Below are 230,686 nucleotides of genomic sequence, written 5' to 3' on the forward strand. Positions count from 1 at the left end.
AAAGGAACCAAGCCCAGGCTGGCGGTGCGGCGCAAGGCTCTGGAGCCCCGTTTTGACACCAAGCCCGGCTGGGAGATTTTCAGGCAGTTGGCTGAACGCCTCGATATCGGCGAATACTTTCCCTACAATACCATCGAGGAACTCTACGAGTGGCAGCTTGAGGGAACCGGCTACACCATCGAGGATTTTGAAGAAAAGGGATTCATTGAGCTCACCGACAAGCCGCTGCCCCTGTATGACCGCGACAAGCTGGACGGGCAGTTCAAGACGCCTTCCGGCAAGATCGAGATCATCAGCAGTAAACTCGAAGAAGCCGGTCTGCCGTCGCTTAAGCCCTACAAATCGCCCAACAAGCCACCCAAGGGCATGTTCCGGCTGGTCTACGGCCGTTCGGCGGTTCATACCCACAGCCATACCATCAACAATCCGCTCCTTGAGGAACTGATGCCGGAAAACACCCTGTGGATCAACCACCGGGCAGCGGCCAAGCTCGGGATCGAGGACGGCGACATGGTCGAGGTAACGGCTCAGAACGCCAGCTACTCAGGCACTGTTCAGGCCCACGTGACCGAGTTTATCCACCCGGAATGTGTCTATACCGTGCATGGCTTCGGCCGTCAGGTCCCGCTGCAGAGCCGCGCCTATCATGCGGGTATCAGTGATCAGAAATTGATGGCCGGATTACTGGATAACTGGGACCGGGCCGGGGGTGCCATCAACCTCTGCGAAGCCCTGGTCTTTGTGAAGAAGAGTAGCCGGAATCCGAAGAGGAGGGTTGAGTTATGAACACATACATGATCTATCTCAACGCCAAGCGTTGTATCGGTTGTCACGGCTGCGAGGTCCACTGCAAGATCAACAAGGAGCTGCCTGTGGGGCCGATTCTCTGCGAGATCAGCCACGTGCCGCTGAAGTCCGTCAAGGGGGTACCCAAGACCGAGTTTGAATTCAGGTCCTGTTACCACTGTGACGATCCCTTCTGCGTCCCCATCTGTCCCAAAAATGCCATGATCAAACGGGAGGACGGGATCGTCTATATTGACGAGGAAAAATGTATCGGCTGCATGGCCTGCGCCGGTGCCTGTCCATGGACCATTCCCCAGCTCAATCCGGCAACCGGCAAGGCAGTGAAGTGTGATTACTGCAAGGACCGGGTGGACCAGGGGCTGAAACCGGCCTGTGTGACCAAGTGTACCACCCATGCCCTGCGTTTTGTCCGCCTGCAGGATGTATAATGAACAGCGCCGGGCGTGATCCGGGCGCTGACGATCAGGGGACAGGTTTCGGCCTGTCCCTGTTTTTTTGATGGACAGAGATCCCTTGCCGGGATAGGAATGGGCAGGCTGCCATGGAATGACAGCCGGAAACATAGACTGTAAATGTCCGGTCGCAACCGGGCGGAAACCAGGACAGGACAGGAAAGAAATGGAGCTTTTGTACGGACTGCTTGACTGGTTGTACTATGGGGTCATCGCGCCTTTTTTCCGATTTCTCAGCCAGACCCTCACCCTGATTTTCCTGAAACCTCTGGAAATGCTGGGGGTTCCGGTCGGGCTACAGGTCGCCCTCATCGCCGTCCTCACGGCGGTACTTGCCTTTCGTATCCGTAGCTGGCTGCGGGTGGAAGAGAAGGTCCGGGAATTCAACGAGCGGTTTGCCGAAAAACGAAAGGCCCAGCAGGACCTGCAGCTGATTTCCGACTGGAAGAGCCGTGATGCCCTGTACCGGGCAACCGACGAGGAGTTGAATCATGAGTACAACACCTTTCTTGCCTATCACTATGCCCGCTATGTGCTGGTCTACCTGCTGCCTCTCTTTCTGATTCTGGCCTGGCTCAACAACTATTTTTCCGAGCCGTGGCTCATTGCCCGCTTTGGCAAGCCCTTTGTTATTCTCCTGCCGGATAACCGGCTCGGGGCCCAGGGGCTTTCGGTCACCTTTATCTTCCTCCTGGTCTATGTTGTTTCTCTGATCATCGGTTTCAGAATAAAAAAATATCGCAGGTCCTGAGCTACTTGCCTGTCCGGCACCTGCCTGCTGGCCGGGAATGGTGGCCCGGCGGGCAGGGAAGAAGTGCTGCTTTGGCAAAGAAGCTCTTCTGGCTGAAAAAACATGGTTCTGTCCCGGGGCACGGAATTTTGTTTTTTGATTGCCACTGAAATTCAGCCGGAACAAGAACAAGGGATATCATCGCCTGGTCTCTGAAAGAGTTGCTCGCAGGAGCGTACCTTTTTGCAACTAAGTTATCTCTCCAGGTAGAGAGAAAAAGCGATGTCAGCTCTCAGACCGGTGACAGCTGAGCTTTGGTGGTTATCACATTTTGTTTTGCGTATGGGAAAAAATTCTTCTAAGATAGAGACCAGAGAAAAAAATTCAGACCTAGACGTCTGCAGGAAACCCTATGCCCCGACAGGCGCCATACATACCCGCATCCGAAGAAAACCGACGCCGGTTTTCCAGGGTTCTGTTCAACCGGACAGCCCGGCTGTACCTGGGCGGCAGGCGGTACGAGCATGAGAAGATACGCAATCTGAGTATCGGCGGCGTCTTTGTCGAGGGACAGTACAAAGCCAACCCGGGAGAAATCTGCGAGCTGGAACTGCATGAGAGCGGTCGCCATTCCAGCCTGATCCTGAGATTTACCGCCCGGATTGTCCGGATAATTGACGACGGAGTGGCACTTGAATTTATTGATATGGGTCCGGATGCGTACATGTTCCTTCAAACCATGGTCCTCTACTCCTCTGACGATCCATACACCGTTGCCCAGGAGTTTCTCGACGATTTTCCTGCAGCGCTGCAGGACACCCGCTGAATCGGCTTCTTTGCCGCAGACCTTTCTTTCCGGATAGTATCCCAACTGAAAAAGGCAGGCATCAGGAGTTAACTGTGGTATGCAAGATTGTTTCAGCATGCCCGTAAGTTATTGATCTGTATTTACACTGTATTTACATGAACCAGGAAAGTAGCACACAGACAGACATCGCACCGGTTCTGAAGCCCTTTGCCACCATCGGCGGCCAGGCGCTGTACCTGGTAACCGATATGGGGAAAATGACCATTTTCCTCTTTCTCGCCGTGCTTGGTCTGCTCAAACGGCCATTTCGTTTCAGCGAGCTGCTCAAGCAGATGTGGTTCATCGGCGCCGGGTCGGTCACGGTGATTTTTTTTACCGCTCTTTCCTCCGGCATGGTGCTCGGACTGCAGGGATACTATTCTCTGCATAAATTCGGAGCCGAAGGCATGCTTGGTTCAGCGGTCTCGCTGACACTCATCATGGAACTCGGGCCGGTTCTCACCGCGCTCATGGTCACCGGCCGGGCCGGATCGGCCATGTGTGCGGAGATCGGTATCATGCGTATCTCCGAACAGATCGATGCTCTTGAATGCATGGCCGTTGATCCGTTCAGGTATCTGATCTCGCCTAAATTTCTCGCTGCCCTTCTATCTGTCCCCCTGCTGACTGCCATGTTCGACGTGGTAGGCATTTTTGGTGGCTACCTGGCCGGGGTCAAGTTGATGGGGGTGAACTCCGGGGCCTTTTTCAGCGGTATGCAGCAGAGCGTGACCAACCATGATATCCGGCTCGGGGTTATTAAGTCCTTTGTCTTTGCCCTGCTCCTGGTCTGGATCTGTACCGGACGGGGGTATTTTGTCCAACAGATCCGGGGAGCCGGTTTCGGGGCTGAAAGTGTGAGCAAGGTGACCACTCAGGCAGTGGTGATATCGTCCATCTCGATCCTGGTTTTTGATTATCTGCTGACCGCGATTCTCCTGTAGCTGGATTGCCGGTCCAGGCTGTATCGCTCCGGATGAGTTCCGGGCTGGTGCTGGGTTTACAATATGACTGACATACAAAAAAATCATTCCGGTGACCCGGCCATCCGTTTTGTCGACGTGACCAAGAGTTTTCCTTCACGTCACGGGCGCCACGTGGTGCTCAGCGGGGTCAACTTTCAGGTTCCCCGGGGAAAGACCACGGTCATCGCCGGCGGCTCGGGGTCGGGCAAGAGTGTGACGCTTAAGCTGATTCTCGGGCTGATGCGTCCGGACAGCGGCCAGATCCTGGTGGAAGGTCAGAATGTAGCTGCTCTCCGGGGACGGGCCTTGCAGCAGGTTCGCGTCCGTTTCGGGGTGCTTTTCCAGGGGGCGGCCCTGTTTGATTCGCTCACGGTCTTTGAAAACGTGGCCCTGCCTCTGCGCGAGCGGACCCGGCTTGATGCCGGTGCTATACAGGCCCAGGTGATGAAAACCCTGGAACAGCTGGAGCTTGGTGGCCATGAAAACAAGTATCCGGCCCAGCTTTCCGGAGGGATGCGGAAGAGGGTCGGTCTGGCCAGAGCCCTGCAACTTGATCCTGAAATAGTTCTTTTTGATGAGCCGACCACAGGTCTCGATCCGGTGATGACCCGGGAGATCTATCAGCTTTTCTACCGTACCCAGCAGGAGATAGGCTACACTGCCATCATTGTCAGTCACGATATCCCGCGGGTGTTCAGTCTGGCCGATCAGGTGATCCTGCTCTCCCGGGGCGAGATGGATGTGTTTGAAAGCCCCGAGGAAATTCAGTGGTCGGAAAAAGAGTATATCAAGGAGTTCGTGGCCTCGACCATGGGTGAGATCTACGAGAGCAGCCGGGTGGAACAGGGGCGTTTCTGAGACGGGCTCCCCTCGGTGGGGCTTTGCCGGTATGGTCAGGAGGATGAATGGAAAGGCTCCACTGGCTCAACAGGCTGTCACTGCGACGGTGCCTTCTGTCTTTTTCGTGCCTTACACCTGAATTCCTGTCATAAGAAACAAGAAAATTATCAACCATCTACGATTTGTTGGGTTGCGGGCAATACCCGGTTTTGGAAAAATAAACGTAAAATAAAGATAAGTTATGAGCAATTCACGTGTTGAAATAATGGTCGGCATCTTTCTGGTGCTCGGGCTGATGGCCTTTGGCTGGCTTGCCATTCAGTTGGGGGAACTGCCCTGGCTCACCGGCAGTACAACCTATGTGGTGTATGCGGATTTTGACAACGTATCCGGAGTCAAGCCCGGGGCTGACGTGCAGATAGCCGGGGTGACAGTGGGCACCGTCCGGGAGCTTGAGCTGACCGATGACGCCCTGGCCCGGGCCGCCATGCAGATAGACAAGACCATCAAAATTCCTGTCGATTCCATGGCCTCGGTCAAATCCCAGGGGATCATCGGTGACAAGATCATCCAGATTACCCTGGGTGGAGACGAGGAAAATTTAAAGCCAGGCGAGGTGATCAGTGACACCGAGTCGTCTGTTGATCTGGAGTCTCTTATCTCTAAATTTGCTTTTGGTCAGGTGAAATAAAAAATGAACGCGTATCTTTTACCGGCACGACGGTGGTATCTCCTGGTTGTCCTGGCCCTGCTGATCCTGGTCCCGAGGGCGGTCCAGGCGGCCAGGGACGAGGCGGTTGATTTTCTAAACGATGATTTCTATGCCGAGGAAGGGGCAGAAACCGAGGTCCCCGATCCCCTGGAGCCCCTGAACCGGGTCATGTTCACCTTCAACGACAAGGCCTATCTGTGGGTGCTCAAACCGGTGACCACCACCTATGCCGACACGGTACCCTGGGAGATGCGCTGGTGCATTGACAGCTTTTTCAACAACCTGCTGGAGCCGGTCCGTTTTGCCAATGCCCTGCTGCAGCTGCGGCTGGGGGATGCCGGTACCATTCTGGGGCGTTTTCTCATCAACTCCACCCTGGGCGTTTTCGGGTTGGCCGATGTGGCGGAGCGGGAATTCGAAATCCCCACCGTGGAGGCCAGCCTGGGTGAAACCCTCGCCACCTGGGGAATCGGCGACGGCCTCTACCTGGTGGTTCCCTTCTACGGCTCCACCACCCTGCGGGACTTCACCGGCACCATGGCTGAAACCTTTGTGACGCCCTATTATCTTCTGGCTGACTCCTGGAGGGAGGAAAGCTTGATCTATGCAGGAAAAAATATTAATAACCTCACGTTTCATCTGGGTGAATACGAGCAGATGAAAGAACTTTCCTTTGATCCCTACATTGCACTGAGAAATGGTTATTTTCAATACCGTCGTCAGCAGCGGAGCCGTGCGGAGACCGAGAACAATGGTGAGTAGAGATACTGATGGTATGGAGGGCGGGCCTGTGGAGGCCGGCCGATCGGGCCGGCAGTGGATCCTCGTTTGGTGTGCGGCCCTGCTCTTTCTTGCCGGGTCCCTGCTGCCGGCAGCAGTGGTGCGGGCGGCAACTCCGGATCCATCGGCCCAGCTGCGGCCGTTCATAGACAAGGTGACCCGGATTATCAGCGATGCCAGGGACCGCCAGGACCCCAACTGCAATCTCTGCCAGCGCATCATCGATGTGGCCAGGGAACGGTTCGATTTCCGGGAGATATCCAAGCGGGTGCTTGGCCGGCAGTGGCGCAAACTCTCCAGGGAGCAGCAGGATGAATTTGTCCAGCTCTTCACCACGCTCCTGCAGTATGCTTATGTTGGCAACATCCAGGAGTATTCCGGCCAGAAGATCGAGTTCAGGAAACAGCGGATCAAGGGCAGGCGAGCCGAGGTGCAGACTGTCCTCGTAGACCAGGAAAAGACCATCCCGGTCTCCTATATCATGATCCTCAAGGGGGATCAGTGGCTGGTGTACGATGTGGTGGTCGAAGGGGTCAGCCTGGTGCGCAACTACATGGAGCAGTTCCGCCAGATTCTGCGCAAGGAGAAGTACGACGGTCTGGTCCAGAAGCTGCGTGACAAGATCAAGACTCTGGAGCAGCAGCGTCGGGAACAGTTTGCCCGCAAGGACAGCGACGGATGAATCCGGAAGATCTGTTTCCCTTCCTGAACCCTGAGGAGGCCGGGATCCTGGTCGGCTTTCTTGAACCTGTGGAAGTGAAGGCCGGGGAGGACATCTTTGTCGAGGGGCAGCAGGCCCCGTTCATGGTCTTCATTGTCCGGGGCCGGTTGGTGGTAAGGAAGCCGACCGAATTCCCCGGCAAATACCAGGTGATAGCCGTCCTTGAGGCTGGCAGTTTTGCTGGCGAGGCCGGGATCCTCGACGACTCTGTCCACGGGGCGACTGTTACCGCTGTCCGAGACTCGGAACTGCTCAGTCTGACCAGGACCTCCTTTGCCACTCTGGCCAGCCACCATCCCGGGCTGGCCATCGACCTGCTGCGTCACCTGCTGGCAATCGTTCATCTTCGTCTGCAGAAGACATCCCACCGACTTTCCATGGTCCTCTGAACAGGATTTTCTGGTTCTCCTGCAGGGAACTGTCCGAGATCCCGGAGGCCGTCCGCCGGACCTGCTCTCTCCCACCCACCTGATTTGACTGCCTATGCCATTTTCTCTCATTTTATGATGGATCTCTGTAATTTTTTTGTGTACACTACTCGTTTTTGTTGCTAATTATCGTGCCTGTTTCCCGGTACGGTATGGATTCAGGGCAGGGCGACTCTTGAAAGTTCCATTTGCTGAAATTGCCGAAGACGGCACCAAGTACGACATTACGGATGCTTCGTGGTTTCCGGAACAGGATCTTGTCAGGCTGGCTCCGGTCAGCGCCACGCTTCTGCTGGTCCGCAAAGCCGCGGGCAGGGTGGAGATCCAGGGACATCTTGAAACCACGGTGGAACTTCAGTGCGATCGCTGTCTCAAGCCCTATGGGTTGCGTATCGACACAAGCATCGATCTGATCCTCGAATGTCCAGATGAAGAACACTGGAAGCTTCGCGAGGTTGCCTGCAGTGCCGAAGACCTGGACACCGTGGTGCTTCGGGAACCGATAGCCGATCTTGACGATGTGCTGCGCCAGCAACTCTACCTGGCGCTGCCGTTCAAACAGTTGTGTGCCACCGGATGCAAGGGCTTGTGCAGCCGCTGCGGGGCAGACCTGAATCAGGGACCCTGTGGTTGTGATCCCGGGGAGAACCTGTCTCCCTTTGCCGTGTTGGCCAAGTTGAAAAAATAACGAAGACAAAGTTGTACTATTACTTCCGTCAGGAGGAAAGAAAATGGCGTTACCTAAAAGAAGACATTCCCATTCCCGCACCCGCAAGCGGCGGGCCCATGATTCGCTCAAGGCACCCAATGTGGTCAACTGCCCCGAGTGCGGTGAGCCGAAGCTGCCGCACAGGCTCTGCGGTGGATGCGGAGTCTACAAGGGAAGAAGCGTTATCCGTCTCGAGGACGAACTCAGTTAGTCTGCCGTGCGTATAGCCCTTGATGCCATGGGCGGAGACTGTGGCTCGGAGCTTCTGATCGAGGGAGCCCTGGCCGCAGTTCGTGACAACAGGGATTTTGAAGTCGTCTTGCTCGGTCCGAGCGCTGAGCTGGAAAAGCAGGTCGCACTCCTTGCCGATACAACACTGTCCTCCCGGCTCAGCATCCAGCACGCATCACAGGTGGTATCCATGCACGAATCTCCGGTGGAGGCCGTGCGCAAGAAAAAGGATTCCACCATCATGGTCGGTTTTGATCTGGTCCGCCAGGGCAAGGCAGATGCCGTCGTGTCTGCCGGAAATTCCGGCGCCACCCTGGCCGCCGCCGTGCGCAAGCTCGGCCGGCTCAAGGGGGTAGCCCGGCCAGGCATCGCCAGCCTTTTTCCCACCCTGAAAGAACCGGTGATCCTGATGGACATCGGCGCCAATGTCGACTGCCGGCCTCAGCATCTCTTCCAGTTCGCCATCATGGCCGCCTCCTGTTCCCGTCTGCTTCTAGGTATTGAGCGTCCCCGGGTCGGTCTGCTCAGTATCGGTGAGGAGAGCGGGAAGGGCAATGCCCTGGTGAAAGAGACCCATGTTCTGCTCAGGCAGAGCGGCCTCAACTTCATCGGTAACGTGGAGGGCCGGGATGTGTACCAGGGCGATGTGGATGTGATCGTCTGCGATGGTTTTGTCGGTAACATTTCCCTCAAGATAAGCGAAGGACTCGCCGAGGCGGCCATGCAGATGCTCAAGGACGAGATCATGAAGTCCCTGCGCGCCAAGATCGGCTACCTTCTTATACGCAAGGCCTTTGCCCGGTTCCGCAAGCGGGTGGATTATGCCGAGTACGGCGGTGCGCCGCTCCTTGGTATCGATGGCGTGGGAATTATCTGCCACGGCAAATCCAATGCCATTGCGATCAAGAACGGTATCGAGGTGGCGGCCGATATGGTCCGGAGTCGGGTCAACGATTCCATACGCTCTTCTCTTGAAGAGTATGCAACCTGAAATAGGGAGATATACAACAAATTATGCGAGCCGCAGTCCTGGGAACCGGGTCGTGCCTGCCTGAAAAGGTGCTGACCAATACTGACCTTGAAAAGCTGGTGGAAACCTCCGACGAGTGGATCACCACCCGGACCGGTATCAGGACACGGCGTATCGCCGGGCCCGGCGAGGAAAATTACAAACTCGCCTCCACCGCTGCCCGCCGGGCTCTGGAGATGGCGAAGGTCACTCCGGAAGAACTTGATCTGGTGGTGGTCGCCACCCTGACCCCGCACATGATGATGCCCTCATCGGCCTGTTTCGTCCAGGCAGAAATCGGGGCGGTCAATGCCTTTGCCTATGATCTCAATGCCGCCTGTTCCGGCTTTCTCTATGGCCTGGATCTGGTGGACAGCTACATCGCCCGCCGGCCGGACATGAAGATCCTTCTCATTGGCTCTGAGACCCTTTCGGCCCGGGTCAACTGGGAGGATCGAAACACCTGTATCCTTTTCGGGGACGGGGCCGGTGCCTGTGTCATCACCGGCCGGGAGCAGGGCGGGGTGGTGGCGAGCAGGCTACTTTCCGACGGCCGGCTCTGGAAACTCCTTTACATGGACAGCCCGGAGAGCAGAAACTCCGCCATCCGTCAGCCGGACCGCAAGGGATGCTATATCCAGATGTCGGGCCGGGACGTATTCAAATACGCGGTCCGGGCCATGGAGGATGCTGTCACCGGACTGCTCCTGGAGACCGGCACATCCATTGATCAGGTGGACCTGATGATTCCCCATCAGGCCAATATCCGCATACTTGGCAAACTCATGGAACGCCTCGGTGTTCCTGATGAAAAGCTCTACATTAACGTAGATAAATATGGTAATACATCGGCAGCCAGCATACCCATTGCCCTGGATGAAGCGAACCGGCAGGGAATTCTGTCCAGGGGACAGCGTATCCTGCTGTGTTCCTTCGGCGGCGGTTTCACCTGGGGTGCCCTGTTGATGGACTGGTAATAAGGAGAACTTTGTGGATTATTTTCTGACCGAAGAACAGCAGATGATCCGGGATACGGCCCGGGAAATCGCCAGCGAGAAGATCATTCCCGTCCGGGCGGAGCTCGACGAGAAAAACGAGTTTCCGACCTCCATTCTCGAGGACATGGCCAAGGCCGATCTGTTCAGTATCTTTATTCCCGAAGAGTATGGCGGCTTTGGTGGCGGCTGTTTCGAAATTGTCCTGGCCCTGGAAGAGCTGGCCAGGGGCTGTGTCGGCGTGGCGACCAGTTATGCTGCCAGTGCCCTGGGTATTTTCCCGGTGCTCATCGCTGGCAGTGAGGAAATGAAAAAGAAATATCTGCCCGACGTGGCCGCCGGAACCCGTTGGGCCGCTTTTGGTCTGACCGAGGCCAATGCCGGCAGCGATGCGGGCGGGGTTCAGACCACCGCCGTGCTGGATGGGGACGAGTGGGTGCTCAACGGCACCAAGCAGTGGATCACCAATGGTGGCGAGGCCCACCTCTATACCATCGTTGCCCTGACCGATCCCAGGAAAGGCGCCCGCGGTGCCTCTATCTTTCTGGTCGAGGATGGAGATCCAGGGTTTTCGTATGGCAAGAAGGAAGACAAAATGGGCATCCGGGCTTCGGCCACCAGGGAACTCATCCTCAAGGACTGCCGAATCCCCAAGGATCGGCTGGTGGGCCGCCAGGGCACCGGTTTCATAACGGTTATGAAAACTCTGGACATCTCCCGGCCCGGTATAGCTTCCCTGGGTGTGGGTCTTGGGCAGGCTGCCCTGGATGAGGCGGTGACCTATGCCAAGCAGCGGGTTCAGTTCGGCAAGCCGATCATCAGCTTCCAGGCCATTTCGCACATGCTGGCTGACATGGCTATCCAGGTCGAGGCTGCCCGGGCTCTCGTCTATGCCGCGGCCAGGCACATTGATTCCAATCCGAAGAAGATGAGCAAGGCTTCCTCCATGTGCAAGGTCTTTGCCACCGATATGGCCATGAAGGTGACCACCGATGCCGTACAGGTCCTGGGCGGATACGGCTACATGAAGGAGTATCCGGTTGAAAAGATGATGCGTGATGCCAAGATTCTGCAGATCTACGAGGGAACCAATCAGATTCAGCGCAATGTTGTCGGCCAGGAGCTCAATAAGGAATATGCTTCCTGAGATCATCTATCCATCCTGAACCAACATAAAAAAGATCCATGAATATTCTTGTCTGCATCAAACAGGTTCCCGATGCCAAAGATGTCCGCCTCGATCCGGAGACCAACACCCTGGCCCGGGAAGGTGTCTCGTCCATTATGAACCCCTTTGACCGGCATGCGCTGGAAGAGGCGGTCAGTCTCAAGGAACGCCACGGCGGCGAGGTCACGGTGCTGTCCATGGGCCCGCCCCAGGCCGAGGAAGTCCTGCGGGAGGCCATCTCCTGCGGAGCCGATCACGCTGTCCTGGTCTCGGACCGGGCCTTTGCCGGAGCCGATACCTGGGCCACCTCCTACACCCTGGCCAGGGCCATCGAGACCTTGGGCAACTTCGATCTGATTCTCTGCGGCAAGCAGGCCATTGACGGGGATACGGCCCAGGTCGGGCCCGGACTGGCCAGCCGGCTGCAGGTTCCCTATGTTACCTGTGTGCAGAAGACCCGGAGTGTAGATGATGGCAGCATCGTGGTGGAGCGGATGATGGACGACGGCTACGATGTGGTCCGGCTGCCGCTGCCTGCCCTGCTCACCGTGGTCAAGGATATCAACGAGCCCCGGGTTCCGTCGCTCAAGGGCAAGATGAAGGCGAAAAAGGCCCGGATAAGGGTGCTGTCGGCAGCTGATATAGGGGCTGAGGAAGGGTGTATCGGCCTGGCCGGTTCACCGACCCAGGTGGTCAGGGTCTTCTCTCCCGAGCCGCGGGGCGACCGGACTGTGTTCAGCGGTACTCCAGAAGAACAGGTGGAACAACTGGTTGCAGTCCTGCGCTCGGTGCTGTAACTGGGGCGCCTGGTTTGATTTCTGACTTTTGATTTCCTGATTACCTATTATGCTTATTGTAGATACGGAAAAATGTATAGGTTGCGGCGTCTGTGAAGAGACCTGCGCCTTTGGCGCCATAACCGTTGAAGACTCCATCGCGGTGGTGGGTGATACCTGTACCCTCTGCGGCAGCTGCGTCGACAACTGCGAGGTGGAAGCCCTGCATATCGAGGGCGGCGTCAGAAAGGGAGACACGGATCTGGACCAGTGGTCGGGGATCTGGGTCTTTGCCGAGTACCGGCATGGGCAGATCGCGCCGGTGGCCTATGAACTGCTTGGCATCGGCCGGCAGCTGGCCGATCAGCGGGGCGTGCCCCTGAGTGCGGTTCTTTTTGGTGACCAGGTGCTTGAGCACGCGAATCAGCTGATCGCCGCCGGCGCGGATACCGTCTATGTGGTGGATCATCCGGCCCTGGCCGACTATCGTGAAGATGTGTACGGCCGCGTCCTCGAGGACCTGATTCGGGCCCGTAAACCGGAAGTGGTACTTGCCGGGGCCACGGCCATCGGCCGCTCGGTGATTCCCCAGGTGGCCACGGCCCTGGGCGCAGGCCTGACCGCGGACTGTACCCAGTTGGCCATTCGCGAGGAAGATGGTATGCTCCTTCAGACACGGCCGGCTTTTGGTGGCAATATCATGGCCACCATTGAATGCCCCCATTCCCGGCCGCAGATGGCCACTGTCCGTCCCAAGGTCATGGCGCCAGCTCCTGTGGATCCGACCAGGACCGGGGAGGTGGTGGAGGTTGAGGTGCCGGAGGAACTGCTGCAGTCCCGGGTCGAGGTCCTGGAATGCGTCCAGGAGGAAGGGGAAAATGTCAATATCCAGGAATTTGAAATCCTGGTAGCCGGCGGTCGTGGCCTGGAGAATGAAAAAGGTTTTGAGCTGATCCAGGCCCTGGCCGAGGAGCTGGGCGGCGGCGTGGCTGCCTCGCGGGCGGCAGTGGATGCCGGCTGGATAAGCTATCCGCATCAGGTGGGCCAGACCGGCAAGACCGTGTGTCCGAAACTCTACATCGCCTGCGGTATTTCCGGCGCCATCCAGCATGCCGTTGGCATGCAGTCCGCTGATACCATCGTGGCCATCAACCGGGATGAGAAGGCACCGATTTTCGATTTCGCCACCTACGGCCTGGTGGGAGATCTCTTCGAGATCGTCCCGCTGCTGACTGAAAAACTCAGGGAGACAAAGGGACAGTGACGATTCAGGGAAAAACAGCACTGGTAACCGGGGGCAGCCGCGGTATCGGCCGGGCTGTCTGCCTGCGGCTTGCCGCCATGGGCGTTGTGGTCGGTATCAATTACGTGGGTAACCGGGAAGCGGCGGAAGAGACTCTGGCCACCATCAAGGATCTTGGCGGCAGTGGTTTTCTCTGCCAGTTCGACGTTGCGGATGCCAGTGGTGTTCAGGAAAGCTTCAAGCAGATCGGGGCAGAGCATGGGGTGGTGGAAATTCTGGTCAACAATGCCGGCATCACCCGGGATGGGCTCATGGCCAGAATGAAGGAAGACGACTGGGACAAGGTCCTGGACACCAACCTCAAGGGCGCCTTTCTCTGTTCCAAGGCCGCCATGCGCGCGATGATGAAGAACCGCTGGGGCCGGATCATCAATATCTCCTCGGTCATCGGTTTCCTGGGCAATGCCGGCCAGGTCAACTATGCCTCGGCCAAGGCCGGGCTCGTCGGCCTGACAAAATCCATGGCCCGGGAACTGGCTCCCCGCAGCGTCACGGTCAACTGTGTGGCGCCCGGCTATATTGTCACCGACATGACCAGCGGTCTGGGCGAGGATATCCAGCAGGCCATCAAGGCCCAGATTCCCCTGGGGACCCTGGGTACGCCTGAGGATGTGGCTGCGGCTGTTGCCTTTCTGGCCGGAGAGGATGCCGCCTACATGACCGGACAGACGCTGCACGTCAACGGCGGGATGTACATGGGAAATTGATTCATGGGTCCTGTGCGCGGGACTCATGCTGTAGCCAAGGTGCCGGGTGTCGAAGCCATCGACCCCGGATACTTGAACATACCATCTAAAAAATATTTCAGGAGAAAAAGCAATGGCAGTTGAAGACAAAATGATCGATATCATCGTTGAGCAGCTCAGTGTAGACCGGGATAAGGTCGTACCCGGTGCCTCCTTTGTCGATGACCTCGGAGCCGATTCCCTGGATCTGGTTGAGCTGATCATGGCCATGGAAGAAGAATTCGACGTGGAAATTCCCGACGAAGAGGCGGAAAAGATCGCCACGGTTCAGGATGCCATCGATTATGTCAATAAACTGAAGTAGGACGCGGGACGTATAAGGTGAAAAGACGGGTTGTTGTCACCGGGGTGGGACTGGTTACCCCGCTTGGTACCGGTACGGACAGGACATGGCAGGGGCTTCTCGAGGGCCGGAGCGGAGTGGGACCCATCACCCGATTCGATGCCTCGGACCAGGCTTCGCAGATTGCCGCCGAGGTCAAGGATTTTACCCCGGATCGGTGGTTTGAAAAGAAACAGGTCAAGAATCTGGATCTGTTTGTCCAGTATGCCGTGGCTGCCGCCGACATGGCCATGGAGGACGCCGGCCTGTCTGTGGAGGAAAACGAGGCCGAGCGTTTCGGGGTCATCACCGGGTGTGGCATGGGGGACTGCCCACCATCGAGCAGTATCACAGTGTCTATCTCAAACGCGGACCGCGCCGGATAACACCGTTTTTCATCCCCAGGGTGATTCCCAATATGCCGTCCGGTCACATCTCCATGCGGTTTGGCGCCAAGGGGCCCAACATGGCCCTTTCCACCGCCTGTGCCGCCGGAACCCACGCGGTGGGCGAGGCCTTCAGGCATATTGTCTATGGTGACTGCGACATGGCCATTACCGGCGGGGCTGAATCGGTTATCTGTCCGCTGGCCGTGGGTGGTTTTTCCTCCATGAAGGCCCTGTCCACCCGCAACGACGACCCGGAGCATGCATCCCGCCCCTTTGATCGCGACCGGGACGGTTTTATTATTGCCGAGGGTGCCGGAATGCTCGTCCTTGAGGAACTGGAGCATGCCCTGGCCCGGGGCGCGACCATCTATGCTGAAATGGCCGGGTACGGCCAGACCAGCGATGCCTACCACATCGCCGCTCCTCCAGAGGATGGTGAGGGGGCTGCCCGGTGCATGGCCATGGCCCTGCGCGATGCCGGGCTCAATCCCGAGGATGTGGACTACATCAATGCCCACGGCACCTCCACGCCGCTCAATGACCGGTGTGAGACCGCTGCCATCAAGACCGTGTTTGGCGACCATGCCCGGCAGCTGGCCATCAGCTCCACCAAGTCCATGACCGGCCATATGCTCGGTGGTGCCGGGGGCATCGAGTCTGTCTTCACCGCCCTGTCCGTCGCGCACGGTCTGGTACCACCCACGGCCAACCTGGAACATCCCGATCCGGCCTGTGATCTCGATTATGTTCCCGGTTCAGCCAGAGAGATGAAAATCCGGGCCGCCATGTCCAATTCCTTTGGTTTTGGTGGTACCAATGCTGTCATTGTCATGAAACGCTTTGACGGTTGAGAGAGGGGGAGGAAACGGTGAAAATAGCGATCGGCAGTGATCACGGCGGATTTGATTTCAAACAGCTCATCATCGACCGGTTGGAAAAGCTCGGTCAGGACGTGGTGGACGTGGGCTGTTATTCCAGGGAATCGGTGGATTATCCGGAATTTGCCGACGCCGTGTGTGCCAAGGTTCGCAGTGGCGAATGTGAACGCGGCATCCTGATCTGCGGTACCGGCATCGGTATGTCTATTGCCGCCAACAGACACCGGGATATCAGGGCGGCGCTCTGTCACGAGTCCTATACCGCCAGGATGAGCCGGGAACACAACAACGCCAATGTCCTCTGCCTGGGCGGAAGGGTACTGGGGGTCGAGATAGCCCTTGAGATCGTGACCACATGGGTCCAGACCGAATTCGCCGGCGGACGGCACCAGCGGCGGCTAGACATGCTTTCATGACAGCGGCCAGAGACGCAAGACAGTGAATGTATGACCGGCAGCCCTGGAGACTCGACTGCCGGTCTTTTGCTTTTAAGGAACAGATGATCGATCTGCGGCTCAGGTGAGCGTGGATCGGGCTTAAGGGGAGACACGGACTGGCAGCGGAGAAGAAGACCAGTCCTGTCCAAGCAGGATAAGGAAAGATATCATGGCAGACCTGGAACACGTTGATCCTGATGTATACCGATTTATCCAGTATGAGCTGGAACGCCAGACCAATCAGCTGGAACTGATTGCCTCGGAAAATATTGTCTCCCAGGCTGTGCTTGAGGCCCAGGGATCGATTTTCACCAACAAGTACGCCGAGGGCTACCCCAACCGGCGTTACTATGGAGGCTGCGATTATGCCGACGAGGTGGAATCCATCGCGGTCCGTCGGGCAAAGGAGATCTTTGACGCGGAATACGCCAATGTCCAGCCCCATTCCGGCAGCCAGGCCAACATGGCGGTCTACTTTGCCACTCTGAAGCCCGGGGATAAGGTCCTGGGCATGGACCTGGCCCATGGCGGCCATCTCACCCACGGGGCCTCGGTCAGTTTTTCCGGCCAGCTGTTCAACTTCATTTCCTACGGGGTTGACCGGGAAACCGAGACCATCAATATGGAAGAGGTGGAGCGTATCGCCTTTGAAAACCGGCCCAAAATGATCGTCGCCGGGGCCTCGGCCTATCCCAGGGTGATCGATTTCGAGGGCTTTCGGCGGATCGCCGATCAGATCGGGCCCTCTTCATGGTGGATATGGCGCACATCGCCGGCCTGGTCGCCGCAGGGGTCCACCCTTCACCGGTTCCCTATGCCGACTTTGTCACCTCCACCACTCACAAAACCCTGCGCGGGCCGCGCGGCGGACTCATCCTGGCCCGGGAGAAATATGCCAAGAGTCTGGACAGCAAGATTTTTCCCGGTATCCAGGGCGGTCCCCTGGTCCACGTGATCGCTGCCAAGGCCGTGGCCTTCAAGGAGGCCATGCATCAGTCCTTCAGGGAATACCAGCAGCAGGTGGTGGTCAATGCCAGGGTCCTGGCCGACCGGCTGAAGGAGCATGGATTCCGCATCGTTTCCGGGGGCACGGATAACCACCTCCTGCTGGTGGATCTGCAGAACAAGAATATCACCGGCAAGGAAGCGGAGGAACTGCTTGAGGATGCCGGACTGACCGTCAACAAGAACGCCATTCCCTTTGACACCCAGTCCCGTTTCGTCACCGGTGGCATCCGTATCGGGACGCCGGCCGTGACCACCCGGGGGCTGAAGGAAAAGGAGATGGTACGGATTGCTGACTGGATCAACCGGGTCATCACCTCTCGTGATGTGGCTGAGCTGGCCAGGATCCGCCAGGAGGTCCGGGCACTCTGCGATCAGCTGCCCCTCTATCCCGAGATTGACCGGGTTGAAGTGTAGGCTGTCCTCCATTACGCTGATCCGGATCGGGAGCGGCAGGAACGGTAAGCTACTCAGGTGCAATACCCATGAAATGTCCATACTGCGGTCATCTTGATAACCGGGTTATCGATTCGCGACTGAACAAGGATAAGACCATCACCCGGCGCCGCCGGGCCTGTGCCGCCTGCAAGCAGCGTTTCACCACCTATGAACGTATCGAGGTCATGCTGCCCATGCTGGTGAAAAAAGACGGGCGCCGCGAGCCCTGGGACCGGGGAAAGATCGTTACCGGTCTGGAGAAGGCCTGTGAAAAGAGGCCGGTGAGTATGGCGGATATCGACCGGTTCGTGGATGCCATCGAAGGCAAGCTCCAGGATGTGGGCGGCAAGGAGATCCCCACCACCACCATCGGCGAATGGGTCATGGAGGCCCTGCCGGAACTGGACGAAGTGGCCTATGTCCGCTTTGCCTCGGTTTACCGTCAGTTCAAGGACGTGAACGAATTCATGGATGAGCTCAAACATTTTCTCGGCGATCGAACCACCGGTGACGGAGAGGTGTCTGCTGGCAAGTGAGTATACAGGAAGACGAAATCTTCATGCAGATGGCCCTGGCCGAGGCGGTCCGGGGCTGGGCAGAACGTCTCCCAATCCCTGTGTCGGGGCCGTGGTGGTGCGCGATGGCGAAGTGGTCGGCCGTGGTTATCACCGCAAAGCCGGCACACCCCACGCCGAGGTGCATGCCCTGACAGATGCCGGCGAGCGGAGCCGCGGGGCCACCATCTATGTTACCCTGGAGCCGTGTAACCACACCGGACGCACTCCGCCCTGCAGCCGGGCCATTCTCGAGGCGGGAATCCGCCGGGTGGTGATCGGCATGCTCGATCCCCATGGCCTTGCCGGTGGCGGGGCTGCTTTTCTGGCCTCCCGGGGGCTTGAGGTGACTACCGGTATCCTGGAGAAGCGCTGCCGGGAGATCAACTATCCCTTTATCAAGCACGTGACTACCGGTCTGCCCTGGGTGGTCATGAAGGCAGCCATGAGCCTGGATGGGCGGATAAGCTATCTTCCCGGCGGGGGTGGACGTATCACCGGGCCCGAGGCCGGTCACTCTGTCCACCGGCTGCGCGACCGGTTCGATGCCATTTTGATCGGCGCCGCCACCGCCCGGATCGATAATCCCTCCCTGACCACCCGGCTGGAGGGGGCCAAGGGGCGGGATCCCCTCCGGGTGATTCTGGATTCCAACCTGTCACTCTCCCCGGAGGCTCATCTTTTCAACCTCGACTCCCCGGCTCAGACCTGGATTTTCTGTCGCGCCGAGGCCCCGGCGGAAAAAGAACAGCGGCTCGCCGAGGCAGGGGCGGTTGTCCACCGGGTGGCCAGCGATGGTGAGGGCCGCCTGGTACCGGAGGAGGTCCTCAAGGTTCTGGGTCGCAGTGATATCACCTCGGTACTGGTGGAAGGCGGCAGCCGGATCCACGGCTCGTTTCTGGGCCACTCCCTGGTGGACCAGGTCTATCTTTTCATGGCGCCCTTTTTCATCGGCGACCAGGGAACCCCGCTCCTGCAGGGCTACAGTTTTCCCGCCACCGGTGAACCTCTGCGTCTGCGTGACATGACAGTGGAAAGGGTCGGGGAGGATGTGCTGATCCAGGGGCTGCTCACCACCGTTTGATCATCTGCAAAAAAACAAAAAACTATGTGATTACCACCAATCTTTGGCATTGAAACCGGTGTCGGGCCTCGCTTGTTTCACGGGACGCCATAAACCCGTCCCTGGGGGCTTGACTGTGGCCATCCAGGCCACAGACACCCGTGCAACAAGCAAGCCCCGACACCTTCATCCATCGAAGGCTGAATTTCAGTGGTAATCAGAAAAAACAAAAAAACTACTCTTTCGCCCTGTCTTTCCTCAAAGCCTGCGTCCGGTTCTCACCCTGCCTGGTCTTCAGCCATTATTTTTCCGATTTTCTTCCAGAAGGTTTCCGCTCCCTGCCTGGTAGTAAAGGCAAACCGCAGCCAGGTGGTTTCATCTTCAAAGGATGTGGTGTGCTGGACCTCCACGTGGGGCGGCAGGTCAAGACGCTGGCAGAAGGATTTGAACTCACGCTGGGCCTCCACCAGGCGGGGATGGGCCTGGTTGTGGAGCCAGTCGAGCAGGGAAGAGGCCAGCTGCGGAATGTTGGCCTCCTCTCCCGGCCGTGGCCAGCGGGACAGTATGTCACCAACTGGTACCCCGTTTCTTCTGGCCAGGTCCACGGCCAGGGTGACAACCCGCTGCTGCTTGGATCCCCCGAGCCTGAGTTCGGTGATGAGTGAAACCAGCGCCATCCGTTCCTCCGGGGAGAGCTGGAGGAGCTGTCTGACGATCCTCGGGTTGACCAGATTACTGTGGAGGGCGGCCTGGATCGGTTCCTCCAGGGCCAGGCACTGGAGGAGTTCATCGAGGACATGGGGCCTGGGCTTAAGGCCCAGGAGAGGTAGCAGGGTGACGGCCTCCTCCGGCGCCATCTGGTCCAGGAGTTTGTGGAAGAAGATCGCCTGTTCGACCAGGGACAGCGAACTGCCGATCAGGGCGTGGCGCAGGAGGGTGGCAAATATCTGCAGCGGTTCCAGGGCGGGAGAAAGGACAAACCCGTAAAGATTCTTCGGAGCCGGCCCGGTCTGTAGCAGGGCCAGGATCCGTTTCCGCCCCGAAACAATACGGTACCCTCCCGCTTCCTTTTCCTGGAGCAGCGGAGGCTGAAGCAGTCCGAACCGGGCAATATCCAGGCACAGCTCCCTGTCCGGATCTCTGAAGTCGGGTAGATTGAGGTTGTAGTGCAGATCGTCGGGATCAATGGTCGCCAGGGCGATGTGTCTCAGTTGGGGCCAGGCATGCATGATGGTCACTTTCTACCGGTACTTTTCAAAGATGTGTGGGCCGACAAAAGAAAGGCGGGCACCATGACTGGTGCCCGCCCTGTATTCAGGAACCGGTCAGGCTCTACTGGTTGTTGATCTTGGCCCGGAGAATGCCCGAGGGTTTGAAAGTCACCACCCGTCTTGCTTCCAGGGTCAACTCATCACCGGTCTGTGGATTTCTGCCGCGCCGGGCTTTCTTGTCTTTGACGTTGAACTTGCCAAATCCGCTCAGCAGAAGATCCTCACCGTTGATCAGAGCGTTCTTGGATATGGCAAGGAAGGTTTCCACGGATGCCGTGGCCTGGGCCTTGGTCAGGGTCGGATGATTTTTGTATACCTGCTGGACAAGATCTGCTTTGGTCAGAGTCATCGTTTAAGCCTCCAGGATGTCGCTTTTGTCTGATGGTGTCCTGTTCCGTGCCTGGTAGAGCTGCAATCGCCGTTGTCCGTAACTTCAGGCGGCGAGGAAGGAAAAGGCGGTGGTGCCGGCGTAACGTGCCGCCACGCCCAGCTCTTCCTCGATTCGCAGCAGCTGATTGTACTTTGCCACCCGGTCGGTGCGTGATGGGGCACCGGTCTTGATCTGCCCCGTGTTGAGCGCCACGGCCAGGTCGGCAATGGTGGTATCCTCGGTCTCACCGGAGCGATGGGAGATAACCGAGGTATAGCCGGCCCGGTGGGCCATCTCCACCGCATCGATGGTTTCAGTGACCGAGCCTATCTGGTTGAGTTTGATGAGGATGGAGTTGGCGATTTTTTTCCGGATGCCCTTCTGTAAAATGGCGGTGTTGGTCACGAAGATGTCATCACCCACCAGCTGGATCCTGTCCCCCAGGGCCTCGGTCAGCTTCTTCCAGCCTTTCCAGTCCGCTTCGTCCAGCCCGTCCTCGATGGAGATGAGCGGATACTGTTTTACCCAGGAGCGGTAGAACTCGATCATGTCTTCGGTGGTCTTTTTGGGTTTTTTCTCCGCACTGAGGATGTATTTTTTGTCTTTGGCGGAATAGAATTCGCTGGCAGCGGCATCGATACCGATGAAAATATCCCGGCCCGGTTTGTATCCGGCCAGGGTGATCCCTTCCAGAATGGCCTCCATGGCCTCCTCGTTGGAGCGCAGGTTGGGGGCAAATCCGCCTTCATCGCCCACCGCAGTCTGCAGACCGCGTTTTTTCAGGACAGCCTTGAGGGCGTGGAAGGTTTCCGTACCCATGCGCAGGGCCTCGGCAAAGGTGGGGGCCCCGGCCGGCAAGATCATGAATTCCTGGATATCCACATTGTTATCGGCATGGGCACCACCGTTTAGGATATTCATCATCGGAACCGGCAGCACCTTGGCGTTGACGCCGCCCAGATAGCTGTACAGGGGCAGGTCCAGCTCCATAGCCGTGGCCCTGGCCACCGCCATGGATACCCCCAGAATTGCGTTGGCGCCCAGCTTTTTCTTGTTGGCGGTGTTGTCCAGATCGAGCATAGTCTGGTCAATGAGGATCTGCATCGAGGATTCGAAGCCCAGCAGCTTGGGAGCAATGATCTCGTTGACATTCTCCACCGCCTGGCGTACTCCTTTGCCGTTGTACCGTTTTTTGCGCAGGTCCCGAAGCTCCAGGGCCTCTCTCTTGCCGGTGGAGGCTCCGGATGGCACAGCGGCCCGGCCCATGGCGCCGGTATCCAGATAAACCTCCACCTCAACGGTGGGGTTGCCGCGGGAATCCAGTATTTCTCTGGCAAGGATGTCAATAATTTCGCCCATGATGTTCTCCTGATCCGGCCTGGCCGGGATGTGAATTGAGGTGTTGCGGTCCTGTTTTTTGTTTTATCCAACCACACTGGCCATCTTGAAGATGGGCAGGTACATGGCTATGACCAGACCGCCGATCATACCGCCAAGAAAGACCATCATAAACGGTTCAATCATGGCTGTCAGATTTTCCACGGCCTGGTCCACTTCTTCGTCGTAGAAAACCGCTATTTTTTCCAGCATGGCGTCCAGGGCGCCAACAGATTCGCCGACATTGATCATTTGTACCACCATATTGGGAAAAACGCCAGTTTCTTCAAGTGGTTCTGCAATTGGTCGTCCCTCGGCGATGGCATCAATGGTCCGAAATACGGCCCGTTCCACGACTTTGTTGCCAGCGGTTCTGGCCACCACCTGCAGGGCATCGAGGATGGGAACGCCGCTCTGGAGCATGGTGGACAGCGTCCGGGTAAATTTGGCCACCGCGGTTTTACGGATGAGCGGGCCGATAATCGGGGCGCGGAGAGCCATTGCATCGATCTTCAGGCGGCCTTTTTCCGTGGCATAGATTTTTTTGACAATAAAGGAAACTGCGATCATGCCTATGATCAGGTAATGGATATTACCCTTGGCAAAATTACTCAGGTTGACCACCATCTGGGTCGGCGCCGGGAGGGCGGAGCCGAAGTCCTGGAACATCTTTTCAAAAACCGGCACCACAAAGACCAGGATGACGATGAGGATGATGATGGAGATGCCCAGACAGATGGCGGGGTAGGTCATGGCACCCTTGATCTTCTTCTGCAGGGCCATGGATTTTTCCTTGAACGAGGCCAGCCGGGACAGGATGGTGTCGAGGATACCGCCGAGTTCACCGGCCTCGATCATGTTGGTGTACAGGTTGTCAAACACCTTGGGGTGTTTGCGCATGGCGTCGGCCAGGGTGGTTCCTGTCTCGACGTCCTGCTGGATGCCGGCCAGTACCTTGCGAAAGGTCGGGTTGCTCTGCTGCCTGGCCAGGATCTGCAGACACTGGACCAGGGGCAGACCGGCATCGATCATGGTGGAGAGCTGCCTGGTGAAGATGACCACGTCCTTGCCGGTGACCTTGGGCTGGAACAGGGGGATATTTTCAAAGATATCCTTTGGTTTTTCCTTGATCTTGAGGTTCTGGATCCGCAACCGCTTGAGCTGGGCCCGCGCGGTGGCTTCGTCCGGGGCCTCTATTTCGCCCTTTCGTTTCTCACCGTAACTGTTCTTTCCCTTCCAGACGTAGACAGGCATAAACTGCTCCAGAAAGTTTCCGCCCGGGAGTTCTGTGCGGCGAAAACCGATATATTTTGTTGACAGAAGAGGGAAATAGCTTTATAGAATGTTCCTTCATTCCGGTGGGCAAATTCCACAGTATATGATATTGTATGGAAGAAATTTTTCTGATTCAAGAAAAAGGTAATATTTTTTCAGGAGGTTGGCGATATGCAGGCCAGTGAGGCAATAAGATATAGCGAGGGACCGTTTCAGCCGGTCATTGATAAATGTGAAGGTTGTGAGCGTGTTGTTGAGGAAAACGACACAAAATACTGCAGGGTCTATATCAAGCCGGAGGCCAAGTGGCGGCTGGGGATCTGCAATTTCGCCACCCACGCCAAACCGGAGATTAAGGTGGTCAAGGTTCGGATCAATCCGCTCAAGGCGTCCAAGCGCGCATCCCGACGCCGGTAAGACAGTCTCTGTACTGCTTTATCTCCTCCATCCTTCCACCGGGAAGTTCGGAGTAGATCAGTATCCGCCAAGGGTCCCTGCTGGAGAACCGGCAGGGACCCTGTCTTTTTCCCGGTTCCGCGGGATTATTTTTGTATCATTATTTTCTTCCCACCCCCGTATACCGGAATCCCAGGCTGTGCATCTGTTCCGGCTCGTAGACGTTTCTCAGGTCGATGAATACCGGGGAACGCAACAGCTCACGTATCCTTTCCAGATCCAGGGCCCGGTACTGGTTCCACTCGGTCATCAGGACTACTCCGTCCGCATCCTCGCAGGCCTCGTAGGCATTGGCCACGTACTCGATCTCTGGTGGTAGATATTTCTTCGCCTCCTCGATTCCCTTGGGGTCATGGGCTTTTATCCGCGCTCCTTTTTCCAGCAGAGCCGGGAGGATGGTCGCAGCCGGGGCCTCGCGCATGTCATCGGTCTCAGGCTTGAATGTCAGTCCCAGGACCGCCAGGGTCTTGCCGGCCTCGGAGCCGCCGAGCATGTCCCTGATCTTTTTGACCATCCGGGCCTTCTGGGCGGCGTTGACCTCCACCGCTGCCTCGACGATCCGCACGCTTTCACCGCATTCCTGGGCAATACGCATCAGGGCCAGGGTGTCCTTGGGAAAGCACGACCCGCCGTAGCCAGGGCCGGGATGGAGGAATTTGTTGCCGATCCGTCCGTCCATGCCGATACCCTTGGCCAGCGCTGCCACGTCGGCCCCCACTGCCTCGCAGACCGTGGCCATCTCGTTGATGAAGCTGATCTTGATCGCCAGAAAGGCGTTGGCCGCATACTTGGTCAACTCCGCGGTTTCTATGTCCGTACAGACAATGGGGGTCTCCCGGAGGTAGAGGGGTTTGTAGATGTCCCGCAGCACCTGCTCGGCCTTTCGGTTCTCCACCCCGATGACCACCCGGTCCGGGCGCATGAAGTCGTTGATCGCCGCCCCCTCCCGGAGAAATTCCGGATTGGAGGCCACGTCAAAGGAGGCCACGGGGTTTTCTTCACCGATGATGCGGCTGACCTGACGGGCCGTCCCCACCGGGACCGTGGATTTGTCAACGATCACCGTGTATCCCTGCAGGTGGGCGGCCAGTTCTCGGGCCGCCGAATAGATATAGGTCAGATCGGCATAGCCGTCACCCCGCCGGGAGGAGGGGGTGCCAACGGCAATGAAGATGGCCTCGGCCTCCGGCACGGCCTCGGCAAGATCGGTGGTGAAGTGGAGTCTTCCCTCGCCGACGTTTTTAGCTACTAGTGTGTCGAGACCTGGTTCGTAGATCGGGATCTGGCCATTCTTGAGACTGGCGATCTTTTCCTCGATCTTGTCCACGCAGGTGACATTGTGGCCGAACTCGGCAAAACAGGTTCCGGTGACAAGACCGACATATCCGGTTCCGATCATGGTGATGTTCATGTTCTCTTCCTTTTCTTCTGGTTAGCTTAAGGCCACCTTGAAAAATTGTATTTCGGAGTCTCGCAGGCTCGCTTACCTCGTCCGATCTCTGCGTCCCAGCAGATAAGCGAAGACTTCGAAATGAAAAATGCTCACATATGCTTAATATGCTGCGCTTTTCGCTGAACAGTCAAGCTGTCCGGCTAATTTTACTGTTCCTTGATCGTGAACGAACATCCTAATTTTTCAAGGCACCCTTTTGGGATGGGGAAAGTGTTCCCGGGCATTAGACGATGCCGGAGCCTGGTCAGGGTCGGGGCCCGAAGATCGCCGTTCCCACCCGGACCAGGGTGGCGCCTTCTTCGATGGCCACGGGAAAATCCCGGGACATACCCATGGAGAGCTCCACCCGGCTGTTGTCGGCAAAGAGATCCTTGTCCCTGAGTTCCCGGGCAAGCTGGCATAGAGACCTGAAAAAAGGTCTGCTTTCCTCGGGATCAGTGGTGTAGGGCGGCATGGTCATCAGGCCGCGCAACCGCAGAGACGGCAGGGTGGCGACATCCCTGGCCAACTCTTCGAGGTTTTCGGGCAGTACGCCGGCCTTCTGTGGTTCCCGGCCCACGTTGACCTGGAGCAGGATGTCCAGGCTGCGGCCCAAGGCTTTGGCATGTCGGTCCAGGGCGCGGGCGATTTTCAGCCGGTCCACGGTTTCCACCATGGTAAAGAGCTCGGCCGCCTGCCTGGCCTTGTTGCTCTGGAGGTGGCCGATGAAGTGGAAACGGCCCCTGTCGCCCAGCTGTTCTATCTTCTCCCTGGCCTCCTGCAGGTAATTTTCACCAAAGAGCTCCTGGCCACAGTCCAGGGCTTCAAGTATCCGCTCCAGTCCCTGGCGCTTGGAAACCGCTACCAGGCGCACGGACTGTGGGTCCCGGCCGGCGCGGACAGCAGCCTCTTCAATCTGCCTGTATATGGTTTTCAGGTTGTCGCAAATCATGTTTCCCCTCCCGGCAGCGGCAGGTTAAAAAGGTTCCTGGTGTTGGCGCTGGTCTGCCTGGCGATCTCCTCCAGACTGGTGTCCCGCAGTCTGGCCACCTGCATGGCCGTGTATACAAGCCAACCAGGCTGGTTGCGCTTGCCGCGAAAGGGCATGGGGGCGAGAAAGGGGCCGTCGGTTTCCAGGATGATCCGTTTCAGATCGGCCCGGGCGGCCACTTCCTGCAGGGCACGGGCGTTCTTGAAAGTGACGATGCCCGGGATGGAGATGTAAAAGCCAAGTTCCATAACCTGGCGGGCCAGGGCCAGGTCGCCGGAAAAACAATGCATAACCCCGCCGGCAGGGAAGGGTGCGGCCTGGCGCAACAAGTGCATGGTATCATCGTGGGCATCCCGGTCATGGATGATCACCGGCAATCGCAGGTTTTTGGCCATGTCCAGCTGATAGCGGAACTCGCGAAGCTGGACATCCCGGGGGGCATAGTTCCTGGCGTAGTCGAGGCCGATTTCACCGTAACCCACGACCCGGTCGTCCCCGGCCAGCTCTTCCATGCGGTGATACCCTTCGGGGCTGGCCGTGGCCGCCCCATGGGGATGGAGACCCACGGTGGCGAACAGGGAGTCATACCGTTTTGCCAGAGCCACGGCCGCGGCCGAACTCTCATAGTCGATGCCTATGGTGATTATCTGGCGGACGCCGGCCTGCAGGGCCTGGTCAAGAACCTGGTCCAGGTCGTCGCTGTAGGGCGCCATGTCCAGGTGGCAGTGGGAGTCAATGAGGTAGGTCTCTTCATCCTGATCAAGTTCGGGCGGTTGCTGGGATTTCTGCATGGGCGGAGTTTTTGGGATATCGCTGACCGGGTAATGAATGTTGACAATAATTTCTTTATTTTTTACAACATGATGCTACTGTTGAGCAAGGAAAGACTCATCAAGAAGTTAGAATTTCACCAGCCGGAGTCGTGACATATGGATGGTACAAACATGGAAAACCCTGTGCAGGAAGCCATTTACCGCCGCCGCTCTATCCGGGAGTTCACTGATCAACCAGTGGTCATGGATTTGCTGCGCCGGATTGTCACCGCCGGTATCTGGGCCCCTTCCGGACTCAACAACCAGCCCTGGCGTTTTGTTCTGGTCTGTGATGAGGATGTGCGCCACCGTCTTGCCGCTCTCACCCATTACGCACACATCGTCAAGGCTGCTCCGGCCCTGATCGCCGTGTACCTTGACACAGAAGCCATGTATGATCCGGTCAAGGATCATCAGGCTGCCGGCGCCTGCATCCAGAACATGCTGCTCGCGGCCGAGGAACTGGGTCTCGGGGCTGTATGGCTGGGTCAGATCCTCAAGAACAAGGACCAGGTCAATCAGGTCCTGGAATTGGATGACCGGTACGACCTGATGGCCGTTATCGCCCTTGGCTATCCCAGCCACAGAAACCAGCAGTCCCGGCGGAAACCGCTCGAGGATTTCATACTCAAAGAGATCGGAGGTACCCAATGACCAAGGGAACAAGACGTGTCGCGCTATTGCTTTGTAGTGTTTTGCTGGTGCTCCTGCTGCAGACCGGCTGCACCACCTTTCAGTACGGTGGCTCATCAGCGGTGGAACCCGGGGACAGCGCATTGCCGCCGGTTTCCGGGTTTGCCGATGATATCAGCGATATCGTCCTGCCAACCGAGATGGAATGGGACCGGAAAAAGAGCATGACCATCAAGACCGAATCCTTCCGCGGCGGCATATGGCATTACGTCGGCAAGGTGGAGGTCATCTCCCTCAAGGACTTCATGATCAAGGCCATGCAGGACAACAAGTGGAAACTGGTGGGTGAGGCCACCTCGGAAAACATCCTCCTGGCCTTCATCAAGCCCAACAAGACCTGCATGATGGTCATCGAGGACAGCACCATGGGGAAAACCCACCTCGCCCTCTATGTGACCATTGACAAGACGGCAGCCGCCAGCCCGAGTCCCTTTGCCGAAGTTCTGCGGAACTGATTTTTCCTTTTTTCTGCTCGACCGGCACCCCTCTCCCCGGGACCGCCGGTGAAGGGTGACCCCATGCCGAGTGCCCCGTACCCCGTGTTGTCTTCTCTTGCCGGCCGCCGCATTCTTCTGGGCGTGACCGGTTCCATTGCCCTGTACAAAACGGCCCAGTGGATCCGCGACCTGGTACGGGAAGAGGCCCGGGTCACCGTGGTCATGACCGCGGCCGCCGCCCGTTTCATCACCCCGCTCACCATGGCGGCCCTTTCCGGCAGCCGGGTCTATACCGACATGTTCGATGAGGATCCCGGGCAGGCCATGGCCCATATCGATCTGTCGCGGGAACATGACCTGCTCCTCGTCGCCCCGGCCACAGCCCACACCATCTCCCGGCTGGCCCACGGAATGGCCGACGATCTGCTGTCGACCGCGGTGCTGGCTGCCAAAATTCCGGTGGTGGTCTGTCCGGCCATGAACAGTGCCATGTTCACTCATCCCGCCACCAGGGAGAATCTCGAGCAACTGCGCCGCTACGGGTACCGGGTGGTGGCACCGGAGTCGGGGATGCTGGCCTGCGGCGAAGAAGGACCCGGCCGGCTGCCCGGCTGGGACCAGGTACGGGAGATACTGCTGGCCACTCTTTCCTCCCAGGATCTGCAGGGGCGTCATGTGCTGGTGACGGCCGGGCCCACCCGGGAACCCCTGGATCCGGCCCGTTATCTCAGCAATCGCTCCAGTGGCAGGATGGGCTATGCCCTGGCCAGGGTCGCCCGCCGCCGCGGCGCTCGGGTAACCCTTGTCTCCGGCCCGGTCTCGCTTGATCCGCCCCCCGGCGTGGAGGTGGTTCCGGTGATGACCGCCCGGGACATGCGCGCGGCGGTGCGGGAACACAGGGACCAGGCCGACATCATCATCATGGCGGCGGCGGTGGCCGACTTCAGGCCAGTTGGCTGTGCGGATCGCAAGATCAAGAAGTCCAGGGCGCCGGACACCATTGCCCTGAGCGAAAATCCAGATATTCTCAAGGAACTCGGCCGGGAGCGCCGACCGGAACAGGTGCTGGTGGGCTTTGCCGCCGAAAGCCACGACCACGAGGCCGAGGGGCGGCGCAAGCTGGCGACCAAGAATCTGGACCTCATCTGTGTCAATGATATCCTGGGCGAGAAGACCGGGTTTGACGTGGATACCAACCAGGTGCTTCTGATCGATTGGCAAGGGCAGGAGACCCTGCCGCTGCTCTCCAAGGAGGAGACAGCTGTCCGAATCCTTGACCGGATCCGGGAACTGCTCCCCTGAGGGCATGGCGGGGTACCGCCGCTCAACGGTGAAAAAAGGAAAATCCGTGCCAGTTTCCCCTCTGTTGCAGGGGTGGTACGGATTTTCGCTTTTCAGAGCAAAGGGCCAGCTGGTGGTTACCAGGCATGTTACATGCCATCCATGGCGTACTCGTAGATCATCATCACGTTTTCCAGGGTGGGCTGGCGGGGATTGTTTTCCACCGGTCGGGCCACGGTCAGGGCGATTTTGGCCATCTCTTCGATTCGGTCGTCGGGGATGCCCAGGTCTGACAGGCTGGCCGGAATGGCCAGGTCCGAGTTGAGCTGGTGCATTTCTTCCACCAGGACGTGGGCCGCGTCGCGAAGTGACATGTTGTTGGTGTCGCCACCGAGCATTTCAGCCAGCAGGGCATGCTTTTCCAGGTTGCCGATCAGGTTGAACTCGGTCACATAGGGCAGCAGCACCGCATTGGCAAGACCATGGGGGATGCCGAACATGCCGCCGAGCGGATAGGCCATGGCATGGACCAGTCCGACGCCGGCCATGGCCAGGGCCTTGCCACCCAGCAGGCTGGCCAGCAGCATGTTGGAGCGGGCCTCGATGTTCCGACCGTCGGCATAGGCGGTGCGCAGGTTGGTGGCAATCAGCTCGATGGCCTGGAGCGAGTACATTTCAGACACCGGATGGGCCTGGACCGAGGTGTAGGCCTCCAGGGCATGGGTCAGGGCGTCGATGCCGGTGGCCGCGGTCACGTGGGGCGGCAGGCTCAGGGTCAGTTCCGGATCAAGAACCGCGGCCTCGGGATAGAGGGGATCACCGTTCATGCCGCCCTTGGAACCGGTTTCTTCATTGATAAAGACGGCGGTGAAGGTGACCTCGGCTCCGGTACCGGCTGAAGTCGGGACCATGATTTTAGGAACCCCTGGTTTTTCTATCTTACCCAGGCCCAGGTAATCCACGGCCCGGCCGCCATTGGTCAGCAGGATGGCAATGGCCTTGGCCACGTCCATGGCCGAGCCGCCACCCACGCCGATGACGCAGTCGCAGTTATGCTCCCTGGCAATCTCGGTGCCCCTGTCCGCCAGGCGCAGGCCCGGTTCGGGGTCGATTTCCGAGTATATGGTATAGGTCATGTTACCTGCCTCCAGGGCCCGGGTGATGTTCGAGTCCAGTCCGGCCTGAATCAGGCCGGGATCAAGGACCACCAAGGCATTGGTGCCGCCGAAACCGGCGGCGACCTCGGGCAGACGCTTTATTATGCCGGTACCGAAATGGATCTGGGTCGGCTGGGTGATGGTAAACGGTTGCATGGTATCTCCTGAAAAAATGAGTATCGTACTGGTTGTTCCATGGTCACCGGGCCGGCAGTATGGACCGGACGGAGGATCCATGGTTATATTGAACCCGTACGGCGTTATATATCACCAATCGGTGGACTTGGGAACGGAAAGGGACAGGAAAAAAAGATTATGGAACTGAGTAGGTCGGAACAGAAGCGGCGAATCAAACAGCTGGAAAAATTTGTCCATGAGCTGGTCCAGCAGCCACCGGGCGTGATCCGGGATCTTCCCTGTGATACGGAGGTGCGGGATCTCCTCCTGGAGGCGGTCGCCCTGAAAGGCGGGGCCAGGAAGCGGCAGCTCAAGTACATCACCAAGCTGCTTCGTTCCACACCGGTGGAACCGCTCTACGATTTCATGTCCCGGCGTCGCGGCTCCAAGCTCCGTGAGGACCGGGCCTTCCATGAACTGGAATACATGCGCGACACCCTGCTGAGCGAGGCCGTGGAGCAGTACCGGTTGCACCGGGAGCAACAGGTGCAGTGGGAAGAGCACTGGGACAGCCAGGCCATCCGGGATATCGAGGCCCAGCTGCCCGGGATCGACACCAGGGCCCTTGCCCGGCTGGGCTACCAGTTTGCCCTGACCAGGAATCGCAGGCACAGCCGGGAAGTTTTCCGGCTCCTCCGGGCTGCCCACGAACAGCTCCAGTTCAAAAAAGGGTAGTAGCGTGGAATACAGAACAGGACGTATGGGCCGGGTCTTTTATGTCCGGTTTGATCATGGGGACGATTTGCTGGAGGGGTTGCGAGGTCTGGTCCTGAAAGAGGAGATCCATTGCGCCTGGTTCGAGCTTTTCGGCGGCCAGCGCCGGGTCGACGTGGTGGTCGGGCCCGAAGAGCCGGTCATGCCGCCAAATCCGGTGTGGCGCCGGCTGGACAATGTCCGGGAACTGCTCGGGGTGGGGTCTGTTTTCCGGGACAGGGGTGACCCGCTGGTCCATCTGCACGGCGCCCTGGGGCACCGGGACGAAACCATCACCGGCTGTATCCGGGAAAGGGCCGAGGTCTACCTGGTTGTGGAGGCTGTGGTCTACGAACTGCTGGACATGGATATCAGTCGGCCGTTTTTTGACGGAGGCGGGTTTCACCGACCCGAATTTGGTCGGGGCGACCGGGACTGACATCACCGTTCCTGCCCGTGACCGGTTCTCAGATGTGCGGGGCAACTGGAATCGCCCAGTGACATGTCCCGGACAGGTCGTGTCGCCGGGACAAACAAAAATCTGATTACTATCAATCTTTGGCATTGAAACCGGTGTCGGCCTCACTTGTTTCACGGGACGCCATAAACCCGTCCCTGGGGGCTTGACTGTGGCCATCCAGGCCACAGACACCCGTGAAACAAGTGAGGCCGACACCTTCATCCATCGGTGGCTGAATTTCAGTGGTAATCACAAACAAAAAAGGCGTGGACACCGGGTGTCCACGCCTGAAAAGTCTCAGCAAAAAGAGAAGGTTTACTCTTCCTCGACCTCGATCTTGACCAGCTTGTCGCCGGGCTGGACGGCCTGGCCCACCTTGACGGATACGGCCACGACCTTGCCAGCCACTTCGCTGACAATGGGGGTCTGCATCTTCATGGCCTCGAGCACCACAACCTGGTCTCCCGGTTTGACCTCCTGGCCTTCCTCAACATTGACCCCGCAGACGTTGCCGGCAAACGAGGCCCGGATATCACCCATCTTGGCCAGGGCTACGATCTCATCCTTGCTGATCTTGGGAGTGCTTTCGGTGTTACCCTGCTTTTCCGGCTCAAAGATGAACACCCGCTGGTGGTGGTCCACGTTGAGATAGATGTTGGTCTCGCCGCTCTCGGTTTGCTGTTCCGGTCCGATCTCGACGATGTGCTCCTGGCCGTTATGGTCCCTGAAGACCAGGGTCTCGCCCAGCTGGAAACCACCTTCACGGAAGAAAATGGACGGCGGCAGGACATAGGCCTTGCCGAAATTTTCCTCGAAGTTGAAGAAATCAACCGCATCGTTGGGATGCTGCAGGTAGGTGACCAGCTGCTGTTCCGTGGGCTCCTTGCCGATGCGCTCGGCCAGGGTCTTGCGTTCCTGCTCGATATCCATATCCTCGATCTCGTCGATCCCGCCTTCCTCTTCCAGGATCTTTTTCCAGTCCGGGCCAAAAGCTTTTTCATAGATCCAGTCGTCGGGCCGGTAGAAGGGAAAGGGACCGTATTTGCCAAGGAGCAGGTTTTTCAGGTCACCCGAGACATTGCCGTACCGTTCGCCCTCCAGAACATTGGAGACCGCTGTGGTCCAGAGGATCTGCGAACCCGGGGTCACTGACCACCAGTTGCCAAGCTCGATCTGGACCCTGGGCAGCTCCTTGTGGAGGATATCGGGCATCTTGTCGAGGAAGCCACCCTTGGAGGCCTGTTCCAGACTGGAACCCATGGCACCGCCGGGCAGCTTGTGGATCTGGACAGTGGGCAGGAAACCTTTGATCTGGGCCTCGAACGGGGCGTAGTACTGCCGCTCGTCGCGAATTACGTCCGAGGTCTCGATGACTGCCTCCTCGTCGATACCGATGGCGGTCTTGCCGTAATCCTTCAGGGTCTGGATGACGGTGAGGATGGGCGGCGGGCCGTAGAAGCCAGTAAAGGCATGGTCGGACGCATCGACAATGGTGGCCCCGGCCAGGACCGCGGCGGTGATCCGGCCGATGTCGTTGCCGTCGGTGTTGTGGCCATGGTAGTGGATGGGCAGTTCCGGGTAGGCCTGCTTGATCGCATCCACCAGCTCGCCGATCCGTTTCGGAGTTCCCAGGCCGCCATGGTTCTTGATGCAGAGGATGATGTCCTCGCCGGTCACGTCCAGGATCTCGCGGACCTTCTTGACGTAGAATTCATTGGTATGCTCGGGGCCGGTGGAGAAGCAAATGCAGGGCTCGTTGATTTTGCCGGCCTTGGCCACTTCCTCGAACACCGCCTGCATGTTGGGCACGTGGTTCATGAAGTCAAAGGTCCGCCAGACATCGACGTACTTGGCAAACTCCCGCACCGTGAAGCGGATCACGTTCTGGGGATAGGGCCGGTAGCCGAACAGGTTGACCCCGCGGCACAGGGTCTGGAACATGGTGTCCGGCATGGCTTCCCGCAGCAGTTCCAGTTTGAGAAAGGGATCCACCTGCTTGCGGAGAATGTCCACGTGCACCGAAGCGCCACCTGTTATCTCCAGGGAAAAGTATCCGGCAGCTTCCCGGGAAGGGGCGGCCAGCAGGTCGGTGTGGAGCAGGATCCGATTCTTGTAGTCGGACTGGGACATGTCCCTGGCTGTATTGGTGATGTAGTAACCGTCGGCTTTCCGCAGGGCGTCGAGCACGTCAGTGGTGCTCATGTGCTTGGTAATTCGTGTCATATCGATATCGTCTGTCTGGGCTCTTCCCGGACCTGCAGGAGGTCGGGATATTCATGGTTCAAGGCGCACACAAGGTCACCTGCATCAGTGTCAGTCTGGTCAGTTCGCATTCCTGCTGCATGGCCTGCCTGGCAGTATGCATGAAACGGGTCAAACGCGTGGCTCGCAGAGCGTGTCATGCCACCCGTACCTACACAGGGTCAGGGTTATGGCATGATCGTTACAGCTGTATCCCGAAGGATCAGGCTGCAAAGGTGTTCTGTTTCTTATGGTGGATTTCCGCAATCAGTGCGGCAAGCTTGTTGACCTCGCTTTTCTGTTCCTCGTATTCGAACAGGTGCTGGTGGGTGTCGAGATAAGAGGTGTCAAAGTTTCCGGCCCGAAAGTCAGGGTCATTGACCAGGTTCAGGTAGAACGGGATCGTGGTCTTGGGGCCGGCAATGACAAAGTTGGTCAGGCATCGCTTGAGCCGGTCCACGGTCTCGTTCCACGACCAGCCAAAGACGGTCAGCTTGACCAGCAGAGAGTCGTACACTTCAGGGATGGTGAATCCCTGGTAGCAGAAGCCGTCCAGGCGGACGCCGTAGCCACCGGGAGAACGGTAAACCGTGACGGTCTTGCCGCCCTCGGGCATGAAGTCGTTGCGCGGGTCTTCGGCATTGATGCGCATCTCGATGGCATGGCCGCGGAGCATGACGTCATCCTGGTCAAAGAGCAGTTTCTTGCCCATGGCCAGCTTTATCTGAGTCCGGACGATGTCGATGCCGGTGATCATCTCGGTGACCGTGTGCTCCACCTGCAGCCGGGTGTTAATCTCCATGAAGTAGAACTTGCCGTCTCGGTCAAGCAGAAATTCCACTGTCCCTGCGTTGAAGTAGTTGGCTGCCTTGGCAGCCTTGACCGCGGTCTGGCAGATATCTTCGGCCTGGTCGTCGGTCAGGTGGAAAGCCGGGGCGATCTCGACCAGTTTCTGGTTCCGGCGCTGGATGGAGCAGTCCCGGGTACCCAGGTGGACGGTCTTGCCATCGCGGTCGGCGATGATCTGGACCTCCACGTGCTTGGGCTGGACCACCACCTTTTCCAGGTAGACGGAGTCGTCGTTGAAGGCTGCCTTGGCCTCGGAGCGGGCGATTTCGTACTGCTCACGCAGTTCGGTCTCGTTTTCCACCCTGCGGATGCCGCGGCCGCCACCGCCGGCAGTGGCCTTAAGCATTATCGGGTAGCCGTATTTCCGGCCGAACTCAAGGGCTACCTGCAACCCTTCTTCGCCTGGCGGCAGGATATCGGTTCCCGGGACCATGGGGATGCCGGCCTCGGCCATGATGGAGCGGGCCATGACCTTGTTACCCAGCTTTTCAATCACATCCGATGGCGGACCGATGAAGATGATCCCTGCATCCTCGCAGGCCCTGGCGAAATCGGGATTTTCTGCGAGAAAACCGTATCCCGGATGGATGGCAACAGCACCGGTGCGGATGGCGGCGTTGATCACCTTGTCAATGTCGAGATAATCGCTGCGTGGTCCATCACCGATCCAGACCGCCTCGTTGGCAATACGGATATGCCGGGAGTCACGGTCAGGGGTTTCGTAGATGGCAACAGCATCATAGTTCAGTTCCTGGATGGCCCGGATAGTCCGGATAGCGATCTCACCACGATTGGCAACAAGAATTTTTGTCTTCAAGGCCCTACCTGTCTGTTGTTTTCAATGATGGGGCGGCCGGCGACAGTCCACCCCCGATTCGGGGGCGGTATGTCAAGGCGCCCATGGGTTTGCTGGTTTCGGAATTTGTTCGATGATGGTGTGTTTGCTGCGGGCTTCGGAAGGAATGATGAGCCGCAGGTCATCGATTAAGGAAGAAACTTTAGCAGATTAAGCGATTTTAATCAAGCAAAACCGACACAGAGTGGGTGAGAGAGAACCGTATATTGGCCCTATTCTTGCGGGGGGGGTACTGGGTTGATGGCGTCCTGCGCAGGCTGGATATTTGTTCTTGACTATCTGACCGGGAGGTAGACAGGAGAGCGGGCGAACCAGGCGCCCGCCTCCTGTGGAGCAACAACGGCAAAAAGTTGAGCCAAGCCTCTTTTCATATGAACCAGCATGGCTGGCCCTGTTTACGATACTGTCCAGCCACAGCAGGCCATGAAAATCATCCTGGCAACACCACGTCCCGGGACGTTTTTCAGGTGAAGCCGCTCAGCCGGCCCTTTTCTGCCTGCGGGCATAGGTGGCGGCCTCCATGCCGGCCACGCACCCCTCGCCCACGGCCTTGGCCATCTGGTACGGCGGGCCGCAGATGTCGCCGGCGGCGTAGATGCCCGGGATGTTGGTTTCCTGTTTGCGAGTGGTGTCGATGTATTTGAAGAATTCCGAGTCCAGCATGACGCCGATCTGAGTGGCCAGCTCCAGGGCTCCCTTGGAGCCCAACTCGATGAAGATACCCTCCACTTCCAGTTCCCGGTCGTCTTCCAGGCGCAGGCCGGTCACCGCATTTTCGCCGAGGATTTCCTTGACCCAGGTCCCTTCGATCACCTCCACCTCGCTGGACTTGAGACGTTCGAGCAGGTCGTCCGAGGCCCTGAGCTCGCGGGCAATGAGGTACACCTTGTCGGCATAGCCAAGCAGGGTAAGGGCCCCGTCGATGGCCGCGCTGCGGTTGCCGGCCACGGCCACGGTGGCGCCGCGGTAGAAGTTGGCATCACAGTCCACGCAGTAGCTGACCCCGCGGCCGGCAAACTCTTTTTCACCGGGAACGCCGAGTTTTTTCTTGGACACGCCCATGCAGAAGATGAGGCTCCGGGTGGTGATGGTCCGGCCACTCTCCAGGTCAAGGGAGAAAAGTTCGCCTTCCTGGCCGATTTTCAATACGTCCTCGGGCGAGACCTCGGTCCCGAACCGTTTGACCTGGGCCATGCCGGCTTCCAGGAGTTCGCGTCCCTCGTGGACCCCGTCGAGGCAGGCGTAGTTTTCGATATGGGCGTTGTACAGGGCGCTGTTTTCTATCCTGCCAAGCATGAGTACGCTGGTCTTTTTCCGTGACGCGTGGATGGCCGCCTGGATACCAGCCGGGCCTGCTCCTATTATTACGACATCATATGGATTTTCTGCCATACCTGCACCTCCTTGAAGGTCATGAATCGATCTGTAACTCGCTGTATATCTGCTTTTCCTTGGGTGGTTGGGTCTCTGATTAAATTTTCACAATGGTATCTACAACATCTCAAGAACAAGGTCGACAGAATTGTGATTTTCAGGTAGACTTCCTTGTTACTGTGAAAAAGAGTGCAGGCGGCGAAAGGACGGGGAATGGCTGCCGAACAAATGCCCCGAAACAGGACCGCAAACCGAACGAGCCGGCGGGCGGATTTCCCGAGCTCGCGCTTCGCTGCTTTGTCTGCGATGGGCCGGCGGAACTCAGAGGCCGCTGAAGCGGGGCCCGGGTCGTCTGCATGGATTGCGGACAGGAATTTCCGTCATCGCTTTATGAGGACCAGATCGAGGCATGGAAGGAGCAGATATGCCGCCGTCTCGCCTCGACCAGGTAGCATACAAACGCTAACCTGCAAGGCTGGACCAGGTTTGCCAGCCCAACGAAACTATAACACACGATATAATTCAGGGATAGATTCTTGTGGATATCTCGATTTGGCACATGATTGCCGGCGCCGGGCTGATGGTGAAGCTGGTGATGTTCACCCTGCTGGTTTTTTCGGTGGTTTCCTGGGCGATCATTATCATGAAACAGGTGATGTTTCGCCGCACCACCAGGGAGTCCGAGGAGTTTCTCGAGCAGTTCTGGGAAAGCAAGACCTTAAGCGATGCCTATGAGTCGGCCAAGGATTTTCCCTTGAGTCCAGAAGCTGCGGTTTTCATGTCCGGCTTCAGCGAGCTGAAAAAGATCAGCGCGGTCCGTAACTCGCAGCAGGGCAGTGAAACTCTGGAGATGCAGCTTGCCACCATGGATAATCTCAAAAGGGCCGTTCGCAAGGCCCACCTCATCGAGATGGATCGGCTCGGTCGATCCCTGTCCTTCCTGGCCACCACCGGCTCCGCCACTCCGTTCATCGGTCTGTTCGGAACGGTATGGGGCATCATGACTTCCTTCAAGGATATCGGCATGCGAGGTTCCGCCTCCCTGGCGGTGGTGGCGCCGGGTATCTCCGAGGCCCTGGTCGCCACCGCGGCCGGTCTGGCCGTTGCCATCCCGGCGGTGATCTATTATAATTTCTATTCCGGCAAGTTGGCTGATTTCGATTCAGATATCGAGAATTTTTCAACGGATTTTCTTAATCTGATCGAACGTGATTTTCTGACCCGCAGTTGAGCGAAGAGGAGAGACCGAGGACGCATAATGGGAGCCATGGGAGGAAGAAACTGCAGGGGGTTGATGGCTGAAATCAACGTGACGCCGCTGGTCGACGTCATGCTGGTGCTGCTCATCATCTTCATGGTGACCGCACCCATGATGACCCAGGGTATCGAGGTTGACCTGCCTCAGACAACCAACAAATCCCTGCGCCAGGAGGAGGAACCCCTGCTGGTCTCCATCAACAGCAAGGGAGAGATCTTTCTTGGCAAGGTCAAGGTGACCGCGGCCCTGCTGCGTCAGCAGCTTGGCGCCATGCCTCCTGAAGCACGCAAGCGGCCTATCTATCTCCGGGCCGACCGGCAGGTTCCCTACGGACAGGTGGTTGCCATCATGGATGACATAAAGCAGGCGGGATTCACCCGGCTCGGTATGGTAACGCAACCGGCAATCAGGAAGCAGTAGATCCGGACCCTTGGACGGCGCATCCTACAGTGACATGGAGTTCCACCACCGCGCCAGGGGTGACGACCGCAGCTGGTTGTGGGCGATCAACCTGGCGGTGGGTTTGCACATTGTTATCTTCGGACTGGGCATGCTGGTGCCCTCGATGCTGGACCGTCGGCCCCTGCTCGACGAGGTGGTGACCGTGGACCTGGTTTCTCTGCCCGAGCCGGCACAACCATCTGCACCGGCGCCACCGGCCCCGGCCAGAAGTACGGCGGCGCCAGAGGTCAATCGGCAGAAAACGGCCCCGGAAACACCCCAGGTATCGGTGGCCCCGGCTCCTGAACCGGAGACCCGGGTCGCGCCGGCGGCTCCGGTGTCCCTGAAACCGCTCAAACGCAAGATCAGAAGGGCCCGCGACACCCGGCTGGCCGAGGAAAAGGAGCGTCAGGCCCGGGAGAGACGCCAGCGGGAACTGGCCCGCCAGCGTGCCTTGGCCCAGGCCCGAGAGGAACAGCGCCGTGCCGACGAACTGGCCCGCCAGGCCAGGGAGGAACTGGCGGCCGTGATCCGGGAGTCCACCGCCCTGGAATCCAGGCCTGCGGCTCCGGTCGCCAGGGCCACGGGGAACAGGCAGCTTACATCGCTGGTGCTCAAGCAGTATCTTTCCGCCCTGTATGAACGGGTACACAGCCTCTGGGTCCTGCCAGCCATGCGCCAGTGGGACAGCAGTCTCGAGACCGTGGTGGTGCTGACCATCCGGCGGGACGGTTCTGTTATCAAATCCTTTGTCGAGCGGAAATCAAAGGATCCCTTTTTCGATCAGTTTGTACTTAAAACCATAGCGCAGGCGTCTCCGTTTCCTCCGTTTCCCAGGCTTCTGAGTGAGAATACCATCGAGATCGGGCTCAGGTTCAGACCGGGTGAACTGAAGGTGAACTGAGGGAGCCCCTGGCAAAGCAACCTCTGACAGAAGCTGTTTTTTTACTTCAGATATATGATGTGAACATGTCCGTTACGAGGATGATACATACTGCAGCCGGCCTGTGGCTTCTTCTGCTCCTGGTGCTGGCAGGACCGGTCAGGGCGGAACGCATCTATCTCGACATCACCGCCTCGGACCTGCGCAAGGTGGTGGTCGCCATCCCGGCCTTTGTCCGTCTCGACCGGGAAGGGGTGGTGGAACAAAGGGGTCGCGAGATGGCGGATCTGCTGTCCCGGGGGCTGGAATTCCACGGTTTTGTCAAGGTTCTGGATCCGGACCGCTACGACGAGCGCCAGGATGCGGACTGGAAAGATCTCGGAGTGGATTATGTGATCGCCGGGCGTTATGAACCCAGTGGCGAGGGACTGCTTGTCGAAGCAAGGCTTCTTGACGTAGCGGAAAACAAGATGCTCACCGGTCGCCGGTATCGGGGCGCTGCGGCCCAGCAGGATGACATGGTGCTGCGGCTCTGCGACGCCCTGGTGGAGGAGTTCACCGGCGAACCCGGCATCAGCCGGACCTCCATTGCCTTTGTCTCCGACGCCACCGGGCGCAAGGAAGTTTACGTGGCCGATGTCCTGGGACGAAAGATACGGCAGATCACCCGCCACCGGCACCTGACGGTCTCGCCCCGTTTTTCTCCCGACGGCCGCTATCTGGCCTACACTTCCTACCACCGCGGTAACCAGAATCTCTATATCACCGACCTGCGCCAGGACAAGGTCACCCGGGCCATTTCCCGACGCAAGGGTATGAACCTGGCACCGGCGTTTGCGCCGGACGGCAGAACCATGGTGGTGACTCTGAGCAAGGATGGTAGTCCGGACCTGTACCTGATGACCGTTCAGGGCAAGATACTCAAGCGGCTCACCGCCCGGACCGGGATCAATGTCTCGCCATCCTTCTCGCCCGACGGGCGGCATCTGGCCTTTGTTTCGGACCGCAGCGGCCGGCCGCAGATCTACATCATGGACATTAAAACCAGGCGGACCAGGCGGCTCACCTTCGACGGGGTTGAAAACAGCGAACCGGCCTGGTCACCCAAGGGTGATCTGATTGCCTATACCTCCATCAAGGATGGTCGGTACCATATCTTTACCATCTCGCCCGAGGGCAGCGAGCCTCCGACCCAGGTCACGTCCGGTCCAGGAGATTTCGAATCGCCCTCCTGGTCGCCGGATGGCAAGCAGATCGCCTTTTCCCGCAAACTGGACGGGCGGTCGCGGATATGGGCCGTGTTCAAGAACGGCCAGGGAATGCGGCCGTTGTTTGAGCTCAAAGGCAACCAGTCCTATCCCCAGTGGTCCAGTCGTCCCAAATGAGCATCGTAACCAGTCATGAGATACTGAACCTGCACGGTTCAGGACATAATTGATACCCGAGAGAGGCCCTGATGAAAAAAATACGTTCTCTGGCTGTTGCCGGCAGCTGTCTGTTTCTGCTCTGTCAATGTGCGTCCCAGGATGAGATCCGGGATCTGAGTTATCAGATCCGGGTGGTCAACCAAAAGGTGGAGGAGGTCAAGAGCTCCACCGTCAACCAGTTGCGAAAACGCCAGGCCAGCTCTGTCAGCCGTCTTGACGAGGTGAGCGAAGAGGTTCTGCAGCTCAAGTCCCAGCTGGAAGAAAACGCCCACCTGGCCACCAGGTTTCGGGAGCAGACCAAGGAAGATATTGCCTCTATCCAGGGGATGATCGGGCAGCTGCGGACGGAAAACAGCGACCGGGCGGCCCAGTTGGAAGCGCGGCTCGACCAGATTGAGGCCCGGGTAAATCAGCTTGCCGCAAGCCTTGAGCAGATGCGCAAGGCCCGGATCCAGGCCGCGGAGGAGCGGGCCCGCGAGGCCGCCAGGCGGGCCGAGGAGGCCAGGAAACGGACAGTGGTGGCTGCCTCGGCCGGTACGGACGGGAGCAGTTTTGTCCGGATCCTGGCCGATCGCAGAAAGCGCAAGGTTGGCAGTGACCAGGTGGTGGTAGCCCAGCCGGCAGCCGCACCGCAGCAGAAAAAAACTCCGGCGGTGCAGAAGACCAGTCGGCCAGAAACCGCGGTAACCACCCAGCCGGCCCCGGCCGGGGATCTCTTCAGCCAGGGCATGGCTGAGTTCAAGGCCGGCAAGTACAAGGATGCCTACCGGATTTTTGAGCAGGTGCTGGCTGAAAATCCCAGTGGCAAAAAGGCTGCCAGGACCCTTTTTTACATGGCAGAGTGCCTGTTCGCCCAGGGCGAGTATGATCTGGCGATCCTCGATTACCAGAAGGTGATTTCCAATCATGCCCGGGATCCACATACTCCCACGGCACTTCTGAAACAGGGCATCTCCTTTGAGAAACTGACCGATAACGAAACCGCCAAGATCATCTATAAAAAACTGATCAAGGACTATCCCGACACTCCTGAGGCTGAAAAGGCCCGTAAACGGCTGGAGAAGCTGTAGGATAGCCTTCGGCAGCACGGAGCGTGCGGGTATGGTACAAAAGACAGACCGCTCTTTGGCCGGAAAAATACGCTTTGATGAACTCCTGGTTGCGCGGGGCCTGGCCACGGACCTGGACGAGGCCCGGCGACTGATCGGAGCGGGACAGGTGGTGATACGGGACGGGAGGTCTGGTCTCAAGGCCGGAAGCATGGTGCCCCAGAATCTCGGGCTGGGCCTCAGGGAACGCCGCCGTTTTGTCAGCCGTGGCGGGGAAAAGCTGGAAAGCGGTCTGGAGGGACTCGGGGTGGATGTGCGCTCTCTTGTCTGTGCCGATATCGGCTGTTCCACCGGTGGGTTTACCGACTGTCTTCTGCAGCGTGGCGCGGCCAGGGTGTATGCCGTTGATGTGGGTTACGGGGTGCTTGACTGGAAGTTGCGCCAGGATCCCCGGGTGGTGGTCCTGGAACGCACCAACGCCCGGTTTCTCAGCCGGCAGCAGATTCCAGAGCCGCTGGATTTTGCGGTCCTCGATGCGTCGTTTATCTCCCTGGAGCTGCTGCTGGAGCCACTTGGCAATCTTTTCGGGGAAGTGGTGCGGATCATGGCCCTGGTCAAGCCGCAGTTCGAGCTGCCCCGCGACCAGGTGGCCAGCGGTGGGGTAATCCGTGACCCGGCGCTGCACAGGCAGGCCCTGGATAAGGTCCTGCACTGTGGTCAAAGGCTGGGGCTGTCCTGTCAGGGCATTGTCGCCTCGGCGATCACCGGGGCCAGGGGCAACCAGGAATTTCTGATGTACCTGACTTCGGAACGGAGTTCAGCGGACGACGTTTCCTCCGGCTGAGCCGGTCCGGAGGAGGAGAATCAGTCTACAGATAAACCAGCATGGCTGGACCAGGTAAGCGACCGAAGGGAGACTCCGGGTAAGCGACCGAAGGGAGACTCCGGGTTTCAGCACTGTCAGTCATAACAACCCATGAAAATCACCCTGGCAACACCACGCCCCGGGGCGATTTTCTGATAAACGATCATGTCCAGGGACCTGGGCATACCAACAAGGGAAAATCAGGGCGGGAACTGCCCGGGATGCCTGCATCCGGCAGGCGCCAGTCCGGGATTTTGATTCCGACTGCTGATTTTCCGATACAGGAGAATCCGATGAAGTTGAAACTACAGCATGGTCTTTTTGTGATTGTTGCCTGTGCGGTGCTGCTTGGCTTTGCCGCCGGTTCTGCCCTGGCTGCCGAGTATGTCAGCGTGGTCAAGGACGGGGTCAACATGCGTTCCGGTCCGGATACCAAGTATGAGGTTCTCTACGAGCTTCCGGCCGGCTATCCTCTCAAGGTGCTTGGGCGGAAGGGCAAGTGGCTCAAGGTGGTGGATTTCGAGGGCTCCAAGGGCTGGATCTACTCCTCCCTGGTGGACAAGACACCCCATGTGATCGTCACGGTGAAGACCGAGGCCAATGTCCGCTCCGGTCCGGGGACCAAGTATAAGAAAATCGGCTCGGTGGCCCGGGAGGTCATCTTGAAGAAGGTCGACCAGAAGGGAGACTGGGTCAAGGTGTCCCATCCGCAGCTGACCGGCTGGATACATAAAAAACTCATCTGGCCCTGATCAGGGCCGTACCCTTCCCAACCCGGCGTCCACCGGCCATCAGCAGGCTTGTGGACGCCGCTCGTGGAGCGGTCGGTCACGGGGTCTGCGGGCCTTCCACGAGCCGGTGGATCGTATTTTCGAACCGTACCGGCAGCCGCACGACCTGGCCGGCCTTGTTTCGAAACAGCAGGTAGCGCTGCCTGAGTCCGAACAGGAACAGCTCCCTGGTGATCTCCACATCCTTCTGACAGTACCTGGTCAGGATATCCATTCTGCCCTGCCTGAACCATTCGAGGGCCTGCAGTCCATTGCCGCTCTTCTGTATTCCCAGGGTGTTTTCCGCCAGTCGGTCCAGGCTGAGGCGGTAGCCGAGCTGGGCGGATATCTCTTCCAGGATGTCAAACGATGGCAGGGTGGAGAGCTTCCTGGAGGTGTAGTAGGAGAGCACCCGGTTGTCAAAACGTTTGTTGTTGAACCCGACCACCATATCGAGGGAAAAGAGGTGGTCGAGGAGCTCATCGATCCGTTCCTCGGTAAAATGGAGGCAACGATCCTTCCGACTGTCATAGAGCACGGCCACCGAAATACGCATCAGGTGGGCCCGGTGCCATCCGCCCACCTCCTGGGCCGAGAGCTGGGTCTCCACGTCGAAGACACCCCAGCGCTCCGGCAGGATTTTTTGTATTTTTTGTATATCTTGTGTGTTTTGTGTATCTGGTCCCTTTTTCTCCGGTCGGTGGTGGCCTGAGGAGACGGCTGGCCGGTCGTTTGTTGCCGAGGCGATCTCCATGGTTCGTAAAGGCCGGGAGGGTGTCTTCGGTCGCCTGGTCCGTTGTTTATCCTTCCGTCCCGGACCCAGGAGCAGGTTCAGGAGATGGAGGCAGGCGTGCTTGTCGATGGGCCGGTTGCCGGAACCGCACTTGGGAGAATGGACACAGGAGGGGCAGCCCCGGTCACAACCGCAGCCGCTGACCGTTTTGCGGGTCTGTTCCAGCAGGGTCTGGATACCGGAGAATCCCTTTTCGGTCAGTCCGATGCCACCGGCATGGCCGTCATAGATGAAGACGGCCGGTCCACCTGCCTGCTCATGGAAGGGATGGGAAATACCGCCGATATCGTTGCGGTCACAGAGGACCATCAGCGGCATGATACCTATGACCGCATGTTCCAGGGCATGGATGCCGCCCATGAAGTGCATCTGCTGTTTTTCCAGCCGATGCTGTATCCAGGTCGGAATATCGATCCACAGTCCCCTGGTTTCAAAGATCTGCGGTGGCAGATCCAGGGGAAAGCGGCCGATCATCTTCTGGGAGCCGACCAGATACTTGGCGTAGCCGGTGATGGTTTCCGTTACCCGGAGGATACCATAATGAACCCTGGTGGCGCCGCAGTTTACGGTGGCCAGGGTCTCAAGGATTTCGGTGACCTTGGTGGTCATGGGCCGGGTAAAGTAGGGGACCGATACCGGCCTGACCAGGACCTCTCGCCCTTCCAGATCCAGGCTGTCCACGTGCCAGGTCCTGGCCATGTGCAGATAGATGGCGCCGGGATGGCACTCCTTGACGGCCCGCAACCCGTCCACCTCCCCCAGCAGTTCGCGGTTGTCCCGCCTGAAAATATGGAACCGGGCGCCGCTGCCCCGCAGGTCCACCTGCCGCTGGGGGTATTTTCTGGCTGCAAACCAGGTGGTCCCGTCGGCAGACTGCAGAAGCGCTCCCTGACCGGTGAGTTTGTCGAGCAGGCCGGGAAATCGTTTAGGATCAAGGTGGGGATCATCGGCCGTCAGGGGCAACTCGGCAGCGGCGCAGACCAGATGCTGTTCGGCAATGATACGGTTGTCCGGGTTAAGGGTGACCGGCTCCACTTCGCGCTGGAAAAAATCATCGGGATGGCGCATGAAGTGCTGGTCCAGGGCATCTTCGTGGCCGATGAGAACGACCAGGGACTCCTGTCCTGCCCGGCCCACCCGGCCGGCCCTCTGCCAGGTGGCCATCATGGAGCCGGGATAGCCCACCAGGATGCAGATATCCAGGTTGCCGATATCGATCCCCAGTTCCAGGGCCGAGGTGGAAATCACCCCAGAAGCTCTCCGCTGGCCAGTTTTTCTTCTATGGCCCGGCGGTCTTCGGGGAGAAAGCCGGCCCGGTAGGAGGCGATTTTCCCTTCCTGCCGGCGTCCCTTCAGCCGCCGGGTGGACCACATGGTGATCAGTTCGGTCATCTTGCGGGACTGGGTGTAGACAATGGTGCGCAGGTTGCGGTGCAGGGCCGCGTCCAGGAGCATGGTTCCACAGCCGGCGGCCGAATCCTGCGGCTGCAGGAGAATGACATGCCGGGCACCCTGCGGCGCTCCGGAGCGGGTCACTACCCGCACCTGCCGGCCCAGCAGGTTGCGGCCAAGCTCTGTCGGGTTGCCCACCGTGGCAGAGGAGAGAACAAAGACCGGATCCGCGCCGTAAAGGTGGCAGATGCGCTGCAGTCGCCTAAGCACCCAGGCCATGTGCGAGCCGAAGACTCCCCGGTAGGTATGGACCTCGTCGATGATCACATGGGTGAGGTTGGCAAAGAGATGTCCCCATATCTCGTGGTAGGCGAGCAGGGAGAGATGGAGCATGTCCGGGTTGGTGATCAGGATGGCGGGCAGTGATTCCCTGATTTTTTTGCGCTGGTACGCGGTGGTGTCACCGTCGTAGATACTGCTCAGGATGCGGGGGAACGCTGGCTGACCGGACAGCAGCTCTCCCATGGCGGTGATGGCCCGGGCCTGGTCCTGAGCCAGGGCCTTGAGCGGAAAGAGATAGAGTGCCCTGGCCTGTGGATTTTCCAGGAGGGTGGCAAAGACCGGCAGGTTGTATATCAGGCTCTTGCCGCTGGCCGTGGGGGTGGAGATCAGGACATCATCTCCCTGCTGGATCAACTCGATGGCCTCGGCCTGGTGCGAGTAGAGAGCAGAGATGCCCATGGCCTCCAGCAGGTCGGTCAGGCCCCCGGGGAAAACCCTGGCGTTCTTCGCGGTCCTGGCGTCGATGGCTGGAAAAGTTCTGCAGGCCACGACCTGGGGACCAAACCGGTCCGAGTTTTTCAGGGCGGTAATATATTCTCCCACCGGAGATGGTTTTTCAGGCACTGGAATTATCTTTTACGTTTTATGTTTTGCGTTTTAAATGTTAAGTTCACAGTTCGTCCTTAAATTCCTGCACGGGAGCGCAGCCCGTGGCGAAACAAACCCCTGTGAATAAGGGGGTCGGTGTCTGCGTACCTGTTCACCGGACAAGAGATAACCAAACACGTTGAAATCGCTGTATCATGCTGACTGTAGCCACCCTCGGACCTGAACACTGCCACGCCTGGCAGGCCGCCAAGATGTATGCCCCCGGTGCCGCGATACGGCTCTATCCCCATACCACCGGGCTGATCGAAGCCTTTGCCGCCGGCGAGGTGCAATTGGCCATCGTGCCCATCTATAATACCAGGGAAGGGGAGAACAAACAGTATTTCCGTCTGTTTGAAAAAATAAGAGATGGCTACTGGATCGACAATATCCTCCTGTCGGCCCACCTGTCGCTGGGCGTTTTCGATCCGGCCATCTCCAAGGAGGATCTGCAGGTGCTGGTGGGCAAGCGGCCCGTTCTCAGCCAGAGCGAGGAGTATATCACCAGCAACTTCCCCGACATCACCCTGATGAGTGTCACCGACCTGGACCAGACCATCCATGAAATCCGCGAGCTGGGCCTGCCGGCCCGCGGGTCATCGATACCGAGGAGATGCTCGTCGCCCGGGGGCTGCATATTCTCGAACGGGAAGTGGCACCCCATAACAGAACCAGATACGCGGTGCTGGGGCCGGAGTTGGCTGTGCCCACCGGTTATGACGCCACCGCCTTTATCACCCGGCCCCTGGAAGACCGGCTCGGCATGCTGGTGGATATCCTGGGCGAGTTTTCCCGGCGCGGGATCAATATCCTTGACATGCGGGCTGAAAACGACGTCAAGACCCAGAAACTGCAGATTTATATCGAGGCCGAAGGGCATATCCAGGACCCGGTGATGGCCGATGCCATTGCCCATGTGGAAAACCGGGTGATCCAGGTGCCGGGTGCCATCCGCCTGCTCGGTTCTTTCCCCCGGCTGGACATGCGGGTGAAATACATCCGTTCGTTTGGCTTCATCGGCACCGGCGACATGAGTAAATGGTTTGCGGACCGGTTGCAGCATGAGGGATACGAGGTGCTTCTGAGCGGCCGTTCCACTACCCTGCGGCCCGAGGAGATGATCGACCAGGTGGACGTGGTGGTGGTCTGCGTACCCATCTCCGCCACCGTGGAAACCATCCGCCGGTACGGGCCGCGTATCCAGGACGGCAAGGCGCTCATCCTGCTGGCCGGAGAGTCGGAGACCACCCTGGATGCCGCCCTCGAGGTGACCGGGCCCGGGGTCGAGGTCATGCTGGTGCATAATCTCTGGGGTCCGCAGACCGCGACCATGAAGGACAAGAACGCCATCGTCGTCCGTACGCCGCGCAGTGGACGGCTGTGCACCGAATTCGAGGCCTTTCTCTACAAGCATGGGGCCGATATCTTCCACGATTCGCCCAGTAAGCACGATCTGCTCATGGGTGTTGGCCAGAAGCTGCCCACCGTCATCTCGGTTGCCCTGGCCATGACCCTGGAAGCCAACGGGATAACCAGCGAGGATATCGCCAGTCATTGTACGCTGACCTCGCTTTATCCCATTCTGGCCATGGCCAGGGTCCACTCGCAGAATCCGCGAACCTATGCGGAGATCATGTCCACCAGTGGGGCGAGCCGCAAGATTGTCCATGATTTTCTCGACAATCTCGCCCGGGTCTCGGTCATGGCGGATCAGGCCAGGATCAGCGAGCTGTGCAGACTCATCGACCACAACTCCGACTATCTCACGCCGGAGTTCCTCCAGGCCCGCATGGCCCAGGCCAAGGCCGTGGACCAGGTGCTTGGCCGGATGGTCCAGGGCGCCGGGGTCCGGTTGCCTGAGGCGGACAGCTGAAAGCCATCCCGGGGTTCAGGGGAATTGCGGGTACGGAGGACTGAAATACAGGCGTGTCTTGCGCAGCGGCGATCGTATGGAGTTGACCCGGCGGGCTGAAATGAGTACCATCATCCGCCGTGAGGAGATCCCGGCCAGGTTCGTGACCGGGAGACCATCGATGGTCTTTCCTGCAAAACAGGTCCGTATCGTGTGGTAAGGACGAGTGAAACGAGATAATAAAAAGAAATTTTCCCCCAATACATTTCTGATCATTCTTTTCATTGGCTGGTGTCTGTTTCTCTTTGCCCGCTCCATGGGGAGCGGCGGAGGACCGAGCTGACAACCCTTTCCTGTTCCACAGGATAGTGGAACCAACTGTGCACTGCCTCTAAAGGATACTGTCAGATAAATAAAGGAGACACGAGGTCATGCTGGAACTTGCACTGAAATTTCTTGAGGAAAAACATACCTGCCCCCATTGCAACGAGGAACTCACCCTCTGCCATGCGCCGCCTATCCATGTCGGCGACGGCCTGGGTTGGGGTTCCGAGTACCTGTTTATCTGCCTGAACAACGACTGCCCCCTGTTTGTCAACGGCTGGGAGTATATCGAGACCCAGTTCGGCCATTCGGGTTCCTATCGGTTCATGCGCATACCCAATTCCGATGAGAGCTACAACATGATGGTGGGCGGCAAGGACGCTTTTACCGGCTCCGTGGTCGATATCGAGGCCCTCAAGCGGCAGAATGTCCGGTACCAGAAGGAGAAGGAGGCCACCGCCGCCCTGGACACCTGCGTGGCGGAGAAGAATCTCGAGCCGGTTCTCTACCTTCTGCTGGACAATGCGGCCACCCTCAGTGTCCGCAAACGGGCCGCGGAACTGCTGGCGCCGATCAACGATCTGGCCTGTATCGAACCGCTGCGTAACCACAAATTCTCCAATTCCCATCTGGAGCAGGCGATCAATATGGCCATCACCGCGATCCTCAAAGCCCATTACCTGAAGGAATGTCCCTACTGCGCCGAGCTGATCAAGGAGCGGGCCAAGTACTGTAAACACTGCCACAAGGATCTGGATTGATCGGATCGTTTTCTACTTGCCAAAGCTTTTTCTTACGGGTATAAGAGCGGAGCACATGGTGAGCGTAGCTCAGTTGGTTAGAGCACTTGGTTGTGGCCCAAGAGGCCGTGGGTTCGAGTCCCATCGCTCACCCCACAAAGAATGAAAAAGGTGCTGCAGTCCAAAGCGACGGCAGCACCTTTTTTGGTTTCAAGGTCCGGCGGTGCGCCCGGCAGCGGATTTTGCCACCGGGATGGTTTTGTCGGTCTGCCAGGCCCGGCCCGGCTGTCAGCCTTCCTCCTTCTTCTTTTTCTGCCCGGTGGCGTTGTCGATATCAATGCCCTGGTTCTGGTATTTTTTCAGTTTGCGCCACAGCGATACCCGGTCAATGCCAAGAATGATTTTTTCAGTTTGCGCCACAGCGATACCCGGTCAATGCCAAGAATGGCGGCCGCCCGTGTCTTGTTGCCGTCCACCGAGCGGAGTACATCAAGGATGTAGCGCCGTTCATTCTCCTCCAGGGTCAGGCAGGGCACTGCCTCCGCAGTGGCCGGGACGGATGTCTCGCAGGAGTGGATCGGAGAGACGGTGATCGTTCCCGGACTGCTGATCTCGCGCGGCAGGTGGTAGATTTTTATCTCCGGTTCGTTGCACATGGCCAGCGAGCGCTCGATGATATTTTCCAGTTCGCGCACATTGCCCGGGTAGTCATGGTCCTGGAGGGCTGCCATGGCCTCGGGTGAGATGGATTTGATATGATCGTCCGGGCCCGGGTACTTGGCAAGAAAATGGTGCACCAGCAGGGGGATGTCGTCCTTGCGCTCGCGCAGCGGCGGGATATGGAGGGAGACAACGTTGAGCCGGTAGAAGAGATCCTGGCGGAAACGTCCTGCCATGGCTTCCTCCTGCAGGTTGCGATTGGTGGCGGCCAGAATCCGGATATCCACCGGGATCTCACGCGTTCCCCAACCCGGATAATCTTGCGTTCCTGGAGCACCCGCAGCAGTTTCACCTGCATGGTCATGGGCATCTCGCCTATTTCATCAAAGAGCACCACCCCGCCATTGGCTGATTCCAGCAACCCCTTGCGCCACTTGGAGGCACCGGTGAAGGCCTCCTTCTCGTGGCCGAAAAGCTCGTTGAGCATCAGCTCTTCGGTGAGTGCCCCGCAGTTGATGGGCAGGAACCGGTTGTTGGCCCGCGGACTCAGCTCATAGATTGTCCGGGCAACAAGCTCCTTGCCAGTGCCGGTGTCGCCGGTTATCAGCACATTGCAGTCCATCTGGGCCACCTGGGCGATATCGTCCTTGAGCCGCAAAATGGCGTGGTTCTGGCCGATGAACTGGGTTATGCCTTCCTTGGCAGTTATCTGACGACGCAGGTTGAGGACCTCGCGGCGGAGCAGGGTTTTCTCCAGGGCCCTGGAGACCAGGTCGCGTAACTTGTCTATGTTGAAGGGTTTGGGCAGGTAATAAAAGGCTCCCTTGTTCATGGCCTCCACCGCCGAGTGGACGGTGGCATAGCCGGTGATGATGATAACCTCGGCGTCGGGGCCATGTCCTTGACAGCGGTCATCACCTGCAACCCGTCCACCTCTGCCATCTTCATGTCGGTGATAACCAGATCGAAACGGTGGGCCTGCAGCTTCTGCAGCGCCTCTTCGCCGCTGACCGCCTTCTGGACGAAATAGCCATCTTTTTCCAGTACATGGGAGATGTTTTCCCGGTTCACCAGGTCGTCATCGACCACCAGGATGTGTATGTCAGTCATGGGATGGGGATATCCTGAAGGTAGGGTTTGCCGGTTCACGGAACGTTTGGCCTGTCCGGGACCTGAGTACTTGTCCGCACCAGGGGTAACGGTATGGTTTCATGAGCTCACCTCCTGTTCCGGCAGGGGCAGGGTGATGAGGAACAAGGTTCCCAGGCCCATTTCGCTCTCTACTGAGATCGAGCCGCCGTGTTTGTTGATGATGCCATAGACTACCGCCAGGCCCAGGCCAGAGCCTTCTCCTTCGTTCTTTGTGGTGAAAAAGGGATCGAATATCCGTCCAAGATCTGCGGGATCTATCCCGCAGCCGGTGTCGCGCACCCGAAGGACGACCCGGTGTCGCTCCGGCTGACTGGCGGCTGAAAAGGAGATGGTACCCGGGCCTTCGCCAATGGCCTGGACACCGTTTAAAAGCAGGTTCAAGATAACCTCGGTCATCTTGTGGCGATCCAGGCGCAGGGTAATATCCTCCGGAATGGCAATCTCCACCTGGACCGTTTCGGGAATCTCATTGGCCGCCAGCTTCACTGCCTGCTCTACCACGTCGGCCAGGGCGACCAGGCGGGGGAAAAATTCATGATCCCTGGAGAAATCGAGCAGGCTGGAAACGATCCTGCCGGCCCGCATGGCCTCATTGTGGATAGTTTCCAGCATCTGCGAGGTTATCTCCGGATCTCCGCTCTCCAGCTCGGCCAGACCGATCTGGCTGGAGGTGGCGATATTGTTGAGCGGATTGTTGAGCTGATGGGCCGCGCCGGCGGCCAGGGTGCCCAGGGAAGAGAGCTTGTGGGACTCAATGAGTCGTTTCTGATCTTCTTCCAGTTCCCGGACCATGTGGTTGAAGGCCTTGAAGACGGTCTGGGTCTCGTCATCGCCCCGCTGATCCGTGACAATGGGCCGGAAGGTGCCACGGGCAATGTCAAGGGCGGCCTGTTCCAGTTTTTTGAGCGGCTGAAAGACCCCGCGCCAGATGGAAAGAGAGATCAGGATAGAGATCATCGCTGACAGGGCCACGATGATGAGCAGCCGCTGTTTGAAGCGCTCCACCATGGCCCGCTGCCTGGCCTGGCATTGCAGGAGCAGTTGACGGCCAAAGGTCTGCAGCTGGTCTCCGATGCGACCGATATCCCTGGTCAGTGGCTCCGGCCAGGCCTGCACTTCCGTGGTTGCGGCCAGTTCATCCATGAGCTGGCCGTATCTGGCCAGTTCTTCGAGCTGGGTTTTCCTGGAAAGTTCAAGGTCGCGGGTTAGCGGCAGCTTTTCCATCTTCAGGCCCAGTTGTCTGATCAGTTCCCGGTTTTTTTTCAGGGCGTGTTCACTGTGGTATAGAAGATAGTTTTCTTCGGTTTGTCGCAGCAGTTCCACCAGCACGTTGAGGCGACTGTAGAGCTCCATGTTTTCCAGCCCGGTATTGAACTGTCTGAAATCCCTGAACGGCACCACGCAGAGGATCCCCAGGATCAGGAAATGGGTGACACAGCTCAATATAAGCTTGCTTCGCTGGTTGATACGCATGGTTAAAGCTGTATGCTCCCGGGTGGCATGGTTGGAAGAAATGGTCGGAATGCAGTGTGCCCTGTGTCATATCGCAACATGTTGCTAATTGCAACACTTCTCTTGCCCGGGTGGCTTCGCGGCAGACCAGAGGTCATCTATCTGCTCATCCTTGTTGCAAATGTTGCACTTTGTATCACTCTAATGGCTGATTGCGTTTCAAAGTGCAACAAAAAAGTGCATTTTAATTGAATGGATGCATCTGTATTTTTGTTGTTATCAGATAACATGTTGAAATTTAATATAAATATATTTTTTGTTCATCCTGGCACGAACAGTGCTATTAAGAAGAGGGTGACAAACAACGTCCTGGGATGATGGGATATTTCCAGGTGCGCTCCTGAACTTTATCTCTGCTGAAAAGAACCAGCGATGGCTGCACAAAGTGATGTTCCGAAAATTCTTGTTGTCGGCGGAAAGACATTCTCCGACTCACTGACAGCCTATGCGCTCAAAATGGCACAGAAGCTTGATCTGGAAATCATTGCCCTGAATGTGGATGAAGACATTCTCGATCTTTCCGCTGACGAGCAGGCTGCTGCCAGGGAGGCCTTTTTCGAGGCAGCCGAGCAGAGTGCGGCTGATCTGGCGGAAAAGGCAGAGTCCATGGATATCAAGTTTACCTCGATGGTGGTGGTCAACAGGATTCAAACCACCATCGAGAAGATTTTGAATCAGGAGCTCGGGGTACGCTACATCCTGTCGGAACCGGCACCCGACAGATCAGAGCACCACCGTGATCGGGTACAGAATCCCGTTCTTCAGCTGGTGGGTCCGGAAACCCACCATATTGATCCGGTCTCTGTCAGAGACGAAGGAGAGAAGTGAGGGTGCATGCAGCCCTGGAGGCTGAGCTCACCGGTTTGTTATCTGTGATCCGGGGGAGAGTCCAGGGGATATGCCAGGCCAGGTTAACTGAGATTTTGCAATACAAAGGAGAGGTACAAAAATGGCTATCATAACAATTTTCAGTGCAGATTTTTGCAGGGAAGACGAGGTGGTACAGGAACTGGTCACCAAAACCAGCTTCCGCCTCAAGACCACGGACGAGATCGTTGCCGAGGCGGCGGTTCTCGCCAAAATGGAAGAGAGCAAGGTGCGTCGGGCCCTCACCCTGAAGACCTCGGTCTTTGAGAAGTTTACCCACGAGAAGCAGCACGCCCTGGCCTATATCAAGCTTGTTCTCTCGAAGATTCTCATGGTATCCGCCGGACGCGATCTCATTCTCACCGGGTATGCAAGCCAGATGATTCCCCGGGAGATAACCCATTTTTTCCGAGTCGGGCTGATCGCCGATAAGGAGTACCGCATCAAGGTCGCGCAGGAAAAGCAGGGCGGTTCCGTCCGGGATGCGGAGAAGCTGATCAAGAAACTCGATGAGGAGCGGGCCCTGTGGCTGAAAAAGTACTGCGGCATCGAAAAACCTTTTGATCCGGCCGATTATGATCTGATCATCCCCATGAACAAGGAAACCGTGACCGAAGCCGCTTCCCTGATCATCGGCCATCTCGATGACGAGATCTTTAGGCCCACCGCCAGTTCCGAACAGGCGGTGGAGGACTTCAATCTCCAGGCAAAGGTCGAGGTCGCCCTGGCCAGGAAGGGTCATGGCGTTCAGGTCCAGGTGATCAACGGCAAAGTGATCCTGACAATCAACAAGAATGTCAGCCGGCTCAACCGGCTCAAGGAAGAACTCAAAACCATCGCCCAGCAGGTGGAGGGCGTGGAATCGGTGGAAGTGGTTCTGGGTAAGGACTTCCATCAGACCGATGTCTACCGCAAGCATGATTTCAACATGCCATCAAGGGTTCTCCTGGTGGATGACGAGCAGGAGTTCGTCGAGACCCTCTCTGAGCGTCTTGCCCTCAGGAACATGGGCTCGGCCGTGGTCCATGACGGTGAGTCCGCCTTGAGCCTGATCGAACAGGATAAGCCCGAGGTAATGGTCCTGGATCTGAAGATGCCCGGGGTCGATGGTATCGAGGTCCTGGAAAAGGTCAAGAAGACCAATCCCGAGATCCAGGTGATCATCCTCACCGGTCACGGCTCCGAGGAGGACCGGAAGAAATGTATGGAGCTTGGGGCCTTTGCCTATCTCAGGAAACCCGTTGACATCAAAGCGCTGAGCAAGGTGATCAAGGAGGCCCACGAAAAGGCCCAGGCTGTGGCCAAATAGAGTCCCGGGTTAGCGGCGGAAATGTCCCTCATCGAGTACATAAAACCTGAGTTCTGGAACCACCGGGAGCGGGTTGCCGGCAAATCCGGCGAACAGTATATCTTTCGTCGCAAATGGCAGTTACTGGTGGCGGTGGTGACACCGCTGATCCTTATCCCGGTGCTGCTTGCCACCGGGTATTTCTATCATTTCAGCCGTAACCGCGCCCTGATGCAGATCGAGGAGGAAACCGCCGTTCTGGCTAAGAACGCCTCCATCGATATCGAACTGTTCATCAAGCAGTACAAGTCGACGCTGCGGTTCCTCGCCCTGATGTACGGGGTGAAGAATCTCAGCGATCCAGAGGTCATGACCACCGTGTTTGGCAACCTGAAGAAAACATGTGGCGGCTTCCTGGGTCTGGACATGTACGATCTTGAGGGGAACCTGATGGCCTGTGTCGGGCACGAGGAGCCCTGCAATACCAAGGGATCCATGCGGTGGCTCGATGAGGTTCGCGCGCGGGGGCTTCTGATCGGCGTCACCTTGCTCAATCCGGAACAGATGCCCCATGTGTTCATCGCGATCAAGGTGTATGGCCAGGATGGCACACCGTATATCCTCCGGGGAATACTCGACAACCTGGTACTCAACGATCTGTTGTCCCAGATCCGCCTCGATGAGATACAGGACGTCTTCCTGGCCACTTCTTCGGGCAGGTTGATTTCCCCGTCCAAGTACTGTGGCGAGCCTGGAGAGTACGCCTGCCTGCCACTGGAGAAGGATCTTCCCGCCGCCACCCTGATGGAGAATCTGCCCTCCTATGGCGGGATGGGCGAGACCGTGTTTGTCGGCGCCGCCCGGGTAGATGGAACCGACATCATATTAGGACTGATTGTGCCCGAGGATGTGGTGGAGCGGCTCATGGCCACCACCAGGCATCTGATCTTCACGGTACTGATTCCCTCGGTCTTCGGTTTGGTGGTGGTGGCCTTCTGTCTGGTCACGTACGTGGTTCAGGGCCTGTACCGGGCCGATCTGCGGCGGCGTGAATACCTGCAGCAGGTGGAACGAAACGACAAGCTGGCTTCCATCGGCCGGCTGGCTGCAGGGGTGGCCCATGAGATCAACAATCCGCTGGCTATCATCAATGAAAAGGCCGGTCTGCTCAAGGACATGTTCACCTATACGGATACCTATGAGGGGGATGAGCGGCTGCTCAGTACGGTGGATTCCATCATCAGGGCAGTGGAACGGGCCGGGTCCATCACCCACAGGCTGCTTGGCTTTGCCCGCAAGATCGAGGTCTCAGTGGAACGGATCAATGTGGAGCACCTGATCCGTGAGACCCTGGGCTTTCTCAGAAAAGAGGCCGAGTACAAGAACATCCGCATCAATGTCGATGTGGCTGAAAATGTGCCCGACATCGTGACCGACCGCGGCAAACTGCAGCAGATTATCCTCAATCTGGTCAACAACGCCTTTGCCGCCATGGAAGACGGCGGCCAGCTTGATGTCATTGTCCGCCGTCTTCCAGGCCAGAAAGCCATCTCCATTGCGGTCCGTGACAATGGGTGCGGCATCTCGGAAGAGAACCTGAAACTGATTTTCGAACCGTTCTTCTCCACCAGGACCAAGAGTGGTGGAACCGGCCTTGGTCTTGCCATCACCTACGGGCTCATCCGTGATCTGCACGGTACCCTGGAAGTGGAAAGCCAGGTCGGGGTCGGGACTACCTTTACCATCACCCTGCCCTTCAAAATAAAGAAAACATAGGTGGAACCATGCAGGTCTTGCTCGTTGACGATGAAAAGGAACTTATCTCCACCCTGGCGGAACGGCTGTCGTTTCGTGGGATAGAGGCTGACTGGGTAACCAGTGGGGAGGAAGCCCTGAAGAAGATAAAGGAGAAGAACTACGATATAGCGGTGCTGGATATCAAGATGCCGGGGCTCAGCGGTATTGATCTGGGCAGGAAAATTCGTGATATCAAGCCGGACCTCAAGGTGATTTTCGTCACCGGCCACGGCTCGGCCGCTGATTTCGAGGCCGGCACGGCCCAGAGCGGCAGGGATTTCTACCTGGCAAAACCCATCAACATCGACCTGTTGATCGAAAAGATGCACGAAGCGCTTAAGCAGTAACGGGCACCATGGAAACAAACTGGCAACTACTTGGTCCGGAAGGTCTGGCATTTTTTGGCAAAATTACCGCTTCCCTGTCCCATGAGATGAAGAACGCTCTGGCAATCATCAACGAAAACAGTGGGTTGCTCGAGGATTACATGCTCATGGCCGAAAGCGGCATGGAGGTCGATCCCGAGCGGCTCTCCGAGCTTGCCGCCCGGATAGGTCGACAGGTGGAACGGGCCGATGGGCTGGTCAACCGGCTCAATGCCTTTGCTCACAGTGTGGATCATCCGGTCCAGGAGGTGGATCTTGACCAGCTGCTCAAGCTGGCTGCCTCGCTGTCGCACCGGATCCTTTCGGGATATGGGGTCGAGGTGGAGATCACCTCGGCAGAGACTCTCCAGGCGACGACCTCACCTTTTCTCCTGCTCAACCTTGTCTGTAACTGTCTTTTTGCCTGGGGCTCGGTCTCCGCTCCGGGAACGGTCCTCGGACTGCGCTGCACCGGGAGCGGTGAGGAGGGCAGGGCGGCGATCCAGCTCAGAGGAGTGTTTGCCAGGCCCGCAGCCTTTCCCGGTCCGGCGGAGCAGGCCCTGCTCGACGCCCTGGAGGCCTGCCTGGAAGATGATCCCGAAGGTGAAGGCATCCTGATCCTGCTGCCCGGGAAGTAAGGAGGGCGGATAGCGCTGGTCGTCAATACCTGGCACCGGACGCTGAGCCGCTTCCCTGGAGAGAATCGGGCAACAGAAGACAAAAAACCTGGACTGGCTCCAGGATTATTGACGTTTTTTTTGTTCAGAATGTACCAATAAAGAGGAGGAGCACAATGGAAAAATGGAAACACCGATTATCACTGGCTTTTGCTGTGGTCATGGGGTGTCTGCTTGTGACCTGTTCGGCGGCCTGGGCCGCCGAGGCCGCGGCCAGTGCAGATACCATCGTCTTTACGCCCAAGATGGGCGTTGTCATGGGCGCCCTGGGCCTGGCCATCCTGTTGTTCATTTTTGAGTGGGTCCGGGTGGATGTGGTGGGCATCATCATGATGGTCATATTGCCCATCCTCGGCGTCGTGAGTCCCAAGGAGGCCATCAGCGGTCTGTCCAGTAATGCCGTGGTTTCTATCATCGCCGTTATCATTATCGGTGCCGGTCTGGACAAGACCGGGTGCATGAATGTTCTGGCCCGCAATATCTTAAAGATAGCCGGCCGTTCCGAGAGTCGGATCATGACCCTGATCGCCGGTACCGTGGCCTTCATATCAAGCTTCATGCAGAATATCGGCGCCGCCGCCCTGTTCATGCCCGCCGCCATTCGTATCGGTCGTCAGACAGGCATCCCGGTCTCCCGTATTCTCATGCCCATGGGGTTCTGCGCCATCATCGGTGGTACCATCACCCTGGTCGGTGCCAGCCCGACGATCCTGCTCAACGATCTGATCGAGCAGGCCAACAGCCTTGGTTTTCTGCCGGAACGGGTGGAGCCGTTGGGCCTGTTCACCCAGACCCCCATCGGTCTTGCCCTGGTAGCCAGCGCCATCCTGTATTTTATCTTCCTGGGTCGCTTCATTCTGCCGGCCAAGTCTGATGGTGCCGGCGGGGAAGGCAGCCTGGTACCGGATTCCATCGCCGATACCTACCACATGATTGACACCCTGTACGAACTGGAGGTTCCTGAAGATTTCAGTGATCCACGGACTCTGCAGGAGATGAAGATTCGCGAAGACTATCACATCAACATCATTGCCCTCTACCACGCCCGGCGGAAGAGCAAGAGCCTGGCCCCGCGCAAGACCGAGCGCCTCGAGCCTGGGGACGTCTTTGCGGTCATAGCCCGCTCAAAGGACTCTGTCCTGCGGTTTGCCAAGGACTTCGGGATCAAGTTCAAGGGAGACCTGGACGTCTTTGGCGAGGATCTCTCCCCCAACAACGCCGGCATGATGGAAGGTATCATCACCGAACGCTCCGAGCTGGTCGGCAAGACCCTCTCCGAGGTTCACTTCAAGGAGGCGTTCGAGGTGAATCCCATCACCATCTGCAGTGGTGGCTACTGCCTCTTTGGCGACATCTCCGAGCACCGGCTGAAAGTTGGTGACGCCATTCTGATGTTTGGTCCCTGGTCGGTTTTCCACTGGCTCAAGCAGAAAAACACCTTTGTCTTCACCACCGAGGTCAAGGGTGAACTGATGCGCGAGGACAAGGCAAAAACCGCCGTATTCTGGCTCATCGTCGCCCTGAGCATGGTTCTTGGCTACAAACCGTTCATGGCCATGCTCGGTTTTCCGGACATGAAAATGTCACTGTCGGTCTGTCTGCTCACCGGTGCTCTCGGTATGATCCTGACCAAGGTCATGACCGTGGACGAGGCGTATGAATCCGTAGACTGGATGACGGTTTTTCTCCTCGGCGGTCTGATTCCCCTGGGTCTGGCCTTCCAGAAAACCGGTGCGGCTGAGTTCATCGCCACCACCATCATGAATGCCATCGGCTCGGTGCCGACGATTATCTTCCTGCTGGTGGTCGGCCTGCTTACGTCCTTTTTTACCCTGGTGGTTTCCAATGTGGGAGCCACGGTTCTGCTGGTACCCCTGTGTATGTCCATGGCGGTCAAGGCAGGTGCAGATCCCCGGGTCACGGCCATGGTTGTGGCCATTGCGGCATCCAACACCTTTGTCCTGCCGACCCATCAGGTCAATGCCCTGATCATGCGTCCCGGCGGATATAGAACAGTTGATTACGCCAAGGCAGGCGCCGGCATGACCATCCTCTTTCTGGTCGTGCTGCTCGCCATGCTTTATCTGTTCTATTAATCGAGTCACAAGCATCGGACAGGGCGGGTTTATCTTTCGCCCTGTCCGGCAGGTTTCGAAGGAGAAGACAAGATCATGCACACGTCACGAGTACAACCAACTCTTTCCATCCGGGCGCTGTTCTGGCTGCTGACCATCTTGTATGTGTTTTGCAGTGCGCCTGTTTCTGCCAGTGGGGTTGCAGCAACGCACCAGAGTGCGGACAACGGCCCCACCGGTCAGCTTTCGGTCTTCGGAAAGATCGTCAATCCCCATGGGGCCGGCGTCGGCGATGCCGAGGTGACGGTCTTCCTCAACGGTCAGGAACTTGTTCCACCGGCAGGCGGTCATGGTGGTCACGGTCCGGCCATGATCAAAACCGAATCCGACGGTTCCTTCCAGGCCGTATTTCATGTCCCCCAGGCAGACATTGAAACAGCCATCATCGAGGTGGAAGCCTACAAGCCCAGTTACAGCAGGGAAAAGATCAAGATTGACGGGGCCGAGATCAGCCGCGGGGATGCCGGCACCAGTGTCCGGGTCGACGTGGAGGTCAAGCGGAGCCAGGGCCCGGCCTTCTGGATCGCCACGATTGTCTTTGTCCTTGCCTATATCCTGATCTCGTTCGAACTGCTGCACCGCACCCTGGCCGCCATGCTCGGGGCCTCGGTCATGCTGGTGATCAGCTACACTGTCGGTACCTTTAATCCTGAGTACCATATTCTGTCCTATGAGAGCGCCATCAGAGCCATTGACATGAATGTGATCTTCTTGCTCATGGGTATGATGATCATTGTCGGTATCCTCAAGCATACCGGTGTGTTCCAGTGGTGCGCCTACAAGTGTTACCAGCTGGCCCGCGGCAACGTGATGATGCTGGCGGTGATCCTGATGTCGTTCACCGCCGTATCCTCCGCCTTTCTCGACAATGTCACCACCATGCTGCTGCTGACTCCGGTCTCCATTGAGATCGCCCTGTCGCTTGGTATTTCGCCCCTGGCCCTGCTGATCCCCGAGATCCTCGCCTCAAATGTCGGTGGTACGGCAACCTTGATCGGTGATCCGCCCAATATCATGATCGGTTCCTACGCTGCCCTGACCTTCACCGATTTCGTCAAGAACCTGGCCCCGGTCTGCGTGGTCAGCATGGTGGTTCTCTTTGGCTACACCAGGATGGTCTATGGCGGACAGTACAAGAAAGCCCATGTGACAGATATCCAGGCCTTTATCGCCAAGCTGCGGGAAGAGTACCAGATCACCGATGCCAACCTGCTCTCGGTGGGGCTGATCGTTATGGGTATTGTGGTGGGCATGTTCCTCACCCACGGCGTCCTCCACATGGAGGTGTCTATCGCCGCCCTGTTCGGAGCGGCCCTGCTCTTCACCTATGGCATGGTGACCAAGAAGATCGATCTCCTGGAGCTGATCGAAAAGGATATCGAGTGGACCACCCTGCTCTTTTTCATGTTCCTCTTCATTCTGGTGGGGGCGGTGGAGGAAACCGGACTGCTCGATATCGTTGCCGACTGGGTTCTCAACCTGTCCCACGGTAACCTGACCACCTCCATTATCCTCATCCTCTGGGTGTCGGCCATCATGAGCGCCTTTGTCGACAACATACCCTTTACCGCCACCATGCTGCCCATTGTCGCCTACCTGACCCAGGTCATTCCCGGGGCGGAGAGCGGCGTGCTCTGGTGGGCACTGGCCTTTGGCGCCTGTTTCGGTGGTAACGGAACCATGATCGGCGCCAGTGCCAACGTGGTGACCATCGGTATTGCCGAATCGGCCGGGTATCCGATGAAGTTTATCGGTTTCATGAAGGTGGCGTTTCCCTATATGATTGTCAGTGTGGCCATTGCCAATGTATGGCTCTTGCTGGCTTACTAGCAGATGAGGAGTTGTGATATGAGTACAGTTAACAAGGCGTTAACCCGGTTTTTACTCCCTCTGGACGTGGAGGGCGCCCATGCCCGGCCGGTGGCCCTTATGCGGTGCCTGGCCGAGACCCTGAAACAGCGTATTGAAAAAATAACCCTTCTCCATGTCATGGCTGGTCGCTATCTCAGTCAGCACATGGCCAATGTGGATTTCCGGACCACCCAGATCATTTCTTCGGACAGATTCCAGGAACTGCGTCAGACCTACATAGACAAGGAGATTCGCCCGATCCTGGAGAATGTCCGCCAAGAGCTCGCCGATGCCGGAATAAGTGCCCCCATCGATATCGTCATCGAGGATGGCGATCCGGTGGACCGGATCGCCAAGCTGGCCGAGGAGGGGGAGTACTCCTCACTGATTCTCCAGCGCAGTGACAAATCGGCGGTAGAGGAAATGTTTATCGGCAGTGTGACCAGCGGGGTCCTGCACCGTGATATCAAGAGTACCATTTACCTGGCCGGCTCCGGACCCCTGCACTGTCCGCCCAGAAGCGCTCTGGTGGCGCTGGATGAATCGGAAAACGCCCGGGCCGCCCTGGAACGGGCCATGGTCCTTGCCGAGGCGGCAGGCCAGGTCTTTGAAAAGATGGTTCTGGTCCACGTGATGGATGCGGCCGAGTGCTCCGTGGCCCTTGCCAATGGCAGCGAACCGGAGAAACCGGGCAGCGGTCTGCTTGATGAGGCCGAGGCCATGGTGCGGGAAAAAGGGCTTGCTTCCGGGCAGATTGTCCGCCGTCTTACCTTCGGCGATCCGGCCGACGTCCTTGTCCATGAGGTGGAAGACCAGAAGCCCGAGTTTGTCTTCATGGGCCGCCGTGGCCGCTCAGCCCTCAAGGAGCTCTTCATGGGCAGCGTGTCCAGCAAGGTGATTTCCCGCTGCACCGGTCCGGCCATCACGCTGGTCAGCGCCTGAGCCCTCTAACTTGAAGCATCTCAGCAGGAAAGCAGTATCCAGATGCCTTGCAAACCACTTCCCTGATCCGTGATCGGGGCGGCTTTCCTGTATTTCATACCCTCCTTCCGGCGGGAGACGTCCTGTCTCCCGCCATTTTTTTCCGCTTCCATCTCCGTCGCTGTCCGTGCACAGTTTGTTCCTCTTCGTTTCCTGCCCGTATGGAGCAAGTTATCGTCTCACACCCTTCCGCCACAGTATGCCCTCCAGGGTATAGAGCCCGAGCGCTGTCCAGACCAGGACAAAGCCGATCCCCTTTTCCCGGGGAAAGGGTTCATGGTAGAGAAAAATTCCCAGCAGGAGTTGCAGGGTCGGGGCCAGGTACTGGAGCAGTCCCAGGGCGGTGAGGTGGATTCGCTGGGCTCCATAGACAAAGAGGAGCAGCGGCGCCGAGGTGGCGATGCCGGAACAGATCAGCAGGATCATGGTGGTGGGATCCGCCATGGCGAAGCTGGCAGTGCCCCTGGAATTCGTCAGCAGGAGCAGGGCGGCGGCAGGGAGGGAGAGCAGGCAGGTCTCGCAGAAGAGTCCTTCCAGGGACGGGAGCCGGGCTGTTTTTCTGAGCAGGCTGTAGAGGCTGAAGGTTCCGGCCAGGACCAGGGCGATCCATGGGATACGGCCATGGGAGAGGGCCAGGTAGCCCACTCCGGAGGCGGCCAGGGCCAGGGCCAGCCATTGACCGGGTCGCAGCCTTTCCTTAAGGACGACAACTCCGAGCAGTGCCGAGACCAGGGGATTGATGAAATATCCAAGGCTTGCTTCAACGATATAGTCATTGTTGACCGCCCAGATATAGGTCAGCCAGTTGACCGCGACCAGCAAAGAGGTTGCCAGGAAGGTCAGTCTGGTGACAGGGATAGTCAGTTCACGCCACAGCTGCCTGAGTCGGCCCTGGGCAGCGAGGATGGCCAGGGTGAAGACCATGGACCAGATGATCCGGTGGCAGATGATTTCCAGGGCAGGGACCCGGGAAAGGGCCTTCCAGTAGACCGGCAGGCAGCCCCAGAGAAGCGATGCCCCGACAGCGGCAGCCAGGCCGGCCCGTTGCGTCGTCCCGGTTCGCTCCCTTTCCTGGCGCTTTTTCAACACCCGCGGGGTGGAAGAAGGAGAGATGGAGCGGGGAGGAGTGATACTGGCAGCGTAACGCTCCCCAAGGGCTTCCGGCCTGCTTCCGGCCCGCTTTCAGCGTGTCGGGGACGACGGTCCGCCAGCGAGGAGCACCTGGATGCCGGTGACCCTTTCGTCAAAAGGAGAACCATTTTTTCTTCTTTTTCGGGCTGTAGAGCACAACCTGGTTTCGTCCTTGATTCTTTGCCTCGTACAAGGCCTCGTCGGCCAGGCCGATAAATTCGTTTTTCCTGAAATTACGGCCCGATGGCCTGGCACTGGCCACACCGATGCTGATGGTGACCCGGTAGACATTGGTGCCATCGTCAAAGGAGTAGGCTTCCACAGCCTGGCGCAGTTTTTCGGCCACGGCCACGGCCTCGTCCGGCCCGGTTTCCGGCAGAACAATGATAAATTCCTCACCTCCGTACCGGGCCAGCAGGTCGTACTCGCGGATATGTTCCTTGATTACCCGGCAAAGCTCCTTGAGGATGAAATCACCGGTCTGGTGGCCGTAGTTGTCGTTAAACTGTTTGAAATTATCGATATCCAGCAGCAAAATGGAAATGACCCCTTCGTTGCGAATGGACCTGTTGATCTCCTGGTCAAGGAAGTTCTGAAAATATCGATGGTTATGTACCTCGGTGAGTCCGTCGATGTTGGCCAGGTTCTCCAGAAGCTTGTTTTTGTGCTCCAGTTCCCTGGTCAGTTTTTCCAGGGCCATTTTGGAACTGATCAACTCCCGGTTCATCTCCTCGTAGGACATGTTGAGCAGGCTCAGTTTCAGGTTGGCTTCCTGGAGAATCTCTTCCACCGATTTGGTCGGCGGAATTTTGAGGCCAAAGTAATCAGCCGCCTTATCGATATGGTTGTGGACTTTTTTCAGAATAGTGTTGATAGCCAGGACCTTCAGGCCCAGCAGTTTCCTGGCCTCGCTGCGAAACTGGCGGTGATAATCCTCCGGAGAGGTGCAGTAGAGTATTTTGACCAGCAGGTCCGATAGATAGATCACCCCGATTGCCCGGCTGATGTCCAAGTCCCCGCCCGTGTACTCCCCGGGGCTGTGATGGTGGCGGATGGGCTGGACCAGGCTTTCGGGAAAGCCCCATTTCTGGGCCACATGATAGCCCACTACCTCGTGGCTGGTGCCCAGATGTTCCTTTTCCAGCTCCCTGATGGTTCGTTTTTCCTTGTGATAGATCTCCATGATCCGATCATACTCATCCGGGAAGGTGCAGGCAAAGATGAGCTGGCCCAGGTTCTGCAGCAAGCCGGCGACAAAGATATCTTCTGTGTCCAGTCCCGGCAGCTGCTCGGCGATCAGCTTGGCAGCTACGGCACCGGCCAGGGAATGCTGCCAGAAGAGCTTGAAGTCAAAGTTCCCTTTCCCTTTCATGCTGAGAAAGGAAAAGGAAAGCACCAGACTGCGGACCGCATTGGTGCCGAGGATGGAGACTGCCTGGTTGATGGAGGAGATCTGCTGGGGAAAACTGTAGAAGGCTGAATTGGAGACCTTGAGGATTTTGCTGGACAGGGCCATGTCCTGGGAGATCAGGGTAGCGATGTCCGACAGGGTCGTATCTTCCTGGGACGTGATGGAAATCAGTTTCGATGCCACTGTGGGCAGCGTGGGCAGATCCGGAGAGTTGAGGACCCGGTTGAGGACCTCTTCCTGTGACATGGTCATTGGTTGCCTTTCCTGGCGTTGCTGCGTGAGTGAAAATGGAGAGCGAGGTGTCACTGTTTTCTTTAAGTATAACAGACCGCCTCTGAACTTCAAGGGATTGAGAAAATATCTCTTTATCCCTTTTCACCGGGATACTGAAACACCTGGCCGAGATAACTGGTGAAATCTGTCTCCCCTTTTCCGATAACATTATAGCTCGGGGTGAGGGGGATCTTGCCGCCTCCGCCCGGGGCGTCGAGGGCGTAGGTTGGAACCGCCATTCCGGAGACGTGCCCGATGAGCGAGCGCATGATGTTCAGGCCACAGCTGATGGAGGTGCGGAAATGCCCGGTGCCCCGGGTGAGATCGGCCTGGAACAGGTAATAAGGTTTGACCCGCATGGCGAGAAGCCCCACCATCAGCTCCCGGATGGTTTCCGGATCGTCGTTCACCCCTTTGAGCAGCACCGTCTGGCATCCCAGGGGAATGCCCCCGTCGGCGAGGAGACTGCAGGCCTGGCGTGCCTCGGGAGTGAGCTCTGCCGGATGGTTGAAATGGGTATTGATGTAGAGGGGGTGGTATTTTTTCAGCATCGAGACCAGGTTTTCCGTGACCCGCATGGGCAGGGTGCACGGCACCCGGGTGCCGATCCGGATCACTTCGATGGAAGGGATGGCCCGCAGGGAGCAGAGTATCTCCTCGAGCCGGGCGGTGGAGAGCAGGAGCGGATCGCCGCCGGAGATGAGCACCTCGCGGATGGCCGGGGTTTTTTGCAGGTACTCCAAGCCGGCCCGGATGGTAGCATCGGTGATGACCATCTCCGGTCGGCCCACCTTGCGTTTGCGGGTACAGAAGCGGCAGTACATGGCGCATTCACTGCAGACCAGCAGCAGAGCCCGGTCGGGATACTTGTGGACCAGTCCGGGAACCGGGCTCAGTTTTTCCTCGCCCAGGGGATCCACCATCCCCTCTCTGTCCTCCAGTTCCCGGCTGTCCGGTACTGCCTGTTTCCAGATGGGATCTCCCATTTCCTGGATCAGGCTCAGGTAATAGGAATTGATACGCATGGGGTATCGTTGGATCGTTTTTTCAATGGGATCCGGATCCACGGGTAAGAGGGCTGCCAGTTGGTCTGGGCGGGTGATCGAATTTTTAAGAAGGTGGCGCCAGTTTGTCATTGCCGGATGGTCCCAGGAAGTGCTAAGGGGAACGAGTAACCTGAAATTGAACCTTCAGGGCCCAGGTACGCCCCTGTATACCGGCCGGAACCGCATCCGTCAACCGGATATAAGGGCGACCGGATAGTGACTTTCTCCAAACCACGCAAGGAGTATGACATGTCTGAGAATTCCATCAAGTTCCGGTATGACGAGTACGGCAACACTCGAGAAATCTTTGTCTACAGCAGCGGATCTGATATCCATAACAACAGCTTTGTCAACAAGGGCACGGCCTTTACGGTTCCGGAGCGGCGCAAGCTCGGTCTCACCGCCATGCTGCCGCCGGCTGTCCGCAGCCTGGAAAAACAGGTGGAAAACAGCCGGGTCAAGGTGGAGGGCAAGGAGAGCGACATCGAACGGTTCATCTATATTCGTTCCCTGTTCGATCGCAATGTCACTCTGGCCCATGCCCTTATAAAAAGTGACATAGCCCGCTACATGTCCATTATCTATACCCCCACGGTGGGCCTTGCGTGCCAGCATTATTCCTCCATGTTCCGCTCGGCCAACGGGCTGCATTTCTATCCCGGTAATATCGACGAGGCGGAGAATGTCCTGCGTCGGTTCCAGAACCGCGATATCCGGGTGGCGGTGGTCACCGACAACCAGGGGATCCTCGGTATCGGCGACCAGGGTGCCGGCGGCATCGCCATCTGCGTGGGCAAGCTGATGCTCTATACCCAGGGCGCCGGCATTGCTCCCTGGCACTGTCTGCCCATTTCCCTGGATGTGGGAACGGACAACGAAGCCCTGCTCGCCGATGACGAGTACCTGGGATGGCGGCACCGGCGGTTGACCGGCGATGAGTACATCGATTTTGTCCAGCGCTTTGCCAGGGCCTTCCGCAATGTCTTTCCCTCAGCGCTCTGCCAGTGGGAGGACTTCTCCAAGCAGAACGCCTTTGCCATCCGCGACGCCTACCTTCATGACCTGGTCTCCTTCAACGATGATATCCAGGGGACCGGGGCCGTGGCCCTGGCCGGTATCCTGACCGCCATGAAGATCAAGCAGGAGAAACTCGGGGACCAGGTTTTCCTGATCCACGGGGCCGGTGCCGGCGGTATCGGCATTGCCGAGCAGATCGAGACCGCGCTGTGCGAGGAAGGACTCAGTGTGGACGAGGCCCGGGCACGGATATTCACCCTGGACTCCCGCGGGTTGGTCACCACGGACCGCGATCTGCTGCCCTACAAGCAAAAATATGCCAAGGATCCCGCCTCGCTGCCGTGGCTCAAGGACAGCGATGATCTGCGGCTTGAGAATGTGGTGAAAAAGGGCGGGGTGACCGTGCTTATCGGTACGTCCGGCCAGCCGGGCTGTTTTTCCCGCGAGGTGGTGGACGCGGTGCTGGAGCACACCGAGAGGCCGATCATCATGCCGCTCTCCAATCCCACCGATAAAGCCGAGGCCATCCCGGCGGATCTCTATCGGTGGACAAACGGCCGGGCCCTGATCGGTACCGGTTCGCCCTTTCCGGACGTGGAGTATGAGGGCAAAATGTACCGGGTGGGGCAGTGCAACAACGTCTTTGTCTTCCCGGGGTCGGTTTAGGTACCCTGGCCTCGGGTGCCCGAGAGGTCCTGCCTGAGTTCTTCACTGCCGCGGCCCGGGCCGTGTCCGATTATGTGACCCGGGATGAAATGGAACGCGGCGCCCTGGTGCCCGACGTCACCACCCTGGCCGATGTCAGTATCAAGGTGGCCCAGGCCGTGGGCGAGGCTGCCATCAATGCCGGCATCAGCCGGCCGTGTGCCTTTGCCTCTTTCCAGCACGAGAATGATCCGACCCGGCTCAAGGAGCTGATCAGGAAAATGCGCTGGGAGCCGGATTATCTGCCACTGGTGGCCATGTAGCATCATGAGGGCAAGACGCGCCTGCTGGGGCGCGTCTTGCCCAGGATCATACCGGTGGGAGGGATAAAATCAGGATACAGGATACAGTTGCCTGGCCAGTCATGAAAGATGCGACGGTTGGAGTGATGCAGGCAGCAAAGCGGGCCCGACACTGGTTTTTTCTTTTGTTTACCGTGCTGTTTTTCGGGGCTGCTCTCTGGCTGACCGCCCACCTGACCTACCGTGAGGGGCTGGTTCGTCTGGCCGAGGACGGCACCGCCAGGATGGAGCTGTACGTGGCCTACCTGCGCGGGGTTCTGGAAAAGTATGAGGGACTGCCCGAACTGCTGGCCACCAACAAGCGGCTGGTAAATTTTCTCCTCAATCCCGGCGGTCACGAGCGCATCGAGGCACTGAACCGCTACCTGGAGACCATCAACTCCATCAGCGACGCAGCCGACACCTACCTGATGGACCGGGAAGGATTGACCATCGCCGCCTCCAACTGGCAGACACCCCGGCCCTTTGTCGGTCGCAATTTCAGCTACCGACCCTATTTCAAGGAAGCCATGCAGGGACATCTGGGGCGGTACTTCGCCCTGGGCATGACCTCGAGCCGGCGGGGTTACTATTTTGCCTATCCCGTGCGGCAGAGCGGCCGGATCCTCGGGGCGGTGGTCATCAAGATCAATATCGACAAGGTGGAACGCAACTGGGAGCATCCCGATACCACCCTGCTGGTCACCGATCCCGACGGGGTGATTTTCATCACCACCAACCCCAACTGGCGTTTTCATACTCTGAAGCCCCTGGACAGTGCGGCCCGGAGGCGGATAGTCGAGAGCCGCCGTTATCCCAATGCCTCTCTGGAGCCCCTGGATATACTGGAAACCAGCTCGTCGCCGGCCGGACCGCTGATCCGCCTCAAGACCACCGGTGGTCGGGGAGACAAAACATATCTGCTCCAGAGTCGACATATGGACCAGGCCGGCTGGGAGGTGCAGATCCTTTCCGACATATCCGGGGTCCAGCGACTGGTGCTGCGGGCCCTTCTCATGGCAGGGGCGGTGATCATGCTCAGCCTGCTGCTGGGAATTGTCCTGTGGCAGCGGCGTCAGCGTCTGGCTGAACGGCACCGCTATGAACGACGGGCCCGGGAAGTGCTGGAGGAGGCCAACGAGGCCCTGGAGGACCGGGTCAGGGAACGGACCAGGGAGCTGGTCGAGATCAATCGCCGGCTGCGCCGGGAGATCGAGGAACGCCGTCAGGCCGAAGAAGAACTGCATCGCACCCGCAACGAGCTTATCCACGCGGCCAAGCTGGCCGCCCTTGGCCAGATGTCAGCCGGGATCAACCATGAACTCAATCAGCCACTGGCCGCTATCCGTACCTATGCCGACAACACCAGGCAGCTGCTGGTCAAGGGAAGGCAGGAGGATGCGCTGTGGAACCTGGAGCAGATCGGCGAGCTGACCCAGCGCATGGCCCGGATCGGGGCCCAGCTCAAGATCTTTGCCCGCAAAACCAGTGGCCGGATAGAGCCCGTGCCCCTGCACGGGGTGGTGGACGGGGCCCTGGAGATCGTCAACCCGGCTCTGCGGCGGGCCGATGCCCGGATTCGAATCCTCATTGAGCCGGAAGACCTCCAGGTCCAGGCCAATAATGTCCTTCTGCAGCAGGTGCTGGTCAATCTTATCGGCAATGCCATCCAGGCCGTGGAGGACCAGGAGCAGAGAAATATCAGGGTGCACTGCCGCCGGGAACAGGGGAGGGTGCGGATAACGGTGCAGGACAGTGGTCCGGGTATCGCGCCCGAGCACCTGCCCCATATTTTTGAAGCCTTCTACACCACCAAGGATCCTGGCCAGGGCCTGGGTCTGGGACTGACCATCACCGCCCGGATCCTCGAGGAAATGGGTGGCGATATCATGGCCTCGGACGGCGAGACCGGGGCCCGGTTCGAAATATATCTGAGTGAAGCACAGGGGAGTGTTGTCCATGGATAAGACAGCGACTCGGGGCTCGGTGAACAGGGTTCTGTTCATCGATGATGAAAAACATATCCGTCAGGCAAACCGGCAGACCCTGGAACTGGCGGATCTTGAGGTCTCGTGTCTGGACTGTGCCGAGAAGGCCATACCGGTTTTGTCCCAGGAGTGGCCCGGCGTGGTCGTCTGTGATATTCGGCTGCCCCAGATGGACGGCCTGGAGTTCCTGCACCGGGCCAGGGAGATCGATCCTGACCTGCCCGTCATCCTGATCACCGGTCACGGTGATGTTTCCACCGCAGTGCAGGCCATGCGGGACGGGGCCTACGATTTCATTGAAAAGCCCTATTCGTCGGAACGGCTGGTCAAGACCGTGCGCCGGGGCCTGGAAAAACGGATGCTGACCCTGGAAAACAGGCGGCTGCGCTGGGAGCTCGAGGCCCACTCCGCCCCGGGGCCGCGGATTATTGGCCGTACTCCGGCCATGCAGCGTCTGCGGGCCACCATCGCCCAGATTGCCGATACCGGTGCCGATGTGCTGGTGGTGGGGGAGACCGGGACCGGCAAGGAACTGGTTGCCAGGTCCCTGCACGAGCACAGCCAGCGCCGGATCAGGAATTTCGTTGCGGTCAACTGCGGGGCTGTATCTGAAAACATGATCGAATCCGAGCTGTTTGGCCATGAGGCCGGTGCCTTTACCGATGCCAAGTCGCGGCGGATCGGCAAGTTCGAACACGCCAACGGCGGTACCCTGCTGCTCGACGAGATCGAGAGCATGCCCATGCATGTCCAGGTCCACCTGCTGCGGGTTCTCCAGGAGCGCGCCCTGGAGCGGCTTGGATCCAATACCCTCATTCCCCTGGATCTGCGGGTGGTGGCTGCGGCTAAGGTTGATCTCAGACAGGCGGTGGAACGGGGCGAGTTCCGGGAGGACCTCTACTACCGGCTCAACGTGGTCTGCCTGCACATTCCGCCTCTGCGCACCCGGCGCGAAGATATTCCGCTGCTGTTCCACCACTTCCTCCTGGTCGCCGGCCATCGGTACCAGCGGGAGGTGCCCACGCCGGACACGGCCCAGATGAACGCGCTCATGGCCTATGACTGGCCGGGAAACGTGCGTGAACTGCGCAACCTGGCCGAGCGCTATGTGCTCCTTGGTAACCAGTGCGACTGGTCGCTTGAGCAGCTGCTGGCCTCGTCGGCCCCGGAACAGGCCAACAGCCTGCCCCAGCTGGTGGAATGTTTCGAACGCGGTCTGATCGAGCAGGCTCTGGCCGCCCACAAGGGCAGCATCAAGGACGTGATGGCTTCCCTGGCCGTGCCGCGCAAGACCCTTTATGACAAGATGCGAAAATACGGCCTGGACAAGAGCGATTACAAATAAACCCTCCCCGCTCTGGAAAGTTCGGTCTCCAGCGGCTGAATATCCGCAGATAACCCCTGCACTGGCCCGCCGCAGTCGTCCCTGCCGGGGGCTGTGATCCTTTCAGGAAGGATCATCACCCCGCCGAACCCTGACCTGCCACTTCCGGTCCCTGGTCGGCATGATGAACAAGTCGTCACCGTCTGGTTGTTTGTTCCTTTTGGGTCAAAGTTCGTCCATCCGGCAGGTGAAATGGGTGGATTCTTGCCGGTTCTTTCTTTTCTTTCCTGGTCTCTTTTATCGGTAATTTAGTAAATCCGGGCACCTGGTGCGGATTCTTCGAACTGGCCTGCGAATTGCTTTTGTAAAAACAAATGGGTGCCTGGCTACATCTCAAGGTCGGTCACCTGAGGAATTATTTCAGTCCGATGAATTATTTTGTAAAGGAGGAAAGAATGTTTGTGAAAAAAATGGCCATGTCCGTGGCAGCGCTGGCCCTGTCAGCAGCACTGTTTGCAGGTCCTGCCCTGGCGCAGAAACCCATTGTGATCAAGTTCTCCCATGTTGTGGCCGAAAACACCCCCAAGGGACAGATGGCCAACAAGTTCCGTGACCTGGTTGCCGAGCGGCTGAAGGGTAAGGTCGAGGTCGAAGTCTATCCCAATTCCCAGCTGTTTGGCGACAACAAGGTACTGGAAGCCATGCTCCTTGGCGATGTGCAGATGGCCGCACCCAGTCTTTCCAAGTTCAGCCGCTACACCAAGAAGCTGCAGCTTTACGATCTGCCGTTCCTGTTTGAAAATATCGATGCGGTTGACCGTTTTCAGCACGGTCCTGCGGGCCAGAAACTACTCCAGTCGGTCAGCAAGAAGGGACTCATCGGCCTTGGCTACCTGCACAACGGCATGAAGCAGCTTACCGCCTCCAAGCCGCTTCGGGTGCCTGAGGATGCCCGCGGCCTCAAGTTCCGGATCATGTCCTCCGATGTCCTGGCTGCCCAGTTCAAGGCCCTGGGTGCCATTCCGTTGAAAAAACCCTTTTCCGAGGTTTTCACCCTGCTGCAGACCAAGGCCATCGATGGCCAGGAGAACACCTGGTCCAATATCTATTCCAAGAAATTCTACGAGGTACAGCCCTACATCACCGAGTCCAATCATGGTGTACTCGACTACATGGTCGTGACCTCGCAGGAGTTCTGGAATGGTCTGCCTGCCGATATCCGGGCCGAAGTGAAGAGTGCGCTGGATGAGGCCATTGCCTTTGGCAACCAGGTGGCAAAGGAAAAGGCCAAGAGCGACAAGCAGAAAATCATCGATTCCAAGCGGTGCACCCTCATCGAGCTGACTCCGGCCGAGAGGGCCCAGTGGGTTGAGGTTATGCGGCCGGTATGGAAGAAGTTCGAGCGCCAGATCGGCAAGGATCTGATCGACGCGGCCTATGCTTCCAACCAGGCCAAGTAGTATGAATGGCCACTGACTGTGGTTGATTCGCTATCCTGTGGCTGGCCCGGTTTTCCGGGCCAGCCGTTCCTCTTGAGAACAGGGGCGCGGAGAGGCGGGGACACGGCTTTGTGGTATTCCGTGTCTCCGCGTCGCCACGTCCGCTTGCGAATTTCTGCTGTCATATAAAAAAGAGGTTTTTTTGTATGTTCCTGCGCATTCTCAACCGCACCGAGGAGGCAATCATCTGTCTCCTGCTCGTGCTGACGACCCTGCTGGTTTTTGCCGACGTGGTCATGCGTTTCGGCTTTAACTCCGGCTTCATGTGGACCCAGGAGCTGACGCTGCACATGTCGGCCTGGTTTGTCCTCTTCGGCGCATCGTATGGCATAAAGGTCGGCTCCCATATCGGGATGGACGCCTTTGTCAAACTGTTTCCGCCGCTGGGCCGCCGCATCCTGACGGCCATCGGCTGTCTGCTGGGTCTTCTGTACTGCGGCCTGGTCCTGTACGGCAGCTGGATCTACCTGGCCAAGGTCAAGAAAATCGGCATCGAACTGGAAGATCTGCCCATTCCCGCCTGGATAGCGCATGGCATGCTCATTGTCGGTTTCACCTTTCTAAGTATCCGTATCCTGCTCCTGCTTCGAGATGTGATCATCGGCCGGGCCGATGGTTTTCGTCATGCCGACGAGGCAAAGGAGAGTATGGAGATTGTTGAAGAACTTTCGAAAGAGGAGGGCCTGAAATGACCACTGTCGGCCTGTTTGCGCTCCTTTTCATCTGTATGCTCCTGGGCATGCCCATCGCCCTGGCCCTGGGTCTGTCCAGTATCACCACCATTCTGCTCTTTTCCAATGATTCCCTGGCGTCCATCGCTCTGAAGCTGTTCGAATCCCTGTCCGAACACTACACCCTGCTGGCTATTCCCTTTTTTATCCTCTCCTCGGCCTTTCTCTCCACCGGCGGCGTGGCCAAGCGGATCATTCGCTTTGCCCTCAGTGTGGTGGGGCATATCCGAGGAGGAATCGCCATGGCCTCGGTCATGGCCTGCATGATCTTTGCCGCGGTTTCCGGTTCCTCGCCTGCCACCGTGGCCGCCATCGGCACCATTGTCATCACCGGCATGGTTCGAGCCGGCTATCCGGAAAGTTTCGCCGCCGGGGTTATAACCAATGCAGGTACTCTGGGGATTCTCATTCCACCTTCCATCGTCATGCTCGTCTATGCGGCGGCCACCGAGGTCTCAGCGGCGAGGATGTTCATGGCCGGGTTTATTCCCGGACTGATGATGGGGCTTATCCTGATGGTCGCTATCTATATCGCCGCCCGGATCAAAAAGATCCCGTCCCAGCCCTGGGCAGGGTTTCGTGAGGTGTTCATTGCCGGTGGCAGTGCCTTTGGCGGCCTGATGCTGATCATTATCGTCCTTGGTTCCATCTATGGCGGGGTAGCAAGCCCCACCGAGGCGGCCGCGGTTTCAGCTGTTTACGCCTTTGCTATCGCGGTGTTCGGATACCGGGATATGGGTCCATTGAAAAATGTTCCCTGGCGTCTGGAATCCGAGAGTGTTGGAACTGCGATTCTGCGTAATACCGGGCAGATCATTAAAGCCCTGCCGAAGTGCGTGACCGATAAGGACGTGAACAAGGTCCTGCTCGATGCCTCCAAGGTCAGCATCATGCTGCTTTTCATCATTGCCAATGCCATGCTTTTTGCCCATGTGCTGACCTCGGAGCGTATACCCCATCACCTGGCCGAACTTATCGTCAGTTGGGGGCTGTCTCCGTGGATGTTTCTGGTGGTGGTCAATCTGCTGTTGCTGGCCGCCGGCAACTTCATGGAACCATCCGCCATCCTGCTTATCATGGCTCCGATTCTCTTCCCCATTGCCATGAAACTGGGGATCGATCCGATTCATCTGGGAATTATCATGGTGGTCAATATGGAGATCGGCATGCTGACCCCGCCGGTGGGCCTGAACCTCTTTGTAACCGCCGGAATCACCGGGCACAGTATCGGCTGGGTTATCCGCGCCGCCGCACCCTGGCTGATTCTGCTGCTGTTTTTTCTTATTATCATCACCTATGTACCGCAGGTATCCCTGTTTCTGCCGGAGTTTCTTGATAAACTTCATGGGTATTAATGACAACCGCCTGCGGCTTGTTCTGCGGATCGGGTCTGCCCCGATCCGCAGAATTTTTCAAACCTGAATTGAGCGTTTCACCCATCTGCAACACTTTAAAAGAAAACCAGTTATAATCGTTTATCTTTTAGTTTTTGTTTTATGCAGTCCCTTCCGACGTCACCTGTCGGAACGCTGTCTGTATCTGTTAACCAGGAACTACCATCCCGGGAGCCTGTTCCTGCATGCCGGGTATGGGGGCGAGAGACTGGCCCTGAATGTTTCTGAACCGGAGGCGCTGCCATGAGTACCCTTCCTGAAGTCCGCACAATTTTATACCTTACCGATCTTGGCGAGCATACCCGTCCAGTCTTTCGTCAGGCTGTGGTGGAAGCCAGAAAACATGGAGCACGGATTCTCATGCTCCATGTGGTGGAACCCCTGGGGCCCACCGGCACAATGGTCCTGGACATGTATCTCTCGGCCGAGGAGGCAGAAAAGCTCAAGAAAGGCGGCATGCGGGAGATCCTTGAAAAGATGAAGCAACGCCTTGATATTTTCTGTCAGGAAGAACTGGGGGTCTGTGGCATGGAGCCTACCCTGGTCAAGGAAATTCTCGTGGCCAGTGGGCAGGTGAGCGAAGAAGTCCTGAGGCTTGCCGATAAACATGGCGCCGACCTGATCGTCATGGGCCGGTCCGCTTCAAAGCGTTTCGGCACTGCGGCCATGGGAAGTACTGTACGGCGGGTCCTCAGATCCAGCCGGATCCCCGTCCTTGTGGTGCCCAATACCTGATATATCGTTGCAGTGCCGGCGGCTGTCTTGTCCCGGCCCAAAAGATTCCTTATGCCTGGCTACTGGCACGGTGTAAGGGATGTCTGCCATCCCTGCCCTGTATTTTGCCCTGTCCTCTCTCCCTCCCGGGGCAGGGATGCAGCTTTTTTGGTTTCAGTCCATCCTGCCCCTGGTCCGGGGCCCACGGCCCAGGCTCCTGAGTCCCTCTCTGAATAAGCCTGTTTTGGTCGGTCCTGCGAAAACACTTAACTCATTGAAATTTAAATAAATTTTTAGAGATTATATCACCGTAACTTGAAGGTTATTGTACTTCTACCCTTCATTCTCCTGTGATTTTCCTGCGTCCAGAACAGAGCATCTCAACCACCTCAGGGAGATCTGTATCGCAGCAGGCAGGAAGATGTTCTCGATCCCACTCATGCGCTGTACCGGTTGGCGGAACTGCTTCCCTGTTAGATGTCCGAGAGGTGGTCTGGCTCCCTGTATTCTAAGAAAAAAGGGCGGCCTTGTTTTCTGTTTTTGTCTCTGGTGATGAGGTTTCTGGTGGCCTGAAATGGGATTTTTCAGGACCGACTGATGAAGGTGTTGATCTTTTTGCCTCTTGGAATGGCTTGACCATTCGACGATCTCAGCGTCACAGTAAAATGAAAAATGCTCACATGTGTCCTGACATACTGCGCCTTTTGATTTCTAACTCATCGATCATATGAGGTTTTTTTGTCTTTAAAAAGTATACCTTTTTAAGGTGCCATTCGGAACACAGCGTATTTTTAACTTATCAATCTGTATACCACCTGGATAGAAACGTAGTATAAAAACGACGGTCAGAAACAGTGGCTCCACGCTTGCCAACAATTGCTGAAGCGAACTCTTGAGCATTATGGATAATTTTTTGTGTCGGCCATCCCATTATTAGGCCAAGAATAAATACCGCACTAAAAGCATCTCCTGCTCCAACTGTATCGACAACCATGATATGTGGTGAAGGCAAGAAGGATAACTTTTCTCCTTCCTTGAGATACACTGTTGATCCCTTGCTACCCTTAGTAATGATCAGGATCTGTAGATTAAAATATTCGATCATATATTTTGCTTTTTGATCGATACTATCATGTAGAGGAAAAAGCATTTCTATTTCTTCCTTATTCATTTTTACCCATGATGCATCTTCCATTAATGACAGTGCGGTATCACGTTTCCACCATGGATGACGCAAATTTATATCGATAAAAATATCTCCGTTTAATTGCTGTTTTATTTTTTTTAAAGTATCGCGTGATTGTTGAGATCTAAGTGCCAGCGACCCGTGATACAGAACTGGTGCATCTGCTGGTAATTCCGGAATTTCATCCTTAATGTGGTCATAAGCATCATCAGGTGAAATTTCATATGTTGGTTCACCGTTGTTCAATCGTACCTTTACCGTGCCAGTAGGTCGGTCTGGGTCGTGTTGAAGAAAAGTTGTGTCCATGTCCCATTTGGACATTGCCTGAACAACCATTTCCCCCCTTCTATCCTTGCCGATTCTGCTTATAAATACGGGCAGCAATCCAAAGCCCTGCAGGTGCCACGCGACATTAAATGGAGCGCCACCAAGCACTTCCGTTCCATCGGAATAGCAGTCAAAGAGCACCTCTCCGAAGATAACTGGCCGTATTTGTGTCATAGTTGATTCCTTTCCGTAATTGTTGTGCCGTTTAGTCTTGACATTCACGGTTTGTCAGCTATATATATTCCACAATATATTTTTGTCAAATAATATATTGTGGAATACTGACATAACACTGTGTAACGAATCTTAAGTTATATGTTGCTTATTTTTGCATTTATCCTGGTGGGTTTTGTCTATATGGGGCCTATCCTTTTTCCAACCTTGGGGCTTGGGATAAGGATCTGGCTAACTGGTTTATCTTTGATTACGAACAGGCGAAGGCTCTGGTAACCATATTTTGGCTTTTGCTTGCTCTTCTTTGGTATCGCAAAACACGGATACGGGGAAAAAGAATTTTTTTTAATTCAAAAAAGAATACAAAAGATCGCCTGCGGTTACCGAAAATTAAAAAGAATAATCGAGGCAATATAAATGTTGCAGTCACTGTTTCAGTGGTTTTTTTGGTGGTTTTGTTTGCCGGATACGAACAAGTCTTCGGTAGCATCAGGATGGTTTCTATAGCTAAAAATAGTGTCAATATGCGCAGTGGACCGGGAACGCAGTGCAAGGTGCTATGGGAGTTGGATAAAGGCTATCCTCTTCAAGTGCTGAGGACCAAGGGAAATTGGTATAAGGTCAGGGATTTTGAGGGAGATACCGGCTGGGTTTATCGACCGCTTACCTCGCGAAAATCCTATGTAGTTGTGAAGAAAAACATAATTAACATTCGATCCGGGCCGGGGCTACGGAATCCTATTATTGCCAAAGCACACAGGGGAGTGGTGCTGCGAACCATTGCCTCTGTAAAGGGATGGGTCAAAGTGCGTCACGGGCGTGGAGTTACCGGCTGGGTGGCAAGGCGTCTTGTCTGGGGATGGTAAAGGCGTAAATATTATTGGATGGCACTGGTTTTTTCAAAAGGAACAGTTTATGGAGCACACTTCAGGTTTGTATATCCAACTCTTCAGTATTCATGGCTTGATTCGCGGAAATATGCCGGAGTTAGGTCGAGATGCCGATACCGGAGGCCAGGTGAAATATGTTTTGGATCTGGCCAGAACTCTTGGCGAACATGATGATGTGGTCCAGGTTGATCTTGTCACTCGGCTCATTGATGACAAGACGGTTGGTTCGGATTATGCCAGGCCCATTGAGCCACTTTCCGAAAAGGCACGGATTGTACGTATTCAATGTGGCGGTAAAAAATATATTCGAAAAGAATTGCTCTGGCCACATCTTGAGGAGTTCATCGACAGAGTAATTCGATTTATCAAGTTACAGAACAGGGTGCCGGACGTATTTCACGGGCACTATGCCGATGGAGGCTACGTGGCCATGGAACTTGCCACTGCCTTTGACGCCCCCTTTATCTTTACCGGTCATTCCCTGGGCAGGAACAAAAAAGCCAAGTTGCAGGCCGACGGCCTCGGTGAGGCCCGGATAAACAGACAATATAAAATTGATACCCGTATCCAGGTCGAGGAGGAGATCATGAGGCGAGCCGACCTCATCATTACCTCTACCCAGCAGGAGATTGATCAGCAGTACGGGCTGTATGAAAATGGCAGCCACGATCGTTTTGCTGTCATTCCACCGGGTATCGATCTGGATACTTTTTACCCCTTTTACGATCTTCAGCTCGACAGCGATCTTTTCAATGAGGAGGTCAAGCAGATAAGGTTCACCCTGTTCAATGAACTGCATCGCTTCTGGGCTCATCCTGAAAAACCATTTATTCTGGCACTGTGCCGACCTGATCATAGGAAAAATATAACTGGTCTGCTTGAGGCCTACGGGACAAGTCAGGAGTTAAGAACCATTGCCAACCTGGCGGTTTTTGCCGGCATTCGAAGCAATATTACGACGATGGAGGAAAATGAACAGGCGGTGCTTACCGATATGCTTCTGCAGATGGACCGGTATGACCTGTACGGTAAACTGGCAATTCCCAAAAAAAACGATTTTGCCACAGAAGTGCCGGAATTGTATCGGATTTGCGCAGAAAGTCGCGGTGTATTTGTCAATCCGGCTTTGGTAGAGCCTTTCGGACTTACCCTGATAGAGGCATCGGCCTGTGGTCTGCCGATTGTAGCGACGAATGACGGCGGCCCGGCCGAAATAGTGGCCAACTGCGATAACGGTATCCTTGTCGACGCCGCCAAGCCAGAGGAAATTGCTCGAGCACTGCAATCAATACTCGTAGACGATGCCAAATGGACACAGTTCTCCAACAATGGAATTAACGGCGTGCGTCAACACTATTCCTGGCGGGCACACGGTGAGAAAACCATGCAGCGGATAAGGCCGCTGCTGCCGGAGGTAATCTATCCAGCTAAACAGGCAGAGCCGCGGGCGATGTACCAGGCGCCGGTTTCCTTTGGACGGCGTCTGATGAACGTTGAACATCTCATGATCACTGATATAGACAACACCCTTGTTGGAGATAAAAAAAGCATGATGGATTTGTTTTCCCTGCTGCAGGAACACCGTGATGATATGGCCTGGGGTGTTGCCACCGGGCGCAGTCTGGAATTGACGATTGAGGCAATGACGGAACATAACTTTCTAATGCCGGACATCCTTATCTGTTCCGTGGGAACGGAAATCTATTACGGACCGGATCTACGGCATGATAAAGGATGGCAGCAGCATATTTCTTGGCAGTGGAAACCGGAAAAAATCAAGGCTGCACTGGCACCTTTTGACTTTCTTGTCTTTCAGGAAGCTGAGGGGCAACGGAGCCATAAGATCAGTTATTATCTGGAAGAAAAAGAAAATCGTCTTGCCATGGTTCGTGAACGCTTGCAGGAAATGAAACTGCGATGTCAGGTCATCTATTCGCACGGCCAGTTTTTGGATATTCTCCCTTTAAGAGCATCCAAGGGCAAGGCCATTAATTACCTCCGCTATAAATTTGATTTTTCACCCCGCCATGTGATGGTGGCCGGAGACTCGGGTAACGATGAGGATATGATTTCCGGTCCTGCCCGGGGATTGGTGGTTGGTAATCACAGCCAGGAACTGGAAAGTTTGCGTGGTAAGGCAAATATCTATTTTAGCAAGGCAAACTATGCTGCTGGTATTATTGACGGCCTAAAACATTACGGACTTATTTAGTTGTAAGTATTGTTGATTTTATAGGTCGTTATAGGGACGGCCTGACCCTTTCCGCCCTGGTCCGAAACTGAAGGTGATATAACATTTCCAGGTAGCGACCGGTTGCCTCCCGTTCCATGTTGGTGGCAAATTTCCAGAATCCGTAAATACAGGTAAGTGTTAACAGTCGTTTGGCGTACCGTTTCCAGGTGTATCGTTCCTTGATACGCTGCCTTGCTCCTTTGGAGATTCTCTGCCAATAACTCGGATCAGTCTTGCATCGCTCAAAAAAGTCAGCAAGCATCTCAGATGTCTGGTCGGCATGATTGGGATCAATGTGGAATCCGGAAATGTTGTCCTCGATAATTTCCAGCGGTCCGCCATAACGGGTGGCAAAGGTCGGCAAGCCTGATACCATGGCTTCAATGACAGTCAGGCCAAAGGCTTCAAAAAAGGCCGGTTGCACAAAGGCCCCCTGGCTGTCGGCCACATACCGGTACAATTCCCCTGTCAATGTTTTATCCAACCGCATTCCCAGCCACCGCACCTTGTTATCCAGAGAATACTGATCGAACAATGAATGCATGCGGATAATCTGTATTCGTTCTTCGTTATCTGTTGATTCGTCTGGATTGATTGTTCCTCCGATTATCAAAAGGTTGGTCAGTTGCTGTAAACGATCATTTTCAGCAAACCACTGGACGAGGCCGGTAAGATTTTTTATATGATCCAACCGTGCCATTGAAAAAAGAATTGGTTTATCCCGTTTTTTAAGTGTGCCCCGGCATCCCTCATGGTCATCACCGTAAACTAACTGATCCAGAATCCTGTGAAGACCGGACAGCCTGCGTTCCTGTTCAGTATATGAAAAGTAAGTGGTTTCATCCGCTCCCGGTGAAACAATATTGAACCTGGGATCATATACATCAATCCCATGGAGTACACGCTGCAGTCCGGGCATGGTAAAGGAACCGTAACTTTCGTATTGTCCCACCACATCGCTGGAGCCGGCAATCTCCTGGTAGGTTGAAGTGATTATGAAATCAGCTGAATTCATGCCGATCAGGTCAGCAGTGAACTGGCAGGAAAAATGGTACTGCTCCTCCATGTCCTGCCAATAGAGCGCTGAATGGAGATATTTTGTTTTTTCCAGGGCGTGGGCAATGGTGCATTGCGTAACGCCAAGTCGTTGCGCCAGGAGATATGCCGCCAGATTGCCATCGGAATAATTACCGACAATCAGGTCAGGTCTCCGATCAAGTCTTGCCAGAATTGCTGTTTCCGCTTCCCGGCTGAAGGTCTCGAGGTACGGCCACACTTCAAAGCGTGATATCCAGTGGGGGATGATGGTGCCGTCCGGTTCCCGGAAGGGAATGCGGATAATATTCACCTGGTCAGTTCCATGCACATGTTCTTCAGGTTCGTTACACGTAGTTTGCCCGGATTCAGGGATCAGGCGACTGACAATTATGATTTGGGGTTTAATATCCAATCCCTGATTATAGATACGTTTCTGCATTTCCCGTTCAAGGGCTCGAACCTGGTCGAGGATGTAGACAACCTGGCCGCCGGTATCAGGCAGGCCCAAGACATGATCCTGACCGAAATATCCATGTGGGGAAAGGATTACTATATTGAAAATCATGGGGATCCGACTAAGGAACTTTTCCAGATTCTGGTGATCAGGTGCTTCCAGAAGGTCTGCCAGCAAACTCATGCTGGTCTTGATGCCAGCGAGACTTCTGCCCCATCCGGGCTCAAACCCCATGCTCCGAAGGTCATTTTCCAATTCGGGCCATTGCAACTCGTCCGGCTGCTGTTGCAGGAATTCCATGCATCGATGCAAAGCCTGCCGAAGTTCGTCCACGGTAGTGATGGTATTATTTATCATAAACGGTCTACCCTGGTATCCGTGAACCTTCAGAAAAGAAAAAAGCATATCATCACCCTTGTTTAACTCGTGACCAAGGCGACTTGAGAACTTGCGGTTGAGAAATTCGACCCCATGTCCGATGGACCGAGCCTGGTGCATCTTGGGAACGTCCCTTTCAAAAGGAGTAAAATCAATTTCCAGAATAGTGCTGTTGGATTGGCCGGTTACGAGTCTTTCTTTAAAGGTGAGGAGTTCGGAAACCTGGACCTCTTCAAAGGTCAAGGTTTCAAAATGATAACGGAGGTAATGCCATTGTCCCGCCCCGGAGCGGACATCCAGGTAAAACCAGGGGGGATCGATGGCCGCCTCCTGGCTTTTTTTCAAAATGTCCGCAAGGGGAGAGAAGAGCAGTTCTTTCTGATTATCTTTTTCACATAATTGTATGAAATCATCCCATAGCTGACTGCCAAGCATCAGCTTCTGGTTTCGCGCCTGGTACCTGCGAAATAGACTATACATTGTATCTCGGTGTTGCTGGGCCCAGCGGTTTAACTCGTGAAACATTGTTTTTCCCTTGTTTGGAGGTCAGGTAACGCCTGAGAAGCGATTATCGGTGGTTGTTCCGATCATGTCGCCTGAACCTGTAGTATTGGTTTATGTATAATAAAAACAATATGTTGATTGTGTGTGGGCAAGGGAGTTGGGGCATGGAACTTGCAAGATTGTGTTCAATATAATATTATATAAAACTATATTGCAAAATAATATTTGCTGTCAGTGTATAAAAACAATGCCTGTGTTGTATCCATTTTGGATTAATATTTCAGGTAGATAGGGTGTATGGTGTATGGGGAAAATCATCGTTGAAAACCTTTATAAAATTTTTGGAGAACATCCGGGTAAGGGCCTGGAACTGCTCCAGCAGGGTCAGGACAAGCAAAGCATATTGGACAAAACCGGTTTGACCGTTGGTGTGCAGGATGCCAACTTTGTGGTGAACAGCGGTGAGATTTTTGTGGTTATGGGTCTTTCAGGATCCGGAAAATCAACCTTGGTGCGCATGTTGAACCGGCTCATTGAACCGACCACCGGTAAAGTCCTGGTAGATGGCAGAGACGTGGTCAAGATGAAGCATGAAGATCTGGTCAAGTTCAGGCTGGAAAAGATGAGTATGGTCTTTCAGTCGTTTGCCCTTATGCCGCATCTCACGGTGCTTGAAAATGTTGCCTTTGGTCTGAATCTCGCAAAATTTGACAAGGTGAGGCAGAGGGAACGAGCCATGGAAGCTCTCGATCAGGTTGGACTTGCCGGTTGGGAGGAATCCTTTCCTGACCAACTCAGCGGTGGCATGCAACAGCGTGTAGGGTTGGCTCGTGCTCTGGCAGTTGATCCGGATATTCTGCTTATGGATGAGGCCTTTTCCGCTCTCGATCCGCTTATCCGGACCGAAATGCAGGATGAATTGCTAAAGCTCCAGAGGCGCCAACAGCGAACCATTGTCTTTATCTCCCATGATCTGGATGAGGCGCTGCGCATTGGTGATAGAATTGCCATTATGGAAGGCGGGAGAATAGTCCAGGTCGGAACTCCGGAAGAGATTTTGCGGAATCCGGCCAATGACTATGTCCGGGCTTTTTTCCGTGGGGTTGACCCAACAGGTGTCATTTCGGTGGGAGAAATTGTCCGTGATACCCAGCTGACGATTATTAAATCCCGTGTTGGGAGCCTGCGGGCCGCCCATGAGTTGTTGAGCAGTCAGGATAGGGCACACGGGTATGTACTTGACTCCGATCGGAGGTTTCTTGGATTGGTGACTGCGGAAAAGCTGAAGGAACTTTTGGAATCCGGGGCAGCAGACAGCCCTGTTGACCAAGGTTTTATCACCGGGATAGCAACCGCGCGGCTTGATGATTCAATGCAGGACATTTTACCCGAAGTGGCCTCTTGTACCTGGCCGATACCCGTAGTCGATGAGCAGGGGATTTACAGGGGGGTGGTCTCAAAAAACAGATTCCTTCGGACTCTTCATCGTGCCGAGCAGGCTGAAGGGGCGCATTGTTAAGATAACTTAACGGATAGTTTCATGTTTGAAGAGCAAGTTATCCCTCTTGACAGATGGGTTTCGCAGTCGGTGGACTGGTTGGTGGAAAATTGCAGAGATTTTTTTCAGGCCATCAAATGGCCGGTAGAACAATCCCTTAATGGTTTTGATGCAGGTCTTAACGCCCTCCATCCTGTGATCGTGATTGCGGTTTGCACTTTTGTGGCCTATCGATTCGCCGGCAGGAAGCTGGCCTGCTTTACGGCTGTCACCATGGTGATAATCGGATTACTGGGTCTTTGGTCAGATACCATGACCACTCTGGCCATGGTTCTGGTTTCTGTCGTTTTCTGTGCTCTGGTTGGTATTCCCCTTGGTATATGTGCCGGACAGAGTGACCGGTTCGATGCCGCTCTGCGCCCCCTGCTTGATGCCATGCAGACTACCCCGGCCTTCGTTTATCTGGTTCCCATTGTCATGCTGTTCTCTGTCGGGAATGTGGCTGGAGTACTGGCTACCATTGTTTTTGCGTTACCGCCCATTATTCGTTTGACCAGTCTCGGAATTCGGCAGGTTCATCCCGAACTGGTTGAAGCAGCCCAGGCCTTTGGCGCCACGCGCTGGCAGGTTCTCAGCAAGGTCCAGATCCCGTTGGCCATGCCTACCATCATGGCAGGTTTGAATCAGACAATTATGATGGCTTTATCCATGGTGGTTATTGCCGCTCTCATTGGAGCAGGTGGGCTCGGGTCTCCGGTTATCCTGGGGCTTAACACGCTTGACATTGGTCTGGCCGTGACCGGTGGACTTGGTATTGTCCTGATAGCCATTATCCTGGATCGGATTACGCAGGCAATGGTCCGGAAGAAGTGACATTTTCCAAACTATTTTAAATGAAACTGAAGCATCACTATTTTCTAAATAAAAAAATACATCAAGGAGGTTAAGATGCAACGATTCAAACAGGCAGTTGCGGCAGCAGCCCTGGGCCTGGTGCTGTTCGCAGGGCCGGCCATGGCATCGGATAAGCCAGGTGAAGGCAAGACAGTGCAGCCTGCCCGTGCTACATGGAACACGGGTTTTTTTCAGGAGGCCCTTGTTCGCCGCGGTCTGCAAGAGTTGGGCTATAAGGTAAAGAAGCCAAAAGATCTGCAGAATGCCATATTTTACAAATCTGTGGCACTTGGAGATGTCGACTACTGGACCAATGGTTGGTTTCCTAACCATGAAAGTCAGTTGCCTAAAAATTTTTATGACAAGGCAGATAAGTATGGCTATGTCGTCAAGGCTGGAGGTTTGCAGGGGTATCTGGTTTCCAAAAAGGATGTAGAAAAATATAATATCCAGTCGCTGGATGATTTTAAACGAGACGAGGTGAGAAAAGCCTTTGATAAAAACGGCGACGGCAAGGCAGACCTGACCGCCTGCCCCCCTGGTTGGGGCTGTGAAAATGTTATTGCCCATCACATGAAAGTATATGACCTGGAGGAGTATATCAATCCCGTCAAGGCTGCGTACGAGGCCGGCATGGCGGCAACACTTGCCGCTTACAAAAGCGGCGAACCTGTTTTTTTCTATACCTGGGCACCGAACTGGACCATTTTCAAACTCAAGCCAGGCAAGGACGTGATGTGGATCAATGTCCCAAGGATTATCCCCAAGGAATCACAAAAAGTGGCTGAAGACAGAATGACTGTCTCAGGCATTGAGGGAGCTGTCAGTGATCCGATAAAACTCGGATTTGTTGTGTCGGATATTCGGATTGTGGCAAACAAGCAGTTTATAAAGGATAATCCTGCAGCTCGCAGATTTTTTGAAGTTTTTACCCTGCCTCTTCGCGATATTAATGAACAAAATACCAGAATGTACGAAGGTGAAAAATCACAAAAAGACATCGAGCGTCATGTGGATGAATGGATAGCCAAAAACAGTGATAAATGGAATTCCTGGCTCGCGGCAGCTCGTGCTGCGGCTAAATAACATTTAGCCATCCTCCCCGGAGAGCCTGGCTCTTTTTCCATGAGAGCCGGGTTCTCTTTTTTTTTGCTTTCTTTGTCAATATCTGATGCCTGTGCCTGCAGCTTTTCAGAGAAAGGTAGTGATTGACAGAAGTTGATTCTGTACTCTATAAAGCCTTTTAAAATTTTTTCGCCACCAACTTCCAGTCAGGCTCTCGGTCTAAAAAAATATGAAAATGCGGGGAGATAGCGCATGAATGTCCGCCATCAACGTATGCAAAATATAACCAAGCAGTTACGGGTTGTATTCCGGGCTGTCCAGGCCCACTCAAAGACTGTGGAGCGTCAGTGCGGATTGAGCAGTGCTAAATTGTGGATGATGTGGGAACTCTTTGCCTCCCCCGGGTTGAAAGTTTCGGAACTCGCCAAGGCGTTGACCATCCATCCTTCAACCTGCAGTAATATGCTTGATCAGTTGGAAGATAAAGGCTTTGTCCGTCGGGACAGGAGCAAAATCGATCAACGTGCGGTGCACCTGTATCTCACCGAAGAGGGAGCCAAGGTACTTGCCAAAGCACCCCGACCGGCCCAGGGAACCCTTTCTGATGCGCTTGAGCATCTCAGTGATGATAATTTAATTCATCTTGAAGAGGGTTTAAATAAGCTCATCGATGCGATGAAAGTTAAAGATGAGAAAGCCGGTTTGGTTCCCATTCCCGGAGAATGACATCAAGTTGCATGTATATAACATCCTGAATTGAGCGTTTCACCCATCTGCAACACTTCAGGCAGGAAAATGTTCTTGATCCAACTCATGCGCTGTACCGGTTGTCGGAACTGCTCCCCTGTTAGATGTTCGAGAGGTGCTCCGGCAGGTTCGCAACCTTTCCTGTTTTCGGTTGGTTACGGCTGAACAAAGTGTATTTGCGCAAAAAAGCACCTTGTCACCGGGCAGGAGTTGTATTAATATATGATCAATTGTTCATATATTAATACAAGGTGGGGTGATGAACACGAAACATGCCAAACAGAGGAGTGGCGGCGACCGGTGTGCGTGCCGCTGCATCCACCAGGACCGGATCGACGCGGCCAGGGAAAAGAGCCTGGGAGAGAATATGCTCCACCAGATGGTGCAGCTTTTCAAGGCCATGGGGGATCCGAGCCGGCTGAAGATCCTCTGGGCCCTGCAATACGGGGAAATGTGTGTCTGTGATCTGGCCGCGCTGCTGGGAATCAGCGAATCTGCGGTCAGTCATCAGCTCCGTCAGCTCCGTCATCTGCATTTGGTGGCCAATCGGCGTGAGGGACCCATTCTGTACTACCGCCTTGACGACAACCATGTGAATCAGCTCATGGCTGTGGCCCTCGCCCATGTACAGGAGTAGTCAGTCATGCAGATCCTGCCTGTCTTTATCACCGATCTGTTCCAAGCCTCCTGGGGGATGCTCCAGGATGCCTCGATCTATATCCTCTTCGGCCTGCTGGTAGGTGGGCTTCTACGAGTTTTTCTTTCTCCGGCCTACGTGGCCGCACACCTGGGCAGTGGCCGGTTTGTCTCTGTTTTCAAGGCGGCTCTGCTGGGCATTCCCATTCCTCTTTGTTCCTGCGGTGTTCTTCCGGCCGCCGCCTCGCTTAAAAAGCAGGGGGCCAATAACGGGGCGGTAACCGCCTTTCTTATCTCCACTCCGGAGTCCGGAGTGGATTCCATCTCCATTACCTGGGCCCTGCTTGATCCTGTCATGACCGTTGCCAGGCCGGTGGCAGCCTTTTTTTCTGCTTTTTTGGCCGGCATTGTAGAGAATTTTTTCAATCCTCCCAAAGCGAAGGCAGCCATGCAACCCGATCTCAGCTGCACCATTGACAACTGTTGCGACGGGATTGACTGTCCTCCTGAAGAGCACCGGAATCACCACAGCTTTCTCGAAAAACTCACCGCTGGTACCCGTTTTGCAGTTACGGATCTCTGGGGTGACCTGGCAGGATGGTTTTTTGTCGGAATCATCCTGGCCGCCATCGTTACCGTTCTGGTGCCGGATGATACCATCAGTCATTATATGGGCGGAGGCATCGGTTCCATGCTCCTGATGCTCGGCTTTGGTATTCCTCTCTACATCTGCGCCACCGCCTCCACTCCCATTGCAGCGGCTCTTATTCTCAAGGGGGTCAGTCCGGGGGCAGCTCTGGTGTTTCTTCTGGTGGGACCGGCCACCAACATAACCTCCCTTTCGGTCCTGTTCGGTATTCTCGGCAAACGGGCCACGGCGTTCTATCTGCTCTCCATTGCAGTGGTCAGTGTGCTTTGCGGTCTTGGTGTTGACGCGATCTATTTCGCCCTGGGAATATCCGCCACCGCGGTGGTCGGGCAGGCCGGGACCCTGCTGCCCGCATGGCTGGAGACAGGCGCGGCGCTTTTTCTGCTACTCATCTCCATTCGTCCCCTTGGCAGGAGGCTTGTTGCCCTTTTTTCCAGGGAGAAAGACGCGTGTGGCTGCAGTGATACGAGTTGTGGTGTGTCCCATACCCACTCTCACTCCCATGTCCATTGCCACGACCATGACAGTGGGTGTGAGTGCGGCGATGATTATCCTGGAAAGCTGGTGCAGCTCCGGACGGACCACTTCAAGCCCGACCAACCGCATTGAGGGAGATTTTTTATCTCTGCCATATGGCAAAATGGCTCACTCTAGGTATCAGCCACAGGCCAGACGTGAAACAGGGGCCTGCTCTTGTGGCTGACACCACAGGCGCCTTTGTGCAGGTACAGGACCCAGGCCCAGTCTGTCTCAAAGAAACTTGTGGTTGCTGTCCAGTATCCTTCCTGCAACTCGGTAAAGGGATGATCAGGCGGCAGTGCCGGGGAGTGGTTGCCCGCATCAACCAGGGACTCCAGTTCATTAATGCTTGGCAGGTGCCAGGTATGCCGTCCTGCAAATCCGGATCTGTTCAGGTCGTTGACTGTTCGCAGGGCCTCCTGCCAGGTAACAGGTGCTTTGCAGAGATTGGCCTGCCGCGTCCAGGTAAGCCCTGTCAATCTGTCGAGCACCGCGTCTTTCACCGTACTGAACCTGGGTACCGGCCATGCATTACCTGCCTGGTATTCCCCGTCCTGTCCCGAATTATGGCAAGAGGTGATTGATCCCTCACTATCGTAGCAGTGTTGCTGTCCGGTGGCCGGGAGAAGATTGTTTCCAGGGCCGTGGACCGGCCAGAAGAAGGCGTACTGAGACTTGCTGCCATAAAACATTCTCGCGCCTTCGAGATGCACCCACCAGGCATAGGCCGGGTTGATGACCGCTGTTGTTGATGTCCAGTACCAGGACAGGTAGACATTGGTGAACGGATGTTTGTCGGGCAGGGCAGGCTTTTTTGCCTGGTATGACATCAGGCTGCGTAGCTCCCGGCGGTTGGGCAGCCGCCAGTCACTGTATCCTGCAAAGCCTTCCCGGTTCAGCTCTGTGATCCGATCAATGGCTTCCTGCCAGGTGAGGGGGAAAACGCCGGGATTTGCGTCACGGCTCCAGACAAGTCCGGTAAGATTGTCCAGGACCGTCTCTCCCATGAGATGGAAACGGGGATCCGGCCATTTTTCGCCAGGGCGCAGTTCGCCATCCTGACCCGTCCCGTTACACCCAGTCTCCCTGCCTTCACTGTCATAGCAGCGAGTCTGTCCTGTTCCGGCAACATGACGCATATCCACTACCCCAGTGCCACATCCAGGGTCATCATGATGGCAAAGCCGATCATCACACCCATGGTTGCCACATCGGAATGTTTTTCCGCCTGGGATTCCGGGATCAACTCCTCGGCAACCACATAGATCATGGCTCCGGCGGCAAAGGCCAGGGCATAAGGCAGCAGCGGCCGCATGAGCAGGACGGCCGCTGCTCCCACAAGACCGGCCATCGGCTCGACCGCTCCGGAAAGCTGGCCATACCAGAAACTTTTCAGTCTCGACATCCCTTCCCGTCGCAGGGGAACAGCCACCGCGGCTCCCTCTGGAAAGTTCTGGATGCCGATCCCCAGGGCCAGGGCCAGGGCCCCGCCCAGGGATGCCGATGGGTGTCCCGCGCCTACGGCGCCGAAAGCGACCCCCACCGCCAGTCCTTCGGGAATGTTATGCAGGGTGATGGCCAGTACCAGCAGGATGGAACGATGCCAGCCGGTTTTTACACCTTCGGCTTCACTGATGGGAAAACCGGGGTGAAGATGGGGCAGTACCTTGTCCACGGCCCAGAGAAAAAAACCGCCGGAGAGAAAGCCGACCAGCGGTGGCAGCCAGCTGATACCCCCGGCTTCTTCGACCATGGCGATGGACGGGGCCAGCAGAGACCAGAACGAAGCAGCTATCATTACGCCGGCGGCACAGCCGAGCATGCCATCCATGACCCGGCGGCTGATCCGCCTGAAAAAAAAGACCAGGGCCGCGCCGAGGGCGGTGACAAACCAGGTGAAACAGGTGGCCAGCAGAGCTTGCTGGACTGCGGAAAGATGGAGAAACCAGGAAGTCATGGGGCAAGAATACCTGTCCAGGTTCAGGACACCTGTCAGTCGGTTGCGAGTGGGGTGGTGCCCGGGAAATGTACGTCTGTCAGTTGTGATTATAGGGGGCTCCTGTTACGCTTGTAAAGTAAATCCCGTGAAACCGGGCAATTGATCTGGTTGCCCGGCATCATATCTCCTGTTGGCACATTCCATGAGTAATAAGGACAGTTGTCCGGGAAAGGCCCGGCGCAATCCCTCGGTGGATACGGCCGCTCTTCCCCTGGCCGGTACCCGGGGATGTTCTGATTTCCTGGTTGAAAATTGCGTAATGAGACACGTTGTGGTATTTTGCGCAATTTTTTCGCTGCAGTGTGCCAGTTTTGTTTTCGAGCGTATAATATACGAGAAGCTGCGTAGAGGATGGGACATTCATTCTGATTGAAATAACAGATTATTTTTCCGGGAGGTTTTTGTGAAGATCCAAAATATGTTGCTTGCAGGCCTGATGCTGGTGGTGCTGTCAGGTTGTGTCGGGGTGGATGTCGGCAGTAATCTCAAGGGGTATCGGTACCTCTCTTCAGGGGATTACGATGGCGGAGCCGAACGTTTCCGGCAGATTGTCCAGGAAAAACCCGATTCGGCCCAGGCCAATTATTTTCTTGGACGATTCCTGCTGGCGCAGAAAAAGGCCGCCGAAGCCCTGCCTTATTTCGAAAAAGCTGTCCAGCTGCTTCCGGATAGGGTGGAATACCGGTTCTGGCTCGGGGTCACCCTCGGCGAGCTTGGCCGAAGCGACCAGGAAAGGGCCCAGTATGAACAGACCCTGGCCCTTGATGAAAACTATGTGCCAGCTTATATATATCTCGGGCACAACCTCCTGAAAAGCAGGAAGTACGAGGAGGCCCTTGTCAGCTACACCAGGGCTCTGGAACTGGCTCCGACCAGCCAGACCGCTCTCTATAACCGGGCGCTTATCATGCATATCCTGGACAGGACGCCCGAAGAAAAGATTGCCTGGCTGATCTATCTCAAGCGGTATCCTTCCGGCGCCCTGGCCCTGCGGGCCACCGACCACCTGAATCGACTCGGTGATTTTTCCTATCGCAATTACCAGCTCGGCGCCCGGCGGATCACCCTGCGAAAGATTTATTTTCGACCCTTTACCGCCGAGTTACGCCGTAATTCCTTTTCCTCTCTGGACCTGGTGGGCGAGATCGTCCGCAACCTGGAAAAACCCACCCTGCAGATCGTTGTCTACCAGAAAAACAACATAGAGCTGGCCCGGGCCCGGGCGATAAGCATCAAGAAATATCTGCTGGAAAAGTTTCCCGAGCTTCTCGGACGGGTAAGGATCAGCTGGTTTGATGTGGAGGAGACCTTTACCGTCAAAGGGGAAAAGGTCCGTACAGGTGAGTCTGTACGGTTTTTTCTGACCCGGTAGAGGCCTGACAGTGTAACGATGAGTTGAAAGAGTTGTCCGGGCGAAGCGCGGTTTCTGCCGCTCTTCGCCTTTTTTTATAAAAAAATCTTCAGCATTGAAACCGGTGTCGGGCCTCGCTTGTTTCACGGGACGCCATAAACCCGTCCCTGGGGGCTTGACTGTGGCCATCCAGGCCACAGACACCCGTGCAACAAGCAAGCCCCGACACCTTCATCCATCGAGGGCTGAATTTCAGTGGTAATCAGATAAAAAAAAAGCTGGTGTATTGTGACCAGGAACAGGACCAGCCGTATAACAGGGTAAAGAGCAGGACAACAGGGCCTTCCAGTTCGGAGAAGATGGAAATATCAGATGACGTGATAGTTCAGGAGGTCCTGGACGGAAACAGGGAACGGTACCGGCTCCTGGTGACACGGTACCAGCGGCAGATATACAATCTGATGTACCGCTACTGCCGTAACGACGAGGATGCCGCAGATTTGACCCAGGAGGCCTTTGTCAGGGCCTTCACCAGGCTCCATCAGTACCGTACCGGGCAGCGTTTTTTTTCCTGGCTCTACAGCCTGGCTGTCAACCTGGCCCGGGACTGGTACAGGAAAAGCCGGAAACGGCAGACCCTGCGGAGCGAACTGCTGACAAACAGCGATCCTCTAGATACCGGTTCTGCCCAACAGGAAAAAATGGAGCAGGATCAGGAGATAGAGCAGCTGGTACAGGCTCTGGACCTTCTGCCGGACAAGACCCGGGAAATCGTAATTCTGCGCTATCTCCACGAGTTGCCCATAAAGGAAGTGGCGAAGATCTTTGGTCTTGGCGAGAGCGCGGTGAAAATGAGGCTTTCCCGGGCCATGCAGCAGTTGAGAAATATCATGCAGGAAGATGGACGATATGGAACACGAGAGACGAGACAGGGAGAATAGACGGATCGAAGAGCTGCTGCGCCGCCTGCCGCAGCGCGAGGTACCAGACGATCTGACCCGAAATATCATGGCCCGGATCAGGGAAGAGAACCCCGGTCTCCTGGAACGACTGCGTCGGTTCTTCACCGGCTCCTTTGCCATCACCGTCCAGCCGGCCCGGGTTGCCCTGGCCGGGGCTGGCCTGGCCGCAGCTTTTTATCTTGGCATCCTGACAGGAACCGGACCTGGCGATTCGGGGCTCAAACTGCCCGAAGTCACTACTCTGAGCAGTGAGGCAAGCTACTATATCGGCCGGGGCCTGATCACCGCCGGCCATCCCGAAGAAGCCCTTGCCTACCTGAGCCGGGCCGCACTGCTCAATCCTGACCAGCCGGAGTATGGATTATGGCAGGCCGTGGCCTGGCAGGCCGCAGGCAAGCCCGAGCGTGAGCGTGAACAGTATCACCGACTGGTTAACAGGCACCCGGATTTTCTCCCGGCCCTGGTCAATCTGGGGCATAACCAGCTGGAAACAGGCGATCTGGATGGAGCCCTGGAGAGTTATCAGCAGGTTCTGGCCATGGTCCCGGATGAACGGGATGCCCTGTATAATATCGGTCTGGTGTACCGCCTCAAAGGTGACCTGGAGAAGGAGCGGCAGGCATGGAAACAGTATCTGGCCCGCCACCGGAGCGGAAAAAACAGCTACCGGGCTGTGCAGCATCTCAATGAACTGGGCGATTTCAGTTATCGGACCGCCCAGCTGGGTTACCGGCGGGTTATTATCAATCAGGATGCGCTGCTGGGCAGTGATCCTGCGGTCAGGGAACGGGAAGTCTCCTGGCTGGCCGGGCAGTTTTCCAAGGTGCCGGCAACGACCTTGAACCTGGTGGTCTTTGATGCCCGGGGCAGGGAGCCGGCCATGCAACAGGCAAGAATACTGAAAGAACAGCTGGCCAGATATCTGCAGGACAACAAACAGGTCCGCATCAGCTGGTTTGGTCAGCCGGAGTCTGTACGTACGGGCAAGATGGAAGCAGTGCTGAAACAGGGTGTCCTTGTGTTCAGCCAACCTGAAAAGAAAAGCAAGTCAAAGGAGCGTCGGATATGAAAGCTAAAAAATATTTGAGAGTGTACGCCATCGCCCTGCTCATGGGTGGAATGATATGTGCCCGGCCCCTGCAGGCAGCCACGGTTTCCGCCGATACCGAGGTCGAGGCGGCGGACGGTACCGTGTCAGTGGATGTGGCTGTGGATGCTACCGAGGTGGAGGAACCGGCCTTTACCTCTCCGGAGGAGGTCGAAGCGGCCATCCAGGAAGCTGAAGAAGAAGCCAGCCAGGCCCCGGACGAGGTTGAGGAGGCTCTCCAGGATGTTGAGGAGGCAAGCACTGCCCTGGAGGAGGCTCAGGCCACCGAGGATCCGGATGCTATTGAAGAGGCCAGCGAGCAGCTCAGCAGGGCCGAAGAAGCCTTTGCCGAAGCCATTTCGGAGCTGGCCGGAGTGGATCCGGATGCGGTGGAGGCCATGCGCGAGGATGGCATGGGCTGGGGAAAGATTGCCAATGAACTCGGCGTCCAGCCGGGACTCCTTGGCCTGGGTAACACCCTTGGCCGGCAGAATCATGGCGAGATAACCCATCAGGACGACAGGGAGAGGTACGGTGTTGATCCTGAGGAGTTGGCCGAAGCTACGGCCCGCGATCTTGATGGAGCCGACTCGCTGGATGGTAGAAAGGAGGGTGCCGGTGGCGGTAGGTCCATGCGTGGAGAGGCTGGCGGCAGGCATGGAGGTGTTGGCCTGGACAGCGAGATGGAAGGTTCGGATGAGGGCCATGGCTTCGGTGATGGTGATATGGATGGAGATGGCCGCGGTGGCCTGGGTGAAAGTGATGATGGAGACGGTATCGGTGAGGGTCATGGTAGTTCAGGTAATGACGGCGGCGGTCACGGTGGCGGTGGGAGCGATGGTGATGACGGCGGCGGTCATGGTGGCGGCGAGAGCGATGATGGTGAGGGCCACGGCGGCGGTGGCGGTGGCAGGCGTTAATCGCTGAGACCGGCAAACTGCCATCGATAGACTGGCAGGCCGATAACAGGCCACCTGATATGCATGTCGGGTGGCCTGTTTTTTTTACATAATGAGTAAGGGATTGTCTACAGGGTCGAAGCAGGCCATTTTTCCCGCGAAAAACGGGACCGGTACTCTCCGGGAAGAAGGGAGGTATACTTGACAAAAAGTTTGCGGAAAAAACCTGCGTCCCTGTAGCCCACCTGGTAACTGATCTCATCAAAGCTCATGTTGGTGGACTCCAGCATCTGCTTGGCCCTTTCCACCCGGACCCGCTGGAGATAGACCAGCGGAGTCTCACCGGTTGCGTGCTTGAAATGCCGTTCCATGGTCCGTCTGCCCATGCCGTGTTTCCTGGCCAGCTGATCAAGATCGAAATCCCGGCTGAAATGTTCTTCCATCTCCTGCTGAATCTGTCGGATGGTCGTGTCGCCGTGGTCATGACGGCCGAGAAAGATTGTGTAGGGAGACTGGGAGTGGCGGCCCAGGTCATGGAGAAAGATCTTGGCGCACTGGATGGCCACTTCCCGGCCGCAGAGTTTCTCGACCAGGTAGATGGACAGGTCGAGAAAGGAGTTGAAGGCTCCGGAGCAGAAAAAATTGCCATCTTCGGTGATCAGTTCATCGGGCTCCAGGTCGACCCTGGGAAATCTGGCCCGGAATTCCGGAACCATGGCCCAGTGGGTGGTGGCTCGCCGGCCATCGAGCAGGCCGGTGGCGGCCAGCAAAATGGAGCCGGAGCAGATGGCTGCCAGTATGCATCCTCGATCGTACTGCTGTCGCAGCCAGGCAAGGGCGTCGGTGCCCCTTTCCAGGGTCTGGTCGATCTCCATGATTCCCGGAATGATGACGATATCAGGGCGGGCATCCTCCATGGTCCCGTGGGGGACCAGGACGATACCGTTGTGGCAGTAAACGGTTCGTCCCCCGGGTGAAACGATCCGGACCTCAAACCTGGGAGTCGGTTCCCGCCCCTGGATCATCTCCCACAGTACCCCGGTGAAGGAAAAGACATCGGCCGGGCCGGTGACCGTGGTCGCCACCACGTTGTCCAGCGCCAGGATGGCGACCCGGTATGGTTTCTCTGGTTGAGCTGGCATGACGTTATCACCCTCTTTATTGTCGTTACAGACACTGTTCACCGGAATCTTTGCATCCTATAATACCATGGAACTTGATGGAACAGGTAGCGATGATTACCGGGACGCAAACTGGAGGTGCGTATGAAACAGGGATTTGTATTACTGGTGGCAACCACGCTGGTATTCACCTGGGCGGTGGCTGTCTCCCAGGCGAGGCCGCGCAAGCGTTATGATGAGCGGACAAAGATGTGCCGGTTGATCGCTGACGGCAAACTGGACTGGAACAGCGAGCCCTGGGGCATCGGCGGCCAGAAATTCCGTGAGGTGTGCAAGAGCTGCCATACCAGGAATAACGATAAGGGCGCCCCGTTTCTTCATTCGGAATCCCATACCTCCGAGGGGTGGAACCGGATTTTTTCCCGTCGCCGGGCGGCCTGTGCCCGGGACGGTTCCTGGAATGCCCTGACCGAGGAAGAGATACTTATGGTAAATGATTATCTCTACCGTAACGGCGACTGGACCTACGATCCCAATGATGCCGACTCCTGCGGCTGATGACCTTTTTTCTCCCGGTCGGGAGAAATCTTTTTTATTGCTTCTCTCCCTCTTTTCCCGGGCCAGTCCGTTTCGGTCCGGGAAAAGAGTTTTTTAATCTTTCCGCTCCTCCCTTCGGGGCTACTTTCCGTCCACCTGCACGATCGTTCTCGCCGTGATGATCACCCATGTCCGTTACATGGTTCCGGTTTCTTTCCATGTCCTGATGCTGGACAGGGAATCTATCCGGACACCTCTCCCGCTGTCCACTTTCTGGGCACCGGAAGATGGGTACGGATTTTCATCCCCGGCAGAGGCTGTGAACAGGTACTGGATCCGTGTATTTCGAACCGTTTTTCAAAGAGGTGGCACAGATGATGCAATCTTCCAGGGCAGGGCGCCGCTGTTGTAACCGGTTGTGGCGTGGTCTCAGGATCTCAAGGCGGAGCAGGTATACGAAATGAAAACATACACCACGGAAAAACGATACAAGATCCTGATCATCGGGGCCATGGTGATCAGCATCACTCTTCTCCATCTCTCCTTTTCTCACGACAGCGCACGCAGTCATGTTGTCGCCAGGGAACTCTATTTTCTGCCTGTGATTCTGAGTGGTTTCTGGTTCGGGCTCCGGGGAGGCCTGCTGACATCCCTGGCGGTGACAGCTTTCTATCTGCCCTATTCTCTGTTCCACTGGCAGGGGCTGACCGCCGATGACCTGGATCGGATCCTGGAGATCATTCTTTTCACCGTGGTCGGGGTCACTGTCGGTATCCTGCAGGACAGACAGAGAGCCCGTGCCCGGGAGAAAATAGAGGCGCTCCGGGCCATGGCCGGTTCCGTGGCCCATGAAATGAACAGCCCGCTTTTTGTGGCCATGGGCACCCTGGAACTGCTCAAGGACGATTTTGATCGGGAGTCGGAGCCGTACCTTGAGCTACAGCACACGCTGAAGAATCTGAAAGAACTGAAAACCCTGATCCGGAAGATAAGCCGGATCGACCGGTACACACCCATGGACTATGACGGGAGCTCGGTAATTCTGGACCTCTCGGGTTCCGGACCGGCTGAACCTGCGGCCCTGCAGGGGACCAGGGGAACCGGTTGAGGGAGATTCTTCCCGGTTCTTCTCTTCGGGAGTCAGTTGGCCTTGAAATAGGGGCACCTGCTTTCACGGCAGCCATGGGGATGGAGAGCGGCATGGGTACACAGAGTCCCTGAGCTGACGGGCAGTCCACTGCCGTACCTGGCGTTGAAAAAGGCAACCGCCACCTCGAGGGCAGCCCGCACATAGGCCTTGCAGCAGCTTGGTCCGGTTAGGTTGGTGATGGCCCTGACCACGCCGCTGACAAGTTCCATGGTGGCCCGCTGTTCTTCGCCATAGCCGCAGCGCGAACCGTTATATACCGCCGCACAGGCCCCTATGGCCGGTGCAATGCCACAGATGCCTGTGAGGCCGCAGTAGCCCCCGTGGGCCTGTTTCGCGGTACGCTGGAAGACCTCCCTGATATCCTCCTTTTCAAGCCCCATGCTTTCCCGGTTGACCAGGGCTGCCATCAGGGCTCCTCCGGCGATAAAGGCGTGTTGGCAACCGAGCATGGGCAGGTTGGGCAGGGTCATGGCCTGCCAGGCTATCTGCTGGGGATCGGTGGAGGTGGTGGTGTTGATGATCTCCTCGATCACCTCCATGGTATCGCGATTGTGACACCGCTCACAGACAAAATGGCCGTCCGGACAACTGATATAGCCCTGGTCCTGCCGGCCGCAGTAATGACAGCTGACGGCCACGGGTTTATCCAGGTAGCGCAGGGTGTTACCGCATATCATGCAGTTTTTTTCCTGCCGGCCGAGACCGGGTTGGACAGGGGCGCTCTTTTTCCGGTGATCTCCGGAAGTCTTCCGCGGCTTTCAGCCGCCGGCCCGTAACGAGGTGGGGTTAAGGGTAATCATGGTTCCTCCCGCTGTATCAGTCTGATTATTTTATTCTGTGGTGCGGTCGAGCTTGCCTGCATGGCGACCCGACCCTCTCTGGTCAGCTTGCTCACTATAAAGATGACCGATTCCCGTTTGAGTTTGAAGTGGGTGGCTATGCTTTCCGGATCCACCCGGTTCCGGATGGTGATGAAATCGAGGATCAGCTGTTCCGTGTCCCGGAGCCAGTCATCAAAGAGAATCTGCAACTCGGCGGTGGCATAGCTGCCCAGTTCGTGGGTGTGGCTGATGGCTGCCAGGACCTCTTTGCTCATTTCAATGGGATTCACGCCTGAATCCGTGCATTTCTTGATTCAGTACTCGACCATATCCACCACCGAGTGTTCCTTCTCGCTTCTGTCGATGATCTGCTGGAGCAGTTTCTTTTTCTCGCCATGATCAAGATCCTGCAGTAGAGAACTGATCAGATTGCCAAGGAGTTCCTTCTGCTGGCCGGGTCTGGGGGGTGCTTTGTCGTTCATTTTGTCCTTCCTCCGGATACCCATCCGTCGCCATGGACCAGATGCAGAGGGTTGGTTTCGGCGGTGATTCCGCTCTCGAGCCCGGCAACCCGCGACAGCTCGCCGATGAGGTCGTATAGCTCAGGGTTGACAAGATTGTAAAAGATAAACGGCCCCTGCCGGCGGGTCTCGACAATCGTGGCGTTTCGCAGGGCGCGGAGGTGGAAAGAAACCAGGGTCTGGGACAGGGCGGTGGCCTGGATGATCTCAGTGACCGACAGGGAACCCTTGCCGATGGCATGGATGATAAGCAGCCTGTTGGCATCACCGAGAGTCTTGAAGAATTGCGCAAGCTGTTTCATGGATAGTCTTCATTATATTGACAACTGTTTATATGAGCCATTGCTAATATGATAGAGGTTGTGCTTCTCTTTGTCAAGCGGTTGATGTCTTAATCCAGGACACTTGAAAGTGCGGCACCGTGAATTAGTGTCTAATTTTTAGACGGTTGGTTTTGATAGAAAAACAGGTGGATAATAAAAAAAGTTGGAAAAAACATTTAACATCAGGTGATTGGGTATTGCAAGCAAAAGTAGCACGTTGTGGCATGGATGCTGCTGCGTGTAAGATACGAAAAAATATCAACTAGCAGGGTGGTCCCGGAGAACTGAGCAGGGCCATCCGCACCGACAGGCAAGGAGGTGCGCACGATGACCGCCATGAAAAACACAGATCACAGTCATCATTACCATGGCCACAAACATGAATACGTCGATCCGGTCTGCGGTATGAGCACTGGAGATAAAGATGCATTCATTGCCCATGCACAGGATGACACAACCTGGTATTTCTGCAGTGAACATTGTTTGACAAAGTTCAGAAAGCAGCAGGAGAATTACCTTACAAAGCAGGTAGACGATACTGCTTCCGTAAAAGAAGGGGTGTACAGTTGCCCAATGCATCCCGAAGTGGAACAGGATGGTCCCGGTAATTGTCCGAAATGCGGTATGGCCCTTGAGGCAAAGACACCGGCTCCGGTGAGTGGCAGAATCCAGTACACCTGTCCCATGCATCCGGAAATTATCCAGAACGAACCGGGTACCTGCCCGATATGCGGCATGGCACTGGAACCTGTGAGCTTTCCTGCTGGTATGGAAGATGCCAATCCTGAATATGAGGATATGCGGAACCGTTTCCAGATCTCGGCCGTGCTGGCTCTGCCTCTGGTAGTTATTGCCATGCGTGACATGCTGCCGGGCGGCATGGTTCTCGAAGAATTGGCTTCTGATAAAATTCTGAGTTGGTTGGAGTTGATTCTCGCCACACCGGTCGTGCTCTGGGCTGGCTGGCCTTTTTATGTCAGGGCTGTGCAGTCAGTGAAAAATCGCAGCCTCAACATGTTTACCCTCATCGGGCTTGGCGTCTCGGTTGCCTTTGTCTACAGTCTGATCGGCGTACTGTTACCCGGTATTTTTCCTGCAAATATGCGTGGACCGGATGGTTCGGTGGGGTCTATTTTGAGGCGTCAGCAGTGATAGTCACCCTGATTCTGCTTGGCCAGGTTCTGGAACTCAGGGCCCGCAGCCGTACAGGAGCCGCTATCAGGGCGCTTCTTGATCTGTCGCCCAAAACGGCCCGCAAGATCAGGGGCGATGGTACGGAGCAGGATATCCCGCTGGAAATGGTACATCCCGGAGACCTGTTACGGGTTCGTCCAGGAGAAAAGATACCTGTGGACGGGGTGGTGGTGGAGGGCGTTTCCACAGTGGATGAATCCATGATATCCGGAGAACCTCTGCCTGTGGGCAAAAAACCGGGCGATCCGGTGATCGGCGCCACGATCAATGGAACCGGCAGTCTCATCATGAAGGCGGAAAAGGTGGGAAGTGATACGCTGCTGTCCCGGATTGTTCATATGGTTTCCGAAGCCCAGCGCAGCAGAGCGCCTATTCAGAAGCTTGCTGACCAGGTGGCCGGCTGGTTTGTGCCGGTGGTTATTGCCATTGCCCTGCTCGCCTTTGTTGTCTGGTACTTTATCGGTCCAGAGCCGCGCCTGGTCTATGCGCTTGTCGTGGCGGTATCCGTACTGATTATTGCCTGCCCCTGTGCCCTTGGCCTGGCGACCCCCATGTCCATCATGGTGGCAACCGGCAAGGGCGCGACACTCGGTGTTCTCTTTAAAAATGCAGAAGCCATCGAGACACTGCGCAGAATCGACACCCTGATAGTGGACAAGACCGGCACTCTGACCGAAGGAAAACCTCGCCTGACCCGAGTGGTGACCAGCGAAACGGTTGATGAAAACGACCTGCTCAGGCTTGCGGCCAGTCTGGAAAAATCAAGCGAACATCCTCTTGCTGCGGCAATCGTGGCCGGAGCGGAAGAACGGAAGCTCCATCTGACGGAACCCGTTGATTTCCAATCGCTGACCGGGAAGGGAGTTGCCGGAACTGTTGAGGATCGCCGGGTTCTGCTTGGTAACGACAAATTGCTCAACCATTATATGATTGAGTCGGGAAATCTGGCGGAAAAAGCCGAATCCATGCGCAAAGAGGGGCAGACTGTGATGTTTGTGGCGGTTGACGGCCAAGCGGCCGGACTCATTGCCGTAGCCGATCCGATCAAGGAATCGACTCCGGAGGCTATTCGCCGGCTGCATGCCGAGGGGATCACCGTTGTCATGCTGACCGGAGATAACAGGGCAACGGCCGAGGCTGTGGCCGCGAAGCTGGATATAGATCAGGTGATGGCGGAAGTTTTGCCGGAAGAAAAGGCGCAGACTGTCAAGTTGCTCCAGGACAATGGCCAGATGGTGGCCATGGCTGGTGACGGTATCAACGATGCCCCGGCACTGGCCCAGGCCCATGTGGGGATCGCCATGGGTACCGGTACGGATGTGGCCATGGAAAGTGCTGGCGTGACTCTTGTCAGGGGTGACCTGACCGGTATTGTCCTGGCTAGAAAACTGAGTCGGGCGACCATGGCCAATATCAGGCAGAACCTTTTTTTTGCCTTTGTGTATAACGCGCTCGGGGTGCCGGTGGCAGCAGGAGTTTTGTATCCTGTTTTCGGTATACTCCTTTCACCGGTTATTGCAGCGGCGGCCATGAGTTTCAGCTCTGTTTCCGTGGTGCTCAATGCACTGCGTCTAAGATCCGTACGGATAACATAGTACCAAAACGAGGTGACGATTTTTTTGCAGCCTCGCGCAGTGCGATCCGTTGCTGCAGAGTGCGAATGCAGACAAAAAACCGTTATCTCGTTTTTTTTGTATAGAAGACAGGAATTTTCGGTACAATGCAACCAGTAACAGCCCTGAAATAGAATGTGTTCGGGGTATCTGCACTCCCACACCAGCCGTGACTGCCATGCTCCTGGAGAATATGATTCGACTCGGTATTGCCCTGTCAGTGCTTGTTTTCATGGTACTGTGGGAGAGTGTTGCTCCCAGACGGCGCTCTTCAGTTTCGAAGGGCCGGCGCTGGCTGATCAACCTGTCTGTGATTGGTGTCGATACGCTGCTTGTTCTGGTGCTCGTTCCGGTGACTGTCATGCATGTCGCCATTGCAGCCCGGACTGCCCAGTGGGGGCTTTTTAATCAGATAACCCTGCCACCGGGGCTGGTTTTTTTCCTGGCCGTGCTGCTGCTTGACCTGGTCATTTATCTGCAGCATCTCATGTTCCATGCGGTTCCGCTGTTCTGGAGACTGCATATGGTGCACCACGCGGATCTCGACATTGACACGAGCACAGGCCTGCGGTTCCATCCCGTGGAAATCGTGCTTTCCATTGGAATCAAAATGGGCGCAGTGGCTGCCCTCGGTCCGCCGCCGGCCGCGGTGCTCCTCTTTGAAATCCTGCTCAACGGGACCGCGATGTTCAATCACGGCAATGTGGCCCTGCCGCAGCAGCTTGACAGAGTGCTGCGTCTGCTTCTCGTCACGCCTGATATGCATCGGGTCCACCATTCCGTGATCATCCGGGAAACGAACAGTAATTTCGGTTTTTCTTTTCCCTGGTGGGACAGGATCTTTGGCACCTATCGGTCCCAGCCGTCTGCCGGACATACTGGTATGACTATTGGTCTCAGCCAATACCGCGACCCGGCCCGTCTCGGCTTTGTTCAACTGCTGCTTCTGCCCTTTTCCGGCAATCCTGGCTCCTATACTCTGAATCGGCAGGGAAAAGAGCCCAACCTTAAGTAACCTTTACACTACTCCATGCAGATACCGTCCACCCGAGTGTCCTTTAAACTATCCTGGTCTGCCCTGGCCATAGTTATTGCCGCATTGATGCTTGGTACACTCCTTGCCATCTCCACGGTGCGTAATCTGGCACGGGAACAGGAAGTCATGAAGAGTTTTCTCCTTGATGAGGGACTGGTCCTGATACGCAGTTTCCAGGCCGGAGCAAGGACCTCCATGATGCATCACATGATGAGTTCTTCATCGCCGCTGGAGACGCTGGTCACCGAGACGGCCAAAACAGATCGTATTGCCTACATTCACGTCATCACCGAAGACGGGGTGGTGCTGGCTACTGCAGGCAGGCTGCCTCCCCGGGACAGGCACCCGGCAAGTGCGGAGGTGCTGGCAGCCGGTGGGCCGGTCACCACTATCATTGCCCAGGATGAAAATCACAATCCCGTATTTGAGGTTGCTACCGAGTTTCACATGGTCGATATGGGCAGGCGTGACAGTCCCATGGCATCCATGATGTTTCGCCGCAGGCAACAGTGGATGCAGGCCCAGTTCGGAGAAAATCTCGACAAACGCAAGGTGATTTATATTGGCCTGTATACCGATGAATTTATCCAGGCCCAGCAGCAGGATCTCCGCCACACCCTGTTCATGGGCGGCCTGCTGCTGCTGCTCGGCAGTGCTGGTTTCTACTTTCTGTTTCTGTATCAGGGCGCCCGTGTCGCCCGGGCGACCCTTGATACCATGCGTCTCTATACCAGGAGTGTTATTGAATCCATGCCGGACGGTTTGATGACCCTGGACTGCGGCCAGCGGATCGTATCGGTGAACGCACGGGCAGCGCGGTTGGCCGGTTCTCCTGCCGGGAAACTGCTTGGTATGTCGGTGGACAGGGTGTTTGCCAACTGGCCCGGCGAGCAGATCTGTACGGAACAGGGAGTGGCTGCCCTGGAGTATGAGATGCAGCGGACAGATAACCGGTCCATTCCTGTCCGGCTCAGCGCTTCCCCCCTGAAGGACCAGGAGGGGAATCGACTTGGTACCGTGGTGATCATCCGCGATATCCGGGAACTGCGGGCCATGGAGAAGCAACTGGAGCGTTCCCGCCGTCTCGCGGCACTGGGACGAATGGCGGCCGGGATTGCCCATGAAATCAGAAATCCCCTGGGGACATTACGAGGGTTTGCCCAGTATTTTGGCAATCAGGCTGTGGATGAAAATTCCCGGGAATATGCCCAGTTGATGGTGGGAGAGGTGGATCGTCTGAACGCGGCAATTTCTGCTCTGCTGCAGTTTTCCAGGCCAAGAGATCCCGAGTTCGGAAAAGTGTATCCCGGCCGGCTGCTCGAAAAGACAGCCAGGTTGCTCGAGCATGATTTCCGCGCCGGGCATATTGATTTTTTCATGGATATCCAGTGTACCAGGACCATTGTTGCCGATGGCGATCTCCTTCTACAGGTTGTTCTTAATCTGCTGAAAAATGCACTGCATGCCACCCCCGGTGGTGGTCGTATCAGCCTGGCCTGCATCGAAGAAAAAGATACGGTCCAAATAACGGTTTCCGATTCGGGCAAGGGTATGACCCGGGAAGAACAGGAGAAAATGTTTGATCCGTTTTTCACGACCCGGCGGGCAGGGACCGGACTGGGCCTGGCTGTCAGTCACCAGATCGTTGAACAGCATCATGGGCATTTTGAAGTGGTATCAGCACCGGGCAAGGGGACGAAAATCACGGTGGTGCTCCCCGTAACCCAGAAAAATCAAACTGGAATCTGATTACCATCAATCTTTGGCATTGAAACCGGTGTCGACCTCCCTTGTTTCACGGGACGCCATAAACCCGTCCCTGGGGGCTTGACTGTGGCCATCCAGGCCACAGACACCCGTGCAACAAGTGAGGTCGACACCTTCATCCATCGGTGGCTGAATTTCAGTGGTAATCACAAACTGGAAACAGGTGATATGCAGGAAAAAACGATTCTGCTTGTTGATGATGACGCGGCTCATCGTACCATGCTCAAGGTAAATCTCATGGGAGCCGGCTATCGCTTACTTGAAGTCGACGATGGGGATCAGGTCCTGCCTCTACTGATGGACCAGGAGGTGGATCTGATTCTGCTGGACCTGAAAATGCAGCGAATGGATGGCCTGGAAACCCTGGCACTGCTCAGGGAAAAGGGACGCATGGAGCCGGTTATTGTTATCACGGCATTTTCTTCGGTGGAAAGTGCTGTGGCGGCTATGAAACAGGGCGCAGTCGATTATGTGACCAAGCCTGTTGATATCGAGGCGCTGAATCTGGCAGTGGAAAAAGCGCTCAATATCGAGGCGCTTAGAGAAGAGAACGCACAGCTCAGGGAACGGCTTGGAGAAAAGTTTGACTTTGGCAATATTATCGGCCGCAGCAGTGGTATGCAGAGGGTGTTTGAGACCCTCTCGTTGGTGGCTCCCAGCGATGCAACAGTACTCATCACCGGAGAATCGGGAACCGGTAAGGAGTTGATTGCCGGGGCCCTGCATCACAACAGTCTGCGTAAAGACGGTCCCTTTATCAAGGTCAACTGCGCGGCGCTGCATGAAAATCTGCTGGAAAGTGAGTTGTTCGGCCATGAACGGGGTGCCTTTACCGGTGCGGAGCGGCAGCGTAAGGGCCGCTTTGAACAGGCCCACCGCGGCACGTTGTTTCTTGATGAAATCGGCGATATGTCGTTGCAGACCCAGGCCAAGATACTCAGGGTTATTCAGGAAGGAGAGTTTGAACGCCTCGGCTCCAGCCAGTCTGTAAACGTGGATGTCCGTCTTGTCGCGGCAACCCACAAGAATCTTCAGCAGATGGTGGAAGAGGGCAGTTTCCGCCAGGATCTCTTTTTTCGTCTCTCCGTGGTACCCATCGAGTTACCACCTCTCAGAGAGCGGCCAGAGGACGTTCCGGCCCTGGCTGATTATTTCCTGAAGAAATATGCGGCAAAAAACCGGAAAGACATCAGGGGATTTCACCCGCAGGCCTTGATGCTCCTTGGACGATACGACTGGCCTGGCAATATCAGGGAGCTGGAAAACACTGTGGAACGCGCAGTGATCCTCTGTCTTGGAGAACAGATAACTCCCCGGGAACTGCCGCCTCACCTGCTGCCGGTTGACATGGAGCCGCATCTGGAGAAGAGCGGCAGGCAGGGTTTTACCCTGCGTGACATGGAGCGTGAGGCAATTCGAACCATACTGGCCCAGACAGGGGGTAACCGATCGAAAACAGCTCGAATTCTCGGAATTGCCCGGCAGACCCTGCTCAACAAGATCAAGGAGTACGGTCTGGACGAACACTAAATAGTCTTGTCCTTTTTTCTTATTTCTGGCATATGTGGGTGCTATAGATCAGTCTGGTGCCGTCGGCGGTGGTTGTCGACGGAGAATAGGGAATACGGTGTGAATCCGTAACGCTCAGGGCCGGCGCTGTAAACGGGGACTCTGCCTGCATGATGCCACTGTTCACCTCTGGTGGATGGGAAGGCGCAGGCAGGGGCTTGATCCGTAAGTCAGAAGACCTGCCAGATTGAACCGAATAACGGATACTGCTGTCCTGTAGATCCGCGTCATGGCGAGTGCTGTGGCGCGGATTTTTTTTTGCCGGCCGGGACAGCCTCAGGAGGAAAGAAAAAGAACATGAAAACCCAATTGGAACTGGCCCGCGAGGGTGTCATCACAGCACAGATGGAGCAGGTAGCCCGGGATGAGGGCAAGGATGCCGAGCTGATCAGGGAGCTTGTCGCCCTGGGAGAAATCGTTATTCCGGTCAACCATAATCGGCCGAATCAGAAGGTGGTCGGTATTGGCACCGGGCTGCGGACCAAAGTCAATGCCTCCATCGGCACGTCGTCGGACATCAAGGATATCGAGCTGGAAAAAAGAAAGGCGCGGATCGCCGAAGAAGAACAGGCCGATACTCTGATGGAACTTTCCACCGGTGGTGACCTGGATCTGGTGCGGCGCGAGGTGCTGGCCACCGTCAACCTGCCGGTGGGCAATGTGCCGTTGTACCAGGCCTTTTCCGAGGCCAGCCGCAAGTACCATAACCCCAACAAGCTCGATCCCGAGTATCTTTTCGAGCTCATTGAGCGGCAGCTGGAGGATGGAATCTCGTTCATGGCCATTCACTGCGGGATCAACCGCTATTCCATCGAGCGGCTGCGACGCCAGGGCTATCGCTATGGCGGCCTGGTCTCCAAAGGTGGTACCTTCATGGTGTCCTGGATGGAATACCATGACCGGGAAAATCCCCTCTATGAGCAGTTTGACCGGGTCTGCGAGCTGATGAAGAAATATGACGCCGTCCTGTCGCTGGGTAACGGTATCCGGGCCGGGGCCATCCATGACAGTCACGACCGGGCCCAGATGGCGGAGATGATCACCAACTGCGAACTGGCCGAGATAGGTCGGGAGATGGGATGCCAGATGATGGTGGAAGGCCCGGGCCATGTGCCGCTCGATGAAATCGAGGGCAATATCATGCTGGAAAAGAGGATGAGCGGCAACGCTCCCTATTATGTGCTGGGGCCGCTGCCAGCCGATTCCGGGGCCGGCTATGACCATATTACCGCCGCCATCGGCGCGGCTAATTCAGCTCGTTACGGGGCGGATTTGATCTGCTACATCACCCCGGCGGAACATCTTGCCCTGCCCAACGAACAGGACGTGCGCGAAGGTATCAGGGCCACCCGGCTGGCGGCCAGGATCGGCGACATCGCTCGTGATCCATCCATGCGGGAACGAGAGAAACAGGTGGCCATTGCCCGGCGCGATACCCGGTGGGAAAAGCAGATGGAACTGCTGATGTTTCCTGAGGAGGCCCGCAGGATTCGCAGGGACCGCACCCCGGAAAACCAGCGCACCTGCACCATGTGCGGCGATTTCTGCGCCATGGAGCGGGGAATCTCCCTCTTTGCCCGCGATATACGCGGTGATAAGCGGGGCTGTAGCGGTTGTTCCGGGAAAAAGTAGGCGCCAGCCGACCTGGCGGGACGAAAAAAGAGGCTGAAAAGAGAAAGCCTGTCCAGCCAGGGCATTCAGGCCGGACAGGCTTGTGTCAGCAAGAGCCAGGGGGGCAGCCCTGTCAGCGGGTGCGGAACAGGACCAGCAGTTTCTTGAGTTCATCGGCCATCCTGGCCAGCTCCTCGGCATTCTGGCTTACGCCGGTGCTGAGCGAGGTGATCTCTCCGGCCACCTGGCTGACTTCGGCGATCTCCCGGGCAATGTCACCGGACACCGCCGAGCTCTGGGCAACATTTTCATTGACCTCGGAGATTCCCTGGGCCGCCTGCTGAACATTCTCCGCTATCTCCGTGGTGCTGGCAGTCTGTTCATCCACTGCGGTGGCAATGGTGGCCACGATTTCGTTCACCCTGGCGATGACCTCGGTGATCCGCTTGATCTCGCTCACCGTCAGGTTGGTGGAGCCCTGAATGGCTTCAATTTTGGTCTTGATTTCCCTGGTGGCGTCGGCTGTCTGATTGGCCAGTTCCTTGATCTCATTGGCAACCACCGCAAAGCCCTTGCCGGCCTCTCCGGCCCGGGCCGCCTCGATGGTGGCATTGAGGGCCAGCAGGTTGGTCTGCTCGGAGATCTCGGTGATTACCTCGGTGACCTTACTGATTTCCCCGGCTGCCTGCCCCAGGGCGTCGACCTTCTCAGACGAGCTTGAAGCAAGGGTCACGGCCTCCAGGGCCACATCCCGAGCCTCCGAGGTGTTCGTGGCAATCCTCTGGACCGTGGTCGAGAGCTCTCCCACGGCTGCGGCGACAATGTTGACATTGGTGGCCGCTTCTTCGCATGCTGCGGCCACGGAATTCATGTTGGAGCTCATTTCTTCGGTCGCTGCTGCTACATTGTTCGCCTTTTCCGATGATTGATCGGCTCCCCGGGACATGGCACCGGATGATTCAGAGAGTTCGGCCGCCGAAGCCTGCAGAACTCCGGTGCTGTTTCCCACTTTTTTGAAGACCGTGTTGAGTTTTTCCACCATCTGGTTGAGCGAATCGATCAGTTGACCGATTTCGTCCCGGCCTTTGCTGGCAAGAGTGGTGGTGAAGTCACCTTCGCCCACACGCCCGGCAAAGGTGACCGCCTCGCGGATGGTGGCGACAATTGAGCGAACAGTAAGGAATATGAACAGCATGCTGCCCATGGTCACTAACGTGGCGATCCCCAGCACCGAGACTTGCAGCCGGTGGTTGCTTTGCTGGATCATCTCCCGTTTTTCAAGCTGTTTCGCATGGGAGATGGCAACGATTTTCCTGACATCTTCCTCCACCCGATGGGCCTTTTCCCGCATGGCGTCGTTGATTCTGGTGATCTTCTGGTCGTTTTCGTACAGCGCCAGCAGGGCATCGCGGTACGTGTCGGTTTTGTCCACAATACGCTCCAGGTACTGTTCATCGACCAGGCCGTTATCAAAGGCCTCGGACAGCATCTCCAGGGCATCCAGGGTCGCCTGGAGATCCTGGGGGTCTCGCCGAAGCAGGTACTGTTTTTCATGCAGGCTGATGTTGAGTACCAGGGATCTGGCTCCCTGGACATAGATGGAGTTCAGGGCCCGTTCGATACGCACCGCATATTCGACCACCGCGTCATAGGCAGCAGTGTCACCATCCATGAACCGGATCAGGGCCTCCTTGTACCCGGCCAGGTCGTTGAAGATCTCTTTCTGGGTCGACTCCTCAAAAGTTCCGGAACTGACTATGTCCTCCAGGAGTTCCAGCGCAGTCAGCAGTTTGTTCCGGATTCGGTCCGAGCTGGTACGGATATATTCCTTTTCCAGTTTTCTGGTTTTGAGCAGGGTAAGATAGAGCTCATCCACCTCATGGAGTTTGACAAAATCCCGCAGCTCCCGGGCGGCCTGCTCCAGGTGGCCACGAAGGCCGGAGCTTGAGTCAAGGCCGATCACCTGGCTTATCCGGACCAGCTCCTTGAAATTGTTCAGGTAGCTGTCGGTATCAACGATGATGGAATCGGCCATCCGGGCAATCTCTTCATTTTTCCCCTGGGCCAGGGTACGAATGTCACTGGTCTCTTTCTTGAGATCGGCCACGTTCTTTTCCAGCCTGTCACGGTATTCCAGCTTTTTTCTCAGGAGAAAGTCCTTTTCGTTTCTCCTCGACTGGAGCATGGCGATGTTGACGTTTTTTGCGTGCTCGACAATGGCCGCATCGTTGTCGAGCAGGTTGGAAAAGTTCTCTACCGTTTTTTTGTTGCTGTAGAAGCTGAGCAGGAGAAAGGAGATGAAAATGAGAAGCAGTCCATTGAAAAGAATGCCAAATTTGATGGAGAGACTGATATTTTTCCAGAAAGACAACATGGGGTTTCCTCGTGTGCGGACAGCCTGGCTGTGATGTCGTTGGTTACAGGTTAATTGGATATTATATGGTTCAAGTAAGCTGCCTTCTCTGTAACGATTGGGCTCCAGTGTGTTTGTGGTGTTGAAAATTTTAGGTGGATAACCTTGGTGAGTCAAATGGTTTTTTAATATTTATAGCCAGGCAGAGAATATCTTCTGGCTCTGGGAATGGGCAAAAAATGATAACAGATAACGTTCCTAATAATTGGAAATTGAAGGTTTTATGTTTTGTCGGGGAGTTGGCCTGGCCTGTAAGGTTCGCAAGGCCGGTTGTTACCACTATGTGGCGGCATGGTTCTGGAAACGGGAGAAGAGTTGATGGATGAGCTGATATGTTTTTGCTTCGGCTACAGTGAAGAGGATATCCGCAGGGATGTGCGGGAACATGGTCGGTCCATGGTCCTGGAACACATCATGGCTGAAAAGAGGAAAGGGGGGTGTCGCTGCCGGGAAACCAATCCCTCCGGGCGCTGATGTCTGTCTGCGGTCCGCCAGGTGGTGGACAACGAGTTACAGGGTGGATGAAGAGAAAAGTGAAGCTGCTGACTGTCTTTCTGGAGGGGAAAGGAGAAAAGCAGTGCCTGGATGACGACAGGGAGACGCGCCGGCACCGACCGGGTTGCCGGCGCCGTATCTATCAGGCCGTTGAAAAACTACTGCGCTCGATGATACTGCGTCAAAATTCGGCTCAAAGTGCTCATGTACTCCATGTACACTGCGCTTTTCGCCTCATTTTTCCTTGTCTCATCTTCGCTCGCTACGTTTTTTAACAGCCTGCTATTCGTCCGCGGTGAAGGCGGCGCGCAGGTATTCGCGGTTGAGCCTGGCGACGTTGCGTATCGAGATGCCCTTGGGGCAGACGTTTTCACATTCGCGCTCATTACCGCAGTTGCCGAAACCTTCCCGGTCCATGGCCTCAACCATGGCGAGAGCCCGCCGTTTGCGTTCAGGCTGACCCTGTGGCAGCAGGGCCAGCTGGGAGATCTTGGCCGAGACAAAAAGCATGGCCGCCGCATTGGGACAGGCGGCGACACAGGCTCCGCAGCCGATGCAGGCGGCAGCGTCCATGGCCTGCTCGGCCTTGTTCTGGGCCACCGGCAGGTTGTTGGCATCCTGGGGTGAGCCGGTGTTGACCGAGACAAAACCGCCGGCCTGGATGATCCGGTCAAAGGCGGACCGATCCACCACCAGGTCCTTGATCAGCGGAAAAGCCCCGGCCCGGAAAGGCTCGATGATAATGGTCTGGCCGTCCTGGAAATGACGCATGTGCAGCTGACAGAGAGTGGTCTCCTTTTCCGGACCATGGGCAATCCCGTTGACCACTGCCCCGCACATGCCGCAGATTCCCTCGCGGCAGTCATGGTCAAAGGCCACCGGTTCTTTCCCTTCCAGGGTCAACTGATCATTGAGCACATCGAGCATTTCCAGAAAGGACATATCCGTGGAAATGTTTTGCAGCTGATATGTTTCCAGTGCGCCTGGCTGCTCTGGCCCGGACTGACGCCAGACCTTGACCGTGAGATTGATTTTTTTTGCTGCCATGATGGATAGTTCGGTTTGTTATTTGTAGCTGCGCTGCGAGGGTGTCACGTTTTCGAAGTGCAGCGGTTCCTTGTGCAGGACAGGCCGCTTTTCGTCGCCCCGGTACTCCCAGACTGCGACATGGGAGAAATGTTCATCATCCCGCTTGGCCTCGTGCTCTTCGGTCTGGCTCTCCTCGCGCAGGTGGCAGCCGCAGGATTCCTCCCGGGCCAGGGCATCCAGGACCATGACTTCGGCAAACTCGAGAAAATCCGCTACTCGGCCGGCCCGTTCCAGGGACTGGTTGAGTTCCTGTCCGCTGCCTGGTACCAGAACGTTCTCCCAGAATTCTTCCCGGATTTCGGGGATCAGTTCCAGGGCCCGGGTCAATCCTTCCCTGTTGCGGGCCATGCCGCAGTAGTCCCAGAGAACCTTGCCGAGCCTGCGGTGGTAATAGTCCACGGGCTGGAGCCCCGGGCGATTGGTACTGTGGTTTTTCAGGAGCGCCTGGATACGTTCCCGGACCGCGGCCTCGGCCGTATCGTATTCCGGACGGTCACTGTCCACAGAGTACATGCCCATCTGGCCGAAGTAGTTGCCGATGGTGTAGGGCAGGACAAAATATCCGTCCGCCAGCCCCTGCATGAGAGCAGAGGCGCCCAGTCGGTTGGCTCCGTGATCGGAGAAATTGGCCTCGCCGAGGACAAAGAGCCCCGGGATCGTGGACTGGAGTTCGTAATCCACCCACAGGCCGCCCATGGTGTAGTGGACCGCCGGATAGATCATCATCGGTTCCTTGCTGGGATCCCGGTCGGTGATCTTCTGGTACATGTGAAAAAGGTTGCCGTACTTCTTCAGGATCAACTCCAGACCGTCACGTTCGATGGCGTCGCGGAAATCGAGATAGACGGCCAGGCCGGTTTCACCCACGCCCCGGCCCTCGTCACAGACCTCCTTGGCATTGCGGGAGGCTACGTCCCGCGGCACCAGATTGCCGAAACTGGGGTACTTACGCTCGAGATAGTAGTCCCGCTCGTCTTCGGGGATATCGTTCGGGTTTCTCGTGTCGCCGGGCTTTTTCGGAACCCAGACTCGACCATCATTACGCAGGCTTTCGCTCATCAGGGTGAGCTTGGACTGGTAGTCCCCGTGGACCGGGATACAGGTCGGGTGGATCTGGACAAAACAGGGGTTGGCAAAACCGGCCCCCTTCTTGTAGGCCCGCCAGGAGGCAGTCACGTTGGAGGCCATGGCGTTGGTGGAGAGGAAAAACACGTTGCCGTATCCGCCGGTGGCCAGCACCACGGCGTGGGCTGAGTACCGCTCCAGTTCGCCGGTGATCATGTTACGGCAGATGATGCCCCTGGCATGGCCATCCACCACCACCAGATCCATCATTTCCCGGCGGGGATAGATGGTGACCTTGCCCAGTTTCACCTGGCGCATCATGGCCGAGTAGGCCCCGAGCAGCAACTGCTGCCCTGTCTGGCCCCGGGCATAGAAGGTCCGCGATACCTGGGCCCCGCCAAAGGAACGGTTGGCCAGCATGCCGCCATACTCCCTGGCAAAGGGAATACCCTGGGCCACGCACTGGTCGATGATGTTGTTGGAAACCTGGGCCAGCCGGTAGACATTGCTCTCCCGGGCCCGGAAGTCACCGCCCTTGATGGTGTCATAGAACAGGCGGAAAATGGAGTCACCGTCATTCTGATAATTCTTGGCCGCGTTGATCCCGCCCTGGGCCGCAATGGAGTGGGCCCGTCGGGGACTGTCCTGGAGACAGAAGGATTTCACGTTGTAGCCGAGTTCTGCCAGCGAGGCGGCTGCCGAGGCACCCGCCAGGCCGGTGCCCACCACAATGACATCGTATTTGCGTTTGTTGGCCGGGTTGACCAGTTTGTACTCAAACCGGGCCCGGTCCCATTTCTCGGCCAGTGGTCCTGAGGGGATTTTCGCGTCAAGCTGCATGGTTACTCGTCCGATGGGCGTCCGTGATTGGCTGGTATAAAAACAGCAAAAAAACAGGAAACAGTGGTATATTTACGCAAGTTGGCCAAGCCAGTTACTGTTGCTGATGAGCAGCAGGACAATAACGAAAAAGATGGAGACTATGAATCCACATCCGATCCAGGCGCTGACACGGATCAACCGGTCGTAACGGGGATGGTTGAGTCCGATGCTCTGGAACATGGACCAGAAGCCGTGACTGATATGCAGGGCCAGGGCCAGCAGCCCCAGACCGTAGAGCACGGTGTAGGCGGGGTTGGCCAGGATGGTGGAAACTATGTCGGCAATGGTTCTGCTGTGGTGGTCGGTGAAATGGACATTTTGCAGGTGCATCCAGATAAAGCCCAGGATCACCAGACCGGTATAGGGCATTGTCCGCGAACCCAGGGTCCGGCCGCCGGCGGAGTGCTGTACGACGTAGCGGCTTGATCGGGCTTTGATGTTTTCCAGGGCCAGGGCCAGTCCGGTTACCACGTGGAGGGAGAAGACGGCCAGCAGGGTGATTTCAAAAACAGAGACCAGCGGGCCCAGGGCATGCAGGTGCTCGGCATAGGAGAGAAAGGCGTCCCGTCCCCAGAAGATGGAACTGTTGCCGGCAGCGTGGACGAGCAGAAACCCGCCGAGCAGCAGGCCGGTTGAGGCCATGATGTATTTTTTGCCAACAGAGGTGCTGCAAAAAGAAGTAAACCACGACATAGACTGCTTTTCCCAATGGATGGTTGTATGAAAATCGCTCCCGGGCACAACGCCGTCGGGAAGGATTTTCATGGTCGAAGTCTTAGCGTATCTCGTTGCGGCCGAACCGTTTCGCTCTTCGGTACGGCCCTGCCGGGTACCTGGATTTTGCCTGCAATGTATATAAGAACAGGTGAGATGACAATGGAAAAAACAGGAAAAAAATCAGCTCGTCCCGGGGGGCGGCACAATGTGGTTGACGGTCGGCGCCGTCAGGCCTGGAGCCTGCTGGAGTCATGTTCCGTATGTCCCCGAAGATGTGGGGTCAACCGGCTTGATGATCAGGTCGGGCTCTGCCAGGTGGGTCGTTGTGTCCGGGTGGCCAGTTTCGGACCCCATTTCGGCGAGGAAGCACCCCTGGTGGGGCGTAACGGTTCAGGGACGATTTTTTTCGAAGGCTGCAACCTTCGCTGTGTGTTCTGCCAGAACTATGACATCAGCCATATCGATGACCAGGGCCTTTCCCCGGACAGCGAGGTCGATGATCGGCAGCTGGCCCGGATCATGCTCGAACTGCAGTCCATGGGCAGTCATAACATCAATCTGGTGACCCCGTCCCATGTGGTGCCCCAGATCCTTGCCGGGCTGGAAATAGCCGTGGCCGAAGGGCTGGATATTCCGCTTGTGTACAATACGTCGGCGTATGACAGTGTCGAAACCCTGCGTCTGTTGGACGGGATAGTCGATATCTACATGCCCGACTGCAAGTTCTGGGTCCCGGATTCCGCAGGCCGCTATGCCGGGGCCCGGGACTATCCCGAGGTGATGCGGCAGGCGGTGCGGGAGATGCACCGCCAGGTGGGCGATCTGGAGATCGGCCCCGACGGCCTGGCCAGGCGTGGCCTGCTGGTCCGCCACCTGGTCATGCCGGGCATGCTGGATGAAACCGGTGCTATCCTGTCCTGGCTGGCAGAGGAAATATCCCCGGCGACCTATATCAACATCATGGACCAGTACCATCCCTGCGGCCAGGCGCACCGGTATCCCGAAATTGACCGGCCCCTGCGGCCCGGGGAATATGCCGAGGCCCTGGAGCTTGCCCGCCAAGCCGGACTCACCCGCCTTGATCAGCGCGATCTCAAAACCCTGCTTGAACGGCTGGGCATCCTGGGGCGCTGAGCGGGAAAAACAGGCCGGGTTTCAAATGGGGATGAATTCCTCATGGCTTTGGTCTATTATGCCTGGAATCAACAGGCGGATGCCTTTCGGGGCAGCGCCGGGACCCGGGAATGTACAACCTGCAAACAGAAAAATTCTTGACAGGGAAACAAATGCTGCGCACATCGGTCACCCCGAACGGAACCTTCAGGGTCGGTGTCCACCGGCCTTCCTACAGTGTCGTGAACCTGCGAGAGCAGGATTTTATCGCGGAACTGGGCACCATGCCCGATGGGACCAGCCTTGATAACACGGTCAACTTCCCGGATGGCGACGTGCACGAAGGGGCTGCCCGCTGGATCTATGAAATTCCCAATGCCCTCTTTTTCCGTGGCGCAACCTACATAGATTCAGGCTGGGCCGCAGCCCGGGCGGTGGATCCCTCCTCCATCAGGATCAAGGCGCCGCCTTCCTGTTCGCTGATGGCTGTCCTCGGGCGGCATCTTGAGCCCGATCAGGCCCGCCGAATCCTCGGGGAGCTGCCCCGTCCGGTTCTCTATGATCTGGCAGCCAATTCCACGGATCCAGACGAGCTGGTTCTGCTGGCCAGGTTCTGCTGCCGGATGACCTTTGACAATAGCGGACAGCCCACCGGTCTTGTCTACAGGAAAAAGGACGGCACTGTCCGGGCCGATATCGATGATTTTGAACTCTTTGAAACCATTGCCAACAATCCTCATCTGCAGGACCGGTACAAGGAGATCATGGTGCTCAGGCCCGGGGTACAGGGGAGTAGCGAGATAGTGGGAGAGTTTCACCGGGGCGCCACCCATGTCTTTGAGTATCTGCGGCGCAACAGTTATATTCCCTGGGGCCATTTTGCCGCCAACATGGCCCATGACGCCATCCGTTACCGCACCAGCGAGCTCTCCCTGCAGGACATGCAGGGACTGCGGCATCTTTACTACCAGCGGATCTTTTGTGTGCTTGCCGATCGGCTGGGACTGGATCTGCCCCGGCGGCGCCAGACACTCTCGGTGGATGAACTGGAAACGCTGCGCCGGAAGATCCTGCGCATGGCTCAACTGCTGCCCGAGCACCCGGCGACCCTCTGGGGCTGGAATTTCGGCTATGACTTTTCCGGCTCCGGATACCGGCTGCACGCCTCGCACCAGATGATCCATCAGCAGTACGCCATGGTCCCGGAAGAAGTGGAACAGTCCGGCGGCGGGACCATGGCCGCCTACAGCGCCGGCGATCTGGTGGCAGACGCGGCCGGCTATTACCGGGCCGAACATGGTAGTGATTTCTTTACCGACTACCTGCGCTGCATTTTTGCCAATGGGCGCACCGATGGCGGACAAGGGCCGGACAGCCTGGTTGTCTGGCAGGACGAGAATGTGCTGCTTTTCGTGCCCAAGGCCCAGGTCTCCCAGTGGGAACTGCAGCTCATGGTCGTCGCCGACACCGACGAGGGACCGGTGGGCAATGTGATCGAGGCCCGGACCGCGGTCCGTCAGTCCATCGATACAGCTATCCTGGTAGCCCAGAGGATCTATGCCGGGCTTGGGGCCCGGCTGGTGACCTCCATTGAGTATGCCAAACGGCTGGGACGTCAGAACGGACAGCGGCTTCTTTACAGCTTTCTGCCCAAGCTGCCCTGGTCCATGGGTGCCTTCAGCGAGGCCCAGCTCCGTTTTATCTGTGGACATTTTCCTGAAGATTTTGCGGTTGCCTGTCGCCAGCAGCGGGACAAGTTTCTTGATCATATACTGTAGTGTTTGCACTGTCTGCCTGCCGCGGCCCTGGTAGGGTCGCCGGGCAGGACGAGGGTGCGGACGCTGATTTTCAATTCATATTTTTTGGAATTATTTCTATGAAAAAAGGATATTTTGGCCAGTGGGGCGGTGCGTTTATCCCCGAGGTGCTGCACCAGACGTTTGAAGAACTCAACCGGGCCTACGAGGACGCCCGGGCCGATGCGAATTTCTGGAAGGAGTATGTGGCCCTGATGGGTAATTACTCCTGCCGGCCCACGCCGCTGACCTTTGCCGAGAACCTCAGTGATCATCTCGGCGGAGCCAGAATCTATATCAAGCGCGAAGATCTCAATCACACCGGGGCCCACAAGGCAAATAATGTCATGGGCCAGGGTCTGCTGGTCCGGCGTATGGGCAAGAAGCGGGTTATAGCCGAGACCGGGGCCGGCCAGCACGGAGTAGCCACGGCCACCATGGCGGCCAGGTTCGGTTTTGAATGTACCATCTACATGGGCGAGGAAGATGTGGCCCGTCAGCGGCCCAACGTGTTCTGGATGGAAAAGCTGGGCGCCACCGTGATCCCGGTGACCGACGGGGCCCGGACCCTCAAGGACGCCATCAACGAGGCCTTCCGTGACTGGGTCACCCGGATGGATGACACCCATTATGTGCTCGGGACGGTCTGTGGGCCTCATCCCTTTCCGGAAATGGTGGCCTGGTTCCAGTCCATCATCGGCCAGGAGGCAAGGAAGCAGATCCTCGCCCAGCACGGGCGGATGCCGGATCGGGTTTATGCCTGTGTGGGTGGTGGGTCCAATGCCATGGGCATCTTTCAGGGGTTTCTGGACGAGGACGTGGTGGAACTGGTCGGAGTCGAGGCCGGTGGCAAGGGCGTGGACACGGACATGCATGCCGCGCGGATGAAGGGTGACCGGGCGGCTCCCGGAGTGGCCCAGGGCTACAAGACCATGTTCCTCCAGGACAGTGACGGGCAGATGCTAGATACCCATTCCATCGCCGCGGGCCTCGACTATGTGGGGATCTCGCCCATCCTGGCTGATCTTGGCGAGAAGGGGCGGGTCCGTTTCGAGGCCGCCACCGACGAGGAGGTCATGGAAGCACTGAGCCTGACCATGCGGACCGAGGGCATTATTCCGGCCCTGGAGTCGGCCCACGCCTTTGTGCAGGCCATCAGGGAGGCGCCCTCCATGGGGCGGGATCAGGCCATCATCATCAACATGTCCGGTCGGGGAGACAAGGATATCTTCACCATTGCCCATGCCTTTGACGATCCTTCCTGGAAGGAGTTTATCATCGGCCGGGCCGAGGAATATAAAAAAGACAGGAGCTGATCCGGCCCGCCGGCTGACCCGGGCTGTTTCCGGTGGTGACGTCGGGAGGCCGGGACACGGGAGGGGGAGCGTATCCTTGAACCTTAACCAACCTATTGCATAGATGACCATGACCTTACAGGAAGATATACAAAAACGGCTGGAGAAGAAAAAAATACTGCTGATGACCCACCTGGTCCTGGGGTATCCCTCGCTTGAAGTGAACCGGCAGGTCATTGCCCAGATGGCGGAAAACGGTGTGGACTGCATCGAGCTGCAGATCCCTTTTTCCGAGCCCATGGCCGATGGACCTGTGATCCTCAAGGCCAACCAGGACGCCCTGGCCGGTGGTATAAGGGTTGCCGACTGCCTGGCCTTTGCCCGGGAGATGATCGCCGCCCACCCCGGGGTGCATTTTCTCTTTATGACCTACTATAATATCGTCTTTCGCTACTCCACCTCCGCCTTCCTGGAGGAGGCGGCCGACATGGGAATCCGGGGCTGCATCATTCCGGACCTGCCGCCGGAAGAAGGCGGGGAGTATCTGGAGGGGTGCCGGGAACACGGGCTGGCGCCGATCATGTTTTTTACGCCCACCTCCACCGATGATCGCATGCGCGAGGTCGCTGCCCGGGGCGAGGGCTTTATCTACTGCGTGGCCCGGCGCGGGGTGACCGGCGCCCATACCGAGATGGATGCAGGCCTGGTCCGCTACCTCGAGCGGTGCCGGGCGGCAACTGACCTGCCCCTGGCCGTGGGCTTTGGTATCGGCCGGCGCGAAGACGTGGCCATGCTGGAGGGCAGGGCGGACATGGCGGTCATCGGCACCGCCACCATCCGGCTGGTGGATGAGAAGGGCCCTGCCGCCGTGGGCCCCTTTATCCGCGACCTGTTGGGATAATCCTGCCGCGGTTTGCCGATCCTGAATGGGCGCTGGCCAGGGGGCGGTTTATTCCTTTTCCAGGGCTGTCTGCACCGCCAGGCCCAGTTCATCCAGGTCAAAGGGTTTGCTTACCGCGGCTCTGAAACCGTGTTCCCGGTGTCGGGACATGGCGGCATCATGGGAGTAGCCCGAGGCAACGATCAACCGGGCGTCAGGGTCCAGGGCCAGTATCTTTCCGGCCGCCTCCCGGCCGCCCATGCCCCGGGTACGGTGAGATCCATGATAGCCGCATCGATTTCCCGGCCCGACTCCAGGGCTTCTTTGTACCGGTCCACCGCCTCCTGGCCGTCGCCGGCCAGTATCACTGTGTAGCCAAGTCTGGTCAGCATCAGATTGCAGATATCCCGGATCATCTCCTCATCGTCCATGACTAAAATGGTGCCGCTTCCCACGCTGGCCCGCCGGGGTCGGGTCTTCTCGACCGGGACAGCCTCGGGCTGGGCGGGCAGGAGAATGATAAAGGTCGTTCCCTTGCCCATCTCTGAATGGACTGTAATGTGGCCCTCGTGTTTCTGGATTATTGAATGGGTCACCGCCAGGCCAAGACCGGTACCCCGGCGACGGGTGGTGAAATAGGGATCAAAGATACGGTGGATATCCTCCGGATCAATGCCCCGACCGGTATCCGAAATCTGGATCCGGACCCAGGGGCCAGCCGCCAGGCCAGGGGCCTGCAGGTTCTGGCTGGCCGGCACGTTATCGGCGCATATGGTGATCGTCCCCCCTCCTGGCATGGCCTGGCGGGCATTGAGGACCAGGTTCTGGATAACCTGGCTGAACTGATCCCGGTCGATGTTGACCGGCCAGAGATCCGGAGCCAGATGAAACGCGCAACGGGTCTTTGAGCCGTGGAGGACAAAATTCGCTGATTCGGTGATCAGGCCATCCAGGCTGGAAACCTCCTTGACCGGTGCCCCTCCCTGGGAGAAGACAAGGAGCTGTCGGGTCAGTCCCCTGGCCCTCATGGTGGCTTTTTGGGCGCTTTCCAGCCGGGTCCGAATCAGGTCTCGTTCCATGTTGTGGTCCAGTCCCTGCAGGGTCAGGCTGATGTTGCCAAGGATGGCGCCCAGGATGTTGTTGAAGTCGTGGGCGATGCCGCCGGCCAGAACGCCTACCGATTCCAGCTTCCGGGTGTTGAGCAGTTCCTGTTCCATCTGCTGCTGTTTCGTGACATCGCGAAACACCAGAACCACCCCGACGATGTCGCCGCTCCTTGCCCGTATGGGGGCACAGGAATCGGCTATCACCCGGCGGGTCCCGTCCCGGGCAACCAGGACCGTGCCTTGGTCGAGTTCGGTTATCCTGCCTGTTCGCAGGACCTCGGTCACCGGGTTGGGGCAGGGCTCGCCACTTTTTTCATCCTGGATATGAAAGATTTTTTCCAACTCCAGACCGCGGGCCTCCTCCAGGGACCAGCCTGTGAGCTGTTCGGCGACGATGTTTTGCAGCATGACCCGTCCCTGGCGGTCCACGGTGATGACCCCGTCGCCGATGGAACGCAGGGTGACCAGCAGCTGTTCCTTTTCCCGGGCCAGGGCCAGTTCGGCTTTTTTGCGCTGGTCGATGTCGCGGATCACCGCGATCATGTTCATCCGGCCGCCATAGCGGGCCAGTTTCAGATTGATGTCAGTCCAGAAGGTCTCGCCGTTTTTGCGCCTGGAAAGCCATTCGAAATTCTGCGGGCCGTGCTCCAGGGTGCGGCCTACCCATTTTCTGGCCGTGGTTTCATCCCAGGGCGGTTCTCCCTGGCTGATATCCGAGGCCATGAGGGATTTGATTTCCGCCCGACTGTAGCCGTACATGTCGAGCATGGCCTGGTTGACCTCCTTGAGATGGCCGGTCTGGTGGTCGTAGATGATGATGGCATCACCCGGGGCGTTGAAGATTTCCCGGTATTTTTCTTCTTTTTCCTGCAAGACGGCGTTGGCCCGGTGCAGTTCTTCCACCTTGGTTTGCCACCGCTCTGTCATCGTTCCCAGGAGATAGCCGGCCACCGACCCCACGACCATGGGGATCAGGTAACGGTACAGGTCTCCCTCATGACCGGTTCCGGTCAGGTTGAGACGTCCGAACAGCGGAACGAGACAGCCACCGATAAGTGCGTATTTTCGTTTCAGATCCCACATGGTTTCGGGCCAGAATCCTGAGAGCAGAAGTGAACAGCATCTTGTTCTAAATTATCAGTGTTTCTGAACCAAAGATCAAGTAAGAGTTATGTGCCCGTGTGGAGGTGTCGGCCATGCTCTTGGCTTAACCCGCATATTTCACAAACAATCTGCTGCAAGGTCGGAAAACACTATGCCTGCTGCGTCACAGCTTCAAAAAGGTCCTCGAAATATTTCAATATGTCTGCGGCCTTTTTGAAGCTGTTCCTCGAAGGTCTCATTTCGCTTGCTATCTGCATTCATGGCGTTTTCCGACCTTTCGCGACAATCTTTGCGAAAGATGCGGGTTAAAAGGACTCTTGCGCAACCAAAGTCTCTTCTTTAACATGGGGCGAAAAAATATTGAAACGACAGGCGAGGATGTGGAAATGACAGTAGAAAATGGGAAGGGAAAACAGATAGATGATGTAGGTGCGGCCGAGGTGCTCTGGTCCCTGGAGGACCTCTACCTCGGGGTGGACGATCCGGCCCTGGAGGAGGACATGGAGCTTTGCCGCCGGGAGGCGAACGGTCTGGCTCGGAAGTATGGAGGCAAGGTTGCCGGGCTTGATGGTGGTGAGCTGCTGGAGCTCGTCACCCGGCTCGAACAGCTTGACGAGCGCCTTGGCCGGCTGGCCACCTACAGTTTCCTCCATTTCACCACCCGCACCGGCGATCCCCAGGCCTCGGCCCTGCTGCAGCGGGTGGAGGAGCTGGCGGCCGGGGTGGGGCGTCAGACCATTTTTTTTCGCCTGGAGTGGAACCGGCTCGACAGGGAGCAGGCCGAGACTCTGCTTGGCTCGGATTTGCTGGAGAAATATCGTCACTACCTGGCCTCGCTTCGAAGGTTCGCTCCGCACCAGCTGGACCAGGCCCGGGAGGAGCTCCTCCAGGAGCTGGCCCCGGTGGGCCGCAGTTCCTGGAACGTTCTCTTTGAAAAGCTGCTCGGCCAGATGACCTTTGGCGAGCGCCGCCGTACCGAGGAAGAGGTCTTGAGCGACCTCTACCACCCGGATCGGACAACACGACGCCAGGCCGCGGCCGAGATGACCGAAGGGCTGCAGCGCCATCTCCACATCCTGACCCATATCTTCAACACCCTGGCGGCGGAAAAGATGATTCAGGATCGTCTGCGGAGTTATCCCTCCTGGATCAGTTCCATGAACCTGGAAAACGAACTGCGTGATGAAACCGTGGACACGCTGGTTGAGGCAGTGACCGGCCGTTATGACATCGTCCACCGTTATTATGAGATGAAACGGGAGATACTGGGGCTCAAGCGACTCTACGATTATGATCGTTACGCCCCGGTGCCAGGCCTGGAGGAAGGGGTGATCCCCTGGGAGCAGTGTTGCCGGATCGTTGTAGACTCCTTTGCCGCCTTTTCAACGGAAATGGCTGAAATAGCCGAGCGGTTTTTCCAGGAGAAATGGATTCATGCGCCGGTTCTGCCGGGCAAGCGGGGCGGCGCCTTTGCCCACCCCTGTGTCCCGGATGTCCATCCCTATGTCATGGTCAACTACCTGGGTACGCTGCGTGATGTCTCCACGGTAGCCCACGAGCTGGGCCACGGAGTCCACCAGTATCTGGCTGCACGTCAGGGCTATTATAACAGTGATACACCGCTGGTTCTGGCGGAGACCGCGTCGGTGTTTGCCGAGCTGCTGGTTTTTCGGGCCCAGCTCGAGCTGCTGGAAAGCCGGGAGGCGAGACGGGCTTTTATCTGCCAGAAGCTTGAATCCATCTTTGCCACCGTGTTCCGCCAGGTGGCCATGAACCGGTTCGAGGATGCCATGCACAGAGGGCGTCGTGAGCAGGGGGAACTCTCGCCCGACCAGCTGTCCGCCTTCTGGCTCGCTACCCAGAAACCCATGTTCGGTGACAGTGTCCGGCTGCGCGAAGAGTATGGAATCTGGTGGTCCTATATTCCCCATTTTCTCGGCACGCCGGGTTATGTCTACTCCTATGCCTTCGGTGAACTGCTGGTGCTGGCCCTGTACGGTCTGTACCAGGAACAGGGGGAAGGGTTTGTCGACAGGTATCTCGAGCTGCTGGCCGCTGGCGGCAGCCGCAGCCCCTACGAGCTGCTGCAGCCTTTCGGGATCGATCTCGATGATCCGGCTTTCTGGCACCGGGGGCTGGATATCATCGAGCAGATGCTGGATGAACTACCGCCCGTTCGTTAACCGGTCCTGTCCTGGCTCTCAGGTCCGGGAGGCCTGTCCTGGCGCTGGACCACCACCATGGCCGGGATAATCAGCAGGATGCCGGCCAGGGTGCGCAGGGAGGGAAGGGGGTGGCCGGACAGGAGTTCCAGGCCGATCACCAGGGGTGGATAGAGATAGCTGTAGGCCATGACCCGGGTCGGGCCGATAAAGAGCACCGCATACTGTGAGAGAAAAAAGGTGATGATGGTGCAGAAGACGGCCAGGTAGACAATCCCGGCCCAGACCGACAGGCTGATTTGGCTCCACTCCACCTGAAACAGCCGGTTGCCTCCCAGTATCAGCAGCCATCCGCAACCGGTGACCAGGATCCAGAAGGTCATGAACGCCATGGACTCACCCCGGTGCAGGAGTTTGACCAGTGGAGTATACAGGGCCATGAGCAGACAGCCGATGAAAAACAGCAGGTCGCCCTGGTTCATTTTCAGGTTTACAAGCAGGGTGATGTCGCCCCGGAAGATGACCCAGATGGCGCCGGCCGTGGCCAGTGCCAGGGCCAGCAGTCGGTTGCGGCCCAGCCGTTCCCGCAGGAGCACCGCGCTGTACAGACCGGAAATGCCGGGAACCAGGGTAAAGAGGACCGAGGTGTTCAGGGCGGAGGTGGAACGCAGGGCCTGGAACATGAGCCAGAAAAAACCCACCAGGGCGCCGCTGATCATGGCGTAGCGGCCCAGATCGGCGGGTCGGGGCAGGGCCAGGCCGAATTTTCTCCGTATCCAGGGCGCGAAGAGCAGCGCGGCCAGAAAAAAGCGCAGCAGGGTCAGGACCGCCGGGTCCATACCGTTGGCAATGGCGTCGCCCACGGTAAAGGAGGTGGATACCAGGGTGGCGCACAGGATCATCAGCAGATGGATTGCCACAACGGTAGTCCCCGGCTTTGCCCGGGAGAAGAAAACACCGGTTTTCCGCCCGACGGCAGCGGTGTCCTCCGGCCAGGATCCGTCCTCTTTTTTCACGTAAGCAAGTTGCCCAGCTGTTCGTGCAGCATGCCGTTGCTGGCCAGGATCCGGGGCAGAAAGGGCGAGTAGTCGTTGCCGGCGAAATCACTCACCTTGCCGCCTGCCTCGGTCACCAGCAGCCACCCGGCCGCCGTATCCCAGGGCTTGAGATCCATCTCCCAGAAGCCGTCCAGGCGGCCGCAGGCTACATAGGCCAGGTCCAGGGCCGCCGCGCCGGCGCGGCGGATGTCCCGGACCCTGGGCAGGACGGCCCGGAGCTGAGCCAGGACCTGGTCCAGAGCGGCGTGGATGTCGTAGGGAAAACCGGTGGCCACCAGGGCCTCGAGGAGAAACCGGGTGTCGGTCACCGCGATGCGCTGACCGTTAAGCCAGGCTCCGGCACCCTCCAGGGCGCAGAAGAGTTCGTCTTGCATGGGGCAGTAGACCACCCCCACCCGGGGACGGCCACAGTCGAGCAGGGCGATGGAGGTCCCGAAAAAGGGGAAGCCATGGGCAAAGTTGGTGGTCCCGTCCAGGGGATCGACGATCCATTGCTGGCCCTGTTCTTCTTCCTCCGGCGTCTCGGCGGCCGATTCCTCGGCCAGGACAGCAATGCCGGGCGCATCTTCGTCCAGGGAGGCAAGAATGGCGGTTTCCGAGGCGATATCGGCCTCGGTCACCAGGTTGATGGCTCCTTTCATCTCGATGGTGTGGGGCTTGTCGTACAGCTCCCGAAGAATGGAACCGCCGGTCAGGGCTGCCCGGCATGCGGCCTGCAGCAGGCTGGTTTGCTCCGGGTCGTCTATCTGTTCAATGACTCTCTGGATACGATTCATGATTTTTTCCCCTGGTTACAGGTCCAGGTCGTCGGCAATTTCCTGCATGGCGGCCAGGGCCAGATCACAAAAACGGGGCACCTCGAGTCCGAGCTGTTCGCACTCGCGGATGATTTCCCGGTTGGCTCCTCTGGCAAACGCTTTTTCCTTGAAGCGTTTACGGACGGATTTGGGCTTGACCGAGGCAAGTTTCTTGTCCGGATAGACAAGCGCCGTGGCAATGACCAGGCCGGTTATGGTTTCTCCTGCAGCCAGGGCGTGGTGGAACCTGGTTGACCGTTTGTCGTCATGGGCCTCTTCGTTATGCAGGCGGATGGCTTCGATGATCTCGGGGTCCACGCCCCGCTCACTCAGCACCCGGACTGTTTCGGTCGTATGGGTGGCCAGGTCAGGCTGGCTTTCCGCATCCAGGTCATGGAGCAGTCCGGCAAGTCCCCATTTCTCCTCATCTTCTCCCAGTTCCCGGGCCAGGGCCCGGAGTACGGCCTCGCTGGCCAGACAATGTTTGTATAGATTGGGATTTTGCAGGTACTCCTGCAGGAGACCCAGGGCCTCGTCACGGGTCATGCCGTATTTACTCATCTTTCTTTCCAGGAAAATTCCTTGGTTCAGGTCGCTTCCGGGCGGATTGGCGGTTCCAGGCAGATGGAGACCGCCGGGAAGCCGATCTGGGTTGCGTCTGCATAATAGAGAGCTTGTCTCCCGGTGTCAACCGGCAAGCCTCCTGTCGGAAACCGGGCCAGGCCATTTCTTGCTGGAATGGCCTGGTTTCGGGTGCCGGATCATTTTTTCATCTTTGTGAGAATGCGCTGTCGCTTTTTACAGAAATGTTACACAATGTGGTACCTTGAGTGGATGGTGCAGGTTGGGCGAGTCGGTTGAATTTATATAAAGAATCGGACTGACAGGAGGATGGCGTTGCCGGTGGGAATGGGCATTGCCTCAGGTACGGTTATTGCTTTGCATGGTGGGAAATTTGAGAATGGGAAGGTTTCCCTTTCTTCAAGGGAATTTTTGCCCGAAATTGAAAAATCAAAGGTGGCACCGGTGAAAATCGTGTCCCGGAGCACCGCAACCATGCAATGAAGGAGGCTTGTGTGAAGAAGTTATACGCGTTGGGGGCCATGGCCCTGCTGGTAACCGGCCTGGCCGGGACGGCCCTGGCCGGGGTGGACAGGGAAAGCTGTGTCAGCTGTCATGAGGAAGAGAACAGGGGCATGTACGAGCAGTGGAAGAACTCGGCCCATGGCAGGAACGGGGTCAGCTGCTACGACTGTCACCAGGCTCAGGAAGGGGATGTGGATGCCTTTGAACACGAAGGGGCCCTGATAGCCACCCTGGTGACCCCCAGGGATTGCTCGGCCTGTCATCCCCGGGAGGCCGAACAGACAATGAACTCCTACCACGCCCATGCCGGAGAGATCCTGGAATCCAAGGACGCCTTCCTGGCCCACGTGGCCGGTGGCAAGCCGGCGGCCATCGTCGGCTGCGAATCCTGCCATGGCGGCAAGGTCAAGATCGATCCCGAGGCCAGCAACAAATTGTCCCCGGACACCTGGCCCAACTCGGGAATCGGCCGGATCAATCCGGATGGCTCCAAGGGTTCATGTAATGCCTGTCACTCCAGGCATTCCTTTTCCGTGGCCCAGGCCCGGCAGCCCGAGACCTGCGGTAAGTGCCACCTGGGGCCGGACCATCCCCAAAAGGAGATCTACGAAGAGTCCAAGCATGGCATCGCCTACTACGCCAACGTGGGCAAGATGAATCTGGAGAGCGATTCCTGGGTGGTGGGCAAGGATTACTACGAGGCCCCCACCTGTGCCACCTGCCACATGTCCGCCACCGAGGGTCAGGCCATCACCCACGACGTGGGCGACCGGATATCCTGGACCCTGCGGCTACCCATTTCCAGCTACAAGGACAACTGGCAGAAAAAACGGGGTGCCATGAAGGAGGTGTGTACGAGCTGTCACCAGGGCAACTTTGTCGACGGTCACTACTACCAGTATGACGCGCTGGTCAAACTCTACAACGAGAAGTTCGCCATCCCGGCCACTGAGATCTACAAATTGGTCAAGAAAAAGGGATTGCTGGAGCGCAAGGATCTGGCCTTTGGTAACGATATCGACTGGGAGTACTGGGAACTGTGGCACCACGAGGGAAGGCGGGCCAGGATGGGTGCGGCCATGATGGGACCGGACTATACCTGGTGGCACGGTATCTATGACGTGGCCCACAACTTTTACTTCAAATTCATCCCTTCGGTGCAGAAGCTTGGTGATCCCGAGGTCAACAAACTGATCGATGATCTGCTGACCCGGGACGGGATGCACACCTGGCTGAACAAGTCCACCTCTGAGCTCAAGCAGGCCATCCGCTCCGGCGAACTGCAGAAGGTGTACGAGAAGTTGTTCAAGCAGGATTCCTGATCAGCTCGGCTCGACCATACAGACCAGCTTTTCTAAAAAAGAATGTGATTACCATCAATCTTCAGCATTGAAACCGGTGTCGGCCTCGCTTGTTTCACGGGACGCCATAAACCCGTCCCTGGGGGCTTGACTGTGGCCATCCAGGCCACAGACACCCGTGCAACAAGCGAGGCCGACACCTTCATCCATCGAAGGCTGAATTTCAGTGGTAATCAGAAAAAAGAAAGGCTCTGTCTCGCTCCGGCCCGGTCAGGGGTTGGAGGGGTCGTTTAAACCACCTTGAAAAAGAAAAAACAAAACAGGGCCATCCCGTCAGGAGGATGGCCCTGTTTGCATTCACTGAGCTGGAACAGGCTGTTTCAATCACGGTTACCTTGCAAAATTGTATTTTCGCCCAGCCGGACGACTTGATCGCTGTGTGATCTCTGCGTTAAGCTCAAAATTTTATCCTCGAAATATTACCTATATACCTGTGGTAAAATTTTTCGCATGCCTCGGAGTGTCTCCGCTTGCCTGATCTTGAACGAAAATCCTAAGTTTTCAAGGTACGCTCACCTGTTACGGAGCCTGGCCTTTCATGGCTGCTATTTTCTGCTGCACTCTCCGGTTCAATTCCGGCGAAGGGTTGGCAGCGAGAATCCGGTTGAAGACCGCCAGGGCCTGGTCCGGTCGGCCGGCGAATTCATGGATCAGGCCGATGTAGAACAGACTGTCCAGGTGGGTCGGATCGATTTTAAGGGCCCTTTGAAAGTTGCCAAGGGCCTTGTCGTATACTTTGGTGTTCAGGTAGAGAAGACCCAGGTCGTTGGCCACATGGGCGCTGGTCGGATCGATCTGCGCGGCCCGTTCAAAGATCTCGATGGCTTCCTGGTACCGGCGGCCGTCGAAATAGAGGTCACCAAGACCGATGAGGGCCTTGATGGAGTCGGGATTGTTGGCCAGGATGCTTTCATAGACCGCGATCTGTGATGCCAGGTCCTGCCCCTCGGCCACCGGGGCTCCGTTCCCGCTGCCGGGGCTGCCAGATTGTCTGCCTGTGGTGTTGAGAACGGCGAACAGGACCATCACGCCAATCAGGATCCAGAAAAAGAACTGGACCACCTGCTCCTTGGTGGTTCGAATATCATTCATCTCTCACCTCCCGGTGGTGTACCATCTCCTCCAGGGAGGCCACTCTCCTGGCCAGTTTGTGTTGCTGGCTGTTTGCATACAGGAGGTATCCGAACAGGCCGCCCCAGATGATCACATAGGTGGCGATCAGAAACGCTTCATTGTTCATGTTTGCTCTCCATCAAGTTGTTTTTCCAAAAGTTGTATCCTGTTGTGCATGAACAGTGTCCGGCTGCGCTGGTAGAGAAGCACCACCCACAACATGGTAAAGGCGGCCAGGGCCACCAGCAGTGCCTGGATCATGGCCGGGGCCATGTCGATGGAACCGGCCCGGATAACCACCGGGTGGATGGTCCGCCACAGCCTGGCCGACAGGAAGACAATGGGGACATCGACAAATCCGGCAATGGCCATCACGGCGCAAAAGGCCGCCCGTTTATCCTGTCGATCCACGGAAAATCTCAAGATGAGACAGGCGGCGTAGATGAACCAGAGAATGAGCGAAGTGGTGAGCCGCGGATCCCAGGTCCACCAGGCATTCCAGACCGGCCGCCCCCAGAGTACACCGGTGATCAGGACCAAAGTGGTGAATACCAGACCGATCTCCACGCTGGCCGCGCCCAGGATATCCCATTGCAGGTCCCTGCGGACCAGGTAGAAGATGCCGCTGACAAAGGCGGTCAGGAACGAGAGAAAAGCGGCCAGGGCGCAGGCCAGGTGAAAATAGAATATTTTCTGGATCGGCCCCATGACCCGTTCGGTGGGGGCATGGATGAAGACCATGTAGATGGCGGTGACGAAGACCAGGGCTGTCAGGATGATATAGATCCTATCCCTGAGAGATGAGCGCATGGCTACTCTCCTCCTGCGGCAAAAAAAGGATGTTCATGGTTATTCCGTTATTATCTGGCCAAAAAGCAGCACGCCCAGGCCGGTAAAGATGAGCCCGTAGGCAGCCATGACGTAGAGCCAGGATTCGTATTCGGCCACGGCCGCACCCAGGAAGATCATGCCGGTGACCTTCACCGTGATGCTGACCAGCGGGATGACCACCGGATAGAAGAGCAGGGGCAATAGGGCCTCGTTCCTGCTGGTTCCGGCGGTAATGGCGGAAAACAGTGTCCCGGTGGCGGCGAGCCCGGTATTGGCCATGAGGACCACTACGATGAGCATGGGCAGTGAGTGGAGAGGGATGTCTCCGTAGAGAATAAAAAAAAGCGGAATGATGGAAAGCTCGGCCACCAGCAGGAGAACGAGGTTCACCACCATCTTGGCTCCGAACAGGGATTCCGCGGCCAGGGGGCTGAGCAGGAGCCCTTCCAGGCACCGATTCTCCTTTTCCCGGCTCATGGTCCTGGCCAGGCCCAGAACAAAGGCGAAGGTGATGGCCACCCAGAGAATCCCGGCCCCGGTTTCCGGGGCGACCTCTGTACCCAGCGGAATGGCAAGGTTGAGGACCACCAGGAGAAGGAACCCGAAAAAAATCATGGAGATCAGTGACTCCGGCCGCCGCAGTTCCGCCCGCAGATCCTTGGTGACGATCAGCCACAGTCCGTTCATGGGGCGGTACCTCCCTGGACCTGCTCCAGGTAGAGCTCTGCAAAAGCGCGTCGGTCCAGCCCCTCGCGCTCCTGGAGGTAGACCAGCTGTCCGCCGGCCAGGATGCCGACCCTGGTTGCTGCCTCCAGGCCCCGTTTAAGGCTGTGGGTCACCATGATCACGGTTCGTCGCCGGTTTTTCAACATGGTCAGCTGCTCCATCAGCAGGCTCGCTGCATACTGGTCAAGTCCGGTGAACGGTTCGTCCAGGAGCAGGAGGGAAGGGTCGTTGACCAGGGCTCTGGCAATACTGAGCCGCTGGCGCATGCCGCGGGAAAACTGTCCCACCCGTGAATGACGCCGGGGGTAGAGGTCCACCAGCTGCAGCAGTTCGGCGGCCCGCTGTTCCGGTCTGTCCACCTGGTAGAGCCTGGCGTAGAAGACCAGGTTCTCCAGGGCGCTCATGTGGTCATAGAGCAGTGACTGGTGCGAGATGACACCGAGCTGCATCCGGAAGGTCTCCGGCTCTTCTCCGAGATCGAACCCCGAGACCTCCACTACGCCCGAGGTGGGAGCAACCTGGGTGGCCAGGATACGGAGCAGGGTGGACTTGCCGGCCCCGTTGGGACCGAAGAGACTCAAGAAGTCACCCCGCCCGAGGGTAAAGCTTACCTTGTTCAGGGCCCGCAGTCCTTCATAGTCCTTGCAGAGATTACGGACAGTGAGAAACTCACCCATGTTGCCGGGCTCCGTTTGCAAGTTTTTTCAGCAGGGACTCCAACTCCTGGTTGTAGGCGTCATGGCGGGCCCTGTATTCATCATCATTGATTTCACCGATGTCCCAGTCGTTTTCCAGGACATCGATTTTTTCCCTGAGTACCGTGATCTCAAGAACCAGGTTCTGCCACTGGTCGCCCGGGAGCTGTTTTTGTTTTTCGACTTTTTTCTCCAGGGCAACCGGGGACTCGGCGGTCGCATCTTCCAGTTCCTCTAGCCTCTGGATGGTCCGGGCCGCTCCGGCACCGTAATACCGGCGCAGCTCCTGGTAGTCCTGGTCGTTGATCTTGCTGGATGCGTGTTCAAATTCAATATCCTTCATGGCCCGGAGATAGGACTGCTTCTCGGCTTCCAGGGCCCTGCGGGCCTCTCCGAGGTCCGTGGTGCCCAGCCATGACTCCTTTGCGCGCAGCAGCGGGGCAAGGGCAAAGAAGGTGACCAGTCCGGTGACAAGGATAAAAAAGGCCATGTTCATGCGTCGTCCTCCAGTCTTTTCAGTTCGTCCTCGACCCGTTTTTCCATGTCAAGGTACAGGGCCTCGGCCTCGGTCTTTTCCGCTATCGTTTTTTCGGCCCTGCGTCCGGCCGCCGCCCACCTCCAGGTTAATATGGTGGCCACTGCAAGGCCAATGAACAGGGCGACAAAGGGGGCGGCCCAGGCCACCAGGTTAAACCCTTTCCGGGGCGGAACAGTGAGAATATCCTCGCCAAACCGCTGGACAAAGAAGTTGAGAATGGTCTCTTTGTCCTGGCCGAGTGCCAGTCGCCGGTCTATCTCGGCCCGCATCTGGTCTCCACCGCTGCACCGGTCAATGTTCAGAGGTTCGCCCGGGCAGGCGTAACAGATCAGGTTTTTCTCCACTTCGGTTCTGGTCAGGGCATGGGCTCCGGACACCTGGCCAAACAGGGCAAATAACAACATAACCGGGATCAGGATCTTCATGTGCTCCGCCTCCTTGTACCGGCCGGGATGATGGCCATGACAGCTCCCAGGACCATCAGGCCACTGCCGATCCAGCCCCAGAACAGAAGGGGGTTGACTGCTGCCCTGATGGTGATTTCATGGTTCTTGCCGATCATCGGCATGGTCAGGTACAGATCCTCGAGCGGGGTCACCCGCAGGCTTACCTCGGTGGTCGGCTGGTCGGCGTTGATGTAGTACCGTCGTTCGGTCATGACGTCGCCTGCAGGCTTGCCGTTCTTCACCACTCCGAGAGTGGCTGCATAGACGGTCCGGTTCCGGTCCTGAAAGGTGGTGAAATCGTTGTAGGTGAGCTGGTAGTTGCCAATATCCATGGACTGGCCTTTTTCCAGGGTCGCCTCTTTCTCCTGTTTGAAGGCGGTGGAGCCGGTGATGCCGACCACCATCAGGACGACACCAAAGTGAACGATATAACCGCCGTAACGCCGCCGCAGCTTCCAGATAACCCTGGGAAAGGCGACGATCAGCCCTTCACCGGTCAGTTTCTTCCGGGCCCTGGCCCCGCCGATGAACTCCAGCAGGATGGTGGCCGAGACAAAGATGGCCAGGGTAAAGGCGGTCAGGGGATAGAACTCCCGGATACCCAGGGCCGCCAGCGTGCTGCCGCCGACCAGGGCCAGGCCGAAGGGCAGCATGAAGTTTTTCTTCAGATTGTCCGGAGAGGCCTTGCGCCAGCTGATCAGGGGACAGAGGCCGGTGATCAGCAGCAGAAGCAGGAAGAGCGGGGTGTTGACCTGGTTGAAAAAGGGTTCGCCCACCGACAGCTTGTTACCGGTCACCATCTCGGAGATCAGTGGAAACACGGTGCCAAACAGGGTGGAGAAGGCAATGGCCAGCAGGATGACATTATTGAAGAGAAAGGTGGATTCTCTGGAGAGCAGCGATTCCAGCGAGTGTCTGGTCCGCAGATGGGAATAGCTCTCCGCGATCAGAATAATGCTGCCCAGGGCGACCACCACCATGAAAACCAGAAAGTATCCACCCAGGCCGGTGGCCCCGAAATCATGGACCGACTGGAGGATGCCGCTTCGGACCAGATAGGTGCCGAAAATACAGGTCAGGAAGGTCAGGGCGATCAGCGACATGTTCCAGACCTTCATGATGTTGCGTCGTTCCTGGATAATGGCCGTATGGATGAAGGCCGTGGAGACAAGCCAGGGGATAAAGGAGGCGTTCTCCACCGGATCCCAGGCCCAGAAACCACCCCAGCCCAGTTCCACGTAGGCCCACTGGCCGCCGAGGATGATGCCGATGGTGAGAAAGATCCAGGAGAGGATATTCCACCGCCTGGTTTTTTTCAGCCAGTCCGGATCGAGCCGGCCCGAGATCAGGGCGGCGATGGCGTAAGCAAAGGGGATGGTGAAACCGATGTAGCCGAGAAAAAGGGTGGGCGGATGAAAGATCATCCCCGGGTTCTGGAGCATGGGGTTGAGCCCCTGACCGTCCCGGGGCGTAAAGGAGAGCAGAGCAAAGGGGGACGAAATGGTGGTCAGCAGAAGGAGAAAGAAACTCACTGTGCCAGCCAGGATGAGATAGATATAGGGGGTGTTCTTCATCCTGGTCTCTTTGCGGGTGTTCCAGGCCACCAGGGCGATATAGAGACTCAAGACCCAGGCCCAGAAGAGGAGGGATCCCTTCTGTCCGGCCCAGAAGGCGGTTGCCTTGTAAAAAAGCGGCAGGGCCCGGTCCGAATAGGAGGCCACATATTCCACCTGGAAGTTATCGTTCATAAACAACCAGGCCAGGGCAAAGGCTGCCATGCTGGTGAAGACCGCCACCCCGATCAGGACCCGTCGGCCGGCCTCGATAAAGCGCAGGTCGTTGCGCATCATCCCGGTCAACAGCAGAACCATTGCCAGCAAACCGGCGACAAAGGCCGCAGATTGCGACAGGGTGCCAAAAGTTACCATGTTCATTCCTTCTCCTCTTCCATTTCGCTTTCATATTTGGACGGGCATTTGGCCAGCAGGGTCTCGGCGTGAAACGTATTGGCACTCTCCTCGTAGCGGCCCTCAAGAATCACCTCCACATCTTCCTTGAAGGCATCCGGTTTGACCCCGTTGTACCGCACCAGCATGGTTTTGTTCTCATCCACCATGTCCCGGACAGCAAAGGTAAGCAGCAGGTTCTGCTGATCATAGGAAATGGTGCCGTCGACCACGTTGCCGCTGATTCGCACTCCGCGCTGACGGGGCAGGGAAGCGTCGGTGAGCACTTCGGCCACGGTCTGGTAGTAGACCCCGGTGTCGGATATGGACTTCATGATGAGAAAGCCGACCCCGGCAAGGATAAACATCAGGGCCAGTACTGTTTTCCTTGAACTCTTTTTCATGGATATCTGAATTCCTCCATGGATGTTGTTTTTTTCCTGGTTCCAGTCCCTGACATAAACCATCCCCGGCCACCAGGTTCAGGCAGCGGCCGGGGATGAGGAGGAGAAGGAGTGGCGCCGGTCAAGGCAGCTGTTCAGCAGGGGATGTGGCAAGAGGTGTGCCATCGGGAGCGGGCAGAGCATATCAGGATCCGGACAAGGTCAAGGAGAAGCCTAGTCGCGCCGTCTGCCACGGTGTCGGAAATTCGGGAGGAGATCAAAAAAGGGGGTGGTTGTCCGGGAGCCGTGAACTCCGGGTTTGGTGAGATGAGACAGTTTGGGACAGGGGTGGGACAAAATGTCCCGGCCAGGCCCCTCGGGTGGTGGTGCTTCAGGGAGATTGCTGTCCGGATGGCGATCCTGGCCGGGAGACCCATTGCCTGGCAAGCTGATGGGTCAGGTGGAAGAGGGCTGCCAGTTCCTCCACGGAATCGAGGGTTCGCAGCCCCTGGCCACTGTTGTGAACCACCAGCCGGTTGCCCTGTACCTGGAGCACGATCCGGGCCCTGATTACGGCAGCCTGGGCAAGCAGCAACCGACGCACTTCCGGACAGAGCGCGTTAACCGCCCGGTCGGGATCCGCGGCAAAGACAACAAAGCGGTTGTCAAAGGAGCTCTCCCCGGTCAGCACCGGAGCAAACCCTCTGCTGCCGGGGACTGCGCGGGAAATCCCTGCTGCCAGCCGGTTTTCCACCTCGGTTATCACAAGGTCCGGGACTGCGAAAGGACGGTCCTGTTCGGCCAGGCAGATGGTGTAGAATCCACCGCTCGAGGTACTGGATATCTTCATCTGGTCAAAGAGATAGAAGCGACCGGACGGATCGGTGTGCAAGGCGGCCTGGACCACTGGATTTCTGGCCTCCCCGATACAGTTGAAGGAGCGGATTTTTGACCGCAGGTCATGGCGTCCATCGACCCTGGAGGCAAAAGTGAAACCATGCCGGTTGCAGAATGTTTCCAGGAGGACCGCCCGCTGTTGCTCATGGTCTGCTGATGCCCTGATAAGGGCGTAGATGAAGCAACCAATGAAGGCGAGCAGGCCAAGGCCGGCGATGAGAACAATGGGAGGGGGCATGAATCAGGCAGCAGCTCGCAGCAGGGAGCGGTGATGTTCAGGTGGTACTGGCCGCTGCCAGGGTCTGGCGGACCAGCAGGGTGATGCCCTCCCAGTCCCGGTCTGCCAGGAACTGGCCGGGCACGATCCAGGATCCGCCGACGCAGGTCACCGTTTCCAGGGCCAGGTAGTCAAGATAGTTCTCCCCAGTTATACCGCCGGTGGGGCAGAACCGGACACCGGGAAAGGGCCCGGCCAGGGCGCGGAGCATGGAGATGCCGCCGCTGGCTTCGGCAGGAAAGAACTTGAAGGTGTCATAGCCAAGTTCCAACCCCTGCATCAGTTCAGAGGCCGTGGCAATACCCGGGATGAGCGGTATCTCGCCCTGGCTCGCCGCCCTGAGCAGGGACGTGGACAGGCCGGGGCTGATGGCAAAACTTCCCCCGGCCGCGACTACCGCCTCCAGGTCGGCTGCCGAGGTGACGGTCCCGGCCCCGACCAGGGCCTCGGGAACCTCGCACCTGATGCGTTGTATGGCCTCCAGGGCCACGTCACTTCGAAGGGTGATCTCCAGGACCCGGATTCCGCCCCTGACCAGGGCTCGGGCAAGGTCCACGGCCCGCTCGAGCTCCTCGATCACCAGTACCGGGATTACCGGGCCATCTTCAAGGATTTTCCGGGGGGATAGATTCCAGTTCTGCATCGTGCACATGCCTCCTTTGCATGGGGTGGCGGTCAGTTGTCCTTGGGGAAGACCACATGGCAGCTTTCGTGGACATAAGTGAACAGGGAGGTTCCGCCCTCCTCGGCCCCGAGCAGGTCGCGGCGCAGGGGCGCGAATATCTGGCGGCCAAAGCCGTACCGGTGCGCCTCCAGGTTCGGAGTGGCGAATTCCCGTGCCTCGAGCTCCCGGTCGTCCACCAGCAGCTCGAGACGACTGTGGCGTGCATCCAGGCGGATGGGGTCGCCGTCCCGGACCTTGGCCAGCATCCCGCCACAGAAGGCCTCGGGCGTGCAGTGGATGGCAAAGGGCACCTTGCCCGAGGCGCCCGAGAGCCGTCCGTCGGTGACCAGGCCGACGGTGAAGCCGCGATCCATGATGATGGAGAGAAAGGTGATCAGTTTGTGCAGTTCCGGCATGCCGTTGGCCTGGGGGCCCTGGAAACGGACCACCGCCACCAGGTCCCGGTCCAGCCTGCCGGCGTGGAAGGCCTCTTCCAGCTCCTGCTGGCTGTCAAAAACCATGGCCGGGGCCTCGATCAGGGTGTTTTCTCCATCGGCCAGGGACGATATCTTCATGATCGCCCGGCCCAGGTTGCCGGAGAGCACCTTGATTCCACCTTTGTCGGCAAAGGGCCTGCTGGCTGTTGCCATGACCTCCGGATCAGAGGATTCCTCCGGCCCTTCCTCCCACACCAGGCGGCCGTCCCGAAGGACCGGACGTTTCAGGTACCTGGAGAGTCCGAAACCGGCCACGGTCTGGACGTCGTCATGGACCAGGCCGTTTGCCAGCAGTTCGCGGATCAGCAGGGCCATGCCCCCGGCCTGCTGGAAGGAGTTGATGTCACCGGGACCATTGGGATAGATCCGGACCAGCAGTGGCACCACTTCCGAGAGATCACCGAAGTCATCCCAGTTGATGCGGATCCCGGCGGCTCGGGCAATGGCCACCAGGTGCATGGTTTCGTTGGTGGAACCGCCGGTGGCCAGCAGACCCACCATGGCATTGACCACCGATTGTTCACAGATCACCCGGCCCAGGGGAATGTACTCCTCCCCCAGGTGTGTGATCTCGGTTGCCCGCCTGGCCGCGGCCCGGGTGAGCTGCTCGCGCAGGGGCGTGCCGGCGCCGACAAAGGAGGCTCCGGGCAGGTGCAGGCCGAGCATCTCCGCCATCAGCTGGTTGGAGTTGGCGGTCCCGTAAAAGGTGCAGGTCCCGGGGCTGTGATAGGCCGCAAGCTCGGCCGCAAGCATCTCTTTGCGGCTGATCCGACCCTGGGCATAGAGTTCGCGAACCCGGGCCTTTTCCCGGTTGGGCAGGCCGGGGGGCATGGGCCCGGCCGGGACCAAGATCATGGGCAGATGGCCGAACTGGAGCCCGCCCATGAGCAGGCCGGGCACAATCTTGTCACAGACCCCGAGCAGCAGGACGCCGTCAAAGACGTTATGAGACAGGCCGATCACCGTGGACAGCGCGATCACGTCCCGGCTCATCAGGCTCAGGTCCATGCCCGGTTCTCCCTGGGTGATGCCGTCGCACATGGCCGGCACCCCGCCGGCCACCTGGGCCACGCCCCCGGCTTCGGCCACTGCTTCCCTGATGATTTGGGGATAGCTGCCGTAAGGCTGGTGCGCAGAGACCAGGTCATTGTAGGAGGTGATGATGCCGATGGCCGGTGCCTTCTCTTCAAGCAGGTCGCTGCACCAGGTATCCTTGCAGGCAGCGAGGTCATGGGCCAGGTTGCTGCAGGGCAGCCTGGCCCGGAACACGCCCTGGCCCCGGGCGGCCTCCATTCTCTGGAGGTAGGCCTCCCGGTTTTTCCTGCTGCGTTCGATGATACGGTTGGTTACCTGTACAACGGTCGGGTGCATGGTCTCTTCCGGATTATGGTGCCCAGCAGATGGTCACTGGAGTCAGGTTCTGTCTCAGGATGTAGCGGATGGGCATTTCACCGGCCGGTCCCTCGGCCAGGGCTTTTTCCAGGACGCGGTATTTTTCCTGGCCGGTGATATGGAGAAAGATCTGGTGCGAATCAAGAATGGTTGGCAAGGTCAGGGTCATGCGTTCGTGGGCGGCGGCCACCGGGGTTACAGCAATGCAGTGGCGCCCCGACAGCATATCTGTCGCTGCCGCCAGGGTATCGGCGCCGGGAAAGAGCGAGGCCGTGTGACCGTCGCTGCCCATTCCCAGGACCAGGACATCAAAGGGCCGGGGAACGAGGTTCTGGTGCTCTTCGCACCCGGTCTCGCCATCCCGGGCGCGCAGGGACTGGTTCTTCAGACCGATAAAGGTAGCCCGGGCCGCCCGGTCCCGGAGGAGATGGGTCCGGACCAGGTGTTCGTTGGAATCCGTACTGGTTGGCTCCACCCACCGTTCGTCCACCAGGGTGATCACCACCTGCTCCCAGGGAATATCCAGATGCGCCAACCGCTCAAACAGGGGAATGGGTGTGGAACCGCCGGAAACCGCCAGGCTGGCCCGGCCCCGGACTGTCGTGGCATCGGCGAGAAGATGGCCGATGCGGCTGGCCAGTTCGGCCGCCAGGGTGGCTGAATCGGGAAACTTCTCCACAGGATGTTGCATCGCCTTACCTTTCTTAAAGGATGTTTGGATGGGGTTACTCTTCCCACTCCCTGCCGTCCCGGGCCAGCAGCGCCACCGAGGCCACCGGGCCCCAGGAACCGGCCGGGTAGGGCTTGGGCGGTTCATTGCACTGGGCCCAGGCATCCTGGATGGAGTCGATCCAGCTCCAGGAGCGTTCCACCTCGTCGCGGTGGATGAAAAGGGCCTGGTTGCCGCGCATGATCTCCAGCAGGAGCCGCTCATAGGCATCGGTAATCCGCTCGCCGCTGAAGGCCTCGGAAAAGCTCAGGTCCAGCATGGTTCGCTGCAGCTCGATCCCTTCACCGATTCCCGGAACCTTGTTGAGCATCTCTATCTCCACGCCCTCGTCGGGCTGGAGGCGGATGATCAGCTTGTTGGGTGGCAGCTTGCGGTACGAATCGGAAAAGATGTTATGGGGCAGACGCTTGAAGTTGATGACCACCTCCGAGCGCTTGGTGGCCATGGCCTTGCCGGTACGCAGGTAAAAAGGTACATCGGCCCAGCGCCAGTTGTCGATATCAACCCGGATGGCGACAAAGGTCTCGGTGGTGGAATGGGGATTGCCGCCTTTCTCCTCCAGGTAGCCGGGAACCGGTTTACCCTTGATAAAACCGGGGCCGTACTGGCCGCGGACCACCTTGTCCTCCACGTTTTCCCGGGTGATCGGTCGCAGTGCCTTGAGCACCTTGAGCTTTTCGTTGCGCAGGCTGTCGCCGTTGAGGTCGACCGGCGGCTCCATGGCCACCAGGGTCAGGATCTGCATCAGATGATTCTGGACCATGTCCCGGAGCTGGCCGGCCTTGTCAAAATAGCCCCAGCGTCCCTCGATGCCTACCTGTTCGGCAACGGTGATCTGCACATGGTCGATGGTGTTGTGGTCCCAGTTGGTGGTGAAGATGGAGTTGGCAAAACGCAGGGCGAGAAGATTCATTACCGTTTCCTTACCCAGGTAATGGTCGATGCGGTACACCTGTTCCTCGGTAAAGACTTTTGCCACCGCGTCGTTGATCGCCCTGGAGGTGGCCAGGTCCCGGCCGATGGGTTTTTCCAGAACCACCCTGGTGGTCGGGGTAATGAGTCCGGCATGGTCCAGGCCGGTGCAGATGTTGCCATAGAGAAAAGGTGAAACGGAAAAATAGTTGATCAGAATCCGCTGCTCCTGGTCCACGACCTTGTCCAGCCTCCGGTACTCTTCCGGCCGGTCCAGATTGATCAGCACATACTGCATCCGCCCGAGCAGCCGGTTGACCACCTCGGAGTCAAGGGGTTCGCCGACAAAGGTCTCCAGGCTCCCCTGCATTCTTGCAATGAAGGCGTCCTGGCTGAGCTCGTGGCGGGCCACGCCGATGATCCGGGTTTTATCGTCAAGCAGCCGGGCCCGGTCCAGCTGGTAAAGGGCCGGGATCAGTTTGCGGCGGGAAAGGTCGCCAAGGACACCGAAAATGGTGAAATCGCAAGCCTCTTTGTGCCTGTTCATCATTCACCCCCCCCCATGCGGTATTCACCACCTTTATCCACTATTTTGAGTTGGTGACGAAAAAATAAATATTTTTCTGTGATCTGCCGTAATTCACCGTGAAAGCAACAACAGATCCATGTGCCTTTCAATGCACTGGCAGTGGAGGTTACCGTCCTTTGGCAGCCAGTCAGCCGCAAGCAGGTATACTATAAGGCAAGTACACGCTACAGGCCACCCCCATGTTCAGGAATCGGTCCGGTCGCATCGCCGCAGGCGGGAAACCGTCATATTCACCGGCTGCCAGCCGACCGGTTGTAATCCGTATGCATGGGCTGGCAGAGAGGGTATCTGGGGCAGGACCAGTATTTTTTTTCGCCACCATTGCCACTCCGGTGGATACGTATTAGTTTTTTCTGCTTGAGAAGGAGAACCTGAGTTGAACCAAGCCAGGGGCATGACCCCAGACGGACAGGAGCTTAGATGATCATGAAAGATGATGTATCCTGGAGCCGGACATTTTGTGGCACGCTCATCCTTATTCTCTTCATGCTCCTCTCTCTACTCACTCCGGCGACCGCCGGGGCGGCAAAACAGTACAAGGTCCTGGTGGTCATGAGTTATGAACAGGACTATCCCTGGGTTCAGGCCATCCGTCGGGGTATCGATCAGGTGCTGGCCGGGGACTGCGATATCCGGTACTTCTACCTGGATACCAAGAAAGACATTGCAGGTGGTCGGCGGAAGGCCAGGCAGGCCTATGAAGTCTACCGTCAGTGGCAACCCGACGGCGTGATTGCTGTTGATGATAATGCCCAGTCAATGTTTGTCGTGCCCTATCTGCTTGATAAGGTGAACACTCCGGTGATGTTTTGCGGGGTCAACGCCGATCCCCACCGGTACGGTTATCCCGGCCGCAATGTCTCCGGAATTCTCGAACGGCTCCATATCCGGGAATCCATCGTCTTTGCCGGCCAGCTTTCCAGGATCCAGACCGTGTGTTTTCTCATGAAGAAAAGTCCGGTGGCCGCCCTGGTAAGAAACCAGGTGGATCAGGAAAAGGAAACATATCCGGCAAAGAGCCTGGGCTTTTATCTGCCCGCCACCCTTGACGAGGCCCTGGTCACGGTGGATGACCTCAGGCGGCGCTGCGATCTTCTCTTTATTGAAACGCTGGAAGGGATCCCCGATGGAGACGGAAAGCCACTGACCAGTAAAGAGGTCATCCCGCTGGTCGTCAAGGCCTTTGGCGGCCCCACCGCCGGTACAGATCTGCATTCGGTGCGATACGGGGTGCTCTGCTCGGTGATCAAGAGCGGGGAAGAACAGGGGGAAACCGCCGCCACCAAACTGCTTCGGGCCATGACCGGAACCCCGGTCGCAGAAATTCCCATCACCAGAAACTATCGCGGAAAACGGGTGCTCAACGTGACCACCATGAAGAACCTGGGTATCAGGGCCAGGCCCATGCTCCTGCGTGGGACCCAGCTCGTCCGGATAGAGGAGTAGGGGAGAGAGACAGTGTCGGGTCGCCTGCGTCTTGCTGCCATGTCGATAACGTCCAGGATACGCCTGTTCAACCGGGTGATCGGCCTGGTGTTTCTGCTTATGGTGGTTGTCATGACCCTGTCGCTGGCCTATTCGCGCCAGGTCCTGGTGAACAGCGTGACCCGGAACATGGAAACCGTGATAAAAAACGCCCAGGTCGGCCGCGATCTTGCCAGCCTGCTCGCTGAAAGCAACCTGCTGTTCAACACCTTTTACGGCCGGAATGACTTTCTCAAGACCCAGGGCGATCAGCTGCTTGGTATGGGTGAAAAAATCGTCGCTCTCTCCACTGATCCGGAGCTCAACAGTTCTGTCCGTCATCTCGTGGAGCATCTCCGCTCCATCCTCTCCTGCGCCGCTGTTCTCAACAACCTGCTCCAGGAAAAAAACAGTCTGGAACAGGCTATCTTCAGCGAGCTCGATATGCTGGACGAGATCATTGCCGAACAGACCATTAACCAGATCTTCGCCGGCCAGGACACCTCGTTTACAGAGCAGCTCTCCGTCCAGATCCTGGACTATCGCTACAGCCTGCTCGATATAGGAAAAAAGTTCGCCGAACTGGCCACCGGTCATGGGGTACCAGAGGCGCAGAAAAAAGGTCTGCGCACCAGGCTCGACGACCTGGTTCTCAACCTGCAGATGATCGCGGTCTCGAACCGGGAAACCTCGGAACATGGCAGTCACCTTCTGGCCCAGGTGACAAAATATCGTGACCTGGTGGACCGCTATCAGAAGACCATGGAGGACTTCACTAATGAGATCCAAGCGTTCAACAGTGCCAGGGCGACGAGCCTGTCCCTGCTCAGGGATATGGATGCGGAGATCGCCAGCAGTACCCGGGTCACAGCGCAGAATATTACGGAGTTTTTCCTCGGTACCGGAGCCTCCCTGCTGGTGATCGCCCTGCTTGGGATGGCCGGCGTGATCGTGGCCACCTCCTGGTTTCTCCGCTCGACCATCAATGAGCCCATGGAGATGGTGAAGAAAACCCTCACCGCCTTCAGCCAGGGTGATCTCACGGCCCGCATCAGAATGCACCGCTCCGACGAGTGGAGTCTGATCGAAAAAATGCTCAACACCATGGCCGAAGAACTTCTCGCTTCCCGGCACGACCTGCAGCAGTCGGAAGAGAAGTACCGGGAAATATTCAATACTCCCAGTGATGCCATCCTCATCCATGATGCGCAGACCGGCGAGATTATCGATGTGAACCAGGCCATGCTGGAGATGTTTGGCTACTCCTACGAGGAGGCGCTGGCCCAGAACATCGGGACCCTCAGCGTTAACGAGCCGCCCTATACCTCGGAAGATGCCATTGAAAAGATTACCCGCACCATCGAGCATGGTCCCCAGCGCTTTGACTGGCGCTCCAGGAGGAAAAACGGGGAGCTGTTCTGGTCCGAGGTGGGACTCAAGTACAGAGAGTTTGGCGGCCGACGCTATGTGGTGGCAGTGGTCCGTGATATTACCGAACGCAAACAGGCCGAACAGCTTCTGGCCGCGGAAAGGGAACAGCTGGCCGTCACCCTGCGCTCCATCGGCGACGGAGTCATCACCACCGATACCCACGGGACCATAGTCTTTCTGAACAGGGTGGCCGAGCAACTTACCGGATGGTCCAATGACGAGGCCCGGGGCCGGCCGGTCTCCGAGGTGTTCAATATCATCAGTGAAAAAACCGGTGAGCCCTGTGAAAATCCCATCCAGCGGGTTCTGGAAACGGGCAAGATCATAGGTCTTGCCAATCATACGACCCTGATTGCCCGCGATGGTACCAGGCGGAGCATTGCCGACAGCGGGGCACCCATCCGTGACAGCGAGAGCCGGATCATTGGCGTGGTCCTGGTCTTTCGAGATGTCACCAATGAGCAGCGGATGGAAGAAGAGCTGCTCAAGGTGAAAAAGCTGGAATCCGTCGGCATTCTGGCCGCAGGGATCGCCCACGACTTCAACAATATCCTCGCCGCTATCCTGGGCAATATCGATCTGGCTGCCCGGCTGGTCTCAGGAGAGGAAAAGGCCACCCGGCTCCTGTCCGAGGCCAGAAAGGCCACCAGCCGCGCCGCCCGGCTGACCCAGCAGCTGCTGACCTTTGCCAAGGGTGGTGATCCGGTAAAGGAGACCGCAACACTGCCCCAGCTTATCCGCGAGGCGGCGGATTTTGTCCTCCATGGCAGCCAGGTTTACTGTGAGTACGATATTCCAGACGATCTCTGGCCGGTTTCCGTGGATGTGGGCCAGATAAGCCAGGTGATCCAGAACATCATCATCAATGCCCGCCATGCCATGCCCGAGGGCGGACGGATCGAGGTACGCTGTGCCAATGTGGAGGATGTGGGCGCCGCGACGCTTTTGAGTATTCACCGGGGAAAATTCGTCCAGATAACCATTAAGGATCACGGTGTGGGTATTCCCCGGGAAATCATCGACAAGATATTTGATCCCTACTATACGACCAAGCAGGAAGGAAGCGGCCTGGGACTGGCCATCTGTCACTCGATCATCACCAAGCATGATGGGTATATCCAGGTGCACTCGGAACCGGGCCAGGGTACGACTTTTCATGTTTATCTGCCGGCCTCCGAGCAGGTGGATCTGGAACGCGGGGATACTCTGGACATCACCCCGGCGACCACCGGGGCCCGGATCATGGTGATGGATGACGAGGAGATGCTGCGTAGCCTGGCTGCCTCCCAGCTGGCCCATCTCGGCCATGAAGCCATTCTGGTCCGTGATGGTGAAGAAGCGGTCCAGCGTTACCAGGAACTGCTCGACGCTGGCACCCCGGTGGATCTTATCATCATGGACCTGACCATCCCCGGCGGGATGGGCGGCCGGGAGGCCGTCCGCCGGATTCTTGACATCAATCCCAAGGCCCGGGTTATCGTGGCCAGCGGCTATTCAAACGATCCGGTCCTGGCGAACTGCCGCGAGTATGGTTTTATCGCCTCGGTGGCCAAGCCTTTTGATCTCGAGGAAATGCAAGCTGTTATCTCGGCGGTGCTCTGAAGAGTTTCCGGGAGTCCTTCACTGGCCGGGCACCTGCTGCTTTTTCAGTTTACGGAGGATGGTTTTCCGGTTGATCCCCAGCAGGGTGGCTGCTTTTTGCTTGTTTCCCCCGCACCTGTCCAGCACATGGCGGATATAGTGCTCTTCCACTTCGGCCAGCGGCCGGATGGGTTCCTTGCCGAAGAGGCCGGGTTCCCGGCAGGATTCCAGCATCTCTCCGGGCAGGTCCCGGAGGGAGATCACCCCGTCCTCGGCCAGGAAAACACACCGCTCGATCACGTTTTCAAGTTCGCGGATATTGCCCGGCCACGGGTAATCGAGGAAAAGACGCATGGCTTCCCTCGAAACCACGGCCTTGAGGCCGGCCTGTTCATGGCGGCTTAAAAAGGCATTGATCAGCAGGGGAATGTCTTCCCGGCGCTCCCGCAGAGGGGGCACCTCGATCTTGAAGATGTTGAGCCGGTAGTAGAGGTCTTCCCGGAACCTGCCTTGCCCCGCCTCCTTCCGCAGGTTTCTGTTGGTTGCGGCAATGACCCGGGCATCCACCGGTATGGATCGATTGGAGCCCACCGGCCGCACCTGTCGCTCCTGGAGGACCCGGAGGATTTTGGCCTGGACCGCCAGCGGCATCTCTCCGATCTCATCAAGGAGGATGGTCCCACCGGCCGCTTCCACGAAAAGTCCCTTCTTATCGGTTGTTGCGTCGGTAAAGGCCCCCCGGACATGACCAAACAGTTCGCTTTCCAGTAATCCTTCGGGAATGGCGGCGCAGTTCACCGCCACAAAGGGAGCCTCACTGCGAACCGATGCCCGGTGTATGGCCCGGGCAATGACCTCCTTGCCAGTACCGGTCTCGCCCTCGAGCAGGACTGTGCCGGCCGAGTCGGCGATCCGTTCGATGAAGTGAAAAAGTCGGAGCATGGCCGGACTCCTGCCCACCAGATCATGGAGCCGGCACCGGTCCCTGGTGATCTGTTCCAGCTCCTGGATCTTCTGGCGCATGGCCAGCTCGGCAGCCGCCCGGTTAACGGCGATGAGCAGCTGCTCCATCTTGAAGGGCTTGATGATATAGTCATACGCCCCCTGGTTTATCAGCCGTACAGCCTCGTCAATGTCGCCAAAGGCGGTGATCAGTATGATGAAGGGCTTGATCACATCCCGGGCGCTGATCTCGTCGAGCAGGGCCTCGCCGCCCATGACCGGCATCTTCAGGTCGGAAACTACAATGGGACAGGGTGTTTTCTGCAGGATGTCCAGGGCCTCCCGGCCGTTGGCAGCGGTGATGACCCCGTAGCCGCGTTCAGAGAGAACTTCGTCGATCAGCTGCCGCATGTCCCGGTCATCCTCGACTACCAGGATATCTGTTTTCGTGTAGTTGGCCATGAAGTCTGCGTCCCTGTCGCTGCTCCCGTTCTTACGCCTCAGCCCCGGCGGTGGTGGCCCGGTGCGGATTTGCCGGCAGGTGGATGATGAAACGGGCCCCCCTGCTCACTTCCCTGTCCAGGGTGATACGGCCCTGGTGCTCCTGGATGATACTGGCCACCATGTAGAGGCCAAGACCGGTTCCCTCGCCCACCTCCTTGGTGGTGAAAAAGGGATCGAAAATCCGTTCGGCCAGCTCTCCGGGAATACCCTCGCCCCAGTCCTCGTAGGTGAGGACCACCTCACCGGGTTTGGCCTGTTCCCTCCTGCTGGACACTTTGATGGTGCCGCCGTTTTTCATCGAGTGAAAGGAGTTGAGCATCAGGTTGACAAAGAGCTGCCGCAACCCATCGGCGTCAGCCATCAGGGTTTGGATTGCAAGTTCCAGCTCCAGTTCCACCGCCGGATGGTCTTTACGCTGCTTGAGCTGGCAGAGAGAAAAGGCCTCGGTGATGATCTTTTCCAGCTCCACCTGTTTGAACTCGGCGGTGGGTTTGCGGGAAAAGGCCAGCATCTGCTGGATGATCCTGGTGATCCGTTCGGCCTGGCGGATGATGACCTCGAGGTTTTCTGCCCTGGCCTCACTGTCACCGCTTTTCTTAAGGAGATATTCGGCCCGGCCGCTTATCACATTGAGCGGGGTTCCTATCTCATGGGCCAGGCCGCTGGCCAGCTGGCCGATGGAGGCCAGCTTGTCCCGGTGCCGCAATCCCCTTTCCAGGTTGATCTTTTCCTGGAAGAGCTGTTCCTTTCTGCGGTTCTGTCTTTCGATATTATGGGCCATGCGGTTGAATTCTTCAATGAGCTCGTCGAGTTCGGTAACCCCGCTCTTCTCGATTCGCAAGCCCAGATCGCCATGGCCCAGGTTCTTGGCCGCCTCCTTGAGGCGACCGATGGGCAGGGTGATGTTCCAGTGGCAGACCAGGTAGAGAACCAGGCCGAGCAGCAGGGCCGTCAGGACGATAAAGATGATGAACTTGCGGACCAGTCCGGCCAGGGTGTTGTTGATACTGTCCAGGGAGAGGAGGATCTCCACCCCGCCCTGGAGTTCACCGCGGCTGTTTTTGATGGGACTGATCACGGAAAAGTATTCGTGGCTGCCTTCAGTAATGATCTGCTCATTCCCGCCCCTGGAAAAATCCACCGGTGTGCGCTCTCGCTGAATGGCATGCCGGTTGACCCCATGTTCGAAGCTGAGATCGACCATCTGTCCCTGGCGATCGTATATGTTGATCAACAGATTGTTGACATCCCGATCGACCGGTACCACAGCGTGGATAAGCTCGCCAAGGCGCTGGTACTGGTCGGTGATATGATAGTATTTAAACGTCGTGGCCAGGGTCCTGGCCAGAGTTCGGGCGGTCATCTTGGCTTCGTCCATGAGATGCACCCGCTCGTCCCGCACGGATATGCATCCAAGGCCGATGGAGCTGAGGATAATCAGGGAGGAAATATAGAGAAAAAGCCTGGTTGATATTTTCATGCTGCCTGACGCCGGGTATCGGAAACGCGATATTTTCTGTTTTTTTCAGCCATTGTACTGAAAAGAAATCTTCCTGATACTGAAAGTTTCCTTTTTCAGCAAGTACCCGTGGAACTGCCCGGCGCCCGCGACAGAAAAATATCAAGGTTTTGGATTTTCTGATGATTCAGTAGAGGGAGCGTACCTCTTTCGGGGCAGGGCAGTTTTACTGACCATACTTCGGCACTGTCCAGCCCCAACAGACCATGAAAATCACCCCGGCAGCACCACGCCATGGGGCGATTTTCGGGTAATAAACAGGCTCTATCTGTCTTTGTCCTCGTGCCAGATGGACAGAGCTTCCTGGTACAGGCGGGACCGGGAAATGCCGAGATCGGTGGCAATGATCTTGACCGCATCCTTGAGCGAGGCGCCCCGGGTGTCCCGGTACCAGCGGAGCAGATCGGCTGTGTTTTCCGGCCTGTCCTCGGCGGTGATGGTGTCAGGTCGGATAATGAGCACCAGTTCTCCCCGGACCCGGCCGGGCAGAGAATCAAGGATCTCTTCCAGGCTGCCCTGCAGACACTCTTCGTGGAGCTTGGTCAGTTCGCGGAACAGGAGGGCCTGACGATTGCCAAGCATGGCCAGAGCGTCGGCGAGACACTCCTTTATCCGGTGTGGTGATTCATAGAAGATGAGCGTACAGGGCAGGGAGGCCAGCTGCTGGAACAACTTTTTCCGCACCGTTTTTTTTGCCGGTGGAAAACCACCGAAGTAAAAAGAGCTTTCCTCAAGTCCTGCCGCGGACAGGGCCGTGGTCAGGGCTGAGGGGCCCGGGACGGGAACCACTGTGATGCCGGAATCCCTGGCCAGTCGAACCAGGACGCTGCCGGGATCGGAGATCCCCGGGGTGCCGGCGTCCGAAACAATGGCAATATGCTGGCCCTGGCACAGTTTTTCCAGCAGGACCCTGGCCTTGTGCTGCTCCTTTTCCCGGTAATAGCTCGTCAAAGAGGTCTGGATGGAAAGATGATTGAGCAGTTTTCTGGTATGCCGGGTATCCTCGCTGGCGATCAGATCGACCTCGCGAAGCACCTGGATGGCCCGGCTGGATATGTCCTGGAGATTGCCTATGGGGGTGGCAACCACGTACAGGGTTCCCGGTTGGATTGATGTTGTCATGGAGTGGTGTTCCAGCCGCAGGATCAGTAATCCGGCCCTTCCCACATGGAGGAGTCGAACCGCACAACCCGGTTGCGTCCGGTTTCCTTGGCCCGGTACAGGGCCACGTCGGCGAATTTCACCGCCTCCCAGAAGGCCGAGGTATCATCGGGAAAGACGCTTATGCCCACACTGATGGTCTTGCGCAGAACAATGCCGCCGAAGCGGAACTGGTTCTCCTCCACCGTGGCCCGTATTTTCTCTGCTACCTTCACGCCGTCGTCGGGCTGGCAGTCTACCAGCAGGATGAGAAATTCCTCGCCACCGTAACGGATGACCAGATCCGAGCTGCGGACACAGTTCTGGAGAATATGGGCAATGCCGGTGAGCACCATGTCGCCGGCTTCGTGACCATGCTCGTCATTGACCTTTTTGAAATAGTCCATATCGCACATGAGGATGGCCAGGTGGGAATCCCGCCGGCGTATCCTGGCAATGAGCGGATTGATGTTGCCTTCAAGGAACCGGCGGTTGTACAGACCGGTCATGGTGTCGCGGATGGCCATCTGGTGCAGGTTTTCGGCCAGCTGCTTGGCGTGAAGCACCGGCAGGGCTTCGCGCAGATACTGCTGGGCCCGGTGCAGGCTGCGTTTGAGATAGGCCTCCCGTTCCGGGCTGTTGACAAAGGGAAAAAGAAACTGCACCACCCCGAGAACCTGGCCGCCGACCATCATCGGCACACAGGTATGGGTCATGATATCGGCCAGGGGAAAGACAGGGCAGATGCCGGGATAGCCGCTGGACATCACCACCTCGCCGGTGCGCTTGGCCCGGCAGGTGTTGGCCGCGCTCATCTGGCAGGTCTCGTCTTCCAGCTCGGGCGGCCAGCTGTAGACCGGCGTGATGGCCTCGCCGTTGTCACGGATTTCCCAGATGATGAAAGTGGAAAGCCCCAGTCGATCGCGGAAGACGTAGGCCAGACGCTTGTACACCTCATCGGCGGTCTCGTCGGCCTCGATGGTCCGCCGGAAGAGAGACACATTGCGGATGTCGGCAATCAGGCCGTTAACGGTCTTGGCGACAGTGCCGATCTCGTCATGGGAGATGATCGGGATTTCGGATACCGGGGAGCAATCATTGTTGTCCCCGGTGGATTTGCGCAGGGCCTCCAGCCGGGCCGTCATGTCGTGCAGCAGGCTGACCAGGGCCTGAACGCAGAGAAAGCTGGTGATGGTCAGGATGATCATGACCCCGGTGACCAGCAGGGCGCCGGTGAGCAGGTAGCTGTCAAAGGCGTTGACGATCTGACTGATTTCCGGGGAGTCAAACCGGTGGGAAATCCCTATGAGCTGTTTTTTCAGGTTGTTGACAAAGTAGAAGTTGTACAGACCGACAAGCAGAAATCCGAGGAGAAAACTGCTGAGGATCAGGATGAACTTACCATAGACCGAAAGGTCGAAAAAAGGCTGCCAGAGGCGCCGCCAGAGCGAAAGCTTACTTTCTTTGCCAGGGATGGTCATTTAGTCATGAAATAGTGAGAAAGGTTGTCGGTCAGCAGGTTCCAGTCAGATCAATTCCTATTATAGGAGCTGGAACAGATAATACAAGGGGGGATGCTTTTATTTCAAAAATGACGGATTAACCATTGGGTACAGCGGAAAAGGAAGGGGGCGGGGGGTCCTATGTTGTGGGATCTGCCAGGATGGTGCAGACGATCCGCCGGACGCGGCGCGGGCCGTCGAATTCGCAGAAAAATATATTCTGCCATTTGGAAAGGCCAAGCTCTCCTTCGATGACAGGGATAGTTTCCGAAGGGCCGACAAGTCCGGCTTTGAGATGGGCATCGCCGTTGCCATCCTGGTGGTCATGCTCCCACACACCCCGGGGGATGAGGTTGCCAAGGAGAGTCACCACGTCGTTTTGCACCGATTGGTCCCAGTTTTCCTGGATCATGATGGCACCGGTGGCACCCTGGGCGTAGACGGAAACCAGACCGTCATGTATGCCGGAAGCACGGATCGCCGCTTCGACCCGGGCGGTGATGTCCACCAGGGTTTCACGACGGTCCGTGCTGATCTCGATGATTTGCCGCATGGGACTGTGGGAACTCTCAGGCTGCTTTTTCTTTTTCAGCCTGGGCCTTGGCATAGGCGGAAGCTGCGCATTCATTCTTGCCCAGGTCCAGTTCCTCGGCCCGCTCGTCGTCCACCTGTTCGAGGTTGGCGTTGACCATCCGGATGGTTTTGTACTCTTCCGGCTGGGGCCGCATGTTCTCCTTGATGAAGGCGATAAAGTCGTCTTCGTTGTCGATGCTGTAGATGGCATCATTGCGCTTGATCACATCGCCGAGCGGCATGGCAAACTGCAGATCGTCGTTGGCCTCGTCCCAGCTGATGTAATGGCCGGGCAGAACAATCAGGCCGGGATCGAGCTCTTTAATCATGTTCATGGATTTGAAAAGCATCTTGGCCCAGGGTTCAGCCTGGCCGCCGAGGTCGGGCCGGCCCATGGATTCGATGAACACCGTGTCGCCGGAGATCAGGAACCGGTCGTCGATGATAAACGAGGTGGAACCAGGAGTGTGACCGGGAGTGAAAAGAACCCTGACCTCAGGGCCGCCACTGGAAAAGGTTTGTACCTCCCCGTCCTGCAGACTGATATAGTTGTTCTTGGAATCCTTGAAATCAGCGTCGTTGGCCAGGAACTCGGCCCCGGTCTGCTCGGCGATCATACGGCTGCCGGCGATATAGTCGGCCTGCAGATGGGTTTCAAAGGTTTTGATTACCTTGCAGTCATGCTCCCTGGCGAACTGGAGGTAGAAATCCACGTTCCTGGACGGGTCGAAAAACATGATCTCCCGGCCGGAGATCAGGCCGTAACTGCACGAGGCCTTGCCAGGGCGGATAAACTGGTACAGGACGTACGAGTCGTTTTCCTCCACCAGCTTTGGCACCAGTAAATTACCCCATGTCTTGATGCCACCGGCCAGGTATCCCACATCCTCAAAGCCATGCTTTTCGAGAATTTCAGCCACATATTTAGCTGAGCCCTCCTTGGCGCAGACGATCCTTACCGGTTTGTTCTTCGGGACCCTGGCCACGCTTTCATCCTCGATCTCCATGAAATCATAATAGGAGACATTGATCATGTCGAACGGGTAGGGGGCTTCGACGTGGAACCGGTTGAAATCCTTGTCGTTACGCACATCAAGGACGGTCATGTCCTTTCTGTCGACAAGCCATTCAAAGAGCTGGTTAGCGGTGTAGCTGAAAACTGTCATGGGTGTATCCTCCGAAATTTGCCGGCAACCGGCTGTATGTGTGAGACGGTTTATTGATAACAATAGTTCTTTGTAACAGCTGATAACAGGATATGGAAAATCCATATCCGTGTCCAGGAAAAAGGTGGAAATCAAAACAACGGAGAGAAAAAGGGAACGGCTCTATTCTGCGGGTAAAAGAGAGAGGCAGAAGGCAGGGCCGGATCCTGTACCTGTTGTGGTACCAGCTCAGGTCCCGGGAGTTCAGTATAAAATAATGGAAGGGTGCGGGAAGAAAAAAGAAAAAACCCGCTGACCACTGCGGGGTTGCGGGCTTCGTGAACATCCCTTAAAAGAGATGAATTGCTTGTTGGTGCCGGAGCGGGAGCCGATAAATTTTTTATATCATCCTGAGTTGTTGTTGTTTGTGTCGTATTGGAAAAAATGTTTTTTTCTGAAATACCCGCTTTTGTACCCGCTTTGTGCAGAGGTAACAGGTGTGCCCGGGGAAGTTGTATCCTGAATCTACAGTTCCGGGATTGCTTCATTGAAGATCTCCTCGTACACGTCCGGGTTGTGGTGCAGTACGGTTTCCCTGGCTTCTTCCTCGGAAACGATTTCAGCATGGTCGCGTTCACCTTGCCACTGGGTGCCGTGGCAGAGGTAATACCGACCATCTTTTGTCCGGCCAATACCGAGGTGGCGTCCTGGTGAACCGCATGTCCAGTTGCTGCCGTCCCAGTGGTCCAGGTTATCGGTGTACTTGACCATGCCGATCGCCTTGCCGTTTTCGTAGCATGTTACCTTGTAGTCGCTCATTGCCTACCTCCTTTTCTGTAAGGGGTTGATAAAAAGGTATCCATCTCTGTGGCCGGATACCTGACAGCCTTAATCGTCCTTTTCGGCCTGTAGGTCCTCGTCATCTTCCCACAGGAATTCAAGGTATCGATCGGATAAACTTTTATCCGCTATGAACAGAATCGCCTCTTCCTGCAGGACACTGGAAACATAAACCATGCCCGGGTCGTTTTCCTTATCAATGGCCTGCTGCAGCCAGGATCGCACCGCCTGGGCAGCCTCCTTTGTTTTTGGCTTCCGGTTCAGCTTGATGGCAAGCAGGGTTGACAGTATTTTGGGCAGGCTTACCGTGGTTCGCCTGGCACCGATCTTCACGTGATAGACTGGCATCTTTTTTTCCTCTCATGACGATCAGGCAGAGGCAGGCCGGATACTCTTCCGGTCATGCTGTGGTGTCCGGCCTGCGCTTCTACGATGTAGCACTGCACTGCTTTCTGGTTTTTGCATTTTTTGTGGTCCGGGAGACGTTAAGTTTCCTACCACTCTGTGGCTGGAAACTTTTGGCAACTTTTTGCCTGAAAAGTTTCCTGGTCAGTTTCCTGAAAGTTTCCTGTCGGGTTTCCTGTGGTTTTTCTTTTAAATCAGCATGTTATATTGGTAAGTTTCCTTATGGTTTCCTGCCGGGTTGACCAAAAGTTTCCTGGTTTCCTGTACTATAGGGAGGAAACAGGAAACTTTTGTCCATTTTTGCATGTTTTTTGGCTTCGGTTTCCAAGCCATGCTTCTGTCACGTTGTGGCATTTCAGGGTTGTTGATTTTTTATTTTTTTGATCAGCTTGGATGTGTATCCTTTGCTCAGGTTCAGCTCCTCGGCTATTTCCTTTTGCCGGTACCCCTGTTCCAGGAGCATGGCCACCTTGTCCAGGTTGCTTTCTTCCAGCGTCCTGGTCTGCCAGTGAAAAGCGCCGTCCGTGCTGGTCAGCCTGGCCTCGAATGGTTTGGCGTCCTCTCCGTGAATGCCCCGGTTCTTGCGGAAGTGGACCTCAAAGACAGCGCCCTGGTCGGGTGTGTAGTGGTTTGGCCTGACAAGCTGAATAACGGTATCCAGCACGTCTTCTTTCCGGCTGCTGCCTCTCTGCTGGCCTCCTTTACCGTCATGGTGCACCAGGAGCACTGATTTGCCCTGTCCACGCATGCGCAGCGCCCATTCCTGTACCGGAAGCCATGAGTCGCTTTTGTTCTCCAGGGTGGATCGGCAGACAGTGGAAATATTGTCCACGATAATGAGCTTGATATTTTCCGTCAGTACCGCGTCAACCTGGGCCTGCCCCTGTCGGGTGCCAAGATCCGGCATGCCCCCCTGCTGCAGATCCGGGGTGATGATCTGGAGGTTGTGCGCCCTGGTGATATCCATGGTGGCCAGGGTGTGCCGGAGACGTTCCTGGATGGTGACTGCCGGCATTTCTCCGTCAATAAACAGAACCCCCTGTGGTTCTTTGGCTTCCCAGCCAAGAAAGGAGGAACCGGTGGCAACGGCACAGGCTATGCCCAGGCTGACATGGGTCTTGCCGACGCCACGGTAAGCATGCAGCAGGCAAAGTCCCTGTTCCGGCAGCCAGGGATCGAGCAGGTTTTGCCTCGGTGGTAACTTCATGGCAAGCAGGTTATGGGCAGAAATGATATTTGCAGATGGTTCCCAGGCCGGCTCCCGGGCCATTTGCTTCCGGTCGTCCCCGGCAGGAGCCAGCGGTTCCCCGGTCTGGGCTGTGGCCCTGTCCATGGTCCTCTGACCATAGGTGCGGTTGCCGTGCCTGGTGTCCCATTTGGGCCGGTACAGGCCGGAGGCCCGGAAAATCCTGTCCATGGCCTGCTGGTCGTTCTTTGTCCAGAAAGCCAGAATAGAGCACAGGGCAAGGTCTGCCTCGCTCTGGCTGGCATATCCGGTCAGGTCCCCGTCAAAGAGCCTGGTGAACCGTTCGCCCTGTCTGCTATTGCGGATGCGCTGCAGCGCGGCCCTGTCTTCCTCCTGCAAACCTGCGGTGGTGGCCACATGGGTTTCCACAGGGGGTGCGTCATAGCGGGCAATCAGCCGGTCAAGCTGTTCCTGGCGCTCTGCGATCTCTTTCCGGTTGCCGTACACCTGGCCGGTAATGGTCAGGTACCATGCGCGATTGTAGATTTCAACGCCGCGCCGTTTGATGTTGGCCGGCACCTGCCCCCTGGTGATGATCCGCAGGCCGGTGCCGCTGGGGCTCAGTTCGGTGTAGCTGTCGATGAGGGCGAGTATTTCCCGGGCTTCTTTGCCTGTTTCCTGTTCGTTTATGCAGTGATCAAGATCGATGAAGGTGAACGGATCTTCGCCGGTGACACAGAATCCTATGCCGTCATAGCCGCCTTCCTCGTAGGCGGCCATGACCTCGGAAAATTCGCTCCAGTGTGCCGGGTTGGTCTTGTCTGCCCGTTTACCATTCGGCTGGTAGGGTGGCTTCGCCCAGCGGGATCCCTGGCGCTCGTAGCGCCAGAGAACCCATTGCGGAAAGGCCTTGACCATCTCCGGCACCCCGGCCTGCAGTACTGGCAGCGCCATGGGTCTGGTCATGGTCAGCCCTCCTGGCTGGTGTGAAAGTATTGCTCTATCCGTAAAGAAATCAGGCGGCAGGCCTGGAGAACCTCGCTCATGCCAAGGAAGTATGATCCATCGGGGAGCTGGCTCTCGTAACTCCCCATTGCCTGTGTACTGGTTTCCATAAAGGCCAGCACGTTGCTGAGTGTCGAGGATACAGTTTGCAGTTCATCGATGTTTGTGATTGGCCTGTCTGCGGAAATGGCGCTGACCAGGTCGGTTATTGCATCACTGCTTTTTTCCATATTCCCAGCGCTCTGGTACAGCAGGGCGTCATTGCTCTTTCTCTTTTCTTCCATGAACATTACGCCACCTCCTCTTCTTGTGCGCTGTCTCGCTTGGCCTCGATGGCCAGCAGGGTTCCCCTCGGAATGCCAGGGGTTGCGCCGGTTGCCACGATCAGCTCAAAATCGGCCACCTCCTTTTTCAGCATGGAGAAGAACTCAGCAATCCTTTCCCGGGCATGTTCAACAGTAACTTCACCAATCATGCCTGCTGTTCCGATCGGGCCGGTGTAGGTCTGGTCGTAGTCTGCCATCATCGTGAAAACAGCCTGGAGCGGAGCCAGGATTTCATCACAGACGTGCCATTCCATCTCCACCACCTTCACCTCGTCTTCGTGGATCGTCTTTCCGTCGATTGTCCATGTTCTCTTGGTCTCGGCCTGCATTACGCCACCTCCTCTTTCGTGCTGGTTTCCTGGTTCTGCTGCATGTTGTGTCTGCAGTCCTGCATTAGCTGGTTGCATGCAGCCCGCATGGTAACAGAGACCGCCTTGATGGCGTTGACGGTCTCCACAGGGAACTCTCTTACATGGTCAGGTGACGTGGTAAGGATGGCCAGGACGCCCAATGCCCTGTCGATGACACCTTCAACCGTCTCGATACGACAGGCCGTGTCTGCAGGCATGAGCTGGATTTCAGGGGTGTTGCGGTCTGGAAGAAAGGGAGCGGAGCGGTTGGTGGGGTTGGTGAATTCAGGCATCTTTGCACCTCATAAAAAATGGGAAGCTGGCCTACCATCACAAACAATGGCCGGGGCCTCACGGCTACCCGCAGCTTCCCATAGACAAATCAAAGCAGTGCAAATAAAAACAGCCGGATAACGGACGGCAAACCGGTTTGTGAAGTAGGCTCTTTCTTGATAGCCCACCAGGGCGGCCATGGTCAAGAGCTTTTTTCACAGGATGACCACAGGGGGTGGTGTGATCGCGCTTGGCAGGGTGGAAAGTCGCCTGTTTTCCTGATACAGAGGAAACAGGAAACTTTTTTCATATCTCTCTGTTTTATCGTTAATAATCTGGTTTCCTCGGCAGGAAACTTTCAGGAAACTCGCAGGAAACTTTTAATGGCCTCCGGGCTGGCGGCAGGCTTGATATTTTTTTATCCAGTGGCGGGAGTGGTATGGCTGGTACACCTGTGGATCGCGCGGCGGCCTGGCTCGGTGTGCGGAAAAAGAAAGGGCCCGGTAATATACCGGGCCCAGGGCGGGGTGAAATGAGGCTCGTATCTGGATCACCCCTGCTGCAATCACCATGATATGGTGTAGCTCAACATAACGAATAAGCCAATGATTTTTCCCTGGATGGCCACAGGGGTGGTGTGATTCCAGCGGGCAGGGTGAAAAGTTGCCTGTTCTCCTGATACAGAGGCAACCAGGCAACTTTTTGAATATCTCTCTGTTTTACTGTCGATAACCTGGTTGCCTTGTCAGGCAACTCGCAGGCAACTTTTTTGTAGCGCTCTGGCCAGCGCCACGGGCAGGATGGATAATTGTTTATCCGACAGTGAATCTTGTACCCCCTGTGGATGGTGTGGTGACCTGGTCATTACCAGTGGCTTTGCGTAATCACCCCGAAAGAATCACTGATTTGCCCTGTTCTCGCGCCTGGTCTGTCTGACCATGTACCGGAGGCCGTAAACCCGGCTTCGGCCTCTTGTGGCGTCAAAATACAGCATATCTCGCGGCCTGCTGGTTACTGGTGATGCTCTCCGCACTGTACCGGCTCCCTGGTGGCAGCCGGGCAGTAGTACGCTCCCATGTGCTCTGGATCCCGGTGATATCCCATCTTCATGGGGCACACTGTTTCCGGTTCTTTATCAGCCTGCCATGCACGGCCAGTGGCCACAGGATGACCACAGGGGTGGTGTGATCGCGGCGGGCTGGGTAAAAAGTCGCCTGTTTTCCTGATACAGAGGAAACAGGAAACTTTTTTCATATCTCTCTGTTTTATCGTTAATAATCTGATTTCCTCGGCAGGAAACTTTCAGGAAACTCGGAGGAAACTTTTAATGGCCTCCGGGCTGGCGGTAGGCTTGATATTTTTTTTATCCAGTGGCGGGAGTGGTATGGCTGGTACACCTGTGGATCGCGTGGTGGTCTGGCTCGGTGTGCGGAAAAAGAAAGGGCCCGGCACATTGCCAGGCCCTTGGTTCAAGCTTTAGAAGCAAAGGATATCCACTTGAACCTCATCACAAAAATTTTAATAATAAAACCAACGGTAAGGGTCAAGCGCTTTTCAGGAAACCGACCACGGTGGTGGCTTGATCGCCCAGGGCAGGGTGAAAAGTCGCCTGTCTCTTTCAGAAACCTAAAGGAAACTTTTCCGGGTAAGGAAAGGCTGCCGGTACCTGGGGCCCGGGAAGAGGGTAAACTTTTATCAAACAGTGAATGTGCTCTGGTGATCCCACCTGTGGATGGTGCGATAACCTGGTGGGCTGCGGAAAAAGAAAAGGCCGGACAGGTGTCCTGGTATGGTCTGCTACCTTGGGCAGATCGATGGAGCGTCCAGGCCTTCCACAAATATAAATTGTTCCCAGTGTTGTTTCAGCCGGCCAATATACAGTTCGTATGTATGGCTGGTACTTCTCTTGTGACAGTCATTCAGTTTTTTTATCCATTTCTCATTGGAACAAAGAGCTTCCCAGGAAATACCAATGCCATGAAAGTTAAGGTAAATCTCGACCATAAAACGCCCGATCCTGCCATTGGCATCATAAAACGGATGAATCATGACAAACTGCTGGTAAAATTTTACCGCATTATAGACAGCGTGTTCATGATCCACAATGAGGCGGGAGCAGGCATCCCGGATCAGGTGTTTAATTTTGCCCGGTGGAGCTCCTGCGAATTTCTGGCCCTGGCCAAAAAATACCGCTCCCTGCCCAGGGTCGGATTCAAGGCGGTACCTGTCTGCATTGGACAAGATGTCTTTGAAAAGATAGGTATGTAACGCAAGGGGAAGCCTGGAGAAAAAGGAAGGGAATTCCAGGTCATCCAGTGACTCAAGAATTTTTACAAAGGCCTCTGTGTTAAGTTTGTCATATCTGGCGTGAACAATGGATAGAGCAGTGTGGACCGGTATGGTGGTGTTTACGGGAAAGTCGCGCTGCAGGCAGCGAAAATGGTCTTTATCGTGACTGTCGTAATCGTGATTCACTCAGGCAGTGACACTGAGGCCATCCAGCAGGTTTTTGAAATCAATCGCGGCCGCATTTGCCAGCTTCTTGAACTCCTCATAAGAGGAGTACACTGCAAAGGATTCTGCCTCGTTTTTGTCCATATCCAGCGTGAATGAATGCCATGTATTTGACTGCAGGACGTAAAAAGGCTTACCGGGGTAGTCTTGTGTAAAATTTTTTGCAAATGGCTTCTGGCTGTAATATGCAACAATCGCTTCGTCCGTAATAACGGCATTGTCCGGCGTTTCCTTCCACGGCTTCTCGCTGTGGGTCATGGCACTCAGCGCGAATGCGGAATAATCGGCGTAGTTATCCAGGATAAACTGCAAAAGTTTCTCTTTGGGCTGGTCAATGTTTACTGCGATCCCTTTGGATGGGATCGGATCAGCGCCATATTTTTTAAAGGCTGTGTAAATGGCCTGATTTACCGGACCGTAAGCCCATTTAACAAACTGTGCCTTGATAAAAGGCTCGCCGGCAACCAGAGACCACACCTTTGCATAGTACGCCAATTTCTGTAACTTCATTGGCGTGATATGTTTGTCTGGATATGTTGCCAGGATGAATTTTGCCAGTTCCAACGGATTCATTTGTCTTGCCTCTCTCAACGCTCAATGCACAGGCCTGCTGGTTTGCTCTTGCAGCTCATCGGAATAAAGATCCACGACCCCCCTCAGATCGTCCCCTACCTGTTGCCAGATGGCAAGTATACGCTCTTCATCTGTTTCCCGAGGCACGAAGCGGGAAAAGTCGCTGACCTTGCGTGTCGGCATTATGCGAAGGACACTTCCAAGGCCGTTCAATATGTTCCGCATTGATGTCTTCATATCATTACCATAAGGGATGTTCAACGGTTATTCAAGCCACTGTATGTTGTATCGCCGGCGCGTCCGTGATAATTGCAGGCGGCTGCCGGGTTTCATGCCCCGGCTGAGGTGCTGTCGGTGGTGATGGCCACAGGATGACCACAGGGGGGTTGTGTTCGCAGCGGGCAGGGTGAAAAGGCGCCTGTTCTCCTGATACAGAGGCAACCAGGCAACTTTTTTCATATCTCTCTGTTCTACTGTTGATAATCTGGTTGCCTCGGCAGGCAACTCGCAGGCAACTTTTTTGTAGTGCCCTGGCCAACGCCACGGGCAGGATGGATAATTATTTATCCGGCAGCGGGTCTTGTACCCCTGTGGATGGTGTGGTGACCCGGCCATTGTCGGCAGACTTGCGTCACCATCCCCAAAGAAGCGCTGATTTGCCCTGTTCCTGCGCCTGGTCTGTCTGACCATGTACCGGAAACCGTAAACCCGGCTTCGGCCTCTTGTGGCGTCAAAATACAGCATATCCCACGGCCTGCTGGTTACTGGTGATGGCCAGTGGGCTGGCTGCCACTGTCGTCTCTGCTTTGCCTGTTTCTGCTGATAGTCTGCAGCTCCCGGTACTTCCGGTACATTTCCGGGCGGAACAAGGCCACCAGCAGGAGCTTGCAGCCGTGGATATACGATTCATCCGGCCAGTCATTGGGGCAGGACCGCTGGTCTGCCTGATGGTGCCTGCTGGAGTTCCGTGGTTCTTCAATAGGCATGGTTGGTATATCCTGTCTGTTCCAGTGCGATGAGCGGTAATCGGGAGGGACAACCGTGCCGGCTGCCCCTGCAAACGTGCAGTGTATTGATTCCGGGTTATCCTGCGATCAATACTCTTGTTTCAGCGGCGGCAGACCTGCTGCCCTGTAGCCACCACCGGAAAGTGATGTAAATATGTCTGAGGGGCCTGCGTTTCCGTTATTGCCGTCTACTCCGGCCTGTCCTGCTGCTCCGTTTGACCCTCGCATGGATGCCGTCATGAACACGTCTGTAAAGAGCTCGAACCGCTCAATGTCTATCTTGGGCAGGAGAGGGCGCAGTACGATGGTGGTGAGTACGTTTCTGTGGGCAATATTCTGTTCAGAACAGGCAATGTGGAAAGCCTCTTGGTACGCTGACAGCATCTGGTACAGTTCGTCCACTTTTTCATCGATTTCCTTCTGCCACCTGGTAGTAAGAGGTTTCAGCGCACTTGTGACGGCAATGGGCAGTGATTTTTTCTTGTCGTCGATTCTCCATTTCAAGTCACTTCGCTCCTCTAGCCGTACCTGCACGAGCTCGATGCCCTCGGTGATCGCTTCCAGTTCAGCAGTGAGATCCTTGAGCCTGGCCATGTCGCTTTCAGTGTCATGTTCCCCGAAGTTTTTCCTCAATATCTCGATCTCGGTTTTGATCTGCTCCTTTTCTGCCTGAAAGTATGTCAGATCGGATTGCAGGCGCTTTTTCTGCTCAAGGGCTGATGTCAGCTCTTCCGACACCTTGCAGATCTGGGGATCTTTCTTCATGGTGTCCAGCATTTCATCTGCCAGCTTATCTGCTGTTAAGGTTGTGGTGGTTTTCTTTTCTTTTGCCATGGGTAAACTCCTTTTCGTTACAGAGTGATATGATTGATCTTCCCGAGCGCTGTACGGCATTTCAGATCACGAGCATGTCTGTAAAGCGCTCAAAGCGTCTGATTTCCTTTATCTTGGGCATAATGGGACGCAGCGCCATAGTGCCGAACATATCACTGGGAACGATGTCCTGTTTCTTGCACACAATACGGGCAGCGTCCTGATATATGGTCAGCATCTGCAGCAGCTCATCAACCTTTCTGTCCACATCCTCCTGCCATTTGGCCGCAACAGGCGCAAGCTCCAGGTTAACGATAACCGGGATGTGGTTCGTCTGGTCCACGATGGCGCGGGCCAGCTTCCCGGTATCTTTCAGTTGCTGCCCCAGCAACTCGATGCTTTCAGCGACTGCCTGCCGCTCGATGGTCAGGCTTTTCAGTTTCTTCATATCGCTGATGGAGTCCTCTGCGCCGAAGTTTTTCTTGAGATTTTTAATCTCCTGTTCCAGGTCCTCTTCTCTCGCCATGAGGTTCTCCATGTCCGATTCAAGGCGTTCTTTCTTCTCGATGGCTTCAGTAAGGATCCTTGCCGCCTTTCTCACGTCCAGGCTCTCTTCCAGGATGTCCAGTACGTCATCGGCCAGATCACGAGGGTTTACACTTGTGCTTGCGGGCTCTTTTGTTTTTGCCATGATGATGGTCTCCGTTTCTTTGTTGTGATTATTAGTGCAACCAGTTGTTTTCCTTGCTTTTCTCTCAATATTATTTCTTCATGACTTCCTCCATTGTCACATCCATGCTTGTCTATGCCGGCAGGTTGACTGTCCGCTGGCATAGCAACGTGGATAATATTTTATCCATTGATATTAACCAGTAATTGTTTTGCCGAGTGCACATGTTGCGCATATTGCTGAAGATCGGTTGCGTTTCCGTACGTCATTTTTTTGACAGTTATGAATGGTAATTTGTATGTCTGCTTGTAGCTGCACCGTCGCTAAGGCCTTTCCCTTGCTTAACATGAGGCGTTTGCTTATATGCACCCCCGACCCCGTGTGATAAATTTTTTCGGTACAGATAAAGAAAATAATGTGCTGCTGAGGCTGATTTGGGCACGGGTCCTTCCCGGGTCTCGACGTGAGACGGTTTGGCCCAGCTCGACATTTCCGCATGGAGGTTGTCCTGAAAACGGTGGACATCTGGACAATAAGCATGTCTCTGTAAAAAATTGAGTGTTTTTAGGTAGTAAAAATGCAACTTTTGTGTTGCATGGGTGTTTTGTGTGCCACATGGTGGCCTTTATGGCGTTTGTTGGACTCATGATTTCATTTTTTTGATGTGTCAGGTTTTTGACGATTTTTTTTCTGTCGCTGGGTAGGTTCGTTGCACAATTTGCCTTCCTGATGAAGGGAAACTGAAGGTGAGCTCTCCCTGGACACCAAGGGCTATGGTCAGATTTTTTTTACTCCACACTGACAGCCAGGCGACTCCCCAGCGGCCGACTGGCCAGGCTGTTTTGTCGCGCCTGAACAGCTCGGGTCTGGTCCAGCCGGCTGCCAGCAGCTCCGGCAGGTGCTCCATGAGCCAGGGAAATGCTGCGTGGAAGCACCTGCGTGCTTCCCCCTCCAAGCGTTGTCTCCGGGGCTGGACAGCCTCCCCCTGGAGGTCCTGCCTGCCCTGGTTACCTTCAAGGCGCTGCTCCCTGGTTTTTCGGTCTGTTTCTTTGTTACCGGTGAACAGCTTGACACCGCAGTGCTCACCGCCACAGTGCCAGCCATCGGTTACGCTGCCATCCGGGAACTGGAAACCGTCCATTTTCTTCTTGTAGGTGGTGGATCCACAACCACCGCAGGGTAGCCCCTGCACGCTCTCCGCTTCCTGCCCCCCCCTGTGGCCAAGAGCAATTACCAGGCGTCCAGGAATGCCTGGCTGGCAGGTGGTACAGTAAAAGCCGCCGTTCCTGCCGTAGGTGAACTCACGGCCCCCGCAGATCGGGCAGGGCTTCAGGAACTTGAGCTTTTCCGGCTTGGCAGCCTTCCTGGGCCGGTGGTGCCTGGTTTTCTGGGTCCCTGGTTGCCGGCTGTGTCTGTTGGCTACCCTGGGCGGTGATGTTGACCCGGTTTGGGCTGGTGGTGTCACCGGCTCCTGGGCCTGGTCATGATCATTTTCGATGAAATCAAAGAGACTCATAGGTGTGCTCACTGGTGAAATGGTGACAGTGCGGTGACAGCCGTGGTGACAGCAAAAACGCTTTCTATCTACCTGAATTTGCGCAACTGGTGACACCGTGCACACTGGTGACACCAAATTTATGCCATATAACTTTAAAAACAGGAGAATCTGAAAACGCTCTATAATAGTGAAGAAGGGGTGTCCACACTGTCCCCATTGTCACCTTTTAATAATATTATATATATAACTATATAATATTATTATATATAATATAAGCAAACATGCTTACCCCCTTGTTTTTACAGGTGTCACCAAATCGGTTGAAAAATGACGGTGGTGACAGGGCTCGAAAGTGTTTTCTGGCATTAATCGAACTTATTGGCGTCAAAAACCCATGCTCTTCTTTGTTTGGGGCGTCCTGAATTATCCATCTCCGGATCGTTGGGAAAGCGGAAGCGTTTTGAATTTTCGATATAAGCGGGATGCTGCATGAGGGCGCGGGTTAAATGACTACTGACAAGTAACTGAATTCCCTTGTTCCGTATCAACTGCTCGATGCCGGGCAGGTTGATGTAGATCAGCCTTTTTTTTGGGTCCAGGTGCAGGCAGGCCGCGGCTTTTTCCTTGTCCAGGAGGTCTATGGTCTCGAAAAAATGATCAGCCAGGCTATATTCACGGGCAGCGGAAGTTCGGCACTTCTCATGAGCGGTGGACAGCATGAAGCTGGTCAGATTGTATTTGATTCCATGGACCCGGCAAAAAAGTCGGTGGAAAGCGAGTATCAAGGCGTGATTCTCCAGGATGCGCCGGTTATCCATGGGACAGAGATCGTTGATAGCCTTCTGGTATTCCTTGATCCAGCCTTCCTCGAAAACCTGGCGCTTCTGCAGGGTCAGCACCAGGACGCGGGCCAGCTCGGGTAAGGGGATCTTGACAAGCTCTTCATAGGCTGCCCTGGTCTGCTCGGTCAGGTCTGTATGATCGAACTGCAGGGAGATGACGCGCTGCTTCTCGGCCTTTTGATTGAAGGGCTCCGTGTTCTGAACAAAAAGCAAGCTCCCCTGGAAAGGGCTCTCTGACACGCGATTGTCGTTACTGAAGGCTGCCTTTAGCTGCAGGGGCCCGGAGTTGTACCCGGTGAGAAGAATAGAGTAGTCAAATGCCTTCTCGTTCCTCTGGTTATCTTCCAGCAGGGCGGTGAACAGGCCGGACACCCGCGAAATGGACCGGGCCAGGGCCTTTTTCGTGTTGAGCTGGCTAAGGGGGATTCCTTCCCCATCCACGCCCTGCATGGCGTTCAGTACGACGGTGAGGGCGCTCTTGCCGCTGGCCGGGTCGCCATGGAAGGACAGGAAGGGGAAAAAGTTCACCCTTTCTTTGACCTGGTTCACAAACCAGGCCGCCGCCATCCAGGCCAGGGCTGCAGCCCCATTGTCTCCCCAGGCTGAAGTGACAAGCTTGTGGATGTCCCGGACTTCAAGACCGGTTTCAGCGGGCTTGATGGCCTTTTCTGCGGCATGGGCCGGAGGTGTGGCAAAATCGCGAAAGCTGATTTTGTACAGGCCGCGTTTGTCCGGGAAGAGGAGCTTGCCGGCAGGATCGATGGCGAAATAACGGTAAACGTACCAGCCATTTTCCCGCTGATAGCCTGTCAAGGAGTACTGAAGCACCTCGGGGCCTTGCTGGAGGTGATGGTTGTCGCGATGGCGGTTGCCGCGTTGGCATTGGCTTCGAAGGCGACCTTGGCTCTTGTAAGGAAGAATTCCTTGAGGCCCCTCGGGGTGGCCAGGTCGCGCCCTGAGGCCGCTGTTTGGACAGGGCGGGATCCTTTGGGTTGGATCTCCAGGTGGTAGCGGTACTCTGGATTTTCCGGGTTGGACGTGTCCTTGCGATAGGAAACAACCTTCAGGGTAAACCTGCCGCATCGCTCTACAACGAGCCTGGCCTCGTCTCCACGTTTCTTTAAGAACGCAAAGTGGGTGCAACCATCGTGCACGAATATCCCCGGTGGATAGCCAAAGAACCCATGATAGATGGTGGCATACTCATGAGCCGAGCCGGCCAGGGCAAGCTGAGCATTGACCAGAAATCGCGGCAGGCTCTCCGAGAACCGCTTTTTCACATCTTCGGCTGGGCCGGAACAAAGAAGGTCGTTCCAATCCATACCCCTATCCGGCATGATGGGCTGCATGTCAGGATAAATATCTATCCATTTTTTGGTGGCCCTGGCTCCGGCCAAATCGTTATCAAAGGCTGGAACCAGCTTTTTGAAACGCGCAAGATCCAGTTTTTTCGGGTCCTGGCCGGCGGCAAGAACAGCGATGGCCTGGTGGCCAATCTCGACGAGGCTTAAGGCGTCAATAATTCCCTCGACAACATAGGTTGGGCTATACGGGTCGTACTCGATCCCTGGATGTTGCCAGAAAATGCCGCTGGTCGAGCCACTGTTGTGGGTTTTTCCCACTCCGGATGGCGGCGAGAGAAGGCGGCCGTTGGCAACGGTTTTCCCTTTCTCGTCTTTGCCGATCGGGAACATAACAGCGCCGGTGCCCGAATTCCTTACGTTCTTCTGGTAATAAAATTTCAGGCCTTTGAGCGCCTGCCTGATTCCTCTCGACTCAAGGTATGCTCTGGCCGGCCGCTGGGGATCCTGCCTGGTCGGCTTAAAGTGCTTCTCGATGTCTTTTCGGATATCCAGCAGATCGAGAGTCTTAGTCCTGGCGCCACAATGATTTAGGCGATTGCAGTTGATGCTATAGGGGGCAGATAGATAGGCCCATCCGACCCCGACGAAGCCACAGACCGAACAAGTAAGCCCTTGAATTGTGTTCCCGCTTATTCTCGTCTTCGGTGTCCAATACTCGGACTGTTTGAGCTCGGACAAGGTTATATCAGGCAAGTCCATCATTGGCCTCCCTCTTCCCGATGATCTTCGGTGGCCACTGGGTGCCGGTATAATTTTCAAGCTGAGTGTAGAGTTCGAGCCAGTCCGCGCCAGGGTGTTCTTTCTCTGCCTGCTCGCGGAGCATGCTCACCAGGAGGCTGACAGCATTTGCGGCCTTTTGAGCCTGGGCCGACAGATCTTCAAGGTCATGGTTATAGACCGCACGAATGTGGCAAGCGTGATGTGTAAGCAAGAGGCAGAGCAAGGGCAGGTCATGAGCTGCTTGAGAGTGTCTATCTTCCCCGAGTGTCAGTTGGTTATCTTTCATGAAGTTTCTCCATGCAGTATGGATGGATTATCGAGAGAATTTTGCTGAGGTCCTGAATTGTCCGAAGCAGGGTATCTGCGGCAGACACAGCCTTGCTCCCTGCGCCGTATGAGTCCAGCAGGTCGATTTGCAGTAGAACAACTCTCTGTTGCCAGTGGTCAAGGGCGATAACCAGGGCTTGGGCCTCGGCCTGGGTCAAACCGGTCTTCCTTTTTGTCCCGGCCATTTTTCTTCTTTCCTGGATATGCTGAAACTCTCTGGCCAACATCCCGGGAACACCCACCAGGAGTTCCGGGCAGGAAAAGTCAGGCTGCCCACTCCTGAAATAGAGTTTCCCGGCCCGGTCACGATCGTTCTGAAAGTCCGTCATGGCCTGGTTTTCGAGGATCTCTCGCAACGCCAGCACGGCCCGCTGAACTTTTGTTGTCATCAGGCAAAGCTTGTTCTTTCGAGGGTACCCCCGGTGGATGGCGTCGGATACCATCAGGCTCTGGTTGTACAACACCTGAAGCCCATGCCCGGCTCGATCATGCTGTTTCCAGGTAAAGCACTTCATTCAGCAGCCTCCTTTGCGCTCCTGGCTGCGGTTACTCGGGGGCGGCTCTCGATCCAGGTTTCAAGCTCGTCGGATCTCCAGGCCACCGATCTCTTGGACAAGCGAACAGGCTCTGGAAAGGTGCCTTCATGAATTCCCTGATAAATAGCTGATTTCTTCAGAGCAGTGATTCGTTCAACGTCCTTGATCTTGAGTAGGGTTACAGCAGTCATTCTTTTCTTCTCCGTAAAAGCTGAATTTGGCTTGATAGGCTCCGGAGCGCTCCGTGTTTGTTGCTGTCATTATTTGCCGCCGTTCAAACAAAAAAAAGGCGCAGTTTCAGTATTCATGAAACTGCGCCTTGTAAAGACTACTTTTATTGTAATTCTAAGTGGTTATCTGCTGAATAATTTTTCTGTTAATTGCGTTGAACCTGCTAAAATTGCGTAAAAGACATCACTTTCCCTTCATTTCGCCGGGCAATTGTTTATGGGTTTCCCTCCCAATTACGCCTGGTAGCCCGCGATCCACTGCCATCTTTTCAAGCTTGTCCCGGCTATATTTCTCCCATTCTACTTGTCCGTTCTCGCCCACTTTTGCTGCCTCCATCATTATTAAAATGCAAAATTTTAATGCTTCTGGAATTTTTTTTCTTAAGTTGTTCAGTGACTTTTTTTCACCTTTGGTTAAGTCACCGTCAGCTATGCAGTCAAAAACATCACCAAGGGAATCAAGTTTCTCTTTCTTTTCGTTATCTTCCTTGTTCGCAGCCAAATATTTTTCAAGGTCTTCTTTTTTGATATGGAGTCCTTTTGATACTGTGAAACGATATTTTAAAATCCCAAGAACATCTTTTTTTTGGGGGAACGGCTCTTCTGGGTGAGGCAGGTATTCCAGATCCTTTGGCGGTATGCACTTCCACTCGCCATGCCATTGAGCATATAGTTTAAGGTTCCCCTGTATCGCTTCTGCAATTATGATGTCTCTTGATATTTGATGAGTTTCCATCAGATTTTTGATCGGTATAAAATTTATACTGTATTTCATGTAACCTCCCTCTCGGGTTACCTCTGAAAAAGAATCAAGCGCGGAAGGCTGCCAGAGGGGAACAGCTTTTCGGAGTTGATGATCAGTCAGCTCCTATCCGCGCTCGAACTGGATGTCTGGTTACGTGCCGGCAGCCGTCCTGTTGATCGGGATGACCTCGGCCCCGGCTTCAAGGTAGTCCAGGTGGTCGGCCCACCACTGCATCATTTCTTTGCGTTGCTCGAGGTATTCGCTCCTGTGGTAGGCGGCCCGCACCTGGTTGCGTTCCCGGTGCGCAAGCTGCCGCTCGATGGCGTCAGGGTTGAACCCTGCTTCGTTGGCGATAGTGCTGAAAACCGCCCGGAAACCATGCACGGTGGCCTTGCCCTGGTACCCCAGGCGGTGCATGGCATAAAGCATGGTGTTGCTGGATAGTTTTTTGCTGTCCTGCCTGATGCCCGGAAAGACATAGCCGGTGTACCCGAACAGCTTGCCGGCCCGCTCCAGGATCGCCACCGCCTGTTTGGAAAGCGGAACGATATGGGGAACACTCATTTTCATACGTTCGGCAGGTATTCGCCAGACTGCCCCGTCAAGGTCGATTTCATCCCAGGTGGCCCCGCGGACCTCTCCGCTTCTGGCTGCGGTCAGAATGGTGAACTTCAGGGCAAGCCTGGTGGTTACGTGGAGTTTGGATGTGGTCAGCTTCCGCAGGAATTCAGGCAGATCCCTTGCATCGAGGGCGGGCATGTGAGTGACCTTCCTGGTTTTGAGTACCCCTTTCATGTCTGCTGCCGGGTTGTAGGTGGCCCGGCCAGTCTGGACCGCATACCGGAAGACCGCATTCATCCTCTGTAAAACCTTGCGGGCAATCTCCAGGGATCCGCGATTTTCGATAGTTCGGATAACCTGAAGCACCATGGGCGGGGTTATGGTGTCTATCCGGTGGTGCCCCAGGGCAGGGAAGGCGTCATGGGCAAGGGACGAGCGGACCGCCATGGCGTGTTCCCTGCTCCATCGGTCTTTTTGCTGGCTGATCCATTCCAGGGCTATTGCCTCGAAACTGTCCCTGTCAGGTTTTTTTTCAACCTGTGGCTGTGTCCTGGCTTTCTGTCTCTTCTTTTTTCGTTCCTCTGCCGGGTTTAAACCGGCCTTCACCAGTTCCCTGGCCTTTTCCCGGGCTTTACGGGCTTGCTTGAGATTCATAAGCGGGTATTCTCCCAGCACATAGGTTGATTCTTTACCTGCTATTTTGTACCGGTACCGCCATGTCTTCTTTCCAGACCTGGCCACATGCAGGTACATACCGTGCCCGTCTCCCAGTTTGTATCCCTTGTCTTTGGGTTTTGCGTTGCGGACCTGAATTGCCGTGAGCTTTGACATGATGAGGGCTCCACATAAGGTGGGTACAAAAAATATGGGTATTCGCTTCTTGAAAGCCTGTACCCACCTTTGTACCCGCTTTGTGTTGCGGATGTCAACGGAAAATAATGGAAGGCAATGGAACAAAAAAACCCGCAAACTCTTGAAGTCTGCGGGTTTATCGGAGCTTAATGGAAGCCCCTGGATGATGTCATGGTGCCCGGAGCGAGAATCGAACTCGCACAGTGACTAGCACCGAGAGATTTTAAGTCTCTTGCGTCTACCAGTTCCGCCATCCGGGCGTATATCGTAGAAATCCTTACCCGGTACGGGTTGATTCGTTGGTTTCACAGTGCGGGATGAGGCTGGTTATCCGACAGTTGTGAAACGGCCATACTTTACACGCGTGGCCTGGGTTTGTCAATTGAGGAGACGGCAAAGATCTTATGTTTCAGGATGTTACTGGTACCGGCAGGGGAGGATATGCTATAGTTGGGGAAGATGGAATCAGGCGGCGAGCGGTGAGTGGAAGCTGCTTTTGAGGTAACTGTTCAGAATTTATGCAGAAAATTACTAACATTGTCCTTATGCTGGTGCTGCTCATGCTTGGCGGTGCCTTTGGTTATATGCTGTTTGAGCATACCGGCTTCTGGGAGGGTATGTATCTGACGGTGATCACCATTACCACTGTCGGCTATGGTGATATTGTTCCGGTGCATCCCGCCGGCAAGGTATTTACCGTACTCCTGGTTTTCGCCGGGGTAGGCCTGGTCTTCTATGTCTTTGGCAAGATAACCGAGACCATGGTGGAGGGCGGTTTTCGTTCAATCATGGAGAGGAGAAAAATGAACAAAAAGATTGCCCGGTTGCGGGATCATTATATCGTCTGCGGCTTTGGCCGTATCGGCCAGGTGATCTGCGAGATTTTAAAGGAAAACAACCGGCCCTTTCTGGTGATAGAGCGGGATGAGGAGGTCATCAAGGAGATCGAAAAGGAGGAATACATCGAGCTTCACGGGGAAGCCTCGGACGATGATATCCTGCTCAAGGCCGGAATCCAGCGGGCCAGGGGGCTTATTGCCGTAGTTTCTTCAGATGCGGATAACCTCTACATTACCCTGACCGCCCGCGGTCTCAATCCCGATCTGTTTATCCTGGCCCGCTCCAGCGGCGCCCACGGCGCTGAAACCAAGCTGATGCGGGCCGGGGCTTCCAAGGTGATCTCGCCCTACTACATCGGGGCCAGGCGGATGGCCCAGCTTATCGTCCGGCCCACGGTTATCGATTTTATCGATCTGACCATGCATGCCGGAGAACTGGGCCTGCGGATGGAGGAACTTCTGGTGAGTGAGAATGCTTCCTTCAAGGGGAAAAATCTGATGGAATCGGGCATCCGCCAGAAATATGACGTGATCGTGGTCGCCATCAAGCGGGCCGGCGAGAAGATGCTGTTCAATCCCGGCCCGGATACGGTCCTGTTGCCCGGTGATATTCTGGTGGTCCTGGGGCAGTACGAGCAGATCAGTGCTTTGGAAAAGGAGGTCTGATCCGCTCAAGCATCTCCCGGACGGCCTGATCCAGGCCGACAAACACAGCCCTGGTTATGATCGCATGGCCGATGGAGAGTTCCTCGATGGTGTCCAGAGCGGCGATCCTCGGGGTTGTCAGATAATCCAGTCCATGGCCGGCATTGACCCGCAGCCCCGAGGCAAAGGCCAGCTCCGCTGATTCTTCTATGAGGCGGAATTCCCGGTCCCGTTCCTTTTCCGTGGTCGCATCGCAGTAGCGGCCCGTATGCAGTTCGACAAAAGTGGCTCCTACATCAACGGCCGCCTCGATCTGGACCGCGTCCGGGTCTATGAACAGGGAGACAGGGATCCCGGCTTTCTCCATTTTGGCTATACATTTGCGAATCTTCTTTTCATTGCCGATCACGTCCAGGCCGCCTTCGGTGGTCAGTTCCTGGCGTTTTTCCGGGACCAGCGTAATCATGTCCGGCTTGATATCCAGGGCAATACCGATGATTTCCTTGGAGGCGGCCATCTCCAGATTGAGCTTGGTCTTCACCGTCTGCCGCAGCAGCCAGACATCGCGGTCCTGGATGTGGCGGCGGTCTTCCCGCAGATGCACCACAATGCCGGAGGCGCCGGCCAGCTCGCAGATACCGGCGGCCAGGACCGGGTCGGGTTCGTCGATCCCGCGCGCCTGACGCACGGTGGCTACATGGTCTACATTGATGGCAAGATGAGGCATGGTATCACTCCTTGACTCGTGCAGTTGATGGATCAGTTGCAGTTCCCGGTCCCACATGGCTTCTGCCTCGGACTCGGATCGTTCGTGGTCCCAGCCCAGCAGATGCAGCAGGCCATGGACGATCAGCCGGGTCAGACGCTGGTGCAGGGTGGTTCCGGTCTGTGTTGCCTCCCGCGAGGCCGTGTCCACCGAGATGATGATGTCCCCGAGTTCATCCGCCGGGGCCAGCCCGGGGGGCAGCTCTTCTCCTCCGGCGGCAAAGGCGAGCACGTTGGTGGGACCGGTGCGGTGGCGGTAGTGGGCATTGTACCCGGCCATGGTCTCGTCATCGACGAGGATAATGCTCAGGCTCTTTCCTTCACAACCGAGTTCGCGCAGCAGCCAGCGGGTCCGCCTGGCAAGGAGAGCTGTACTGATCGGCGCTGGGTGGTGGCTCTGGATATGGACTGGCATGGGGTATTACTCGGCCCGGAGAATGGTTGATGGCTTCTTTTCTTTCTTCCTGCCTGACCGGGCCGCAACCCGGACTTCCTGGTCTTCGTAGGCCTGGATGATTTCCTGAACCAGCGGGTGGCGAACCACGTCGGACTTGGCAAAACGGCTGAAGTGGATGCCCCGGATGCCTTCCAGGATATTCTGGGCCTCTACCAGGCCGGAACGGGTCGAGCCGGGCAGGTCGATCTGGGTGATGTCTCCGGTGACCACGGCCTTGGAGTCAAAACCGATCCTGGTGAGAAACATCTTCATCTGCTCCCGGGTGGTGTTCTGGGCCTCGTCCAGAATGATAAAGGCGTTGTTCAGCGTCCGGCCGCGCATGAAGGCCAGCGGCGCGATTTCGATAATTCCGCGCTCCACCAGCTCCTGGGCCTTGTCCTGGCCGAGCATGTCGTTAAGGGCGTCGTAGAGCGGCCGCAGGTAGGGGTCCACCTTCTGGGCCATGTCGCCGGGCAGAAAGCCCAGTTTTTCGCCCGCTTCCACCGCTGGCCGGGTGAGGATGATGGAACGGACCTGTTCGCTGGCCAGGGCCGAAACCGCCATGGCCACGGCAAGATAGGTCTTGCCGGTTCCTGCCGGACCGATGCCGAAAACAATGTCATTGTGGCGAATGGCCTCGATGTAGCGTTTCTGGTTGACGCTCTTGGGTGAAACCACCCGGTTGCGCGAGGTGATGTACACCTTGTCGAGAAAGATCTCCTCGAGTTGGGTCCTGGGAGATGATTCCAGGATTTTAACCCCAAAGGCGATATCCTGAGTAAAGATGGGATAGCCCTTGCGGATCAGTTCGTAGAGCTGCTCCAGGACCGAGGCGGCCAGGCCGACGGCGTGGCTGCGGCCCTTGACCTGGAGCAGGTTGCCGCGGGCGTGGATGGAGACGCCGGTAGCCTGTTCCACGGTCTGCAGGTTACGGTTGAGGTCGCCAAACAGGACCTGGGCCGCGGCATTGTCGCTGAAGTCCAGGTTCCGGGTGGTCTGGTTGTTCTTTGGCGTGGCAGTTATCTTCAAATCAGTTCTGTCTGGTTGCTTTCTCTTTTTTTCTCGCAAGTTCTCTGTCGATCATTTTCTGGATGGCCGACACGCTGCGGCTGTCTGATCTGATCAGGTGGCCGTTGACGAACAGGGTCGGTGTTCCAGATACATTGGCCTGCTGTGCGTCCCGCATGTCCTGCAAGACCCGGGCCCTGGTTTCCTGGGAGTTCATGTCCTTTCTGAACTGTTCCATGTCCAGGCCCAGTTCCTCTGCCATCTTCATGATGCTGTCAGGGTCCAGCTTTTCGGCCGCGAACAGCTTGTCATGCATCTGCCAGAACTTACCCTGGTTCTGGGCGGCCACAGCGGCCCGGGCAGCGGGTTCGGCGTATTCATGGATACGGACCAGCGGCAGATGTTTGTAGGCGATTTTAAGGGTGTCAGGGTTTTTTTCGAGCAACTGCTCGAGCAGCGGCTGTACCTTGCCGCAGTAAGGTCACTGGAAGTCCGAAAAAACCACCAGGGTGACCGGAGCGTTTTCCGGTCCCAGAAAGGGCGCCCTGCTGACGTCGATGTTCTGGGTGAAGCTGACGTCGACGGCCGTGAAGGAATTGCCATCCCTGCTGACCAGGTACAGTGTTTCACCTCTGGGAGCTATGTCGATACCGCTGATATTCCTGTCCACCGGGATGGCCCCCAGTTTTTCGCCCCTTGCCGTGTAGACATGGACCTTGTGGTCGCTGCCCAGGACAAAAACCTTCTTACCGTCCAGAGTGTGGACAAAGTCGAGCGGGGTGGTATCCAGTTTCCAGCTGGTCCTGATCGACCAGTCCACTTCGCCCGCGGTATCTGCTGTTTCCTGCAGGGCATGGGCCTGGACAGGCAGCATGAGCAGGGCACAAAGTGTCAGAGCTTTTTTCATATCAAGTCCTTGGTAGTTGCTTGGGATCAGATCGAAGTTTTCAGCAAGACTATAAGACAGAAGATACTGCTTGGCCAGCAGGAAAGCAAGAAGTGGTGTATCTGTTGGTAATCATTGGCAGGCCATGGCTGTAGCCAGGTTAACGGGGCAGGTGTCCTTCCGGGGCCGGTCGGATTTGTGATCCTGAATGCCGGATGCGTTGCTCCAGGGGTTCATCTTTGGCCCGGTCTCCCGATCAAGGGCTGGGGAAGACTTCTAACCTATAGATTTAGTTGAAAATACATATTTTTATCTCTCCCTCTCTCTTGACGCCCCTCTTTTAATTGGTTAATAGTAAATGTTTAACATTTAACGCGAGAGTGGCGGAACTGGTAGACGCACTGGACTTAGGATCCAGCGCACCGAGTGCGTGGGGGTTCAACTCCCCCCTCTCGCACCAGATAAGGAAACCGGTGTCCGGTGTGCCAAGCACCAGACGTAACTCATATTAAGCCTGAAGGAAACCCGCTTGATTCAGGCTGAAATCTGACTGCCGATGGCAGGTAACGTGAAAAGGAATTTGGTCCATGGACGTTGTCGTAGAAACCGTATCTGATCTGACCCGTAAGCTCACCATTACCCTTCCTCAAGAGGAGGTGCAGAAAGAACTGGACAAGGCGTATCGCAAACTGAACAAGGAAGTCAAGCTCAAGGGGTTCAGGCGGGGTAAGATTCCCCGGACTGTGCTTGAAAAAAATTTCAAGGACCAGGTGCAGGCCGATGTGGGTGAGCAGCTTGTCCAGGCCACCTATTTTGATGCCGTCGAGCAGGAAAAGATCGATCCCGTCGTTCACCCCGATATCGTCAAGCATGATTTCCCCGAGGATGGTACCTTCACCTATGTGGCCATGGTGGATGTGCGGCCCGAATTCGAGATGAAGGAATACAAGGGCATCGAGGTGGAGAAACCGGTCACCGAGGTCTCGGACGAGGAGGTGGAAGCCGAACTTGAGGAGCTGCGCCGCAAGCACGCTGTGCTGCGCTCTGCCGACGAGGACTATGCCATTGCCAGGGATGATATCGCCATCGTCGACTTCCAGGGCTTCCATGAAGGCAAGCCCATGAAGGAAGTCCATAACGAAGACTATTCCGTTGATGTCGGTTCCGGCCGTCTGGGTGAGGATTTCGAGGAGAAACTCATCGGGATGAAGAAGGGCGAAAAGACCCTCTACGAGGTGGATTTTCCGCCTGAATATCCCAATCCGGTACTTGCCGGTAAAACCGTGGAGTTCAAGGTCGACGTCAAGGACGTCAAACAGCGTATCAAGCCTGAACTCGACGATGAGTTCGCCAAGGATGTCAGCGATGAGTACGAGACCCTGGAAGACCTGAAGAAGGGGATCCGCGAAGAGCTGCAGAAGAAGAAGGAAGAAGCGCTGGAAGGCGACCTGGACGACCGGATCATGCACAAGCTCATCGAACTCAATGAGTTTGACGTTCCCGAGAAGCTGGTCCTCTACGAGATCGAGGAGATGATCAAGCAGACCGAGGAAAATCTCAAGCGGGCCGGACTGACCCTGGAATCCGCCGGTATCACCCGTGAGGAACTGGTGGAGAAAAATCGCGAGGTGGCGGTCAAGCGGGTCAAGGGTGATTTCCTGCTCAAGAAGATCGCCGAGCTCGAGGATATCAAGCTGGCCGATGAGGACATCGAGCGCGGCTACCAGCGCATAGCCGACCAGTACAACATGACCGTGCCGGAAGTGAAACAGTTCTTCAAGCGTCGGGAAGAGATCCTGCCGTTCTTGAATGAGTTGCTCAATGAAAAGATTCTGCAGTTTCTGCGCGACAATGCCACCTTTGTCGAGCCCAGCGAAGATGCTGCGGCCGAAGAAGGCGGAGCGCAGGAATCGGGCGATGATGCCTGATGCGAGGTCTGTTCCGGCACCAGATCAAAGTAATGGGTACCTTGAAAAATTAGAATTTTCGTTCGAGATCAGGTAAGCGAGCCTACGAGACTCCGAGGAATAGTGAAAATAGCCGGACAGCTTGACTGTTCAGCGAAAAAGCGCAGCATATAAAACATATGTGAGCATTTTTCTTTCTTCTTCCCGCTGTGACACAAGAGATCGGGCGAGGTAGGCGAGCCAGCGAAACTCTGAAAGGCAATTTTTCAAGATAGTCTAAAGAAAATATCAGTCAGGCCGGCGGTCTGATTTCGAGGAGTATGAGCCAATGAATCTGGTTCCAATGGTTGTTGAACAGAGCCCGCGCGGTGAGCGGGCTTATGATATCTATTCGCGCCTGCTCAAAGAGCGCATCATTTTTCTGGGTACTTCGGTAACCGATGATGTTGCCAGCCTGGTCATAGCCCAGCTGCTCTTTCTGGAGGCCGATGATCCTGACAAGGATATTACTTTCTACATCAACTCGCCCGGCGGTTCGGTGACCGCCGGGCTGGCCATCTATGATACCATGCAGTATGTCCGCTGTGATGTGGCCACGCTGTGCATGGGTCAGGCCGCGTCCATGGGCGCGCTGCTTCTTGCTGCCGGGGCAGCGGGAAAACGGTTTGCCCTGCCCAATTCCCGGATCATGATCCACCAGCCCATGGGTGGTTTCCAGGGACAGGCAACGGATATCGATATTCATGCCCGGGAAATCCTGCGCATGCGCAAGGATCTCAACGCCATCCTGGCCAAACATACCGGCCGGACGGTGAAGAAGATCCAGAATGATACCGAGCGGGATAATTTCATGAGCGCCGAAGAGGCCCGGAAGTACGGGATCATCGATGAGGTGCTGGTCCGTCGTGAACAGACGGAGGAGGACTGAATATGAGTGACGAGTTTGTTGACGGGCATGGAATAGCATGCTCCTGCTCGTTCTGCGGGAAAAGCCAGGACGAGGTAGGCAAGCTCATTGCCGGTCCCAATGTCTACATCTGTGATGAATGCATCGAGCTCTGTAACGAAATCGTCCGTGATGCCACCGATGATGAGGACCAGGGTGGCGAAGCGGCTGCCAGGGTTCTCAAACCAAAGGAGATCAAGGCCTATCTCGATGAGTACGTGATCGGCCAGGAGTACGCCAAGCGGGTCCTGTCGGTGGCGGTCCACAATCATTACAAGCGCATCGAGTCCCGGGTGGGCCTGCAGGAGGGTGATGTCGAACTGCAGAAATCCAATATCATCCTCATCGGCCCCACGGGCAGCGGCAAGACTCTCATGGCCCAGACCCTGGCCAGAATCCTCAATGTTCCCTTTACCATAGCGGATGCCACCACCCTGACCGAAGCCGGTTACGTGGGTGATGACGTGGAAAATATCCTGGTCAATCTGCTTCAGGCGGCGGATTATGATATTGACCGGGCGGAACGAGGTATTATCTATATAGACGAGATAGACAAGATTGCCCGTAAATCGGATTCCCCGTCTCTCACCCGGGACGTCTCGGGTGAAGGTGTACAGCAGGCACTGCTCAAAATTATTGAGGGTACTGTTGCCTCTGTTCCGCCCAAGGGTGGACGGAAGCATCCCCAGCAGGAACTGGTGCGGATAGACACTTCCAATATCCTGTTTATCTGTGGTGGCGCCTTTGTCGGCCTGGATACGGTGATCAAGAAACGGACCGGGACCAAGGCCATCGGCTTTGGGGCCAAGGTGGTCAGTGAAGGCAAGAAAACCATTGGCGAGGTGCTTGCCGGGATCCAGCCCGAAGACCTGCTCAAGTTTGGTCTGATTCCTGAACTGGTCGGCCGGCTGCCGGTCATTGCCACCATGGAGGAGCTTGAGGAAGAGGATCTGATCCGGATACTCAAGGAACCGCGGAATGCGCTGACCAAGCAGTATCAAAAGCTTTTCGCCTTTGAAAACATCAAGCTCCGATTCACCGAGGGAGCGCTCAAGGCCATCGCCAGAAAGGCTCTGGATCGCAAGTCCGGTGCCCGTGGCCTGCGTTCGGTCATGGAAGAGGCCATGCTTGAGATCATGTATGAGCTGCCCTCAGAGGAAGGAGTTGCCGAGTGCGTGATCAACGAACAGGTCATCACCAGTGGTGAATATCCTGTTGTTCTCTACGACTCTCAGGAAACAAAAAAGAGTGCGTGATACTCTGATTCAAGTCAAGTAGCTGCTGGCTCTGTGCCACGTTCCTGCCTTCCCCTCAGCAAAGAGAAAACAGTAATCAAGACGGCCGGTGGCACGCTGCCGGCCGCCCGGTCCCGGGGATGAAGACCAAGGGTGTCCCCGGCCTCTGGCCTTGCAGGTCAGGCAGAGCCCGGCATGTCCAGGCTGCGGTGACCCTGATCTCCATCTGGATAACCTGTCCGGGGCCTCCTGCTGGGTGTATACCCGGAGTCTCCCTTCGGTCGCTTACCTGCGCGGGAGGCTGATCAATATCTTGAAACTGAACCCTAATTTTTTAAAATTTCCTATATGAGAGAGACAATACGCATGCCCTATCCCCTGATGCCCCTCCGGGACATTGTTATCTTTCCCGGAATGGTGGCTCCTCTTGTGGTTGGACGTAAAAAGTCCATCCAGGCATTGGAAGATGCCATGGAGCGCCGGACCCCTGTTTTTCTGGTGACCCAGAAGGATGGCGGGGTCGACGATCCCCGACAGGAACATCTCTACACCGTCGGCACCCTGGCCTCGGTCATGCAGCTGCTGCGCTTGCCCGACGGTACCATCAAGGCGCTGGTGGAAGGCAAGCAGCGGGCCCGGATCGTCGACTTTGAAGAAACCGGTGACTTCTATTCGGTCCAGGTGGTGGAAATCCCGGATCAGGATGGCGACAGTTCGGAGGTCATTGCCTATGCGCGCGAACTGCGGCGTTCTTTTGAGCAGTATACCCAGGTGAACCGCAAGATCCCCAAGGAAGTCCTCAGCTCGGTCAACAACATTGAGGATCCTTCCCGCCTGGTGGATACCGTTGCCTCGCATCTGCCGCTGAAAACCGAGGAAAAGCAGGCTTTCCTCGAGACCGTCTCCCTGCCCGAACGTATCAGCAGGGTTCTTGAGGCCATCTACCGTGAGATGGAGCTGGCCGAGCTGGAGAAGACAATTCACGCCAAGGTCAAGAAGCGGATGGGTACCACCCAGCGCAACTACTACCTGGGCGAGAAGATCCGCGCTATCCAGGAGGAGATGGGCCAGGGGGATGTGGCCGATGACCTGGCGGAGCTGGAGCAGGCCATAGCCGAGAAGGACCTGCCCGAGGCCGTGCGCGAGAAGGCGACCAAGGAGCTTAAAAAGCTCAAGCAGATGCCGCCCATGTCCGCCGAAACCACGGTGGTGCGCAATTACATCGATACCATCCTCAGCCTGCCCTGGTCCGAGAAGAGCAAGTCAGAGATCGATATTGTCCAGGCCGAAAAGATTCTTGATGAGGATCATTACGGGCTCAGTAAGCCCAAGGAGCGGATTCTCGAGTATCTGGCGGTACAGGCCCAGGTCAAAAAGATAAAGGGCCCGGTCATCTGTCTGGTAGGCCCCCCGGGAGTGGGCAAAACTTCGGTCTGCAAGTCCATCGCCCGGGCCATGAACCGTAAGTTCATCCGTCTGTCCCTGGGCGGGGTCCGCGATGAGGCCGAGATCCGCGGCCATCGTCGGACCTATATCGGTGCCATGCCCGGCAAGATCATCCACTCCATGCAGAAGGCGGGGGTGGTCAATCCCGTCTTCTGCCTGGACGAGGTGGACAAGATGAGTGTCGATTTCCGGGGCGATCCTTCGGCAGCGCTCCTGGAGGTCCTGGATCCGGAGCAGAACTTTGCCTTCAACGATCATTACCTGGACCTGGATTACGACCTGTCCGAGGTTTTTTTCATCACCACGGCCAACAACCTGCACGGTATCCCCCTGCCGCTGCAGGACCGGATGGAGATCATTCGGCTTTCCGGCTATACCGAGGAGGAAAAACGCAATATCGCCCTGGGGTACCTGATCCCCAAACAGCTGGAGGCCAATGGCTTCAAGCCGGGCGACATCCAGTTCAGCGATAATGCGATCCTCGAGATCATCCGTCGCTACACAAGAGAGGCCGGGGTTCGGAACCTGGAGCGGACCATTGCCGCCATCTGCCGCAAGGTGGCGCGCGACCGGCTCAAGAAAAAGACCCTGGACAAGACCTACCGTATTTCCAGACAGTCGGTGATCCGCTATCTCGGGGTGCCCAGGTATCGCTACGGCCTTGCCGAGGAGCATCATGAAATCGGTCTGGCCACCGGTATGGCCTGGACCGAGGTTGGCGGCGAGCTGCTGCAGATCGAGGCCACCCTGATGCCCGGTTCCGGCAAGCTCACCGTCACGGGCAAGCTGGGTGATGTGATGCAGGAGTCGGTGCAGGCGGCCATGTCCTATGTCCGTTCCCGGGCCATGCGGCTCGGTCTGGAACCGGATTTCTACCAGAAGATAGATATCCATGTCCACGTGCCCGAGGGCGCCATTCCCAAGGACGGGCCATCGGCCGGTATCACCATTGCCACCTCCATTGTCTCGGCCCTGCTGAAGCTTCCGGTGAACCGGCAGCTGGCCATGACCGGGGAGATCACCCTCCGGGGTCGGGTCCTGCCCATCGGCGGCCTGACCGAGAAGCTGCTGGCTGCCCGGCGGGGTAATATCACCCATGTGCTGATTCCAGCGGAAAACGAGCGGGATCTCAAAGAAGTGCCCCAGAAGATCCGTAACAGCCTGACCATCGAACTGGTATCACACGTCGACGAGGTGCTCCAGAAGGCCCTTATCCTCAAGGAGGGAGAGGAACTGTTTCAGGACGTATCTCTGGAATCGATCTATAATGACTTCACGGTGTCAGCCCATAACACCCCTGCCCAGTGAGGTGGAATAAATAATTGGCAGGAGTTGACCCGGGGGCGCTTTTTTCCTTGACGGACAGCCCCTATCCTGATAAATACACCACATCATTTGGGGCGGATAGCTCAGTTGGGAGAGCACCGGCCTTACAAGCCGGGGGTCACAGGTTCGAGCCCTGTTCCGCCCACCAAATATACTGGGGTCGTAGTTCAGTTGGTTAGAATGCCGGCCTGTCACGCCGGAGGTCGCGAGTTCGAGTCTCGTCGGCCCCGCCAGTATAATCAGGGACTTAGCCAATTTGGTTAAGTCCCTTTTCTTTTTCTGGTGGGCCTTCAAGTGGGCCTTTTTCCGGAAACCAGAGTCAACATCGGTTGCCTGACGTGCTCAACCCGAATCGAGCCAATGTCCCAAGAACGCTGATACCTGTCCGGATCCACGTGACGATCACGCCACGCCTGGACAGCAGATCGACGTGAACGGAATACATGCGCCTGAGCCCTATCTTCCGTACAACCCCATCCATTATCAGTGAAACGAAAATACATTGTCCTGGGCGGTTCATGTCCACTAGACCAGCAAAGCAAATATCCATTCTTCATAACTGGACCTTATTCCAAAACTTCCAGAGCTGACCGGACACGTTTTTCAGGAACCCCTGCCGTTGCAAGTTAAACAAGCCTCTTCCACACCATCAATATTGGTACAGATACCAGTACCGCCGCAACACAAACAATTTCCATCGGTACCAACCATCCCGATCTCCAATTCCGGCTTTTTCTTTCGTCCTGATCGCTTATCCCCAGCCGCACAATACACATACTCATCCGTTGCCCCTTTGTGCGACTCGCAGCCATGACATGCGAAAGATCCGACTTTTACCGGCCGGCCAGGGCCGCGCGCATGATACGGGAACGGGCAGTCACGAGTCAGAACCATCCACTGCACCCATGGTTGCGACTCAGGCTTATATCCCTCAATCTTTAATTTCACCGTTAAACCTCATTCCAAAACTTCCAGAGCTGACCGGACACTGGCCAGCCGGTGAATGTATCGTTCCGTGGTGGTCAGTTTCTTGTGACGCAGAATGGTTTGAATATCGATCAGAGAGACATCATTCTTGACCAGGATGGACGCCGTAAGGTGACGGATCGCATGGAGGCCGAAAGGCTTGACATTGGCCAGCCGGCAGAGACGAGGCATCCATTTCTGACGGGCAATGTATGGAATGCCTGTATCCGGATTGGGAAAAACCCATTCAGATAATCCGGATCCGGAGCTGGATAAATGGTTATCCAGTTCCGCAGACAAACGCCTGGTCATGGGAATCCAGTCATATTCCAGGGAACCATCCCGGCGCTTGCGGGTATAAAGCCTGATCTGCTGGTGTTTGAAATCCACATCCTCCCAACGGAGATAGAAAATTTCGTTTCGTCTGGCGGCAAGGTGCAGGAAACAAAGAAGCATTAGGCGATCCTGTTCCGATTCCGCAACATCATAGACTTTCCAGAAATCAGACTCCGGAGGAACATACCTGGGAGACCTGGTTTCCGGGAAACGATCCACCATAAATGGGTTGGTGGAAGGGAAGCCGGGTATATATTTCTGTGCCCAGTTCCAGGCAGCTATCAGGTTTTTGCGATCCTTGTTCGCCGCATTTCCGGAACGCTGCTGGGCCTGCTGTTGAAGATGAAAAAGAACCGCCCCCTGGTGGAGTTCCCCAGCTGGTAACTGAGGATCAACTGAGGAGAATAGGAGACGAAACGCCAGTTTCTTCTCATGGTACGTTTTTGAAGCATGTTTTGACCTGGAGTAATCAAGGTACCGGGTAGCAAACTCAAGCAACGAGACCGTGGGGATCCTCGAAGTTGCTTCGGTTACTTGCAACTGTTCTCGTTTTTTGACTTCCCATTTTTTCGCGTCGGTTTTGCTTTGGTGATACGATCGATATTTCCGTTGCTTGTACTTTATCTGGGCGATCCACACCTTTTTCTGTTTGTCGAAGTACGGCATCAATTAACCTGTTTTCAAAAAACCTGTATGCCCGGCCAATACGAATACCGCCGAGAAGTTTATAATTTCGATAGACTGTCGAAATATCGCATCGAAGATATTCAGCTACTTCCATGGCAGACAGTGAGCGACCGAGATGTTTTTCCAGCAATGTCATGACTGGCCACCGATGAGATAGGCAGATTGAGGACCATGGACCTCGCCAAAGCCGTGTGGCCAGCATTCCAGAACCTTCTGGTTGTATTTGGCAATAAGCACAGATTGACCACGTTTATCTGTTTCGTGAGATTTAATGCGACACCAAGTATCAATGACAGCTTGCAAGTGGGTGGTAATATGATCGATGGTTGGCTTGCATCGATCGATGGCAGCGATATTGAGAGCACAGCCGACCATCATATCAATGAGCTGGTGCTGATCCTTCTGGGGGAGAGGTTGCTTACGGACAACAGGGCGGTACGATAACCAATCGACAGACTGAATAACCTGCCACCAGGGATGGATCACAGCGCGATCCTGATGGCGGTTTTTCCTGTCAATGGCCACCGCTGAAAATCTCGCCCAATTATCAGAGCAATATTCCCAGATACCACCAATCTTCTCCTGAAGGTTATACAGATCACTAACGCCAAGCTGACGAAGAACCGGACGCCGCAACTGAAATTCAACCCGGGTAACCGGAACATCATTGTATTGATCCTGGCCCCACACCGATGCAAAGACAGACTGTTTTGCACCATGGGAACGCAGCTCATGGGTCTTGTCGTAAACACGGAGAGCAATATCACCTTCACCCACGGAAAGGCCGGTTTCCGAGGCATAGCCAACCTGATCATAGGGAGAATCACTTATTCCAAGGGGACCCTCGGACTGATCGAGACCGACACCAGTAAACTTCACCCGGTCTGCAAATGACCGGAACTTGTTCGCCCTGGTGATCCAGCGAGAATAATCATGTAAACCAAGCTCCTCGATCTCCAGGCCAATACAGTCAACACAGAGATGCACTTCGGACAGACCGACCTTGCGAATCTTGCCACCGAAGAGAAACACCAAGTCGTTCACGTGTTCGATGACAGCCTGATATCCAGGAGACCAGCAGGACATGGAGCCTATATCGACCCAGATATTAGGAGTGGACATATAATCTTCGCGGACAGAAACGAATATATGGACATCAGCACGAGACAGGTGGAAGGCGAAGCCGCCGCGGCGGCCTGTAGAGTGAATGATGTACTCATGGTCCTGGCGTCCCTCAAAGGTAATGGGGACAGGTGAATGGACCTGTTGCGCTTTATTTTTTCCCTCGCCAAGGACATCGAAAAAAGTTTCATCGGAAAATTCGACGTGAAGGCCATACTTGAGCCTGTCGAGACCTTTGGCGAGTTGACCCCCCCATGTTATTCCAGCTTGGGACAACGCATCTAATTTCCCTTTGACATCTCCAGTGAACGATTTTACCTTGTCCATTGTATCACCTCATGTGGTACGTGCCCTGGTCATGCTGGTCCGCCAAGAACACAAACATGACCAGGGCTTTTGCAATTTAGAACAGTCCAAAAAACCGTCTGAAGCCGATCACTCCCGGAATGACCCTCTGACTTCCAGAACAATCACAAGCGCCGGTCGTGTGCCGAGCACGAACGGTAATTCACCGCTGAATTCCTCACAGATAAACTGATCAGAAGGGCATTTCATGGAATGTACGGAGGGAATGCACGGAATTACCGTCCGTACTCCGGCCCGAAGTAAACAAGCCATTCTCCACCTCATTTTCAGATTGTTTTTCCAACAACATTGACACGCAGGGACACGACCAGGTGACGGGTTTCCACCTGGTCAACGTCATAACTGAAAAGTCGACCGATAAGAGGCAGTTCCCCCAGGAAAGGGATATAATCGGTCGCATGGCCTTGTTCTTCGGTCCTGAGGCCACCAAGGAAAATGGTGTCGCCGTTGCCGACGAGGACAGTGGATGAAATTTGCTTTTTATCGATCACGATATCAATGGCATCCTGACTGAGCTCGGAATCATCGGTGACGTGGGACAGCTCCTGATAGACTTCGAGGAGGATGAAGTCACCGCCAGGATCTATTGAAGGAGTGATACGGAAAGACAAGCCAATGTCCTGACGTTTTATAGAAGTACCGGTTTCCTGCCCATCGTTCTTATCGAAATTAGCCCGTTCGAGGAACGGAACATTCTGGCCTACATGGATAGTGGCTGTCTGGCCATTCAGAACGGTGAGGACAGGAGAAGAGAGAATTTCACCATGAGCACGACCTTCCTTGGCAGCAACATCCAAGCCGAGGGTCTGGTTGAAATAATCAAGCAAAAGACCGGTGTTACGGGTAAGCAGGGACTCAACAATGTTATCATTGACAGCGGCACGAAGGCTGGAAGAATCATAAGACAGGCGCAATCCCAGTTCCCTGAACTCCCTGTCGGTGAGATAGGCTATCACAGCTTCAACTTTCACCTGGATACCAGTACCGTCAATGTGTGACAAGGTAACGGAGGCCTTATCAACGAGATCTGGGGAGCCGGAAATGAGCAGCCGGCCGGTGGCCACCTTACGGATCTCCAGGTCTGGGTATAGGCCGGAAAGAACATCAACCGCCTGGTCAATACCGATGGTATGGACCCAAGCCACCTGGTCAACCCAGTCCTTTTGGGGCTTATCTATGGCCGCAAGGACCGCACGAGCAAGAAACTGTTGATGATCGTTGCCATAAACAAGAATGGATCTGTTCCAGTAGTCAGGAAACACAGATTTTTTTTCGAAGATGGCAAGGTCTGTAAGAGCTTTGAGAGCGGAACGGACAGAGATGTGTTGCAGGCGTATGGATAAAATATTATCCGTCGGAGCCTGGTCGATACGGGGAAGGAGCGAAAGGAATTCTTTCACCACCTCAGGACTGCCGGAAAAAGCCACGCAATTATTGTCCTCGAAGAAGGTAAGAGCCAGTCGGGTACCATAGAGGGACTCGACAGAATCCTTGACAGACTCGGCGGTGGCATAGCGGAGCTGGTACACAGCTGACACCCCATAGGATCCGGATGACAGGGTGGAGTCGGGCTTTACACTGAACAGTCGTAATTTTTTATCGAGTGGCTGAACAGTAAAGCCATAGACCGAAACAGCACGAATAAAGGCTGACAGTAAGTCGTCCTTGTAGATACGCTGCTGAGACCAGGTAATGAGGGTATTACCAGGGTCAGTATAGACAAATCCCAGACCCGTAGTTCGGGCGACGAGAAAGACCAACTCGGATAACGCCACGTTCTCAAAATCGACATCAATATAATTATCCGGAACAATTCGCCCTGATGGATCGGCGGAAATTGCAGGGCTCCAGGCAAAAATCAAAAAAATCACAGAAAAAAGAAAAACTCTATTGAACATTCTGCTCACCCTGCACTGATAAACGATTGGTAAACAAGACACGGCCGCCGGCGGTGGTCTGCCGGGAAATACTGGGACTATGGTCGGCAATGGCCTGGTCTGTATCAGAAGGTGTGCCGAGACCGGCAACCTGCGTTTTTGCCTTGTCCAGGCTGGATAGAGCCTTGCCGGATCCGAAAAGGTCACCGGTACCCAGGGAAGACTTGAAAAAGACCATATAGATAGTGAAAGCAAAGACGAGAGGAATAGCGAAGAAAACTGGATGCTTGAGCACGTTAACGTGCTTCATGATGCCGAGTTCTTTCACGTCCTTGCCAGTGTAGGACTTATAGCAGAGGAAAACGCCCTGGTCATAGGTACGTATGTTCTTGGAAAGCGGAGCTGTACGGGTCTCATCTCCGGCGTAGCTGTAGCAGATGTATTTTTTCTGGACAGCGCCACCGAAAAAATTGACCTTGCGGAACACATAGGTCCATTCGACCAGGGCCCTGACCGCGGAATCAATACGCTCGATGTGCTGGGTGATCAGGACGACATCAAAACCATGGTGCCGGTGAGTGGAGGCCCAGGACCCGAAGAGTTTGTTTTTCTCGGTCTGCCATTCCCGAGAGGAAAACACCTTCTGGATCTCATCGAGGACCACAAGGCAACCAGGTTCGATATGATTCCAGAAGTCCTCCAGTTGGTCATGCTCAAGAAATTTAAGATGCCGGGAAAGACCAAAATCCGATAGGCCGCAGACACATTTGATCATCTCCTGACATTGAGGATCATCCATGCCATCGATATTGGTGTACACGACCCGGCCCATGCAGAGGTTATCGAGGATTTTTTTGACAGCCTCGTATGTTTTCCCGGATCCGGGAGTGCCGGCAAAACAGATAATCATCTCACACCCTGGTCAATGCTGCGGGGACAAGATTAAGCAACACCCTCAGCAAAATAGCACTGCTGACAATGGTGATGCACTGGGGCAAAGCAAGCTGGTTGATCAGCCAGATCAATTGAGGTGGCAGGCTGGACCACTCAGCGGCATGAGTAAAGGCAACTGATGAAAAATCCAGAGTTGCAAAAAAAGCCTGAACAACCATCAAGAAGCCATCGTAGATGGTGTAGCCAACAAAACTGATAACGAGAAAAACGGCATCGAGGAGCCAGGAAAGAATAGAAACGAGAAGATCCCAGAATGAATTGATAAAATCTTTGAGCCAGTCAAGCATGAGAGCACCTATCGCTTAAGCGTGACAATGCGGATTCCGATCCAGGAAAACACTATGAGGCAGACAGTACGAAGCACGGCCAGGGCATTGCCCCAATCAGCGAAATTAAAATCATGGGTGCCGTACTGACCGGCTTCGATGGTCATTACGGATTCGCCGCCAGTGGGTATGTTCTGGGAAATTTGCCCAGGCAGTGAAAACAGGCCAGTGGATTTCATCTGATCGATAAAATCATTGGTGCGGGATACAAAATCAAACTCCTGGCCGACATCATAGGGTTGAGGATCTGCAGGGGGTGTGAACTGACCGTCAAAAGCATTTTGCATGGTAGAATGCATGGCATCAACACTGGTACGCACACCATCAATGTTGGTAGCCAGGTCACCAATAGAAGAGGAAACATCGGATAGGCCATCGGAAAGACCGGTGCTGAGACTATCTGAAATCTGAGATCCGAAAGCACCAACACCAGCAGCGATATCATTGAGAGCGCCAATCTGATTATTGCCGATGGTGGCCAGGTCAGCCAGCTGATTGCTGAGAGTGGTATTCTGGTCAACCAGCTGGCGAAGATTGTCACTGTCGGCAACGGAATCACCACCGGCATTGCCGACACTGTCATCAGGATCAGTCAGGCCGGGAACGACCGGAGCGGAAGGGGAATCGACACAGATACACTTGCCATCAGAATACAAATAATCCCTGGGCAAGCAGGCGGCCGCACAAGCAGCAGAGGGCTCGGGTACATCGGGGTCAACCGGTTGCTCTTCAGGGCCAGAGGCACCAGGAGGAAGGGGAGCCAGATTGCCGGATGTCGCAAGAACTTCAGGGGGAAACCCATCAGAATCACCAGGACAAAAACAGCGAGGCTCAGCCATTAAATTTATAAAAAGACCAGAGGAAGCGGACAAGTCCTGATCAGGATCTCGATTCCAGGCATGTGAGCCACCGTCAGAACAGGTATCGGCACCTTTGAATTGATCAAAATAAACAACAGCCAAACCGGCAGCGTCCGAAACAGATCCGCATTCACAGATCTTCTGGGAATCATCGCAACTAGGTGGCGGTGGAGTAGGCGGATCGGTAGTGCGATACCCGCCAAAAAAATGCTTAGTCCATAGCACTTTCCCAGGATCGCAACCACCATCAGTATAAGAGTAGTACTTACAGGTGGTTAAGTCTTCATAAAGGTAAACGCCACCAGTGTAACTATCTGGATAATTGCAAAAAGAGGTAGATGATAATATTTCAGTAATCTTGAAATTGTAATCACTATCGTATAGATCAACAATATCTCCGACTGAAGCAGAAGGCGGCGGAATAACAGCGAAAGAAGGACCAACAAAAATTAAAAATGAGCATAGAATGAAAGAAAAAAACAGAAAATGACGCAACAAGCCAAGAAGAAAGAAAACCACGACTGACAGGATACCGATGACAACTGCACGGATCCTGGTGAAAGATGGAACAGGAGCGGCCATGGTGATCAGACACGACGCAAGATGTTGTTAATCAGGAAACCACAAGCGATGAGGAAAGACAGGCTGACAAAGGGTAAAGCAAGAGAAAAGAAATCGTTGACGAGGGTAGCAACATCAAAATCAGCAGGTAACGTGATCATCAGAACCACCTCATGCGGGTTGCAACAACAAAGGAAATGGCACAGAGAGCGCCAAGGCAAAAGGATACGATGTCTCCGAGCTGGAGGATGAAGACTTGAAGGATCGCGGAAAGCTCATCAGCGGTCATGACAGTCTACCGATACCTCGAATGATAGAAAATATGTAGCTGACAACGAGACCGCAGACCCAGCCGACCATAACAAGACCCAGGCCATAGCCAAATGATTCAAGGTTTAGTTCCATAATTTTTTAAAATTACAAAAATCTTGAGTGATCTTCCAAACGATCAGAGTCCCATTCAATAGAATCTGGGTGAAAATAATCAGGGGATCCGAAAGAAAAATCTCTACTTTTACCAGATAAACCACCGCCACTAACGGCATCAGATAAATGTTTACGATACATTAAAGAATAGTATTGATATTCAAATGAATCTTTAGAGTAGGTATTTCTAATACTGAAAAAGTGTTTTGCCTTTCCGTAATGTCGAGCAGTTTTAAAAGAAGATAATGATGTTGAAAGAGATAAAATAATATAATCGAGACCAGCTAAGATAAAAACGATAACCAACATTCCAGACAAAGCGGTCTTGAGATCTGTCACAAGACCACCTGTAAGCTGGGATGCGAGGTCAAAAAGGAAAGTGTCCATAAGCAAAGAAGGGGAAGTTACCTTCCCCAGAGGCCGAGATTAAAGCCGGAAACGAATGAGCTTGCTGATATTCCGGTAGCCAACGAACAGAAGACCAATACCGATGAACGAGATCATCAGAGCGGAAACATTCGTGGACAAAGTGGAAATATCCACGGCGGCAAACAGAGCATCCATAAGATTCACCTCCCTATGGAAAGATTAATAAAAGACTGATCAATGCATAAATGCCTTGATCAGCACGCCAAGACCGACAACAATCAGAACAAGTGAGAGAATGCCACCAACGGCAACAAGCAGGTCAGCGCGAATGCCATCAAACATGGTTGCTTCAATGAGTGGTGTCCAGGTCATAAAAGTACCTCAGGGTTTTTGGTTGACGGAGATCCCCACAGGATGAGGAACCGGGCCTCGGCCGGCGCCGAATGCCCGGAACCTCAACCTGTGGGAGCCTGGGGCAACCTCTCATGTAAAACTAAGGTTGAGCTTCCCAGAGCTGGATGTTGTAATACATCTGGCCATCCTTGCGGCGGTTACTGGATCGCACGTCACACAGTACTTCAACCAGGGAGCCGTCAGCGCCCAGTGGGGAGCGGGCATTGACGGCAAAACGCTGCGGAAAACTGAATTCATCAGGGGCTGGGACAATAATGTGGTTTGCGAAAAAGGTACCGCGGTCAGACTGGACCTGCTGGTGGCCTTCAAGCTTGCCTTTGATGATCACCTGAAGAGGGTTGCGTTTCTTTTCAGTCATTTCGATTACCTCAATAGTTTATTTGTCGTTTTGTTCCGTAAAAAGAACGTTTTGATCATGCTGGTCCGCCAGGATCAGCTAATAACAGTCGTCATAATCGTCATCTTCAGAATGAGACAAAGAGACATCAGGCATTGGAGTAAAGTCGCGACCCTCAACTGGACGAATGAAGTCAGGGTCAGCAAAGGGACTATCTTCAGGGATTGACCAATCAAGTTCATCAGGCTCAGAGTACGGCATAATAATCACCTTGCTTGAGGAAAAGGATACACACGAACCGAAACGGGACATTTAACCGGGTTGTAACAACGAAAAGTGTACACAGGACGGCCAGAAAGAGGACTGCGAAATTTGTAGAGACGGAGAGGAAGGCCGCAAAAATGACAGATGGGGCCTGAGTCGCGAAAAGTAGTGCTGGCGTTCGTCATCGATTTCATCGTTTTCAGAAAGGTGAAGATTCGTATGGAATAATCTCGCCGGTACCATCGCACTGAGGACAATCATGAGGACCAGGACCGAGATAATAAACGACACCACGACCACCACAGGTCGGACAAGATGAGGGTTCGTGGGGATCAAAACCGTCATCATCACGGGGAAGACCGTCCAAGTCATAGAGGCTGTCTGGTTCGTCGTACATTTGATTTCTGAGATCTGTTTGTGATACGCTGTAAAGTTGTAAAGGAAACAATCACGGTGCATCTTTTTTATGCTTTATATACTATTTATTGAACAAAAAAGATGCAGTCAAGGAAAAATTGCATATAAAAGACAAAATGACATTTGAAAAAATATGGGAACGGATAAAAAACGAAACAAAAATTAATAATTTTACAGAGTTAGCAAGAGTAGCAAAAACGACGCATCAATACGTATCAAGAAAGAAAAAAGCGAACGATTTCCCCATAAAATGGGCCTACCTGGTAGCCAAAAAATATGGCCTGTCCACCGAATGGATCCTGACTGGAAAAGGTCCCAAGAGGCTTGACCAACAAACGACCAGGGAAAGCTATGAAAACGAATTCCTGGAACTGGTGGATGAGTGGCTTACCGAGCTAACCAGGAAAGAACCACGCAGAGCTGAATGGTTTCGATATCAGTTCGAAGACTCATTCCCGGGATTCAAGGAATGGATGAAACGACGTGAGGCCCAAGGGCAGGGGGAAGGTGATACGAATAGAAATGTTGCTTAAAAAGAGATAACAAAATGAAAAACAGCAGCAGAGTTAAAAAAGCATGGATTGTTTTGTTAACTGGATGGGTCATACTATTAGTACCGATACCAGGGACAGGACCAATAGCGATGGTGATAAATCTGGCAGCAACAATACTGTCAATAATAGTGCTGTCGAAAGGAAAAACCGTCGAAGGAATAATGCTGCTAATATGCTGCATTGTGGTTACACCAGTAATATATATGTTAAGCGCAGGAATTTTTATTGCTGGATTAAGCAACTATATAAAGCTTAAACAAAAAGATAATAAAGCGATAACGTTATATAAAAAAGACAGCGCAGAAAACCAGGTTGCGACAAAAAACAAGAAAAATAAGATATACAAATGGACTGATAAAGACGGAAAAACACATTATTCAAATGTACCTGTAGGACCAGATCGAATAAAAGTTATAATGGCGAAATTTAAAGAAGTAGAAAGAATAAGAGCAGAAAAAAAGAAAAAAAATGAAGACAGAACACTTAAATATATTGTTTACTTGAAAGATGGAGGGAAAGTTGAGTGTTCAGGTGTAAACAAAAACGAAAATATTATTATAGCTTATACAAAAACAGGATTAATAACAAATATAGATGAATCAAAAATAGACAAAATAATAAAATACCAGATTATTGACAATAAAGTAGAGACGTCAACATGGAAAAAGTAAATATAATCGATAAAAGGTGGGCCGGTCGGTGGGCCTTTACCCAGCAAAACAGCCCATAATGAACAAACCAACAAAAAAAGAATCCTGTAATATCAATATATTAAAAATGAAAAACCGGCCTGTCACGCCGGAGGTCGCGAGTTCGAGTCTCGTCGGCCCCGCCAGTATATCCAGGGACTCAGTCAGTATGGCTGAGTCCCTTTTTTCGTTTTGCGGGCCGGAGGCCGTCTGGCCGGTTCCTTTTCTGCTCTGCCGCCGCTTCAGCCGACCGGGGATAGCTGCTGCGGCCGCGGTGCGCCGCATGGTGCTGGTCAGGGGCCGTTCCCTGGATTTTTATTTTTTTCTTTCAGGATGGTTGTCCGTAAATAGCCGATACAGAGGAGCTGCTGTGGAGAAGTGCGAACAGATGGAGATCCGCGAAGGATATATTGAGCTCTACAAAATCCTCAAGCTGCAGAACCTGGTGGCCAGCGGCGGAGAGGCGAAATATGTGATCTCCGAGGGCATGGTTCTGGTCAATGGCAGCGTGGAAACCCGCAAACGCAAAAAGATTGTCCCCGGCGACCGGGTGGAGTTCGCCGGGCACCTCATCATGGTTACTCCTGGTTGGTCTGCGACTTGATCCATCCCAGGCGGATGTAGTACTGTTGGCCTGCGTCTTCCCACTGATCACAGCTGGTCTGGGCCTCGACCGCAGGCCGCTCGGCCTCACGGTTTCCTGTTTTTTTCACTGTTACCAGGCAAAAGCCACTGGTAGTATCCTTGACCTTGTAGAATTTACAGCTCAGGCATGTGACGGCGACCATATTTTGTACCTCTGATTGTCTGTGGCAGATATTTTGTATTTTTTTCTCTCTACGGGTCCGGGTCCGGAACCGTTTGAAAAACCACGGTAAACATACTGTAGCAGAGATCCGGACGCACTATTTTTTTCCAGTTCAAAAAGGCCATTCCGTCAGGAACTGGTTGAAAATATGTGCTTTTGTTGGAATGGGTCAAAACACAACCTGTTGCGCTTTTTGTAGTTGCCTGCCCCTATATGTTGTGCTATAAGACCGCAATGCCATGTTGAACAACTCCGGCCAGCCGGCCGGATTTTATCAGACTCCACACCACAAAACCTGAGCGAGAAAAGCCATGCAGGGGAGGGGCTCATGACACGTGATATTCCTAAAATGGAATTGACAAAAACCGCGGAAACCGTGCTCCGGCGCCGGTACTATCTCAAGGACCGCAACGGTAATCCTATCGAGAACTGGGAGTCGCTGTGTCATCGGGTAGCCGATGCGGTTGCCGTGGTCGACCGGGAGTACCCAGAATATGAAGAACTGCGCGACAGTTTCTTCAACATGATCTACTACCTCGATTTTCTACCCAATTCGCCCTGCCTGATGAATGCGGGTACGGATCTTGGCCAGCTTTCTGCCTGTTTTGTCCTGCCGGTGGAAGACTCCATGGATGGAATTTTCAGCTCCATTCGCAATGGGGCTCTGGTCCATAAGACCGGCGGCGGCACCGGCTACTCCTTTTCCCGGCTGCGGCCCAAGAATTCCGCCGTCCGTTCCACCCAGGGCGTGGCGTCCGGGCCGCTGAGCTTTGCCGCCGTGTTTGACGCCGCCACCGAGACCATCAAGCAGGGTGGCAAGCGCCGCGGCGCCAATATGGGCGTGCTTCGGGTGGATCATCCCGATATCATGGACTTTATCCATGCCAAGCAGGATCAGAACCGTTTCACCAATTTCAACTTCAGCGTGGCCATTACCGACAAGTTCATGGAGGCGGCCAAGGCAGGTCAGGATTATGATCTGATTGATCCCTCCACCGGCGAGGTGGTGGACACCCTCAATGCGGCTGAAGTTTTTGATACCATCGTCAATCTGGCCTGGCATAACGGCGAGCCCGGGGTCCTGTTCATCGATGCGGCCAACCGGGCCAACACCACTCCCCAGCTAGGCGAATTCGAGGCCACCAACCCCTGCGGCGAACAGTGGCTGCTGCCCTACGAGTCGTGCAACCTGGGGTCCATCAACCTTGGGCGCTATGTGAAGGACGGGGTCGTTGACCGGGAGCGGCTGGGCCGGACGGTCCGGCTGGCCGTGCGTTTTCTGGACAACGTCATCGACTGCAACCGGTTCCCCATTCCCGAGATTGCTGAGATGACCCAGAAAACCCGCAAGGTGGGGCTGGGCATCATGGGCATGCACGACATGCTCATCCAGATGCGCCTTCCCTATGCCAGCGAAGAGGGACGTGCAGCCTCGGCCGATGTGATGCGTTTCATCCGTGAGGAAGCAGAGCAAGCCTCCATCGAGCTGGCTGAACTCAAGGGACCTTTTCCAGCCTACGACCCGCAGGTCAACAAGTATCCGGCCCGACGCAACGCCGCCCTGACCTCCATCCAGCCCACCGGCACGGTCTCCATGATCGCGGACTGTGCTTCGGGCTGTGAACCCTATTTTTCCATTGTCATGGTCAAGCATGTCATGGACGGAGACCGGTTGCTGATGGTCAACAAGCTGTTTGAGCAGGTGGCCCGGGCCGAGGGTTTCTATTCCGAGGAGCTGATGAATGAGGTGGCGGAAAGCGGCACCGTGATCGGCCATAAGGATATTCCCGAGGAGTGGCAGGAGATCTTCCGTACGGCCCAGGACATCCCGCCCGAGGATCATATCCGCATGCAGGGTGCCCTGCAGACAAATGGGGTGGACTCGTCCATCTCAAAGACCATCAACCTGCCTTCCACAGCCACCAGGGAGGATGTACGTCTCTCCTATCTGCTCGGCTACGAGCTCGGCTGTAAGGGACTGACCGTCTACCGGGACGGTTCCCGGGATGCCCAGGTATTGAACACCGCGGCCAAAGAAAAGGAAGACCAGACCGCCACGGTCTCCACCCAGGGGTTGATCCGCAAGAAGACCCTGCCCGATGTCCTGAGCGCCAAGCGGTATCGGCTCAAGGACGCCAACGAGAACACGATCTATATCATCGTCTGTTTTGACGACAATGAAAACCCCATGGAGGTCTTTGCCAAATTTCCATTTGACAACCGGGTCGACCTGAAGGATAAATCCACCATGTGGACCACCACCTGCCGGCTGGTCTCGCTGGCCCTGCGCTACCAGATCCCCATGGATGAGATCATCAAGCAGCTGGACCGCTCCAGCGGGCACATGCTCGACCTGCCGGCCCAGCTCGGCAAACTGCTCAAGTCGTTCATGGCCGGCACCCACCACGGATTTGCTTCCATCTGCCCGGAGTGTTCCGGTAAGCTGGTCTTCGAGGAAGGGTGCGAGACCTGTCACGACTGCGGCTATTCCAAGTGTTCCTGAGCCCGCCGGGTTTGGACTGCCCGGGCTTCATGGCCCTTTGATGGTAACTGGACAAGGAAGAACAAAATATGGCAAAGATTGGACGAAATGATCCCTGCCCCTGTGGCAGCGGTAGCAAATACAAAAAATGCTGTCTGCCCAAAGCACAGGTAGGTCAGCCGGTCACTCCCATGGAACAGGCCCGGGTTTCCCTGATGGGCCAGATCGAAAAAATCCAGCGGGCCGCGGCCGCCGGAAAAGAGAAAGTTTTTGAAGTGGGCGTGTTCGTTTTCTTCAGCAAGCGTGACGGCGATGCCTGGCTCCTGGAGATAACCGACTCAGATGCGGTCCAGGTGGCCGAGGCGGGTAAACCGCTTGACACCCCCATCGATGAAAATCCGGAGACCATTGAGATTAACTGGAGTCACACCTTTGCCATCCGGGACAAGAAATTCTACCTGACCTCCTACGAGGACAAGAGCGAGGCCCTGCTCCCCGGAGTACCCACCCAGCAGGTCCGGGCTGCCATCCGCAGGATACGGAAACGGTATCCCGAGGAACTGCTCAATCAGGTCCACATCCCCCAGGAGAATACCGAAACGGCAGATTCCTGAACACGAACATGAACCGCTGGTATCGATATATCCCCCTGATCCTGGTCATGGGGATAATCTTCTACCTCTCCCATCAGCCGGGTGATACCCTGGAGCTGCCCGACCTGCCGGATATCGACAAGGTCTGCCATGCCCTGGCCTACGGCGCTCTGGCCGGCAGCGCGATCTTTGCCCTCAGGATGGACCTCTGGCGACGCTATCCGTTGCGGATGGCCCTGCTGGTCCTGGCCTTTTGCCTGGGCTATGGGATCAGCGATGAGTTTCATCAGTCCTTTGTTGCCGGCCGGGACACCAGTGGCTGGGATGTGGCTGCCGATATGACCGGCGCCCTGCTGACCCAGGGGGCCTGGCTCTGGTATCTGCGGCGGAGGTTCGGCGCTCGTCTAGCGGCCATGCTAACCTCCAGATAGCTTTTTGGTTCTGCATCAAGTGACAAAAAAAGCCCGGTCGAGCAATCGACCGGGCTTTTTTTCTTTTTCTTTTTTTCGTTATCAGCCGCCCCGAAGCAGCCTGGCCATGTCCTTGGCAAAATAGGTGATGATGATATCAGCCCCGGCCCTCCGGATGGAGAGCAGGGTCTCGGCCATGACCCGGTCGCCGTCGATCCAGCCCTTTTCAGCCGCAGCCTTGATCATGGCATACTCGCCGCTCACATGATAGGCCGCCACCGGCAGATCGAATTCGTCGCGCAGCTGGCGAATGATATCCAGGTAGGCCACGGCCGGTTTGACCATGAGGATGTCTGCCCCTTCGTCCACATCCAGGGTGGCCTCCCGCAGAGCCTCGCGGGAATTGGCCGGATCCATCTGGTAACTGCGGCGGTCGCCGAACTGGGGCGCGCAGTCTGCCGCGTCCCGGAAGGGTCCATAGAAGGCCGAGGCGTACTTCACCGCATAGGACATGATCGGGACCATGTGAAAGTTGTTTTCATCCAGGGCAGAGCGGATCTCGGAAACCCGGCCGTCCATCATGTCCGAGGGCGCCACCATGTCCGCGCCGGCCTTGGCGTGGGACAGGGCTGTGCGGGCCAGCAGTTCGAGGGTGGTGTCGTTGTCCACCTCGCCTCCCACCAGGCAGCCGCAGTGGCCGTGGTCGGTGTACTCGCAGAGGCAGACGTCAGTGACCACGGTCAGCTCGGGTACCTTGTTCTTCAGTTCGCGGATCGCCCGCTGGACAATGCCGTCACCGGCATGGGCACCGGAGCCCATGGGATCTTTTTTCTCGGGCAGGCCAAAGAGAATGACCGAGCGGACGCCGAGTTCCAGGCATTCCTTTCCTTCCCGGGCCAGCTGATCCACACTGAGCCGGAAGACCCCGGGCATGGAGGGCACGGGTTCGCGCCTGTTCTTGCCCGGCATGACAAACAGGGGATAGATCATCTGTTCCGGCACCAGGGTGGTTTCCCGGATCATGGCCCGGAAGTTTTCATTTTGCCGCAGTCGACGGGGACGATATTCTGGAAAAACCATAGTTGCACTCCTTGGCCGGCATTCGCCGGAGTCTGTTAATGGGAAATCCCGTTTTGGTAAACTTGATCTCTGATTTTATCCGAAAATCACCACAACTTTGCATGATTACATTGTGATTTTCATAGGTCGAAGTCTTCGCTATCGGTTGAGGCTGGGCCGTGCCGAAACCCGGAGTCTCCCTTCGGTCGCTTACCCGGAGTCTCCCTTCGGTCGCTTACCTGGTCCAGCCATGCTGGTTTACCTGAATCAGTGACGGAAAAGTTTCTGTTTCTTGCGAGTACCACCAAAGCTCAGCTGTCACCGATATGAGGGATACCATCGCTTATTCTCTCTATCTGTAGAAAAAACGTGGTTGCTCAGAGATACGCCCGTACGAGTAACTCTTTCTGAGGCCAAGCGATGGTATCCCCCGAAGAATGAGCCTGGCGGCCGCCATCACTTTTTTCACTTGTCGTTCTTTATGCCCAGGGCCTTGACCTTTTTATGCAGGTGGCTGCGTTCCAGGCCGATTTTTTCAGCGGTCTGGGAGATGTTGCCGTTGTTTTCTGCCAGCCTGGCCTGCAGATAATCGCGTTCAAACTGTTTTCTCGCCTCCCTGAAGCCAAGATGGCGGTAGGGCACGCTGACCGCCGGGGCAGGGGAGGAGGCCTGGCTGCCACTGCCCAGGAACAGGGTCACGTCGCTGGCGTGAATGATCGGCTCCGGTGACATGATGACCAGCCGTTCCACCAGGTTGCGCAGCTCCCGGACATTGCCGGGCCAGGAATGGTGCATGAGTTCGGTCAGGGCATCGTCGGAAAACTGTTTGCGGCCCAGCCCCTTTTTCGAAAACTGGATCAGGAAGTCCTCCACCAGCAGGGGAATATCCTCCAGCCGCTCCCTGAGATCCGGTACCCGGATCGGCACCACGTTGAGGCGGTAGAAGAGATCGGCCCGGAAGGTACCGGCCTCGATTTCCTTTTCCAGGTCCTTGTTGGTGGCGGCCAGCACCCGGACATCCACCTGGATGGTTCGTGACCCGCCGACCCGCTCGAATTTCTGCTCCTGGAGGATCCGCAGGACCTTGGCCTGGCTCTTGAGGCTCATGTCTCCGATTTCATCGAGAAACAACGTGGAGCCGTCGGCCTGATCGAACTTGCCCTTACGGCTGGTGGTGGCGCCGGTGAAGGCACCTTTCTCGTGGCCAAAGAGTTCAGATTCGATAAGGTCCTCCGGGATGGCGGCGCAGTTGACCTCGATCATGGGCTTACTGCTGCGCCGGGACTTGCGATGGATGGTCTGGGCCACCAGTTCCTTGCCGGTGCCGTGCCCACCGCGGATGAGGACCCAGGCATCGGTGGGGGCGACCCGGTCGATCTGTTCCCGTACCTGGCGGATGGCAGGGGAGTTTCCGGTCAGGTCCGGAGTGGCGGGCGAGCTTTCCCGCAGGAGCTGGTTTTCCCGCTCCAGCCTGGCCACGTGCAACCCCTTGTTGATGGCCAGGACGATCTTGTCGTAGGACAGTGGTTTTTCAATGAAGTCAAAGGCGCCGATGCGGGTGGCCTGCACCGCAGTTTCAATGGTGCCGTGGCCCGATATCATGATGACCGGCAGGTCAAAACGCTCTTTTATTTCCTTCAACGCCTCCAATCCGTCCATGCCGGGCATCCAGATGTCGAGCAGTACCAGGTCCACCTTTTCCTGATCCAGGAGAGCCAGGCCCTCCTCGGCTGAAGCCGCGGTCCGAGGATGAAACCCCTCGTCGGCGAGAATCCCGGAGAGCGATTCGCGGATGGAGTCTTCGTCATCGATAATCAGGATGGTGGAGGCCATGGGTGTCGTATTCAGCTGTCAGGGAAGTCTCGGTTGCTCTGGCTTGACAGGCCGTTTACGTTTTTCAACAGCCTGTCAAGCCATGGATCTGATGATACAGGTTATCAGGAATCCAGGGGAAGCTCAACGATAAACACCGCGCCGCCAGGCCGGTTGTCGGCCACCCTGATAACCCCGTTATGCTCGGAGACAATGGTGTGGGCGATGGCCAGGCCCAGGCCGGTGCCGGACTTGCGGGTGGAGAAGTAGGGTTCGAAAAGCCGGAGCCGCACCTTTTCGCTGATGCCCGGGCCCGAGTCCGCCACCTCCATGCACACCTTTTTGCCGTTATCGGTCAGGGAGAAACGCAGGTGGATGGATCCTCCCTCGTGGAGCACGGTGACCGCGTTATCAAGCAGGTTGATCAGCACCCGTTTCATCTGTACCGGATCAAAGTGAAACGGCGGGATATCGCCCGGTTCCTCAAGGGTGAAATCGATATGCTTGTGGGCTTCGCGGTACAGGACCAGGACATCGCGGGCCATGGCGACCAGATCACCCTGTTCCTTTTTCAGTCTCGGCATGCGGGCAAAGTCGGAGAATTCACTGACCAACCGCTTGATCTCGTCCACCTGGTTGACGATGGTCCGGGTGCACTGGTCAAAGATCTCCACATCTCCTTCGATCCGGTCCAGGTACCGTTTTCTGAGCCGCTGGGCCGAGAGTTGAATAGGGGTAAGCGGGTTTTTGATCTCGTGGGCGATCCGCCTTGCAACCTCCTGCCAGGCGGCCAGGCGCTGGGCCTTTTCCAGGTTGGTCAGGTTGTCAAAGACGATGACATAGCCGATGGCGCGTTGATTCTCATCCATCAGGCGGGTGATGTTGACCAGCAGGGACAGGGTCTCTCCCCGGCGCACAGTGATCCGCAGGTGGCGCTCAACGGAATGTTTGCCGGATTCCAGCAGCTCCCGGAAAAAATTTTCCACGATCATCACGTGAGGCCGGGCGAGCACCTCGTGGTAATCCCTGTGCAGAAATTCTTTGGGGTTTATCTTGAGGAGATCTTCGGCGAACCGGTTGATGGTGGTGATCTGGTTGTTCTCGTTGATGGCGATGACGCCGGCGGCCACGTTTTCCAGGATGGTCTCCAGGTAGCGCCGTCGCTGTTCCGACACCTGGTTGGACTGCTGCAGGGCCTCGTGGGCCTGGGCCAGCTGCCGGTTGGAGGCCAGCAGATCGGAGGTCATCTGGTTGAAAGAGTCCACCAGCAGGCCCATCTCATCGTCGGATTCCTTCTCCAGGGTGAAGTCCAGCTCTCCCTCGGCAACCCGCCGGGTGGCCTGAGCCAATTTGTTGATGGGGCCGGTCAGGGTGCGGGCGATGTAGAACCCGAACCAGATGGCGCCAAAGAGGATGAGCAGGGTGATGATGAGAAGCATGATCAGCAGGCTCAGCTTGATGGGCGCCTTGAGCATGACCAGCTGGCGATAGTCGTTGATGCCGCTGGTGATCGCCTGCATCTGTGCCAGCTGTTCGGCCGGGATCAGCAGGGTGGTGACCAGGTAGGTGGCCAGTTCTTCCTTTTGGTTCACCGCGAGCGGGACAATGGCCTGGACCAGCTCGCCGGCACTGGAATCCTGGGTGATGACCTCGGGTCGGTTTTCCTCACTTGCCCGCCGCATGGCCTCGGTGGGAATCTCCGGCAGAACCACAGGCAAAAGCCGTGGCCCCCGGACCGAGAGCAGTTCCCTCCGGTTGGCGTCGATGAGGGTCAGGGCATCGGGTGCGCCCGGCGGAGCGGTCTCCAGGGTCCGCTTGAACAGTTCCTCCACCAGTTCCCTGTTCTCAAGAGAAATCAATCCCGAGTCGATCAGCCGCGCGATCCGGCTGCCCATGTTCTCGGCCCGTTTTTCCGTGTCCCGAAAGATGGTCTGGGCAAGCTTGAGCGAGGCCTGGAGCGACTGTTCCACGTTGGTGTTGAACCAGTAATCCATGGACGTGGAGACAAAGCGCAGGGCAATGACAAAGAGCAGGATTGTCGGGATGAGCGACAGGGAGACAAACGAGACCACCAGCCGGGTTCGCAGCTTGGAGCCGAGGATATTATGCCGGCGCTCAAATATCAGCTCCACAAGGTTACGCAGGACCAGGTAGAGCATGAGCAGGAGCAGGAGGGCATTGATGTTGATCAGGGCAAAGACCAGGACGGTGCTGGAAACCGGAAGGTTGAGATTGCCACGGAGAATGGAGGCCTGCAGGTAGCCAAGCAGCGGAATCAGCAGGACACAGCAGCCGATGACATACCGGACCAGGCGGCGTTTTTTCTGGCGTTGTTCAGGGGTCAGCATCAACTTGTCTCGGTGGTTCTCTGCCGGTAGAAGGGAGTTTCGGGCGTCTCTCAGGCCATGGGTTTTTCAGGAGCCTTCGCAGTCAGGGTTCAGTACCTGAATTCAATGGCGCGCCAGTCGGTTTCAAAGTCCCACAGGGAGACAAAGGGCACAAGGTAATGGATACCCAGGGGCAGCTTTTTTTCCGCCAGCTTTGCCTTGATGCGCAGCTCGTAGGGCGCATCGGGCTCCAGCACGTCCAAGGGAATAACCTTGAGGCCGCTGAGCTCGGTCATGAACTGCTTCGCTTCGTCCAGGGACTTGGTCTTTTCGATCCGGTTGCCAAACTCGGTCAACTGGACATGGTACTCCTCTTTCAGCGCATCATAGGTCATGGTGTGGGTGACGCTCAGATCGGCCAGGGTGGTGTCGAACCAGTTGTTGCGTAACTGGTCCAGTTCCACCATGAAGGTGAACGATACCGGGATACCGTTGCGTACGCCCTCGATCATCTCATCGGTAAAACAGTTTTTTATGGTGGCAAAGAGGAGCAGGTGGCTGCTTGAGGTGGTGATAATGATATCAACTATCTCCGGCTCGGCTTCCTGCTGGGCCCTGGGTGACAGGGGAAGCAGCAGGGCAACGAGCAGGAAACATACAGTCAGTCGCATGGTACGGAGCAGGTGCGTCATATATAAAAAAATCTCTTGAGAGAGTCAGGTGGATCGTCGGGAAGTGTCTGGGCACAGGCGGGCCTGCATCCAGAGTAAAATTCACCACTTTAGCAACTGGCACTCCGCTTGTCCATCCGGAAGTGACCCGGATCCCGGCGTCTGCCATGAATAAAATCCTCCTTGACACTGGAAATGAGACACACTAGTGTGTGCATATGCTCAAAACAGTTGGCCGCCGCTACCGGCCCTGATGCAGTTTATGCCGTTTTAACCGTTTATATATTTTATATTTTTAACTTTTTAACTTTTTAACTTTTTACAGGAGGAAGTTCCATGAGTGACCATCTGTACAAGGCGGAAACCACCAAATCGGCAGCAGAATTTGCCCGGGACCTGGGCAGGGTTGTGGGTAAGTATGGCTTTGTCATCCACAACGAGTCCAATATGGACATGGCCCATTCCTTTGGCAAGCACGGCGTGGAAGTGGCAGAGGAGTTCGATCTGCACATGATACAGATCTGCAAGCCGGAAAAGGCGGCCAAGAGCCTGCAGGCCAATCCCGAGCGGGCCATTCTCATGCCCAAATATGTTATGACCTTCTCCAAGGACGGCAAAACCCAGATTCGCTTCTTCTATTTCAGTGCGGAAAACATCAGGGCCATGGTCGATGACGAGGCCTTTCCAGACTCTCTGGCCCAGACCTACAAGAAGATCATTTCCATGATAGAAGAGGCCATTGCGCTGTAAATGAGCAAAATGAGCAGGATCTATCCTCTCGCAGATACAGGGCCTCCGGGCCCTGCATAAGGAGACTGTTATGTGGAAATTTCTCATTTCCATCAACAAGAAACTGGTCTATGCCATCCCCACCATGATGGTTCTGGGGTTTCTCTTCGGAATCAACACCGATCCGGTCCTGATCAAAAAGCTCAAGACCCTTATTATGCCCCTGACCTTCCTCATGGTCTACCCGATGATGGTAACGCTCAACATCAAACATCTCAAGGAGGGTATCCAGAACGTCAAACTGCAGCTGACCACACAGTTCATCAACTTCTGCATCGTCCCCTTTGTCGCCTATGGGCTGGGGATGTATTTTTTCAGGGATAACTCCTACATGGCCCTGGGGCTCCTGCTCGCATCCCTGCTGCCTACCTCGGGCATGACCATCTCCTGGACAGGGTTTGCCAAGGGTAACATGGGTGCGGCCATCAACATGACGGTCATCGGCCTGACGCTTGGTTCCCTGGCTACGCCGCTCTATGTCCAGGTGCTGATGGGCACCAAGGTGGACATGAACATCATCCTGGTGGTCAAGCAGATCGTCTACATCGTCTTCATTCCCATGCTGCTTGGCTATTTGACCAGGTCCTGGCTTTTGAAAAAGTATGGGATGAAGGAGTTCAAGGCCCGGCTTGCGCCCCGTTTTCCATCCCTTTCCACCCTGGGTGTGCTGGGGATCGTGTTTGTGGCCATGGCCCTCAAATCCAGACAGCTGGCGGCCAACCCTGGCATTCTCTGGTCCATTTTTCAGCCGCTTTTGATCATCTACTTTCTCAACTTCACCCTGGGTACCCTGGTCGGCAAGATGCTGTTCAACCGGGGCGACGCCATTGCCCTGGTTTACGGAACGGTCATGCGCAATCTCTCCATTGCCCTGGCCATCTCCATCAACGCCTTTGGCACCAAGGGGGCGGACGCGGCTCTGGTCATCGCCACCTCGTATATCATCCAGGTTCAGTCCGCGGCCTGGTACGTGAAGTTTACCGACAAGCTGTTTGGCCCGCCTGAGGAAAAGGCGGCCTGAAACAAACACATATATATGAACCCAAGATAACGGAGGGTGTATCATCATGGAAGAATCACTTCGGCTGGCAGTCCCATCCAACAGTCCGGGCGGGCTTGAGGCCACCAGGTCCGATCATTTCGGTCACTGCGATGCCTTTACCCTCATTGATATCAGCGACGGGAAAATAATCCAGTCCGTGATCGTACCCAACCAGGATCACGGGGCCGGTGGCTGCATGGTACCGGTCCAGTTTCTCCGCGACCAGAACGTGGACGCCATTGTGGTCGGAGGAATCGGCGCCCGCCCCCTGCAGGGATTTGCAGAGGTTGGTATTGCCGTGTATTATGCAGCTAACAACAGTGTCAAAACGGTTCAGGAAGCCGTGGACGGCATTATCAAAGGCTCTTTTCCCCTTATCCGCCCCGACCAGGCCTGTTCCGGTCATGGGAACTGTCATTGACAGGTAACCCGGGTCCTGCTCCCGGTCCTGGCGCCAGCCGGCACCGGGCCGGGGTTGGATCTGAATTTTCAGAAGACAGATGTCACCACGCCCCAAGAAGAAACGTGTCTGCAAGGGAAAATTTTGCGGTCGGGCCTTCAAGCCCACCGGCATATCAATTCCCGAACTCAAGCACATCCCCCTGTACCGGGATGAGCTCGAAGTCATCAAGCTCTGTGATTACGAAGGCCTGTTTCAGGAACAGGCCGGTGAGAGAATGGGGGTGTCGAGGGGAACCGTACAGCGGATTCTTACCTCGGCCCGGCGCAAGATCGCCGAGGCCCTGACCACCGGTGCGGCCCTGGTCTTCGAGGAAGACGAGCATGGCCGGGAGTAACCTTAAATCAGCCAGGTAGCCTGCCGGATTTTTGTTTGGCAAAACGGTTGACAGATGGCAGGGGACGGATTATTTGTAAACATATGCACATAAAAAGATGGTGCAGGTGTGCCATCAGATACCAACTCAAATACAGGGGGTAGACCATGTTCCAGGTAGATGTCGACAAGGATAAATGTACGGGTTGCGAGGAATGTGTGAACAGTTGTCCGGCCCAGGTGTTCGAACTGGTTGACGGAAAGTCGGACCCTGTCAACATGGATGAGTGCCTGGGCTGTGAGACCTGTGTCGAGGTGTGTCCCGAAGGGGCAATTACCGTAACCGAACTGTAACAGGCTGTTGAAAAACGTAGCGAGCGAAGATGAGACAAGGAAAAATGAGGCGAAAAAGCGCAGTGTACATGGAGTACATGAGCATTTCGGAGTCTCGCAGATAAGCGCAGACTTCGAGCTCGCTTACCCGGAGTCTCCCTTCGGTCGCTTACCTGAGCCGAATTTTGTCGCAGTATCATCTGGTGCAGTAGTTTTTCAACGGCTTGGTAAGGGATATCCCGCCGGGCCGGAGCAGGTCCGGTAACAAGTGGGGGGCAAAGGTATGAAGCCACGGGTAAAAAGCATACTGTATGCCACCGATCTGTCGGACACAGCCAGGGAGGCATTGACCTGGGCGGTCAGCCTGGCTGAAAAATACGATGCGACCATCACCATTCTCCATGTCATGCCCGACCTGATCGAAGAGATGTCGGTGCTCATGGGCTATGACCTGGAATCCCATTTCGGGGCTGAGGACCTGCAGGCCTTTGGCGAAGAAGGACGCAGCGCTGTGGTGGAATCCATCAAGAACCGGATTCGTTCGGTCTGCAAAGACGTGCAGAACGAAGCCGGCTGTTCTCTGGATCTGGAAAATATAGTGATCCGCAATGGTCACCCGGTCCGGGAAATCATCGACACAATACAAGAAGGGGATTTTGATCTGGTGGTCATGGGTACCCACGGCCACGGCCTTCTTGACAAGATACTTGTCGGCTCGGTGGCCAGGGGAGTGGTAGAAAAAAGTCCCATCCCGGTCCTGACCGTCAGGTTGCCCTCCTGAGAAATACTCATTCTCCTACCTCTCCCAGCGCCTGCAGGGTTTCTTCCTCCTTCCCTGCAGGCGCATCTGTTTTTTTTTACGCCCCTGTTTGACAGAGTCTGTCTCTGTTTCTATAGTGCAGTTCTGATATCCATGGCCGGGCGGTCTCCTGCAGGTTTTCCGTCACTTGGTCCATGGCTGTCTTTCGGCAACGATTCGTTGTTATTTCCTTAAGTTAAAACATGTATCCGGAGCAGAGAGTATGGGCAGAACGGTTCTTGTAACCGGTGGTTGCGGTTTTATCGGAGTGAATTTTGTCCGGCTTGTTCTCGGTTCCTGTCCTGACTGGCGGGTCGTCAACCTGGACAAGCTGACCTATGCGGGTAACCTGGAAAGCCTGGGCGACCTGATCGACCATCCACACCACACTTTTGTCCGGGGTGATATCTGCGACCGGGACCTGGTGCGGCAACTCTTCCAGGACCATGATATCGATACCGTGGTCCATTTTGCCGCCGAATCCCATGTGGACCGTTCCATTACCGGCCCGGATGCGTTCATCAAAACCAATATCTTCGGCACCTTTACCCTGCTTGAAGTGGCCCGGGAAGTCTGGGAGACGTCGAACGGTTTTCCCGACCAGGTCCGTTTTCTCCATGTCTCCACCGACGAAGTATACGGCTCGCTTGGCGAGAGCGGCTATTTCACCGAGACCTCCTGCTATGATCCCCGCTCGCCATACTCTGCCTCCAAGGCCTCTTCAGATCACCTGGCCCGGGCCAGCTTCCATACCTACGGTCTGCCTGTGCTGATCACCAACTGTTCCAACAACTACGGTCCCTACCAGTTTCCCGAAAAGCTTATTCCCCTGGTACTCAACAATGGTCTGCACGGTCGACCACTGCCGGTCTACGGTGATGGCGGCAACGTGCGGGACTGGCTCTACGTCCAGGACCACTGCGAGGCCATTGTCCGGGTCCTGGAGCAGGGCAGACCTGGTGAGTCCTACAATATCGGCGGCCATAACGAGAAAAAGAACATCGAGGTGGTGGAGTTGCTCTGTGACATGCTCGATGAACGGGTGGAGCCGCTGCCGGGCGGCAAACCCCGGCGTTCGCTGATCACCTTTGTCAAGGACCGGCTCGGCCACGACCGCCGCTATGCCATCGATGCCACCAAGATCGAACGGGAGCTGGGCTGGACCCCGAAATATACCTTTGACCAGGGTATGGAACGGACGGTTGAGTGGTATCTGGGCAACCGGTCCTGGATGGAAGCGGTCATGGATGGCTCGTATCGCCAGTATTATGAAAAAATGTATGGCAACAGGTGAGATGATGCAGGTGATCGCAACGGAGATACCCGAGGTGCTCATCATCGAGCCCCGGGTTTACGGCGATGAGCGGGGGTTTTTTTTCGAGAGCTTCAACCAGCGCCGCTGGGAGGAGAAGACCGGACTTGCCACCCGCTTTGTCCAGGAAAACCATTCCCGCTCCAACCACAACGTCCTGCGCGGCCTTCACTACCAGATCCGCCAGCCCCAGGGCAAGCTGGTACGGGTGATTTCAGGCGAGGTCTTTGATGTGGCGGTGGATATCCGCCGCAGCTCGCCCACTTTTGGTCGCTGGGTCGGCGTCCATCTCTCGGCGGAAAACAAACGTCAGTTCTGGGTCCCGGAGGGTTTTGCCCACGGCTTTGTCGTCCTCTCCGAGGTGGCGGAGTTTCTTTATCTCACCACCGATTACTACGCGCCCGAGCACGAACGGGCCATCCTCTGGAACGACCCCGACCTGGCCATCGCCTGGCCCCACACCGGCGAGCCGATTCTCTCGGAAAAAGATCGGAACGCCTCCCTGTTCAGGGATGCCGAGGTCTTTGCCTGATCTGTGACACTGCTGGAGCAAAGAGCACGAGATTTGCGGGAGATCCAGCGGTGTGATTTCTTCCCGGACAAGGGCAGTTTATGATGTCGTCTGACACAGGGATACCACCGGTTGGCGGCAACGGAGCCTGGTCGTGGTCCCTGTCAGGGCCATTCCACCCGCAGGGTGTTGTCGCGGGCATTGACCCGGGCCAGCCGCACCCGGACCATATCGCCCGGCTCCACGGGAAAGGCGGGGTTGGGCGGCAGATCGATATCAAAGAGACAGTCGGCCAGCAGGAGGTTGATTCGCTTGGGGCCGCTGTTGATCACCAGGGCGTTGACCGTGTTCCCCACCTGCTGCTCCAGATACCTGAGAATCCAGTAGCGGTACCGCTGCTGGCGCACCATGTTGGCCCGCCCCAGCTTCTGGTGGATGGTGCCGGCAAAATCCCTGCATTCTGTATCGGTGAACAGAATCCCTTTGCCCCGGATCATGTTGCTTATCTGCAGCTGCATGACCAGGTCGAGAAACCGGCGGATGGGTGAGGTCACCGTGGTGTAGCAGCTCAGTCCCAGCCCGGAATGGGCCTTGGGATGGGTGGTCAGCTCGCCCCTGGACAGAAAACGCCGCTGCCGGGCCACTTCCGGCAGGCTGGTATCCATACCGTCGATGAGCCGTTTGCGCGGCGGTCCCTGGGAGCGGAACAGCCCCGGCGCTTCCTGGGCGGCAAGATAGGACGCCGCCACATGGTTGGCCAGGATCATCAGCTCCGAGACAATGGTCCGGGCCGGTGTGTCCACCGGGGCAAGGGAAATACCAATCCGGCCGTCCTCGCCGATCTCGATGTTGACATCGGGAAAGGGCAACAGCAGGGCGCCGTTTTCCACCCGCCTGCGGCGCAGCTGTTCCCGCAGACGGTTCAGGATGAGCAGGTTTTTGTTTGTGTTTTTTTTCAGGCCTTCGGCCACCAGCTCATCCACCTGGGTGTAGGTGAGCTGCTGTTTCACCGTCACCACCGCCGGTACGATCTTGGAGCGGATCAGCTCACCCTCCGGTGACAGGGTCATGATGAAGCTCATCACCGGTCGCGGTTTATCCACCAGCAGGCTGCACACCCCCTGGGACAATTCCTCGGGCAGCATGGGGATCTGCTGTTCAGGGAAATAGAGGGAGGTACACCGCTCCATGGCCTCGTCAAAGAGCGGATCACGGGGCTTGATGTAATGGGCCACATCGGCGATGTGAACCCCGACTTCGATGTTGCCGTCCTCCAGCGGTTGCACGTGCAGGGCGTCGTCGAAATCGCGGGTGGACTCGCCGTCCACCGTGAAGACATCGAGCTCGCGCAGATCCTTACGCCTGGGGTCGGCCAGCAGTTCGTCCACATCCGGCTCCCGGATGGAGCGGGCCTGCTCCATGGCCGCCTCGTCAAACTCCACTGGCTGCTCGGCCTTGAGCAGCATGGTGTTCTCGTCCCGGTGCCAGACCCCGGCCCGGACAAGGAGGTTGAAACCGTCGCCCGGCCTGGTCAGTTCCGCCTTTTTCAGGAGCTGCCGGACCAGGTCCGCCTCGGCGCTCTCGTTGCCAAACAGGACATACTGGCTGATCCACTCCAGGCACTGTTCCCGCTGCGGCCAATCCTCACAGGTCACCTCTTCGCCGGCCATAATACTGCAGAGGGCTCTGGCGCCGTTTTCCAGGATCTGCTCCCGTTCCTTTTCCCTGGCCCGCTGGTGCTTGAGCTGTTCCACCTTTTCCTCGGTGTGTACCGTGACCTGGCCGTTTTTGTACTTGAAATAAAACCGGTCCCGCAGCACGGCCCGGAGAAAGGCCGCCACCTGGTCATCGCTGAGCTTGTCGCCAAAGCAGAGTTCGGCCAGGAAATCGGCGGAAAAACTGGCATCCTCCTCGGTTACGGCCAGCTCCCATATCTCACTGAGATCGATGGTCGCAGCCAACCGCTCTCTGTTCTCGCTGGTCTCACGCAGCAACCGGACCATGTCGTCGCGGCTGATGTCCACAGGATAGGTCGAGCGGGAGGCCGTGAGCAGCCGGGACTGGGGCAGGTTCACCTCGCGACCGTTTTGATTTATGATGCGCAGCCGTTTGCCCGTATCCTGGAGTACCAGGCCACAGAGAAATTTGCCGCCGTCTATATATTCAACCAGAGTGCCGGGAAGAGTCATGAAATTATATGTTCAATCTTGCAGTAAAAGAGTACGTTGTCTGTCGGTCATGGCCGTGCTATGATTTGTGCACGCGCCACGGCACACTACCCTTACCATGGAAATCAGTACACGTAAATCGTAACAGATATGGACACCGAAAATACCCAGCCCCTGTACCGCTCAGGCGTGGTGGCCATTGTCGGCCCGCCCAATGCCGGCAAATCGACCCTGCTCAACCGCTACCTGGGCCAGAAGATCGCCATCGTCACTCCCCGGCCCCAGACCACCCGCAACCGGATCCTGGGTATCGTCACCGGGCCTGACTACCAGATCATCATGCTCGATACCCCGGGCCTGCACAAGGCCAGGGAACTACTCAACCGGGAGATGGTACGGATCGCCATGGAAAGCCTGGGCGAGGCCGACGTGGTGCTCTTCCTGGCCGATGCCTCGGCCTTTGCCGGAAATAAAAAGAAACTTGAAAAACACCGGCAGGAGTATACCGGCTACCTCGACAAGGTGCGCACTCCGGCCGTGCTGGCCCTCAACAAGATCGACCTGCTCAGGAAAGAGGAACTGCTGCCGGTCATCGACTGGTACTCCAGCCTCCATCCCTTTGACGCCGTGGTGCCGATTTCCGCCCTCCAGGGAGTCGGAACCGACACTCTGCTCGAGGAACTGGTCTCCAGGCTGCCCGAAGGACCGCAGTACTACCCCGACGATATCCCCACCGACGCCACCGAACGGTTCATTGTCGCCGAGATCATCCGGGAAAAGATCTTCCTTCTCACCCGCGAGGAGGTTCCCTATTCCACTGCAGTCCTGATCGACTCCTTCCAGGAGGAGAAAAATCGGGTCACCATCCATGCCACCATTCTCGTGGAGCGCAGTTCGCAAAAGGGCATCATCATCGGCCGCAAAGGGCAGATGCTGGTGGAAATAGGCCGCAGTGCCCGCCTGGAGATCGAGGAGCTGCTGGGCTGCCGGGTGGTACTGAAGCTCTGGGTCAAGGTGAAGAAGAAATGGACCCGTAACGAACAGATATTGAAGGAACTTGGCCTGTAATTTTCACTCCACCGGGCAGGACCGACCGCCTCCCATGCCTTCTTTCGGCCCCCTCCCTTTCCTGACCCTTTAAAAAATCTCTCCTCAAAGAGGTTGCGACGCAAGGCTTTTAGCGGATGCCCGGAAAAGCTGTTGACTTATAAGTGTCTGTTTTGTAGTTATTATTTCGTGGTGTCGTCGCATTGTTCTCGCTGGATCGACCCGAATCTCCCCTGTATCGCAGACCGATTCCCTCACCACCCCGCCCATTCTACATTTCCGACCTGAGCAAAGGAGGAGAGGAAAGTGGAGCAAAAGAGCACTCAAGTCACCCTGGACGATATCAGGCTTGCCGACTATTCCTTTGAAAACCTGCCCCGCCTGCAGGAACTCCGCGCCAGCTGCTTCCGGGAAAAACCAGCCATCTGTATCGAACGGGCACGCTACATCACGATATACCTCAAACATCATGACGACAGATCAGATATCCCCGAGGTCCGAAGGGCCAAGGCGGTTCGTTATTTCCTGGAAAACAAGACCCCGGTCTTTTTCAGTCGGGCCAATCTCCTGGCCGGCAATACTACCAGCAAACCCCTGGGCGCGCCGCTCTTTCCCGAGTTTTTCGCCCTGTCCATCTGGCCCGAACTGACCACCATAAGTACCAGGGCCAAGAACCCGCAGATCCTCGATCAACGGGATGCCCGCGAATTGAACTTCAATATTTTCCCGTACTGGATGGAGAGAAATGTACTGGAACGCACCAGGGCCCGGTTCGGCAAGTCCACCGGGCTTTCGCTTTTCGAGGACCTGGTCTTCTTCATCGCGGCCAAGGCCGGCTGCATTTCCCACTGCGTTCCCACCTATCGACCCATGCTGGAGAAGGGACTGGTGGGGCTCTCGGAAGAGGCCCGGGTGCGGGAGGAGGAGTGGTGCCGGAGGGACACGCCCGAGTCCCATCACCAGGCCGAATTCTTCCGTGCAGTGCAGATCGCCCTCCAGGGCATCATGATCCATGCCGACCATCTGGCCGACCGGGCCGAGGCCCTGGCCACGCAGGAGGTGGACAGTCAGCGGAAAAAGGAACTTGAAGAGATGGCACTCATGTGCCGCTGGGTCCCGGCCCAGCCGGCCAGAACCTTCAAGGAGGCGGTCCAGGCCATCTGGTTGTGCCAGATCGGCATCCACGCGGAAAACATCAACATGGCCATGAGTCCGGGCAGGTTGGACCAGATCCTCTATCCCTACTACAAACAGGATATGGAGGCGGGCCGGCTGACCGTCGGGGAGGCCATGGAGATCCTGGCAAGCCTCTGGTGCAAGATTGCCGACAATGTCACCATGGTTCCCGAGGCCTCGGAGGAGATGTTTGGCGGCGCCGGCACGGTACCCGCCCTGACCCTTGGCGGGGTGGATGAAAATGAAGAGGACGCGGTCAACGATCTCACCTACCTTATGCTCCGGGTTACCGAACTGCTCTCCATCCGCGACCCCAATGTCAATGCCCGCTACCATTACCGGAAAAATTCAAAAGAGTACCTGGAGCGGGTCTCCGAGGTCATTCTCAACACCCGGGCAGTACCGGCGGTCTACAACGACGTGGCCAACATAGCCGCCCTGGAAGGGCAGGGTGAGAGGCCCGAGCATGCCAGGGATTACGGAGTGGTGGGCTGCGTGGAGTTGGTCAGCTGCGGCCGGGATTACCCGGCCTCGAGCTCCATTATGCTCAACCTGGTGGCACCGCTGGAGATGGCCCTGTTCAGCGGCCGGCGACCCATCACCGGCTCCGAGCAGATCGGGCCGGTCACCCCCGACCCGGCCACCATGACTTCCTTTGCCGACTTCAAAGAGGCCTTCTATACCCAGCTCGACTGGCTCATCGAGAACGCCATCGAGCTCAATGAACAGATGGGTGTCATCCATCAGGAGATGCTGCCCTCACCCCTGCTGTCCGCTTTTTTCGAAGGGCCGATGGAGAAGGGCCGCGATCTTATCCACGGCGGCTCGATCTACAACTCGTCCGGGGCTACCCATATCGGCTTTGCCGACGTGGTCGATTCCTTAAACGGTATCGAGCACGCGGTCTTCAATGAAAAGAAATGCACCTTTGCTGAACTGATCGAGGCCATCCGGTCCGGTTTTTCCGGCCGGGATCACGAAACGCTGCGGGTCTACCTGCAGAACCGTTGTCCCAAGTTCGGCACCGAACACCCCATTGCCCTGCGCAACTCCAGGGAACTGGTGGATCACCTGTTCACTGTCTACCAGTCGCACACCAACTACCGTGGCGGTCCTTACCGTCCAGCCTTCTGGACCATGACCAACCACGCCGGGCTGGGCGGCATTACCGGCGCGCTGCCCAGCGGCCGCAAGCCACACAGTGTCCTGGCCAGTGGCATCACCCCTGTCTCCGGCGCAGCCCCGGAGCTCACCGCCTGCCTCAACGCGGTGTCCTACCTTGGCGGCCTTCAGGTCCCCGGCGGCTGGGCCTTCAACCTCAAGTACTCCCCGGAACCTGACCAGGAGATCATGAAAAAGCGGTTTGCCCAGACCATGGAAGCCTACTTCCTGTCCGGCGGCCACCAGGTCCAGTTCAACATCATGACCTATGAGATGCTCCTTGATGCCAAGGCCCATCCGGACGAATATCCGGAGCTCATGGTCCGGGTATCCGGTTACTCGGCCTATTACAAGGATCTCAACGAGATGATGCAGGATGAACTCATAACCCGCACCCAATACGATCTCGACAGCGGTGCGGCAGTGCCTTTCCCAGGTAACACTGCAGGGAGGGATGCGTGATGTTCGACTTTCTCAAAAAACTTGACCTGGATGATTTTGAGATCAGCCGCCTCGATGACATGCTGATCCAGAACCTGTGGGCCAGCTTCAGGGAATGTACCGAGTCGGAAGCTGCCGAGGAGTTTCTCCAGTTGCTCCTCACGCTGATGATGGTCATGTTTCGCCTGAACCGCGACTACCGACAAAACATCCAGGATTTTAACGGCCGCTACCAGTTTCTCAGCAAGGATGGTGAGATTACCGTTGCCGCCATTTTCCGGGATGGCCGCATGGAGGTCAGGGAGGCCGTCATCCCGGACCCGCATATCACCATCACCTTCCGGGACGGAAGAGCCCTGTTCAACTACCTCATCTCGCCGCGCCAGGATATCATCGGTTCCATCCTCCGGCACGACGTGGAGACCGATGGCAACCTCAACTACCTCTACCGATTTGGCTATCTTGCCAAGCAACTCCTGGAAATGGCACCTGGCCAGTGAAGCGAGGCCGTATAGGTTCCATAGGGCGGTATTGCCTCCACGACGGACCCGGCATTCGGACAACGGTGTTCCTTAAAGGGTGTCCCCTGCAATGTCCCTGGTGCCATAACCCGGAATTCATCAATCCAGCCCCGGAGATCGCCTTTTATCACAGCCGCTGCGTGGGCTGCGGGGAGTGCGGCGAGGTCTGCCGGGACCAGGCCATCAGCTATGCCACCCCGCTGCGGATCATCCGCAACAGATGTACCGTCTGCGGCCTCTGCGTCGAGGCCTGCCCGGCCCGGGCCCTGGAGTTTGTCGGCCAGGAGATGAGCGTGGAGGAAGTGCTGGAGATCATCATGCGCGACCAGCACTTCTACGAGGTCTCGGGCGGCGGGGTCACCCTGTCCGGCGGCGAGCCCACGGTGCAGATGGAGTTCATCTCCGCCCTGCTGAAGGAACTCAAAGCCAGGGGAGTCCACACTGCCATCCAGACCAGCGGTTACTTTGTCTGGGAGGAGTTTGCCAGTGGGCCCCTGCCGCTGCTCGATCTCATCTTCATGGATATCAAAATAGCTGACCCTCGGGAGCACCGGCTTGTCACCGGGGTCGAGAATACGGTTATTCGGGAGAACCTGGAACGGCTTATACGTGAGTTCCCGGACAAGGAGGTCGTGGTGAGAATACCCATTGTTCCGGGGTACACGGCCTTTGCGGAAAACCTCTATGCTCTTTCCTCCTGGCTTGAAGATATCGGTGCCCGGCAGGTGGTTCTCCTGCCGTTCCATCCGTTTGGCATCTCAAAGGCTGAAAATATCGGCAGGCAGGTGGACGAAAGACTGCCCCGCAAGTCTCTGTGCCAGGGGAGCTTTTGAAGTGGCAGAGTCTTTTTCAGTGGGCTGAAGAAAAGGAGTAGAGATCATGCTGTTGAAAAAGGGAATACAGAACCAGAGGGTGGAGGAACTGCAGAAACGGCTCCAGGAACTGGGCTACGATCCGGGACCGGCGGACGGTGTCTTTGGCCCGAGGACCGAGATGGCGGTGCTCGCTTTTCAGGAGGACAAGGGTCTTTCAGTGGACGGCGTGGTCGGGCGGGAAACCTGGAACGGTCTGTTTGCCAGCCCCATACCGGAGGTAGTTTCAGAGCTGACCAGGCCACCTTCCTACAGCCAGTGTTTTGATGTCTTTGGTGATTTCCGGGTCGCAGGCTGGCAGGAACAGAGCCTGGTCCGCTGCGACCTCTCGGAGATGGCCGATGCCCTGGGGCATATCTACATCAGCTGGCTCACCGAAGACGACAAGGCCTTTGTCCATCATAACTGATTTGGTTTTGTCTGTCACCGCCTGGTGGCGCCCCATATCCAGGCCGCCTTCCAGACCGTGGTGGAACGGGGCCTGGCCGACAAAATCCGAACCTGGGACGGCTGTTTCAATGTACGGCACATGCGCGGTGCCGGCCAGTGGTCTACCCATTCCTGGGGCATTGCCTTTGACCTGGATGCGCCCTGGAACCGCTTCGGACAGCGGAACTTTGCCATGGATGAAGAGGTGGCAGCGTGTTTTGAAGAGGCAGGATTTGTCTGGGGCGGCCGCTGGAACCGGCCAGATGGTATCACTAGTGTCCGGTTATAGTTAACTGAAATCAAATAACATTTTTTGTGGATTGTCGATTTTGTGTTTAGCAGGCGGTCGTTCAAACAGTGCCCACAAACTCTGCCTTTTGAACAGGTTTAGCTGCAGTAAACGCTGGATTTGAGTAATTGACTGGCCGAGATTTGCCAGGAACTTCATATACGCGAGGACCAGCATGGTGATCAAGGCAACCCAAATCTGCGTCATGACAGCGTTGCGACTGGTGCCCAGGAAGGTCTTGATCTTCAGGTTCTGCTTGATCCACTTGAAAAACAGCTCGATCTTCCAGCGATCCTTGTAGATATCGGCAATGGTCTTGGCGGCAAGGTGAAAATTATTGGTCAGAAAAAAGTACTGCTTGCCAGTCTCTGGGTCTCTATAGCCGATCCTGCGTAATGGAATGGGACAGTCACCGGCCTTGGGGCCGGTCAGGATAATGGTCTGATCAGAGGTGAGTCCTTTGTTTTTGAGGACAGAGCGCCGTTCAACGACACGGTACTTGATGTTGCTTTTGAGACGGGTGACGAGGTAATTTCTTCTCTCATTGAGTTGATAGAGCCAGGCAAAATCGATATAGGCTCTGTCTGCAGCCACGATGGAACCGGCAGGTAGTGCCAGTGTTCTCGCAAAGGCAAGATCTGAAGTCTTGGCATCGGTGATACTGGCGAATTGCGGAATATGGCCATCGTGATCAAGGACGGCATGCAACTTGATGCCGCCTTTGGCGGAACGAAACCTGGCCCAGGGAAAAACCGACAGACAAAGATCGATGGTGGAGGCATCAAGCGAATAGAGCTTGTTTTTGAACCGAAACTTTTTTTTACCCGGCGCGATGGCACCACAGCGCTGATATGTTTTCTCGAAAAAGGCCTGGAAGAATTCAGCAGTCCGGTTGTTGTTTGCATCGGCAAGGGTGGATTTCTTCACCGGTTTTAATCCAAGGTGGTACAACCTGCCCGCCTGGGCCTGCAGGGACGCACTGATATCCCGAAGGCTTGCTCTACCGGTGATTTGCGCAAACATCATGGTTGTAAATTGTCCCCAGCGGCTCAACGCGCGGTATGTACGCTGGGGCCGAAACTGACCATTTTCCAGCGTTTGAAAATCATGTCTGTCAATAAGTTTGAGCAATTGAGCGAGTACCGTGTTATTATGCGCCATGGCCTGAATCTCCTTTTATGTTAAGTTGTTAGCGGTAACAATAATATACACGAAAGGAGCTCTTCAGGCCGTATCTATTTTCCTTAACCGGACAGCAGTGAGATGGTATGCATTTCCAGTACTGCACCGTGAGATAATCGGCAAACCGATAAGGGGAGGGAGCACAATGAATATCGAGTTTCATTACAACATCACCTACATCCTTGCCAGAAAAGCCCGGTTTGACAGCCAGGATGCCTTTATCCTGGCCTATTCCAGCCAGTACGTGGATGACAACGCCTTCCACTACTACATAAATTACCCCGATGGGGGCCATTTCATATCCGAGGTCTCCCAGACCATGGATATCACCAAGCCCTCACCCAAGCGGCAGAAGATCTATCCCCTGTTCCATTTCATTCCCGGTGATCCGGACAGCCCCACGGCCCGGCGCAAGGATGGCAAGACCCATCCCTTCAACACCACCCCGGACAGCGAAAATGCCCGCTACCTGCTTCAGCGGGCCCTGGCTTCAGGTGATCTCTACCGCATGGGTGTGGCCTTGCACGCCTACGCCGACACCTGGGCCCACCAGAACTTTCTCGGCCTGAAAAATAAGTTCAACGCCTTGCCCGGCCTTGTCGAGTCTCTCATCCCTAATATCGGCCACGCCGATGCCAAGCATGAACCGGACACGGTGAATAACCGCTGGAAAGACGACCGTTTGGTGGAGGAGCTTGAGGTGGTCGACAATAACGACCGTTTCATCCAGGCGGCGGAAAAGATCTTCAAAACTCTGTGGCAGGTGAAAAATTCCGATCAGGATGACCCGACCCCCCTCTGGCAGGAACTGAAAAAACAGCTTCTGACCGCCATGGACGAGACCTACCTCCTGGGCGCCGATGACCGGGCCAGAAAAAAGGCCTATCGCAAAATCTGCGACGACATGCCCGACTACGACGAAAACCGGTGGCGCTACGCGGCCGTGGAAAAGCGAGAGTTTGAAATCGATCTGTTCGACAAGTACTGGGCCAAAGGCAGCCGGGAAGAATTCGAACAGTCCGACTGGTACAGGTTCCAGCAGGCCGTTATCGCCCACCGCGAAGACGCTCTGAAAAGACTGCACCCCCTGTACGAGGCAGAACATTTTCCGGCCTGAGCGTAACTGGCTTCAAGATATCAAAACAGGACAAAAGGCCTGAAAACACCATTGCTATCAAACCTGTCAGGCATTCTGCCATGATAATAACTTGTTGGGTTTGCAGCAGTTCCTGGCCAAAAGCCAACCCCAGGCAAGAATGGGAGATAGACTCCTGTTTCTGATATCACGCTGGCTTGACGGGATTTTTTTGGTATGTGGCGCTTGGTTCGCCGTCAATATAGATGCCTTCCAGATAGGAGAGTTTTCTCGGGAGCTGTTTCACCGTGCCCCTGGCAATCAGGAAAGTTGCTCTCCGCCCAACGGTAAGCGTGCCCAGCTTCTCCATGCCGAAGAACCTGGCTCCGTTTTCCGATGCGCACCGGATAGTCTCCGCCAGTGAATAGCCGGCCTTGATGAACAATTTCATCTCCTCGACCATCGACTCGCCATGGAGTATGCCAACACTGCCGGCACCGGTTCCCACAGCCGTTGTCACCCCCAGTTTTCTGGCAGACCGCAGTTGCGTCAGTTGCCCGGCGAGCATCTTTTTCCAGAAAGCCTCTGCGCCGGGGTCCGACTTTCCCGGTGCCACATAGCGCTGCGAGAACCGGCAGCACACATCCCCGCCGGTCCCGGCACCGTCCAGAGCATTCTTGGCCCGCAGTACACTGGGTATCCACAGCACATTCTTTTCCGCCATTTTCCTGAGATTGTCTTCGCCCATAAGGTATCCCTGCTCGATGGCATCGCACCCTGCCTCAAGCGCCTCCTCAACCTGTTGCGGGCCATTGGCCACCACTATCGCCTTTTTTCCTCCTCTGTGCTGCAGAATGCGGCACAGGTCTTCATGGTCTAGCCGTGGATGTGGGGCTCCCTCGTCTTCGATATTGCCGGAATAACCGATCTTGAGATAATCAGCTCCTGCCGGGTAGCCAGCTGCAACGTCCTGCCAGCTCCGGCAGAGTCGTCCGCATGTTCTAAGGTTAATTATAATCCCCTGCGTCATTCTCTCCTGAGAACGTGCCACCAGGTCGGTTATATCATCGCTGTCGGCCACTCCAAGCACTCCGTGTGCATGGCAGTAACGGATATGCTGCTCCACCATGGCGGCCTTTTTCGCAAAGCCGGCTTCTTCAATGGATAACCTTACCATCCTGTCCACGGAGGGCGATTGCGACAGGGAGACGCTGCAGTCAACCAGCGCCGGCAAAATGGTACAGTGCGTGAAATCGTCGATTGCAGCCCCGTCGTTGCGAGGAAGATCCGCTGCGGAGCCCATGGCGGTAATAATGCCGTCCTTCACTGCCAGAAAGACATTCCTGCGCACATCGGCGCCGCTACCGTCGATAAAACTTCCCGCCACTATGAATCGTGTTCCGCCCATGACTGTTTTGTTTTCCTATGTTAGCGGTCGTGTTTCTGGTGAGGGTTGATAACGGGGCTCTTCATGCAACCAGGTGCGTGAAAAGAGCTTACCAAACCAAGAAAAAGGATCAAGCCTGCTGATTTATAGGCAAGTGGCATCAGGGTTATCTCTCCATTCTTGTCACACAAGCAGCAGCTGACCAACCACCTCTGCCACCTTGACCTTCCATATCTAGCCTGCCTTCCCACCCGCACTCCGTCGTTACTGCTCCGGATCAGCTTTGCTCCATCAATAAAAAAATCATCGTGTGACCTTTTTGTTACCTGAGGTGTGTTATCAAATACTGAGAGGGAATATCCCACGCGCAAAAGAAAAGCAACGGCTACATCGCCAACCACTTAGAAAGACCTGGTTGTCGTACGATACAAAGAGGTTGGCATAACATTCCATTCTTCTCTCAATCGGTTACCGGCTGGCAGTTCTTTTATACAGGTCTCTCGTTGAGACTTCCCGTTCGGCTCCAGGGATTTTTAGGCTAAGACATTCCTTGTCTGTTACCCCTGTAGCGCCGATTGTGTTGCCGGCAGTGTCAAAAGCTCGGGCTGCAATGTGCAATGTCTGAAAACAAGGCTCAGGCCTTGTGCCGTTCCGGCGTCGTGCAGCAGCATAGCGTGGATCGTGACGAACTCGGTTGGAGGGAGAATCTGTCCGTGAATCCGTATGACGAGGGAGCAGGACGGACACCCAGTCATTACCCGGGAGGGGAAGGTGACCATCAGTGACGCTGGTACACTTTTCATTGCCATTTTTGGCCCGGTTATATCCAGCCACTGAACCTTGGCTGCCTGAACGCCATACACCACAGGAGGGTAACATGTCTGCAAAACAATTCGTCACAATTCTAGGCCTGTCACTGGTTACTTCTTTTCTGGGCGGTCTCCTTGCGGTGTATCTCATCTCCGTGCCCTCGGCAAAGGCCCAGCATGCTTTTTTCGATGCTCTGGCGGTCGGTACGCCGCTCAGCGGCCGGGGAGAGATGGTGCGGGTGAAGGGATGGACCGTGCTTGGCCAGGCCGGGGTCCAGGGTGGGCAGCTGACCTTCATGCCGCCGGACGGAACGGGTTTCTACAGTATCGACAATCCGGGCGGCCATCGGCTGCGGTTTTCCGGTGGAGGACGGCCAGGGCAGTATGAATACATGTCCATCAGCCATCCGGGACTGGTCAGGATCAATGGAACACTCCAGGTAATGGGCGCCATCGTCGACCGGAACGGCCAACCGTTCCAGGGGCGACGCAACCTTCCGCAGATACCGAGAGCAGCCAGGGGTGGCGGCAAGGATGATGCGGCAGGTCTCAGCAGTCTCCAGGTCCTGCGCGATGAACTTAATGCTGTCTGGGATGAACTGGAGCAGGTCCGGCAGCGGGTGTTAATGACACTCCATATAGAGCCATTTCATGATCACCCTAATCGGGCCACCTCATGATCGCCGTAATGGAGCCACCCGATGATCAGGCTAATCGAGCCACCCTGTGATCATCTAATGGAGCCACTGGAGGATCATGGTAATCGAGCCACTTCCTCGGATCATAATCGGTTCTCGGACTTCCAGATGATCTGGTATACCTTCGCGAAACCAGGAAAACGTTTCCATGGAGGTGTACCAATGGCCAACAGGAGGTTCGAGATGTTTCATTACCGTCAGGTTCTCGCCCACATGCGGTCCGGGCAGTCAGATCGCCAGATTGCCAAAGCCGGTCTTATGGGACGGGCCAAGGCGTCGGAGCTCCGTCGTATCGCGACGGAACAGGGTTGGCTTGACCCCAGGCGTCCTCTGCCCGAGGACCAGACCCTGGCAGCCGTTCTCAAAGGGCCGAAGCGGCCAGCATCGGAGTCCATTCTGGCACCCTACCACGACAAGATCAAATCCTGGCACCAGCAGGGCATCGCTGGTACCACCATCCATCAGGCTCTGGTTCGCAACTACGGTTTTACCGGCAGTTATTCTGCAGTACGCCGGTATCTGCAGCAATTGAAGGCCAGTGCGCCCGAAGCTACGGTCATGCTCGACTTCAAGCCGGGCGAGGTAGCACAGGTCGACTTCGGTAAGGGGCCGAAAATCACCGACACGACCACTGGCGAGATCTTCTCCACCTGGTTCTTTGTCATGACTCTGGCCTTCAGTCGCCATCAGTACGCCGAGCTGGTCAGAGATCAGAAAATACCCACCTGGCTCGGCTGCCATCGACGGGCCTTCGAGTTCTTTGGCGGCGTTCCGGAAAAGGTCGTGGTCGACAACCTGAAGTCCGCCATCACCAAAGCGTGCTGGCGAGATCCCAAAGTCCAGCGATCCTATGCCGAACTGGCCCAGGGCTATGGTTTTCTGATCTCGCCCTGTCCGCCCAACGAGCCCAGGAAAAAAGGCAGGGTCGAGGCCGGAGTCAAGTATATCAAACGCAGCTTTCTGCCGCTGCGCCGGTTCAGGAGCCTTGCCGACGCCAACCGGCAACTGCGCCAATGGATCCTGGAGACTGCCGGCAACCGGATCCATGGCACCACAAAGCAAAAGCCACTTACCCTGTTCGCGGAAGCGGAAAAACATATCCTCCGGCCCCTGCCGGACAGGGCACCGGAACCAGCGGTCTGGTCCCTCCACAAGCTGCACGGCAACTGCCACCTGCAGTTTGAGAAGTGCTTTTACTCGGCACCCTACCGACTGGTCGGCAAAGAGCTCTGGGTCAAGGCCACGGAAACGACGGTCAGGATCTTTCACGAGCATGAGCTGGTGGCGCTCCACCCCCGCAAACACAGGCCGGGTGAAAAATCGACCAGCACAGCTCACCTGCCGCCGGATGCCGTGGCCTACCTGATGCGGGATCCGCAGTGGTGCCTCAGGCGGGCGGAGGCAATAGGACCTAACTGCTCACGGCTCATCAGGTCGCTCTTCTCTCATCGGGTTACCGACAATCTCAGAGCCGCCCAGGGTGTCATCGGACTTGCCAGGAAGTATGGCCAGGTCCGCCTGGAAGCGGCCTGCCGGCGAGCAATCATCTTTGACAGCCCCAAGTATATTACGGTCAAGACCATCCTGGCCAAGGGATTGGATCAGGAAATCCCTGATCCAGTTCCCACCCGGCTGCCACTGGCCTATACCGGCAAGGGACGTTTTCAAAGAACATATCAGGTGATTACCGCTTCACACAGGGAGGACACGATATGCACCCCATGCCCGAACTGATTCCCATGCTCAAGCAACTGCGTCTCTCCGGGATCATGGACTCCCTGGAGATCCGTAACCGGCAGGCGATCGATGAAAAAATGGCCTATACCGACTTCCTCGCCCTCCTTATCCAGGACGAGGTGGCGCGGCGGACGCAACGGAAATTCGACCTGCGTATCAGGCGGGCCGGGTTCCGGAATCAGAAGACCCTGGAGGATTTCGATTTTTCCTTCAACCCTGCCATCAACAAGGCCCAGATCATGGACCTGGCTACCTGCCGCTTCATGGAGGAAAAGGCCTGTGTCCTTATCGTGGGGCCCTGCGGGACCGGGAAAAGTCATATTGCCCAGGCACTTGGCCATTGTGCCATTCGCCAGGGCCGTGACGTCCTCTTCACCACCCAGACGAAGCTGCTTGGCCAGCTCCAGGCGGCCAGGGCGACAAACTCTTATGATCGACGCCTCAATACCCTGGCCAAGGTCGATCTGCTGATCATCGACGACTTCGGGCTCAAGCCCCTCAGAACACCACAGGACGAGGATATCCACGACCTGATCGGTGAGCGATATGAACGTCGTTCGACCATCATCACCAGCAACCTTGATCTCTCCGAGTGGCGGGACGCCTTTCCCAACAAACTGCTGGGTGCGGCCACCATTGACCGTATACGCCACGGCGCCTATTGCGTGGTGCTCGACGGCAAAAGTTACCGGACTACAAAACCACTGCCAAAACCTCAAAAAAAGGAGGTGGAAAAAAGGGTAAAATCGTCTAAAAATTAACCACGTCCGAGAGCCAAAAATGACCACCTGAAAGTGGCTCGATTAACCCGATCATGGGTGGCTCGATTAGGTGATCATTAACAGCGGGTAAACCTGCTGTCCCAGTGAGGGTATTCCAGCCGGTGCTCTCTGTCCGTTCTGCGTATCAATGCCAACGCCCCGGGGCGCGGCGATAACAAAAAATCTGCAAGGAAGATCCATGCCCTTTCTGCGGTCCCTGTTCGATAAATGGCCCCAGAACATCCTCAGGCCCGTCGCGGTCAACGTGTTGTCCGCTGTAGTCCTGTTCCTGCTGGCCGTTTCCCTCAAGCCGCTGGTATTCAGCCTATTCCAGGGGCCGCAGCTGCCGGAATATCCCCTGTTCTGCACTGCGGAACCCTACCTGGGCAGCGGAAACAGGGAGATGAATATTGATTTTTTCATCATCAACCGGACCGGTGAACCGCGTACCCGGGAGCAGCTGATCCGTGATCTCAGGGCGTTGAACCCTGATGCGGACAGAACCCTTTCGCCCGATATTGAACTGGAACTGAACAGGGAGGGTGAGGTGCAGGTTCTGCAGGATAAAGACTTCAACAGTGGCAAGGGCAGGCTCCGTGTGGTCAGAGATCCGGAGGGCCAGAAGATCAAAATCATTGTGGACCGGATTGAACCCCGGGCAATTCTGAAGGTTGTCATTCGTGTATCAGGAGTGCGTTTTGTAAGCCGGAAGCTGAACAGGGGTGTGAAGGGAGAAGTAGGCAGAGTACTCAGGAATTATGAACAGTTCCAGGACAGTTGCTATACAGAACAATAGCCCTTCCTGCTCCATCCGGGTCGTAGCTGTTGAGTTTGATTATTTATGATCGGGCCAGTCCACGATTTTTCATTGGGGAGAACTTCCAGGACAATAAGTTGTTCCAGGGACAGCATACTTAATTAGTCGATCTTGGCAGGTTGTTCCAGGGACAGCATACTTAATTATTGAACTCGAAGGGACAACCCTACAGGGACACTCTGTCTTTTTGCCATGCGGATTACTTGCACATTGCTGGATAATCCGTTTCCTGCTGCCCTGCCGAACTTCCAGCTTCGCATCTCACGTAAGTAGTAAAACCCTCTATCGTCTGTATCGGAACACTTACAAGCCGGTATCCGATGTCCCCCGGGCAGTGACATGTTTTGCTATCTTGCCCGGAGCCTCGGCATGAATGGCGTATCTCCCTGTTGGCGACGTCTTTGTCTCCGGCATCCTTCATGCCCTATCACACCGTAACGCCCTTGCCTTTGACTGGTAATTTATGCTAAGTTAGCCATTTTGCGTTGGAAGACTTACAGGGAATTCTCCCCCCGTAAGCGCAAAAAGAACCGCATCTTCAATAACACGGTAAGTTCTGCCATACTGTCAAGCAACCATGATACCTATTCACAGGAGGTTGCGTATGAGCAGAAAGAACGAGCAGGTAAATGATGCACTTGGCCAGCACCACTGGCAGGCCCATGTAAAAGCACTTGATCGGAGCGGTCTGAGTCGGGCCGAGTACTGTCGCCGGAGGGGAGTATCCTACCATGCCCTGACCTACTGGTGCCGAAAGCTGGGCCGCACCGATGGCAATCAGGAGAGGAGACTGGTTCCCGCCGGTGTTTTACATGGTGCCTGCCGGACTCGTGTCCAGAGAGGATCTGCTCCATTACGGATTACCTGCCTGCCCGGCAACCTGACCGTGGAAGTGGAGAACGACTTTTCGCCTTCTGCCCTTTCCAGGTTGCTGGCGGTCCTGGAGCAGCGATAATGTTTTTTCCCGCAAGTTCTGTCCGGGTCTATATCGCCCCGGGTCCAACAGACATGCGCAAGTCGATCAACGGGTTGTCCATTCTGGTTGCCGAGGAGCTGGAACTGGACCCTTTGTCCGGTCATCTGTTCGGATTCTGCAACCGGAAGCGGGATATGGTCAAGGTGCTCTACTGGGACAGCAACGGATTTTGCCTGTGGCACAAACGGCTGGAAAAGGATCGGTTCAGCTGGCCGCAGACTGAGGCAGAGGTCCTTGCCATCAGGGGTCGGGAGCTGGCCTGGCTGTTGGATGGCCTGTCCCTGGACCGATGCTGTGGGCACGAGGAACTGCGCTATGAATTGGTGGTGTAAAGCACACTTTTTTGCAGAAAAACCTTGAAAAAACAAGATGATATGTTACATATACGTCTATGAAAATAGACGTATCCACATTGCCCGAAGACAGCGAACAGCTCAAGCAGATCCTGCTTGAGATCCTTGAGCGCCATGACCGGGAAACCAGCATCCTGCACGAGCAGGTCCGCCATCTGAGGGCCTTGCTGTTCAGTCGCACGAGCGAAAAAACTCCTGTTGTTAACAACAAGGTCCAACTGCCCCTGTTCGATATGCCCGAGCCTTCGGATGTGGAGCCTGCCGACCCTGGGGTTGAGGTCACTGGTCATACCCGCAGGAAGCGCGGCCGGAAACCTCTGCCCGAGGACCTGCCCAGGATCGAGGTCGTTCATGATATCGACGACAAGGACAAGGTCTGCCGTTGCGGCTGCGAGCTGACCCGCATAGGGGAGGAGGTGTCCGAGCAGCTCGATATCGTTCCGGCCCGGGTGCAGGTGATTCGTCATATCCGTCCCAAGTATGCCTGCAGGAACTGTGAAGGCGTGCAGGACGAGGGGCCGACAGTAAAGGTTGCTCCGCCGCCGGCACAGATTATCCCGAAGTCCATTGCCACGGCTGGGTTGCTGTCTCATATCCTGGTGGCAAAGTTTGTTGACCACCTGCCGTTTTATCGGCAGGAAAAGCTGTTTGCCCGCATTGGGCTGGAACTGTCGCGTGCATCCATGTGCAACTGGGCCATGCAGGCGGCCAAAGCCTGCCAGCCCCTGCTCAACCTGCTCCAGGAGGAAGTTCTTGCCGGGTCTTATATCCATGTCGATGAGACCACGGTCCAGGTCTTGAAGGAGCCGGGCCGGAAGCCGACGTCAAAATCCTACATGTGGATCTTTCAAAGGGGAGATCCCGACAGGCAGGTGTTGATCTATCAGTACCATCCGACCCGGAGCGGAGATGTGGCCAGGAACTTCCTCGATGGTTTCAGGGGATACGTGCAGACAGACGGCTATTCCGGTTATGATTTTCTTGACCAGGTTGATGGGATCCGACATGTCGGCTGCTGGGCACACGCACGACGTAAGTTCAAGGATGTGGTCAGGGCCCAGGGTAAAAACAGAAAACGCGGCAGTGCGGACAAGGCACTGGGTTATATCTCCAGGCTCTACAGCCTGGAAAAGAAGTGGAAGAAAACAGGGCTTGTCCGGGAGGAGATCCATCGGCTGCGCCAGGAACAGTCCAGGCCGATCCTGGATGACTTTTACAGATGGCTGGTGAAAAGATCCTCCCAGACACCGCCCAAGGGGTTACTCGGCCAGGCCATTTCCTACTCCCTGCGCCAGTGGGATCGTCTTGTGGGCTACCTGGAAGATGGGAGGCTATCTATGGACAACAATAGAGCAGAAAACAGTATCCGTCCCTTTGTAGTCGGCCGCAAGAACTGGCTCTTTTCTGGCACTCCGGAAGGAGCAGAGGCCAGCGCCCTGATCTACAGCCTGGTCGAGACAGCCAGGGCCAATGGACAGGAGCCTTACAATTACCTGCGCTACATCTTCGAGAAGATACCCCTGGCTGCCACCCTGGAGGATTACGAGGCCATGCTGCCGTGGAATATTGATCCCAGGCAGTTGATCGGCCAGTTAGGTGGGGATTAATTTGCGGTTACGGGAATTCTCCCCCCCATAAGCTCACGCCCGTGCCGCGCGGACACAAGGTAATCAACTCAGACCGCAAAATATTGGCGGTTTTCCGAATTAATCATCTCACTCATATTATATTGGTTTATTAGAGATTATCTTCTCGATCTTTTGTGTCTGGATGTCTGGGACAGTTATCTGTTATCTGGAACGTTAAATTTTAAATATACATCTAT

General features: G+C 56.2%; 209 protein-coding genes, 5 tRNA genes, 8 pseudogenes and 1 riboswitch (1 of these 223 only partly in view). Of the genes and pseudogenes, 120 read left to right on the forward strand and 102 right to left on the reverse strand.

Translation table 11 applies throughout. The features are described from left to right. The 24 genes and pseudogenes from GF1_RS05035 to ribD form a co-directional block, all read left to right on the forward strand. On the forward strand, positions 1-786 hold the 3' end of the coding sequence (locus GF1_RS05035) for a molybdopterin-containing oxidoreductase family protein (protein WP_267928534.1). 1,332 nt of this gene lie to the left of the window's left edge; 786 of the gene's 2,118 nt are visible here — the last part of the coding sequence; its start codon lies off the left edge, out of view; its stop codon occupies positions 784-786. Next, positions 783-1,235 carry a 4Fe-4S dicluster domain-containing protein gene (locus GF1_RS05040; protein WP_267928535.1) on the forward strand — a complete coding sequence of 151 codons (453 nt, stop codon included), beginning with the start codon at positions 783-785 and terminating at the stop codon, positions 1,233-1,235. The genes GF1_RS05035 and GF1_RS05040 overlap by 4 nt, the downstream gene beginning before the upstream one ends. 190 nt (positions 1,236-1,425) lie before the next feature. Beyond that, positions 1,426-2,010, forward strand: coding sequence for a hypothetical protein (locus GF1_RS05045; protein ID WP_267928536.1), 585 nt, complete (start codon positions 1,426-1,428; stop codon positions 2,008-2,010). 391 nt (positions 2,011-2,401) lie between these two features. Then, positions 2,402-2,815, forward strand: coding sequence for a PilZ domain-containing protein (locus GF1_RS05050; RefSeq protein ID WP_267928537.1), 414 nt, complete (start codon positions 2,402-2,404; stop codon positions 2,813-2,815). Positions 2,816-2,952: 137 nt separating this feature from the next. Further along, positions 2,953-3,780: an MlaE family ABC transporter permease gene (locus GF1_RS05055; RefSeq protein WP_267928538.1), complete on the forward strand. Its 828-nt coding sequence runs from the start codon at positions 2,953-2,955 to the stop codon at positions 3,778-3,780. Positions 3,781-3,843: 63 nt separating this feature from the next. Further along, positions 3,844-4,659 carry an ABC transporter ATP-binding protein gene (locus GF1_RS05060; protein ID WP_267928540.1) on the forward strand — a complete coding sequence of 272 codons (816 nt, stop codon included), beginning with the start codon at positions 3,844-3,846 and terminating at the stop codon, positions 4,657-4,659. Positions 4,660-4,882: 223 nt separating this feature from the next. Beyond that, complete coding sequence (mlaD, locus tag GF1_RS05065; protein WP_267928541.1) at positions 4,883-5,332, forward strand: outer membrane lipid asymmetry maintenance protein MlaD; 450 nt, start codon at positions 4,883-4,885, stop codon at positions 5,330-5,332. 3 nt (positions 5,333-5,335) lie between these two features. Beyond that, positions 5,336-6,115 (forward strand): MlaA family lipoprotein, encoded by a 780-nt coding sequence (locus tag GF1_RS05070; RefSeq protein WP_267928542.1) that lies wholly within the window; start codon positions 5,336-5,338, stop codon positions 6,113-6,115. Continuing rightward, entirely contained in the window at positions 6,105-6,815 is a 711-nt protein-coding gene (locus tag GF1_RS05075) for an MlaC/ttg2D family ABC transporter substrate-binding protein (protein ID WP_267928544.1), read from the forward strand. Before GF1_RS05070 ends, GF1_RS05075 begins: the two co-directional genes overlap by 11 nt. Next, positions 6,812-7,243, forward strand: coding sequence for a cyclic nucleotide-binding domain-containing protein (locus tag GF1_RS05080; protein WP_267928545.1), 432 nt, complete (start codon positions 6,812-6,814; stop codon positions 7,241-7,243). Before GF1_RS05075 ends, GF1_RS05080 begins: the two co-directional genes overlap by 4 nt. A gap of 214 nt (positions 7,244-7,457) precedes the next feature. Next, the gene (locus GF1_RS05085) at positions 7,458-7,970 is read left to right on the forward strand and encodes a YceD family protein (protein ID WP_267928546.1); all 513 of its coding nucleotides are present in this window, start codon (positions 7,458-7,460) and stop codon (positions 7,968-7,970) included. 43 nt (positions 7,971-8,013) lie between these two features. Next, positions 8,014-8,202, forward strand: a complete 189-nt coding sequence (rpmF, locus tag GF1_RS05090) for a 50S ribosomal protein L32 (RefSeq protein WP_267928547.1) — start codon at positions 8,014-8,016, stop codon at positions 8,200-8,202. Between the two features lie 6 nt (positions 8,203-8,208). After that, complete coding sequence (gene plsX, locus GF1_RS05095; RefSeq protein ID WP_267928548.1) at positions 8,209-9,213, forward strand: phosphate acyltransferase PlsX; 1,005 nt, start codon at positions 8,209-8,211, stop codon at positions 9,211-9,213. Positions 9,214-9,236: 23 nt separating this feature from the next. Next, complete coding sequence (locus GF1_RS05100) at positions 9,237-10,208, forward strand: beta-ketoacyl-ACP synthase III (RefSeq protein ID WP_267928549.1); 972 nt, start codon at positions 9,237-9,239, stop codon at positions 10,206-10,208. 13 nt (positions 10,209-10,221) lie between these two features. Further along, complete coding sequence (locus GF1_RS05105) at positions 10,222-11,373, forward strand: acyl-CoA dehydrogenase family protein (RefSeq protein ID WP_267928550.1); 1,152 nt, start codon at positions 10,222-10,224, stop codon at positions 11,371-11,373. Between the two features lie 38 nt (positions 11,374-11,411). Then, positions 11,412-12,191: an electron transfer flavoprotein subunit beta/FixA family protein gene (locus GF1_RS05110; protein WP_267928551.1), complete on the forward strand. Its 780-nt coding sequence runs from the start codon at positions 11,412-11,414 to the stop codon at positions 12,189-12,191. Between the two features lie 49 nt (positions 12,192-12,240). Continuing rightward, the gene (locus GF1_RS05115; protein WP_267928552.1) at positions 12,241-13,434 is read left to right on the forward strand and encodes an electron transfer flavoprotein subunit alpha; all 1,194 of its coding nucleotides are present in this window, start codon (positions 12,241-12,243) and stop codon (positions 13,432-13,434) included. Then, a complete protein-coding gene (fabG, locus tag GF1_RS05120) occupies positions 13,431-14,180 on the forward strand; it encodes a 3-oxoacyl-ACP reductase FabG (protein ID WP_267928553.1) in 750 nt (249 codons plus the stop codon). Before GF1_RS05115 ends, fabG begins: the two co-directional genes overlap by 4 nt. 112 nt (positions 14,181-14,292) lie before the next feature. After that, positions 14,293-14,523, forward strand: a complete 231-nt coding sequence (acpP, locus tag GF1_RS05125; protein WP_267928554.1) for an acyl carrier protein — start codon at positions 14,293-14,295, stop codon at positions 14,521-14,523. Between the two features lie 17 nt (positions 14,524-14,540). Continuing rightward, positions 14,541-15,781 (forward strand): annotated as a pseudogene (gene fabF / locus GF1_RS05135) (beta-ketoacyl-ACP synthase II). Between the two features lie 17 nt (positions 15,782-15,798). After that, on the forward strand, positions 15,799-16,224 hold the full coding sequence (gene rpiB, locus GF1_RS05140) for a ribose 5-phosphate isomerase B (RefSeq protein WP_267928557.1): 426 nt from the start codon (positions 15,799-15,801) through the stop codon (positions 16,222-16,224). Positions 16,225-16,414: 190 nt separating this feature from the next. Next, positions 16,415-17,667, forward strand: a pseudogene (glyA, locus tag GF1_RS05145) (serine hydroxymethyltransferase). Positions 17,668-17,735: 68 nt separating this feature from the next. Then, the gene (gene nrdR / locus GF1_RS05150; protein WP_267928558.1) at positions 17,736-18,224 is read left to right on the forward strand and encodes a transcriptional regulator NrdR; all 489 of its coding nucleotides are present in this window, start codon (positions 17,736-17,738) and stop codon (positions 18,222-18,224) included. Beyond that, the gene (gene ribD / locus GF1_RS05155) at positions 18,160-19,326 is read left to right on the forward strand and encodes a bifunctional diaminohydroxyphosphoribosylaminopyrimidine deaminase/5-amino-6-(5-phosphoribosylamino)uracil reductase RibD (RefSeq protein WP_267928559.1); all 1,167 of its coding nucleotides are present in this window, start codon (positions 18,160-18,162) and stop codon (positions 19,324-19,326) included. The genes nrdR and ribD overlap by 65 nt, the downstream gene beginning before the upstream one ends. 257 nt (positions 19,327-19,583) lie before the next feature. Here the strand turns inward: ribD and GF1_RS05160 are convergent, their stop codons facing one another. The 4 genes from GF1_RS05160 to GF1_RS05175 all read right to left on the reverse strand — a co-directional run bounded on the left by GF1_RS05160 (position 19,584) and on the right by GF1_RS05175 (position 23,577). Beyond that, complete coding sequence (locus tag GF1_RS05160; RefSeq protein ID WP_267928560.1) at positions 19,584-20,534, reverse strand: ParB/RepB/Spo0J family partition protein; 951 nt, start codon at positions 20,532-20,534, stop codon at positions 19,584-19,586. A gap of 103 nt (positions 20,535-20,637) precedes the next feature. Beyond that, complete coding sequence (locus GF1_RS05165; protein ID WP_267928561.1) at positions 20,638-20,925, reverse strand: integration host factor subunit alpha; 288 nt, start codon at positions 20,923-20,925, stop codon at positions 20,638-20,640. Between the two features lie 84 nt (positions 20,926-21,009). Further along, entirely contained in the window at positions 21,010-22,305 is a 1,296-nt protein-coding gene (gene eno, locus GF1_RS05170) for a phosphopyruvate hydratase (RefSeq protein WP_267928562.1), read from the reverse strand. 63 nt (positions 22,306-22,368) lie between these two features. Next, the gene (locus tag GF1_RS05175) at positions 22,369-23,577 is read right to left on the reverse strand and encodes a type II secretion system F family protein (RefSeq protein WP_267928563.1); all 1,209 of its coding nucleotides are present in this window, start codon (positions 23,575-23,577) and stop codon (positions 22,369-22,371) included. A gap of 192 nt (positions 23,578-23,769) precedes the next feature. Between GF1_RS05175 and GF1_RS05180 the strand changes: the two genes are divergently transcribed. Continuing rightward, a complete protein-coding gene (locus tag GF1_RS05180) occupies positions 23,770-24,015 on the forward strand; it encodes a PxxKW family cysteine-rich protein (RefSeq protein ID WP_267928564.1) in 246 nt (81 codons plus the stop codon). 139 nt (positions 24,016-24,154) lie between these two features. Here GF1_RS05180 and GF1_RS05185 read toward each other — a convergent pair whose 3' ends face one another. From GF1_RS05185 to GF1_RS05195, 3 genes are all read right to left on the reverse strand, one after another. Next, positions 24,155-25,465: a UDP-glucose dehydrogenase family protein gene (locus tag GF1_RS05185; protein WP_267928565.1), complete on the reverse strand. Its 1,311-nt coding sequence runs from the start codon at positions 25,463-25,465 to the stop codon at positions 24,155-24,157. A 286-nt stretch (positions 25,466-25,751) separates the two neighbouring features. Beyond that, a complete protein-coding gene (locus GF1_RS05190; protein ID WP_267928566.1) occupies positions 25,752-26,438 on the reverse strand; it encodes a YggS family pyridoxal phosphate-dependent enzyme in 687 nt (228 codons plus the stop codon). Beyond that, the gene (locus GF1_RS05195; RefSeq protein ID WP_267928567.1) at positions 26,435-27,268 is read right to left on the reverse strand and encodes a TatD family hydrolase; all 834 of its coding nucleotides are present in this window, start codon (positions 27,266-27,268) and stop codon (positions 26,435-26,437) included. Before GF1_RS05195 ends, GF1_RS05190 begins: the two co-directional genes overlap by 4 nt. Positions 27,269-27,406: 138 nt before the next feature. On the opposite strand from GF1_RS05195, the gene GF1_RS05200 reads away from it, so the two are divergent. The 3 genes from GF1_RS05200 (at position 27,407) to coaBC (ending at position 29,721) form a co-directional block, all read left to right on the forward strand. Beyond that, a complete protein-coding gene (locus GF1_RS05200; RefSeq protein WP_267928568.1) occupies positions 27,407-27,943 on the forward strand; it encodes a nitroreductase family protein in 537 nt (178 codons plus the stop codon). Beyond that, on the forward strand, positions 27,940-28,437 hold the full coding sequence (locus GF1_RS05205; protein WP_267928569.1) for a hypothetical protein: 498 nt from the start codon (positions 27,940-27,942) through the stop codon (positions 28,435-28,437). The genes GF1_RS05200 and GF1_RS05205 overlap by 4 nt, the downstream gene beginning before the upstream one ends. Positions 28,438-28,500: 63 nt before the next feature. Next, positions 28,501-29,721 carry a bifunctional phosphopantothenoylcysteine decarboxylase/phosphopantothenate--cysteine ligase CoaBC gene (coaBC, locus tag GF1_RS05210; protein ID WP_267928570.1) on the forward strand — a complete coding sequence of 407 codons (1,221 nt, stop codon included), beginning with the start codon at positions 28,501-28,503 and terminating at the stop codon, positions 29,719-29,721. Between the two features lie 128 nt (positions 29,722-29,849). Here the strand turns inward: coaBC and GF1_RS05215 are convergent, their stop codons facing one another. Further along, positions 29,850-31,013, reverse strand: coding sequence for an iron-containing alcohol dehydrogenase (locus GF1_RS05215; RefSeq protein WP_267928572.1), 1,164 nt, complete (start codon positions 31,011-31,013; stop codon positions 29,850-29,852). 159 nt (positions 31,014-31,172) lie between these two features. Here GF1_RS05215 and GF1_RS05220 point away from each other — a divergent pair, with 159 nt between their 5' ends. Further along, positions 31,173-31,709: a DarP family protein gene (locus GF1_RS05220; protein WP_267928573.1), complete on the forward strand. Its 537-nt coding sequence runs from the start codon at positions 31,173-31,175 to the stop codon at positions 31,707-31,709. A gap of 4 nt (positions 31,710-31,713) precedes the next feature. Then, complete coding sequence (locus GF1_RS05225) at positions 31,714-32,166, forward strand: PPC domain-containing DNA-binding protein (protein WP_267928574.1); 453 nt, start codon at positions 31,714-31,716, stop codon at positions 32,164-32,166. Positions 32,167-32,502: 336 nt separating this feature from the next. Here GF1_RS05225 and GF1_RS05230 read toward each other — a convergent pair whose 3' ends face one another. The 3 genes from GF1_RS05230 to GF1_RS05240 form a co-directional block, all read right to left on the reverse strand. Beyond that, positions 32,503-34,410, reverse strand: a complete 1,908-nt coding sequence (locus GF1_RS05230) for a biotin/lipoyl-containing protein (RefSeq protein ID WP_267928575.1) — start codon at positions 34,408-34,410, stop codon at positions 32,503-32,505. Between the two features lie 241 nt (positions 34,411-34,651). After that, entirely contained in the window at positions 34,652-36,094 is a 1,443-nt protein-coding gene (locus tag GF1_RS05235; protein WP_267928577.1) for an acetyl-CoA carboxylase biotin carboxylase subunit, read from the reverse strand. 516 nt (positions 36,095-36,610) lie between these two features. Continuing rightward, positions 36,611-37,525 carry an NAD(P)/FAD-dependent oxidoreductase gene (locus tag GF1_RS05240; RefSeq protein WP_267928578.1) on the reverse strand — a complete coding sequence of 305 codons (915 nt, stop codon included), beginning with the start codon at positions 37,523-37,525 and terminating at the stop codon, positions 36,611-36,613. A 520-nt stretch (positions 37,526-38,045) separates the two neighbouring features. On the opposite strand from GF1_RS05240, the gene tolQ reads away from it, so the two are divergent. From tolQ to GF1_RS05275, 7 genes are all read left to right on the forward strand, one after another. Continuing rightward, positions 38,046-38,738 (forward strand): protein TolQ, encoded by a 693-nt coding sequence (gene tolQ, locus GF1_RS05245; protein ID WP_267928580.1) that lies wholly within the window; start codon positions 38,046-38,048, stop codon positions 38,736-38,738. A 63-nt stretch (positions 38,739-38,801) separates the two neighbouring features. Next, positions 38,802-39,185, forward strand: coding sequence for a protein TolR (tolR, locus tag GF1_RS05250; protein WP_267928581.1), 384 nt, complete (start codon positions 38,802-38,804; stop codon positions 39,183-39,185). 10 nt (positions 39,186-39,195) lie between these two features. Further along, on the forward strand, positions 39,196-40,110 hold the full coding sequence (gene tolA, locus GF1_RS05255; RefSeq protein ID WP_267928582.1) for a cell envelope integrity protein TolA: 915 nt from the start codon (positions 39,196-39,198) through the stop codon (positions 40,108-40,110). An 80-nt stretch (positions 40,111-40,190) separates the two neighbouring features. Beyond that, entirely contained in the window at positions 40,191-41,474 is a 1,284-nt protein-coding gene (tolB, locus tag GF1_RS05260) for a Tol-Pal system beta propeller repeat protein TolB (protein WP_267928583.1), read from the forward strand. A gap of 71 nt (positions 41,475-41,545) precedes the next feature. Continuing rightward, positions 41,546-42,586 (forward strand): tetratricopeptide repeat protein, encoded by a 1,041-nt coding sequence (locus GF1_RS05265; RefSeq protein ID WP_267928585.1) that lies wholly within the window; start codon positions 41,546-41,548, stop codon positions 42,584-42,586. 31 nt (positions 42,587-42,617) lie between these two features. Beyond that, positions 42,618-43,409, forward strand: a complete 792-nt coding sequence (locus GF1_RS05270) for a TlyA family RNA methyltransferase (RefSeq protein ID WP_267928586.1) — start codon at positions 42,618-42,620, stop codon at positions 43,407-43,409. A 314-nt stretch (positions 43,410-43,723) separates the two neighbouring features. Continuing rightward, positions 43,724-44,182, forward strand: a complete 459-nt coding sequence (locus GF1_RS05275) for an SH3 domain-containing protein (RefSeq protein WP_267928587.1) — start codon at positions 43,724-43,726, stop codon at positions 44,180-44,182. 76 nt (positions 44,183-44,258) lie between these two features. Here GF1_RS05275 and GF1_RS05280 read toward each other — a convergent pair whose 3' ends face one another. Together GF1_RS05280 and GF1_RS05285 are read right to left on the reverse strand one after the other, a co-directional pair. After that, positions 44,259-46,241, reverse strand: a complete 1,983-nt coding sequence (locus tag GF1_RS05280; protein ID WP_267928589.1) for a Zn-binding domain-containing protein — start codon at positions 46,239-46,241, stop codon at positions 44,259-44,261. Further along, the gene (locus GF1_RS05285) at positions 46,238-47,290 is read right to left on the reverse strand and encodes a DEAD/DEAH box helicase (protein ID WP_267928590.1); all 1,053 of its coding nucleotides are present in this window, start codon (positions 47,288-47,290) and stop codon (positions 46,238-46,240) included. Before GF1_RS05285 ends, GF1_RS05280 begins: the two co-directional genes overlap by 4 nt. Before the next feature lie 236 nt (positions 47,291-47,526). Between GF1_RS05285 and GF1_RS05290 the strand changes: the two are divergent. The 4 genes and pseudogenes from GF1_RS05290 to GF1_RS05305 form a co-directional block, all read left to right on the forward strand. Continuing rightward, positions 47,527-47,829: pseudogene (locus tag GF1_RS05290) on the forward strand (prephenate dehydratase domain-containing protein); the annotation flags it as partial. Between the two features lie 98 nt (positions 47,830-47,927). After that, positions 47,928-49,187, forward strand: coding sequence for a prephenate dehydrogenase dimerization domain-containing protein (locus tag GF1_RS05295; protein WP_267928591.1), 1,260 nt, complete (start codon positions 47,928-47,930; stop codon positions 49,185-49,187). Positions 49,188-49,597: 410 nt separating this feature from the next. Next, the gene (locus GF1_RS05300) at positions 49,598-50,251 is read left to right on the forward strand and encodes a zinc ribbon domain-containing protein (protein ID WP_267928592.1); all 654 of its coding nucleotides are present in this window, start codon (positions 49,598-49,600) and stop codon (positions 50,249-50,251) included. 58 nt (positions 50,252-50,309) lie between these two features. Continuing rightward, positions 50,310-50,386, forward strand: a tRNA-His gene (locus GF1_RS05305). A gap of 203 nt (positions 50,387-50,589) precedes the next feature. On the opposite strand, the gene GF1_RS05310 is transcribed toward GF1_RS05305, so the two are convergent. The 4 genes and pseudogenes from GF1_RS05310 to GF1_RS05325 form a co-directional block, all read right to left on the reverse strand. Continuing rightward, positions 50,590-51,126, reverse strand: coding sequence for an AAA-type ATPase lid domain-containing protein (locus GF1_RS05310; protein ID WP_353740451.1), 537 nt, complete (start codon positions 51,124-51,126; stop codon positions 50,590-50,592). A gap of 6 nt (positions 51,127-51,132) precedes the next feature. Beyond that, positions 51,133-51,722, reverse strand: a pseudogene (locus GF1_RS16165) (sigma-54-dependent transcriptional regulator); the annotation flags it as partial. Further along, a complete protein-coding gene (locus GF1_RS05320) occupies positions 51,719-52,000 on the reverse strand; it encodes a response regulator (RefSeq protein WP_267928594.1) in 282 nt (93 codons plus the stop codon). The gene GF1_RS05320 and the pseudogene GF1_RS16165, both read right to left, overlap by 4 nt. 99 nt (positions 52,001-52,099) lie before the next feature. Next, positions 52,100-53,515 (reverse strand): sensor histidine kinase, encoded by a 1,416-nt coding sequence (locus GF1_RS05325; protein WP_267928595.1) that lies wholly within the window; start codon positions 53,513-53,515, stop codon positions 52,100-52,102. A 411-nt stretch (positions 53,516-53,926) separates the two neighbouring features. Between GF1_RS05325 and GF1_RS05330 the strand changes: the two genes are divergently transcribed. The 8 genes from GF1_RS05330 to GF1_RS05365 all read left to right on the forward strand — a co-directional run bounded on the left by GF1_RS05330 (position 53,927) and on the right by GF1_RS05365 (position 63,476). After that, positions 53,927-54,382 carry a hypothetical protein gene (locus GF1_RS05330; RefSeq protein WP_267928596.1) on the forward strand — a complete coding sequence of 152 codons (456 nt, stop codon included), beginning with the start codon at positions 53,927-53,929 and terminating at the stop codon, positions 54,380-54,382. A 121-nt stretch (positions 54,383-54,503) separates the two neighbouring features. Further along, positions 54,504-55,730, forward strand: coding sequence for a response regulator (locus tag GF1_RS05335; RefSeq protein ID WP_267928597.1), 1,227 nt, complete (start codon positions 54,504-54,506; stop codon positions 55,728-55,730). 21 nt (positions 55,731-55,751) lie between these two features. Then, on the forward strand, positions 55,752-57,485 hold the full coding sequence (locus GF1_RS05340) for a sensor histidine kinase (protein WP_267928598.1): 1,734 nt from the start codon (positions 55,752-55,754) through the stop codon (positions 57,483-57,485). An 8-nt stretch (positions 57,486-57,493) separates the two neighbouring features. Continuing rightward, complete coding sequence (locus GF1_RS05345) at positions 57,494-57,853, forward strand: response regulator (protein WP_267928599.1); 360 nt, start codon at positions 57,494-57,496, stop codon at positions 57,851-57,853. A gap of 8 nt (positions 57,854-57,861) precedes the next feature. Then, the gene (locus tag GF1_RS05350; RefSeq protein ID WP_267928600.1) at positions 57,862-58,509 is read left to right on the forward strand and encodes a histidine kinase dimerization/phospho-acceptor domain-containing protein; all 648 of its coding nucleotides are present in this window, start codon (positions 57,862-57,864) and stop codon (positions 58,507-58,509) included. 155 nt (positions 58,510-58,664) lie between these two features. Next, positions 58,665-60,644: an SLC13 family permease gene (locus GF1_RS05355; protein WP_267928601.1), complete on the forward strand. Its 1,980-nt coding sequence runs from the start codon at positions 58,665-58,667 to the stop codon at positions 60,642-60,644. A 75-nt stretch (positions 60,645-60,719) separates the two neighbouring features. Further along, positions 60,720-62,513 (forward strand): ArsB/NhaD family transporter, encoded by a 1,794-nt coding sequence (locus GF1_RS05360; RefSeq protein WP_267928602.1) that lies wholly within the window; start codon positions 60,720-60,722, stop codon positions 62,511-62,513. An 18-nt stretch (positions 62,514-62,531) separates the two neighbouring features. Next, a complete protein-coding gene (locus tag GF1_RS05365) occupies positions 62,532-63,476 on the forward strand; it encodes a universal stress protein (RefSeq protein ID WP_267928603.1) in 945 nt (314 codons plus the stop codon). Positions 63,477-63,686: 210 nt separating this feature from the next. On the opposite strand, the gene rarD is transcribed toward GF1_RS05365, so the two are convergent. The 3 genes from rarD to GF1_RS05380 all read right to left on the reverse strand — a co-directional run bounded on the left by rarD (position 63,687) and on the right by GF1_RS05380 (position 67,466). Continuing rightward, a complete protein-coding gene (rarD, locus tag GF1_RS05370; RefSeq protein WP_267928604.1) occupies positions 63,687-64,601 on the reverse strand; it encodes an EamA family transporter RarD in 915 nt (304 codons plus the stop codon). A gap of 157 nt (positions 64,602-64,758) precedes the next feature. Next, positions 64,759-66,309, reverse strand: coding sequence for a sensor domain-containing diguanylate cyclase (locus GF1_RS05375; protein ID WP_267928605.1), 1,551 nt, complete (start codon positions 66,307-66,309; stop codon positions 64,759-64,761). A gap of 113 nt (positions 66,310-66,422) precedes the next feature. Then, positions 66,423-67,466: a KamA family radical SAM protein gene (locus tag GF1_RS05380; protein WP_267928606.1), complete on the reverse strand. Its 1,044-nt coding sequence runs from the start codon at positions 67,464-67,466 to the stop codon at positions 66,423-66,425. 159 nt (positions 67,467-67,625) lie between these two features. Between GF1_RS05380 and GF1_RS05385 the strand changes: the two are divergent. The 7 genes and pseudogenes from GF1_RS05385 to GF1_RS05420 all read left to right on the forward strand — a co-directional run bounded on the left by GF1_RS05385 (position 67,626) and on the right by GF1_RS05420 (position 77,050). Then, positions 67,626-69,361 (forward strand): annotated as a pseudogene (locus GF1_RS05385) (NAD-dependent malic enzyme). Between the two features lie 125 nt (positions 69,362-69,486). Next, positions 69,487-71,346 (forward strand): sensor histidine kinase, encoded by a 1,860-nt coding sequence (locus tag GF1_RS05395; protein ID WP_267928609.1) that lies wholly within the window; start codon positions 69,487-69,489, stop codon positions 71,344-71,346. Beyond that, the gene (locus tag GF1_RS05400) at positions 71,339-72,712 is read left to right on the forward strand and encodes a sigma-54-dependent transcriptional regulator (RefSeq protein WP_267928610.1); all 1,374 of its coding nucleotides are present in this window, start codon (positions 71,339-71,341) and stop codon (positions 72,710-72,712) included. Before GF1_RS05395 ends, GF1_RS05400 begins: the two co-directional genes overlap by 8 nt. A 434-nt stretch (positions 72,713-73,146) precedes the next feature. Further along, positions 73,147-74,151 carry a TRAP transporter substrate-binding protein gene (locus tag GF1_RS05405; RefSeq protein WP_267928611.1) on the forward strand — a complete coding sequence of 335 codons (1,005 nt, stop codon included), beginning with the start codon at positions 73,147-73,149 and terminating at the stop codon, positions 74,149-74,151. 185 nt (positions 74,152-74,336) lie between these two features. After that, entirely contained in the window at positions 74,337-74,882 is a 546-nt protein-coding gene (locus GF1_RS05410) for a TRAP transporter small permease (protein ID WP_267928612.1), read from the forward strand. Then, positions 74,879-76,276 (forward strand): TRAP transporter large permease, encoded by a 1,398-nt coding sequence (locus GF1_RS05415; RefSeq protein WP_267928613.1) that lies wholly within the window; start codon positions 74,879-74,881, stop codon positions 76,274-76,276. The genes GF1_RS05410 and GF1_RS05415 overlap by 4 nt, the downstream gene beginning before the upstream one ends. A gap of 282 nt (positions 76,277-76,558) precedes the next feature. Continuing rightward, the gene (locus GF1_RS05420; protein WP_267928614.1) at positions 76,559-77,050 is read left to right on the forward strand and encodes a universal stress protein; all 492 of its coding nucleotides are present in this window, start codon (positions 76,559-76,561) and stop codon (positions 77,048-77,050) included. 778 nt (positions 77,051-77,828) lie between these two features. Here the strand turns inward: GF1_RS05420 and GF1_RS05425 are convergent. Beyond that, on the reverse strand, positions 77,829-78,716 hold the full coding sequence (locus GF1_RS05425; RefSeq protein ID WP_267928615.1) for a carbohydrate kinase family protein: 888 nt from the start codon (positions 78,714-78,716) through the stop codon (positions 77,829-77,831). Positions 78,717-79,006: 290 nt separating this feature from the next. Here GF1_RS05425 and GF1_RS05430 point away from each other — a divergent pair, with 290 nt between their 5' ends. Next, entirely contained in the window at positions 79,007-79,582 is a 576-nt protein-coding gene (locus GF1_RS05430; protein ID WP_267928616.1) for an SH3 domain-containing protein, read from the forward strand. Positions 79,583-79,631: 49 nt separating this feature from the next. Continuing rightward, positions 79,632-81,818 carry an HAD-IIB family hydrolase gene (locus GF1_RS05435; protein ID WP_267928617.1) on the forward strand — a complete coding sequence of 729 codons (2,187 nt, stop codon included), beginning with the start codon at positions 79,632-79,634 and terminating at the stop codon, positions 81,816-81,818. Positions 81,819-81,846: 28 nt separating this feature from the next. Here the strand turns inward: GF1_RS05435 and GF1_RS05440 are convergent, their stop codons facing one another. Beyond that, on the reverse strand, positions 81,847-84,234 hold the full coding sequence (locus GF1_RS05440; protein ID WP_326491596.1) for a sucrose synthase: 2,388 nt from the start codon (positions 84,232-84,234) through the stop codon (positions 81,847-81,849). Positions 84,235-84,517: 283 nt separating this feature from the next. Here GF1_RS05440 and proV point away from each other — a divergent pair, with 283 nt between their 5' ends. The 6 genes from proV to GF1_RS05470 all read left to right on the forward strand — a co-directional run bounded on the left by proV (position 84,518) and on the right by GF1_RS05470 (position 90,311). Then, positions 84,518-85,732, forward strand: coding sequence for a glycine betaine/L-proline ABC transporter ATP-binding protein ProV (proV, locus tag GF1_RS05445; RefSeq protein ID WP_267928619.1), 1,215 nt, complete (start codon positions 84,518-84,520; stop codon positions 85,730-85,732). Between the two features lie 21 nt (positions 85,733-85,753). After that, positions 85,754-86,584, forward strand: a complete 831-nt coding sequence (locus GF1_RS05450; protein ID WP_353740425.1) for an ABC transporter permease — start codon at positions 85,754-85,756, stop codon at positions 86,582-86,584. Positions 86,585-86,659: 75 nt separating this feature from the next. Continuing rightward, positions 86,660-87,691 carry a glycine betaine/L-proline ABC transporter substrate-binding protein ProX gene (proX, locus tag GF1_RS05455; RefSeq protein WP_267928621.1) on the forward strand — a complete coding sequence of 344 codons (1,032 nt, stop codon included), beginning with the start codon at positions 86,660-86,662 and terminating at the stop codon, positions 87,689-87,691. A 231-nt stretch (positions 87,692-87,922) separates the two neighbouring features. Beyond that, complete coding sequence (locus GF1_RS05460) at positions 87,923-88,396, forward strand: MarR family winged helix-turn-helix transcriptional regulator (RefSeq protein WP_267928622.1); 474 nt, start codon at positions 87,923-87,925, stop codon at positions 88,394-88,396. Positions 88,397-88,676: 280 nt separating this feature from the next. Next, positions 88,677-89,054, forward strand: coding sequence for an ArsR/SmtB family transcription factor (locus GF1_RS05465; RefSeq protein ID WP_267928623.1), 378 nt, complete (start codon positions 88,677-88,679; stop codon positions 89,052-89,054). A gap of 6 nt (positions 89,055-89,060) precedes the next feature. Continuing rightward, entirely contained in the window at positions 89,061-90,311 is a 1,251-nt protein-coding gene (locus tag GF1_RS05470; RefSeq protein ID WP_267928624.1) for an SO_0444 family Cu/Zn efflux transporter, read from the forward strand. 41 nt (positions 90,312-90,352) lie between these two features. On the opposite strand, the gene GF1_RS05475 is transcribed toward GF1_RS05470, so the two are convergent. Beyond that, entirely contained in the window at positions 90,353-91,360 is a 1,008-nt protein-coding gene (locus tag GF1_RS05475) for an Lcl C-terminal domain-containing protein (RefSeq protein ID WP_267928625.1), read from the reverse strand. 5 nt (positions 91,361-91,365) lie between these two features. Continuing rightward, positions 91,366-92,178 (reverse strand): ZIP family metal transporter, encoded by an 813-nt coding sequence (locus GF1_RS05480; protein WP_267928626.1) that lies wholly within the window; start codon positions 92,176-92,178, stop codon positions 91,366-91,368. A gap of 445 nt (positions 92,179-92,623) precedes the next feature. On the opposite strand from GF1_RS05480, the gene GF1_RS05485 reads away from it, so the two are divergent. The 4 genes from GF1_RS05485 to GF1_RS05500 all read left to right on the forward strand — a co-directional run bounded on the left by GF1_RS05485 (position 92,624) and on the right by GF1_RS05500 (position 96,540). Next, positions 92,624-93,592, forward strand: coding sequence for a tetratricopeptide repeat protein (locus GF1_RS05485; protein ID WP_267928627.1), 969 nt, complete (start codon positions 92,624-92,626; stop codon positions 93,590-93,592). A 338-nt stretch (positions 93,593-93,930) separates the two neighbouring features. Beyond that, on the forward strand, positions 93,931-94,512 hold the full coding sequence (locus GF1_RS05490; protein WP_267928628.1) for an RNA polymerase sigma factor: 582 nt from the start codon (positions 93,931-93,933) through the stop codon (positions 94,510-94,512). Further along, the gene (locus tag GF1_RS05495) at positions 94,481-95,602 is read left to right on the forward strand and encodes a tetratricopeptide repeat protein (protein WP_267928629.1); all 1,122 of its coding nucleotides are present in this window, start codon (positions 94,481-94,483) and stop codon (positions 95,600-95,602) included. The genes GF1_RS05490 and GF1_RS05495 overlap by 32 nt, the downstream gene beginning before the upstream one ends. Beyond that, complete coding sequence (locus tag GF1_RS05500) at positions 95,599-96,540, forward strand: hypothetical protein (RefSeq protein ID WP_267928630.1); 942 nt, start codon at positions 95,599-95,601, stop codon at positions 96,538-96,540. The genes GF1_RS05495 and GF1_RS05500 overlap by 4 nt, the downstream gene beginning before the upstream one ends. Positions 96,541-96,647: 107 nt before the next feature. Here the strand turns inward: GF1_RS05500 and GF1_RS05505 are convergent, their stop codons facing one another. Next, positions 96,648-97,661: a GlxA family transcriptional regulator gene (locus GF1_RS05505; protein ID WP_267928631.1), complete on the reverse strand. Its 1,014-nt coding sequence runs from the start codon at positions 97,659-97,661 to the stop codon at positions 96,648-96,650. Positions 97,662-97,784: 123 nt separating this feature from the next. Here GF1_RS05505 and GF1_RS05510 point away from each other — a divergent pair, with 123 nt between their 5' ends. Both GF1_RS05510 and GF1_RS05515 read left to right on the forward strand, forming a co-directional pair. Next, positions 97,785-98,198, forward strand: coding sequence for a hypothetical protein (locus GF1_RS05510; protein ID WP_267928632.1), 414 nt, complete (start codon positions 97,785-97,787; stop codon positions 98,196-98,198). Between the two features lie 439 nt (positions 98,199-98,637). After that, positions 98,638-99,285: a DUF4118 domain-containing protein gene (locus tag GF1_RS05515; RefSeq protein WP_267928633.1), complete on the forward strand. Its 648-nt coding sequence runs from the start codon at positions 98,638-98,640 to the stop codon at positions 99,283-99,285. A gap of 32 nt (positions 99,286-99,317) precedes the next feature. Here the strand turns inward: GF1_RS05515 and GF1_RS05520 are convergent, their stop codons facing one another. The 4 genes from GF1_RS05520 to GF1_RS05535 form a co-directional block, all read right to left on the reverse strand. Then, positions 99,318-100,004 (reverse strand): DUF5714 domain-containing protein, encoded by a 687-nt coding sequence (locus tag GF1_RS05520; RefSeq protein ID WP_267928634.1) that lies wholly within the window; start codon positions 100,002-100,004, stop codon positions 99,318-99,320. A 119-nt stretch (positions 100,005-100,123) separates the two neighbouring features. Next, positions 100,124-100,438 (reverse strand): hypothetical protein, encoded by a 315-nt coding sequence (locus tag GF1_RS05525; RefSeq protein WP_267928635.1) that lies wholly within the window; start codon positions 100,436-100,438, stop codon positions 100,124-100,126. A gap of 24 nt (positions 100,439-100,462) precedes the next feature. Then, entirely contained in the window at positions 100,463-100,630 is a 168-nt protein-coding gene (locus tag GF1_RS05530; protein ID WP_267928636.1) for a hypothetical protein, read from the reverse strand. Continuing rightward, entirely contained in the window at positions 100,627-100,971 is a 345-nt protein-coding gene (locus GF1_RS05535) for an ArsR/SmtB family transcription factor (protein ID WP_267928638.1), read from the reverse strand. The genes GF1_RS05530 and GF1_RS05535 overlap by 4 nt, the downstream gene beginning before the upstream one ends. A gap of 357 nt (positions 100,972-101,328) precedes the next feature. Here GF1_RS05535 and GF1_RS05540 point away from each other — a divergent pair. From GF1_RS05540 to thiC, 5 genes and pseudogenes are all read left to right on the forward strand, one after another. Continuing rightward, positions 101,329-103,781: pseudogene (locus GF1_RS05540) on the forward strand (heavy metal translocating P-type ATPase). 211 nt (positions 103,782-103,992) lie between these two features. After that, complete coding sequence (locus tag GF1_RS05545; RefSeq protein ID WP_267928639.1) at positions 103,993-104,814, forward strand: sterol desaturase family protein; 822 nt, start codon at positions 103,993-103,995, stop codon at positions 104,812-104,814. 36 nt (positions 104,815-104,850) lie between these two features. Continuing rightward, the gene (locus GF1_RS05550; protein WP_267928640.1) at positions 104,851-106,584 is read left to right on the forward strand and encodes a two-component system sensor histidine kinase NtrB; all 1,734 of its coding nucleotides are present in this window, start codon (positions 104,851-104,853) and stop codon (positions 106,582-106,584) included. Between the two features lie 186 nt (positions 106,585-106,770). Further along, positions 106,771-108,132 (forward strand): sigma-54-dependent transcriptional regulator, encoded by a 1,362-nt coding sequence (locus GF1_RS05555; protein ID WP_267928641.1) that lies wholly within the window; start codon positions 106,771-106,773, stop codon positions 108,130-108,132. A 37-nt stretch (positions 108,133-108,169) separates the two neighbouring features. After that, positions 108,170-108,372, forward strand: a riboswitch (cobalamin riboswitch). 96 nt (positions 108,373-108,468) lie between these two features. Further along, positions 108,469-109,803, forward strand: a complete 1,335-nt coding sequence (thiC, locus tag GF1_RS05560) for a phosphomethylpyrimidine synthase ThiC (protein ID WP_267928642.1) — start codon at positions 108,469-108,471, stop codon at positions 109,801-109,803. A gap of 112 nt (positions 109,804-109,915) precedes the next feature. Here thiC and GF1_RS05565 read toward each other — a convergent pair whose 3' ends face one another. After that, positions 109,916-112,156, reverse strand: coding sequence for a methyl-accepting chemotaxis protein (locus tag GF1_RS05565; RefSeq protein WP_267928643.1), 2,241 nt, complete (start codon positions 112,154-112,156; stop codon positions 109,916-109,918). Positions 112,157-112,513: 357 nt separating this feature from the next. Between GF1_RS05565 and GF1_RS05570 the strand changes: the two genes are divergently transcribed. Further along, complete coding sequence (locus GF1_RS05570; RefSeq protein WP_267928644.1) at positions 112,514-112,669, forward strand: bacterioferritin-associated ferredoxin; 156 nt, start codon at positions 112,514-112,516, stop codon at positions 112,667-112,669. Positions 112,670-112,972: 303 nt separating this feature from the next. On the opposite strand, the gene GF1_RS05575 is transcribed toward GF1_RS05570, so the two are convergent. The 3 genes from GF1_RS05575 to GF1_RS05585 all read right to left on the reverse strand — a co-directional run bounded on the left by GF1_RS05575 (position 112,973) and on the right by GF1_RS05585 (position 116,419). Beyond that, the gene (locus GF1_RS05575) at positions 112,973-113,737 is read right to left on the reverse strand and encodes a succinate dehydrogenase/fumarate reductase iron-sulfur subunit (RefSeq protein WP_267928645.1); all 765 of its coding nucleotides are present in this window, start codon (positions 113,735-113,737) and stop codon (positions 112,973-112,975) included. An 18-nt stretch (positions 113,738-113,755) separates the two neighbouring features. Next, positions 113,756-115,684, reverse strand: a complete 1,929-nt coding sequence (locus GF1_RS05580; RefSeq protein ID WP_267928646.1) for a fumarate reductase/succinate dehydrogenase flavoprotein subunit — start codon at positions 115,682-115,684, stop codon at positions 113,756-113,758. Between the two features lie 72 nt (positions 115,685-115,756). Next, complete coding sequence (locus GF1_RS05585) at positions 115,757-116,419, reverse strand: succinate dehydrogenase cytochrome b subunit (RefSeq protein ID WP_267928647.1); 663 nt, start codon at positions 116,417-116,419, stop codon at positions 115,757-115,759. A gap of 183 nt (positions 116,420-116,602) precedes the next feature. Between GF1_RS05585 and GF1_RS05590 the strand changes: the two genes are divergently transcribed. The 4 genes from GF1_RS05590 to trpA all read left to right on the forward strand — a co-directional run bounded on the left by GF1_RS05590 (position 116,603) and on the right by trpA (position 121,548). Then, complete coding sequence (locus GF1_RS05590; protein WP_267928648.1) at positions 116,603-117,577, forward strand: radical SAM protein; 975 nt, start codon at positions 116,603-116,605, stop codon at positions 117,575-117,577. Positions 117,578-117,729: 152 nt separating this feature from the next. Next, a complete protein-coding gene (locus GF1_RS05595) occupies positions 117,730-119,334 on the forward strand; it encodes a hypothetical protein (RefSeq protein WP_267928649.1) in 1,605 nt (534 codons plus the stop codon). A 98-nt stretch (positions 119,335-119,432) separates the two neighbouring features. After that, on the forward strand, positions 119,433-120,668 hold the full coding sequence (gene trpB, locus GF1_RS05600; protein ID WP_267928650.1) for a tryptophan synthase subunit beta: 1,236 nt from the start codon (positions 119,433-119,435) through the stop codon (positions 120,666-120,668). A gap of 109 nt (positions 120,669-120,777) precedes the next feature. Continuing rightward, on the forward strand, positions 120,778-121,548 hold the full coding sequence (gene trpA, locus GF1_RS05605) for a tryptophan synthase subunit alpha (protein ID WP_267928652.1): 771 nt from the start codon (positions 120,778-120,780) through the stop codon (positions 121,546-121,548). Between the two features lie 48 nt (positions 121,549-121,596). Here trpA and GF1_RS05610 read toward each other — a convergent pair whose 3' ends face one another. Next, positions 121,597-121,788 (reverse strand): hypothetical protein, encoded by a 192-nt coding sequence (locus tag GF1_RS05610; RefSeq protein ID WP_267928653.1) that lies wholly within the window; start codon positions 121,786-121,788, stop codon positions 121,597-121,599. Beyond that, positions 121,731-123,716, reverse strand: coding sequence for a PAS domain S-box protein (locus GF1_RS05615; RefSeq protein WP_267928654.1), 1,986 nt, complete (start codon positions 123,714-123,716; stop codon positions 121,731-121,733). The genes GF1_RS05610 and GF1_RS05615 overlap by 58 nt, the downstream gene beginning before the upstream one ends. A gap of 407 nt (positions 123,717-124,123) precedes the next feature. Between GF1_RS05615 and GF1_RS05620 the strand changes: the two genes are divergently transcribed. Beyond that, complete coding sequence (locus tag GF1_RS05620; protein ID WP_267928655.1) at positions 124,124-125,920, forward strand: M3 family oligoendopeptidase; 1,797 nt, start codon at positions 124,124-124,126, stop codon at positions 125,918-125,920. On the opposite strand, the gene GF1_RS05625 is transcribed toward GF1_RS05620, so the two are convergent. The 3 genes from GF1_RS05625 to GF1_RS05635 all read right to left on the reverse strand — a co-directional run bounded on the left by GF1_RS05625 (position 125,917) and on the right by GF1_RS05635 (position 128,315). Further along, positions 125,917-126,819, reverse strand: a complete 903-nt coding sequence (locus GF1_RS05625) for a DMT family transporter (protein ID WP_267928656.1) — start codon at positions 126,817-126,819, stop codon at positions 125,917-125,919. The genes GF1_RS05620 and GF1_RS05625 overlap by 4 nt on opposite strands. A gap of 92 nt (positions 126,820-126,911) precedes the next feature. Next, positions 126,912-127,733: an inositol monophosphatase family protein gene (locus GF1_RS05630; RefSeq protein ID WP_267928657.1), complete on the reverse strand. Its 822-nt coding sequence runs from the start codon at positions 127,731-127,733 to the stop codon at positions 126,912-126,914. A 15-nt stretch (positions 127,734-127,748) separates the two neighbouring features. Then, complete coding sequence (locus GF1_RS05635) at positions 127,749-128,315, reverse strand: HDIG domain-containing metalloprotein (protein ID WP_267928658.1); 567 nt, start codon at positions 128,313-128,315, stop codon at positions 127,749-127,751. A 515-nt stretch (positions 128,316-128,830) separates the two neighbouring features. Between GF1_RS05635 and GF1_RS05640 the strand changes: the two genes are divergently transcribed. Beyond that, positions 128,831-130,162 carry an ammonia-forming cytochrome c nitrite reductase subunit c552 gene (locus GF1_RS05640; RefSeq protein ID WP_267928659.1) on the forward strand — a complete coding sequence of 444 codons (1,332 nt, stop codon included), beginning with the start codon at positions 128,831-128,833 and terminating at the stop codon, positions 130,160-130,162. Between the two features lie 558 nt (positions 130,163-130,720). On the opposite strand, the gene GF1_RS05645 is transcribed toward GF1_RS05640, so the two are convergent. From GF1_RS05645 to zwf, 14 genes are all read right to left on the reverse strand, one after another. Beyond that, positions 130,721-131,293, reverse strand: coding sequence for a tetratricopeptide repeat protein (locus tag GF1_RS05645; RefSeq protein WP_267928660.1), 573 nt, complete (start codon positions 131,291-131,293; stop codon positions 130,721-130,723). Next, entirely contained in the window at positions 131,286-131,441 is a 156-nt protein-coding gene (locus GF1_RS05650) for a CcmD family protein (RefSeq protein ID WP_267928661.1), read from the reverse strand. Before GF1_RS05650 ends, GF1_RS05645 begins: the two co-directional genes overlap by 8 nt. Continuing rightward, positions 131,438-132,124, reverse strand: coding sequence for a cytochrome c biogenesis protein (locus tag GF1_RS05655; RefSeq protein WP_267928662.1), 687 nt, complete (start codon positions 132,122-132,124; stop codon positions 131,438-131,440). Before GF1_RS05655 ends, GF1_RS05650 begins: the two co-directional genes overlap by 4 nt. Positions 132,125-132,163: 39 nt before the next feature. Further along, entirely contained in the window at positions 132,164-132,832 is a 669-nt protein-coding gene (locus GF1_RS05660) for a heme exporter protein CcmB (protein ID WP_267928663.1), read from the reverse strand. Next, a complete protein-coding gene (gene ccmA, locus GF1_RS05665; RefSeq protein WP_267928664.1) occupies positions 132,829-133,548 on the reverse strand; it encodes a heme ABC exporter ATP-binding protein CcmA in 720 nt (239 codons plus the stop codon). The genes GF1_RS05660 and ccmA overlap by 4 nt, the downstream gene beginning before the upstream one ends. Continuing rightward, positions 133,541-134,062, reverse strand: a complete 522-nt coding sequence (locus GF1_RS05670; protein ID WP_267928665.1) for a hypothetical protein — start codon at positions 134,060-134,062, stop codon at positions 133,541-133,543. Before GF1_RS05670 ends, ccmA begins: the two co-directional genes overlap by 8 nt. After that, complete coding sequence (locus tag GF1_RS05675) at positions 134,059-134,529, reverse strand: cytochrome c-type biogenesis protein (RefSeq protein WP_267928666.1); 471 nt, start codon at positions 134,527-134,529, stop codon at positions 134,059-134,061. Before GF1_RS05675 ends, GF1_RS05670 begins: the two co-directional genes overlap by 4 nt. After that, positions 134,526-136,484, reverse strand: a complete 1,959-nt coding sequence (locus GF1_RS05680) for a heme lyase CcmF/NrfE family subunit (protein ID WP_267928667.1) — start codon at positions 136,482-136,484, stop codon at positions 134,526-134,528. The genes GF1_RS05675 and GF1_RS05680 overlap by 4 nt, the downstream gene beginning before the upstream one ends. Beyond that, positions 136,481-136,963, reverse strand: coding sequence for a cytochrome c maturation protein CcmE (locus GF1_RS05685; RefSeq protein ID WP_267928668.1), 483 nt, complete (start codon positions 136,961-136,963; stop codon positions 136,481-136,483). Before GF1_RS05685 ends, GF1_RS05680 begins: the two co-directional genes overlap by 4 nt. A gap of 307 nt (positions 136,964-137,270) precedes the next feature. After that, positions 137,271-138,014, reverse strand: coding sequence for a hypothetical protein (locus tag GF1_RS05690; protein ID WP_267928669.1), 744 nt, complete (start codon positions 138,012-138,014; stop codon positions 137,271-137,273). A gap of 37 nt (positions 138,015-138,051) precedes the next feature. Then, the gene (locus tag GF1_RS05695; protein WP_267928670.1) at positions 138,052-138,696 is read right to left on the reverse strand and encodes a bifunctional 4-hydroxy-2-oxoglutarate aldolase/2-dehydro-3-deoxy-phosphogluconate aldolase; all 645 of its coding nucleotides are present in this window, start codon (positions 138,694-138,696) and stop codon (positions 138,052-138,054) included. A gap of 32 nt (positions 138,697-138,728) precedes the next feature. Further along, the gene (gene edd / locus GF1_RS05700) at positions 138,729-140,585 is read right to left on the reverse strand and encodes a phosphogluconate dehydratase (RefSeq protein WP_267928672.1); all 1,857 of its coding nucleotides are present in this window, start codon (positions 140,583-140,585) and stop codon (positions 138,729-138,731) included. Between the two features lie 13 nt (positions 140,586-140,598). Then, positions 140,599-141,297, reverse strand: a complete 699-nt coding sequence (gene pgl, locus GF1_RS05705) for a 6-phosphogluconolactonase (protein WP_267928673.1) — start codon at positions 141,295-141,297, stop codon at positions 140,599-140,601. A 34-nt stretch (positions 141,298-141,331) separates the two neighbouring features. Then, complete coding sequence (zwf, locus tag GF1_RS05710; RefSeq protein WP_267928674.1) at positions 141,332-142,798, reverse strand: glucose-6-phosphate dehydrogenase; 1,467 nt, start codon at positions 142,796-142,798, stop codon at positions 141,332-141,334. A gap of 465 nt (positions 142,799-143,263) precedes the next feature. Between zwf and GF1_RS05715 the strand changes: the two genes are divergently transcribed. Together GF1_RS05715 and GF1_RS05720 are read left to right on the forward strand one after the other, a co-directional pair. Next, positions 143,264-144,283 (forward strand): ABC transporter substrate-binding protein, encoded by a 1,020-nt coding sequence (locus tag GF1_RS05715; RefSeq protein ID WP_267928675.1) that lies wholly within the window; start codon positions 143,264-143,266, stop codon positions 144,281-144,283. A gap of 12 nt (positions 144,284-144,295) precedes the next feature. Further along, on the forward strand, positions 144,296-147,334 hold the full coding sequence (locus tag GF1_RS05720; RefSeq protein WP_267928676.1) for a PAS domain S-box protein: 3,039 nt from the start codon (positions 144,296-144,298) through the stop codon (positions 147,332-147,334). Positions 147,335-147,352: 18 nt separating this feature from the next. On the opposite strand, the gene GF1_RS05725 is transcribed toward GF1_RS05720, so the two are convergent. The 27 genes and pseudogenes from GF1_RS05725 to GF1_RS05855 all read right to left on the reverse strand — a co-directional run bounded on the left by GF1_RS05725 (position 147,353) and on the right by GF1_RS05855 (position 172,535). Further along, complete coding sequence (locus GF1_RS05725) at positions 147,353-148,717, reverse strand: sigma-54-dependent transcriptional regulator (protein WP_267928677.1); 1,365 nt, start codon at positions 148,715-148,717, stop codon at positions 147,353-147,355. Between the two features lie 31 nt (positions 148,718-148,748). Then, complete coding sequence (locus GF1_RS05730; RefSeq protein ID WP_267928678.1) at positions 148,749-150,239, reverse strand: sensor histidine kinase; 1,491 nt, start codon at positions 150,237-150,239, stop codon at positions 148,749-148,751. Between the two features lie 303 nt (positions 150,240-150,542). Then, positions 150,543-151,400, reverse strand: a complete 858-nt coding sequence (gene rsmI, locus GF1_RS05735; protein WP_267928679.1) for a 16S rRNA (cytidine(1402)-2'-O)-methyltransferase — start codon at positions 151,398-151,400, stop codon at positions 150,543-150,545. Between the two features lie 23 nt (positions 151,401-151,423). Next, positions 151,424-152,899, reverse strand: a complete 1,476-nt coding sequence (locus GF1_RS05740; protein WP_267928681.1) for a sensor domain-containing diguanylate cyclase — start codon at positions 152,897-152,899, stop codon at positions 151,424-151,426. A 160-nt stretch (positions 152,900-153,059) separates the two neighbouring features. After that, positions 153,060-153,473 carry a secondary thiamine-phosphate synthase enzyme YjbQ gene (locus tag GF1_RS05745; RefSeq protein WP_267928682.1) on the reverse strand — a complete coding sequence of 138 codons (414 nt, stop codon included), beginning with the start codon at positions 153,471-153,473 and terminating at the stop codon, positions 153,060-153,062. Between the two features lie 16 nt (positions 153,474-153,489). Next, the gene (locus GF1_RS05750) at positions 153,490-154,659 is read right to left on the reverse strand and encodes an MBL fold metallo-hydrolase (RefSeq protein ID WP_267928683.1); all 1,170 of its coding nucleotides are present in this window, start codon (positions 154,657-154,659) and stop codon (positions 153,490-153,492) included. Between the two features lie 131 nt (positions 154,660-154,790). Then, complete coding sequence (locus tag GF1_RS05755; protein WP_267928684.1) at positions 154,791-155,186, reverse strand: hypothetical protein; 396 nt, start codon at positions 155,184-155,186, stop codon at positions 154,791-154,793. Beyond that, the gene (locus GF1_RS05760) at positions 155,164-155,457 is read right to left on the reverse strand and encodes a hypothetical protein (RefSeq protein ID WP_267928685.1); all 294 of its coding nucleotides are present in this window, start codon (positions 155,455-155,457) and stop codon (positions 155,164-155,166) included. The genes GF1_RS05755 and GF1_RS05760 overlap by 23 nt, the downstream gene beginning before the upstream one ends. Before the next feature lie 69 nt (positions 155,458-155,526). After that, positions 155,527-155,826: an exodeoxyribonuclease VII small subunit gene (locus GF1_RS05765; RefSeq protein ID WP_267928686.1), complete on the reverse strand. Its 300-nt coding sequence runs from the start codon at positions 155,824-155,826 to the stop codon at positions 155,527-155,529. Positions 155,827-156,238: 412 nt separating this feature from the next. After that, positions 156,239-158,035 carry a phage NrS-1 polymerase family protein gene (locus GF1_RS05770; RefSeq protein WP_267928687.1) on the reverse strand — a complete coding sequence of 599 codons (1,797 nt, stop codon included), beginning with the start codon at positions 158,033-158,035 and terminating at the stop codon, positions 156,239-156,241. A 2-nt stretch (positions 158,036-158,037) separates the two neighbouring features. Further along, complete coding sequence (locus GF1_RS05775) at positions 158,038-158,358, reverse strand: hypothetical protein (protein WP_267928688.1); 321 nt, start codon at positions 158,356-158,358, stop codon at positions 158,038-158,040. Between the two features lie 5 nt (positions 158,359-158,363). After that, positions 158,364-158,729: a hypothetical protein gene (locus GF1_RS05780; protein ID WP_267928689.1), complete on the reverse strand. Its 366-nt coding sequence runs from the start codon at positions 158,727-158,729 to the stop codon at positions 158,364-158,366. Further along, the gene (locus GF1_RS05785) at positions 158,729-159,043 is read right to left on the reverse strand and encodes a hypothetical protein (protein ID WP_267928690.1); all 315 of its coding nucleotides are present in this window, start codon (positions 159,041-159,043) and stop codon (positions 158,729-158,731) included. Before GF1_RS05785 ends, GF1_RS05780 begins: the two co-directional genes overlap by 1 nt. A gap of 1,777 nt (positions 159,044-160,820) precedes the next feature. Then, entirely contained in the window at positions 160,821-161,498 is a 678-nt protein-coding gene (locus GF1_RS16400; protein ID WP_353740426.1) for a Fic family protein, read from the reverse strand. After that, entirely contained in the window at positions 161,499-162,110 is a 612-nt protein-coding gene (locus GF1_RS05795; RefSeq protein ID WP_267928692.1) for a Panacea domain-containing protein, read from the reverse strand. Between the two features lie 761 nt (positions 162,111-162,871). Further along, on the reverse strand, positions 162,872-163,096 hold the full coding sequence (locus GF1_RS05800; protein WP_267928693.1) for a hypothetical protein: 225 nt from the start codon (positions 163,094-163,096) through the stop codon (positions 162,872-162,874). 108 nt (positions 163,097-163,204) lie between these two features. Then, positions 163,205-163,951, reverse strand: coding sequence for a hypothetical protein (locus tag GF1_RS05805; RefSeq protein ID WP_267928694.1), 747 nt, complete (start codon positions 163,949-163,951; stop codon positions 163,205-163,207). 61 nt (positions 163,952-164,012) lie between these two features. Beyond that, on the reverse strand, positions 164,013-164,621 hold the full coding sequence (locus GF1_RS05810) for a hypothetical protein (RefSeq protein ID WP_267928695.1): 609 nt from the start codon (positions 164,619-164,621) through the stop codon (positions 164,013-164,015). Between the two features lie 646 nt (positions 164,622-165,267). Continuing rightward, a complete protein-coding gene (locus GF1_RS05815) occupies positions 165,268-166,116 on the reverse strand; it encodes a hypothetical protein (protein WP_267928696.1) in 849 nt (282 codons plus the stop codon). A gap of 347 nt (positions 166,117-166,463) precedes the next feature. Continuing rightward, positions 166,464-167,753 carry a hypothetical protein gene (locus tag GF1_RS05820; RefSeq protein ID WP_267928697.1) on the reverse strand — a complete coding sequence of 430 codons (1,290 nt, stop codon included), beginning with the start codon at positions 167,751-167,753 and terminating at the stop codon, positions 166,464-166,466. After that, a complete protein-coding gene (locus GF1_RS05825; protein WP_267928698.1) occupies positions 167,750-169,006 on the reverse strand; it encodes a toprim domain-containing protein in 1,257 nt (418 codons plus the stop codon). Before GF1_RS05825 ends, GF1_RS05820 begins: the two co-directional genes overlap by 4 nt. Then, on the reverse strand, positions 168,990-169,310 hold the full coding sequence (locus GF1_RS05830) for a hypothetical protein (RefSeq protein WP_267928699.1): 321 nt from the start codon (positions 169,308-169,310) through the stop codon (positions 168,990-168,992). Before GF1_RS05830 ends, GF1_RS05825 begins: the two co-directional genes overlap by 17 nt. Continuing rightward, on the reverse strand, positions 169,300-169,866 hold the full coding sequence (locus GF1_RS05835; protein WP_267928700.1) for a hypothetical protein: 567 nt from the start codon (positions 169,864-169,866) through the stop codon (positions 169,300-169,302). The genes GF1_RS05830 and GF1_RS05835 overlap by 11 nt, the downstream gene beginning before the upstream one ends. Next, the gene (locus tag GF1_RS05840; protein WP_267928701.1) at positions 169,863-170,078 is read right to left on the reverse strand and encodes a helix-turn-helix transcriptional regulator; all 216 of its coding nucleotides are present in this window, start codon (positions 170,076-170,078) and stop codon (positions 169,863-169,865) included. Before GF1_RS05840 ends, GF1_RS05835 begins: the two co-directional genes overlap by 4 nt. Positions 170,079-170,301: 223 nt before the next feature. Continuing rightward, the gene (locus tag GF1_RS05845; protein ID WP_267928702.1) at positions 170,302-170,892 is read right to left on the reverse strand and encodes a hypothetical protein; all 591 of its coding nucleotides are present in this window, start codon (positions 170,890-170,892) and stop codon (positions 170,302-170,304) included. A 288-nt stretch (positions 170,893-171,180) separates the two neighbouring features. Next, positions 171,181-172,254: pseudogene (locus GF1_RS05850) on the reverse strand (tyrosine-type recombinase/integrase); the annotation flags it as partial. Positions 172,255-172,447: 193 nt separating this feature from the next. After that, positions 172,448-172,535 (reverse strand) — tRNA-Leu (locus GF1_RS05855). Positions 172,536-172,793: 258 nt separating this feature from the next. Between GF1_RS05855 and GF1_RS05860 the strand changes: the two genes are divergently transcribed. Further along, positions 172,794-173,780, forward strand: a complete 987-nt coding sequence (locus GF1_RS05860) for a potassium channel family protein (RefSeq protein ID WP_267928704.1) — start codon at positions 172,794-172,796, stop codon at positions 173,778-173,780. On the opposite strand, the gene GF1_RS05865 is transcribed toward GF1_RS05860, so the two are convergent. From GF1_RS05865 to GF1_RS05880, 4 genes and pseudogenes are all read right to left on the reverse strand, one after another. After that, on the reverse strand, positions 173,755-174,939 hold the full coding sequence (locus GF1_RS05865; protein WP_267928705.1) for a pyridoxine 5'-phosphate synthase: 1,185 nt from the start codon (positions 174,937-174,939) through the stop codon (positions 173,755-173,757). The two genes, GF1_RS05860 and GF1_RS05865, sit on opposite strands and share 26 nt — an antisense overlap. Positions 174,940-174,945: 6 nt before the next feature. Further along, positions 174,946-175,989 carry a PhoH family protein gene (locus tag GF1_RS05870; protein WP_267928706.1) on the reverse strand — a complete coding sequence of 348 codons (1,044 nt, stop codon included), beginning with the start codon at positions 175,987-175,989 and terminating at the stop codon, positions 174,946-174,948. Between the two features lies 1 nt (position 175,990). Further along, positions 175,991-176,437 (reverse strand): annotated as a pseudogene (locus tag GF1_RS05875) (DsbA family protein); the annotation flags it as partial. A 12-nt stretch (positions 176,438-176,449) separates the two neighbouring features. Further along, entirely contained in the window at positions 176,450-176,875 is a 426-nt protein-coding gene (locus GF1_RS05880; RefSeq protein WP_267928707.1) for a YncE family protein, read from the reverse strand. Between the two features lie 353 nt (positions 176,876-177,228). Between GF1_RS05880 and GF1_RS05885 the strand changes: the two genes are divergently transcribed. The 7 genes from GF1_RS05885 to GF1_RS05915 all read left to right on the forward strand — a co-directional run bounded on the left by GF1_RS05885 (position 177,229) and on the right by GF1_RS05915 (position 183,947). Continuing rightward, positions 177,229-177,314, forward strand: a tRNA-Leu gene (locus GF1_RS05885). A gap of 127 nt (positions 177,315-177,441) precedes the next feature. Next, a complete protein-coding gene (gene tig / locus GF1_RS05890; protein ID WP_267928708.1) occupies positions 177,442-178,782 on the forward strand; it encodes a trigger factor in 1,341 nt (446 codons plus the stop codon). 307 nt (positions 178,783-179,089) lie between these two features. After that, positions 179,090-179,689 (forward strand): ATP-dependent Clp endopeptidase proteolytic subunit ClpP, encoded by a 600-nt coding sequence (clpP, locus tag GF1_RS05895; protein WP_267928709.1) that lies wholly within the window; start codon positions 179,090-179,092, stop codon positions 179,687-179,689. 2 nt (positions 179,690-179,691) lie between these two features. Next, positions 179,692-180,963 carry an ATP-dependent Clp protease ATP-binding subunit ClpX gene (gene clpX, locus GF1_RS05900; RefSeq protein ID WP_267928710.1) on the forward strand — a complete coding sequence of 424 codons (1,272 nt, stop codon included), beginning with the start codon at positions 179,692-179,694 and terminating at the stop codon, positions 180,961-180,963. Positions 180,964-181,308: 345 nt separating this feature from the next. Further along, positions 181,309-183,696 carry an endopeptidase La gene (gene lon, locus GF1_RS05905; RefSeq protein WP_267928711.1) on the forward strand — a complete coding sequence of 796 codons (2,388 nt, stop codon included), beginning with the start codon at positions 181,309-181,311 and terminating at the stop codon, positions 183,694-183,696. Positions 183,697-183,786: 90 nt separating this feature from the next. Further along, positions 183,787-183,862, forward strand: a tRNA-Val gene (locus GF1_RS05910). 8 nt (positions 183,863-183,870) lie between these two features. Continuing rightward, positions 183,871-183,947: transfer RNA gene (locus GF1_RS05915), tRNA-Asp, on the forward strand. A gap of 724 nt (positions 183,948-184,671) precedes the next feature. Here GF1_RS05915 and GF1_RS05920 read toward each other — a convergent pair. The 11 genes from GF1_RS05920 to GF1_RS05970 all read right to left on the reverse strand — a co-directional run bounded on the left by GF1_RS05920 (position 184,672) and on the right by GF1_RS05970 (position 193,336). Further along, positions 184,672-185,682, reverse strand: coding sequence for a tyrosine-type recombinase/integrase (locus GF1_RS05920; protein WP_267928712.1), 1,011 nt, complete (start codon positions 185,680-185,682; stop codon positions 184,672-184,674). Between the two features lie 153 nt (positions 185,683-185,835). Next, positions 185,836-187,152, reverse strand: coding sequence for a hypothetical protein (locus GF1_RS05925; protein WP_267928713.1), 1,317 nt, complete (start codon positions 187,150-187,152; stop codon positions 185,836-185,838). Between the two features lie 305 nt (positions 187,153-187,457). Beyond that, positions 187,458-189,089: a secretin GspD/PilQ domain-containing protein gene (locus GF1_RS05930; RefSeq protein ID WP_267928714.1), complete on the reverse strand. Its 1,632-nt coding sequence runs from the start codon at positions 189,087-189,089 to the stop codon at positions 187,458-187,460. Then, positions 189,079-189,978, reverse strand: coding sequence for a zonular occludens toxin domain-containing protein (locus tag GF1_RS05935; protein WP_267928715.1), 900 nt, complete (start codon positions 189,976-189,978; stop codon positions 189,079-189,081). The genes GF1_RS05930 and GF1_RS05935 overlap by 11 nt, the downstream gene beginning before the upstream one ends. Position 189,979: 1 nt before the next feature. Then, positions 189,980-190,309, reverse strand: a complete 330-nt coding sequence (locus GF1_RS05940; RefSeq protein ID WP_267928716.1) for a DUF2523 family protein — start codon at positions 190,307-190,309, stop codon at positions 189,980-189,982. An 8-nt stretch (positions 190,310-190,317) separates the two neighbouring features. Further along, positions 190,318-191,790: a hypothetical protein gene (locus GF1_RS05945; RefSeq protein WP_267928717.1), complete on the reverse strand. Its 1,473-nt coding sequence runs from the start codon at positions 191,788-191,790 to the stop codon at positions 190,318-190,320. Positions 191,791-191,795: 5 nt separating this feature from the next. Then, the gene (locus GF1_RS05950; RefSeq protein ID WP_267928718.1) at positions 191,796-191,930 is read right to left on the reverse strand and encodes a hypothetical protein; all 135 of its coding nucleotides are present in this window, start codon (positions 191,928-191,930) and stop codon (positions 191,796-191,798) included. A gap of 256 nt (positions 191,931-192,186) precedes the next feature. Further along, positions 192,187-192,534: a hypothetical protein gene (locus GF1_RS05955; RefSeq protein WP_267928719.1), complete on the reverse strand. Its 348-nt coding sequence runs from the start codon at positions 192,532-192,534 to the stop codon at positions 192,187-192,189. Between the two features lie 87 nt (positions 192,535-192,621). Then, entirely contained in the window at positions 192,622-192,759 is a 138-nt protein-coding gene (locus GF1_RS05960; RefSeq protein WP_267928720.1) for a hypothetical protein, read from the reverse strand. A gap of 39 nt (positions 192,760-192,798) precedes the next feature. After that, entirely contained in the window at positions 192,799-192,936 is a 138-nt protein-coding gene (locus GF1_RS05965; RefSeq protein WP_267928721.1) for a hypothetical protein, read from the reverse strand. A 121-nt stretch (positions 192,937-193,057) separates the two neighbouring features. Next, positions 193,058-193,336 (reverse strand): hypothetical protein, encoded by a 279-nt coding sequence (locus tag GF1_RS05970; protein ID WP_267928722.1) that lies wholly within the window; start codon positions 193,334-193,336, stop codon positions 193,058-193,060. A 728-nt stretch (positions 193,337-194,064) separates the two neighbouring features. On the opposite strand from GF1_RS05970, the gene GF1_RS05975 reads away from it, so the two are divergent. From GF1_RS05975 to GF1_RS16575, 3 genes are all read left to right on the forward strand, one after another. Further along, positions 194,065-194,529, forward strand: coding sequence for a helix-turn-helix domain-containing protein (locus tag GF1_RS05975; RefSeq protein WP_267928723.1), 465 nt, complete (start codon positions 194,065-194,067; stop codon positions 194,527-194,529). Positions 194,530-194,543: 14 nt separating this feature from the next. Continuing rightward, the gene (locus GF1_RS05980; RefSeq protein ID WP_267928724.1) at positions 194,544-195,221 is read left to right on the forward strand and encodes a DUF4124 domain-containing protein; all 678 of its coding nucleotides are present in this window, start codon (positions 194,544-194,546) and stop codon (positions 195,219-195,221) included. A gap of 187 nt (positions 195,222-195,408) precedes the next feature. After that, positions 195,409-195,843: an RNA-binding S4 domain-containing protein gene (locus GF1_RS16575; protein WP_326491599.1), complete on the forward strand. Its 435-nt coding sequence runs from the start codon at positions 195,409-195,411 to the stop codon at positions 195,841-195,843. On the opposite strand, the gene GF1_RS05990 is transcribed toward GF1_RS16575, so the two are convergent. After that, positions 195,818-196,027, reverse strand: a complete 210-nt coding sequence (locus GF1_RS05990) for a hypothetical protein (protein WP_267928725.1) — start codon at positions 196,025-196,027, stop codon at positions 195,818-195,820. The two genes, GF1_RS16575 and GF1_RS05990, sit on opposite strands and share 26 nt — an antisense overlap. A gap of 348 nt (positions 196,028-196,375) precedes the next feature. On the opposite strand from GF1_RS05990, the gene GF1_RS05995 reads away from it, so the two are divergent. The 3 genes from GF1_RS05995 (at position 196,376) to GF1_RS06005 (ending at position 199,553) form a co-directional block, all read left to right on the forward strand. Beyond that, entirely contained in the window at positions 196,376-198,550 is a 2,175-nt protein-coding gene (locus GF1_RS05995) for an adenosylcobalamin-dependent ribonucleoside-diphosphate reductase (protein ID WP_267928726.1), read from the forward strand. Between the two features lie 68 nt (positions 198,551-198,618). Continuing rightward, entirely contained in the window at positions 198,619-199,143 is a 525-nt protein-coding gene (locus tag GF1_RS06000) for an SEC-C metal-binding domain-containing protein (protein ID WP_267928727.1), read from the forward strand. Positions 199,144-199,151: 8 nt separating this feature from the next. Beyond that, on the forward strand, positions 199,152-199,553 hold the full coding sequence (locus GF1_RS06005; protein WP_267928728.1) for a VanZ family protein: 402 nt from the start codon (positions 199,152-199,154) through the stop codon (positions 199,551-199,553). A gap of 81 nt (positions 199,554-199,634) precedes the next feature. On the opposite strand, the gene hemB is transcribed toward GF1_RS06005, so the two are convergent. The 4 genes from hemB to GF1_RS06025 all read right to left on the reverse strand — a co-directional run bounded on the left by hemB (position 199,635) and on the right by GF1_RS06025 (position 205,422). Further along, positions 199,635-200,612 carry a porphobilinogen synthase gene (hemB, locus tag GF1_RS06010; RefSeq protein WP_267928729.1) on the reverse strand — a complete coding sequence of 326 codons (978 nt, stop codon included), beginning with the start codon at positions 200,610-200,612 and terminating at the stop codon, positions 199,635-199,637. A gap of 444 nt (positions 200,613-201,056) precedes the next feature. Continuing rightward, positions 201,057-202,424 carry a sigma-54-dependent transcriptional regulator gene (locus GF1_RS06015; RefSeq protein ID WP_267928730.1) on the reverse strand — a complete coding sequence of 456 codons (1,368 nt, stop codon included), beginning with the start codon at positions 202,422-202,424 and terminating at the stop codon, positions 201,057-201,059. Positions 202,425-202,528: 104 nt separating this feature from the next. Further along, positions 202,529-204,751: a sensor histidine kinase gene (locus tag GF1_RS06020; RefSeq protein ID WP_267928731.1), complete on the reverse strand. Its 2,223-nt coding sequence runs from the start codon at positions 204,749-204,751 to the stop codon at positions 202,529-202,531. Positions 204,752-204,840: 89 nt separating this feature from the next. After that, a complete protein-coding gene (locus GF1_RS06025) occupies positions 204,841-205,422 on the reverse strand; it encodes a DUF4390 domain-containing protein (RefSeq protein ID WP_267928732.1) in 582 nt (193 codons plus the stop codon). 315 nt (positions 205,423-205,737) lie between these two features. Between GF1_RS06025 and GF1_RS06030 the strand changes: the two genes are divergently transcribed. The 8 genes from GF1_RS06030 (at position 205,738) to rfbC (ending at position 210,983) form a co-directional block, all read left to right on the forward strand. Beyond that, positions 205,738-206,151, forward strand: coding sequence for a DUF302 domain-containing protein (locus tag GF1_RS06030; RefSeq protein ID WP_267928733.1), 414 nt, complete (start codon positions 205,738-205,740; stop codon positions 206,149-206,151). Between the two features lie 70 nt (positions 206,152-206,221). Then, complete coding sequence (locus tag GF1_RS06035; RefSeq protein ID WP_267928734.1) at positions 206,222-207,211, forward strand: arsenic resistance protein; 990 nt, start codon at positions 206,222-206,224, stop codon at positions 207,209-207,211. 46 nt (positions 207,212-207,257) lie between these two features. Further along, positions 207,258-207,653 (forward strand): NifB/NifX family molybdenum-iron cluster-binding protein, encoded by a 396-nt coding sequence (locus GF1_RS06040; protein WP_267928735.1) that lies wholly within the window; start codon positions 207,258-207,260, stop codon positions 207,651-207,653. Positions 207,654-207,732: 79 nt separating this feature from the next. After that, a complete protein-coding gene (locus GF1_RS06045; protein WP_267928736.1) occupies positions 207,733-208,029 on the forward strand; it encodes a DUF134 domain-containing protein in 297 nt (98 codons plus the stop codon). Positions 208,030-208,175: 146 nt separating this feature from the next. Next, on the forward strand, positions 208,176-208,361 hold the full coding sequence (locus tag GF1_RS06050; RefSeq protein WP_267928737.1) for a 4Fe-4S dicluster domain-containing protein: 186 nt from the start codon (positions 208,176-208,178) through the stop codon (positions 208,359-208,361). A gap of 262 nt (positions 208,362-208,623) precedes the next feature. Further along, positions 208,624-209,121, forward strand: a complete 498-nt coding sequence (locus tag GF1_RS06055; RefSeq protein WP_267928738.1) for a universal stress protein — start codon at positions 208,624-208,626, stop codon at positions 209,119-209,121. Between the two features lie 241 nt (positions 209,122-209,362). Further along, complete coding sequence (gene rfbB / locus GF1_RS06060; RefSeq protein WP_267928739.1) at positions 209,363-210,433, forward strand: dTDP-glucose 4,6-dehydratase; 1,071 nt, start codon at positions 209,363-209,365, stop codon at positions 210,431-210,433. 4 nt (positions 210,434-210,437) lie between these two features. Further along, on the forward strand, positions 210,438-210,983 hold the full coding sequence (gene rfbC, locus GF1_RS06065; RefSeq protein WP_326491619.1) for a dTDP-4-dehydrorhamnose 3,5-epimerase: 546 nt from the start codon (positions 210,438-210,440) through the stop codon (positions 210,981-210,983). A gap of 143 nt (positions 210,984-211,126) precedes the next feature. Here rfbC and GF1_RS06070 read toward each other — a convergent pair whose 3' ends face one another. Further along, complete coding sequence (locus GF1_RS06070) at positions 211,127-213,151, reverse strand: ribonuclease catalytic domain-containing protein (protein WP_267928741.1); 2,025 nt, start codon at positions 213,149-213,151, stop codon at positions 211,127-211,129. 129 nt (positions 213,152-213,280) lie between these two features. On the opposite strand from GF1_RS06070, the gene era reads away from it, so the two are divergent. The 6 genes from era (at position 213,281) to GF1_RS06100 (ending at position 219,066) form a co-directional block, all read left to right on the forward strand. Next, positions 213,281-214,198 (forward strand): GTPase Era, encoded by a 918-nt coding sequence (gene era / locus GF1_RS06075; protein WP_267928742.1) that lies wholly within the window; start codon positions 213,281-213,283, stop codon positions 214,196-214,198. A 285-nt stretch (positions 214,199-214,483) separates the two neighbouring features. Beyond that, entirely contained in the window at positions 214,484-216,976 is a 2,493-nt protein-coding gene (locus tag GF1_RS06080; RefSeq protein WP_267928743.1) for a pyruvate formate lyase family protein, read from the forward strand. Next, positions 216,976-217,455: a hypothetical protein gene (locus GF1_RS06085; protein WP_267928744.1), complete on the forward strand. Its 480-nt coding sequence runs from the start codon at positions 216,976-216,978 to the stop codon at positions 217,453-217,455. Before GF1_RS06080 ends, GF1_RS06085 begins: the two co-directional genes overlap by 1 nt. Continuing rightward, the gene (locus tag GF1_RS06090; protein ID WP_267928745.1) at positions 217,452-218,309 is read left to right on the forward strand and encodes a glycyl-radical enzyme activating protein; all 858 of its coding nucleotides are present in this window, start codon (positions 217,452-217,454) and stop codon (positions 218,307-218,309) included. The genes GF1_RS06085 and GF1_RS06090 overlap by 4 nt, the downstream gene beginning before the upstream one ends. 46 nt (positions 218,310-218,355) lie before the next feature. Further along, positions 218,356-218,757: a peptidoglycan-binding domain-containing protein gene (locus GF1_RS06095; RefSeq protein WP_267928746.1), complete on the forward strand. Its 402-nt coding sequence runs from the start codon at positions 218,356-218,358 to the stop codon at positions 218,755-218,757. A 24-nt stretch (positions 218,758-218,781) separates the two neighbouring features. Next, positions 218,782-219,066, forward strand: a complete 285-nt coding sequence (locus GF1_RS06100; RefSeq protein WP_267928747.1) for a M15 family metallopeptidase — start codon at positions 218,782-218,784, stop codon at positions 219,064-219,066. Here GF1_RS06100 and GF1_RS06105 read toward each other — a convergent pair whose 3' ends face one another. After that, on the reverse strand, positions 219,067-220,227 hold the full coding sequence (locus GF1_RS06105; RefSeq protein ID WP_267928748.1) for an IS4 family transposase: 1,161 nt from the start codon (positions 220,225-220,227) through the stop codon (positions 219,067-219,069). 166 nt (positions 220,228-220,393) lie between these two features. Between GF1_RS06105 and GF1_RS06110 the strand changes: the two genes are divergently transcribed. Beyond that, entirely contained in the window at positions 220,394-221,365 is a 972-nt protein-coding gene (locus GF1_RS06110) for a DUF6765 family protein (protein ID WP_267928749.1), read from the forward strand. A gap of 166 nt (positions 221,366-221,531) precedes the next feature. On the opposite strand, the gene GF1_RS06115 is transcribed toward GF1_RS06110, so the two are convergent. After that, on the reverse strand, positions 221,532-222,731 hold the full coding sequence (locus GF1_RS06115) for an amidohydrolase family protein (RefSeq protein ID WP_267928750.1): 1,200 nt from the start codon (positions 222,729-222,731) through the stop codon (positions 221,532-221,534). Between the two features lie 856 nt (positions 222,732-223,587). Here GF1_RS06115 and GF1_RS06120 point away from each other — a divergent pair. The 7 genes from GF1_RS06120 to tnpC all read left to right on the forward strand — a co-directional run bounded on the left by GF1_RS06120 (position 223,588) and on the right by tnpC (position 230,468). Then, positions 223,588-224,199: a hypothetical protein gene (locus tag GF1_RS06120; RefSeq protein ID WP_267928751.1), complete on the forward strand. Its 612-nt coding sequence runs from the start codon at positions 223,588-223,590 to the stop codon at positions 224,197-224,199. Positions 224,200-224,400: 201 nt separating this feature from the next. Then, on the forward strand, positions 224,401-225,951 hold the full coding sequence (gene istA, locus GF1_RS06125; protein WP_267929110.1) for an IS21 family transposase: 1,551 nt from the start codon (positions 224,401-224,403) through the stop codon (positions 225,949-225,951). After that, positions 225,930-226,715: an IS21-like element helper ATPase IstB gene (gene istB, locus GF1_RS06130; RefSeq protein WP_267928752.1), complete on the forward strand. Its 786-nt coding sequence runs from the start codon at positions 225,930-225,932 to the stop codon at positions 226,713-226,715. The genes istA and istB overlap by 22 nt, the downstream gene beginning before the upstream one ends. Before the next feature lie 199 nt (positions 226,716-226,914). Beyond that, positions 226,915-227,511: a hypothetical protein gene (locus tag GF1_RS06135; protein WP_267928753.1), complete on the forward strand. Its 597-nt coding sequence runs from the start codon at positions 226,915-226,917 to the stop codon at positions 227,509-227,511. 625 nt (positions 227,512-228,136) lie between these two features. After that, complete coding sequence (gene tnpA / locus GF1_RS06140) at positions 228,137-228,487, forward strand: IS66 family insertion sequence element accessory protein TnpA (RefSeq protein WP_267928754.1); 351 nt, start codon at positions 228,137-228,139, stop codon at positions 228,485-228,487. After that, positions 228,487-228,840, forward strand: a complete 354-nt coding sequence (tnpB, locus tag GF1_RS06145) for an IS66 family insertion sequence element accessory protein TnpB (protein ID WP_267928074.1) — start codon at positions 228,487-228,489, stop codon at positions 228,838-228,840. The genes tnpA and tnpB overlap by 1 nt, the downstream gene beginning before the upstream one ends. A gap of 59 nt (positions 228,841-228,899) precedes the next feature. After that, positions 228,900-230,468 carry an IS66 family transposase gene (gene tnpC / locus GF1_RS06150; RefSeq protein ID WP_267928073.1) on the forward strand — a complete coding sequence of 523 codons (1,569 nt, stop codon included), beginning with the start codon at positions 228,900-228,902 and terminating at the stop codon, positions 230,466-230,468. Positions 230,469-230,686: the final 218 nt, after the last annotated feature.

Source organism: Desulfolithobacter dissulfuricans (genome assembly GCF_025998535.1).
Classification (GTDB): Bacteria; Desulfobacterota; Desulfobulbia; order Desulfobulbales; family Desulfobulbaceae; genus Desulfolithobacter; species Desulfolithobacter dissulfuricans.

Excerpts from the sequence above, each read along its gene's own strand:
- GF1_RS05040 (WP_267928535.1), top strand. The coding sequence starts at position 783 with ATGAACACATACATGATCTATCTCAACGCCAAGCGTTGTATCGGTTGT.
- GF1_RS05045 (WP_267928536.1), top strand. The coding sequence starts at position 1,426 with ATGGAGCTTTTGTACGGACTGCTTGACTGGTTGTACTATGGGGTCATC.
- GF1_RS05050 (WP_267928537.1), top strand. The coding sequence starts at position 2,402 with ATGCCCCGACAGGCGCCATACATACCCGCATCCGAAGAAAACCGACGC.
- GF1_RS05055 (WP_267928538.1), top strand. The coding sequence starts at position 2,953 with ATGAACCAGGAAAGTAGCACACAGACAGACATCGCACCGGTTCTGAAG.
- GF1_RS05060 (WP_267928540.1), top strand. The coding sequence starts at position 3,844 with ATGACTGACATACAAAAAAATCATTCCGGTGACCCGGCCATCCGTTTT.
- mlaD (WP_267928541.1), top strand. The coding sequence starts at position 4,883 with ATGAGCAATTCACGTGTTGAAATAATGGTCGGCATCTTTCTGGTGCTC.
- GF1_RS05070 (WP_267928542.1), top strand. The coding sequence starts at position 5,336 with ATGAACGCGTATCTTTTACCGGCACGACGGTGGTATCTCCTGGTTGTC.
- GF1_RS05075 (WP_267928544.1), top strand. The coding sequence starts at position 6,105 with ATGGTGAGTAGAGATACTGATGGTATGGAGGGCGGGCCTGTGGAGGCC.
- GF1_RS05080 (WP_267928545.1), top strand. The coding sequence starts at position 6,812 with ATGAATCCGGAAGATCTGTTTCCCTTCCTGAACCCTGAGGAGGCCGGG.
- rpmF (WP_267928547.1), top strand. The coding sequence starts at position 8,014 with ATGGCGTTACCTAAAAGAAGACATTCCCATTCCCGCACCCGCAAGCGG.
- GF1_RS05100 (WP_267928549.1), top strand. The coding sequence starts at position 9,237 with ATGCGAGCCGCAGTCCTGGGAACCGGGTCGTGCCTGCCTGAAAAGGTG.
- GF1_RS05110 (WP_267928551.1), top strand. The coding sequence starts at position 11,412 with ATGAATATTCTTGTCTGCATCAAACAGGTTCCCGATGCCAAAGATGTC.
- GF1_RS05115 (WP_267928552.1), top strand. The coding sequence starts at position 12,241 with ATGCTTATTGTAGATACGGAAAAATGTATAGGTTGCGGCGTCTGTGAA.
- acpP (WP_267928554.1), top strand. The coding sequence starts at position 14,293 with ATGGCAGTTGAAGACAAAATGATCGATATCATCGTTGAGCAGCTCAGT.
- nrdR (WP_267928558.1), top strand. The coding sequence starts at position 17,736 with ATGAAATGTCCATACTGCGGTCATCTTGATAACCGGGTTATCGATTCG.
- ribD (WP_267928559.1), top strand. The coding sequence starts at position 18,160 with ATGAGCTCAAACATTTTCTCGGCGATCGAACCACCGGTGACGGAGAGG.
- GF1_RS05160 (WP_267928560.1), bottom strand. The coding sequence starts at position 20,534 with ATGCATGCCTGGCCCCAACTGAGACACATCGCCCTGGCGACCATTGAT.
- GF1_RS05165 (WP_267928561.1), bottom strand. The coding sequence starts at position 20,925 with ATGACTCTGACCAAAGCAGATCTTGTCCAGCAGGTATACAAAAATCAT.
- eno (WP_267928562.1), bottom strand. The coding sequence starts at position 22,305 with ATGGGCGAAATTATTGACATCCTTGCCAGAGAAATACTGGATTCCCGC.
- GF1_RS05175 (WP_267928563.1), bottom strand. The coding sequence starts at position 23,577 with ATGCCTGTCTACGTCTGGAAGGGAAAGAACAGTTACGGTGAGAAACGA.
- GF1_RS05180 (WP_267928564.1), top strand. The coding sequence starts at position 23,770 with ATGCAGGCCAGTGAGGCAATAAGATATAGCGAGGGACCGTTTCAGCCG.
- GF1_RS05185 (WP_267928565.1), bottom strand. The coding sequence starts at position 25,465 with ATGAACATCACCATGATCGGAACCGGATATGTCGGTCTTGTCACCGGA.
- GF1_RS05190 (WP_267928566.1), bottom strand. The coding sequence starts at position 26,438 with ATGATTTGCGACAACCTGAAAACCATATACAGGCAGATTGAAGAGGCT.
- GF1_RS05195 (WP_267928567.1), bottom strand. The coding sequence starts at position 27,268 with ATGCAGAAATCCCAGCAACCGCCCGAACTTGATCAGGATGAAGAGACC.
- GF1_RS05200 (WP_267928568.1), top strand. The coding sequence starts at position 27,407 with ATGGATGGTACAAACATGGAAAACCCTGTGCAGGAAGCCATTTACCGC.
- GF1_RS05205 (WP_267928569.1), top strand. The coding sequence starts at position 27,940 with ATGACCAAGGGAACAAGACGTGTCGCGCTATTGCTTTGTAGTGTTTTG.
- coaBC (WP_267928570.1), top strand. The coding sequence starts at position 28,501 with ATGCCGAGTGCCCCGTACCCCGTGTTGTCTTCTCTTGCCGGCCGCCGC.
- GF1_RS05215 (WP_267928572.1), bottom strand. The coding sequence starts at position 31,013 with ATGCAACCGTTTACCATCACCCAGCCGACCCAGATCCATTTCGGTACC.
- GF1_RS05220 (WP_267928573.1), top strand. The coding sequence starts at position 31,173 with ATGGAACTGAGTAGGTCGGAACAGAAGCGGCGAATCAAACAGCTGGAA.
- GF1_RS05230 (WP_267928575.1), bottom strand. The coding sequence starts at position 34,410 with ATGACACGAATTACCAAGCACATGAGCACCACTGACGTGCTCGACGCC.
- GF1_RS05240 (WP_267928578.1), bottom strand. The coding sequence starts at position 37,525 with ATGGCAGAAAATCCATATGATGTCGTAATAATAGGAGCAGGCCCGGCT.
- tolR (WP_267928581.1), top strand. The coding sequence starts at position 38,802 with ATGGCTGAAATCAACGTGACGCCGCTGGTCGACGTCATGCTGGTGCTG.
- tolB (WP_267928583.1), top strand. The coding sequence starts at position 40,191 with ATGATACATACTGCAGCCGGCCTGTGGCTTCTTCTGCTCCTGGTGCTG.
- GF1_RS05265 (WP_267928585.1), top strand. The coding sequence starts at position 41,546 with ATGAAAAAAATACGTTCTCTGGCTGTTGCCGGCAGCTGTCTGTTTCTG.
- GF1_RS05270 (WP_267928586.1), top strand. The coding sequence starts at position 42,618 with ATGGTACAAAAGACAGACCGCTCTTTGGCCGGAAAAATACGCTTTGAT.
- GF1_RS05275 (WP_267928587.1), top strand. The coding sequence starts at position 43,724 with ATGAAGTTGAAACTACAGCATGGTCTTTTTGTGATTGTTGCCTGTGCG.
- GF1_RS05295 (WP_267928591.1), top strand. The coding sequence starts at position 47,928 with ATGCTCGTCGCCCGGGGGCTGCATATTCTCGAACGGGAAGTGGCACCC.
- GF1_RS05300 (WP_267928592.1), top strand. The coding sequence starts at position 49,598 with ATGCTGGAACTTGCACTGAAATTTCTTGAGGAAAAACATACCTGCCCC.
- GF1_RS05310 (WP_353740451.1), bottom strand. The coding sequence starts at position 51,126 with ATGGCAGGACGTTTCCGCCAGGATCTCTTCTACCGGCTCAACGTTGTC.
- GF1_RS05320 (WP_267928594.1), bottom strand. The coding sequence starts at position 52,000 with ATGACTGACATACACATCCTGGTGGTCGATGACGACCTGGTGAACCGG.
- GF1_RS05325 (WP_267928595.1), bottom strand. The coding sequence starts at position 53,515 with ATGCGTATCAACCAGCGAAGCAAGCTTATATTGAGCTGTGTCACCCAT.
- GF1_RS05330 (WP_267928596.1), top strand. The coding sequence starts at position 53,927 with ATGGCTGCACAAAGTGATGTTCCGAAAATTCTTGTTGTCGGCGGAAAG.
- GF1_RS05335 (WP_267928597.1), top strand. The coding sequence starts at position 54,504 with ATGGCTATCATAACAATTTTCAGTGCAGATTTTTGCAGGGAAGACGAG.
- GF1_RS05340 (WP_267928598.1), top strand. The coding sequence starts at position 55,752 with ATGTCCCTCATCGAGTACATAAAACCTGAGTTCTGGAACCACCGGGAG.
- GF1_RS05345 (WP_267928599.1), top strand. The coding sequence starts at position 57,494 with ATGCAGGTCTTGCTCGTTGACGATGAAAAGGAACTTATCTCCACCCTG.
- GF1_RS05350 (WP_267928600.1), top strand. The coding sequence starts at position 57,862 with ATGGAAACAAACTGGCAACTACTTGGTCCGGAAGGTCTGGCATTTTTT.
- GF1_RS05355 (WP_267928601.1), top strand. The coding sequence starts at position 58,665 with ATGGAAAAATGGAAACACCGATTATCACTGGCTTTTGCTGTGGTCATG.
- GF1_RS05360 (WP_267928602.1), top strand. The coding sequence starts at position 60,720 with ATGCACACGTCACGAGTACAACCAACTCTTTCCATCCGGGCGCTGTTC.
- GF1_RS05365 (WP_267928603.1), top strand. The coding sequence starts at position 62,532 with ATGAGTACAGTTAACAAGGCGTTAACCCGGTTTTTACTCCCTCTGGAC.
- GF1_RS05375 (WP_267928605.1), bottom strand. The coding sequence starts at position 66,309 with ATGACCATGTCACAGGAAGAGGTCCTCAACCGGGTCCTCAACTCTCCG.
- GF1_RS05380 (WP_267928606.1), bottom strand. The coding sequence starts at position 67,466 with ATGACAAACTGGCGCCACCTTCTTAAAAATTCGATCACCCGCCCAGAC.
- GF1_RS05395 (WP_267928609.1), top strand. The coding sequence starts at position 69,487 with ATGCAGGCAGCAAAGCGGGCCCGACACTGGTTTTTTCTTTTGTTTACC.
- GF1_RS05400 (WP_267928610.1), top strand. The coding sequence starts at position 71,339 with ATGGATAAGACAGCGACTCGGGGCTCGGTGAACAGGGTTCTGTTCATC.
- GF1_RS05405 (WP_267928611.1), top strand. The coding sequence starts at position 73,147 with ATGTTTGTGAAAAAAATGGCCATGTCCGTGGCAGCGCTGGCCCTGTCA.
- GF1_RS05410 (WP_267928612.1), top strand. The coding sequence starts at position 74,337 with ATGTTCCTGCGCATTCTCAACCGCACCGAGGAGGCAATCATCTGTCTC.
- GF1_RS05415 (WP_267928613.1), top strand. The coding sequence starts at position 74,879 with ATGACCACTGTCGGCCTGTTTGCGCTCCTTTTCATCTGTATGCTCCTG.
- GF1_RS05420 (WP_267928614.1), top strand. The coding sequence starts at position 76,559 with ATGAGTACCCTTCCTGAAGTCCGCACAATTTTATACCTTACCGATCTT.
- GF1_RS05425 (WP_267928615.1), bottom strand. The coding sequence starts at position 78,716 with ATGACACAAATACGGCCAGTTATCTTCGGAGAGGTGCTCTTTGACTGC.
- GF1_RS05435 (WP_267928617.1), top strand. The coding sequence starts at position 79,632 with ATGGAGCACACTTCAGGTTTGTATATCCAACTCTTCAGTATTCATGGC.
- GF1_RS05440 (WP_326491596.1), bottom strand. The coding sequence starts at position 84,234 with ATGTTTCACGAGTTAAACCGCTGGGCCCAGCAACACCGAGATACAATG.
- proV (WP_267928619.1), top strand. The coding sequence starts at position 84,518 with ATGGGGAAAATCATCGTTGAAAACCTTTATAAAATTTTTGGAGAACAT.
- GF1_RS05450 (WP_353740425.1), top strand. The coding sequence starts at position 85,754 with ATGTTTGAAGAGCAAGTTATCCCTCTTGACAGATGGGTTTCGCAGTCG.
- proX (WP_267928621.1), top strand. The coding sequence starts at position 86,660 with ATGCAACGATTCAAACAGGCAGTTGCGGCAGCAGCCCTGGGCCTGGTG.
- GF1_RS05460 (WP_267928622.1), top strand. The coding sequence starts at position 87,923 with ATGAATGTCCGCCATCAACGTATGCAAAATATAACCAAGCAGTTACGG.
- GF1_RS05465 (WP_267928623.1), top strand. The coding sequence starts at position 88,677 with ATGAACACGAAACATGCCAAACAGAGGAGTGGCGGCGACCGGTGTGCG.
- GF1_RS05470 (WP_267928624.1), top strand. The coding sequence starts at position 89,061 with ATGCAGATCCTGCCTGTCTTTATCACCGATCTGTTCCAAGCCTCCTGG.
- GF1_RS05475 (WP_267928625.1), bottom strand. The coding sequence starts at position 91,360 with ATGCGTCATGTTGCCGGAACAGGACAGACTCGCTGCTATGACAGTGAA.
- GF1_RS05480 (WP_267928626.1), bottom strand. The coding sequence starts at position 92,178 with ATGACTTCCTGGTTTCTCCATCTTTCCGCAGTCCAGCAAGCTCTGCTG.
- GF1_RS05490 (WP_267928628.1), top strand. The coding sequence starts at position 93,931 with ATGGAAATATCAGATGACGTGATAGTTCAGGAGGTCCTGGACGGAAAC.
- GF1_RS05495 (WP_267928629.1), top strand. The coding sequence starts at position 94,481 with ATGGAACACGAGAGACGAGACAGGGAGAATAGACGGATCGAAGAGCTG.
- GF1_RS05500 (WP_267928630.1), top strand. The coding sequence starts at position 95,599 with ATGAAAGCTAAAAAATATTTGAGAGTGTACGCCATCGCCCTGCTCATG.
- GF1_RS05505 (WP_267928631.1), bottom strand. The coding sequence starts at position 97,661 with ATGCCAGCTCAACCAGAGAAACCATACCGGGTCGCCATCCTGGCGCTG.
- GF1_RS05510 (WP_267928632.1), top strand. The coding sequence starts at position 97,785 with ATGAAACAGGGATTTGTATTACTGGTGGCAACCACGCTGGTATTCACC.
- GF1_RS05515 (WP_267928633.1), top strand. The coding sequence starts at position 98,638 with ATGAAAACATACACCACGGAAAAACGATACAAGATCCTGATCATCGGG.
- GF1_RS05520 (WP_267928634.1), bottom strand. The coding sequence starts at position 100,004 with ATGATATGCGGTAACACCCTGCGCTACCTGGATAAACCCGTGGCCGTC.
- GF1_RS05530 (WP_267928636.1), bottom strand. The coding sequence starts at position 100,630 with ATGAACGACAAAGCACCCCCCAGACCCGGCCAGCAGAAGGAACTCCTT.
- GF1_RS05535 (WP_267928638.1), bottom strand. The coding sequence starts at position 100,971 with ATGAAACAGCTTGCGCAATTCTTCAAGACTCTCGGTGATGCCAACAGG.
- GF1_RS05545 (WP_267928639.1), top strand. The coding sequence starts at position 103,993 with ATGATTCGACTCGGTATTGCCCTGTCAGTGCTTGTTTTCATGGTACTG.
- GF1_RS05555 (WP_267928641.1), top strand. The coding sequence starts at position 106,771 with ATGCAGGAAAAAACGATTCTGCTTGTTGATGATGACGCGGCTCATCGT.
- thiC (WP_267928642.1), top strand. The coding sequence starts at position 108,469 with ATGAAAACCCAATTGGAACTGGCCCGCGAGGGTGTCATCACAGCACAG.
- GF1_RS05565 (WP_267928643.1), bottom strand. The coding sequence starts at position 112,156 with ATGTTGTCTTTCTGGAAAAATATCAGTCTCTCCATCAAATTTGGCATT.
- GF1_RS05570 (WP_267928644.1), top strand. The coding sequence starts at position 112,514 with ATGGATGAGCTGATATGTTTTTGCTTCGGCTACAGTGAAGAGGATATC.
- GF1_RS05575 (WP_267928645.1), bottom strand. The coding sequence starts at position 113,737 with ATGGCAGCAAAAAAAATCAATCTCACGGTCAAGGTCTGGCGTCAGTCC.
- GF1_RS05580 (WP_267928646.1), bottom strand. The coding sequence starts at position 115,684 with ATGCAGCTTGACGCGAAAATCCCCTCAGGACCACTGGCCGAGAAATGG.
- GF1_RS05585 (WP_267928647.1), bottom strand. The coding sequence starts at position 116,419 with ATGTCGTGGTTTACTTCTTTTTGCAGCACCTCTGTTGGCAAAAAATAC.
- GF1_RS05590 (WP_267928648.1), top strand. The coding sequence starts at position 116,603 with ATGGAAAAAACAGGAAAAAAATCAGCTCGTCCCGGGGGGCGGCACAAT.
- GF1_RS05595 (WP_267928649.1), top strand. The coding sequence starts at position 117,730 with ATGCTGCGCACATCGGTCACCCCGAACGGAACCTTCAGGGTCGGTGTC.
- trpB (WP_267928650.1), top strand. The coding sequence starts at position 119,433 with ATGAAAAAAGGATATTTTGGCCAGTGGGGCGGTGCGTTTATCCCCGAG.
- trpA (WP_267928652.1), top strand. The coding sequence starts at position 120,778 with ATGACCTTACAGGAAGATATACAAAAACGGCTGGAGAAGAAAAAAATA.
- GF1_RS05610 (WP_267928653.1), bottom strand. The coding sequence starts at position 121,788 with ATGGGCGGCCGGGAGGCGGCCGGAAAGATACTGGCCCTGGACCCTGAC.
- GF1_RS05615 (WP_267928654.1), bottom strand. The coding sequence starts at position 123,716 with ATGTGGGATCTGAAACGAAAATACGCACTTATCGGTGGCTGTCTCGTT.
- GF1_RS05620 (WP_267928655.1), top strand. The coding sequence starts at position 124,124 with ATGACAGTAGAAAATGGGAAGGGAAAACAGATAGATGATGTAGGTGCG.
- GF1_RS05630 (WP_267928657.1), bottom strand. The coding sequence starts at position 127,733 with ATGAATCGTATCCAGAGAGTCATTGAACAGATAGACGACCCGGAGCAA.
- GF1_RS05635 (WP_267928658.1), bottom strand. The coding sequence starts at position 128,315 with ATGAGTAAATACGGCATGACCCGTGACGAGGCCCTGGGTCTCCTGCAG.
- GF1_RS05645 (WP_267928660.1), bottom strand. The coding sequence starts at position 131,293 with ATGAATGATATTCGAACCACCAAGGAGCAGGTGGTCCAGTTCTTTTTC.
- GF1_RS05650 (WP_267928661.1), bottom strand. The coding sequence starts at position 131,441 with ATGAACAATGAAGCGTTTCTGATCGCCACCTATGTGATCATCTGGGGC.
- GF1_RS05655 (WP_267928662.1), bottom strand. The coding sequence starts at position 132,124 with ATGCGCTCATCTCTCAGGGATAGGATCTATATCATCCTGACAGCCCTG.
- GF1_RS05660 (WP_267928663.1), bottom strand. The coding sequence starts at position 132,832 with ATGAACGGACTGTGGCTGATCGTCACCAAGGATCTGCGGGCGGAACTG.
- ccmA (WP_267928664.1), bottom strand. The coding sequence starts at position 133,548 with ATGGGTGAGTTTCTCACTGTCCGTAATCTCTGCAAGGACTATGAAGGA.
- GF1_RS05670 (WP_267928665.1), bottom strand. The coding sequence starts at position 134,062 with ATGAACATGGCCTTTTTTATCCTTGTCACCGGACTGGTCACCTTCTTT.
- GF1_RS05675 (WP_267928666.1), bottom strand. The coding sequence starts at position 134,529 with ATGAAGATCCTGATCCCGGTTATGTTGTTATTTGCCCTGTTTGGCCAG.
- GF1_RS05680 (WP_267928667.1), bottom strand. The coding sequence starts at position 136,484 with ATGAACATGGTAACTTTTGGCACCCTGTCGCAATCTGCGGCCTTTGTC.
- GF1_RS05685 (WP_267928668.1), bottom strand. The coding sequence starts at position 136,963 with ATGGTTTATGTCAGGGACTGGAACCAGGAAAAAAACAACATCCATGGA.
- GF1_RS05690 (WP_267928669.1), bottom strand. The coding sequence starts at position 138,014 with ATGCCCCCTCCCATTGTTCTCATCGCCGGCCTTGGCCTGCTCGCCTTC.
- GF1_RS05695 (WP_267928670.1), bottom strand. The coding sequence starts at position 138,696 with ATGCAGAACTGGAATCTATCCCCCCGGAAAATCCTTGAAGATGGCCCG.
- edd (WP_267928672.1), bottom strand. The coding sequence starts at position 140,585 with ATGCACCCGACCGTTGTACAGGTAACCAACCGTATCATCGAACGCAGC.
- pgl (WP_267928673.1), bottom strand. The coding sequence starts at position 141,297 with ATGCAACATCCTGTGGAGAAGTTTCCCGATTCAGCCACCCTGGCGGCC.
- zwf (WP_267928674.1), bottom strand. The coding sequence starts at position 142,798 with ATGATGAACAGGCACAAAGAGGCTTGCGATTTCACCATTTTCGGTGTC.
- GF1_RS05715 (WP_267928675.1), top strand. The coding sequence starts at position 143,264 with ATGAAAGATGATGTATCCTGGAGCCGGACATTTTGTGGCACGCTCATC.
- GF1_RS05725 (WP_267928677.1), bottom strand. The coding sequence starts at position 148,717 with ATGGCCAACTACACGAAAACAGATATCCTGGTAGTCGAGGATGACCGG.
- GF1_RS05730 (WP_267928678.1), bottom strand. The coding sequence starts at position 150,239 with ATGAAAATATCAACCAGGCTTTTTCTCTATATTTCCTCCCTGATTATC.
- rsmI (WP_267928679.1), bottom strand. The coding sequence starts at position 151,400 with ATGACAACATCAATCCAACCGGGAACCCTGTACGTGGTTGCCACCCCC.
- GF1_RS05740 (WP_267928681.1), bottom strand. The coding sequence starts at position 152,899 with ATGACCATCCCTGGCAAAGAAAGTAAGCTTTCGCTCTGGCGGCGCCTC.
- GF1_RS05745 (WP_267928682.1), bottom strand. The coding sequence starts at position 153,473 with ATGCGGCAAATCATCGAGATCAGCACGGACCGTCGTGAAACCCTGGTG.
- GF1_RS05750 (WP_267928683.1), bottom strand. The coding sequence starts at position 154,659 with ATGACAGTTTTCAGCTACACCGCTAACCAGCTCTTTGAATGGCTTGTC.
- GF1_RS05755 (WP_267928684.1), bottom strand. The coding sequence starts at position 155,186 with ATGAAGCAATCCCGGAACTGTAGATTCAGGATACAACTTCCCCGGGCA.
- GF1_RS05760 (WP_267928685.1), bottom strand. The coding sequence starts at position 155,457 with ATGAGCGACTACAAGGTAACATGCTACGAAAACGGCAAGGCGATCGGC.
- GF1_RS05765 (WP_267928686.1), bottom strand. The coding sequence starts at position 155,826 with ATGCCAGTCTATCACGTGAAGATCGGTGCCAGGCGAACCACGGTAAGC.
- GF1_RS05770 (WP_267928687.1), bottom strand. The coding sequence starts at position 158,035 with ATGACCAGACCCATGGCGCTGCCAGTACTGCAGGCCGGGGTGCCGGAG.
- GF1_RS05775 (WP_267928688.1), bottom strand. The coding sequence starts at position 158,358 with ATGGAAGAAAAGAGAAAGAGCAATGACGCCCTGCTGTACCAGAGCGCT.
- GF1_RS05780 (WP_267928689.1), bottom strand. The coding sequence starts at position 158,729 with ATGCAGGCCGAGACCAAGAGAACATGGACAATCGACGGAAAGACGATC.
- GF1_RS05785 (WP_267928690.1), bottom strand. The coding sequence starts at position 159,043 with ATGCCTGAATTCACCAACCCCACCAACCGCTCCGCTCCCTTTCTTCCA.
- GF1_RS05795 (WP_267928692.1), bottom strand. The coding sequence starts at position 162,110 with ATGAATCCGTTGGAACTGGCAAAATTCATCCTGGCAACATATCCAGAC.
- GF1_RS05800 (WP_267928693.1), bottom strand. The coding sequence starts at position 163,096 with ATGCCTATTGAAGAACCACGGAACTCCAGCAGGCACCATCAGGCAGAC.
- GF1_RS05805 (WP_267928694.1), bottom strand. The coding sequence starts at position 163,951 with ATGGCAAAAGAAAAGAAAACCACCACAACCTTAACAGCAGATAAGCTG.
- GF1_RS05810 (WP_267928695.1), bottom strand. The coding sequence starts at position 164,621 with ATGGCAAAAACAAAAGAGCCCGCAAGCACAAGTGTAAACCCTCGTGAT.
- GF1_RS05815 (WP_267928696.1), bottom strand. The coding sequence starts at position 166,116 with ATGAGTCTCTTTGATTTCATCGAAAATGATCATGACCAGGCCCAGGAG.
- GF1_RS05825 (WP_267928698.1), bottom strand. The coding sequence starts at position 169,006 with ATGATGGACTTGCCTGATATAACCTTGTCCGAGCTCAAACAGTCCGAG.
- GF1_RS05830 (WP_267928699.1), bottom strand. The coding sequence starts at position 169,310 with ATGAAAGATAACCAACTGACACTCGGGGAAGATAGACACTCTCAAGCA.
- GF1_RS05835 (WP_267928700.1), bottom strand. The coding sequence starts at position 169,866 with ATGAAGTGCTTTACCTGGAAACAGCATGATCGAGCCGGGCATGGGCTT.
- GF1_RS05840 (WP_267928701.1), bottom strand. The coding sequence starts at position 170,078 with ATGACTGCTGTAACCCTACTCAAGATCAAGGACGTTGAACGAATCACT.
- GF1_RS05845 (WP_267928702.1), bottom strand. The coding sequence starts at position 170,892 with ATGAAATACAGTATAAATTTTATACCGATCAAAAATCTGATGGAAACT.
- GF1_RS05860 (WP_267928704.1), top strand. The coding sequence starts at position 172,794 with ATGCAGAAAATTACTAACATTGTCCTTATGCTGGTGCTGCTCATGCTT.
- GF1_RS05865 (WP_267928705.1), bottom strand. The coding sequence starts at position 174,939 with ATGCCAGTCCATATCCAGAGCCACCACCCAGCGCCGATCAGTACAGCT.
- GF1_RS05880 (WP_267928707.1), bottom strand. The coding sequence starts at position 176,875 with ATGAAAAAAGCTCTGACACTTTGTGCCCTGCTCATGCTGCCTGTCCAG.
- tig (WP_267928708.1), top strand. The coding sequence starts at position 177,442 with ATGGACGTTGTCGTAGAAACCGTATCTGATCTGACCCGTAAGCTCACC.
- clpP (WP_267928709.1), top strand. The coding sequence starts at position 179,090 with ATGAATCTGGTTCCAATGGTTGTTGAACAGAGCCCGCGCGGTGAGCGG.
- clpX (WP_267928710.1), top strand. The coding sequence starts at position 179,692 with ATGAGTGACGAGTTTGTTGACGGGCATGGAATAGCATGCTCCTGCTCG.
- lon (WP_267928711.1), top strand. The coding sequence starts at position 181,309 with ATGCCCTATCCCCTGATGCCCCTCCGGGACATTGTTATCTTTCCCGGA.
- GF1_RS05920 (WP_267928712.1), bottom strand. The coding sequence starts at position 185,682 with ATGCCGTACTTCGACAAACAGAAAAAGGTGTGGATCGCCCAGATAAAG.
- GF1_RS05925 (WP_267928713.1), bottom strand. The coding sequence starts at position 187,152 with ATGGACAAGGTAAAATCGTTCACTGGAGATGTCAAAGGGAAATTAGAT.
- GF1_RS05930 (WP_267928714.1), bottom strand. The coding sequence starts at position 189,089 with ATGTTCAATAGAGTTTTTCTTTTTTCTGTGATTTTTTTGATTTTTGCC.
- GF1_RS05935 (WP_267928715.1), bottom strand. The coding sequence starts at position 189,978 with ATGATTATCTGTTTTGCCGGCACTCCCGGATCCGGGAAAACATACGAG.
- GF1_RS05940 (WP_267928716.1), bottom strand. The coding sequence starts at position 190,309 with ATGCTTGACTGGCTCAAAGATTTTATCAATTCATTCTGGGATCTTCTC.
- GF1_RS05945 (WP_267928717.1), bottom strand. The coding sequence starts at position 191,790 with ATGGCCGCTCCTGTTCCATCTTTCACCAGGATCCGTGCAGTTGTCATC.
- GF1_RS05950 (WP_267928718.1), bottom strand. The coding sequence starts at position 191,930 with ATGATCACGTTACCTGCTGATTTTGATGTTGCTACCCTCGTCAACGAT.
- GF1_RS05960 (WP_267928720.1), bottom strand. The coding sequence starts at position 192,759 with ATGGATGCTCTGTTTGCCGCCGTGGATATTTCCACTTTGTCCACGAAT.
- GF1_RS05965 (WP_267928721.1), bottom strand. The coding sequence starts at position 192,936 with ATGACCTGGACACCACTCATTGAAGCAACCATGTTTGATGGCATTCGC.
- GF1_RS05970 (WP_267928722.1), bottom strand. The coding sequence starts at position 193,336 with ATGACTGAAAAGAAACGCAACCCTCTTCAGGTGATCATCAAAGGCAAG.
- GF1_RS05980 (WP_267928724.1), top strand. The coding sequence starts at position 194,544 with ATGAAAAACAGCAGCAGAGTTAAAAAAGCATGGATTGTTTTGTTAACT.
- GF1_RS16575 (WP_326491599.1), top strand. The coding sequence starts at position 195,409 with ATGGCTGAGTCCCTTTTTTCGTTTTGCGGGCCGGAGGCCGTCTGGCCG.
- GF1_RS05990 (WP_267928725.1), bottom strand. The coding sequence starts at position 196,027 with ATGGTCGCCGTCACATGCCTGAGCTGTAAATTCTACAAGGTCAAGGAT.
- GF1_RS05995 (WP_267928726.1), top strand. The coding sequence starts at position 196,376 with ATGACACGTGATATTCCTAAAATGGAATTGACAAAAACCGCGGAAACC.
- GF1_RS06000 (WP_267928727.1), top strand. The coding sequence starts at position 198,619 with ATGGCAAAGATTGGACGAAATGATCCCTGCCCCTGTGGCAGCGGTAGC.
- GF1_RS06005 (WP_267928728.1), top strand. The coding sequence starts at position 199,152 with ATGAACCGCTGGTATCGATATATCCCCCTGATCCTGGTCATGGGGATA.
- hemB (WP_267928729.1), bottom strand. The coding sequence starts at position 200,612 with ATGGTTTTTCCAGAATATCGTCCCCGTCGACTGCGGCAAAATGAAAAC.
- GF1_RS06015 (WP_267928730.1), bottom strand. The coding sequence starts at position 202,424 with ATGGCCTCCACCATCCTGATTATCGATGACGAAGACTCCATCCGCGAA.
- GF1_RS06020 (WP_267928731.1), bottom strand. The coding sequence starts at position 204,751 with ATGCTGACCCCTGAACAACGCCAGAAAAAACGCCGCCTGGTCCGGTAT.
- GF1_RS06025 (WP_267928732.1), bottom strand. The coding sequence starts at position 205,422 with ATGACGCACCTGCTCCGTACCATGCGACTGACTGTATGTTTCCTGCTC.
- GF1_RS06030 (WP_267928733.1), top strand. The coding sequence starts at position 205,738 with ATGAGTGACCATCTGTACAAGGCGGAAACCACCAAATCGGCAGCAGAA.
- GF1_RS06035 (WP_267928734.1), top strand. The coding sequence starts at position 206,222 with ATGTGGAAATTTCTCATTTCCATCAACAAGAAACTGGTCTATGCCATC.
- GF1_RS06040 (WP_267928735.1), top strand. The coding sequence starts at position 207,258 with ATGGAAGAATCACTTCGGCTGGCAGTCCCATCCAACAGTCCGGGCGGG.
- GF1_RS06045 (WP_267928736.1), top strand. The coding sequence starts at position 207,733 with ATGTCACCACGCCCCAAGAAGAAACGTGTCTGCAAGGGAAAATTTTGC.
- GF1_RS06050 (WP_267928737.1), top strand. The coding sequence starts at position 208,176 with ATGTTCCAGGTAGATGTCGACAAGGATAAATGTACGGGTTGCGAGGAA.
- GF1_RS06055 (WP_267928738.1), top strand. The coding sequence starts at position 208,624 with ATGAAGCCACGGGTAAAAAGCATACTGTATGCCACCGATCTGTCGGAC.
- rfbB (WP_267928739.1), top strand. The coding sequence starts at position 209,363 with ATGGGCAGAACGGTTCTTGTAACCGGTGGTTGCGGTTTTATCGGAGTG.
- rfbC (WP_326491619.1), top strand. The coding sequence starts at position 210,438 with ATGCAGGTGATCGCAACGGAGATACCCGAGGTGCTCATCATCGAGCCC.
- GF1_RS06070 (WP_267928741.1), bottom strand. The coding sequence starts at position 213,151 with ATGACTCTTCCCGGCACTCTGGTTGAATATATAGACGGCGGCAAATTT.
- era (WP_267928742.1), top strand. The coding sequence starts at position 213,281 with ATGGACACCGAAAATACCCAGCCCCTGTACCGCTCAGGCGTGGTGGCC.
- GF1_RS06085 (WP_267928744.1), top strand. The coding sequence starts at position 216,976 with ATGTTCGACTTTCTCAAAAAACTTGACCTGGATGATTTTGAGATCAGC.
- GF1_RS06095 (WP_267928746.1), top strand. The coding sequence starts at position 218,356 with ATGCTGTTGAAAAAGGGAATACAGAACCAGAGGGTGGAGGAACTGCAG.
- GF1_RS06105 (WP_267928748.1), bottom strand. The coding sequence starts at position 220,227 with ATGGCGCATAATAACACGGTACTCGCTCAATTGCTCAAACTTATTGAC.
- GF1_RS06110 (WP_267928749.1), top strand. The coding sequence starts at position 220,394 with ATGAATATCGAGTTTCATTACAACATCACCTACATCCTTGCCAGAAAA.
- GF1_RS06115 (WP_267928750.1), bottom strand. The coding sequence starts at position 222,731 with ATGGGCGGAACACGATTCATAGTGGCGGGAAGTTTTATCGACGGTAGC.
- GF1_RS06120 (WP_267928751.1), top strand. The coding sequence starts at position 223,588 with ATGTCTGCAAAACAATTCGTCACAATTCTAGGCCTGTCACTGGTTACT.
- istA (WP_267929110.1), top strand. The coding sequence starts at position 224,401 with ATGTTTCATTACCGTCAGGTTCTCGCCCACATGCGGTCCGGGCAGTCA.
- istB (WP_267928752.1), top strand. The coding sequence starts at position 225,930 with ATGCACCCCATGCCCGAACTGATTCCCATGCTCAAGCAACTGCGTCTC.
- GF1_RS06135 (WP_267928753.1), top strand. The coding sequence starts at position 226,915 with ATGCCCTTTCTGCGGTCCCTGTTCGATAAATGGCCCCAGAACATCCTC.
- tnpA (WP_267928754.1), top strand. The coding sequence starts at position 228,137 with ATGAGCAGAAAGAACGAGCAGGTAAATGATGCACTTGGCCAGCACCAC.
- tnpB (WP_267928074.1), top strand. The coding sequence starts at position 228,487 with ATGTTTTTTCCCGCAAGTTCTGTCCGGGTCTATATCGCCCCGGGTCCA.
- tnpC (WP_267928073.1), top strand. The coding sequence starts at position 228,900 with ATGAAAATAGACGTATCCACATTGCCCGAAGACAGCGAACAGCTCAAG.